At 71.5% G+C, this 224,011-nt stretch carries 219 protein-coding genes, 6 tRNA genes, 1 other RNA gene and 10 pseudogenes (2 of these 236 running past the window's edge); 159 read left to right on the top strand and 77 right to left on the bottom strand.

The window, feature by feature from the left end; all coding sequences use genetic code 11:
* Positions 1-315: the 5' portion of a CBS domain-containing protein gene (locus JSY13_RS10785; protein WP_259606663.1), read on the bottom strand. 102 nt of this gene lie to the left of the window's left edge; 315 of the gene's 417 nt are visible here — the first part of the coding sequence; it begins with the start codon at positions 313-315; its stop codon lies beyond the left edge, outside the window.
* A 163-nt stretch (positions 316-478) separates the two neighbouring features.
* On the opposite strand from JSY13_RS10785, the gene JSY13_RS10780 reads away from it, so the two are divergent.
* Both JSY13_RS10780 and JSY13_RS10775 read left to right on the top strand, forming a co-directional pair.
* Complete coding sequence (locus JSY13_RS10780) at positions 479-601, top strand: hypothetical protein (protein ID WP_259606662.1); 123 nt, start codon at positions 479-481, stop codon at positions 599-601.
* Between the two features lies 1 nt (position 602).
* On the top strand, positions 603-1,280 hold the full coding sequence (locus JSY13_RS10775; RefSeq protein ID WP_259606661.1) for a DUF6766 family protein: 678 nt from the start codon (positions 603-605) through the stop codon (positions 1,278-1,280).
* Between the two features lie 41 nt (positions 1,281-1,321).
* On the opposite strand, the gene JSY13_RS10770 is transcribed toward JSY13_RS10775, so the two are convergent.
* Positions 1,322-1,633 carry a DUF7882 family protein gene (locus JSY13_RS10770; RefSeq protein ID WP_259606660.1) on the bottom strand — a complete coding sequence of 104 codons (312 nt, stop codon included), beginning with the start codon at positions 1,631-1,633 and terminating at the stop codon, positions 1,322-1,324.
* A gap of 71 nt (positions 1,634-1,704) precedes the next feature.
* On the opposite strand from JSY13_RS10770, the gene JSY13_RS10765 reads away from it, so the two are divergent.
* From JSY13_RS10765 to JSY13_RS12745, 5 genes and pseudogenes are all read left to right on the top strand, one after another.
* Positions 1,705-2,040: a DUF7882 family protein gene (locus JSY13_RS10765; RefSeq protein WP_259606659.1), complete on the top strand. Its 336-nt coding sequence runs from the start codon at positions 1,705-1,707 to the stop codon at positions 2,038-2,040.
* Positions 2,041-2,231: 191 nt separating this feature from the next.
* Positions 2,232-2,612: pseudogene (locus tag JSY13_RS10760) on the top strand (transposase); the annotation flags it as partial.
* A pseudogene (locus JSY13_RS10755) lies at positions 2,612-2,791 on the top strand (SDR family oxidoreductase); the annotation flags it as partial. The pseudogenes JSY13_RS10760 and JSY13_RS10755, both read left to right, overlap by 1 nt.
* Positions 2,792-2,957: 166 nt before the next feature.
* Positions 2,958-3,101 (top strand): hypothetical protein, encoded by a 144-nt coding sequence (locus JSY13_RS10750; protein WP_259606658.1) that lies wholly within the window; start codon positions 2,958-2,960, stop codon positions 3,099-3,101.
* Between the two features lie 77 nt (positions 3,102-3,178).
* A pseudogene (locus JSY13_RS12745) lies at positions 3,179-4,226 on the top strand (NAD(P)H-dependent flavin oxidoreductase).
* Between the two features lie 122 nt (positions 4,227-4,348).
* Here JSY13_RS12745 and purU read toward each other — a convergent pair.
* Entirely contained in the window at positions 4,349-5,200 is an 852-nt protein-coding gene (purU, locus tag JSY13_RS10740) for a formyltetrahydrofolate deformylase (RefSeq protein ID WP_259606657.1), read from the bottom strand.
* Between the two features lie 94 nt (positions 5,201-5,294).
* On the opposite strand from purU, the gene JSY13_RS10735 reads away from it, so the two are divergent.
* Positions 5,295-5,786, top strand: a complete 492-nt coding sequence (locus tag JSY13_RS10735) for a glutaminase (RefSeq protein WP_259606656.1) — start codon at positions 5,295-5,297, stop codon at positions 5,784-5,786.
* 42 nt (positions 5,787-5,828) lie between these two features.
* Here JSY13_RS10735 and JSY13_RS10730 read toward each other — a convergent pair whose 3' ends face one another.
* Positions 5,829-6,545 carry a glutamine amidotransferase-related protein gene (locus JSY13_RS10730; protein ID WP_259606655.1) on the bottom strand — a complete coding sequence of 239 codons (717 nt, stop codon included), beginning with the start codon at positions 6,543-6,545 and terminating at the stop codon, positions 5,829-5,831.
* Positions 6,546-6,658: 113 nt separating this feature from the next.
* On the opposite strand from JSY13_RS10730, the gene JSY13_RS10725 reads away from it, so the two are divergent.
* Positions 6,659-9,181 (top strand): ATP-dependent Clp protease ATP-binding subunit, encoded by a 2,523-nt coding sequence (locus tag JSY13_RS10725; protein WP_259606654.1) that lies wholly within the window; start codon positions 6,659-6,661, stop codon positions 9,179-9,181.
* A 343-nt stretch (positions 9,182-9,524) separates the two neighbouring features.
* Here JSY13_RS10725 and JSY13_RS10720 read toward each other — a convergent pair whose 3' ends face one another.
* The 8 genes from JSY13_RS10720 to JSY13_RS10685 all read right to left on the bottom strand — a co-directional run bounded on the left by JSY13_RS10720 (position 9,525) and on the right by JSY13_RS10685 (position 20,392).
* The gene (locus tag JSY13_RS10720) at positions 9,525-10,340 is read right to left on the bottom strand and encodes a LysR substrate-binding domain-containing protein (protein ID WP_259606653.1); all 816 of its coding nucleotides are present in this window, start codon (positions 10,338-10,340) and stop codon (positions 9,525-9,527) included.
* Between the two features lie 9 nt (positions 10,341-10,349).
* Positions 10,350-11,060, bottom strand: coding sequence for a helix-turn-helix transcriptional regulator (locus JSY13_RS10715; protein WP_259606652.1), 711 nt, complete (start codon positions 11,058-11,060; stop codon positions 10,350-10,352).
* Between the two features lie 195 nt (positions 11,061-11,255).
* Positions 11,256-11,663, bottom strand: a complete 408-nt coding sequence (locus JSY13_RS10710; protein WP_259606651.1) for an LbetaH domain-containing protein — start codon at positions 11,661-11,663, stop codon at positions 11,256-11,258.
* A gap of 113 nt (positions 11,664-11,776) precedes the next feature.
* The gene (locus JSY13_RS10705; RefSeq protein ID WP_259606650.1) at positions 11,777-12,550 is read right to left on the bottom strand and encodes a DNA-formamidopyrimidine glycosylase family protein; all 774 of its coding nucleotides are present in this window, start codon (positions 12,548-12,550) and stop codon (positions 11,777-11,779) included.
* A 1-nt stretch (position 12,551) separates the two neighbouring features.
* On the bottom strand, positions 12,552-13,349 hold the full coding sequence (locus tag JSY13_RS10700; RefSeq protein WP_259606649.1) for an EI24 domain-containing protein: 798 nt from the start codon (positions 13,347-13,349) through the stop codon (positions 12,552-12,554).
* Positions 13,350-13,365: 16 nt separating this feature from the next.
* The gene (locus tag JSY13_RS10695; protein ID WP_259606648.1) at positions 13,366-18,357 is read right to left on the bottom strand and encodes an Lhr family ATP-dependent helicase; all 4,992 of its coding nucleotides are present in this window, start codon (positions 18,355-18,357) and stop codon (positions 13,366-13,368) included.
* A gap of 43 nt (positions 18,358-18,400) precedes the next feature.
* Positions 18,401-18,583 carry a PspC domain-containing protein gene (locus JSY13_RS10690; RefSeq protein WP_259606647.1) on the bottom strand — a complete coding sequence of 61 codons (183 nt, stop codon included), beginning with the start codon at positions 18,581-18,583 and terminating at the stop codon, positions 18,401-18,403.
* A 135-nt stretch (positions 18,584-18,718) separates the two neighbouring features.
* Positions 18,719-20,392, bottom strand: a complete 1,674-nt coding sequence (locus tag JSY13_RS10685) for an ABC-F family ATP-binding cassette domain-containing protein (protein WP_259606646.1) — start codon at positions 20,390-20,392, stop codon at positions 18,719-18,721.
* Between the two features lie 301 nt (positions 20,393-20,693).
* Between JSY13_RS10685 and JSY13_RS10680 the strand changes: the two genes are divergently transcribed.
* Complete coding sequence (locus JSY13_RS10680; RefSeq protein WP_259606645.1) at positions 20,694-21,989, top strand: endonuclease/exonuclease/phosphatase family protein; 1,296 nt, start codon at positions 20,694-20,696, stop codon at positions 21,987-21,989.
* Positions 21,990-21,998: 9 nt separating this feature from the next.
* Here JSY13_RS10680 and JSY13_RS10675 read toward each other — a convergent pair whose 3' ends face one another.
* Positions 21,999-22,598: an alpha/beta hydrolase gene (locus tag JSY13_RS10675; RefSeq protein ID WP_259608202.1), complete on the bottom strand. Its 600-nt coding sequence runs from the start codon at positions 22,596-22,598 to the stop codon at positions 21,999-22,001.
* Between the two features lie 104 nt (positions 22,599-22,702).
* On the opposite strand from JSY13_RS10675, the gene JSY13_RS10670 reads away from it, so the two are divergent.
* Complete coding sequence (locus tag JSY13_RS10670) at positions 22,703-23,290, top strand: NUDIX hydrolase family protein (protein WP_259606644.1); 588 nt, start codon at positions 22,703-22,705, stop codon at positions 23,288-23,290.
* Between the two features lie 12 nt (positions 23,291-23,302).
* Here the strand turns inward: JSY13_RS10670 and JSY13_RS10665 are convergent, their stop codons facing one another.
* On the bottom strand, positions 23,303-24,370 hold the full coding sequence (locus JSY13_RS10665; RefSeq protein WP_259606643.1) for a threonine aldolase family protein: 1,068 nt from the start codon (positions 24,368-24,370) through the stop codon (positions 23,303-23,305).
* Positions 24,371-24,496: 126 nt separating this feature from the next.
* Between JSY13_RS10665 and JSY13_RS10660 the strand changes: the two genes are divergently transcribed.
* Positions 24,497-26,026, top strand: coding sequence for an MFS transporter (locus JSY13_RS10660; RefSeq protein ID WP_432806410.1), 1,530 nt, complete (start codon positions 24,497-24,499; stop codon positions 26,024-26,026).
* A 21-nt stretch (positions 26,027-26,047) separates the two neighbouring features.
* Here JSY13_RS10660 and JSY13_RS10655 read toward each other — a convergent pair whose 3' ends face one another.
* Positions 26,048-26,683 (bottom strand): SDR family oxidoreductase, encoded by a 636-nt coding sequence (locus JSY13_RS10655; protein WP_259606642.1) that lies wholly within the window; start codon positions 26,681-26,683, stop codon positions 26,048-26,050.
* A 136-nt stretch (positions 26,684-26,819) separates the two neighbouring features.
* Positions 26,820-28,259 (bottom strand): DUF6421 family protein, encoded by a 1,440-nt coding sequence (locus JSY13_RS10650; protein ID WP_259606641.1) that lies wholly within the window; start codon positions 28,257-28,259, stop codon positions 26,820-26,822.
* 72 nt (positions 28,260-28,331) lie between these two features.
* On the opposite strand from JSY13_RS10650, the gene JSY13_RS10645 reads away from it, so the two are divergent.
* The 3 genes from JSY13_RS10645 (at position 28,332) to JSY13_RS10635 (ending at position 30,661) form a co-directional block, all read left to right on the top strand.
* The gene (locus JSY13_RS10645) at positions 28,332-28,781 is read left to right on the top strand and encodes an Lrp/AsnC family transcriptional regulator (protein WP_259606640.1); all 450 of its coding nucleotides are present in this window, start codon (positions 28,332-28,334) and stop codon (positions 28,779-28,781) included.
* 93 nt (positions 28,782-28,874) lie between these two features.
* On the top strand, positions 28,875-29,855 hold the full coding sequence (locus tag JSY13_RS10640) for a 1,4-dihydroxy-2-naphthoate polyprenyltransferase (RefSeq protein ID WP_259606639.1): 981 nt from the start codon (positions 28,875-28,877) through the stop codon (positions 29,853-29,855).
* Positions 29,855-30,661, top strand: coding sequence for a protein phosphatase 2C domain-containing protein (locus tag JSY13_RS10635; RefSeq protein ID WP_259606638.1), 807 nt, complete (start codon positions 29,855-29,857; stop codon positions 30,659-30,661). The genes JSY13_RS10640 and JSY13_RS10635 overlap by 1 nt, the downstream gene beginning before the upstream one ends.
* Positions 30,662-30,752: 91 nt before the next feature.
* Here JSY13_RS10635 and JSY13_RS10630 read toward each other — a convergent pair whose 3' ends face one another.
* Positions 30,753-31,016, bottom strand: a complete 264-nt coding sequence (locus JSY13_RS10630) for a DUF4229 domain-containing protein (protein WP_259606637.1) — start codon at positions 31,014-31,016, stop codon at positions 30,753-30,755.
* Positions 31,017-31,452: 436 nt separating this feature from the next.
* Positions 31,453-32,193: a DUF3800 domain-containing protein gene (locus tag JSY13_RS10625; protein WP_259606636.1), complete on the bottom strand. Its 741-nt coding sequence runs from the start codon at positions 32,191-32,193 to the stop codon at positions 31,453-31,455.
* 146 nt (positions 32,194-32,339) lie between these two features.
* Between JSY13_RS10625 and JSY13_RS10620 the strand changes: the two genes are divergently transcribed.
* Both JSY13_RS10620 and menD read left to right on the top strand, forming a co-directional pair.
* Positions 32,340-32,678 (top strand): PLD nuclease N-terminal domain-containing protein, encoded by a 339-nt coding sequence (locus JSY13_RS10620; RefSeq protein WP_259606635.1) that lies wholly within the window; start codon positions 32,340-32,342, stop codon positions 32,676-32,678.
* Positions 32,675-34,333, top strand: a complete 1,659-nt coding sequence (gene menD, locus JSY13_RS10615) for a 2-succinyl-5-enolpyruvyl-6-hydroxy-3-cyclohexene-1-carboxylic-acid synthase (RefSeq protein ID WP_259606634.1) — start codon at positions 32,675-32,677, stop codon at positions 34,331-34,333. Before JSY13_RS10620 ends, menD begins: the two co-directional genes overlap by 4 nt.
* 18 nt (positions 34,334-34,351) lie before the next feature.
* Here menD and JSY13_RS10610 read toward each other — a convergent pair whose 3' ends face one another.
* On the bottom strand, positions 34,352-35,959 hold the full coding sequence (locus JSY13_RS10610; RefSeq protein WP_259606633.1) for a DNA recombination protein RmuC: 1,608 nt from the start codon (positions 35,957-35,959) through the stop codon (positions 34,352-34,354).
* 125 nt (positions 35,960-36,084) lie between these two features.
* On the opposite strand from JSY13_RS10610, the gene JSY13_RS10605 reads away from it, so the two are divergent.
* Positions 36,085-36,933, top strand: a complete 849-nt coding sequence (locus tag JSY13_RS10605) for a polyphosphate kinase 2 family protein (protein ID WP_259606632.1) — start codon at positions 36,085-36,087, stop codon at positions 36,931-36,933.
* Positions 36,934-37,074: 141 nt separating this feature from the next.
* Here the strand turns inward: JSY13_RS10605 and ubiE are convergent, their stop codons facing one another.
* Positions 37,075-37,794 (bottom strand): bifunctional demethylmenaquinone methyltransferase/2-methoxy-6-polyprenyl-1,4-benzoquinol methylase UbiE, encoded by a 720-nt coding sequence (gene ubiE / locus JSY13_RS10600; RefSeq protein ID WP_259606631.1) that lies wholly within the window; start codon positions 37,792-37,794, stop codon positions 37,075-37,077.
* Positions 37,795-38,004: 210 nt separating this feature from the next.
* On the opposite strand from ubiE, the gene JSY13_RS10595 reads away from it, so the two are divergent.
* From JSY13_RS10595 to JSY13_RS10575, 5 genes are all read left to right on the top strand, one after another.
* A complete protein-coding gene (locus JSY13_RS10595) occupies positions 38,005-38,640 on the top strand; it encodes a DUF402 domain-containing protein (RefSeq protein WP_259606630.1) in 636 nt (211 codons plus the stop codon).
* The gene (locus JSY13_RS10590; protein WP_259606629.1) at positions 38,637-39,917 is read left to right on the top strand and encodes an isochorismate synthase; all 1,281 of its coding nucleotides are present in this window, start codon (positions 38,637-38,639) and stop codon (positions 39,915-39,917) included. Before JSY13_RS10595 ends, JSY13_RS10590 begins: the two co-directional genes overlap by 4 nt.
* 166 nt (positions 39,918-40,083) lie before the next feature.
* Positions 40,084-41,145, top strand: coding sequence for a polyprenyl synthetase family protein (locus JSY13_RS10585; RefSeq protein WP_259606628.1), 1,062 nt, complete (start codon positions 40,084-40,086; stop codon positions 41,143-41,145).
* Between the two features lie 15 nt (positions 41,146-41,160).
* Positions 41,161-42,534, top strand: coding sequence for an FAD-dependent oxidoreductase (locus tag JSY13_RS10580; RefSeq protein ID WP_259606627.1), 1,374 nt, complete (start codon positions 41,161-41,163; stop codon positions 42,532-42,534).
* 113 nt (positions 42,535-42,647) lie between these two features.
* On the top strand, positions 42,648-43,697 hold the full coding sequence (locus JSY13_RS10575; RefSeq protein ID WP_259606626.1) for an alpha/beta hydrolase: 1,050 nt from the start codon (positions 42,648-42,650) through the stop codon (positions 43,695-43,697).
* Between the two features lie 27 nt (positions 43,698-43,724).
* Here JSY13_RS10575 and JSY13_RS10570 read toward each other — a convergent pair whose 3' ends face one another.
* Together JSY13_RS10570 and JSY13_RS10565 are read right to left on the bottom strand one after the other, a co-directional pair.
* Positions 43,725-44,420, bottom strand: a complete 696-nt coding sequence (locus JSY13_RS10570; protein ID WP_259606625.1) for a GntR family transcriptional regulator — start codon at positions 44,418-44,420, stop codon at positions 43,725-43,727.
* A 211-nt stretch (positions 44,421-44,631) separates the two neighbouring features.
* A complete protein-coding gene (locus JSY13_RS10565) occupies positions 44,632-45,120 on the bottom strand; it encodes a YajQ family cyclic di-GMP-binding protein (protein ID WP_259606624.1) in 489 nt (162 codons plus the stop codon).
* 263 nt (positions 45,121-45,383) lie between these two features.
* On the opposite strand from JSY13_RS10565, the gene JSY13_RS10560 reads away from it, so the two are divergent.
* The 14 genes from JSY13_RS10560 (at position 45,384) to tuf (ending at position 61,872) form a co-directional block, all read left to right on the top strand.
* On the top strand, positions 45,384-46,628 hold the full coding sequence (locus JSY13_RS10560; RefSeq protein ID WP_259606623.1) for a sugar ABC transporter substrate-binding protein: 1,245 nt from the start codon (positions 45,384-45,386) through the stop codon (positions 46,626-46,628).
* A 75-nt stretch (positions 46,629-46,703) separates the two neighbouring features.
* On the top strand, positions 46,704-48,320 hold the full coding sequence (locus tag JSY13_RS10555) for an ABC transporter permease subunit (RefSeq protein ID WP_259606622.1): 1,617 nt from the start codon (positions 46,704-46,706) through the stop codon (positions 48,318-48,320).
* A gap of 1 nt (position 48,321) precedes the next feature.
* The gene (locus JSY13_RS10550; protein WP_259606621.1) at positions 48,322-49,260 is read left to right on the top strand and encodes a sugar ABC transporter permease; all 939 of its coding nucleotides are present in this window, start codon (positions 48,322-48,324) and stop codon (positions 49,258-49,260) included.
* A gap of 141 nt (positions 49,261-49,401) precedes the next feature.
* Positions 49,402-51,408 (top strand): glycoside hydrolase family 13 protein, encoded by a 2,007-nt coding sequence (locus JSY13_RS10545; RefSeq protein ID WP_259606620.1) that lies wholly within the window; start codon positions 49,402-49,404, stop codon positions 51,406-51,408.
* Positions 51,405-52,190 carry a hypothetical protein gene (locus JSY13_RS10540; protein WP_259606619.1) on the top strand — a complete coding sequence of 262 codons (786 nt, stop codon included), beginning with the start codon at positions 51,405-51,407 and terminating at the stop codon, positions 52,188-52,190. The genes JSY13_RS10545 and JSY13_RS10540 overlap by 4 nt, the downstream gene beginning before the upstream one ends.
* Positions 52,191-52,267: 77 nt before the next feature.
* The gene (locus JSY13_RS10535) at positions 52,268-52,426 is read left to right on the top strand and encodes a hypothetical protein (protein WP_259606618.1); all 159 of its coding nucleotides are present in this window, start codon (positions 52,268-52,270) and stop codon (positions 52,424-52,426) included.
* Between the two features lie 151 nt (positions 52,427-52,577).
* Positions 52,578-53,666 (top strand): ABC transporter, encoded by a 1,089-nt coding sequence (locus JSY13_RS10530; RefSeq protein ID WP_259606617.1) that lies wholly within the window; start codon positions 52,578-52,580, stop codon positions 53,664-53,666.
* A 7-nt stretch (positions 53,667-53,673) separates the two neighbouring features.
* A complete protein-coding gene (locus tag JSY13_RS10525; protein ID WP_259606616.1) occupies positions 53,674-54,168 on the top strand; it encodes a hypothetical protein in 495 nt (164 codons plus the stop codon).
* Between the two features lie 87 nt (positions 54,169-54,255).
* On the top strand, positions 54,256-54,903 hold the full coding sequence (locus JSY13_RS10520; RefSeq protein ID WP_259606615.1) for a spermidine/putrescine ABC transporter substrate-binding protein: 648 nt from the start codon (positions 54,256-54,258) through the stop codon (positions 54,901-54,903).
* A 189-nt stretch (positions 54,904-55,092) separates the two neighbouring features.
* Positions 55,093-57,150 carry a S1 family peptidase gene (locus JSY13_RS10515; RefSeq protein ID WP_259606614.1) on the top strand — a complete coding sequence of 686 codons (2,058 nt, stop codon included), beginning with the start codon at positions 55,093-55,095 and terminating at the stop codon, positions 57,148-57,150.
* A gap of 282 nt (positions 57,151-57,432) precedes the next feature.
* Positions 57,433-57,801, top strand: a complete 369-nt coding sequence (gene rpsL, locus JSY13_RS10510; protein ID WP_029145644.1) for a 30S ribosomal protein S12 — start codon at positions 57,433-57,435, stop codon at positions 57,799-57,801.
* Between the two features lie 5 nt (positions 57,802-57,806).
* Complete coding sequence (rpsG, locus tag JSY13_RS10505; RefSeq protein WP_179410053.1) at positions 57,807-58,277, top strand: 30S ribosomal protein S7; 471 nt, start codon at positions 57,807-57,809, stop codon at positions 58,275-58,277.
* A gap of 78 nt (positions 58,278-58,355) precedes the next feature.
* The gene (gene fusA, locus JSY13_RS10500) at positions 58,356-60,470 is read left to right on the top strand and encodes an elongation factor G (RefSeq protein WP_259606613.1); all 2,115 of its coding nucleotides are present in this window, start codon (positions 58,356-58,358) and stop codon (positions 60,468-60,470) included.
* 208 nt (positions 60,471-60,678) lie between these two features.
* Positions 60,679-61,872, top strand: a complete 1,194-nt coding sequence (tuf, locus tag JSY13_RS10495; protein WP_259606612.1) for an elongation factor Tu — start codon at positions 60,679-60,681, stop codon at positions 61,870-61,872.
* Positions 61,873-62,374: 502 nt separating this feature from the next.
* Here tuf and JSY13_RS10490 read toward each other — a convergent pair.
* Positions 62,375-63,304, bottom strand: a complete 930-nt coding sequence (locus JSY13_RS10490; protein ID WP_259606611.1) for an endonuclease domain-containing protein — start codon at positions 63,302-63,304, stop codon at positions 62,375-62,377.
* 357 nt (positions 63,305-63,661) lie between these two features.
* On the opposite strand from JSY13_RS10490, the gene JSY13_RS10485 reads away from it, so the two are divergent.
* The 24 genes from JSY13_RS10485 (at position 63,662) to map (ending at position 77,091) form a co-directional block, all read left to right on the top strand.
* A complete protein-coding gene (locus JSY13_RS10485; protein ID WP_259606610.1) occupies positions 63,662-63,874 on the top strand; it encodes a hypothetical protein in 213 nt (70 codons plus the stop codon).
* An 822-nt stretch (positions 63,875-64,696) separates the two neighbouring features.
* Positions 64,697-65,005, top strand: coding sequence for a 30S ribosomal protein S10 (gene rpsJ, locus JSY13_RS10480; RefSeq protein WP_017201594.1), 309 nt, complete (start codon positions 64,697-64,699; stop codon positions 65,003-65,005).
* A gap of 8 nt (positions 65,006-65,013) precedes the next feature.
* The gene (rplC, locus tag JSY13_RS10475) at positions 65,014-65,673 is read left to right on the top strand and encodes a 50S ribosomal protein L3 (protein ID WP_259606609.1); all 660 of its coding nucleotides are present in this window, start codon (positions 65,014-65,016) and stop codon (positions 65,671-65,673) included.
* A 2-nt stretch (positions 65,674-65,675) separates the two neighbouring features.
* The gene (rplD, locus tag JSY13_RS10470) at positions 65,676-66,338 is read left to right on the top strand and encodes a 50S ribosomal protein L4 (protein ID WP_259606608.1); all 663 of its coding nucleotides are present in this window, start codon (positions 65,676-65,678) and stop codon (positions 66,336-66,338) included.
* A complete protein-coding gene (rplW, locus tag JSY13_RS10465; protein WP_259606607.1) occupies positions 66,335-66,655 on the top strand; it encodes a 50S ribosomal protein L23 in 321 nt (106 codons plus the stop codon). Before rplD ends, rplW begins: the two co-directional genes overlap by 4 nt.
* A gap of 20 nt (positions 66,656-66,675) precedes the next feature.
* Positions 66,676-67,515, top strand: a complete 840-nt coding sequence (gene rplB / locus JSY13_RS10460; protein ID WP_259606606.1) for a 50S ribosomal protein L2 — start codon at positions 66,676-66,678, stop codon at positions 67,513-67,515.
* A 12-nt stretch (positions 67,516-67,527) separates the two neighbouring features.
* Positions 67,528-67,809: a 30S ribosomal protein S19 gene (gene rpsS, locus JSY13_RS10455; protein WP_223170705.1), complete on the top strand. Its 282-nt coding sequence runs from the start codon at positions 67,528-67,530 to the stop codon at positions 67,807-67,809.
* A 25-nt stretch (positions 67,810-67,834) separates the two neighbouring features.
* Entirely contained in the window at positions 67,835-68,233 is a 399-nt protein-coding gene (gene rplV / locus JSY13_RS10450; RefSeq protein ID WP_259606605.1) for a 50S ribosomal protein L22, read from the top strand.
* On the top strand, positions 68,233-68,982 hold the full coding sequence (gene rpsC / locus JSY13_RS10445) for a 30S ribosomal protein S3 (RefSeq protein ID WP_259606604.1): 750 nt from the start codon (positions 68,233-68,235) through the stop codon (positions 68,980-68,982). Before rplV ends, rpsC begins: the two co-directional genes overlap by 1 nt.
* Positions 68,982-69,401 carry a 50S ribosomal protein L16 gene (rplP, locus tag JSY13_RS10440; RefSeq protein ID WP_259606603.1) on the top strand — a complete coding sequence of 140 codons (420 nt, stop codon included), beginning with the start codon at positions 68,982-68,984 and terminating at the stop codon, positions 69,399-69,401. Before rpsC ends, rplP begins: the two co-directional genes overlap by 1 nt.
* Positions 69,401-69,715 carry a 50S ribosomal protein L29 gene (gene rpmC / locus JSY13_RS10435; protein WP_272653364.1) on the top strand — a complete coding sequence of 105 codons (315 nt, stop codon included), beginning with the start codon at positions 69,401-69,403 and terminating at the stop codon, positions 69,713-69,715. The genes rplP and rpmC overlap by 1 nt, the downstream gene beginning before the upstream one ends.
* Positions 69,715-70,032: a 30S ribosomal protein S17 gene (gene rpsQ, locus JSY13_RS10430; RefSeq protein ID WP_259606602.1), complete on the top strand. Its 318-nt coding sequence runs from the start codon at positions 69,715-69,717 to the stop codon at positions 70,030-70,032. Before rpmC ends, rpsQ begins: the two co-directional genes overlap by 1 nt.
* The gene (rplN, locus tag JSY13_RS10425) at positions 70,029-70,397 is read left to right on the top strand and encodes a 50S ribosomal protein L14 (RefSeq protein ID WP_067194525.1); all 369 of its coding nucleotides are present in this window, start codon (positions 70,029-70,031) and stop codon (positions 70,395-70,397) included. Before rpsQ ends, rplN begins: the two co-directional genes overlap by 4 nt.
* A 2-nt stretch (positions 70,398-70,399) precedes the next feature.
* Positions 70,400-70,759, top strand: a complete 360-nt coding sequence (gene rplX, locus JSY13_RS10420) for a 50S ribosomal protein L24 (RefSeq protein WP_259606601.1) — start codon at positions 70,400-70,402, stop codon at positions 70,757-70,759.
* Positions 70,759-71,349 carry a 50S ribosomal protein L5 gene (rplE, locus tag JSY13_RS10415; RefSeq protein ID WP_259606600.1) on the top strand — a complete coding sequence of 197 codons (591 nt, stop codon included), beginning with the start codon at positions 70,759-70,761 and terminating at the stop codon, positions 71,347-71,349. The genes rplX and rplE overlap by 1 nt, the downstream gene beginning before the upstream one ends.
* 130 nt (positions 71,350-71,479) lie before the next feature.
* Positions 71,480-71,878, top strand: coding sequence for a 30S ribosomal protein S8 (rpsH, locus tag JSY13_RS10410; RefSeq protein WP_259606599.1), 399 nt, complete (start codon positions 71,480-71,482; stop codon positions 71,876-71,878).
* A gap of 6 nt (positions 71,879-71,884) precedes the next feature.
* Positions 71,885-72,421 carry a 50S ribosomal protein L6 gene (rplF, locus tag JSY13_RS10405; protein ID WP_259606598.1) on the top strand — a complete coding sequence of 179 codons (537 nt, stop codon included), beginning with the start codon at positions 71,885-71,887 and terminating at the stop codon, positions 72,419-72,421.
* A 3-nt stretch (positions 72,422-72,424) separates the two neighbouring features.
* Positions 72,425-72,784 carry a 50S ribosomal protein L18 gene (rplR, locus tag JSY13_RS10400; RefSeq protein ID WP_259606597.1) on the top strand — a complete coding sequence of 120 codons (360 nt, stop codon included), beginning with the start codon at positions 72,425-72,427 and terminating at the stop codon, positions 72,782-72,784.
* Complete coding sequence (gene rpsE / locus JSY13_RS10395) at positions 72,781-73,470, top strand: 30S ribosomal protein S5 (protein WP_259606596.1); 690 nt, start codon at positions 72,781-72,783, stop codon at positions 73,468-73,470. Before rplR ends, rpsE begins: the two co-directional genes overlap by 4 nt.
* Positions 73,470-73,655 carry a 50S ribosomal protein L30 gene (gene rpmD, locus JSY13_RS10390; RefSeq protein ID WP_106816569.1) on the top strand — a complete coding sequence of 62 codons (186 nt, stop codon included), beginning with the start codon at positions 73,470-73,472 and terminating at the stop codon, positions 73,653-73,655. Before rpsE ends, rpmD begins: the two co-directional genes overlap by 1 nt.
* Complete coding sequence (gene rplO / locus JSY13_RS10385) at positions 73,655-74,224, top strand: 50S ribosomal protein L15 (protein ID WP_259606595.1); 570 nt, start codon at positions 73,655-73,657, stop codon at positions 74,222-74,224. Before rpmD ends, rplO begins: the two co-directional genes overlap by 1 nt.
* 101 nt (positions 74,225-74,325) lie before the next feature.
* Positions 74,326-75,648 (top strand): preprotein translocase subunit SecY, encoded by a 1,323-nt coding sequence (gene secY / locus JSY13_RS10380; protein ID WP_259606594.1) that lies wholly within the window; start codon positions 74,326-74,328, stop codon positions 75,646-75,648.
* Entirely contained in the window at positions 75,645-76,241 is a 597-nt protein-coding gene (locus JSY13_RS10375) for an adenylate kinase (RefSeq protein WP_259606593.1), read from the top strand. Before secY ends, JSY13_RS10375 begins: the two co-directional genes overlap by 4 nt.
* A 1-nt stretch (position 76,242) precedes the next feature.
* The gene (gene map, locus JSY13_RS10370; RefSeq protein WP_259606592.1) at positions 76,243-77,091 is read left to right on the top strand and encodes a type I methionyl aminopeptidase; all 849 of its coding nucleotides are present in this window, start codon (positions 76,243-76,245) and stop codon (positions 77,089-77,091) included.
* Between the two features lie 45 nt (positions 77,092-77,136).
* Here map and JSY13_RS10365 read toward each other — a convergent pair whose 3' ends face one another.
* Positions 77,137-78,366: a hypothetical protein gene (locus JSY13_RS10365; RefSeq protein ID WP_259606591.1), complete on the bottom strand. Its 1,230-nt coding sequence runs from the start codon at positions 78,364-78,366 to the stop codon at positions 77,137-77,139.
* A 27-nt stretch (positions 78,367-78,393) separates the two neighbouring features.
* On the opposite strand from JSY13_RS10365, the gene JSY13_RS10360 reads away from it, so the two are divergent.
* The 7 genes from JSY13_RS10360 (at position 78,394) to rplQ (ending at position 82,437) form a co-directional block, all read left to right on the top strand.
* A complete protein-coding gene (locus tag JSY13_RS10360) occupies positions 78,394-79,059 on the top strand; it encodes a DsbA family protein (RefSeq protein ID WP_259606590.1) in 666 nt (221 codons plus the stop codon).
* Between the two features lie 153 nt (positions 79,060-79,212).
* On the top strand, positions 79,213-79,434 hold the full coding sequence (infA, locus tag JSY13_RS10355) for a translation initiation factor IF-1 (RefSeq protein WP_005050493.1): 222 nt from the start codon (positions 79,213-79,215) through the stop codon (positions 79,432-79,434).
* Positions 79,435-79,498: 64 nt separating this feature from the next.
* Positions 79,499-79,615, top strand: coding sequence for a 50S ribosomal protein L36 (rpmJ, locus tag JSY13_RS10350; protein WP_071644008.1), 117 nt, complete (start codon positions 79,499-79,501; stop codon positions 79,613-79,615).
* A 283-nt stretch (positions 79,616-79,898) separates the two neighbouring features.
* Complete coding sequence (gene rpsM / locus JSY13_RS10345; protein WP_259606589.1) at positions 79,899-80,273, top strand: 30S ribosomal protein S13; 375 nt, start codon at positions 79,899-79,901, stop codon at positions 80,271-80,273.
* 27 nt (positions 80,274-80,300) lie between these two features.
* A complete protein-coding gene (rpsK, locus tag JSY13_RS10340; protein WP_071644012.1) occupies positions 80,301-80,699 on the top strand; it encodes a 30S ribosomal protein S11 in 399 nt (132 codons plus the stop codon).
* A gap of 126 nt (positions 80,700-80,825) precedes the next feature.
* A complete protein-coding gene (locus tag JSY13_RS10335; protein WP_259606588.1) occupies positions 80,826-81,815 on the top strand; it encodes a DNA-directed RNA polymerase subunit alpha in 990 nt (329 codons plus the stop codon).
* Between the two features lie 34 nt (positions 81,816-81,849).
* Complete coding sequence (gene rplQ, locus JSY13_RS10330; RefSeq protein ID WP_259606587.1) at positions 81,850-82,437, top strand: 50S ribosomal protein L17; 588 nt, start codon at positions 81,850-81,852, stop codon at positions 82,435-82,437.
* 91 nt (positions 82,438-82,528) lie between these two features.
* Here the strand turns inward: rplQ and JSY13_RS10325 are convergent, their stop codons facing one another.
* The gene (locus JSY13_RS10325) at positions 82,529-83,146 is read right to left on the bottom strand and encodes a PAS domain-containing protein (protein WP_259606586.1); all 618 of its coding nucleotides are present in this window, start codon (positions 83,144-83,146) and stop codon (positions 82,529-82,531) included.
* 34 nt (positions 83,147-83,180) lie between these two features.
* On the opposite strand from JSY13_RS10325, the gene JSY13_RS10320 reads away from it, so the two are divergent.
* The 5 genes from JSY13_RS10320 to JSY13_RS10300 all read left to right on the top strand — a co-directional run bounded on the left by JSY13_RS10320 (position 83,181) and on the right by JSY13_RS10300 (position 86,782).
* The gene (locus JSY13_RS10320) at positions 83,181-83,684 is read left to right on the top strand and encodes a tripartite tricarboxylate transporter permease (protein ID WP_336297686.1); all 504 of its coding nucleotides are present in this window, start codon (positions 83,181-83,183) and stop codon (positions 83,682-83,684) included.
* A gap of 60 nt (positions 83,685-83,744) precedes the next feature.
* A complete protein-coding gene (locus JSY13_RS10315) occupies positions 83,745-84,542 on the top strand; it encodes a sulfite exporter TauE/SafE family protein (protein ID WP_259606584.1) in 798 nt (265 codons plus the stop codon).
* 239 nt (positions 84,543-84,781) lie between these two features.
* Complete coding sequence (locus JSY13_RS10310; protein ID WP_259606583.1) at positions 84,782-85,243, top strand: MaoC family dehydratase N-terminal domain-containing protein; 462 nt, start codon at positions 84,782-84,784, stop codon at positions 85,241-85,243.
* Positions 85,243-85,644, top strand: coding sequence for a MaoC/PaaZ C-terminal domain-containing protein (locus JSY13_RS10305; protein WP_259606582.1), 402 nt, complete (start codon positions 85,243-85,245; stop codon positions 85,642-85,644). The genes JSY13_RS10310 and JSY13_RS10305 overlap by 1 nt, the downstream gene beginning before the upstream one ends.
* A 1-nt stretch (position 85,645) precedes the next feature.
* Positions 85,646-86,782, top strand: a complete 1,137-nt coding sequence (locus JSY13_RS10300) for a UDP-N-acetylmuramate dehydrogenase (RefSeq protein ID WP_259606581.1) — start codon at positions 85,646-85,648, stop codon at positions 86,780-86,782.
* A gap of 34 nt (positions 86,783-86,816) precedes the next feature.
* On the opposite strand, the gene JSY13_RS10295 is transcribed toward JSY13_RS10300, so the two are convergent.
* The 9 genes and pseudogenes from JSY13_RS10295 to aceA form a co-directional block, all read right to left on the bottom strand.
* The gene (locus JSY13_RS10295; protein ID WP_259606580.1) at positions 86,817-87,071 is read right to left on the bottom strand and encodes a hypothetical protein; all 255 of its coding nucleotides are present in this window, start codon (positions 87,069-87,071) and stop codon (positions 86,817-86,819) included.
* An 18-nt stretch (positions 87,072-87,089) separates the two neighbouring features.
* A complete protein-coding gene (locus JSY13_RS10290) occupies positions 87,090-87,416 on the bottom strand; it encodes a hypothetical protein (protein ID WP_259606579.1) in 327 nt (108 codons plus the stop codon).
* An 83-nt stretch (positions 87,417-87,499) separates the two neighbouring features.
* Positions 87,500-88,699, bottom strand: coding sequence for a pyridoxal phosphate-dependent aminotransferase (locus tag JSY13_RS10285; protein WP_259606578.1), 1,200 nt, complete (start codon positions 88,697-88,699; stop codon positions 87,500-87,502).
* 47 nt (positions 88,700-88,746) lie between these two features.
* Positions 88,747-89,181, bottom strand: a complete 435-nt coding sequence (locus JSY13_RS10280; RefSeq protein ID WP_259606577.1) for a hypothetical protein — start codon at positions 89,179-89,181, stop codon at positions 88,747-88,749.
* A 75-nt stretch (positions 89,182-89,256) separates the two neighbouring features.
* Positions 89,257-89,721, bottom strand: coding sequence for a ribonuclease E activity regulator RraA (rraA, locus tag JSY13_RS10275; protein ID WP_259606576.1), 465 nt, complete (start codon positions 89,719-89,721; stop codon positions 89,257-89,259).
* Between the two features lie 83 nt (positions 89,722-89,804).
* Positions 89,805-90,524, bottom strand: a complete 720-nt coding sequence (locus JSY13_RS10270; protein ID WP_259606575.1) for a molybdopterin dinucleotide binding domain-containing protein — start codon at positions 90,522-90,524, stop codon at positions 89,805-89,807.
* 10 nt (positions 90,525-90,534) lie between these two features.
* Positions 90,535-91,808, bottom strand: a pseudogene (locus tag JSY13_RS10265) (MFS transporter).
* Between the two features lie 266 nt (positions 91,809-92,074).
* Complete coding sequence (aceB, locus tag JSY13_RS10260; RefSeq protein ID WP_259606574.1) at positions 92,075-93,727, bottom strand: malate synthase A; 1,653 nt, start codon at positions 93,725-93,727, stop codon at positions 92,075-92,077.
* 122 nt (positions 93,728-93,849) lie between these two features.
* Positions 93,850-95,187 carry an isocitrate lyase gene (aceA, locus tag JSY13_RS10255; RefSeq protein WP_259606573.1) on the bottom strand — a complete coding sequence of 446 codons (1,338 nt, stop codon included), beginning with the start codon at positions 95,185-95,187 and terminating at the stop codon, positions 93,850-93,852.
* 137 nt (positions 95,188-95,324) lie between these two features.
* On the opposite strand from aceA, the gene JSY13_RS10250 reads away from it, so the two are divergent.
* Complete coding sequence (locus JSY13_RS10250) at positions 95,325-96,776, top strand: XRE family transcriptional regulator (RefSeq protein WP_259606572.1); 1,452 nt, start codon at positions 95,325-95,327, stop codon at positions 96,774-96,776.
* A gap of 11 nt (positions 96,777-96,787) precedes the next feature.
* On the opposite strand, the gene JSY13_RS10245 is transcribed toward JSY13_RS10250, so the two are convergent.
* Positions 96,788-97,105, bottom strand: coding sequence for a hypothetical protein (locus JSY13_RS10245; protein ID WP_259608259.1), 318 nt, complete (start codon positions 97,103-97,105; stop codon positions 96,788-96,790).
* Between JSY13_RS10245 and JSY13_RS10240 the strand changes: the two are divergent.
* Positions 97,055-97,954 (top strand): annotated as a pseudogene (locus JSY13_RS10240) (serine hydrolase domain-containing protein); the annotation flags it as partial. The gene JSY13_RS10245 and the pseudogene JSY13_RS10240 sit on opposite strands and share 51 nt — an antisense overlap.
* Positions 97,955-97,970: 16 nt before the next feature.
* Here the strand turns inward: JSY13_RS10240 and JSY13_RS10235 are convergent.
* Complete coding sequence (locus tag JSY13_RS10235) at positions 97,971-99,485, bottom strand: PucR family transcriptional regulator (protein ID WP_259606571.1); 1,515 nt, start codon at positions 99,483-99,485, stop codon at positions 97,971-97,973.
* Between the two features lie 93 nt (positions 99,486-99,578).
* Between JSY13_RS10235 and gabT the strand changes: the two genes are divergently transcribed.
* The 9 genes from gabT (at position 99,579) to nusG (ending at position 109,692) form a co-directional block, all read left to right on the top strand.
* Positions 99,579-100,940, top strand: a complete 1,362-nt coding sequence (gene gabT, locus JSY13_RS10230) for a 4-aminobutyrate--2-oxoglutarate transaminase (RefSeq protein WP_259606570.1) — start codon at positions 99,579-99,581, stop codon at positions 100,938-100,940.
* 88 nt (positions 100,941-101,028) lie between these two features.
* The gene (locus JSY13_RS10225) at positions 101,029-102,450 is read left to right on the top strand and encodes a flavin monoamine oxidase family protein (protein ID WP_259606569.1); all 1,422 of its coding nucleotides are present in this window, start codon (positions 101,029-101,031) and stop codon (positions 102,448-102,450) included.
* Entirely contained in the window at positions 102,447-103,334 is an 888-nt protein-coding gene (locus JSY13_RS10220; RefSeq protein WP_259606568.1) for a universal stress protein, read from the top strand. Before JSY13_RS10225 ends, JSY13_RS10220 begins: the two co-directional genes overlap by 4 nt.
* 8 nt (positions 103,335-103,342) lie before the next feature.
* A complete protein-coding gene (locus tag JSY13_RS10215; RefSeq protein ID WP_259606567.1) occupies positions 103,343-104,884 on the top strand; it encodes an APC family permease in 1,542 nt (513 codons plus the stop codon).
* 28 nt (positions 104,885-104,912) lie between these two features.
* On the top strand, positions 104,913-106,388 hold the full coding sequence (locus JSY13_RS10210; RefSeq protein WP_259606566.1) for an NAD-dependent succinate-semialdehyde dehydrogenase: 1,476 nt from the start codon (positions 104,913-104,915) through the stop codon (positions 106,386-106,388).
* Between the two features lie 183 nt (positions 106,389-106,571).
* Positions 106,572-107,933 (top strand): NAD-dependent succinate-semialdehyde dehydrogenase, encoded by a 1,362-nt coding sequence (locus tag JSY13_RS10205; protein WP_259606565.1) that lies wholly within the window; start codon positions 106,572-106,574, stop codon positions 107,931-107,933.
* A gap of 294 nt (positions 107,934-108,227) precedes the next feature.
* Positions 108,228-108,300 (top strand) — tRNA-Trp (locus tag JSY13_RS10200).
* 40 nt (positions 108,301-108,340) lie between these two features.
* Positions 108,341-108,610: a preprotein translocase subunit SecE gene (gene secE, locus JSY13_RS10195; RefSeq protein WP_259606564.1), complete on the top strand. Its 270-nt coding sequence runs from the start codon at positions 108,341-108,343 to the stop codon at positions 108,608-108,610.
* Between the two features lie 62 nt (positions 108,611-108,672).
* A complete protein-coding gene (gene nusG / locus JSY13_RS10190; RefSeq protein ID WP_259606563.1) occupies positions 108,673-109,692 on the top strand; it encodes a transcription termination/antitermination protein NusG in 1,020 nt (339 codons plus the stop codon).
* A 229-nt stretch (positions 109,693-109,921) separates the two neighbouring features.
* Here the strand turns inward: nusG and JSY13_RS10185 are convergent, their stop codons facing one another.
* Positions 109,922-110,320 (bottom strand): VOC family protein, encoded by a 399-nt coding sequence (locus JSY13_RS10185; protein ID WP_259606562.1) that lies wholly within the window; start codon positions 110,318-110,320, stop codon positions 109,922-109,924.
* A gap of 90 nt (positions 110,321-110,410) precedes the next feature.
* Between JSY13_RS10185 and JSY13_RS10180 the strand changes: the two are divergent.
* The 7 genes and pseudogenes from JSY13_RS10180 to JSY13_RS10150 form a co-directional block, all read left to right on the top strand.
* Positions 110,411-110,575 (top strand): annotated as a pseudogene (locus JSY13_RS10180) (HTH domain-containing protein); the annotation flags it as partial.
* A 335-nt stretch (positions 110,576-110,910) separates the two neighbouring features.
* Entirely contained in the window at positions 110,911-111,396 is a 486-nt protein-coding gene (locus JSY13_RS10175) for a helix-turn-helix transcriptional regulator (protein ID WP_259606561.1), read from the top strand.
* A 257-nt stretch (positions 111,397-111,653) separates the two neighbouring features.
* Positions 111,654-112,085, top strand: coding sequence for a 50S ribosomal protein L11 (gene rplK / locus JSY13_RS10170; protein WP_259606560.1), 432 nt, complete (start codon positions 111,654-111,656; stop codon positions 112,083-112,085).
* Positions 112,086-112,099: 14 nt separating this feature from the next.
* Positions 112,100-112,789: a 50S ribosomal protein L1 gene (gene rplA, locus JSY13_RS10165; RefSeq protein ID WP_259606559.1), complete on the top strand. Its 690-nt coding sequence runs from the start codon at positions 112,100-112,102 to the stop codon at positions 112,787-112,789.
* A 258-nt stretch (positions 112,790-113,047) separates the two neighbouring features.
* Positions 113,048-113,857, top strand: a complete 810-nt coding sequence (locus JSY13_RS10160; RefSeq protein ID WP_259606558.1) for a transporter substrate-binding domain-containing protein — start codon at positions 113,048-113,050, stop codon at positions 113,855-113,857.
* A gap of 3 nt (positions 113,858-113,860) precedes the next feature.
* The gene (locus JSY13_RS10155) at positions 113,861-114,523 is read left to right on the top strand and encodes an amino acid ABC transporter permease (protein ID WP_259606557.1); all 663 of its coding nucleotides are present in this window, start codon (positions 113,861-113,863) and stop codon (positions 114,521-114,523) included.
* Positions 114,510-115,295, top strand: a complete 786-nt coding sequence (locus tag JSY13_RS10150) for an amino acid ABC transporter ATP-binding protein (protein ID WP_272653356.1) — start codon at positions 114,510-114,512, stop codon at positions 115,293-115,295. The genes JSY13_RS10155 and JSY13_RS10150 overlap by 14 nt, the downstream gene beginning before the upstream one ends.
* An 88-nt stretch (positions 115,296-115,383) precedes the next feature.
* On the opposite strand, the gene JSY13_RS10145 is transcribed toward JSY13_RS10150, so the two are convergent.
* Entirely contained in the window at positions 115,384-116,070 is a 687-nt protein-coding gene (locus tag JSY13_RS10145; protein WP_259606556.1) for a LysE/ArgO family amino acid transporter, read from the bottom strand.
* Between the two features lie 70 nt (positions 116,071-116,140).
* Between JSY13_RS10145 and JSY13_RS10140 the strand changes: the two genes are divergently transcribed.
* Complete coding sequence (locus tag JSY13_RS10140) at positions 116,141-117,037, top strand: LysR family transcriptional regulator ArgP (RefSeq protein ID WP_259606555.1); 897 nt, start codon at positions 116,141-116,143, stop codon at positions 117,035-117,037.
* 105 nt (positions 117,038-117,142) lie between these two features.
* On the opposite strand, the gene JSY13_RS10135 is transcribed toward JSY13_RS10140, so the two are convergent.
* Both JSY13_RS10135 and JSY13_RS10130 read right to left on the bottom strand, forming a co-directional pair.
* Entirely contained in the window at positions 117,143-117,601 is a 459-nt protein-coding gene (locus JSY13_RS10135; RefSeq protein ID WP_259606554.1) for a MarR family winged helix-turn-helix transcriptional regulator, read from the bottom strand.
* Positions 117,594-119,261, bottom strand: coding sequence for an MDR family MFS transporter (locus JSY13_RS10130; protein ID WP_259608199.1), 1,668 nt, complete (start codon positions 119,259-119,261; stop codon positions 117,594-117,596). The genes JSY13_RS10135 and JSY13_RS10130 overlap by 8 nt, the downstream gene beginning before the upstream one ends.
* 182 nt (positions 119,262-119,443) lie before the next feature.
* Between JSY13_RS10130 and JSY13_RS10125 the strand changes: the two genes are divergently transcribed.
* Positions 119,444-120,121 (top strand): hypothetical protein, encoded by a 678-nt coding sequence (locus JSY13_RS10125; protein WP_259606553.1) that lies wholly within the window; start codon positions 119,444-119,446, stop codon positions 120,119-120,121.
* Positions 120,118-120,477, top strand: a complete 360-nt coding sequence (locus JSY13_RS10120; RefSeq protein WP_259606552.1) for a hypothetical protein — start codon at positions 120,118-120,120, stop codon at positions 120,475-120,477. Before JSY13_RS10125 ends, JSY13_RS10120 begins: the two co-directional genes overlap by 4 nt.
* Before the next feature lie 125 nt (positions 120,478-120,602).
* On the opposite strand, the gene JSY13_RS10115 is transcribed toward JSY13_RS10120, so the two are convergent.
* Both JSY13_RS10115 and JSY13_RS10110 read right to left on the bottom strand, forming a co-directional pair.
* Positions 120,603-121,283, bottom strand: coding sequence for a YqaJ viral recombinase family protein (locus JSY13_RS10115; RefSeq protein WP_259606551.1), 681 nt, complete (start codon positions 121,281-121,283; stop codon positions 120,603-120,605).
* 101 nt (positions 121,284-121,384) lie between these two features.
* Positions 121,385-122,749: a glucose-6-phosphate dehydrogenase gene (locus tag JSY13_RS10110; protein WP_259606550.1), complete on the bottom strand. Its 1,365-nt coding sequence runs from the start codon at positions 122,747-122,749 to the stop codon at positions 121,385-121,387.
* Between the two features lie 291 nt (positions 122,750-123,040).
* On the opposite strand from JSY13_RS10110, the gene rplJ reads away from it, so the two are divergent.
* The 9 genes from rplJ (at position 123,041) to JSY13_RS12580 (ending at position 133,950) form a co-directional block, all read left to right on the top strand.
* Positions 123,041-123,556, top strand: a complete 516-nt coding sequence (rplJ, locus tag JSY13_RS10105) for a 50S ribosomal protein L10 (protein WP_259606549.1) — start codon at positions 123,041-123,043, stop codon at positions 123,554-123,556.
* Positions 123,557-123,598: 42 nt separating this feature from the next.
* Positions 123,599-123,988 carry a 50S ribosomal protein L7/L12 gene (gene rplL / locus JSY13_RS10100; RefSeq protein WP_259606548.1) on the top strand — a complete coding sequence of 130 codons (390 nt, stop codon included), beginning with the start codon at positions 123,599-123,601 and terminating at the stop codon, positions 123,986-123,988.
* Positions 123,989-124,380: 392 nt separating this feature from the next.
* Entirely contained in the window at positions 124,381-125,706 is a 1,326-nt protein-coding gene (locus JSY13_RS10095) for an ABC transporter substrate-binding protein (RefSeq protein ID WP_259606547.1), read from the top strand.
* Between the two features lie 114 nt (positions 125,707-125,820).
* A complete protein-coding gene (locus tag JSY13_RS10090) occupies positions 125,821-127,158 on the top strand; it encodes a carbohydrate ABC transporter permease (RefSeq protein WP_259606546.1) in 1,338 nt (445 codons plus the stop codon).
* Positions 127,158-128,126, top strand: a complete 969-nt coding sequence (locus JSY13_RS10085) for a carbohydrate ABC transporter permease (protein WP_259606545.1) — start codon at positions 127,158-127,160, stop codon at positions 128,124-128,126. Before JSY13_RS10090 ends, JSY13_RS10085 begins: the two co-directional genes overlap by 1 nt.
* Positions 128,127-128,313: 187 nt before the next feature.
* Positions 128,314-129,699, top strand: a complete 1,386-nt coding sequence (locus JSY13_RS10080) for a cystathionine beta-synthase (RefSeq protein WP_259606544.1) — start codon at positions 128,314-128,316, stop codon at positions 129,697-129,699.
* Positions 129,700-129,841: 142 nt separating this feature from the next.
* Entirely contained in the window at positions 129,842-130,996 is a 1,155-nt protein-coding gene (locus tag JSY13_RS10075) for a cystathionine gamma-synthase (RefSeq protein ID WP_259606543.1), read from the top strand.
* A gap of 214 nt (positions 130,997-131,210) precedes the next feature.
* On the top strand, positions 131,211-132,527 hold the full coding sequence (locus JSY13_RS10070) for a multidrug effflux MFS transporter (RefSeq protein WP_432806453.1): 1,317 nt from the start codon (positions 131,211-131,213) through the stop codon (positions 132,525-132,527).
* Positions 132,528-132,570: 43 nt separating this feature from the next.
* Positions 132,571-133,950 carry a GNAT family N-acetyltransferase gene (locus JSY13_RS12580; protein ID WP_336297684.1) on the top strand — a complete coding sequence of 460 codons (1,380 nt, stop codon included), beginning with the start codon at positions 132,571-132,573 and terminating at the stop codon, positions 133,948-133,950.
* Between the two features lie 104 nt (positions 133,951-134,054).
* Here the strand turns inward: JSY13_RS12580 and JSY13_RS10055 are convergent.
* Positions 134,055-134,139: transfer RNA gene (locus tag JSY13_RS10055), tRNA-Ser, on the bottom strand.
* Between the two features lie 310 nt (positions 134,140-134,449).
* Between JSY13_RS10055 and trhO the strand changes: the two genes are divergently transcribed.
* Positions 134,450-135,406 (top strand): oxygen-dependent tRNA uridine(34) hydroxylase TrhO, encoded by a 957-nt coding sequence (gene trhO, locus JSY13_RS10050; RefSeq protein ID WP_259606542.1) that lies wholly within the window; start codon positions 134,450-134,452, stop codon positions 135,404-135,406.
* Here the strand turns inward: trhO and JSY13_RS10045 are convergent.
* From JSY13_RS10045 to JSY13_RS10035, 3 genes are all read right to left on the bottom strand, one after another.
* The gene (locus tag JSY13_RS10045) at positions 135,386-137,575 is read right to left on the bottom strand and encodes a transglutaminase TgpA family protein (protein ID WP_259606541.1); all 2,190 of its coding nucleotides are present in this window, start codon (positions 137,573-137,575) and stop codon (positions 135,386-135,388) included. The two genes, trhO and JSY13_RS10045, sit on opposite strands and share 21 nt — an antisense overlap.
* 70 nt (positions 137,576-137,645) lie before the next feature.
* Positions 137,646-138,839, bottom strand: coding sequence for a DUF58 domain-containing protein (locus JSY13_RS10040; protein ID WP_259606540.1), 1,194 nt, complete (start codon positions 138,837-138,839; stop codon positions 137,646-137,648).
* 3 nt (positions 138,840-138,842) lie between these two features.
* Entirely contained in the window at positions 138,843-139,835 is a 993-nt protein-coding gene (locus tag JSY13_RS10035) for an AAA family ATPase (RefSeq protein ID WP_259606539.1), read from the bottom strand.
* A gap of 86 nt (positions 139,836-139,921) precedes the next feature.
* On the opposite strand from JSY13_RS10035, the gene ffs reads away from it, so the two are divergent.
* Both ffs and JSY13_RS10025 read left to right on the top strand, forming a co-directional pair.
* Positions 139,922-140,018, top strand: an RNA gene (ffs, locus tag JSY13_RS10030) — signal recognition particle sRNA small type.
* A 40-nt stretch (positions 140,019-140,058) separates the two neighbouring features.
* Positions 140,059-140,739, top strand: coding sequence for a type 1 periplasmic-binding domain-containing protein (locus JSY13_RS10025; protein WP_259606538.1), 681 nt, complete (start codon positions 140,059-140,061; stop codon positions 140,737-140,739).
* A 13-nt stretch (positions 140,740-140,752) separates the two neighbouring features.
* Here the strand turns inward: JSY13_RS10025 and JSY13_RS10020 are convergent, their stop codons facing one another.
* Complete coding sequence (locus JSY13_RS10020; RefSeq protein WP_259606537.1) at positions 140,753-141,718, bottom strand: IS481 family transposase; 966 nt, start codon at positions 141,716-141,718, stop codon at positions 140,753-140,755.
* Between the two features lie 165 nt (positions 141,719-141,883).
* On the opposite strand from JSY13_RS10020, the gene pta reads away from it, so the two are divergent.
* The 10 genes and pseudogenes from pta (at position 141,884) to JSY13_RS09970 (ending at position 157,272) form a co-directional block, all read left to right on the top strand.
* Positions 141,884-144,037: a phosphate acetyltransferase gene (gene pta / locus JSY13_RS10015; protein ID WP_259606536.1), complete on the top strand. Its 2,154-nt coding sequence runs from the start codon at positions 141,884-141,886 to the stop codon at positions 144,035-144,037.
* Positions 144,034-145,257, top strand: coding sequence for an acetate kinase (locus JSY13_RS10010; RefSeq protein WP_259606535.1), 1,224 nt, complete (start codon positions 144,034-144,036; stop codon positions 145,255-145,257). Before pta ends, JSY13_RS10010 begins: the two co-directional genes overlap by 4 nt.
* A 260-nt stretch (positions 145,258-145,517) precedes the next feature.
* Positions 145,518-146,261 carry an HAD family hydrolase gene (locus tag JSY13_RS10005; RefSeq protein ID WP_259606534.1) on the top strand — a complete coding sequence of 248 codons (744 nt, stop codon included), beginning with the start codon at positions 145,518-145,520 and terminating at the stop codon, positions 146,259-146,261.
* A complete protein-coding gene (locus JSY13_RS10000) occupies positions 146,258-148,786 on the top strand; it encodes a glycoside hydrolase family 65 protein (protein ID WP_259606533.1) in 2,529 nt (842 codons plus the stop codon). The genes JSY13_RS10005 and JSY13_RS10000 overlap by 4 nt, the downstream gene beginning before the upstream one ends.
* 141 nt (positions 148,787-148,927) lie before the next feature.
* The gene (locus JSY13_RS09995) at positions 148,928-151,516 is read left to right on the top strand and encodes a DNA polymerase III subunit gamma and tau (RefSeq protein WP_259606532.1); all 2,589 of its coding nucleotides are present in this window, start codon (positions 148,928-148,930) and stop codon (positions 151,514-151,516) included.
* Positions 151,516-152,109, top strand: a complete 594-nt coding sequence (recR, locus tag JSY13_RS09990) for a recombination mediator RecR (protein WP_259606531.1) — start codon at positions 151,516-151,518, stop codon at positions 152,107-152,109. Before JSY13_RS09995 ends, recR begins: the two co-directional genes overlap by 1 nt.
* Entirely contained in the window at positions 152,106-153,074 is a 969-nt protein-coding gene (locus tag JSY13_RS09985; protein ID WP_259606530.1) for a DMT family transporter, read from the top strand. Before recR ends, JSY13_RS09985 begins: the two co-directional genes overlap by 4 nt.
* A gap of 80 nt (positions 153,075-153,154) precedes the next feature.
* The gene (locus JSY13_RS09980) at positions 153,155-154,441 is read left to right on the top strand and encodes an aspartate kinase (protein ID WP_259606529.1); all 1,287 of its coding nucleotides are present in this window, start codon (positions 153,155-153,157) and stop codon (positions 154,439-154,441) included.
* 234 nt (positions 154,442-154,675) lie between these two features.
* Positions 154,676-155,739 (top strand): annotated as a pseudogene (locus JSY13_RS09975) (aspartate-semialdehyde dehydrogenase).
* Positions 155,740-155,841: 102 nt separating this feature from the next.
* Positions 155,842-157,272 carry a malate:quinone oxidoreductase gene (locus JSY13_RS09970; protein WP_259608196.1) on the top strand — a complete coding sequence of 477 codons (1,431 nt, stop codon included), beginning with the start codon at positions 155,842-155,844 and terminating at the stop codon, positions 157,270-157,272.
* Positions 157,273-157,317: 45 nt separating this feature from the next.
* Here JSY13_RS09970 and bcp read toward each other — a convergent pair whose 3' ends face one another.
* The 4 genes from bcp to JSY13_RS09950 all read right to left on the bottom strand — a co-directional run bounded on the left by bcp (position 157,318) and on the right by JSY13_RS09950 (position 160,015).
* On the bottom strand, positions 157,318-157,785 hold the full coding sequence (gene bcp / locus JSY13_RS09965) for a thioredoxin-dependent thiol peroxidase (protein WP_259606528.1): 468 nt from the start codon (positions 157,783-157,785) through the stop codon (positions 157,318-157,320).
* A gap of 91 nt (positions 157,786-157,876) precedes the next feature.
* On the bottom strand, positions 157,877-158,146 hold the full coding sequence (locus JSY13_RS09960; protein WP_259606527.1) for an SDR family oxidoreductase: 270 nt from the start codon (positions 158,144-158,146) through the stop codon (positions 157,877-157,879).
* Positions 158,133-159,200, bottom strand: a complete 1,068-nt coding sequence (locus tag JSY13_RS09955) for an IS110 family RNA-guided transposase (protein ID WP_259606526.1) — start codon at positions 159,198-159,200, stop codon at positions 158,133-158,135. Before JSY13_RS09955 ends, JSY13_RS09960 begins: the two co-directional genes overlap by 14 nt.
* Before the next feature lie 119 nt (positions 159,201-159,319).
* A complete protein-coding gene (locus tag JSY13_RS09950) occupies positions 159,320-160,015 on the bottom strand; it encodes an SDR family oxidoreductase (protein ID WP_259606525.1) in 696 nt (231 codons plus the stop codon).
* On the opposite strand from JSY13_RS09950, the pseudogene uraD reads away from it, so the two are divergent.
* Together uraD and JSY13_RS09940 are read left to right on the top strand one after the other, a co-directional pair.
* Positions 159,897-160,460, top strand: a pseudogene (gene uraD, locus JSY13_RS09945) (2-oxo-4-hydroxy-4-carboxy-5-ureidoimidazoline decarboxylase). The gene JSY13_RS09950 and the pseudogene uraD overlap by 119 nt on opposite strands.
* A pseudogene (locus JSY13_RS09940) lies at positions 160,457-160,639 on the top strand (hydroxyisourate hydrolase); the annotation flags it as partial. The pseudogenes uraD and JSY13_RS09940, both read left to right, overlap by 4 nt.
* A 260-nt stretch (positions 160,640-160,899) precedes the next feature.
* Here the strand turns inward: JSY13_RS09940 and JSY13_RS09935 are convergent.
* The gene (locus JSY13_RS09935; RefSeq protein WP_259606524.1) at positions 160,900-161,658 is read right to left on the bottom strand and encodes an IclR family transcriptional regulator; all 759 of its coding nucleotides are present in this window, start codon (positions 161,656-161,658) and stop codon (positions 160,900-160,902) included.
* A gap of 22 nt (positions 161,659-161,680) precedes the next feature.
* Here JSY13_RS09935 and allB point away from each other — a divergent pair.
* The 4 genes and pseudogenes from allB to JSY13_RS09915 form a co-directional block, all read left to right on the top strand.
* Positions 161,681-163,253 (top strand): annotated as a pseudogene (gene allB, locus JSY13_RS09930) (allantoinase AllB); the annotation flags it as partial.
* Positions 163,254-163,296: 43 nt separating this feature from the next.
* Positions 163,297-163,956, top strand: a complete 660-nt coding sequence (locus JSY13_RS09925; RefSeq protein WP_259606523.1) for a thymidine kinase — start codon at positions 163,297-163,299, stop codon at positions 163,954-163,956.
* 69 nt (positions 163,957-164,025) lie between these two features.
* The gene (locus JSY13_RS09920; protein ID WP_259606522.1) at positions 164,026-164,769 is read left to right on the top strand and encodes a FadR/GntR family transcriptional regulator; all 744 of its coding nucleotides are present in this window, start codon (positions 164,026-164,028) and stop codon (positions 164,767-164,769) included.
* A gap of 54 nt (positions 164,770-164,823) precedes the next feature.
* The gene (locus tag JSY13_RS09915) at positions 164,824-166,083 is read left to right on the top strand and encodes an alpha-hydroxy acid oxidase (protein WP_259606521.1); all 1,260 of its coding nucleotides are present in this window, start codon (positions 164,824-164,826) and stop codon (positions 166,081-166,083) included.
* Positions 166,084-166,116: 33 nt separating this feature from the next.
* Here the strand turns inward: JSY13_RS09915 and JSY13_RS09910 are convergent, their stop codons facing one another.
* The 4 genes from JSY13_RS09910 to JSY13_RS09895 all read right to left on the bottom strand — a co-directional run bounded on the left by JSY13_RS09910 (position 166,117) and on the right by JSY13_RS09895 (position 170,801).
* Entirely contained in the window at positions 166,117-166,905 is a 789-nt protein-coding gene (locus tag JSY13_RS09910; RefSeq protein ID WP_259606520.1) for an HAD-IIB family hydrolase, read from the bottom strand.
* 157 nt (positions 166,906-167,062) lie between these two features.
* A tRNA-Pro gene (locus tag JSY13_RS09905) sits at positions 167,063-167,136 on the bottom strand.
* Between the two features lie 165 nt (positions 167,137-167,301).
* Positions 167,302-168,234, bottom strand: coding sequence for a metallophosphoesterase (locus JSY13_RS09900; RefSeq protein WP_432806409.1), 933 nt, complete (start codon positions 168,232-168,234; stop codon positions 167,302-167,304).
* On the bottom strand, positions 168,231-170,801 hold the full coding sequence (locus JSY13_RS09895; RefSeq protein ID WP_259606519.1) for a transglycosylase domain-containing protein: 2,571 nt from the start codon (positions 170,799-170,801) through the stop codon (positions 168,231-168,233). The genes JSY13_RS09900 and JSY13_RS09895 overlap by 4 nt, the downstream gene beginning before the upstream one ends.
* Positions 170,802-170,884: 83 nt before the next feature.
* Between JSY13_RS09895 and sp36 the strand changes: the two genes are divergently transcribed.
* Positions 170,885-171,109, top strand: coding sequence for a Sp36 family protein (sp36, locus tag JSY13_RS09890; RefSeq protein ID WP_259606518.1), 225 nt, complete (start codon positions 170,885-170,887; stop codon positions 171,107-171,109).
* Positions 171,106-171,564 (top strand): RidA family protein, encoded by a 459-nt coding sequence (locus JSY13_RS09885; RefSeq protein ID WP_259606517.1) that lies wholly within the window; start codon positions 171,106-171,108, stop codon positions 171,562-171,564. Before sp36 ends, JSY13_RS09885 begins: the two co-directional genes overlap by 4 nt.
* Before the next feature lie 129 nt (positions 171,565-171,693).
* Here the strand turns inward: JSY13_RS09885 and acs are convergent, their stop codons facing one another.
* Positions 171,694-173,661 carry an acetate--CoA ligase gene (gene acs / locus JSY13_RS09880; protein ID WP_259606516.1) on the bottom strand — a complete coding sequence of 656 codons (1,968 nt, stop codon included), beginning with the start codon at positions 173,659-173,661 and terminating at the stop codon, positions 171,694-171,696.
* 635 nt (positions 173,662-174,296) lie between these two features.
* Here acs and JSY13_RS09875 point away from each other — a divergent pair.
* The 12 genes from JSY13_RS09875 to JSY13_RS09820 all read left to right on the top strand — a co-directional run bounded on the left by JSY13_RS09875 (position 174,297) and on the right by JSY13_RS09820 (position 185,163).
* Positions 174,297-175,298 (top strand): TadA family conjugal transfer-associated ATPase, encoded by a 1,002-nt coding sequence (locus JSY13_RS09875; protein ID WP_259606515.1) that lies wholly within the window; start codon positions 174,297-174,299, stop codon positions 175,296-175,298.
* Positions 175,292-176,212: a type II secretion system F family protein gene (locus tag JSY13_RS09870; protein WP_259606514.1), complete on the top strand. Its 921-nt coding sequence runs from the start codon at positions 175,292-175,294 to the stop codon at positions 176,210-176,212. Before JSY13_RS09875 ends, JSY13_RS09870 begins: the two co-directional genes overlap by 7 nt.
* A gap of 65 nt (positions 176,213-176,277) precedes the next feature.
* Positions 176,278-176,481 carry a DUF4244 domain-containing protein gene (locus JSY13_RS09865; RefSeq protein ID WP_259606513.1) on the top strand — a complete coding sequence of 68 codons (204 nt, stop codon included), beginning with the start codon at positions 176,278-176,280 and terminating at the stop codon, positions 176,479-176,481.
* 77 nt (positions 176,482-176,558) lie between these two features.
* Complete coding sequence (locus JSY13_RS09860; protein ID WP_259606512.1) at positions 176,559-176,870, top strand: TadE family type IV pilus minor pilin; 312 nt, start codon at positions 176,559-176,561, stop codon at positions 176,868-176,870.
* Positions 176,871-176,962: 92 nt separating this feature from the next.
* Positions 176,963-177,292, top strand: coding sequence for an Rv3654c family TadE-like protein (locus tag JSY13_RS09855; protein WP_259606511.1), 330 nt, complete (start codon positions 176,963-176,965; stop codon positions 177,290-177,292).
* 105 nt (positions 177,293-177,397) lie between these two features.
* On the top strand, positions 177,398-180,289 hold the full coding sequence (topA, locus tag JSY13_RS09850) for a type I DNA topoisomerase (RefSeq protein ID WP_259606510.1): 2,892 nt from the start codon (positions 177,398-177,400) through the stop codon (positions 180,287-180,289).
* A 23-nt stretch (positions 180,290-180,312) separates the two neighbouring features.
* Positions 180,313-180,978, top strand: coding sequence for a dTMP kinase (tmk, locus tag JSY13_RS09845; protein ID WP_259606509.1), 666 nt, complete (start codon positions 180,313-180,315; stop codon positions 180,976-180,978).
* A 38-nt stretch (positions 180,979-181,016) separates the two neighbouring features.
* Complete coding sequence (locus JSY13_RS09840; protein ID WP_259606508.1) at positions 181,017-182,174, top strand: DNA polymerase III subunit delta'; 1,158 nt, start codon at positions 181,017-181,019, stop codon at positions 182,172-182,174.
* A gap of 167 nt (positions 182,175-182,341) precedes the next feature.
* Positions 182,342-183,838, top strand: a complete 1,497-nt coding sequence (locus tag JSY13_RS09835; RefSeq protein ID WP_259608194.1) for an alpha/beta hydrolase — start codon at positions 182,342-182,344, stop codon at positions 183,836-183,838.
* Between the two features lie 71 nt (positions 183,839-183,909).
* A tRNA-Thr gene (locus JSY13_RS09830) sits at positions 183,910-183,985 on the top strand.
* 60 nt (positions 183,986-184,045) lie between these two features.
* Positions 184,046-184,627 (top strand): isochorismatase family protein, encoded by a 582-nt coding sequence (locus JSY13_RS09825; protein WP_259606507.1) that lies wholly within the window; start codon positions 184,046-184,048, stop codon positions 184,625-184,627.
* Complete coding sequence (locus JSY13_RS09820; RefSeq protein WP_259606506.1) at positions 184,624-185,163, top strand: DUF1697 domain-containing protein; 540 nt, start codon at positions 184,624-184,626, stop codon at positions 185,161-185,163. Before JSY13_RS09825 ends, JSY13_RS09820 begins: the two co-directional genes overlap by 4 nt.
* Before the next feature lie 213 nt (positions 185,164-185,376).
* On the opposite strand, the gene JSY13_RS09815 is transcribed toward JSY13_RS09820, so the two are convergent.
* From JSY13_RS09815 to JSY13_RS09805, 3 genes are read right to left on the bottom strand one after another with little or no spacing between them, the layout of a single operon-like run.
* Positions 185,377-186,366 carry a hypothetical protein gene (locus JSY13_RS09815; protein ID WP_259606505.1) on the bottom strand — a complete coding sequence of 330 codons (990 nt, stop codon included), beginning with the start codon at positions 186,364-186,366 and terminating at the stop codon, positions 185,377-185,379.
* Between the two features lie 56 nt (positions 186,367-186,422).
* On the bottom strand, positions 186,423-187,784 hold the full coding sequence (locus JSY13_RS09810; protein WP_259606504.1) for a sensor histidine kinase: 1,362 nt from the start codon (positions 187,782-187,784) through the stop codon (positions 186,423-186,425).
* Between the two features lie 19 nt (positions 187,785-187,803).
* On the bottom strand, positions 187,804-188,481 hold the full coding sequence (locus JSY13_RS09805) for a response regulator transcription factor (RefSeq protein ID WP_259606503.1): 678 nt from the start codon (positions 188,479-188,481) through the stop codon (positions 187,804-187,806).
* 59 nt (positions 188,482-188,540) lie between these two features.
* On the opposite strand from JSY13_RS09805, the gene JSY13_RS09800 reads away from it, so the two are divergent.
* Entirely contained in the window at positions 188,541-189,203 is a 663-nt protein-coding gene (locus tag JSY13_RS09800; RefSeq protein ID WP_259606502.1) for an IMPACT family protein, read from the top strand.
* 127 nt (positions 189,204-189,330) lie between these two features.
* Here JSY13_RS09800 and JSY13_RS09795 read toward each other — a convergent pair whose 3' ends face one another.
* A complete protein-coding gene (locus tag JSY13_RS09795; RefSeq protein WP_259606501.1) occupies positions 189,331-189,879 on the bottom strand; it encodes a type 1 glutamine amidotransferase domain-containing protein in 549 nt (182 codons plus the stop codon).
* Between the two features lie 255 nt (positions 189,880-190,134).
* Here JSY13_RS09795 and JSY13_RS09790 point away from each other — a divergent pair, with 255 nt between their 5' ends.
* The 4 genes from JSY13_RS09790 to JSY13_RS09775 all read left to right on the top strand — a co-directional run bounded on the left by JSY13_RS09790 (position 190,135) and on the right by JSY13_RS09775 (position 193,009).
* Positions 190,135-190,545 carry a hypothetical protein gene (locus JSY13_RS09790; RefSeq protein ID WP_259606500.1) on the top strand — a complete coding sequence of 137 codons (411 nt, stop codon included), beginning with the start codon at positions 190,135-190,137 and terminating at the stop codon, positions 190,543-190,545.
* Positions 190,536-190,607 (top strand) — tRNA-Lys (locus JSY13_RS09785). The genes JSY13_RS09790 and JSY13_RS09785 overlap by 10 nt, the downstream gene beginning before the upstream one ends.
* 103 nt (positions 190,608-190,710) lie before the next feature.
* Positions 190,711-191,340 (top strand): DNA-directed RNA polymerase subunit beta, encoded by a 630-nt coding sequence (locus JSY13_RS09780; protein WP_259606499.1) that lies wholly within the window; start codon positions 190,711-190,713, stop codon positions 191,338-191,340.
* 787 nt (positions 191,341-192,127) lie between these two features.
* Entirely contained in the window at positions 192,128-193,009 is an 882-nt protein-coding gene (locus JSY13_RS09775; RefSeq protein WP_259606498.1) for an aminodeoxychorismate lyase, read from the top strand.
* 40 nt (positions 193,010-193,049) lie between these two features.
* Here the strand turns inward: JSY13_RS09775 and pstB are convergent, their stop codons facing one another.
* From pstB to JSY13_RS09740, 7 genes are all read right to left on the bottom strand, one after another.
* On the bottom strand, positions 193,050-193,829 hold the full coding sequence (pstB, locus tag JSY13_RS09770; RefSeq protein ID WP_259606497.1) for a phosphate ABC transporter ATP-binding protein PstB: 780 nt from the start codon (positions 193,827-193,829) through the stop codon (positions 193,050-193,052).
* A gap of 22 nt (positions 193,830-193,851) precedes the next feature.
* The gene (gene pstA / locus JSY13_RS09765; protein ID WP_259606496.1) at positions 193,852-194,937 is read right to left on the bottom strand and encodes a phosphate ABC transporter permease PstA; all 1,086 of its coding nucleotides are present in this window, start codon (positions 194,935-194,937) and stop codon (positions 193,852-193,854) included.
* A 1-nt stretch (position 194,938) separates the two neighbouring features.
* A complete protein-coding gene (gene pstC, locus JSY13_RS09760; RefSeq protein WP_259606495.1) occupies positions 194,939-195,931 on the bottom strand; it encodes a phosphate ABC transporter permease subunit PstC in 993 nt (330 codons plus the stop codon).
* 142 nt (positions 195,932-196,073) lie between these two features.
* Positions 196,074-197,177, bottom strand: coding sequence for a phosphate ABC transporter substrate-binding protein PstS (gene pstS / locus JSY13_RS09755; RefSeq protein ID WP_259606494.1), 1,104 nt, complete (start codon positions 197,175-197,177; stop codon positions 196,074-196,076).
* 187 nt (positions 197,178-197,364) lie between these two features.
* Positions 197,365-198,303, bottom strand: a complete 939-nt coding sequence (locus JSY13_RS09750; protein WP_259606493.1) for an NUDIX hydrolase — start codon at positions 198,301-198,303, stop codon at positions 197,365-197,367.
* On the bottom strand, positions 198,300-200,465 hold the full coding sequence (locus JSY13_RS09745; protein ID WP_259606492.1) for an RNA degradosome polyphosphate kinase: 2,166 nt from the start codon (positions 200,463-200,465) through the stop codon (positions 198,300-198,302). The genes JSY13_RS09750 and JSY13_RS09745 overlap by 4 nt, the downstream gene beginning before the upstream one ends.
* Before the next feature lie 39 nt (positions 200,466-200,504).
* A complete protein-coding gene (locus JSY13_RS09740) occupies positions 200,505-201,176 on the bottom strand; it encodes a response regulator transcription factor (RefSeq protein WP_259606491.1) in 672 nt (223 codons plus the stop codon).
* Between the two features lie 40 nt (positions 201,177-201,216).
* Between JSY13_RS09740 and JSY13_RS09735 the strand changes: the two genes are divergently transcribed.
* From JSY13_RS09735 to JSY13_RS09715, 5 genes are all read left to right on the top strand, one after another.
* Complete coding sequence (locus JSY13_RS09735; protein WP_259606490.1) at positions 201,217-201,507, top strand: hypothetical protein; 291 nt, start codon at positions 201,217-201,219, stop codon at positions 201,505-201,507.
* Between the two features lie 194 nt (positions 201,508-201,701).
* The gene (locus JSY13_RS09730; protein WP_259606489.1) at positions 201,702-202,304 is read left to right on the top strand and encodes a nitrobindin family protein; all 603 of its coding nucleotides are present in this window, start codon (positions 201,702-201,704) and stop codon (positions 202,302-202,304) included.
* 2 nt (positions 202,305-202,306) lie between these two features.
* On the top strand, positions 202,307-203,413 hold the full coding sequence (gene ygfZ / locus JSY13_RS09725) for a CAF17-like 4Fe-4S cluster assembly/insertion protein YgfZ (protein WP_259606488.1): 1,107 nt from the start codon (positions 202,307-202,309) through the stop codon (positions 203,411-203,413).
* Between the two features lie 129 nt (positions 203,414-203,542).
* Complete coding sequence (locus JSY13_RS09720; RefSeq protein WP_259606487.1) at positions 203,543-204,367, top strand: class I SAM-dependent methyltransferase; 825 nt, start codon at positions 203,543-203,545, stop codon at positions 204,365-204,367.
* 351 nt (positions 204,368-204,718) lie between these two features.
* Positions 204,719-205,462, top strand: coding sequence for a phosphoglyceromutase (locus tag JSY13_RS09715; RefSeq protein WP_259606486.1), 744 nt, complete (start codon positions 204,719-204,721; stop codon positions 205,460-205,462).
* A 58-nt stretch (positions 205,463-205,520) separates the two neighbouring features.
* Here JSY13_RS09715 and JSY13_RS09710 read toward each other — a convergent pair whose 3' ends face one another.
* Positions 205,521-206,390, bottom strand: coding sequence for an NmrA family NAD(P)-binding protein (locus JSY13_RS09710; RefSeq protein WP_259606485.1), 870 nt, complete (start codon positions 206,388-206,390; stop codon positions 205,521-205,523).
* Between the two features lie 76 nt (positions 206,391-206,466).
* Here JSY13_RS09710 and JSY13_RS09705 point away from each other — a divergent pair, with 76 nt between their 5' ends.
* On the top strand, positions 206,467-207,219 hold the full coding sequence (locus JSY13_RS09705) for a helix-turn-helix transcriptional regulator (RefSeq protein WP_259606484.1): 753 nt from the start codon (positions 206,467-206,469) through the stop codon (positions 207,217-207,219).
* Here the strand turns inward: JSY13_RS09705 and phoU are convergent.
* Entirely contained in the window at positions 207,216-207,908 is a 693-nt protein-coding gene (gene phoU, locus JSY13_RS09700) for a phosphate signaling complex protein PhoU (protein ID WP_259606483.1), read from the bottom strand. The genes JSY13_RS09705 and phoU overlap by 4 nt on opposite strands.
* Before the next feature lie 193 nt (positions 207,909-208,101).
* On the opposite strand from phoU, the gene JSY13_RS09695 reads away from it, so the two are divergent.
* On the top strand, positions 208,102-209,322 hold the full coding sequence (locus JSY13_RS09695; protein ID WP_259606482.1) for a sensor histidine kinase: 1,221 nt from the start codon (positions 208,102-208,104) through the stop codon (positions 209,320-209,322).
* Positions 209,319-210,002 carry a response regulator transcription factor gene (locus tag JSY13_RS09690; RefSeq protein WP_259606481.1) on the top strand — a complete coding sequence of 228 codons (684 nt, stop codon included), beginning with the start codon at positions 209,319-209,321 and terminating at the stop codon, positions 210,000-210,002. The genes JSY13_RS09695 and JSY13_RS09690 overlap by 4 nt, the downstream gene beginning before the upstream one ends.
* A gap of 70 nt (positions 210,003-210,072) precedes the next feature.
* Here the strand turns inward: JSY13_RS09690 and JSY13_RS09685 are convergent, their stop codons facing one another.
* Complete coding sequence (locus tag JSY13_RS09685) at positions 210,073-210,621, bottom strand: DNA modification methylase (protein ID WP_259606480.1); 549 nt, start codon at positions 210,619-210,621, stop codon at positions 210,073-210,075.
* 133 nt (positions 210,622-210,754) lie between these two features.
* On the opposite strand from JSY13_RS09685, the gene JSY13_RS09680 reads away from it, so the two are divergent.
* The 6 genes from JSY13_RS09680 to JSY13_RS09655 all read left to right on the top strand — a co-directional run bounded on the left by JSY13_RS09680 (position 210,755) and on the right by JSY13_RS09655 (position 216,406).
* Positions 210,755-211,237 carry a CarD family transcriptional regulator gene (locus tag JSY13_RS09680; RefSeq protein ID WP_259606479.1) on the top strand — a complete coding sequence of 161 codons (483 nt, stop codon included), beginning with the start codon at positions 210,755-210,757 and terminating at the stop codon, positions 211,235-211,237.
* A 71-nt stretch (positions 211,238-211,308) separates the two neighbouring features.
* On the top strand, positions 211,309-212,019 hold the full coding sequence (locus tag JSY13_RS09675) for a DUF1345 domain-containing protein (protein ID WP_259606478.1): 711 nt from the start codon (positions 211,309-211,311) through the stop codon (positions 212,017-212,019).
* Between the two features lie 16 nt (positions 212,020-212,035).
* Positions 212,036-213,229, top strand: a complete 1,194-nt coding sequence (ispD, locus tag JSY13_RS09670) for a 2-C-methyl-D-erythritol 4-phosphate cytidylyltransferase (protein WP_259606477.1) — start codon at positions 212,036-212,038, stop codon at positions 213,227-213,229.
* A 73-nt stretch (positions 213,230-213,302) separates the two neighbouring features.
* The gene (gene cysS, locus JSY13_RS09665; RefSeq protein WP_259606476.1) at positions 213,303-214,709 is read left to right on the top strand and encodes a cysteine--tRNA ligase; all 1,407 of its coding nucleotides are present in this window, start codon (positions 213,303-213,305) and stop codon (positions 214,707-214,709) included.
* Complete coding sequence (rlmB, locus tag JSY13_RS09660; RefSeq protein WP_259606475.1) at positions 214,702-215,709, top strand: 23S rRNA (guanosine(2251)-2'-O)-methyltransferase RlmB; 1,008 nt, start codon at positions 214,702-214,704, stop codon at positions 215,707-215,709. The genes cysS and rlmB overlap by 8 nt, the downstream gene beginning before the upstream one ends.
* Positions 215,710-215,764: 55 nt before the next feature.
* Positions 215,765-216,406, top strand: a complete 642-nt coding sequence (locus tag JSY13_RS09655) for an NAD(P)-dependent oxidoreductase (RefSeq protein ID WP_259606474.1) — start codon at positions 215,765-215,767, stop codon at positions 216,404-216,406.
* A 70-nt stretch (positions 216,407-216,476) separates the two neighbouring features.
* Here JSY13_RS09655 and JSY13_RS09650 read toward each other — a convergent pair whose 3' ends face one another.
* Both JSY13_RS09650 and JSY13_RS09645 read right to left on the bottom strand, forming a co-directional pair.
* On the bottom strand, positions 216,477-217,781 hold the full coding sequence (locus JSY13_RS09650; protein ID WP_259606473.1) for a DUF4032 domain-containing protein: 1,305 nt from the start codon (positions 217,779-217,781) through the stop codon (positions 216,477-216,479).
* A gap of 73 nt (positions 217,782-217,854) precedes the next feature.
* The gene (locus JSY13_RS09645) at positions 217,855-218,958 is read right to left on the bottom strand and encodes an ABC transporter ATP-binding protein (protein ID WP_259606472.1); all 1,104 of its coding nucleotides are present in this window, start codon (positions 218,956-218,958) and stop codon (positions 217,855-217,857) included.
* A gap of 262 nt (positions 218,959-219,220) precedes the next feature.
* Here JSY13_RS09645 and JSY13_RS09640 point away from each other — a divergent pair, with 262 nt between their 5' ends.
* The gene (locus JSY13_RS09640; RefSeq protein WP_259606471.1) at positions 219,221-220,192 is read left to right on the top strand and encodes a DsbA family protein; all 972 of its coding nucleotides are present in this window, start codon (positions 219,221-219,223) and stop codon (positions 220,190-220,192) included.
* A 47-nt stretch (positions 220,193-220,239) separates the two neighbouring features.
* A tRNA-Thr gene (locus JSY13_RS09635) sits at positions 220,240-220,312 on the top strand.
* 51 nt (positions 220,313-220,363) lie between these two features.
* Here JSY13_RS09635 and JSY13_RS09630 read toward each other — a convergent pair.
* Positions 220,364-220,756, bottom strand: a complete 393-nt coding sequence (locus tag JSY13_RS09630; RefSeq protein ID WP_259606470.1) for a hypothetical protein — start codon at positions 220,754-220,756, stop codon at positions 220,364-220,366.
* Positions 220,757-220,942: 186 nt separating this feature from the next.
* A complete protein-coding gene (locus JSY13_RS09625) occupies positions 220,943-221,437 on the bottom strand; it encodes an SOS response-associated peptidase (RefSeq protein WP_259606469.1) in 495 nt (164 codons plus the stop codon).
* 212 nt (positions 221,438-221,649) lie between these two features.
* Here JSY13_RS09625 and JSY13_RS09620 point away from each other — a divergent pair, with 212 nt between their 5' ends.
* Positions 221,650-222,591 (top strand): DMT family transporter, encoded by a 942-nt coding sequence (locus JSY13_RS09620; protein ID WP_259606468.1) that lies wholly within the window; start codon positions 221,650-221,652, stop codon positions 222,589-222,591.
* Between the two features lie 3 nt (positions 222,592-222,594).
* On the opposite strand, the gene JSY13_RS09615 is transcribed toward JSY13_RS09620, so the two are convergent.
* Both JSY13_RS09615 and msrB read right to left on the bottom strand, forming a co-directional pair.
* The gene (locus JSY13_RS09615) at positions 222,595-223,221 is read right to left on the bottom strand and encodes a nitroreductase family protein (RefSeq protein WP_259606467.1); all 627 of its coding nucleotides are present in this window, start codon (positions 223,219-223,221) and stop codon (positions 222,595-222,597) included.
* On the bottom strand, positions 223,218-223,622 hold the full coding sequence (msrB, locus tag JSY13_RS09610; RefSeq protein ID WP_259606466.1) for a peptide-methionine (R)-S-oxide reductase MsrB: 405 nt from the start codon (positions 223,620-223,622) through the stop codon (positions 223,218-223,220). Before msrB ends, JSY13_RS09615 begins: the two co-directional genes overlap by 4 nt.
* A 73-nt stretch (positions 223,623-223,695) precedes the next feature.
* Here msrB and JSY13_RS09605 point away from each other — a divergent pair, with 73 nt between their 5' ends.
* Positions 223,696-224,011, top strand: partial view of a DUF2332 domain-containing protein gene (locus JSY13_RS09605; RefSeq protein WP_259606465.1) — the start only. 677 nt of this gene lie beyond the right edge of the window; the window shows 316 of its 993 coding nt (coding positions 1-316); it begins with the start codon at positions 223,696-223,698; its stop codon lies beyond the right edge, outside the window.

Raw genomic sequence — 224,011 nt, 5'->3', positions numbered from 1 at the left:
GATCACGGGCAGCCGGCGCACCTGGTGCTCCTGCATCTTCTGCAGCGCCGTCTCCACGTCGTCGTCGGCGCCGACGGTGATCGGCATGCCGGCGGCGAGCCGTCCCGCCGGGATGGAGTCGGGGTCCTCGCCGGCGGCGACCGCCTTCACGACGATGTCGCGGTCGGTCAGCATCCCCTTGAGCCTGCCGTCCTCGCCGCAGATCGGCAGCGCCCCGACATCGAGATCGCTCATCATCTGTGCGGCGATGGTCAGGGAGTCGTTCTCGCCGATGCACCGGGCTCCCGGTGTCATGATGTCGCGCGTCAGCGTCATGGTCTTCTCCGGTCGTGTGGGTCCGTCGATGGGTTCGCTTCGACGCTAGGGCGGAGGGCACAGGCCGGGCAGGGCCTTGACAGCCCCGGCAGGAGGAGTCAAGGCACTTCTCGCCGATATGCCGACGCGGCCAGCATCCGGAGAAGAGGGAAGGGAGTACGACATGGCCGGCGAGGAGAAAGACGGCCCCGAGATGGCGGGGCCGGTGGCGATGTTCTGGACGTGGATGGGCCTCGTGATCGCAGGCTTCGCCGCCATGTTCGCGGTCGTGGGAAGCGGGCACTGACATGCGCCGGTTCCTCAAGGACAACGGGCTCAGCCTGTTCTTCCTCGTCCTGTTCCTGCTCGCGCTCGCCGGTCAGTCCGTGGCGGGGTGGCTGCGCACCAACGAGGAGATCGCCCAGCACGGCATGGCACCGGAGGGGTACCTGCCGTTCGTGTTCTCCAGCGACTTCGTCGTGGACGTCGCGGAGAACTGGCAGTCGGAGTTCCTGCAGTTCCTGCTGTTCATCGCCGCGACGGTCTGGTTCATCCAGCGCGGGTCGCCGGAGTCGAAGAAGCCGGATGACCAGGGGCCGGCCACCGACGAGGATCAGCTCGTCGGAGAGTACGCGCCGCCGGACGCGCCGAAGTGGGCCAAGGTCACCGGCATCCGGCTGTGGCTGTACGAGAACTCGCTGGTGCTGGTGATGGGCGCGATCTTCGTGCTGTCCTGGCTGCTGCAGTCGCTCAGCGGCGTGGTGGTGGCCAACGAGGAGCACGCCCAGCACGGCGAGGCCCCGATCACGTGGGCGGAGTACGTCGTCTCGCCCGACTTCTGGGACCGCACGCTGCAGAACTGGCAGAGCGAGTTCCTCGCGGTCGGCACCATGGTCGCGTTCTCGATCTTCCTGCGTCAGCGCTCCTCCGCTGAGTCCAAGCCGGTCGGCGCCCCGCACCACGTGGCGGCGTGGGAGTCGGAGTGAGAGCCTGCAGCTCAGGCCGCCGCACGGCCGCCTGAGCGGGGTCACTCCTCGGCGTCGAGGTGCTCCGGCAGCAGCATGATGCCGCCGCTGGTGTTCGCCGAGTTCGCCATCGCGTGGATCCACTCGGTGCTCAGCGTCGGCGGGTCCGGCTCGCCGAACTCGAAGCGCAGCGGGATGGACGGATGCAGCCAGATTGTGGAGCGGCCGGCCGGATCGCCATCGGGATGCCGCCACGAGAGGGTGAAGCTCTCGTTGCGACGCAGCTTGGTCGCGATGACCACCTTCAGATGCGCGAGCGCGCGGTCCTCGATCTCGATGGGATCATCGCCGGCCCCGTAGTGCAGCTTTCCCATGCGGATAAGCTAGCCCCAACCGGGGAGGGGCACGACGGTTTGCGCGAACGACGAACGAGCACGAGGGACGCATGGGCAAGTTCATCTACGACGGCACGGTGAAGACGGAGTTCGAGGACCGCGCGCTCTCCCACCTGCAGCTCGTGATCACCGCCAAGCTGCGTCGCGGCGAGCCGTTCCCGTTCAGCTGGCGGGAGGATCCGAGCGTCGGCGGCGGCCGCACCACCGTGTGGGTGCACTCCGGCAGCTCGCTGGTGTTCAAGTACTACGGCAGCCGCCAGCCCTCGATCAACCGCGCCTGGATCGAGGCGCTCGCCTTCACCGCGAACACGCCCGCCGGCCTGCACCTGGTGCCCGAGCCCGCCGAGGGCACCGAAGCCCCGGGAGAAGCCGCGTCCTTCGGCTGAACCCGTCCGCCGTGCAGGCCCGGGTGCGGGCCTGCGGGGGGTGCCCCTATGTCCTCTGTCAAGCGGCGAGGGCGGGTTGGGCTGGTCGCGGTTGGTAGAGGGTGCCGTCGCGGAGCATGGGGACTGTCAGCAAAACGGTGGATCTGGGACTGGCCTGACCGAAAGGAAGGGCTATGAGCCAGACCATCGAGATGATCGATCCTGTGACGGGAGAGATCATCGATCAGCAACAGATCGCCGAGCAGCTGCTTGCGCAGGCGAAGGAGCAGGGCGTCAGCCTCGTGGGGCCGGGAGGCCTGCTGGGCGGTCTGACGAAGACCGTGCTCGAGACCGCGCTCGAGGCGGAGATGACCGAGCATCTCGGCTATGAGAAGCACGCGTCATCGAACGGCGAGAACGCGCGCAACGGGACCCGGTCCAAGACCGTGTTCACCGAGGTCGGTGCCGTCGAGATCGACGTGCCGAGAGATCGTGACGGGTCGTTCCAGCCGAAGATCGTGCGCAAGCGGCAGCGGCGGTTGGACGGGATCGACGAGATTATCCTATCGCTGACCGCGCGCGGGCTGACGACCCGCTCATCCCCGCCACCGGGTGGGACGCCGAGAAGCTGCAGAGCTTCGGGCAGGACACCCCGCTCGGCCGCGCCGGGCAGCCCGCAGAGCTCGCCGGGGCGTACGTGTACCTCGCCGCCGAGGAATCCTCCTACGTCTCCGGGAGCGTCATCGCCGTGACCGGGGGGAAGCCGCTGTGAGTACGATCGTGTCCCCTCCTCCCCCCACCTCCCCCGCCCCCACGGCGACTGGGACCTCACCCCCCTCGGCCGCGACAGCTGGCGCATCTGCGACCCGTCGCGCCGCCAGGGCGACGCCGAGTGCCTCATCGCCTACGTCGAGCGCAACGACACCGGCACGCTGGACGTGCTGTGGCTGCGCCGGCCGTGCCCGCGGCGCTCGCGCTTCCACGATTTCGCGGATCTGTTCTCCGAGCTGGACGCCGCGGTGGCCGCCGCCTCCGACCGGTCGCGTCCTCCGGTGACGATCCCGCACATGCCTCCGCTGTGAGGGTCCCGGTGTCGCCCGCCGTCCGCGCGGGCGACACGGGACAGGGGCGGATGCCCCGCCGGGCGTAGCCTCGGAGGGTGACTGATCTGCGCGCACTGCTCGGCATCCGGCATCCGATCATCCTGGCGCCGTTCGGCGGCCTGTCCTCCGTGGCGCTGACGGCCGCGGTGAGCGAGTCCGGCGGGCTCGGGTCGTACGGGCTGTACGGCTACGACGCCGACCGCATCCTCGCCACGGCGGACGCCATCCGGCAGCGGACGGACGCGCCGTTCGCGTTCAACATCTGGCTGCCCACCGGCGACGAAGTGGAGCCGGATGCCGCGCACGACCGCCACGCGCAGGCCCTCGCCCCGTTCTTCGCGGAGGTCGGGCTGGAACCGCCGGCGCGGCCGGAGCGCTACCTCCCGCCGCTCGACGAGCAGCTCGACGCGGTGTGGCGCGCGGCGCCGGCGGCGCTGAGCGTCGTGTTCGGGGTGCCGCCGGCCGGCGTCGTCGAGGAGGCGCACCGCCCGCGGCATCCGCGTCATCGGCACCGCGACCACGGTGGCGGAGGCCGTCGCGCTCGAGGAGGGCGGCGTCGATGCGGTCGTCGCGACCGGGGCCGAGGCGGCCGGGCACCGGGTCTCCTTCCTCCGCCCGGCCGAGGAGTCGCTCGTCGGGCTGTTCTCCCTGCTGCCGCAGGTCGCGGATGCCGTGCGGGTGCCGGTGATCGCCGCCGGCGGCATCGCCGACCGTCGGGGCGTGGCGGCGGCGTTCGCCCTGGGTGCCGCGGCGGTGCAGGTGGGCACGGCGTTCCTGGTCACCGCCGAGTCGGCCGCGAACGACGCGCACCGGGCGGCGATCCGCGCGACGCCGGACGACGGCACGGTGCTCACCCGCGCGATGAGCGGGCGGCTCGCCCGCGGCGCCCGCAACCGCGCGGTCGCGGAGATCGAGGCCGCCGGGGCGATCGCGCTGTTCCCGGCGCAGAACTGGCTGACCGGCCGGTTCCGGGCGGTGGCGGGCGAGCGCGGCCTCGGCGACCTGCAGTCGCTGTGGCTGGGTCAGTCCGCGCCGCTGGCGCGCCGCGACACCGCCGCCGAGGCGTTCGCCGAGCTCGTCGCCGGCCTCCCCGCCGGAGCCTGACGCGGCGCCGGACGGCCCCCTCCCCGGCATCGGTCCCCCGCCCCGGCATCCGGGCTCGCGCCCCGGTATCCGGGCCCGCGCCCCGGCATCCGGGGCCGCGCCCAGGTCGGCGCGCCGCCTCGCTACAGGATGACGGTGGAGCGGCCGTGCACGATCACGCGGTCCTCGGCGTGCCATTGCACGGCGCGCGCCAGCACCAGGCGCTCGACGTCCGCGCCGCGGCGCTGCAGCTCCGCGGCCGACTCCGAGTGCGTCACACGGGTGACGTCCTGCTCGATGATCGGGCCCTCGTCGAGATCCGCGGTGGCGTAGTGCGCGGTCGCGCCGATGAGCTTCACGCCGCGCTCCTTGGCCCGCGCGTACGGGTTCGCGCCGATGAAGGCGGGGAGGAAGGAGTGGTGGATGTTGATCACCGGCGCGCCGATCCGCTCGATGAAGTCGTCGGTGAGGATCTGCATGTACCGCGCGAGCACGACCAGGTCGACGTTGCCCTGCAGCAGCTCCAGCTGCCGCCGCTCCATCTCGGCCTTGTCCGTCGACGGGATGTGCACGAACGGCACGCCGAAGGACCGCACCGCATCGGCGAGGTCGGGGTGGTTCGAGACGACCATCGTGATGTCGATGTCCAGCTGGCCGCGCTCGGTGCGCCACAGCAGCTCCATCAGGCAGTGGTCGTACTTCGACACGAAGATCGCGACGCGCTTGCGCCGTGCGGTGTCGTGCAGCGACCACTCCATGCCGAACCGCTCGGCCACCTTCTGGATCGACGCCTCCAGCGCCGGGCGCTTCGCGGCCAGACCCTCCAGATGCAGCACCGTCCGCTGGAAGAAGCGGCCGCCCTCGGCATCCGTGGAGTGCTGGTCGAGGGAGATGATGTTCGCGCCGTGCTCGGCGAGCACGCCCGCCACGGCGGCGACGATGCCGGGCCGGTCGTCGCAGGCGATGAGCAGGCGTGCGGTGTCGGACTGTGACATGGATGCTCCTCGGGGTCTGGGTCATTCTCCCCCGGATGCGGCGGCGAGCACGAATCGCCCGCGTCGCGAGGCGTGCGGTCGATAGCCTGAGGACGTGGAAGCGAGCGAGGCGGTCACGGCGTCCGCGCTGTTCGACGACGCGCGCCGGCGGCTGGCGGATGCCGGCGCGCCCCGCGTGGCGCTCGGTCGCGAGCGGCGGTCGCGGTGGCGCGGCGAGCGGATCGTGCGCGCGGGGGAGGCGTGGCACCTCGGTGTGCTGCTGCTCACCGCGGACGCCGTGCTCGCGACGGGGGAGATCCTGCGGGCGGGCGATCCCGGGCGGCGCGGTTACGCGGCGGAGTCGTCGCGGGCGCGGGCGGAGCGGCGGATGCAGGCGCTGCGCGGCGGCTTCGCGGAGGGGGAGATCGTGCACCTCGGCTGGACGGCGGTCGACCTCGGCGCCGTCGACGCCGGAGGAGAGTCCGGCCCGCTGCGGAGCGTCGACGGCATCCCGCAGGTGCGGTGGGCGCCCGGCGGGGCGTTCGTGCCGCTCGCCGGCTACCTCGACGAGCGCATCGCGCTGCTCGGTCGGGCGGACGGGGCCTGAGGGACCGCGAACGATCGGCGACGCGGTCAGCGTCGGCGACGGTCAGCGGGCGGCGACGCGGTCGGCGAAGCGGCGGAGCAGGTCGGTGCCGCGCACGGATGCCGCGAGCACGCGCTGCGCGGTGAGGTCGTACTCCCGCGGATCGAAGTAACCGGTGCTGCGGTAGTAGGCCATCCGGTCCACGAAGTCCTGCGGGGTGACCTCGGGGTGGAACTGCGTCGCGTACAGCCGCGACCCGACCCGGTACGCCTGCACCGGGCAGTCGTCGTTCGTGGCCAGCAGCACGCTCCCCGGCGGCGGCTCGGCCGAGCCCTCCTTGTGCGCCGTGAGCACCGGCAGCTCGGGCGCGGACGGGCCGAACACGGGATCCTCCGCACCCGCGGCCGTGATCCGGATCGTGGTCGGGCGCGTGGACTCCGGGGTCGCCGTGCCGACCGTGCCGCCCAGCATCCGCGTCACCACGCCGATGCCGTAGCAGGTGAAGAACGCCGGCGTGCCGCCGTCGAGCGCCCGCTGCGCCATCGTCTCGAGGTCGGCCTCCACGCGGCGCTGCACCGCATCGCGCTCCTCGGCGACGACGTTGAACGGCGAGCCGCCGACGACCACCCCGTCGAAGCCGTCCGCCTCGCCGTCGAGCGGGCGGTCGATGAGGTCGATCCGGGCCAGCTCCGGCACGCCCAGCGCCCGCCGGAACGAGCGGTGCTCGGCATCCGCCGCCCCGCGCTCCGGCCTCACGCAGACGTAGAGGAGCGAGACCACCCGGCGATTCTATCGACGGGCCGGAACGCGGATCCGGATCGGGAACCGGGAATAGACACGCGCAGCCCGCGTTAAACTTGAGTGAAGCACGCTCAACTTTCCAGGAGGACACAGTGCCCAACGACTTCAGCCCTTCCGGCGCGAGCTCGTTCGATGAGTTCCTCGCCCGGTATCTCGCGGGCGAGCAGGCCCGCCAGGTGCGCTCCATCGACCTCAGCCGGTTCCTCACCGCGCGCACCCAGCAGATCCTTCAGCGCGCCGGCCGCTTCGCGCTCGAGCGCGGTCAGACCGAGCTCGACTCCCTGCACGTGCTCCGCACGATCGTCGAGGACGACGCCGTCGCGCACGCCATCGAGCACATCGGCGTCTCGCCGCGTGCCATCGTCGAGGCCGTCGACGCCCGTCTGCCGATGCCGGCCGAGCCCGCCGGCGTGACGGCGGCGACCATCACGCCCAGCGCCAGCCGCGCGCTGTTCCACGCCTATCAGGTGGCCCGCTCGTCCGGGTCGACGTACATCGAGCCCGAGCACCTCTTCTTCGCCCTCGTGCTCGGGCAGGACGTGCCCGCCGGGCAGATCCTCGCCCGCGCCGGCGTCACCGCGGAAGCCCTCACGCAGGGCATCCGCGAGCAGGTCAGCGCGCCGGTCGCCGACGACGGCTCCACCGAGCAGTCGGCCACGCCGATGCTGGACAAGTACGGCATCGACCTCACCGCCCGCGCCCGCGCCGGCGAGCTCGATCCCGTGATCGGGCGCGCCGACGAGATCGAGCAGACCATCGAGATCCTCAGCCGCCGCACCAAGAACAACCCGGTGCTCATCGGCGAGGCCGGCGTCGGCAAGACCGCGATCGTGGACGGCCTGGCGCAGGCGATCGTCGACGGCGCGGTTCCCGCTCAGCTGCAGGGCCGCCGCGTGATCGCGCTCGACCTGCCGGCCATGCTCGCCGGCACCCGCTACCGCGGCGACTTCGAGGAGCGCCTCACCAAGACCATGGACGAGATCGCCGCGCACAAGGACGAGACGATCGTGTTCATCGACGAGGTGCACACGGTCGTCGGCGCCGGCGGGTCCGGGGACAGCGGCATGGACGCCGGCAACATCCTCAAGCCGCGCCTGGCCCGCGGCGAGCTGCACATGGTCGGCGCGACCACGCTCGGCGAGTACCGCACCATCGAGAAGGATCCGGCGCTGGAGCGCCGGTTCCAGCCGGTCAAGGTCGATGAGCCCTCGATCGAGGATGCCGTGCGCATCCTGGAAGGGCTGAAGGATGCGTACGAGCAGCACCACCGGGTGACGTACACGGATGCCGCGCTGCGCGCGGCCGTGACGATGAGCGCCCGGTACCTGCCGGATCGCGTGCTGCCGGACAAGGCGATCGACCTCATCGACCAGGCCGGCGCCCGCCTTCGGCTGCGCCTGGGCGCGCCGGTGGACGCCTCCACGCTGATGGCCGAGCTGGCCGACCTCGAGGCGCGCAAGAACGCCGCCGTCGCGGGGGAGCACTACGAGGAGGCGTCGCGGCTGCGCGACGAGATCGCCGCGGTGCAGGCTCGCATCGGCGCCGTCGCGAACGGCGCCCCGATCACCGAGGGCGAAGCCGTCGTGGACGAGGCGGAGATCGCCGCCGTGATCTCCCGTGCCACCGACATCCCGGCCAGCCGTCTCACCGAGAGCGAGCGCGAGCGTCTCGCCGACCTCGAGCGCGAGCTGCACGAGCGGGTCATCGGCCAGGACGACGCCGTGGCGGCGGTCGCCCGGGCCGTGCGCCGCAGCCGCACCGGCATGGGCGACGCCCGCCGGCCGGTCGGGTCGTTCCTGTTCCTCGGCCCCACCGGCGTCGGCAAGACCGAGCTGGCGAAGGCCCTCGCCGCCCGCCTGTTCGACGACGAGAACGCGGTCATCCGCTTCGACATGAGCGAGTTCGGCGAGCGGCACACGGTGTCGCGCCTGGTCGGCGCCCCTCCGGGATACGTCGGCTACGACGAGGCCGGCCAGCTCACCGAGCGCGTGCGGCGCAACCCGTACTCGATCGTGCTGTTCGACGAGATCGAGAAGGCGCATCCGGACGTGTTCAACCTGCTGCTGCAGGTGCTCGACGACGGGCGTCTCACCGACGGCCAGGGCCGCACGGTGGACTTCCGCAACACGGTGATCGTGATGACCTCGAACATCGGCTCGGAGTTCCTCGCCTCGCGCTCGGGCGCGCTCGGCTTCGTGGCGTCGCGGGATGCCTCGGGCTTCTCCTCGCCGGAGGACCTGCGCGCGCGGGTGATGGGCAAGCTCCGCGAGGCGATGCGTCCGGAGTTCCTGAACCGCATCGACGAGATCGTGCTGTTCCAGAAGCTCACCCGCGATGAGATCACCCGGATCGTGCGGCTCCTGCTGCGCGCGACGGCCGACCGGCTCGCCGGGCGCGAGGTCGCATTCGAGGTGACGGATGCTGCGGTGGCGTGGCTCGCCGAGCACGGCTACGAACCGGAGTACGGCGCCCGGCCGCTGCGCCGGCTGATCCAGCGCGAGGTCGAGGACCGGATCGCGGATCTGTTCGTCACCGGGGCGCTCGCGGACGGCGGCGCCGTGCGGGTGGATGCCGGAGACGACGGCCTGCGTGTGGAGGTGCCGGTCCGCGCGTGACGCCTCGCGGCCGGGACGAGACGCACCGGCCACGGGCGTCTCGTCTCGGTCGCGCTGTGCGCCGACCGGGGGGCGCCCGGCGGCGCGCGGCGGGCGAATGCCGCGGGGAGGAAAACGCACCGCGCAGCGGGCTGCGGGATGCGGGATTCTCCCGGCGATGGTGGCAGTCGGCGTCGCGGGGAGGAAAACGCACCCCGCAGGCGGTGCTGGGGTGCGGGATTCTCCCGGCGATGGTGGCAGTCGGCGTCGCGGGGAGGAAAACGCACCCCGCAGGCGGTGCTGGGGTGCGGGATTCTCCCGGCGACGGGGCGCGCCGGGAGACGGACGGGGACGACCAGGCGGGTCAGCGGGAGGAGTTCTCGGTGCGGCCGCGCACGATGCCGACGAACGCCTCGACCTCGGGGGTCGTCCGGTCGCGGCGCCAGGCCAGGGCCACCGTCGAGGCCGGCCCGTCCACGAGCGGCCGGTGCCCGGCGTCCCTGCGGTGATGCAGACGCGCCAGTGACATCGGCAGCACCACGATCCCGACGCCGGAGGCGGCGGTCGCCACGGCATCCGCGGTCGTCTCCAGCGGCGGGAAGGCCGGGGGCTGCGTCGGCAGGTCGAGCGGGCCGAGCACGTCGTCGCCCGGCGTGATGAGCACCTCTCCGGCGAGATCCTCCGCCGTGAGCTCGTCCGCGGCCATCAGATGCGACTCGGCGGAGGCGACCACGACCGGCACCTCGTCGTACAGCCGGATCACGTGCAGGTCGTCCGCGCGCGCGACGGGCAGGCGGATGAGCGCGGCGTCCACGGTCTCGAGCTCCTCGCGCTGCGTGGCGACGGCGATCGGCACCAGCTCGAGCGGGATCCCCGGCATCCGGCGGTTCCAGGTGTCGATCCAGCGTCCCGGGGTGGCACCCGGGACCACGCCGAGGCGGAAGACGCGCGGCCCGCTCGTCGCCTCGGCGGACGGGGGCTGCGGCGCCAGGGCATCCGTCCGTCCGGGCTCAGCCGAGTCATCCGGTCGCCGGCGGCTCTGCGCGGCATCCGCCCGTCCGCGCGCCGCCCCGCCCTTCCTGCCCGCCGCGCCGCCCTGCCCGCCCGCGCGACCGGGGCGCGCCGGCCCCTTCGCGGAGCGGCGGCCGCGGGGTCCGCCTCCGCGCCGCTGACTGCTCATCGCCACAGGCTACCCGGAGCCGGAGGCGCTGCTGCGCACGGCCACGCAGCAGCGTCCCGCACCGCGGTCGAGGTCGGCACGCAGCCGGGCGCAGCCGAGGCCGTCGAGCATGCCGTCCACGTAGGAGTGGTTCGCCGCGCAGATCAGCGCGGTGTGCTCGCGGGCCAGGGAGTCGAACGGGCAGTTCGCGAGCAGGATCTCCGCGTCCGAGGTCCGCGGCTCGTATCCCTGCGCCTCGAGGGCGCAGGCGGCGCGGGCGAGCTCATCCGCCGCATCCGCCGCGTCCGCCGGATCCACCGCGGCGGACGCGGTCGCGCCTGCGCGCCGTCCCTCCTCACGCGCCACCTCGCCGACGGCTTCGACCACCGGCCGGCCCTCGTCCGCTCGCTCGATCGCGCGGGCCAGCAGGTGCCCGACCAGGTCATAGCGCCGCTCCGGCAGCGAGACGGCGATGGTCTCGGCGACCCGGCGGTAGAGCTTGGACGGCCGGCCGGCACCGGGCCCCGAACGCCCGCTCAGACGCCGGAACTCGGTCTCGAGCAGGCCCGCGTCGACGAGCTTGTCCAGGTGGAAGCGCGCCATGTGGACCGGGATGTCCAAGGCCGCGGCGACCGCCTCACGGCCCACCGGATCCTCCTGGGCGACGACGTGGTCGTAGATCGCCCGGCGCGTGGCGTCCGCCAGCGAACCGATGCGCGCGGCGCGCGAGGAGACGTCCATGGCGACCTCTATCAGAACCTGATCTTGTTTTAGAGCTTCCGGCTTCTAACGTAGAGTTTAACTTCATTTAGAAAGGAGCTCAACGATGAGCACACAGATCCGCGCCCGGACATGAGAAAGGCTCCCGCGTGGGGACGCGGGAGCCGGGACGGCCGCACGAGCGGATCGTGCGGCCCTTCTGCTGTCGGCCGGCGTTCAGGCGGCCAGCCAGAGGCCCTTCCTGTCCGTCGCCACCGCCTGACCGGCGGGGACGGTCTCGTCGTCGCCGATCCGGGCGCCGCGTGCGACGCGCGCTCCGGCGCCGACCTCCGTGCGGACGCCGATGTGCGCGCCGTCGCCGACGGCGGCACCCGGGCCGATGTGCGCGTGCGCATCGATCTGCGCGTTCTCGCCGATGACGGCGTCGGGCTCGATCCACGCGCCACGGGCCACACGCGCGCCGGCTCCGACGCGCGCCCCGGGTTCGACATAGGCGCCGGCCTCGATGAGTGCCTTCGGATGCACCTTCGCGCCGTGCGCGACGAGGCCCCGGCCGTTGGCGTGCTTGCGGTATCGCAGCGTGGCGCCCTGGTCGTCCTCGATATCGACGTAGTTCTTGCCCACGATTCCTCCCGTATCCGGGTTCTTCCGGATATAGCAACAACCACGGACAGGGCGATTTCATTCCCCCAGGGGGATGACCGGACGGCGGCGGCCGAGGGCGTGTCCGGCGGAGCTCAGCGTTGGCAGTTCGGGCACCAGAACGTGACGCGCTCGCGCGTGGCATCCGCCCCGATCGCACCCCGCCGGATGAGCGTCCCGCAACGGCGGCAGGGCCGGCCGGCGCGGCCGTATACCCAGGTCGTGAAGCCCCGGCGGGCGTTGCCGGTGAAGGTGCGGTCGACGCGGATCCGGTTGGCCCGGATGGTGCGTGCGCCCAGGTCGAGGAGGGCGTCCACGTCGACCTCCGCGGGCGGCGTCTCCGGCAGCACGCCGCGCAGGAACAGCAGCTCGACGGCGTATTCGTTGCCGAAGCCGGCGACGTTGCGCTGGTCGAGGAGGGCGACGTGGATGCTGCGGCCGTCGTCCCGGATGCGCCGTGCGGCCTCGACCGGGTCCCAGTCCTCGGCCAGCGGGTCCGGGCCGAGATGGCCGATCACGGTGTGCTCCGCGGCGGTCGGCAGGACCTCGACCATGGCCAGGTCGACCCCGACCGCTTCGCGTTCGGCGGTGCCGACGATCGCGCGCACCGAGAAGGCCGGATGCCGCCATTTCTCGCCGGGACGATAGAGCAGCCAGGCGCCTTCCATGCGCAGATGGGAATGGAGCGTGCGGTCGCCGATCCGCATCAGGAGGTGCTTGCCCCGCGGCACGACGGAGCGCACCATCTCGCCGGTGAGGTCGGCGGTCGCCGCCCGCGGGACGCGGATGTCGAATCGCGTCACCTCGTGCCCGCGGAGCGCCTCGTCGAGACGGTGCGCGGTGCGGTAGACGGTGTCCCCCTCGGGCACGTCAGCGCGCTCCCGCGGGAGGGGTGGGTGGAGCCGGCGGCGCGGCGGCCGCGTCGGCGGGTCTGGCACGCTCGGTGAGGTCGCGGGCGAGGATGGTCGACCCGGCGACGGCGGCCGGCATCGCCACCACCGCTCCCAGCGGCACCAGGAAGCAGAGCTGCGCCGCGACGCCGAAGCCGATCACCCGCGCCCGGCCGGAGGCCAGCAGCGCGGAGCGCGCGGCGGAGTTCAGGCCCCGCGCCTCGAAGGCCCGTCCGGTGAGCTCGCGGGCGAGCAGCCGGCCGGAGAGCACCACGCCGACGACGGCCGCGACCGGACCGCCGACGACCGGGATCAGGCCGATCAGCAGCGTGAGCAGCGACACCAGTGCGCCGAGGACCACGAGCCGGACTCCCTCGCCGATGGTGGACAGGATCCCGGATTCGCCGGTCGGCTCCGGCCCGCCCAGCGAGCGCTCCACGCCCCGCCAGATGCGCTGGTAGAACGGGTCGCCGATGGTCAGCGTGAGCGCGGTGAAGACGGCCGCGGCCAGAGCGATGGCGGGGATCAGGATCACCAGGCCGAGGCCGGCGCGCAGCAGCTCCCGCCACGGGCTCGCCCAGTCGTCGGCGAACGGGGTCAGCCAGTCCGTGAGGGCGCCCAGGGACAGGCCCAGCGGGATCAGGGCGCCGAGCAGGACGGCGAACGCGATGGCGGCCGGGACCAGCCCGAGCGCGAGCAGCCGGGGATGGGTGCGCCACATGCCGAAACCGCGCAGGAGGGTGCCGAACCCGGTGCCGAACTCACGGAGCATGCTCATCAGCGTAGGCGCCCGGTCAGACCGCCTTGCGCAGCGTGTAGCCGCGGGGCGTGGCGACGAATCCGGCATCCTGCAGCGCGGTGGCGAACGCCGTGCCGTACACGCCCTCGCCGTTGATCTTCTCGACGGTGAGGGTGTCGAGCCGGCGGCTGCGGGCGGTGGCGGCGAGATCGGATGCCGCGGCGCGCAGCGCCTCCGGGTCGTCGTCGAAGGCGAGCACCGTGCGTCCGCCGCGCTCGAGGTACAGGACGAGGGCGCCGTCCACGAGCACCACCAGGCCGCCCGCCTTGCGGCCCGGCCGGTGGGACACGGTGTCGAGTCGGGGCCACGGCAGCGCCGCGCCGTACGGGTTCGCCGGGTCGGTGGCGGCGAGGGTGAGCGCCGCGCGCGGCGGCGGATCGGCGAGCCCGGCGAAGGTGCGCAGCCGGTCGACCGTGGTGGAGGCGGCGAACTGCGCCGCACCGAGCCGCTCGATCACGTAGCCGCGCCGGCAGTGCCCGGCCTCCTCGAATCCGGCGAGGATCCGGTACACCTGGGCGAACCCGCCCGGCACGCCCTCGGCCTGCACGGCGCCCCTCGTGACGACCCCGTACCGGTCGAGCAGCAGCCCGGCGATCACCGTGGCGCGACGGGCAGCCCCCGCCGCGGAGTCACCGGACGCGTCCGGCTCCGGCAGCACCGACCAGCGTCCGCCGACCGAGGGCGGCCGGCCACCGGGGCGGGTCAGCGAGACGCCCCGGTAGGTGCGCGTGCGCGGTGCCCGGCGCGTGGTCTTGTGCGCCTGCGAGCCCCCGGCGATCAGGGCACGCACCGGCGCGAAGGTGTCGTTCGTGATGTGCCCCTGCCAGGTGAGCGACCACAGGGCATCCAGGATCTCCGATTCCGGCATCCGGTGCTGCGGGTCCCCGCTGTCGAGCATCGCGCGCAGGGCGCCGACGAAGGAGGCGCCGCTGAGACGCAGCGCGTCCAGGAGCTTCTCCTCCAGCGAGCCGGGGGCGGGGGTCTCCTCGGGGATCGGCAGCGTGAACGGCGCGAGGTCGACCGGATGCAGCGAGATCCAGCCGTCGCGGCCGGGGAGGGCGCCGTGCCCGGCCCAGACGACCTCGCCCGCCGCGGTGAGCTCGTCGAGCAGGGCGGGTGTGTAATCGCGCACCCGGGAGGGCAGGACCAGCGATTCCCAGGCGCTGGCCGGGATCGGCACGCCGGCGAACTGCTCCACGACCGCGAGCACGCCGTCCGGGCCCTCCAGGGGGCGGGTGAGGTGCTGCCAGTCCGGCAGGAACCGCGCATAGGCCTGCGCGGACACCGGTTCCACGCTGCCGCGGATCGCGGCGAGCGACCGCATCCGGAGCCGGCGGAGCACCTCGGTGTCGCACCACTCCTTCTCGCCGGCGGAACCGGCGGATGCGGACGCTTCGACAGGCTCAGCGTCCGCGGGCAGGAAGAACCCGCTGGTCAGCCGTCCCGAGGATTCCAGCCGCTGCAGGGTGTGCCGCGCGACCGCGGCGCCGATGCCGAACCGGTCGGCGACCGCGGCGGTGGTGAACGGGCCGTGCGTGCGCGCGTATCGGGACACCAGATCGCCGAGCGGGTCGGCGACGGGATCGAGGAAGGCGACCGGGATGCCCGTCGGCAGAGCGACCCCGAGCGCGTCGCGGAGGCGCCCCGCGTCCTCGATCGCCGCGACGCGGGAGCGCCCGGCGATCGTGACCGGGATCGCGCGCCGTGCGTCGACGAGCGCGTCCAGGAGCGCCGAGGCCTGCGCGACGGATGCGGATGCCGAGCCCGGCAGTGCGGACGCCGAGCGTGTCGAAGCGTCGGGAGGTGCGGTCGCCGAGCGGGTCGGAGCGTCGGGAGGTGCGGACGCCGAGCGTGTCGAAGCGTCGGCGACGGACCCTTCGACGGGCTCAGGGTCCGTGGCGGGCTCAGGGTCCGTGGCGAGCTCAGGGGCCGTGGCGAGCTCAGGGGCCGTGGCGAACTCAGGGTCCGTCGCGGGCTCGGGGGCAGCCGACGGATCGGTATCCACGGGCGCGAGCCGGAGGGCGACCTCCTCCGCGTCCAGCGGGCCGAGCAGCCGGAGCAGATCGGCCACCCCTTCCCGTCCGCGGGCGCGCCGCTGCGGGTCGAGCCGCTGCGCCTCGCGCTCGAACTGCGCGATCACGTCCGGGTCGAGCAGCTCCCGCATCTCGACCGTGCCGAGCAGTTCGCCCAGCAGCGCCGGATCGACCGCGAGCGCCGCCGCGCGACGTTCGGCGAGCGGGGAGTCGCCCTCGTACATGAACGCGCCGACGTAGCCGAACAGCAGATCGCGGGCGTACGGCGACGGCTGGGCGGGCTCGGTCTCCACGAGCCGGATCCGGCGCTCGGCGATGTCGGCGGCGAGGCGTCGCAGCGACGGGAGGTCGTAGACGTCCTGCAGCACCTCGCGCAGGGTCTCCAGGATCACCGGGAAGGTGGGGTGCCGCCGGGCGACCTCGAGCAGCTGCGCCGAGCGCTGCCGCTGCTGCCAGAGCGGCGTGCGCCGGTTCGGGTTCGTGCGGGGCATGAGGAGGGCGCGGGCCGCGCACTCCCGGAACCGGGAGGCGAACAGCGCGGAGCCGCCGACCTCGGCGGTCACGATCTGCTCCAGCTCATCCGGCTCGAAGACGAACAGCTCTGCGCCGGGCGGGTCGGCCTCGGCATCCGGGATCCGCACGATGATGCCGTCGTCGCTGGCGACCGCCGATCCCTCGACGCCGAGGCGCTCGCGGATGCGCGCGTTGATCGCCAGCGCCCACGGCGCGTGCACCTTCATGCCGTACGGGGAATGAAGGATGACGCGCCAGTCGCCGACCTCGTCGTGACCGCGCTCCACGGTGAGCGTCCGGTCGGTGGGCAGGGTGCCGGTCGCCTCCCGCTGCTCGGACAGATAGCCGAGCAGGTTGTCGCGGGCGCGCTCGTCCAGCCCGGCGTCGATCAGGCGCTGCTGCGCCTCCTCCGGCGGGGCGGTGGAGATCTCGCGCGAGAAGCGCCCGAGCGCCTCGCCGAGCTCGAACGGGCGGCCGATGCCGTCGCCGTGCCAGAACGGCACCTTTCCGGGCTGCCCGTAGGCGGGGATGACGTTCACCCGGTCGTGGGTGATCTCCGCGATCCGCCAGCTCGTGGTGCCGAGGGTGAACACGTCGCCCACGCGCGACTCGTACACCATCTCCTCGTCGAGCTCGCCGACCCGCGCCCCGGTGGTCTCCCCGGCGACGAAGACGCCGAACAGCCCGCGATCCGGGATGGTCCCGCCGCTGGTGACCGCGATCCGCTGGGCGCCCGGCCGGCCGGTCAGCGTCCCGGCATCCCGATCCCACACCACCCGCGGACGCAGCTCGGCGAACTCGTCCGACGGGTACTTCCCGGCGAGGAGGTCCAGGGTGGCCTCGTAGGCCGAACGCGGCAGCGTCTGGAAGGGCGCGCTGCGCCGCACCGTCTCGTACCACTCCTCGACGGAGATCGGATCCAGCGCGCACGCCGCGACGGTCTGCTGGGCGAGGATGTCGAGCGGGTTCCGCGGCACCGAGATCGCCTCGATCTGCCCGGCCAGCATCCGCTCGGTGACGATCGCCGTGTGCAGCACGTCGCCGCGGTGCTTGGGGAACAGGGCGGCGCGGCTCACCTCGCCGACCTGGTGCCCGGCGCGGCCGATCCGCTGCAGGCCGGATGCCGCGGAGGGCGGCGCCTCGACCTGGATGACGAGGTCGACGGCGCCCATGTCGATGCCGAGCTCGAGGCTGCTGGTGGCGACCACGCAGCGGAGCGCGCCCGATTTCAGCTCCTCCTCGACGAGGGCTCGCTGCTCCTTCGACACCGAGCCGTGGTGCGCCTTGGCCAGCACCGGCTCGACGCCCGCGGTCGACCCGGCCTGCGCCATCATGGCGGCCGGCGGCCCTGCGGGCTCCGGCACCGGCATCCCGATCCGGGATGCGTAGATCTCGTTCAGCCGCCCGGTGAGGCGCTCCGCCAGCCGCCGGGAGTTCGCGAACACGATCGTCGAGCGGTTCTCGAGGACCTTGTCGACGATCGCCTCCTCCACATGCGGCCACACCGATCCGGTGACCTCGGTGTACTCGGCATCCGTCTCACTCGCCGCCGTGGGCGCGCCCGGAGGCGGAGGCGGGTTACGCATGTCCTCGATCGGGACCACCACGCCCAGTTCGAAGGTCTTCACGGCGCGCGGCGCCACGATCTCCACCGGCGCCGAACCGCCCAGGAAGCGGGCGACCTCATCGATGGGTCGCACCGTGGCGGACAGGCCGATCCGCTGCGCCGCGGCCTCCGCGCCCCGGGCCCGGCGCAGGGCGTCGAGCCGCTCCAGGCTCACCGCGAGGTGGGCGCCGCGCTTGGTCGCCGCGACCGCGTGCACTTCGTCCACGATCACGGTGTGGACCCCGGCGAGCGTCTCGCCCGCGCGGCCGGTGAGCATGAGGTACAGCGACTCGGGGGTGGTGATCAGGATGTCGGGTGGGTTCGTGACGAGCTTGCGGCGGTCGCTGGAGGTGGTGTCGCCGGAGCGCACGCCCACCGTCACGTCGGGCGCCGGAAGCCCCAGCCGCCGCGCGGACTGCCCGATGCCGACCAGGGGCGAGCGCAGGTTGCGCTCCACGTCCACGCCCAGCGCCTTCAGCGGCGAGATGTAGAGGATGCGGGTGCGGGTCGTCGACTCGGATGCCGGGGGAGTGCGGGTGTCCGATCCCGTCGGGCCGGACCCTGAGCCCGTCGACCCGGACCCTGAGCCCGTCGAAGGGTCGGTCCTCTCCATCCGCTCCCGGAACACGCTGTCGATCGCCCACAGGAAGGCCGAGAGCGTCTTCCCCGATCCGGTGGGCGCCACGACGAGGGCGTGCTTCCCGGCGGAGATCGCCTCCCAGGCGCCGGCCTGCGCGGGGGTGGGCGCGTCGAAGGCCCCGCGGAACCAGTCCCGGGTCGCGGGCGTGAAGCGCTCGAGCACGCGGTGCGCGGAACCTGTCGAAGCGGTGCTCATGGGACCATCCTCCCCGGTGCCACCGACATCGGGGCCGGGAGGGTCACGGCTCGTTCGGGATGAGGATCCAGAGCACGAGGTAGACCCAGATCGAGAGCCCGGCGAACACGACGGCGAGCACGGTGAGGATGCGCACGAGCGTCGTGCTCCATCCGAACCGGTTCGCGACGGCCCGGCACACACCGGCGATCATGCGGCCCTGACGAGGACGGACGAGCTGGCTCATGAGCCCATCCTCTCCCCGGCGACGCGCCGCGGCAACCGCGTTCCGGCATCCGGAGAGGTCCCGGCATCCGGAGTGCGGACCGCCGCCGACGACCGCACCGCACGCACGGCACGGTGCGGTCGTCGCGGCCGGGGCTCAGTCGACCTCCGCGATCCTCCCGTCGGCGTCCAGCTCGAGCACCAGATCGAGATCCAGCCGCGCGAGGAACGCGTCGTCGTGGCTGACGACGAGCACGGCTCCGCGATAGGCGCGCAGCGCCTCCACGAACCGGTCGACCGTGTCCAGGTCGAGGTTGTTCGTCGGCTCGTCGAACACGACGAGGTGCGGGGCCGGATCGGCGAGCAGCAGCCGCGCCAGGGCGACGCGGAACCGCTCGCCGCCGGAGAGCGCCCCGACCGGCCGGTCCATCGCGGCGCCGCGGAGGAGGAACCGGGCGAGCCGGTTGCGCAGCTCCTTCTCCGGCACGTGCGGGGCGACGGCGGCGATGTTCGCGACGACCGACGCCGCCTCGTCCAGGCCGTCCACCCGCTGCGGCAGGTACCCGATCCGGTCCGTGTGCGCCTCCGCCCGGAGTGAGGAATTCAGGACGAACGCCGTTTCGCAGGACGGATCCGCGGCATCCGTCCTGCAATCCTGCATCCGTCCTGATTCCGTGACGGAGGCATCCGCCACCAGTCGGCGCAGCAGCGTGGTCTTGCCGACCCCGTTGCGGCCGATGAGCGCGACCCGCTCCGGACCCTGGATCGTCCAGGACCGTTCGCCGTCGCCGACCGTCGCGATCCGGCGCGACCGCGACACCCCGGGAGCCGGCAGCTCGATCTTCATGGTGTCGTCGTCGCGCACGCGGCGGCCGGCCTGGTCGAGGGCCTGCCGTGCGGCATCCTCCTTCTCCGCGACCTCGGTGCGCAGCCGTCCGGCCGAGACCTGCGCGGCCATCCTCCGGCCGTTCATCACGATCTTCGGCTCGCGCTTGTTCTCGTAGGCCTTCTTCGCGAACCGCGCCCGATGCGCGAGCTTGGTCTCGGCCTCGATCCGCTGGCGCTTCTCCTTCTTCAGCACCTGTGCGGCCTCGCGCTCGGCCTGCCGGGCGGCCTGCTGCTCGGCGTCCAGCCAGGCGCGCCACTCGGTGTACGGGCCGCCGAACACGCTCAGCTCGTGCCCGTACAGCTCGGCGGTGTCGTCCATCAGGTCGAGCAGCGCGACGTCATGGCTGACCACGATGAGCGTGCCCTTCCACGCGCGCACCAGGTCGTACAGGCGCGCGCGGGCGACGCGGTCGAGGTTGTTCGTCGGCTCGTCGAGCAGCGTGATCGGCGCCCGGCGCAGGCGGATGCCGGCGATCGCGGCCAGCACGGCCTCGCCTCCCGACAGCGCGCCCACCGTGCGATCGAGGAACGCGGGGTCGAGGCCCGCCTCGGCCAGCGCGGCCTCGGCGCGCGCCTCGACGTCCCAGTCGTCGCCGACCGCGTCGAAGCGCGCGGGATCGACGTCGCCCGCGGCGATCGCCCGCACGGCGTCGAGCGGTTCGGCGACGCCGAGCAGCTCCGCGACGCGGGCATCCGTGTCGAGGGTGAGGCGCTGCGGCAGGTACGCGACGTCGCCGGTGCGCGAGACGTGTCCCGAGCTCGGGACCAGCTCGCCGGCGACGAGCCGCAGCAGCGTGGACTTGCCGGACCCGTTGCGGCCGACCAGTCCGGTGCGGCCGGATCCGAACGAGCCGGAGACGGCGTCCAGTGCGGTGCTGCCGTCGGGCCAGGCGAACGTCACCCGGTCGAGGGTGACGGATGCGGTGAGAGCGGGTGTTGACATGAGCGGCTCCCGGGTGTGCGGGTGCGCCGACGCCGACGGTCACGTCACGCAGAAGCGTGGGAAGACCGGATGCCGATGGCAGGAAGGATCGTCGGATCAGCGCGTGGACAGGACGCGGAGACGACGATTCAGATCAATGGACTTCCAGACACGGCGGACAGGACCCGAAGACTCTACCTTCGGGGTTCGCCTGGTCGCAACCGTTCGCGGCCGAGAACATTCCCGACCGCATCCCGCCGTCGCGCCGGATCGTTCACCCGCAGGTCGCCCCGGTGTCACCGGCCGGGGTTATCGTGACGCCATGACCTCACTGCGCCGCCGCATCCGCACGACCGGCATCGCCGCCGTCCTCGCGCTCGCCGCCACAGCCCTGGCCGCGCCGGCCGCGGCAGCCCCGGCATCCGTGTCGGCGGGTGCGCGGGGAGAGGCGACGTCGAGTGCGAACGCGGCTAGCGTGAAGGACGTGCGATTCGCCACGTTCAACGCCTCGCTGAACCGCGGCGCCGAGGGTGCGCTGGTGCGCGACCTGTCCGCGCCCGGGAACGCGCAGGCGGATGCGGTCGCCGAGATCATCCAGCGGGTGGACCCGGACGTGCTGCTGATCAACGAGTTCGACTACGACGCCGAGGGCGAGGCGCTGCGGCTGTTCCACGACAACTACCTCGCCGTGCCGCACGGCGACGCCGCGCCGGTGGAGTACCCGTACCGCTACGCGGCGCCGGTGAACACCGGCGTGCCCAGCGGCTTCGACCTCAGCAACGACGGCACCGTCGGCGGCGGCGACGACACGTGGGGATTCGGGCTCTTCCCCGGTCAGTACGGCATGGCCGTCTACTCGAAGCTGCCCATCGACGAGGAGGCGATCCGCACCTTCCAGCGCTTCCGCTGGGCCGACATGCCGGATGCCCTGCTGCCGGACGATCCGGCCACACCGGAGCCGGCGGACTGGTACTCGCCGGAGGAGCTGGCCCGCTTCCCGCTGTCGAGCAAGTCGCACTGGGACGTGCCGATCCGGGTGGCGAAGAACAAGACCCTGCACTTCCTCGTCTCGCATCCGACCCCGCCGACGTTCGACGGCGCCGAGGACCGCAACGGCCGGCGCAATCACGACGAGATCCGGTTCTGGGCCGATTACATCACCGGCGGCGACGCGGCGTCCTACATCGTCGACGACGCCGGCCGGTCGGGCGGCCTGAAGGGCGGATCGCTGTTCGTGATCGCCGGCGACCAGAACGCCGACCCGCACGACGGCGACTCCACCGACGGGGCGATCGACCAGCTCCTCGGCCACCCCCGCGTGAACACCGGGTCGGTGCCGACGAGTCCCGGCGGTGCCGAGGCCGCGCAGCGGCAGGGCGGCGTGAACCTCGAGCACACCGGGGATCCGGCCGAGGACACCGCCGACTTCGCCGAGCCGCCGGGGAACCTCCGCGTCGACTACGTCCTGCCCAGCCGCCCGCTGAAGATCCTCGACGCGGGCGTGTTCTGGCCGGCATCCGACGATCCGCTGTCCCGGCTCACCGGCTCGTACCCGTTCCCGTCGAGCGACCACCGGCTGGTGTGGGTGGACGTCGACGTGCCGGGGGTCATGCGCTGACGCCGAGCCTCAGCCGGCGGCGGATGCCACGCCGTCGCGCCACCTCGTGACGAAGGTGCGCACGTCGGCGAGCTCCTGCTCGGAGATGCTGTGGGTCAGGCCCTGGTACACCCGGCCGGAGAGCTCGGAGTGATCCGGCAGCCACTGCGCGGTGTGGTCGATGAGGTGCGGCGGGATCACGTCGTCGTGCGTGCCGCGGCCCCAGAACACCGGGGGCCGTCGCTCGCGCAGCAGCGGGTCGTTCGGCAGCTCGCCCGGCGCGGCGTATCCGCTCAGCGCGATGATCGCGCCGAACCGCTCCGGGGCCAGCCGCAGCGCCTGCAGCGACACCGCGGCGCCCTGCGAGAAGCCGAGGAGGGCGACGGATGCCGCGTCGCCGGCCTCCGCGTCCAGCCATTCCAGCAGCGACTCCGCCGCGACCGTGATCGCGCCGGCATCCCGCGACCTCAGGTCGTCGATCGGGTACCAGGAGCGGCCCGGCATCGGCCACGGGGGAGTGAGCGGGGCGGCGACCGCCGCCACGGCGATGCCGTCGGGCAGGTACGGGACGAGACCGAACAGATCGTGCTCGTCCGCGCCGTAGCCGTGCAGCAGGACCAGCAGCGGCATCCCGCCGCGCTCGCCGGTGGACCACAGGGTCGCGGTGGAGTCGATCGAGAGGCGCACACACCCATCCTGACATCCGCCGCCGACGTCGCTGGTAGAAAGGAGGCATGACGGTGCGCACACCCGACCCGGATCCCGACGGCGACTTCGGGTTCGAAGAGGTGCCGCCGAGCCAGGCCAATCCGGCATGGCTGAGCGACATCGAGCTGGAGGAGGCGCGGCGCCGGCTGCCGATGCTGTACGTCGAGGGCATCCCGGTGCGCACCGACGGCTCCGGTCAGGTGACCGAGATCGGGGTGCTGCTGCGTTCCACCCCGCTCGGCGAGATCACCCGCACCATCGTCTCCGGCCGCGTCCGCTACGGAGAGACCATCCGGGACGCTCTCTTCCGCCACGTGGAGAACGACCTCGGCCCGATGGCCTTCCCGCTGCTGCCGCCGCAGCCGGCGCCGTTCGCGGTGGCCGAGTACTTCCCGATCCCGGGTGTCAGCGCCTTCCACGACGACCGGCAGCACGCGGTGTCGCTGGCGTACGTGGTCCCGGTCACCGGGACCTGCGAGCCCCGACAGGACGCCCTCGAGGTGACCTGGTTCTCGCCCGAGGAGGCGGCATCCGACGGTCTGGCCGCCGAGATGGAGGGCGGCCGCGGCACCCTCATCCGCCAGGCGCTCGCGCACCTGGGGCTGCTGCGCTGACGGCGGGCCCGCTCAGGCGGTCGTGAGGCGCCCCAGCTCGGCGACGAAGGCGTCCACGTCCTCCTCGGTCGTGTCGAAGGAGCACATCCAGCGCACCTCGTTGCGTGCGGCGTCCCAGTCGTAGAAGCGGAACGACTCGCGCAGGCGGTCGGCGACGCCGTCGGGCAGGGTCGCGAAGACGCCGTTCGACTGCGTGGGCTGGGTGAACGCGACGCCGCGGATGCTGCCGTCGGCGAGGCCCTTCTCGATGGACGAGCGCAGCCGCTGCGCCATGCCGTTGGCGTGCCGGGCGTTGCGCAGCCAGAGGTCGCCCTCGAGCAGCGCGATCAGCTGCGCCGAGACGAAGCGCATCTTCGACGCCAGCTGCATCGAGTACTTCCGCGCGTAGAGCAGGCCCTCCGAGGCATCCGGGTTCAGCACCACGATCGCCTCGCCGAGCATCGCGCCGTTCTTCGTGCCGCCGAAGCTGAGCACGTCCACGCCGGCGTCGCGGGTGAACGCGCGCAGCGGCAGGTCCAGCGATGCCGCCGCGTTGGACAGCCGGGAGCCGTCCATGTGCAGGCGCATGCCCCGCTCGTGCGCGTGGTCCGCGAGGGCGCGGATCTCGTCGACGGTGTACAGCGTGCCGAGCTCGGTCGACTGCGTGATCGAGACCACCAGCGGCTGCGCGCGGTGCTCGTCGCCCCAGCCCCACGCCTCGCGGTCGACGAGCTCGGGGGTCAGCTTGCCGTCCTCGGTCGGCACCGTGAGCAGCTTCATGCCGCCCATGCGCTCCGGCGCGCCGCCCTCGTCGACGTTGATGTGCGCGGTGGATGCCGCGATCACGGCGCCCCAGCGGGGGAGCATCGACTGCAGGCCGACGACGTTCGCGCCGGTGCCGTTGAAGACCGGGAACGCCTGCACCCCCTCGCCGAAGTGCTGCTGGAAGACCTCCTGCAGCCGCGCGGTGTAGGCGTCCTCGCCGTACGCGACCTGATGCCCGCCGTTCGCCGCCGCGATGGCGGCGAGGACCTCGGGGTGGATGCCGGAGTAGTTGTCGGATGCGAAGCCGCGGACGGCCGTGTCATGCAGAACGCTCACCGCACAAGCCTATTGCCTCCGAGGAGGGCGGAATCGCCGCCGCCGCACCGGAAATCCACCGGCTCCGCACCGGAAATCCACCGCCTCCCCTGTCGGATGTCGGAGGCGGTGATTACGCTCGGACCCGTGACCGAGACGGGTTCAGACTCCGCCGGCGGCACCGCGCCCGCGGCCCCCGGAGATGCGCGCGCGACCAGGGCGTTCGCGAACGTGCTGGTGAACACGCTCATCGCCAACGTGACGACGAGCTTCCTCTGGTTCGCGCTGACGTTCTGGGTGTACATCGAGACGCAGTCGGTGCTCGCCACCGGCATCATCGGCGGCGCCTACATGCTGTTCGTCGCGTTCTTCGCGATGGTGTTCGGCACCATCGTCGACCGCAACCGCAAGCACACCGTCATGCTGATCTCCAGCCTGGTCTCGGCGGGGGCCTTCGCGATCGCGGGCGGGCTCTACCTGTGGCATCCGGAGGCCGCGCTGCTCGATCTCAGCGGCCCCTGGTTCTGGCTGTTCTCCGGGGTCATCCTCTTCGGCGGGGTGATCGAGCAGCTACGGAACATCGCCCTGTCCACGACGGTGACGCTGCTCATCCCTGAGGAGCGCCGCGCGAACGCCAACGGCCTCGTCGGCACCGTGCAGGGCATCGCGTTCCTGGTGACCAGCGTCTTCTCCGGCCTGTCGATCGGCTTCCTCGGCATGGGCTGGACGCTGGTGATCGCGGTCGCCGCGATGGGCCTCACCTTCGCGCACCTGCTGTTCATCCGCATCCCGGAGGACGCGCCGCAGCCCGACCCGAACGCTCCCAGCGCGCTCGACTTCCACGGCAGCGTGCGCGCCATCCGGATGGCCCCCGGGCTGTTCGCGCTGATCATCTTCTCCACGTTCAACAACCTCATCGGCGGCGTCTACATGGCGCTGATGGACCCGTACGGCCTCACCCTGTTCTCGGCGCAGATGTGGGGCTTCGCGCTGGCGTTCTCCTCCACCGGGTTCCTGATCGGCGGGGCGCTGGTGGCCAAGTTCGGTCTCGGCTCGCGCCCGGTGCGCACGCTCCTGCTCGTCGTGATCGCGATGGGGGTCGTCGGCACGATCTTCATGATCCGCGAGTCCTGGCCGCTGTTCGTGATCGGGATGTGGGCCTACATGACGCTCATCCCGCCGGCCGAAGCCGCCGAGCAGACGATCATCCAGCGGGTGGTGCCGTACGAGCGCCAGGGCCGGGTGTTCGGCGTCGCGGCCGCGATGGAGGCCGCGGCAGCCCCGATCACCGCGTTCCTGATCGCCCCGATCGCCGAGTTCCTGATCATCCCGTACATGCGAGGCGAGGAGGGCCAGCGGCAGTGGGGCTGGCTGCTCGGCGGCGGCGACACCCGCGGCATCGCGCTGATCTGCTTCTTCGCCGGGATCGTGATCGTCGTCGCCGCGGTGCTGGCCTTCTTCACCCGCTCGTACCGCAAGCTCAGCGACCTGTACGCCCGTGCGCCCGAACCCGCGCCGGAGGGCGAGGAGGGGACGGATGCCGGGGCGCCCGCCGCCACCGAGCAGCACGCGGCCGATGGCATCCCCGACCCGGTGACCGCGCGCGGCGGGTTCGTGGAGCCGCACCACGCGGACTCCCCCGAGGACGATGACGGCAGCGACCCGGGGCGCTCGTGACGCCGCACGCGACCGGTGTGATCAGAGGGTGATCGCCCGGTCGTTCAGCTCGGCGGCATCCGTGTCCCACAGGCCGGCGACGGCGCCGGCCAGCACCTCCGGATCGAGGGCCTTGACGCGGAACGCCACGGCGGCGGCGCGCAGCGGCTCCGCGGCATCCCGCGCCGCCTTGGCGAAGCCCTGCGCGATGGCGCGGGTCCACGCCTCGCTCGCCGCCTTCAGCGCGGTGTAGTTCGCGCCGCCGGCGAGGGGGCGCTCGACCGTCGTCGAGGAGACGATCGCGAAGCGTCCGGCCTCCGACGCGCGCAGCGCCGCATCGAAGGCGCGGCTGGTCGCGCGCACCGCCTGGAACGCCGGCAGCAGCGCGTCGAAGTCCTCGTCGCTCTGCCCGGCCAGGCCGCCGCCCCCGCGCCAGCCGCCGACGAGCGGGACGACGCCGTCCACCGCGCCGAGGCGCTCGGCCAGCGCCGACATCTCGGCGCGGGACGTCGCGTCGGCCACCTCGACCTGCGCGCCGGCATCCGCCAGGGGCGCCAGCCGCTCGGTCGAGCGACCCGTCGCGACGACCCGCGCGCCTGCGGCGACGAGGGATCGTGTGACGGCCAGGCCCGCGGCGCTCGTCGCGCCGGCCAGCACCACCGTGCGTGCAGCGTTCATGGCAGCATCCTCTCCTGTCCGGCCGGAGACGGCCGGCTCTGCTCGGTCCCGAACGGCGAATCGCGTCCCGATCCGCTGGACCCCTCGCGAGGAGTGGCCGACGGATCGGGACGCGCTCGGCGGGACGCTCCGGTCGTCAGTCGTCGGTTCCGCGGATGCCGACGGTCGACTCGATGACCGGCTTCATCTTCTTGTCGAGGGCCTCGAAGAACATCGACAGCGGGAACTCGTCGTCCAGCACGGCGTCGGTGTAGCCCTTCGGCGGGCCGGCGAGGATCTCGTCGCTCAGACCGCGAGCCCAGACGGATGCCGGGTGCGGGGTGAGCACGCTGCGGATCAGCTCGTACGCCGCCAGCCAGTGCGCGGTCTTGGGACGGTCGATCGAGCGCCAGTAGAGCTCGTCGATGGCGTCGCCGAGCGCGACGACCGCGTCCGGCACGCCCTCCCAGTCGAAGGCGAGCTGGGTGTCGGTCCAGTGCAGCACGCCGCGCTGGTGCAGCCACGCGAACAGCAGCTGGCCGCCGAGCCCGTCGTAGTTGCGCACCCGCGAGCCGGTGATCGCGAACCGGAAGATCCGGTCGAAGATCACCGCGTACTGCACGAGTCCGGCGTGCTGGAGCATCTCCTGCTCGGCGGCCGGCAGCTCCTCACCCTCGGCCACCCGCGCCTTCAGGGCCCGCTGGATCTTCACCGACTCGCGGAACGCGGTCAGGTCGCAGCGCAGCTCCTCCAGCGAGTACAGGAAGAACGGCATCCGCTGCTTGATCATGAACGGGTCGAAGGGCAGGTCGCCGCGCATGTGGGTACGGTCGTGGATGATGTCCCACATCACGAAGGTCTTCTCCGTGAGCGACTGGTCGTCGAGCATCCGCGCCGCGTCCTCGGGGAGGTCGAGCTTGGTGATCTCGGATGCCGCGCGGACGACGCGGCGGTAGCGGGCCGCCTCGCGGTCCTGGAAGATCGCGCCCCAGGTGAAGGCCGGGATCTCGCGCATCGCGACGGTCTCGGGGAACAGCACGGCCGAGTTGGTGTCGTAGCCGGGCGTGAAGTCCACCAGGCGCAGGGAGACGAACAGCTTGTTGCCGTAGTCGCCCGCCTCGAGCTCGCCGATGAACTCCGGCCAGATGGTCTCGACGATCAGCGCCTCGACGAGGCGGTCGCTGGAGCCGTTCTGGGTGTACATCGGGAACACGACGAGGTGGCGGATGCCGTCGACGCGGTGCTGCTGCGGCTGGAAAGCCACGAGCGAGTCGTAGAAGTCCGGCACGCCGAAGCCCTCGTCGGCCCAGCGCTGGAAGTCCTTGACGACCGCCTCGAGGTACTCCGCGTCGTGCGGGAACGCCGGGGTGAGGGCGCGGATGCCGGCGATGATCGCGGCGACGTGCTGACGCGCGGCGTCGTGGTCGGCGGTCTCCGGGATCGAACCGTCCTTGATCTGCAGCGGGCGGATGGCGATCGCCGCCTCCTTGAGCAGCTTCCAGGCCTCGCTGGTCTCGGCGGTGCGGGCATCCTCGACGACCTCGGGTTCGCCGATGATGGCCTGAACAGCGGTGCTGTGGGCGGAAAGAGTGGACATCGGAACCTCCAATCGTGAGGTAGAGCGGAATATTTCCGGCGAATACCGGTTCTGACAGGTATTATTCCACGTATGGACGATTCTGTCGACCGGGCCATCCTCGCCGCGATCTCCCGCGACGGCCGTGCCACCCTCGGGCAGCTGTCCGAAGCGGTCGGGCTGTCGACCTCCGCGGTGCAGTCGCGGCTGCGGAGACTGGAGACCCGCGGCGTCATCACCGGGTATCGGGCCGTGCTGGACCCCGAGCAGGTGGGCGCGCCGCTGTCGGCGTTCATCGAGATCACCCCGCTCGATCCGGCCCAGCCGGACAACGCCCCAGAACTCCTGGAGCACCTGACCGCCATCGAGGCGTGCCACTCCATCGCCGGCGACGCGAGCTACATGCTGTTCGTCCGCGTCTCCTCGCCCCGCGCGCTGGAGCAGCTGGTCCGCGACATCCGCCTGGCCGCGAACGTGAGCACCCGCACGACGGTCGTGCTGCAGACGTTCTACGAGCACCGGCCGATCGTCACGGCCGAGTGAACCCGGGCGGCCGACTCGCGGGGTGACGCGCGGGCCGGATCCGCGCCTCGGCACCCGGCGGCCGCGCATGGGCGGCCTCGCTAGGATGCCTGCGTGGCAGGAACCTCGAAGCAGAAGAAGTCGAAGCGACAGGCTCCGCGGAGCGCCGCCCGCCGGCGGCCGGTGGGCAACCCCGCGAAGCGCCCGGCCGCGACCGTGGACCCGGTCACCGCGAGGGACTGGATCGGCGCGGCGCGGCTGCGCACCCTTCCGCTCGCCGTCGCACCCGTCGTCCTCGGCAGCGGAGCCGCGCAGGTCGCCGACCGGGAACTGCACTGGGTGATCGCGCTGGCGTGCCTGGCGGTGTCGGTGCTGCTGCAGATCGGCGTCAACTTCGCGAACGACTACAGCGACGGCATCCGCGGCACCGATGCGCACCGTGTCGGGCCGGCGCGGCTGACCGCATCCGGCCGGGTGCCGGCGAAGCGGGTCCTCGTCGTCGCCCTCGTGTTCTTCGCGCTCGCCGCCGTGGCGGGTCTTGCGATCGTGATCCGCACACAGCAGTGGTGGATGCTGGCCGTGGGGGCCGCCTGCATCGTGGCGGCGTGGTTCTACACCGGGGGGAAGCGGCCGTACGGCTACAACGCGCTGGGCGAGGTGTTCGTCTTCGTGTTCTTCGGGCTCGTCGCCACGCTCGGCACCACCTGGGTGCAGGCGTTCCAGCTGCCGCTGGAGGCGTGGCTCGGCGCGGTGTCGGCCGGTCTGTTCGCGTGCGCGGTCCTGCTGGCGAACAACCTGCGCGACATCGACCAGGACCGCGCGGCGGGCAAGCGCACGCTCACGGTGCTGATCGGCCGGCGGGCCACGCAGGTGCTGTTCACGCTCTTCGTGCTCATCCCGTTCGGGCTGGCCGCGTGGATCGCCGTGCTGTACCCGATCGCGTGGCTGGCGCCGCTGGCGCTCCTGGCGGGGCTGCCGGCGATCCTCATCGTGTGGACGTATCGGCAGCCGCGTGAGCTGGTGATCGCGCTGGGCCTCACCTCGCTGACCGCGCTCGGCTACGCCGGTTTCGTGTACTGGGCGCTGGTCGGCTGATGTTCTCGTCCTACTCCCTGCCCGCCGTCGCCGGGCGGGAGAGTGAGGACGCGCTCGCCGTGGGCGACGGCATCGCGGTCGTGGTGGACGGGGCCGGCCTGCCGACGTCGATGCGGAGCGGATGCCGGCACGCGGTCGCCTGGTACGCGCGGTGTCTGGCCGAGGCGTTCCGGGAGGGGTTGGAGAACCGCGCCGTCGCGATGCCGGCGGCGCTCGCTGCGGCGATCGAGCGGGTCAGGGCGTCGCACGCGCACACGTGCGATCTCGGGGCCGGATCGCCGAGTGCGACCGTGGCCGCCTGGCGGATCGACGACGAGGAGGTGGAGCACCTGGTGCTCTGCGACGCGTCGATCGTGCTCGTCGGCCGCGACGGCGCGGTGCGCGAGGTCACGGACGACCGGATCGACGCGGCGGTCGAGCGGCGGGCATCCGAACTGCTCCGAGAGGGAGCGGCAGGCGGGGAGCCGGCCGAGGAGGAGGTCGCCGCGGCGCGGCTCGCCGCACTCGACGAGACGCGCAACCGCGACGGCGGGTTCTGGTGCTGCCACACCGATCCGCGTGCGGCCGGGCACGCGCTCACCGGGCGGAGCCGGGTGGACGAGCTGGCGGCGATCGTCGCGGCCTCCGACGGAGGCACGCGTGGGTTCCAGCTGCTGGACGCGCATCCCATCGAACGGTTCGGCGCCCTCGCCGTCGCCGGGCGGCTGGCCGACATCGCCGCGGAGATCCGCGCCGCTGAGGACACGGCGTCGCTGCGCTTCGCGAAGACGCACGACGACATCCTGCTCGCGGTCGAGACGTTCTGACGGCCGGGGCAGGCGTTCGTCGCGGTGCGCCCAGTTCGGGGCCGGCGTCGCGGTGTCGCGCGGCCGCGAGCCTCGAGGCGGATGCCGCCGCTCAGGCGCTCGTGGTGCCGCCGTCCTCGACGTCCTCGTCCGTGAGCCGCTCACGGCGGGCGGCGCGCCGGGCGTGCAGGTCGCGGGAGGCGTTGGAGAGCGGGGCGCGCAGGAACAGCAGCGAGATGCTCATCCCGATCAGCGCGGCGAACAGCGCCGCGAGCCACCAGTACTCGCGGAAGATCGGGAAGAAGAACCACAGGATGGCGAGCGGGACGAGGAAGGCCAGCAGTCGCAGCACCGTGTAGAGGAGGAGGTTCTTCACCCTGCAAGTCTAGGTTCGGCCGGTTAGGGCTCCGCTGGGTGCCGGCACTCGAGGCGGCATGCCCGGCGCTGTCATCCGGCGTCGCGGTTCGTCATCTCCGGCAACCTGCGGGCGCCGATGGGGGAGGTCCGAGGTAGCGTCGGTGCATCGCGGCGATCCGGGTGGTCCCGGGCCACAGCTCATACCTGATGGTGCAGCGGGTTCGACTCCCGCCGTCGCGTCGAAGACTCCCGCCCTCACGTCGCGTGGAAGGGCGGCGGCCGGGCGGCGCCGCGGCACATCAATCCGGGCCGTGTCTGACGTACGGCGTAAGGTGGGCAGGCACCCTGACACGAGGGCATGTGGTGGAACAGCCGGCCGTCGCGTAGTGTTACAGCAAGTGGATTGGGCATTCCCGATCGGCGCCTGGCCTCCGGTAACCCGGGGGCCTTTCGCTTTATGAGTGGATCTTCAGTCCGTACCCGTTGATGCTTCCGGACGCTGATCGACGCAGCTTCGGTTCGATGATGTCCCACGCACGGTTGGGCTGATCCGGTCGAAGGACATGGAGCCCGACCGGGCGCGCGACCATATCCGCCACTTGCAAGCCGGAGCTGTTCGATTGCTTGCTCACGCAGAGGAAGTCGAGGCTCTGCGCCATGCCCTGCATCTGCGTTCGAGCCATCAACCTTCGGAATTCGAGCTCAAGCTCGTCATCCTCTTTCCGTCCACGGCTCTCGAAGATCACCCGCGTCACCCTTCCGCGTTGTCCGCGGCTCTGCAGTTCCATGAAGACGCGCTCAAGCCCGAACTCGAGAGCGACGTGATACGGGTTGTTCGCGACACCTCGCCTGGCTTTGTAGGGCTCCTTCAGAATCACACTCGCCGTCACGATGAACGGCGACTGGGTGAGCAGGGCGTTGAGGTCGGACATGAAGGCGGCGCGAACCCCTGGGTCCCTGAGGATATGGAAAGGAGGTCTGGCCTTGCGGATATCCATCTCATGAAGGATCACCATGTCGTGGCCGAAGTACCTGAACTTCAGACGTTGTACTTCCGGCACGATCTGGCCGACGTATGTCGGCACATGGAAGATGCAGAACGCGAGTACGAACACCGGGTAGTCCGGGTTGATCTGCTCCAGGCCATGGTCGCCACTCTCGTCGACGTAGACGACGTAGTCGCTGAACTCCGGCATGCGTTCAGCGTAAAGGTGCGATCCGATACCGCCCCGCGGCATCCCGTTCTGATCACGCATTCGGACGCGAGACCAGAGGAGCCCACAAGGACACCCGGGCGCGGTCCCGCGGATCCCGCGCCCGCACGCGGATCTAGACTGGAAGCATGGCCCGAGTGCTGATCGTCGGCGGGTTCCTGGCCGCCGCGTTCTGGATCTTCAGCATCGTCGACTGCGCTGTGCAGCCGGCGGCGCGGCACCGCGGCGTCTCGAAGGGCGTCTGGGTGGCCATCGTGGTGCTGATCCCGGTGCTTGGCGGCATCCTGTGGTTCGCGCTCGGTCGCCGGCGCGCGGACGGCGGAGGCTCTCCGCTGATCGCGCCGGATGACGACCCGGAGTTCCTCCGCGGCCTCAACCGCACGGAGCAGGACGAGCGCATCCGGCGCCTGGAGGAGGAGCTCGCCCGCCTCGAGGACGAGTCCGACGGCCCGGACCCTCGCTCGTGACGGATTCCCCCGCGAGCGCGGAGGCCGTCGCCCTCCTCGCCGAGCTCGTGGCGCACGGCGTGCGGGACGTGGTGATCGCGCCCGGATCCCGGTCGCAGGCGCTCGCCCTCGCCGCGACGGCGCTGAGCCGTGCCGGTGCGCTGCGCGTGCACGTGCGCGTCGACGAACGGGTCGCCGGGTTCACCGCCCTGGGCATCGCCCGGGAGACGCGGGTTCCGGTGGCCGTCATGTGCACTTCGGGGACCGCCGCCGGCAACCTCCTCCCCGCCGCCATGGAGGCGTTCCACGCCGGCGTCCCGCTGCTGCTGCTCACCGCGGACCGCCCCCCGGAGCTGCGCGGCGTCGGCGCCAACCAGGCGACCGTGCAGCCGGGCCTGTTCGCCTCGTTCGTCCGCTGGGGGCATGACGCGCCGGTACCGGGGGACGGCTCGTGGCGCGGGCTCGGGGCGCGTGCGGTGGCCGCCGCGGTCGGGAACGAGGGGCAGGGCATCGCGGGCGTGGCGGGGCCCGTGCACCTGAACCTCCCGTGCCGGGAGCCGCTGTCCGGCCCGGTGGAGGTCTCGGTCGCGTCCGGTGAGGCGCCGCGGCGCCCGGAGCCGGCGCCCACGACGCTGGAGCGCGGCCCGCGGACCGTGGTGATCGCGGGGGCGGATGCCGGGCCGGATGCCGAGGCGATCGCCTTCGCCGGCGGCTGGCCGCTGATCGCCGAGATCGTCAGCGGCGCGCGGTTCGGCCGGCTGCTCGTGCACGGCTATCGGATGCTGCTGCGCGACGAGCAGCTCGGCGGACGGATCGAGCGCGCGGTGGTGCTCGGGCATCCGACGCTCAGCCGGGAGGTCGCCGCCCTGCTCGCACGGCGCGACGTGGACGTCGTCGCCGTCCGCTCGGGCGGGGAGGCACTGAACCTGAACGGCCGCACGACGGCTGTCCAGGCGGTCACGGTCGCGCCGGGGGAGACCGACCGGGAGTGGCTCGGAGCGTGGATGGCCGCATCCGCCGCGGCATCCGTCGACCTCAGCCCGCCCGCACCGGATCAGGAGGGGCTGTCCTCCGAGGACCGCGCGGCCCGCCTGGACGCGGTGCGCGCCGAACTCGACGTGGTGCGCCGTCCTCTCGACCGGGAGCTCGTGGCGGATGCGGTGTGGCGTGCGACCTGGCCGCATGACCGGCTGGTGTTCGGCTCCTCCCGCCTGGTGCGGGTGGCGGACCAGGTGCTCGGCGGGAAGAAGGTGCCGGTGCACGCCAACCGCGGGCTCGCCGGCATCGACGGGACGATCGCGACGGCGACCGGCATCGCCGTCGCCAGCCAGGCCGGCGGAGCGCCGGGCGTCACCCGCGTGCTGCTCGGCGACCTCGCGTTCCTGCACGACGTGGGCGCCCTGATGCTGCCCGCCGACGAACCGCGTCCCCGGCTGCAGCTGATCGTCGGCAACGACGGCGGCGGCACGATCTTCGACGGGCTCGAGGTCGCCGGATCCGCCGCCGCGGAGGACCTGGACCGGGTCTTCTACACGCCGCAGACCGTCCGCCTGGAGGAGCTGGCCGCCGCGTACGGCTGGGAGTACGTCCGGGTGACCACGCGATCCGCCCTGGACCAGGCCCTGACGACCCCGACCGGTGGCACGCAGATCATCGAAGTGCCGCTGCCCCGGTAGCCGGGCGTCGGTCCGTCGTCACCGCAGCCGCTCGGTGATCTCCTTGATGTCCGCGCTCGCGTACCGGACCGGCGCCTCGAGGGACTCGGTCTCCGTCGCGAGGCCCTCCGTCTCCGCCGTGAGCTTCTCCCGGCCTTCGGTGAGGTAGAGGTCGGCCTTCTGCGGCGCGATCGCGAGCGTCTCGATCGGGTCGGTCTCGGTGAGCACATCCTCCAGACCCTGCAGGGCGCTGAACCGGCGCGCCTGGGTGACGACGTTGCGGTCGAGGGAGCCGGCGAACCTGTTGTACGCCTCCACGGTGGAGTTCAGCCGCTTACCGAGCGTCGCCAGGTGCTGACCGAGCGTCCCCAGCCGCTTGTGCAGTTCCTTGCCGACCGTGAAGATCTGGTGCGCCTCCTGCGCCAGCTGCTCCTGCCGCCAGGCGTGGCCGACGGTGCGCAGCAGCGCCACCAGCGTCGACGGGGTCGCGATCACGACATTGCGCTCGAACGCGTACTCGTAGAGGGTGGCGTCCTGGTCGAGCGCCGCGGTGAGGAACGGCTCGGCCGGCACGAACATCACGACGAACTCGGGCGAGCCGGCCACGGCGTCCCAGTACTCCTTGGTGCCGAGGTCATCGATGTGCTTCTTCAGGTGACGGGCGTGCGCCTGCAGCCGCTGCATCCGCACGGTCTCGTCGGTCGCCTCCATCGCCTCCAGGTATCCGTTGAAGGCGACCTTCGAATCCACCACGACGCGCTTGTCGCCGGCGAGGTGGATCACGAGGTCGGGGCGCAGCGCACCCTCGTCGGTGCGGTGGTGCTCCTGCTCGGCGAAATCGACGTGGTTCAGCATCCCGGCCGCCTCGACCACGCGGCGCAGCTGCAGCTCGCCCCATCGGCCGCGCACCTGCGGGGCCCGGAGGGCGTTCACGAGGTTGCGGGTCTCCGAACCGAGCGCCTCGGAAGACTGCCGCATGAACTGCAGCTGCTCGGTGAGGGCGGCGTTCGCCTCCGCGCGGGCCTTCTCGGCCGAGGTCATCTCGCTCTTGACGGTGTCGAGCGTCTTCTGGATCGGCTCGATGAGCTTCTCCACCGCCTCCTGCCGACGCCGCAGCTCTGCGGCGCCCTCGCTCTGGCTGCGCTTGAGCCGCTCCTCCGCCTGCGCCAGGAACGTCTTCGCATTGGCATCCAGCGCCCGCTTGCTGAGCGCCTCGAACTCGTCCGCGAGCCGCTTGGTGTCCGCGCGCAGCTCCTCGATCCGCTGCTCGGCGCGCCGGCGCTCCTCAAGCACGTCCTTCTCCGCCTCGGCGCGGACCTCGGCGAGGCGGCGCTCGTGGGCGGCGCGCTCGTCCTGCATCCGCTGCGCCGCATCCCGCCGGACCTCGGCCAGCGCCGCCTCGGCGAGCTCCCGCGCCTCCGCCACGCGCTGCGCGCCCAGGCGGCGCTCCTCCTCCACGCGCCCCGAGGTCTCGGCGCGCGCCGCCTCCACGTCCCGGCGGAGGCCGTCGATCTGCAGGCGCGCCGCGACCAGCTCGGCCTGCTCGGCCGTGCCGGAGGCCTGCCCGCGCTGACGGCCGAGCACGAAGCCCAGCGCGCCGGCGAGCGCGGCGGCGACGATGGCGATGACGACGAGAACGATGTCCATGTCCCCAGTGTGACGGGGGTCTCGGACATCGCCGCATCCGCCCGCCGCATCCGTCCCAGCATCCGTCCCCGCATCGATCCGAATCGGCGGAGGCGCGCTGCCGCCGCGTCGTGGATGATGGGCACATGACGACGCAGCGATGGCCGACCGGGGAGCTGCTCCGGGTCGGTGACGGCTTCCGGCTGGACGATGTCGATCCCGCGGCGACGCCCGGCTACGACCGCGGCAAGGCGGCGGGCAAGAAGGACCTCGCTCTGCGCGGCGACGTCCTCAGCGAACTGCAGGAGCGGCTCTACGCGGCCAGCCGGGGCGGGGAGGCGCGCGACGCCGTGCTGCTCGTGCTGCAGGCCATGGACACCGCCGGCAAGGGCGGCATCCTGCGTCACGTGATGGGCGGCGTCGACCCGCAGGGCGTCGCTCTGGCCGCGTTCAAGGCGCCGACCGAGGACGAGCGCGCGCACGACTTCCTCTGGCGCGTCGAGAAGCGCCTCCCCGAGCCGGGGATGATCGGCGTGTTCGACCGCTCCCATTACGAGGACGTCCTGATCGTCCGGGTGCGCGGGCTCGCGGACGCCGCCGAGATCGAGCGCCGCTACGGTGCGATCGCCGAGTTCGAGCAGCGCATCGCGGCATCCGGCACCCGCATCGTGAAGGTCATGCTGCACATCTCGCGCGACGAGCAGAAGGCGCGGCTGATGGAGCGGCTCGAGCGCCCGGACAAGCACTGGAAGTACAACCCGGGCGACGTGGACGAGCGGATGCGGTGGGACGACTACATGGCCGCGTATCAGACGGTGTTCGATCGCACGGCATCCGAGACCGCGCCGTGGTATGTCGTGCCGGCCGATCACAAGTGGTACGCGCGCCTGGCGGTGCAGGAGCTGCTCATCGCCGCGCTGGAGGACATCGACCCGCAGTGGCCCGCCGCCGACTTCGACGTCGAGGCCGAGAAGAAGCGCCTCGCCGCCAGCTGACCCCGCCCCGCGGGGGCCCGGGCCCCGCGTCTCCACCCGTCTGTTTGTGCCGTTCTGCTGCTTCCCGGCCTCGGAAGCAGCAGAACGGCACAAATAGACGCTCAGGGGCGGGGCGCTCAGGGGCGGGGCGCTGAGGGGCGGTCAGCGGGGCTTGCGGGCGCGGTGCAGGGCGACGATCCCGAAGCTCAGGTTGCGGTAGGCGACGTCGATCCAGCCGGCCTCCCGGATCCAGGCGGCGAGGGTGCGCTGGTCGGGCCAGTCCCGGATCGACTCGTTCAGGTAGTCGTACGCCTCGCCGTTCGTCCCGGCCACGCGCGCGATCCGCGGCAGCACCTGGCCGTTGTAGAACCGGAAGAACGCCCGGAACAGCGCACCCGGCGGCGTGGAGAACTCGTTGATGACCATCCGCCCGCCGGGTTTGGTGACCCGGTACAGCTCCCGCAGCGCCTTCTTCGGATCCTGGACGTTGCGCAGCCCGTACGACATCGTGACCGCGTCGAACTCGCCGTCCGCGAAGGGCAGGTTCATGGCATCCGCCTCGACGAACGTCAGGTTGGGGAGGTGCCCGTGCCGCCGGCGGCCCTCGGCCAGCATCCCGGGGGAGAAGTCGGCGGCGACCACCTCGGCGCCGCTGCGGGCGAGGGAGGCGGAGGAGGATGCCGTGCCCGCCGCGAGATCCAGGATGCGCTCGCCCCGGCGCGGCGCCACGGCCCGCGTGGTCGCCGCACGCCACAACGCGTCGTTGCCGAGCGTCATCGCCGTGTTCGTGCGGTCGTACCCGGGCGCCACCTGGTCGAACATGCCGCTGACGCGGGACGGATCCTTGCCGAGATCGGCGCGATTGGGCTCGCGGGAGGTCATGCTCCGAGTCTAGGCGGGGCCGCGTCGCCGCACCCGTGCCGGTCGGCACGCCCCGGGCCGTGCGCTTCGCGCGGAGATGTGCAGTTCCCGCGGCCCGGAATCCGGAATCCGTCCGCGGCAGGCGCACATGTCCGCGGCAACGCGCACCCGCCCCTGCTCGAAGCCCGCCCACGCGGGGCCCGCCTCCGGTCGCCCCCGTAGACTCGCCCCGTGAACCACGCGCGCCCCGCCCCCGGAACCCCGATGGTCTTCCAGTGGCGCAAGTGGGACGGCTCGCCGCACTGGCGCGGCGAGTGCGTGTACCTCGGCGCCGACGACTGGGGCGACTGGGTCGGGCAGCCGATCGGCTGGCGCAGCGCGCGTCCCGGTGCGACGTTCACGGCGCAGGGCCCGAACGTCACGCTCATCCCGCGGACTCCGGATGCCGGGGGCGCCGACTTCGCTCTCACGGTGACCCGCGACCATCCCCGCGGCACCCGGATCTACATCGACATCGGCTGGGACGTCCGCTGGGAGGGTACGGATGCCGCCGGAGCCCCAGACGCCGTAGCCCCCGACGCCGGAGCGACGGACCGCGACCTCCCCGTGCTCGCCACTGGCATCGACATGGACCTCGACGTCGTCCGGGTGGTCGGCGACCGCGGCACCTGGGTCGACGACCGCGACGAGTGGGAGGAGCACCGCGTCCGCTACGGCTATCCCGCCGATGTCGTTCGGCGTCTGGAGGCGCTGGCGCTCCAGCTCGAACGGGAGGTGCGGGCGCAGCATCCGCCCTTCGACGACGCCACCGGCGACCACTGGCTGGACCGGCTCGCCGACCTCCGCCTCGATAGGCTGGAGGTGTGACCAGCCCCCGCCTGATCGCGCGGACCCGCGAGATCGACCCCGTCGAGGACCTGCTGGCGCACACCTCCCCGCGGCATCCGCTGGCCTGGCTGCGTCGCGGCGACGGCATCGTGTCCGCATCGAACGGGACCGCCGCCGCCATCCGCGTCCCGGCCGGCACCGACCGCCCGCGTTCGCGCGCCCTCGCCGAGGCGTGGCGCGATCTCGCCGGCTCGGCCGAGATCGACGACGAGGTGCGCCTCCCCGGCACGGGACTGGTCGCCTTCGGCGCGCTCACCTTCGACGAGGACTCGGCGGCCGACAGCATCCTGCTCGTCCCGTCCACGATCATCGGCCGGCACCGCGGGCGCACCTGGCTCACCCGCATCCGCCCCGCGGACGAGGCGACGGATGCCGGGGCGCCCGCCGCCCCGCGTCCGTACGGCCCGCACTGGGCCGGCCGCGTCGGTCCCGGGGCGCTGACGCCGCAGGGGTACCAGGATGCCGTCCGCCGCGCGCTCGTCGAGATCGCCGCGGGCGAGTACAGCAAGGTGGTCCTGGCCCGCGACCTCACCGGCACCGTGCCATCGGATGCCGACCTGCGCCGCCTGGTGCGCGCCCTCGCCACCGGATACCCCGACACGTGGACCTTCGCCGTCGACGGCCTCATCGGCGCCAGCCCGGAGACCCTCGTCACCGTGCAGGACCGCACCGTCACCGCGCGCGTGCTCGCCGGCACCGCCGCCCGCGGCGCCGACGCCGATGGCGACACCGAGGCATCCGCCGCCCTCGCCTCCAGCGTGAAGGACCTCGACGAGCACGAGTACGCCGTGCAAAGCGTGCTCGCGGCGCTCCGTCCGCACACACGGGCGCTCGCCGCGAGCGACCAGCCGTTCACCCTCAAGCTGCCCAACCTCTTCCACCTCGCCACCGACGTGGAGGGCGAGCTGTCCGACGGCGCCTCCGCGCTCGATCTCGTCGGCGCGCTGCATCCGACCGCCGCGGTGGCGGGTACGCCGACGGATGCCGCGCTCGCCGCGATCCGGCGGCTGGAGCCCTTCGATCGCGGCCGCTACGCGGGGCCGGTCGGCTGGGTGGACGCGGCCGGCAACGGGGAGTGGGCGATCGCGCTGCGGTGCGCGCAGTTCGGCGATGCCGCGGCATCCGCTGGCGCGGGACCCGAGACCCTCCCGGTGACCGCCTACGCGGGCGCCGGGATCGTCGCCGGGAGCGACCCCGAGGCGGAGCTGCTCGAGACCCGGGTGAAGTTCCGCCCCCTCGTCGACGCGCTCGCCTGACGACGCCGACTCGCGTCCTCGCGACCACGCCGGCACACGGGCCTGGCGACGCCGACACCTCATCCGGACGACGCCGGCGCATCCCCGCGACCACCGGCGGCGTCATGTGACGATGCCGCCGCGGCGGGGTGAGCGGCGGGTTCCGCCGCGCGGGTAGGCTGGAGGCGTGACTTCGAGCCCCGCAGCCCCGGGCACGCGACTGGCGAGCCGACTCGGCTTCAGCGACCGCGTCTTCCTGGGTCCTGCGGCCCGGCGCGTCGCCCGTGAGATCGAGGAGGGCCTCGACCTCGTCGAGTCGGGTCTCGCCGACGAGCTGCGCGTCGCCGACGCGGTCGCGGATGCCGCGAGCCGATACCTCTACGAGGCCGGCGGCAAGCGCATCCGTCCCGTCCTGACGCTGCTCGCCGCCCAGCTCGGCGAGGGCAACATCCCGCCCGTGATCGACATCGCCAAGGCGCTGGAGCTGACCCACCTCGGCTCGCTGTACCACGACGACGTCATGGACGGCGCAGACAAGCGCCGCGGCGTTCCCGCCGCCCACGCGGTGTGGGGCAACAGCGTGGCGATCCTCACCGGCGACATCCTCTTCTCCCGCGCCAGCCAGATCATGTCGCGCTACGGCGATCGCGCGATCCGGCTGCAGGCCGACACCTTCGAACGGCTCGTGCTCGGGCAGATGCACGAGACCGTCGGCCCGCAGGAGGGCGACGACCCGATCGCGTTCTACATCCAGGTGCTCGCCGACAAGACCGGCTCGCTGATCGCGGCGGCGACGCAGGGCGGCGTGATCTTCTCGAACGCCCCGGCGGAGTACGAGGAGCCGATGCGGGTGTACGGCGAGAAGGTCGGCGTGGCCTTCCAGCTGCTCGACGACGTCATCGACCTGTCCGCCGACCCCGCCGAGACCGGCAAGGTGCCCGGCACCGACCTGCGCGCCGGCGTGCCCACCATGCCCTCCCTGCTGCTGAAGGCGGGAGAGGCGGAGGCCGACCAGGACCTGGCCGCGCGGATCGACGACGGCGTCGTGCGCATCGCCGGCGGTGAAGACCCCGGCATCCTGGACGGGCCGCTCGCCGAGCTGCGCGACCACGACGCGACCCGCCGCACCTTGGAGCTCGCCCGCACCTGGACCGCCGAGGCGATCGCGGCCCTCGAGCCGCTGCCGAAGGGCACGGTGCGCGAAGCCCTCACGCGATTCGCCGAGACCCTCGCCGATCGCAGCAGCTGACGGAAGGAACCCCCAATGACCAAGCTCAGGCTGGCCATCGTCGGGGCGGGACCGGCCGGCATCTACGCCGCCGACATCCTGCTCAAGGCGGAGCGCAAGTTCGACGTGTCCATCGACCTGTTCGAGCAGCTCCCCGCCCCCTACGGCCTGGTCCGCTACGGCGTGGCCCCCGACCACCCGCGCATCAAGGGCATCATCACCGCCCTGCGCGACGTGCTCGACCGCGGTGACATCCGCATCTTCGGCAACGTCCGCTTCGGCGAGGACATCACCCTCGACGACCTGAAGCGCCACTACAATGCGGTCATCTTCGCCACCGGCGCGATCCGCGACGCGAGCCTCGACATCCCGGGCATCGACGCGATCGGCTCGTACGGCGCCGCCGACTACGTCAGCTGGTTCGACGGGCATCCGGACGTGCCGCGGGAGTGGTCGCTGGATGCCGAGTCGGTCGGCGTGATCGGCAACGGCAACGTGGCCCTCGACGTCTCCCGGATGCTGGCCAAGCACGCCGAGGACCTGCTGGTCACCGAGGTGCCGGACAACGTGTACCAGGGGCTCAAGGCGAGCAAGGTGAAGGACGTGCACGTCTTCGGGCGTCGCGGGCCGGCGCAGGTGAAGTTCACCCCGCTGGAGCTGCGCGAGCTCGGCGAGCTGCGCGACGTGGACATGGTCGTGTACGACGAGGACTTCGACTACGACGAGGCGTCGAAGGATGCCGTGGCCAGCAACAAGCAGGTGATGGTGATCGACCGCGTGCTGCAGTCGTGGCGCAAGCGCGACTCGGTCAACAACGCCGGCGGCACGGCATCCCGGCGGCTGCACTTCCACTTCTGGGCCAAGCCGGTCGAGGTGAAGACGGACGAGAACGGACGCGTCGCCGCCCTGGTGTACGAGCGGACCCGGCCGGACGGGCAGGGAGGAGCGGTCGGCACCGGCGAGTTCCGCGAGGTGCCGATGCAGGCGCTCTACCGCGCGGTGGGCTACTTCGGCTCGCCGCTGCCGGGCGTGCCCTTCGACAAGAAGCACGGGGTGATCCCGAACCGCGAGGGTCAGGTGCTCGAGGCGAAGTCGAACCAGCCGGTGCCCGGCGTGTACGCGACCGGCTGGATCAAGCGCGGTCCGGTCGGCCTCATCGGGCACACGAAGTCGGATGCCATGGAGACCGTGCGGCACGTCATCAACGACCAGGGGTCGTGGTGGCGTCCGGAGGACCCGTCGGAGGAGGCGATCCCTGCGCTGCTGGCGTCCCGCGGCGTGCAGTGGACCGACCTCGAGGGCTGGCACCGCCTGGACGAGCACGAGATCTCCCTCGGCGCCCCGCAGGGCCGCGCCCGCATCAAGGTCGTCCCCCGCGACGAGATGGTCCGCATCTCCCGCGGCGAGTGACCCCGGCGCCCCTCGCCGTCCCCCAGCGTCTGTTTGTGCCGTTCTGCTGCTTCAGCGCCGCTGAAGCAGCAGAACGGCACAAACAGACGGGAGGGGATGGGTAGGGTGGCGTCATGGGGGAGTGGGTAGCGGACGTCCTCGGCGACGGGTTCGAGCAGCAGACGCTGACGCTCGGCGACGACGAGGAAGGGCCGGTCGTCGCGACCCTCGTCCGCGCGCTGCCGGATGCCGTGCCGTGGTGGCGCTTCGGCCAGGACACGCGGCCCCTGGCCGATGTCGACGTGCTCTACGTGCACGGCTGGTCGGACTACTTCTTCCAGCGTCGGCTGGCCCGGTTCTGGACCTCGCGCGGCGCCCGCTTCTTCGCGCTCGACCTGCGCAAGTACGGCCGCAGCCTGCGCCCCGGGCAGACGCCCGGCTACATCACCAACCTCGACGCCTACGACGAGGACATCGCCGCGGCGCTCGCCGCGATGTCGGATGCCCCGTCCCGCCGGCTCGTGCTCTTCGGTCATTCCACGGGCGGGCTCATCCTCAGTCTGTGGGCGGCACGGCATCCGGATGCCGCGTCCGCGGTGATCCTGAACGCGCCGTGGCTCGAGTTCCAGCTCGGCGCCGCGCGCCCCGCGATCGCTCCGATGATCGAGCTGAGCGCACGGTTCTGGCCCCGTGACGCGGCGCCGCAGGTCGACCTCGGCTTCTACACGCGGGCGCAGCGCGAGGTGGCCGACCCGGACGACCCGATGGACATCAACCCCGAATGGCGCCCCGAGCTGACGATGACCGTGCACGCGGCCTGGCTGCATGCGATCCTCGCCGGGCACGCGAGGGTCTCCGCGGGCCTCGGCATCCGTGTGCCGGTGTGCGTGCTGCTGTCGGAGCGCACGGCGATCCCGACGCGCTGGTCTGAGGAGCTCACCCGCGCCGACAGCGTGCTCGTCGTCGACGACATCGCGCGCGCCGCGCTCAGACTCGGGTCGTCCGTCACCGTGGAGCGGATCGACGGTGCGCTGCACGACGTGTTCCTCTCCCGGCGGGAGGCGCGGAACGAGGCGTACTTCCGGCTGGAGCGCTGGGTCACCGGATGGAACGCCGCGCGCCACGTGCGCCCGCCGGCGACGGAGGCGCCGCAGGCCGAGGCGGAGCGGATGCCGGTGGCCTGAGCCGATCCGGCGGCCCCGCGCGTCGGCTCAGCCGGTGCGCTCCGCCGGGTCCGCGGCGTCGGATGCCTCGCTCGCCGCGTCCTCCGCACCGCGCACGCCGTACATGAGGCGCGCCGCCTGCTCGGCCGCCGCGGCGTCGCCGTCGAGGATGGCCTCCTCGAGAGCGTCGAGGCCCTCCTCGGCCATCGCCCGTTGCTCGGCGGTCGGACGCCACAGGCGCAGGTGGCGCAGCAGGGCCATGCTCGACTCCGCGGTGAGCTCGCGCTGGATGCGGTTGCCGGAACAGCGCCCGAGATGCTCGAACAGCTCCCATCGCGCCTTCGACGAGGCTTCGGCGTCGGCGCCTGCCGCGCGGATGCGCTCGATGATGCGCCGGGCGTGCGCCCGCTCCGCGGCCGACATCCGGCCCACCGCCATCGCGCAGACGATGCCGGTCTGATACCCGGCGTACTCGCGCGCGTCGTCGATGGCCTCGGGCGTCGGCTCGGTGACGCGCGTGAACCGGCTCGGCGCCATCTCGACCAGGCCGATCCGCTCCAGGCGCTGCAGCGCCTCCCGGACCGGCGTCCGCGACACGTTGTACTGCGCCGCGAGGTCGGCGTCGCGCAGGCGGGTGCCCGCCGGGATGCGGCCGTCGACGATCGCCGAGCCGATCTCCAGGAACACCTCTTCGGCCAGCAGCCGTTTCGACGGCGGGATCAACCCCGACCAATCCCCATCCATGCTGAACACCCTCCCCAGCGGCATCCATCCGAGCGTCCCTCCCCAGGGAACGTCCCAAGGCCCTCGGGATACGAGGCCTTGTGAGCACACTAGATCACAACGGCATATCGGCGCTATGGCCGCTCCGGCGGCGCGGGATCAGCCCGCCGACGGCGGGGCGCCCGGTCAAGTGCCGCGCGCAGCGGTGGGTCGCCGGCCGGGGTGCGCGGGTTCAGCGGTAGTTGACGAACTGCAGGTCGATGTCGAGGTCGGCGGCCTTGAGGAGGCGGATGACCTCCTGCAGGTCGTCGCGGCTCTTGGACTGCACGCGCAGCTCGTCGCCCTGGATCTGCGACTTCACCGACTTCGGACCCTCGTCGCGGATGATCTTGCCGATCTTCTTCGCGTTCTCGCTCGAGATGCCGTTCTTCAGGCTCGAGACGATGCGGAACTCCTTGCCGCTGGCGACCGGCTCGCCGGAGTCGAGGCTCTTCAGGGAGATGCCGCGCTTGATCAGCTTCGACTGGAAGACATCCAGCACGGCCTTGGCCCGCTCCTCCGAGTTGGCGGTGATCACGATCTGCTCGCCGCTCCACGCGATGGATGCGCCGGTGCCCTTGAAGTCGTAGCGCTGCTCGACCTCCTTGCGGGCCTGGTTGAGCGCGTTGTCCGCCTCCTGGCGGTCGACCTTGGAGACGATGTCGAAGGAGCTGTCAGCCATACAGGCAGTGTATCGAGCGCTGCGACCGCACGCGCGGGCGCGGCGCCGTCGGGGAGCGGATGCGGCGCAGTCGCGCAGCCCGAACCGCCCGGCATCCGTCTTGAAAGCGCTTGCACCTGCGTTCGCGAGGAACGTGCGCCAGAGGCCATATCTCAGCTCGATAACGCCCGAAAGCGGGCGTTGCGCGGATGCCGCGTCGCAGGGCATACTGTAAGCGCTTGCATATCGGGCAGGCCCCCACGCATCGAGAGAGGCACACACCAATGAAGGTGACCAAGAGGAGCATCCTCGTGTTCGGCGCCATCGCGTCCGTCTCCGCCCTGGCGCTGACCGGCTGCGGTGCCGGCTCCACCGGCGGCGACGCGGACGACAAGGGCGACGCGGGCGCGATCACGGTCTGGGTCGACGCAGACCGCGCGGGCGTCCTGAAGGACGCCGCCAAGGACTTCACCGCCGACACCGGCGTCGAGGTCAAGCTCGTCCAGAAGGAGTTCGGCGACATCCGCGACCAGTTCGTCCAGCAGGTCCCGACCGGCAAGGGTCCGGACGTGGCCGTCGGCGCGCACGACTGGCTCGGCGTGCTCGTCGACAACGGCGTCGTCGCCCCGGTCGAGCTCGGCGACCGCGCCGGCGAGTTCGAGAAGGTCGCGGTCGACGCGTTCAGCTACGACGGCCAGGTGTACGGCGTCCCCTACGCGATCGAGAACATCGGCCTGCTTCGCAACGCCGACCTCGTGCCCGAGGCGCCCACCTCCTACGACGACATGATCGCCAAGGGCAAGGCCGCCGGCACCGAGTACGCGTTCCTGGTCGGTCTCGACCCCGAGGCCGCCGACCCGTACCACCTGTACCCCTTCCAGACCTCCTTCGGCGCTCCCGTGTTCGGCACCAAGGCCGACGGCAGCTACAACGCCGAGGACCTGCAGATCGGCAACGACGGCGGCAAGGCGTTCGCCACCTGGCTCGGCGAACAGGGCAAGGCCGGCATCCTGAACACGAACATCACCGGCGATCTCGCGAGGGAGAACTTCAACGCCGGCAAGGCGCCGTTCTTCCTCACCGGGCCGTGGAACGCTCCGTCCGCGACGGAGGCCGGTCTGAACGTCGTCGTCGACCCGATCCCGTCCGCCGGCGGTCAGCCGGCGCAGCCGTTCGCCGGTGTGCAGGGCTTCTTCCTGAGCTCGGAGAGCAAGAACAAGCTGGCCGCCAGCGAGTTCCTCCTCAACTACATCGGCTCGGAAGAGGTGCAGACGGCCCTCTACGAGGTGGGTGGACGCGCCCCCGCGCTGACCGCCGCCTTCGAGGCCGCCGTCGAGAGCGACCCCCTCACCGCCGGATTCGGCGCCGTCGGAGCGGACGCCGTCCCGATGCCCAGCATCCCCGAGATGGGCGCCGTGTGGCAGTACTGGGGCGTGACCGAGGCCGCGATCATCAACGGCACCGGCGGCGACCCGGTCGCCCTGTGGGAGAAGATGGCCGCCGACGTGCAGGCCGCGATCAGCAAGTGAGCGCACGGGGCGGGGCGGCATCGGCCGCCCCGCCCCTCCACCACCCGAATCCGCGCACGCCCACGAGGACACCCGATGACGATCACCGAGGATCAGGACGCCCGGTCCGACGCCCCCGCCACACCCCGACAGCGCCGGGCCGCCCGCATCGCCGAGGCCGCCGGCGGCGGCTGGGGCCTCATCCTGCTGAAGATCGTGGTGCTCGGGCTCATCCTGGCGCTCGCGGTCTACGCCGCCCTGGTGCTCATCCGCATGGACCAGTGGGTGCCCGCGGTGCTCGTCGTCGCGGCGGCGCTGCTCGCCGTCTGGATCTACTCCGGACGAGGCCGGCTGCCCGCGAAGTACCTGATGCCGGGGCTCGTCTTCCTGTTCGTGTTCCAGGTGTTCGCCGCGCTGTACACCGGGTACGTCGCATTCACGAACTACGGCACCGGTCACAACAGCACCAAGGAGAGCGCCGTCAACGCGCTCATGCTCTCCGCTCAGGAGCGGGTGCCCGACTCGCCCGAGTACGAGCTGACGATCCTCGACCAGCTCGGCGAGCTCTCCTTCCTCGTCACCGATCCCGACGGAGAGGTCCTCATCGGCGGTGAGGACCGCCCCCTCGAGGAGGTCGACGACGCCGAGATGCGCGGCGGCAAGGCCGTCGCCCTCGACGGCTACACCACGCTCGAGTTCGCCGAAATCGTCGCCAACCAGGAGCGCATCTCCGAGATGGCGGTGCCGCTCAGCGACGACCCGAACGACGGCGCGCTGCGTACGCCGGACGGCTCCATCGCCTACGTGTACACCTCGACGCTGGTGTACGACGAGGCCGCCGGCACCATGACCGATACCCGCACCGGCGTGGTGTACTCCGACATCGGCACCGGCGCGTTCACCGCCGAGGACGGCACCGAGCTCAAGCCCGGATGGCAGATCGTCGTCGGCTTCGACAACTTCACCCGCGCCTTCGCCGAGGAGTCGATCCGCGGCCCGTTCCTGTCCGTCCTGGTCTGGACCTTCGCGTTCGCGCTGCTGTCCGTGCTCACCTGCTTCGCCCTCGGCCTGTTCCTGGCGATCGTGTTCAACGACCCGCGGATGAAGTCGAAGAAGTACTACCGGGTGCTGATGATCCTGCCCTACGCCTTCCCCGGCTTCCTCTCGGCGCTGGTCTGGGCGGGCATGATGAACCAGGAGTTCGGGTTCCTCAACGTCGTCCTCTTCGGCGGCGCCGACATCCCGTGGCTCACCAACGAGTGGCTGGCCAAGGCCAGCATCATCCTGGTCAACCTGTGGCTCGGCTTCCCGTACATGTTCCTCATCTGCACGGGCGCGCTGCAGTCGATCCCCGAGGACGTGCAGGAGGCCGCGCGCGTCGACGGCGCGAGCGCCTGGCAGGTGTTCCGCTCGATCAAGCTGCCGTTGCTGCTGGTGGCGGTCGCCCCGCTGCTGATCTCCTCGTTCGCCTTCAACTTCAACAACTTCAGCCTGATCTACATGCTCACCGGCGGCGGTCCGCGCGACGTCACCGCGGGCGTGAACGTGGGCGCCACGGACATCCTCATCACCATGGTGTACAAGGTCGCCTTCGTCGGATCCAGCGCCGACTACGGTCTGGCCAGCGCCTTCTCGATCATCATCTTCATCCTCGTCGCGACCATCTCGGTCCTCGCGTTCCGGCGCACCAAGGCCCTGGAGGATCTGAACTGACATGACCACGCAGACCGCGGCGCCCTCCACGGGCGCGATCGTCACGGCCGAGGCCGGGGTGCGCGGCGAGGGCCGCGAGCCCCGCCGCCCGTTCCGCAAGTACTTCCGGGAGACCGGCTGGCGCCACATCGTGGGGGTGCTGGCGACGGTGTTCGCCCTGTTCCCGCTGCTGTACGTGTTCAGCGCCTCGCTCAACCCGGGCGGCACCCTGCTCACCGCGAACTCGCTGTTCAGCAGGGTGAGCCTGGAGAGCTACCTCACCCTGTTCCAGAACGAGACCCACCCGTACGGGGCGTGGTTCGTGAACACGCTCGTGATCGGCCTGGTCACCGCGTTCTTCACGGTGCTGCTGGGCGCGCTCGCGGCGTACTGCTTCTCGCGGATGCGCTTCACCGGCCGCCGGTTCAGCCTGACCGCTCTGCTCGTCGTGCAGATGTTCCCGCAGATGCTGGCGATGGTCGCGATCTTCCTGCTCATGGTGACCATCAGCGACATCTTCCCGGCGATCGGGCTGAACACGCAGATCGGGCTCATCATGGTGTACCTGGGCGGCGCGCTCGGGGCGAACACCTACCTCATGTACGGGTTCTTCAACACCGTCCCGGCATCCATCGACGAGGCCGCGAAGATCGACGGCGCCGGGCACGCCCGCATCTTCTTCACCATCATCCTTCGACTGGTCGCGCCGATCCTCGCCGTGGTCGGGCTGCTCAGCTTCATCGGCACCTGCAGCGAGTTCGTGCTCGCCAGCGTCATCCTCGTCGACCCCGACAAGCAGACCCTGGCGGTGGGCCTGTACCGCTTCGTCTCCGACGAGTTCTCGAAGAACTGGAGCGTGTTCGCCGCCGGCGCCGTGCTCGCCGCGATCCTGCCGGTGGCGCTGTTCCTGGCGCTGCAGCGCTACATCGTCGGCGGGCTCACCGCCGGCAGCGTCAAGTAGACGACCAGACGAGTGGGGGCATCGGCCGTCGGCCGGTATCCTCCTCACGAACACAACCGAAGGGCTCTGTCACGGCATCCGGCCGTGCAACCACGTCGCATCCACGGCGGGTTGCCGCCGCATCCACAGGAAGGCCCTGACATGACCGTTCTCCTCCCGCACCACGACGGCTCCCCGCTGTACGTGTCCGACGACGCCCCGGCGCTCGGCGACGTCGTCACCGTCCGCCTGCGCGTCCCCGCCGGGTACGGCCCGCTGCGCGCGGTGCGCACCCGGTCCAACCCCGACCACGAGCCCGAGTGGACGGATGCCCGTCGCCTCGGCGAGACCGACGGCTGGGAGTGGTGGGAGGCGCCGATCACCGTGCGCAACCCGCGGCACGGCTACCGCTTCGTGCTGCAGCACGAGGACGGCACAGTGGAGTGGCTGAACCAGACCGGCCTGCACCGGCTGGAGACCCTGGACGCCGAGGACTTCGCCCTGGTCGCGAACGAGGCGCCGCCGGCCTGGATGCACGAGTCGGTGATGTACCAGGTGTTCCCCGACCGCTTCGCCCGCTCCGCCCAGGCCGACGAGCACCCGGTGCCGGACTGGGCCATCCCGGCCTCCTGGGACACCCCGGTCGACCCGGTGATGCCGGGCCGCGCCCACCAGTTCTACGGCGGCGACCTGCCCGGGATCGTCGAGCACCTCGACCACCTCGTGGAGCTCGGCGTCAACCTGCTCTACCTCACCCCGATCTTCCCCGCCGCCTCCAACCACCGCTACGACGCGTCCAGCTTCGACAGCGTCGACCCGCTGCTCGGCGGCGACGAGGCCTACGTCCGGCTCATCGAGGAGGCGCACGCGCGCGGCATCCGCGTCATCGGCGATCTCACCAGCAACCACTCCGGCGACCGGCACGAGTGGTTCCGCGCCGCCTACGGCAACCCCGGCGCCCCGGAGGAGTCCTTCTACTACTTCACCGACGAGGGCAACACGGCGTACGAGTGCTGGCTGGGTACGCCGAGCCTGCCGAAGTTCGACTGGTCCAGCGAGGAGCTGCGCCGCCGCTTCATCACCGGCGAGGACTCGGTCGTCGCGAAATGGCTGAAGCCGCCGTACAACGCCGACGGCTGGCGGGTGGACGTGGCGAACATGACCGGCCGGCTCGGCGCGGTCGACCTGAACGACGAGGTGCGCCGGCTGCTGCGCGAGACGGTGCGTCGGATCAACCCCGACGCCATCCTGCTCGGCGAGTCCACGAACGACGCGACCAGCGACCTGCAGGGCGACGGCTGGCACGGCGCGATGACCTACCCGTCCTTCACCCGGCCGGTGTGGGCGTGGCTGAGCGAGCCCACCGGTGCGCCGTACCGGAACGCCGAGGGCGAGGAGCTCACGGAGCCGTGGTTCTTCGGCATGCGCACCGGCGGCATCCCGCGGTACACCGCCCGCGACGTGGTCGCATCGATCACGCGCTTCACCGGCGGCATCCCGTGGCGGGTGCGGCTGGGGAACATGCAGCCGCTGGACACCCACGACACCGCCCGCTTCGCCACCAACGCGGCACCCGGCACGATCCCGGTCGCGGTCGGGCTGTCGATGACGCTGCCCGGGCTGCCGGTGGTGTTCGCCGGGGACGAGTTCGGGCTGACCGGGGTGGACGGCGAGACCAGCCGCACGCCGATCCCGTGGGGCACCGAGTCGCAGCCCGATGTGGCCGAGCGGCTCGCGCTGTACCGCGAGCTCGTGGGGCTGCGTCGTGCGCACCCGGCGCTCGGGACCGGCGGTCTGCGGTGGCTGCACGTCGACGACGACGCCATGGTGTTCGTGCGCGAGTCGGCCGAGGAGTCGGTGCTCGTGCTCGCCACCCGCGGGCGCGTGGACGCCGAGCTCGCCCCGGGCGCGCTGCCCGGGGCGGCGGAGGCGGAGGCGCTGTTCGGCGAGGCGACGCTGGCCGTCGCATCCGACGGCGCCGTCGCGCTCGCCGCCGAGGGGCCCGCGTTCGCCGCGTGGCGCCTGCCCGGCGTGCGCGTCCCCGCCGCAGGGACGGATGCCGACGCGGGCGCGGAAGCCGGCACGCGCACGGATGCCGGCGCGGGCGCGGATGCGGGCACGCGCACGGATGCTGCCGCGTTCACGGATGCCGGGGGAGCGCGGCCATGACGACCCCGGAACGGTACGAGGAGCTCAGCCGCGGCCTCGCGGACGGCGTCCGCGCCCGGGACGGGCTGAGCGGGCTGGTGCTGCTCGGCTCGGCATCCGACGAGGCGCGCTTCCGGCGCGACGAGTGGTCGGATCACGACTTCTTCGCGCTCGCCGAGAGCGGGAGAGGGCCCGAGATCCGCCCGGATCTCTCCTGGCTCCCGGACCAGGACCGCATCGTGCTCACCGCGCGCGAGGGCGAGATCGGGTTCGTCGCGGTGTACGACGACGGGCACGTCTTCGAGTTCGCGCTCTCGGATGCCGAGGAGCTCGCCGGCGCGGTCGCGGGCGATGCCACGGTCGTGGTCGACGACGCCGAGGGCACCACCGCGGCCCTGGTGGCGCGGGCGCGCGAGCGCGCCGCGGCGGCGGACCGCTTCGACCCGGAGAACGACGCCCGTCTCGTGCTCGTCAAGCTCCTCCTCGGCGTCGGCCGGGTGCGCCGCGGGGAGCGTCTGAACGGCGGGCAGTTCATCCGTCAGCACGCCGTGCAGCACCTGGTGCGGGTCGTGCGCGGCCGGCTGTCCGAGCGCTCCACGGCGCTGCGCGACACGATCGACCCGGTGCGCCGGTTCGAGCGCGACCTCCCGGAGTGGGGGTCGCGGATCGCCGTGGCCCTCGCCCGCCCGGAGGAGGAGGCGGCGTGGATGCTGTTCGGCCTGCTCCGCGAACTCGAGCCCGGCTGGCCGGAGTTCCCGAGCCGGGCGGCGCAGGCGGTGGCCGCGCGGCTCGGCTGGGCCTGACGCGGACGGATGCCGGGACCCGGCGCGCCCGTGTGTCGGCGCCGCCGCACGCGACGGCCCGGGCGTACCCTGAGCGCATGGGGGCACGGATCGGAGGGCGCAACCTCGTCGCCAGCTGGATCGTCGGCGTGCTGTGCGCGGCGATCGTCGCCGCCCTGCTCTGGCTCGCCCTGCCCGCCGGACCCGGACTCGTCGTCGTGCTGACCGCCCTGCTCGACTCCACGCTCGGCGGCTGATCGGCCCGCGACTCCGCCGGTGCCCGTCCGCACCGCGGATGCCCGGCCGGACTGTGGCGCCCGCGTGCTGCGACACGTCGGCACGCCTCCTGGTTCCGCGCCCGCCGCGGCGATACCCTCGCACTGCACCCTTCCACGAGAGGCAGCCATCATGAGCGACCCCGAGGTCCCGAAGAACGAGCGACACGACGACGTCGACCACGTCGTCGACAGCGCCAACGAGGGGCTGGCCGAAGCGGAGGCGGCCCGCGCCGAGGTCCCCGGACCCGACGCCCAGGTCGCCCCGGTGGACCCCGACCTCGCCGCGTTCGAGGCGGCGGAGCGCGAGCACCCCGGCACGTTCAGCGCCGCCGAGCAGCGCGACGCGGATGCCGCGGCCGACCGTGCCGTGCAGGACGCCGACCGTCGCGACCTGGAAGCCGACCGCCGCGACCTCGACGCCGAGCGCCACGATGTGGACGCCGAGCGCCGCGACGTCGAGGCCGAGCGCCGCGATGTGGAGGCGGAGCGCGACGCCGTCGCGGCCGCCGAGACCGCCGAGCCCGAGACCACCCGGCACACCTACCACGCCGACCCGGAGCACCCCACCGTCGCCGACACCGCGTACGGTGCGGGCGCGGCGACATCCGCGGAGACCCGCGTCGTGCCCGCCGAGCCGCTCGTCGCCCCGGCGCCGCAGCCGATCTTCGTGCAGGCCCCCGAGCCGCCGCGCGAGCTGGGCAACCGGGGCACCGCCGCCGGCATCGGCCTGCTCGCGACGCTGTGCTTCGCCCTGCTCTACCTCGGCACGATCCTCGGACTCGGTGCGCTGGAGGGCGACGTCACCGGCGAGAACATCGCCGACGCCGCGCTCGCGCCGCTGACCACCTGGTCGTTCTGGGTGCCGGTCGTCGTGTTCTTCCTCGCCTTCTGGCTGCTCGGGGTGTTCATCAACCGCGGCCGCTGGGGGCTGTGGGTGATCTTCGGACTGTTCGTCGCCGCGGCCGCCTACGGCGGGCACCTGCTCGGCCAGCTGTTCCAGGCCGGGTTCTGGCGGATCGGGCCGGCCGCATCGGCCGAGCTGGTGAACGAGCAGCTGCTGGCTCCGCTCGCGATCGCCGCCTTCGTGTTCGCGCGCGAGCTGACCGTCTGGTTCGGCGCCTGGGTCGCCCGCCGCGGCGCCCGCAAGAAGGAGCTGAACGCCGAGGCGCAGCGCGAGTACGAGCGCACGCTGGAGGCCGGGCCCACTCTGGCCCGGTGAGCCGAGAATGACCACCGGAGACCCCCGCGGCGATGCGCCGTCGGGGGTCTCCGTCGTCACGGCGCTGACCGTGGGCGCCGTCCTCTTCGCCGCCCTGGCGATCCTCGGCCTCGGGATGCTGAGCTACTTCGCCGACATCGACATCATCGCGGTGTCGGCGCTGGGCCAGTGGCCAGGCATCGCCGGTATGTTCGTGGCCGTCGCCGTGTTCACCGGCATGCTCTGGCCGGTGCTGCGCGTCCCGCATCCGCTCTACCCGCCGGTGGCGCTCGTGGCCGTCGTGACCGGACTCGCGCACCTGGCCGCGGTGTGGCTGAGCGCGTTGGTCGCCGGCTCCGGCCTCGCGCCGGCATCCGCCGCCGTCTCGCAGCTCGTGCTGCGCGGGCCGAGCGCGGTGCTCCTGCTCGCCGCGGCGGTCGCCGCCTGGATCGCCGTGGCGCTGCGCCGCACCCGCGCCCGCCCGCCGCACTGGCCGTGGGAGCGTGCCGCCGATGAGGAGTGAGCCGGTGCAGGGTGCCGCGTCGCCGCGCGCCCCGCGGGAGGCGCCCGGATCCGCGCCGCGGCGGCGCCGCGGTCGTACCCTGTAACCGTGGAGAGGTCGCTGGACACTCAGGTCGGTCAGGCCATGGAGGCGTGGCTGCGCTGGGTACCGCGCTGGGCCCCGGCGACGCACCGCGGCCGGGTCGCCCCCTGCCGGCGCTGTCTGGGCTCGCCGATCCTGTCCGCGGCCGGCATCGGCGCGAACGTCCCGCACGCCGTGCAGCACGGACTCTCCACCCGCATCAAGGCGATCGTGGACCACGCCGTCGCCGAGTACACGGCACGCAACCTGCCGATGCTCCAGGCCGAGCTCGACCAGCAGGCCGAGCGCAACCGGGCCCGGAGCTACCGGCCGGCGGAGGGCCTGGATCCCGAGTTCGAGGGGATGCCGCTGGATCCCGATCCGGTCCCGGGGGCGCCGTTCCTGTTCACCGTCGCCGGGCTCGCCGACGAGTCCGCACCAGATCTGCCGCCCCTGCCCCCGCTGAGCGAGGAGGCGAAGGCGGCGCTGCGGCAGGAGGTCGCGCTGGCCGACGAGTACGCGAACATGATCGGCCGGGAGATCTGCGGCATCCTGCTGCGTCACCGGCTGCGCGTGCAGGCCGCCATCTCGCAGTACGTGGAACCGCAGATCGAAGCTCTGCTCGCGGAGCTCAGCGAAGCGCTGGACTCGCCCTTCGACCCGGACACCCCCTGACCCGCGCCCGGCTCGGGACGACCGACGCCTGCCGATCACGGACGTCGTGTTCCGAAATGTTCACCGGAAGGATGATGCGTGCATTCCGGCATATCGGATAGCATGCGAACCGCCGGGCTCGACGCCGAGCACGGCGCGAAGGGTGTCCGATGGTGCATCGGCCGCCACGGCCGCATTGCAGAGGACAACGTGAAGACATCCGTGAAGAAGGCGCTCCGCCTGCTCCCCGCATCCCTCGTCGCCGCGACCACCGCCGGCGCCCTGCTCGCCGGGCCGGCAGCGGCCGCGGAGGAGGACACCGCGCCGACCGAAGGCAGCGCCTACGCCTCCTTCGCCGAAGACGTCATCACCAGCGACGAGGCCGTGAACGGCATCGGACGCAACGCCGAGGGCGAGATCGTCGTCTCCGCCGAGGTCGACCGGCTGCAGGCCGCGACGCAGGCCTGGCTGGACTCCTTCGGGAACGTCGTCCTCGCCGACCGCGAACCCGCGACGGCGCACGCCACGAGCGACGTCGTCGGCGGCGCCGGCTACGCCGTGATCGACCGCGCCACCGGGCAGGGCTCGCTCTGCTCCTTCGGCTTCTCGGCCTGGACCCCCGACGGCGACCCCGCGATCATCAGCGCGGGGCACTGCGGCACGGCCGGCGAGACGGTGGAGCGCACCCGTCCCAGCCAGGACGACGCCGCGACCTACCCGGCCCCGCCCACCTTCTCGCCCGGCCTGCTCGACGGCGGCACCATTCTCGGCACCTTCGCGTTCTCGCAGTTCGGCGGCCCCGGCGGCACGTCCGGTGCGAACAACGACCCGGCCAGCACCGACATCTCGGCGATCGACGTGACCGCCGCCGGATTCACGCTGAAGCCGTTCGTGACCGACTGGACCACCGAGGCCGGCGACGACCTGTCCGCCTCCGGCACCCCGGTCACCGCCGTCGGCACCGCACAGCCGGGCGACCAGATCCTGCGCAGCGGCCGCACCACGGGACAGCACACCGGCGAGGTGCTCGAGACCGGGTGGTACGAGGTCAACGACACCAATGGCACCGGCCACTGGGTCAAGGGCTTCCTGACCACGGCGCTGTCGGACCACGGGGACTCCGGCGGCGCGTTCCTGCGCGGCACGACCGCGGTCGGAGTGCTCTCCGGGGGCGGCACGGATCCCCAGATCGGCGACTTCTCCATCGCGACCGACCTGCTCAGCGGCCTCGAGCGGACCGGCGGGTACACGATCATGCTCGACGTCGCCGAGCCGACCGTCACCTCCCACCAGGCCGGATCCACGGCCCACCCGGGCGACAGCGTGAGCGGCACCGGCCCCGCGGGGCACACCCTGCTGGTCACCCTGAACGGCATCACTACGCCGGTCCCGATCGATGCGGCCGGGCTGTGGAGCTTCCCGGTTCCGGTGATCGAGGGGCTCGTCGAGTACGTGCTGCAGGTGTCCGACGGCGGGTACAACCGCTCCGAGCCGGTGCCGTTCGGCCTCACCGTCGAGGAGGCGCCGATCGCCGCTCCCGTGATCACCGCACCCGAGACGGATGCCGTGCTCCCCGCGGGCGAGGTCACCATCACCGGCACCGGCCAGCCCGGCGCTGCGATCGCCCTCTCCGGCGACGTCACCGGGACGACCGAGGTGGGCGCCGACGGCTCCTGGTCCCTGACGGTCGCGGCACCCTACGGCCCGGTCGCCTACACCGTCACGCAGACCGCGGGCGACGACGTGCAGACCGCGCAGAGCACGTTCACCGTGCTGCCGCCGGCCCCGGCCATCATCGGCCCGGCGGACGGCTCGTCGACCACGGATGCCCCGAACGCGATCTCCGGGACCGGCGTCCCCGGCGCGGTGGTGGAGGTCTTCCTCGACGGCGAGGCCGCCGGCACGGCCATCGTCGGCGCGGACGGCACCTGGTCGCTCGCCCTGGAGCCGGCCCCGGCCGTCGGCGAGCACACGGTCTCCGCCGAGCAGACGGTGAACAGCGCGACCGGCCCGGCCGCCGCCAGCCGCTTCACCGTGGCGCCGGCTCCCGCGCCGCAGCCGCCGACCGGTCCGCAGCCGCCGACCGGCCCGCAGCCGCCCGTCGGCCCGCCGCCGGCCGGGCAGCAGCCGCCGGCGCCGCCGTTCGGCGACCTCGCCACCACCGGCGCCGACCCGGACTCCCTGCTGGGCCTGAGCATCGGCGGGGCGACCCTGATCCTGCTCGCCGGCGCGCTGCACATGGCGTCCCGGCGGCGCGAGCGCGCCTGAGCGGTGAGGCCGGGGCGGCCGGACCGGGGCGGCGCGGGGAGGACCCGCGCGGCGGCGCCGGACGATCGCGCCCCGCGGCATCCGCTCATTTGACCGGCGCCGTTACGCCGCATTACACTTGATCGGGTGTGCGCACGCCTGTGCGCTCATGCAGGGCGCCGGTACCTCCGGTTCGCCCCCACGGCATACCCACCACCTGACAGCACGGCGGATCCGTCGTGCCGGTGGGTCATGATGTGAAATCCATCACGCTGTCACCGTGCAGCACTATGAGGAGAGAACGTGCCAACCATTCAGCAGTTGGTTCGCAAGGGCCGTACGCCTAAGGTCTCGAAGACCAAGGCTCCGGCGCTGAAGTCGAACCCGCAGCAGGCCGGCGTGTGCACCCGTGTGTACACCACCACCCCGAAGAAGCCGAACTCGGCGATGCGCAAGGTCGCCCGTGTGAAGCTCCGCAACGGCACCGAGGTCACTGCCTACATCCCGGGCGAGGGCCACAACCTGCAGGAGCACTCGCTCGTGCTCGTCCGCGGCGGTCGTGTGAAGGACCTCCCCGGTGTCCGCTACAAGATCGTCCGCGGTGCGCTCGACACCCAGGCCGTCAAGAACCGTAAGCAGGCTCGTTCCCGCTACGGCGCGAAGAAGGGTTGAGATAGATGCCTCGTAAGGGTCCCGCCCCGAAGCGCCCGGTCGTCAACGACCCCGTCTACGGCGCGCCGATCGTCACCTCGCTCGTGAACAAGATCCTCGTCGACGGCAAGAAGTCGCTCGCCGAGTCGATCGTCTACGGCGCCCTCCGCGGCGTCGAGGCCAAGAGCGGCCAGGACGCCGTCGCCACGCTCAAGAAGGCGCTCGACAACGTGCGCCCCACCCTCGAGGTCCGCAGCCGCCGCGTCGGCGGCTCGACCTACCAGGTTCCGGTCGAGGTCAAGCCGCACCGCGCGAACACGCTCGCTCTGCGCTGGCTCGTCAGCTACGCGAAGGGCCGTCGTGAGAAGACGATGACCGAGCGCCTGCAGAACGAGATCCTCGACGCCTCGAACGGCCTGGGTGCCGCGGTCAAGCGCCGCGAGGACACCCACAAGATGGCCGAGTCGAACCGCGCCTTCGCCCACTACCGCTGGTAAGGGGCAGAGCGGATGCCGCCACCGCGGCATCCGCTCCCACTCTCTGATTCGTTCCTGAACCATCCCGGAGGAACCCCCGTGGCACAAGAAGTGCTCACCGACCTGAGCAAGGTCCGCAACATCGGCATCATGGCCCACATCGATGCCGGCAAGACCACCACCACCGAGCGCATCCTGTTCTACACGGGTGTCAACCACAAGCTTGGCGAGACGCACGACGGCGCCTCGACGACCGACTGGATGGAGCAGGAGAAGGAGCGCGGCATCACCATCACCTCCGCCGCGGTGACCTGCTTCTGGAACAAGAACCAGATCAACATCATCGACACCCCCGGTCACGTGGACTTCACGGTCGAGGTGGAGCGCTCGCTCCGCGTGCTCGACGGTGCGGTCGCCGTCTTCGACGGCAAGGAGGGCGTGGAGCCCCAGTCCGAGACCGTGTGGCGTCAGGCCGACAAGTACAACGTCCCGCGCATCTGCTTCGTCAACAAGATGGACAAGCTGGGCGCCGACTTCTACTACACGGTCGACACCATCGTGAACCGCCTGGGCGCGAAGCCGCTCGTGCTGCAGCTGCCGATCGGCGCCGAGAACGACTTCGTCGGCGTCGTCGACCTGATCGAGATGCGCGCCCTGGTGTGGCCGGGCGACGCCAAGGGCGACGTGACCATGGGCGCCCAGTACGAGATCCAGGACATCCCGGCCGACCTGAAGGACAAGGCCGAGGAGTACCGTCAGCAGCTGCTGGAGACGGTCGCCGAGTCGGACGAGGAGCTTCTGGAGAAGTTCTTCGGCGGCGAGGAGCTCACCGTCGCCGAGATCAAGGGCGCGATCCGCAAGCTCGTGATCGCCTCCGAGATCTACCCGGTGCTGTGCGGCTCCGCGTTCAAGAACCGCGGTGTGCAGCCGATGCTGGACGCGGTCATCGACTACCTGCCGTCGCCGCTGGACATCCCCGCCATCGAGGCCCACGACCCGAAGGACGAGGAGAAGATCATCGAGCGTCACCCCGACGCGAAGGACCCCTTCGCGGCGCTGGCGTTCAAGGTGGCCGTCCACCCGTTCTTCGGTCGTCTGACCTACGTGCGCGTCTACTCGGGCGAGCTCGAGTCGGGCGCTCAGGTCGTCAACTCGACCAAGGGCAAGAAGGAGCGCATCGGGAAGATCTTCCAGATGCACGCCAACAAGGAGAACCCGGTCGACAAGCTCACCGCGGGCAACATCTACGCCGTGATCGGCCTGAAGGACACCACCACCGGTGACACCCTCGCCGACATCAACCAGCCGGTCGTGCTGGAGTCGATGACCTTCCCGGAGCCGGTGATCGAGGTCGCCATCGAGCCGAAGACCAAGGCCGACCAGGAGAAGCTGGGTCTGGCGATCCAGAAGCTCGCCGAGGAGGACCCGACCTTCCGCACCGAGCTCAACCCGGAGACCGGTCAGACGACCATCAAGGGCATGGGCGAGCTGCACCTCGACATCCTCGTGGACCGCATGAAGCGCGAGTTCAAGGTCGAGGCGAACGTCGGCAAGCCGCAGGTGGCGTACCGCGAGACGATCCGCAAGGCCGTCGAGAAGCACGACTACACCCACAAGAAGCAGACCGGTGGCTCGGGTCAGTTCGCGAAGATCCAGTTCACCATCGAGCCGCTCGAGGTGACCGCGGACAAGACCTACGAGTTCGTCAACGAGGTGACCGGTGGCCGTGTGCCGCGCGAGTACATCCCGTCGGTGGACGCGGGCTTCCAGGACGCGATGAACGTCGGCGTGCTGGCCGGCTACCCGATGGTGGGCGTCAAGGCGACCCTCGTCGACGGTGCCGCGCACGACGTCGACTCCTCGGAGATGGCGTTCAAGATCGCGGGCTCGATGGGCTTCAAGGAGGCCGCCCGCCGTGCGAACCCGGTGCTCCTCGAGCCGCTGATGGCGGTCGAGGTGCGTACGCCGGAGGAGTACATGGGCGACGTCATCGGCGACCTGAACTCGCGTCGCGGCCAGATCCAGTCCATGGAGGACGCCCAGGGCGTCAAGGTCGTGCGCGCTCTGGTGCCGCTGTCGGAGATGTTCGGCTACATCGGCGACCTGCGCTCGAAGACCTCGGGCCGCGCGGTCTACTCGATGGAGTTCGACAGCTACGCGGAGGTCCCGAAGGCCGTGGCCGACGAGATCGTCCAGAAGGCCAAGGGCGAGTAAGCCCTGTCGGATGCCGCGGACGCTGAGCCCGTCGCAGCGCCCGGTCGTCGAGCGAGGCCCGCAGGGCCGAGACGAACGCCCGGTCCGCGGCATCCGGTACCCCACAACTTCACACTTCCCTCTCTATTAGACTGAGAACCTAACCCGTAGAGAAGCGGTCGCAAACCAGTGCCCGCTGTCGCTACATGACCGTCCTGAGGAGGACCCAGTGGCTAAGGCCAAGTTCGAGCGGACCAAGCCGCACGTGAACATCGGAACGATCGGTCACGTCGACCACGGCAAGACCACGCTCACCGCAGCGATCTCGAAGGTGCTTGCTGAGAAGTACCCGTCGGATGTCAACGTCGTGCGCGACTTCTCGTCGATCGACTCGGCTCCGGAAGAGCGTCAGCGCGGTATCACCATCAACATCTCGCACGTCGAGTACGAGACCCCGAAGCGTCACTACGCACACGTCGACGCCCCGGGTCACGCTGACTACATCAAGAACATGATCACCGGTGCCGCCCAGATGGACGGCGCGATCCTGGTCGTGGCCGCCACCGACGGCATGATGGCTCAGACGAAGGAGCACATCCTCCTCGCCAAGCAGGTCGGCGTGCCGTACCTGCTCGTCGCCCTGAACAAGGCCGACATGGTCGAGGACGAGGAGATCCTCGAGCTCGTCGAGATGGAGGTCCGCGAGCAGCTGTCGAAGAACGACTTCGACGGTGACAACGTTCCGGTCGTGCGCGTCTCGGGCCTGAAGGCTCTCGAGGGCGACGAGAAGTGGGTGCAGTCGATCGTCGACCTCATGGAGGCCGTCGACGAGAACATCCCGGACCCGGTGCGTGACCGCGACAAGCCGTTCCTGATGCCGATCGAGGACGTCTTCACGATCACCGGTCGTGGCACCGTCGTCACCGGTCGTGCCGAGCGCGGCACCCTGGCCATCAACTCCGAGGTCGAGATCGTGGGTCTGCGCCCGACGCAGAAGACGACCGTCACCGGTATCGAGATGTTCCACAAGCAGCTCGACGAGGCGTGGGCCGGCGAGAACTGCGGTCTGCTCCTCCGCGGCACCAAGCGCGAGGACGTCGAGCGCGGCCAGGTCGTCGTGAAGCCGGGTTCGATCACCCCGCACACCCACTTCGAGGGCACCGCGTACATCCTCTCCAAGGACGAGGGTGGCCGCCACAACCCCTTCTACACGAACTACCGTCCGCAGTTCTACTTCCGCACCACCGACGTCACCGGCGTCATCACGCTGCCCGAGGGCACCGAGATGGTCATGCCGGGTGACACCACCGACATGTCGGTCGAGCTGATCCAGCCGATCGCCATGGAGGAGGGCCTCGGCTTCGCGATCCGTGAGGGTGGCCGCACCGTCGGCGCCGGCACGGTCACGAAGATCGTCAAGTAAGCACTGCTTCTCGCAGAGGGGTCGGACCTTCGGGTCCGGCCCCTCTGTCGTTGATGCGCGTGGGGCGGGGCGGCGCGGTGCCGCCCGGCGCGGCGCGGCGCGGTCGCCGGGAGCTTTCCGCATCCGCGGGGGTGCTGTGCCGTGTGTTCTTCTCCCGGCGGCGGGATGCCTCGCGGTCGTCCGCGGTCGCCGGGAGGTTCTCGCATCCGCGGGGGTGTTGCGCGGTGCGTTCTTCTCCCGACGGTGGGATGCCTCGCGGTCGTCCGCGGTCGCCGGGAGCTTCTCGCATCCGCGGCGGCGCTGCGCGGTGCATTGTTCTCCCGGCGGCGGGATGCCGCGCGGGCGCCTTCGGTCGCGGGGAGGTTCCTGCATCCGCGGAGGTGCTGTGGGGTGCGTTCTTCTCCCAGCGGCGGCATGCCTCGCGGCTGTCCGCCGTCGCCCGGGAGCTTTCCGCCTCCGCGGAGGTGCTGCGCGGTGCGTTCTTCTCCCGGCTGATGCCGGGTCAGGCGGCGCTGCGCTGCGCGACGGCGCGGCGGAGGCGGGCGAGGAAGGCCGCGCGGCCATCGGCGAGGTCGAGCTGGGTGATCCGGAGCACCAGCCATCCCCGCTCCTCGAGCTCGCGCTGCCGCCGGATGTCCTCACGCCACTGCTCCGGGTCGGTGCGATGGCCGTCGCCCTCGTACTCGATCGCGATCTTCCACTCGGGATACGCGAGATCGACCGTCGCGATCTTGCGTCCCCGTTCGTGGACGACGTATTGGACCTCGGGTTCGGGCAGGCCGGCCGCCATGATCACCACCCGCGCTTCGGTCTCCTTGGGGGAGTCGACGCCGGCCCGTGCGCGTGTCAATGCGGTGCGGACCCGGCCCACGCCCGGAAACGAGCCCCATTCGGCCAGGCGCATGTCGATCTCGCCCGCATCCGTCAACGGGCGCGGACCGACCAGGTTCGGGTACTTCCCTGACGGGGTGATCAGCGCCTCGATCAGCACGAGCAGCTGTGTCGCCGTGAGCTCGGCGGCGAGCACGAAGAGCGTCGCCACCGGATCGAGCACGGGCACGCCGTCGAGCAGAGCCGCCCGCATCCGCACCGTGCTCAGCCGATGGCCGGCGACGCCGGCGACCTTCGGCGGAGCGGCACCCTCCGGCACCGCGATGTCCAGGAGCTCATGGGGCGTCCAGAACCAGGGGAGCGGAAGGCCCCGCAGGCGCGCGGCAGTGCGCCGGGAGAACGCCTGCCCCTCGCGCAGTCTGGGCGCGTAGTAGCGCACGCGCGCGAGGAAGGTGTCGGGCACCGCGACGGAGCGGATGCCCGGGAAAGGCCGTGCCAGGTCCGGAGCATTGCAACGGCCGCGGCCGATGCCGTGCTCCTCGGCCTGTCGCAGGTGGAACGCCGGGATGAGTGCCGGTGGCAGGAGAACACGATGATGCATCCGTCAAGGATGCGCAGTGTTCACCTCACCGGGATGCGCGATTCCCGGCATCCGTGGAGAACTCGTCGAGGGGCCACATCTGTGGAGGACGAGGCGTCACACGTGCGGCGGGAGGATCCTGCACCCGGGAGGCCCGTCTCCGATGCGGGATTCTCCCGGCGGCGCGGGCGGGACCGGCCGCCAGGAGGAAAACGCACGGGGGAGGGCCTGGGGGATGCGGGATCCTCCCGGCGGCGTCCCGGCGGCGCGGCGACGGCGCGGTGGCGGAACCCGGCTCTTGTCCGCGCGGACGGGGATCGCGTAGAAAGGAACCTGGGTGCGGCGACTGCGCACCGACACGGAACGGGGGAGGAACCCATGGGCATCGAAGACGCACTGAACAAGGGCAAGGAGATCTTCGAGCAGAACAAGGAGAAGGTCGACGAGGCGATCCACAGCGAGCAGGCCGAGGGCATCAGCGACAAGGTGCTCGACGGCGTCTCCGACTTCGCCAAGAAGATCGCGCCGGGTGCGTCCGACCACATCGACGGCGTCCGCGACAACATCGACAAGGCCGTCGGCAACGAGTGACGCCGCGCTGAGCGCGAAGAGGCGGTGCATCCCCGGCGGGTGCACCGCCTCTTCCGTGTCCCGGGTCCGCGGCACGCGGGGGCGGATGCTGGCCGCGCGCGGCGCCCGTCCCCTACACTGAGGATCGCCGCCTGGGGAAAAGCGGCACGGCGGGAGCGGGGAAGCTCCCGCTCCGGCGCATCCGATGCGTCGAGGACATTGGGGATTGCATCTTGGGGAACAGCGTGCCGAGCGCGCGGGGAGTCCGCGATGGCATCACCATGCGCCTGCGACTCGTGGAGCGCCCGCGGACGAGGCGTCCGGCGTCCCTCCATGCCCGACGCCTCCGGCCCGGCGTGCCCCCTCGCGCCGGGCGTCCCCCAGCGCGGGTGGGGCATGGGGATGCCCCACCCGCGTCTCCCCGACGGATGCCGCGGAACCGCGGAATCACGCGCGACACGCCCGGGTTTGCGCAACCGAAAACCCGCATGGCAGAATAGACAGGTTCCACATTCCTGCGCCCTGCGCGGGATCACTGCCAGGGCAGTGCATAGACGGCGCCCCTCCGGGTGCAGGGTTCTAGGCCGCGGGCAGCAGAACACAAAAATCCGACACCTCCCGAACGGGATCCCGGCGTGCCTGCACGGCGGGGGTCGGCATCCGTGCGCTCCGGCGTGCGGCTGACAGCAGAACAGTGGTGCCCCTTCGACGGGCTCAGGGACCGGTACGGTCCCGGATCCGCGAAGTCCAGTGCCGAGGCGTGAACAGCGCCGACGTGCGTCCAATGCCCCAGGGTCACCCGGCCCAGGACGGTAAGACGCCTTAAAGAGAGTGAGCAGACAAATGGCGGGACAGAAGATCCGCATTCGCCTGAAGTCGTATGACCACGAGGTCATCGACACGTCGGCGCGCAAGATCGTCGACACCGTGACCCGTGCGGGCGCGACTGTCGTCGGCCCCGTGCCGCTTCCGACCGAGAAGAACGTCGTGTGCGTCATCCGGTCGCCCCACAAGTACAAGGACAGCCGCGAGCACTTCGAGATGCGCACCCACAAGCGTCTGATCGACATCGTCGACCCGACGCCCAAGGCCGTCGACTCGCTGATGCGCCTTGACCTTCCGGCCGACGTCAACATCGAGATCAAGCTCTGAGGTTCGACATGGCTGACATCAACGCAAAGATTTCCAAGGGCATGCTCGGCACCAAGCTCGGCATGACGCAGGTGTGGAACGAGAACGGAAAGCTCGTCCCGGTCACCGTCATCGAGCTGGCGCCGAACGTCGTCACCCAGATCCGCACCCCTGAGAAGGACGGCTACAACGCCGTGCAGATCGCCTACGGCCAGATCGACCCGCGCAAGGTCACCAAGCCGCTGACCGCGCACTTCGAGGCCGCCGGCGTCACGCCGCGTCGTCACGTCACCGAGATCCGCACCGCGGATGCTGCTGACTACTCACTCGGTCAGGAGCTCACCGTGGACGGCCTGTTCGAGGCCGGCCAGCTGGTCGACGTCGTCGGCACCAGCAAGGGCAAGGGCACCGCCGGTGTCATGAAGCGCCACAACTTCAAGGGCGTCTCCGCCTCGCACGGTGCGCACCGCAACCACCGCAAGCCCGGCTCGATCGGCGCCTCGGCGACCCCGAGCCGCGTCTTCAAGGGCATGCGCATGGCCGGCCGCATGGGCGGCGAGCGCGTGACCGTCCTCAACCTCACGGTGCACGCCATCGACGCCGAGAAGGGACTCATGCTCGTCAAGGGCGCCGTCCCCGGCGCGCGCGGCCGCATCGTCTACGTCCGCAACGCAGTGAAGGGTGCCTGACCATGGCCGACTCGACTCTCGCGCTCGACGTCATCGCGGTCGACGGCAAGAAGGCCGGCTCTGTCGAGCTGCCCGCCGCGATCTTCGACGTCAAGACCAACGTCCCGCTGATCCACCAGGTCGTCGTCGCGCAGCTCGCCGCGGCGCGCCAGGGCACCCACTCGACCAAGCGTCGCGGTGAGGTCTCCGGCGCCGGCCGCAAGCCCTTCAAGCAGAAGGGCACGGGCAACGCCCGTCAGGGCTCGATCCGCGCGCCGCACATGACCGGCGGTGGCATCGTGCACGGCCCGAAGCCGCGCGACTACTCGCAGCGCACCCCCAAGAAGATGATCGCCGCCGCCCTCCTGGGCGCGCTCAGCGACCGCTTCCGCGGTGAGCGCCTGCACGCCGTCGAGGCGTTCGTCGCCGGCGAGACCCCTTCGACGAAGTCCGCCGCGGGCCTGCTGGCCGGTGTCGCCCCGTCGAAGAACGTCCTCGTGGTGACCGAGCGCAACGACGAGCTGACCGTGAAGAGCGTCCGGAACCTTCCGAACGTCCACGTGCTCAGCTACGACCAGCTGAACGCCTACGACGTGCTCGTCTCCGACGACATCGTCTTCACCAAGGCCGCTCTCGAGGGCTTCATCGCCTCGAAGACCGGCGCAACCGAGGAGGTCTCGGCATGAGCGAGCAGAACATCCTCGCGACGGCCCTGAACAAGGACCCGCGCGACATCATCCTGGGCCCGGTCGTCTCCGAGAAGAGCTACGGTCTGATCGACGAGGGCAAGTACACCTTCCTCGTGGACCCGCGCGCCTCGAAGACCGAGATCAAGCTCGCCATCGAGAAGATCTTCGGCGTGAAGGTCGCCTCGGTGAACACGATCAACCGCGTCGGCAAGGCCCGCCGCACCCGTTTCGGCACCGGCAAGCGCAAGGACACCAAGCGCGCCATCGTGTCGCTGAAGTCGGGCTCCATCGACATCTTCACGGCAGTCGGCTGACCGGGGGATAAGGACAGAACATGGCTATTCGCAAGTACAAGCCCACGACCCCGGGTCGCCGCGGTTCGTCTGTGGCCGACTTCGCCGAGATCACCCGATCGACGCCGGAGAAGTCGCTGCTGCGCCCGCTCGCCAAGACCGGTGGCCGCAACAACCAGGGCCGCATCACCACCCGCCACATCGGCGGTGGCCACAAGCGCCAGTACCGTGTCATCGACTTCCGTCGCAACGACAAGGACGGCATCAACGCCAAGGTCGCTCACATCGAGTACGACCCCAACCGCACCGCGCGCATCGCGCTGCTGCACTACGTTGACGGCGAGAAGCGCTACATCCTCGCCCCGAACAAGCTGAAGCAGGGCGACATCGTCGAGTCGGGTCCCGCCGCGGACATCAAGCCCGGCAACAACCTGCCGCTGAAGAACATCCCCACCGGTACGGTGATCCACGCGATCGAGCTCCGTCCCGGCGGCGGTGCGAAGATGGCTCGTTCGGCCGGCGCCTCGGTGCGCCTGGTCGCGAAGGACGGCCCCTACGCGCAGCTGCGTCTCCCCTCGGGCGAGATCCGCAACGTCGACGCGCGCTGCCGCGCGACGATCGGCGAGGTCGGCAACGCCGAGCAGTCCAACATCAACTGGGGCAAGGCCGGCCGCAAGCGCTGGAAGGGCGTCCGCCCGACCGTCCGCGGTGTCGCCATGAACCCGGTCGACCACCCGCACGGTGGTGGTGAGGGCAAGACCTCCGGTGGTCGTCACCCCGTCACCCCCTGGGGCCAGGCCGAGGGACGCACCCGTCACGCCAACAAGGAAAGCGACAAGTACATCGTCCGTCGCCGCACCACTGGCAAGAAGCGCAAGTAGGAGTAGAGGAAGATGCCACGTAGTCTCAAGAAGGGCCCCTTCGTCGACGAGCACCTGCTTCGCAAGGTGGTCGGTCAGAACGAGGCTGGTACCAAGAACGTCATCAAGACCTGGTCGCGTCGCTCGATGATCATCCCGGCCATGCTGGGTCACACCATCGCCGTGCACGACGGTCGCAAGCACATCCCCGTGTTCGTGACCGAGACCATGGTCGGCCACAAGCTGGGCGAGTTCGCGCCCACCCGCACCTTCCGCGGCCACGAGAAGGACGACAAGAAGGGCCGCCGCCGCTGACGCGGGGGCGATAGAGGAGAGAGAAATGGTGGAGTCCATCGCACGCGTGCGACACATCCGCGTGACCCCTCAGAAGGCTCGTCGTGTCGTCGCCCTGATCAAGGGCAAGCAGGCCCAGGAGGCGCTGGCCATCCTGAAGTTCGCGCCGCAGGGTGCCAGCGAGCCGATCTACAAGCTCGTGCACGCCGCCATCGCGAACGCGCAGGTCAAGGCCGATCGCGACGGCGAGTTCCTGGACGAGCAGGACCTGTACGTGAAGAACGCGTACGTCGACGAGGGCACGACGCTCAAGCGTTTCCAGCCCCGCGCTCAGGGCCGCGCATTCCAGATCAAGAAGCGCACGAGCCACATCACGGTCGTGCTGGCCACCCCCGAGGTCGCTGAGGCGGCCCCGGCTGCCAAGACGAAGAAGGCGAGCAAGTAATGGGACAGAAAGTCAGCCCCTACGGCTTCCGCCTCGGCATCACCACGGACCACGTGTCCCGCTGGTTCTCCGACTCCACGAAGCCGGGCCAGCGTTACGCCGACTACGTGGCCGAGGACATCAAGATCCGCAAGCTCCTGCAGACGCAGCTCGACCGCGCCGGCGTGAGCCGCATCGAGATCGAGCGCACCCGCGACCGCGTGCGTGTGGACATCCACACCGCTCGTCCGGGCATCGTCATCGGCCGCCGCGGCGCCGAGGCGGAGCGCATCCGCGGTGACCTCGAGAAGCTCACCGGCAAGCAGATCCAGCTGAACATCCTCGAGGTGAAGAACCCCGAGGCCGACGCTCAGCTCGTCGCGCAGGGCATCGCCGAGCAGCTCTCCGCGCGCGTGGCGTTCCGCCGCGCGATGCGCAAGGGCCTGCAGGGCGCGCAGCGCGCCGGCGCCAAGGGCGTCCGCATCCAGGTCTCCGGCCGTCTCGGCGGCGCGGAGATGAGCCGTTCCGAGTTCTACCGCGAGGGTCGCGTGCCGCTGCACACGCTCCGCGCGAACATCGACTATGGCTTCTACGAGGCGAAGACCACCTTCGGCCGCATCGGCGTGAAGGTCTGGATCTACAAGGGCGACCTCACCAACAAGGAGCTTGCTCGCGAGCAGGCCAACCAGAAGCCTTCGCGTGACCGTGGCGGCGACCGTCGTCGCGCCCCGCGCACCGAGGCTCCCGTCGCAGAAGGAGCGTCTGCCTGATGCTTATCCCTCGCAAGGTCAAGTACCGCAAGCAGCACCACCCGAAGCGTTCGGGCCAGGCGACCGGCGGCACCAAGGTCACCTTCGGTGAGTTCGGCATCCAGGCCCTGACCCCCGCTTACGTGACGAACCGTCAGATCGAGTCCGCTCGTATCGCGATGACCCGTCACATCAAGCGTGGTGGAAAGGTGTGGATCAACATCTACCCGGACCGTCCGCTCACGAAGAAGCCGGCCGAGACCCGCATGGGTTCCGGTAAGGGCTCGCCGGAGTGGTGGGTCGCAAACGTCAAGCCGGGCCGCGTCCTGTTCGAGGTCGCGGGCGTGAACGAGCAGCTGGCTCGTGAGGCGCTCACCCGGGCCATTCACAAGCTGCCTCTGAAGGCACGCATCATCAAGCGCGAGGAGGGCGACGCGTAATGGCGATCGGCACCAAGGAGCTCGCACCCGCCGAGCTCGACACGTTCGAAGACCAGCGCCTCGTCGAGGAGCTGCGCAAGGCCAAGGAGGAGCTGTTCAACCTCCGATTCCAGTCGGCCACCGGCCAGCTGGAGAGCCACGGCCGCATCCGCGCCGTCAAGCGCGACATCGCGCGCCTCTACACCGTGATCCGCGAGCGCGAGCTGGGCATCCGTGCGACGCCCGCTCCGGTCGAGGCTCCGGCCAAGAAGGCGTCCAAGTCGAAGGCGAGGAAGGCCGATGAGGCCGAGGCGCCGAAGGAGGAGGCCGAGTAATGGCTGAGAAGAAGGCTGCAGAGGCCGGCCACGAGTCCGCCGAGCACGACGTCCGCGACGTCAACGCCCGCGGCTACCGCAAGGCGCGTCGTGGCTACGTCGTCAGCGACAAGATGGACAAGACCATCGTCGTCGAGGTCGAGGACCGCGTGAAGCACCCGCTCTACGGCAAGGTCATCCGCCGCACCTCGAAGGTGAAGGCCCACGACGAGAACAACACCGCCGGCATCGGCGACCTGGTTCTCATCAACGAGACCCGTCCGCTGAGCGCCACCAAGCGCTGGCGTCTGGTTGAGATTCTGGAGAAGGCCAAGTGATTCAGCAGGAGTCCCGCCTCAAGGTCGCCGACAACACCGGCGCGAAGGAGCTGCTCACGATCCGCATCCTCGGTGGCTCGCGCCGCCGCTACGCGGGTCTGGGCGACACCATCGTCGCGACGGTCAAGGACGCGATCCCGGGCGGCAACGTCAAGAAGGGCGATGTGGTCAAGGCCGTCATCGTCCGCACCGTCAAGCAGACGCGTCGTCCCGACGGCTCGTACATCAAGTTCGACGAGAACGCCGCCGTGATCCTGAAGAACGACGGGGAGCCCCGTGGCACCCGCATCTTCGGGCCGGTCGGTCGTGAGCTTCGCGACAAGAAGTTCATGAAGATCGTCTCCCTGGCCCCGGAGGTCATCTGATCATGGCGAAGATCAAGAAGGGCGACCTGGTTCAGGTCATCACCGGTCGCAAGCAGGACAAGGGCGGCGACCGCGGCAAGCAGGGCAAGGTCCTCGAGGTCCTCGTCGAGCAGAACCGCGTCGTGGTGGAGGGCGTGAACTACGTCACCAAGCACACCCGCGTCGGCCAGACCCAGCGCGGCACCAAGACCGGTGGCATCGAGACCGTCGAGGCGCCGATCCACATCTCCAACGTCGCCCTCGTCGACCCCTCGACCAAGAAGCCGACCCGCGTCGGCCACCGCGTCGAGGAGCAGGTCAAGGACGGCGTCAAGCGCACGGTCCGCGTGCGCTACGCGAAGAAGTCAGGTAAGGACCTCTGATGGCAGCGACTGACGCCGCGCAGGCTGGCAAGATCCAGCCGCGCCTGAAGGCGAAGTACAACAACGAGATCAAGAAGGCTCTGCAGGACGAGTTCGGCTACAAGAACGTCATGCAGATCCCCGGCCTGGTCAAGGTCGTCGTGAACACCGGCGTCGGCGAGGCCGCTCGCGACAGCAAGGTGATCGAGGGTGCGGTCGACGACCTCACCCGGATCACCGGCCAGAAGCCGGTCGTCACCAAGGCTCGCAAGTCGATCGCGCAGTTCAAGCTGCGCGAGGGCCAGCCCATCGGCGCGCACGTCACCCTCCGCGGCGACCGCGCCTGGGAGTTCCTGGACCGCCTGGTGAACCTGGCTCTGCCGCGCATCCGCGACTTCCGCGGCCTGTCGGCGAACCAGTTCGACGGCAACGGCAACTACACCTTCGGTCTCCAGGAGCAGAGCGTGTTCCACGAGATCGACCAGGACAAGATCGACCGCGTCCGCGGTTTCGACATCACCGTGGTGACGTCGGCCAAGACGGATGCCGAGGGCCGCGCGCTCCTGCGCCACCTGGGCTTCCCGTTCAAGGCCGCCGACGCCCCGGCCTGATCGGAGACGCGGGGAGGGATGCCGGAAGGCATCCCTCCCCGCGTGCCGTACAATTGAAGATTGCGTGTGTTCAGGAAGGCCGTCTGTCGTGTAACGGCAGCCGGAACCCCATGATCGAAAGAAGACAACAATGACAATGACAGACCCGGTCGCAGACATGCTGACCCGTCTGCGCAACGCGAACTCGGCGCACCACGACTCCGTGACGATGCCGTCGAGCAAGCTCAAGGCGCACATCGCCGAGATCCTCCAGCAGGAGGGTTACATCGCCGGCTTCGAGGTGACCGACGCCCGCGTCGGCAAGAACCTCACCCTGTCGCTCAAGTACGGTCCCAACCGCGAGCGCTCCATCGCCGGCATCAAGCGCGTGTCGAAGCCCGGTCTCCGCGTGTACGCGAAGTCAACCGAGCTGCCCAAGGTCCTCGGTGGCCTCGGCATTGCCATCCTGTCCACCTCCTCCGGTCTCCTCACCGACCGTCAGGCTGAGCAGAAGGGCGTGGGCGGAGAAGTTCTCGCCTACGTGTGGTGATCTGACATGTCGCGTATCGGACGTCTTCCCATCGACATCCCCGCGGGCGTGACCGTCACGGTCAACGGCCGCGAGGTGTCGGTGAAGGGCCCCAAGGGTGAGCTCACCCTGCAGGTGGCCAGCCCCATCGAGGTCGTCGTCGAGGAGAACCAGGTCCTGGTCACCCGTCCCGACGACGAGCGCGAGTCGCGGTCGCTCCACGGCCTGACCCGCACCCTCATCAACAACAACATCATCGGCGTCACGCAGGGCTACTCCAAGGGCCTCGAGGTCGTCGGCACCGGTTACCGCGTGCAGCAGAAGGGCAGCGGCGTCGAGTTCGCGCTCGGCTTCTCGCACCCGGTGCAGGTGGACCCGCCCGCGGGCATCACGTTCACGGTCGAGGGCACGAACAAGCTCACCGTGAGCGGCATCGACAAGCAGGCTGTCGGCGAGGCAGCCGCCAACATCCGCAAGATCCGCAAGCCCGAGCCGTACAAGGGCAAGGGTGTGCGCTACGCCGGCGAGGTCGTGCGTCGCAAGGCCGGAAAGGCTGGTAAGTAAACCATGGCTGTGAAGTCGAAGTCCGACGCCCGCGCGCGTCGTCACGCCCGTCTTCGCAAGAAGATCGTGGGCACCGAGACGCGTCCGCGTCTGGTCGTCACCCGCTCCGCACGTCACGTCTTCGTGCAGCTGGTGGACGACAGCAAGGGCCACACCGTGGCATCCGCTTCCACGCTCGAGACCGACCTGCGCTCCTTCGACGGTGACAAGACCGCCAAGGCCCGCAAGGTGGGCGAGCTCGTCGCCGAGCGCGCGAAGGCCGCCGGCATTTCCGAGGCAGTGTTCGACCGTGGCGGCAACCGCTACGCCGGTCGTGTCGCCGCCATCGCCGATGGCGCCCGCGAAGGGGGGCTGGCACTGTGAGTGACATCAAGGAGAACAACGAAGTGACCGAGCAGGCTGCTGCCGAGGCTCAGGCCGAGCCCCAGCGCGAGCAGCGCGAAGGCCGCCGGGGCGGTCGCGACCGCAACCAGGGCCGTGACCGCAACTCGCGCGACCGCGGCGACAACCAGTTCCTGGAGCGCGTCGTCACCATCAACCGCGTGTCGAAGGTCGTCAAGGGCGGTCGCCGGTTCAGCTTCACCGCGCTCGTGGTCGTCGGCGACGGCAACGGCATGGTGGGCGTCGGCTACGGCAAGGCCCGCGAGGTGCCGCTGGCGATCTCGAAGGGCGTCGAGGAGGCCAAGCGCAACTTCTTCCGCGTGCCGCGCGTCGGCTCGACCATCCCGCACCCGGTGCAGGGCGAGTCCGCTGCGGGCGTGGTGCTCCTGCGTCCGGCCGCCGCGGGTACCGGTGTCATCGCCGGTGGTCCGGTCCGTGCGGTCCTGGAGTGCGCCGGCATCCACGACGTGCTGTCGAAGTCGCTCGGCTCGTCGAACACGATCAACATCGTGCACGCCACCGTCGAGGCTCTGAAGGGCCTGGAGGAGCCGCGCGCCGTCGCCGCTCGCCGTGGCCTGGACTACGACGCGGTCGTGCCGGAGATCATCATCCGCAACGAGGCGCGGGCCGCTGCGGCCGCCGCCGCTGCGCAGAAGGTAGGTGCCTGATGGCCGCACGGCTCAAGGTCACGCAGATCAAGTCCAAGGTGAGTGAGAAGCAGAACCAGCGCGACACGCTGCGCAGCCTCGGTCTCAAGCGGATCGGCGACTCGGTCGTCCGTCCCGACGACGCGCAGACGCGCGGCTACGTCCGGACCGTCGCTCACCTCGTCAAGGTTGAGGAGATCGACTAATGGCTGAGAAGAAGGAAGCCGTCGAGGTCGTCGAGGCCGAGAAGGCCGAGAAGAAGAAGTCCGCGACGCGCAAGTCGACCGCGGCCGCCACGAAGCCGGCCGCCAAGAAGGCGGATGCCGCGGCCTCGCGCCCCGGCGTGCTGAAGGTGCACCACCTGCGTCCGGTCCCCGGCGCCAACACCGCGAAGACCCGCGTGGGTCGCGGTGAGGGCTCCAAGGGCAAGACCGCCGGTCGCGGCACCAAGGGCACCAAGGCCCGCAACACTGTTCGCGCCGGGTTCGAGGGTGGGCAGATGCCGCTGCACATGCGCACCCCGAAGCTCCGCGGCTTCAAGAACCCGTTCCGGGTCGAGTACCAGGTCGTGAACCTGGCGAAGCTCGCCGAGCTCTACCCGCAGGGCGGCGAGGTCACGGTCAGCGACCTGGTCGCCAAGGGAGCGGTCCGCAAGAACGAGAAGGTCAAGGTCCTGGGCGACGGGGACATCTCCGTCAAGCTCACGGTCTCGGTCGACAAGGTCTCGAGCAGCGCCGAGCAGAAGATCGTCGCCGCTGGCGGATCCGTCAAGTGACACACGCGAGGAGGGGTCGGAGATTTCCGGCCCCTCCTTTGCGTTACCCTTGACTTTCGGCCGTCCCCCGCGGATCGGCAATCCCTTCAGGAGGAACGACCTTGTTTAGCGCCATCGCGCGAATCTTCCGCACGCCTGACCTGCGGCACAAGATCCTTTTCACCATCGGCATCATCGCGCTCTACCGCCTGGGGTCGAACGTTCCCGCACCGTTCGTGCACTTTCCGAACGTGGAGGAGTGCCTCGCCGCCAACGCCGGCACCGAGGGCCTGCTCGGACTGGTGAACCTGTTCTCGGGCGGTGCGCTGCTGCAGCTGTCCATCTTCGCGCTCGGCGTCATGCCGTACATCACGGCGACGATCATCACCCAGCTGCTGCGCGTGGTCATCCCGCACTTCGAGACCCTGCACAAGGAGGGGCAGGCGGGGCAGAGCAAGCTGACGCAGTACACCCGCTACCTGACCATCGCGCTCGCGCTGCTGCAGTCGACCACCCTGGTGACGGTGGCCCGCAGCGGCCAGCTGTTCGGCACCACCGACATCGCCGCCTGCCAGCAGCTGCTCACGAACGACGTCTGGTGGGCGCAGCTGCTCATCATCATCGCGATGACCGCCGGCACGGGCCTGATCATGTGGTTCGCCGAGCTGGTCACCGAGCGCGGCATCGGCAACGGCATGTCGCTGCTGATCTTCACCTCGATCGCCGCCACGTTCCCCTCCGCGATGTGGACCATCTGGGAGGCCCGCGGCTTCGAGACGTTCCTCCTCGTGCTCGCCATCGGCATCGTCGTGATGGGGCTCGTCGTGTTCGTCGAGCAGTCGCAGCGGCGCATCCCGGTGCAGTACGCCAAGCGCATGGTCGGCCGGCGCACGTACGGCGGCACGAACACCTACATCCCGATCAAGGTGAACATGGCGGGCGTGATCCCGATCATCTTCGCCTCGTCCCTGCTCTACATCCCGATGCTGGTGGCGCAGTTCAACACGCCGCCGGACGGCAGCGAGCCGCCCGCGTGGGTGGCGTGGATCTCCACCTACTTCGCCAGCGGAGACCATCCCCTGTACATGGCGGTGTACTTCCTGCTGATCATCGGCTTCACCTACTTCTACGTCGCGATCACGTTCAACCCCGTCGAGGTCGCCGACAACATGAAGAAGTACGGCGGGTTCATCCCGGGCATCCGTGCCGGGCGTCCCACCGCCGAGTACCTGGACTACGTGCTCACCCGCATCACGTTCCCGGGCTCGATCTACCTGGGCCTGGTCGCGCTGATCCCGCTGATCGCGCTGTCCACGGTGCAGGCCAACCAGAACTTCCCGTTCGGCGGCGCCTCAATCCTCATCATCGTGGGCGTCGGTCTCGAGACGGTGAAGCAGATCGACGCGCAGCTTCAGCAGCGCCATTACGAAGGGCTCCTCCGATGACCGCATCCGCACGCCTGCTGATCGTCGGGCCGCAGGGATCCGGCAAGGGCACCCAGGGGGTGCGCATCGCCGCCGCCTTCGGCATCCCGGTCGTCTCCACCGGCGACATCTTCCGCGCCAACATCAAGGAGGGCACCGAGCTCGGCAAGCGGGTCACCGCGATCCTCGACGCCGGCGACCTCGTGCCCGACGCGCTGACCGGTGAGATCGTCCGCGACCGGCTCTCGCAGCCGGATGCCGCGAACGGCTTCCTCCTGGACGGCTACCCCCGCAACGCGAACCAGGTGCACGACCTCGACGACTTCCTGTCCGGTCGCGGCGAGACCCTGGACGCCGTGATCCTGCTCGACGTCCCGCGCGAGGAGAGCATCGAGCGCCTCCGCCTGCGCGCCGTCGAGCAGGGCCGCTCGGACGACACCGAGGAGGCGATCGCGCACCGGCTCGACATCTACGAGAAGGAGACCGCGCCGATCCTCGCGATCTACCGGGAGCGCGGCATCGTCGACCGCATCGACGGCGTGGGCACGCTCGACGAGATCACCGAGCGCATCTCGGCGGCGCTGGCGGCCCGCGGGCTCGCGCAGCTGGTCTGACGTGTTCCGCAAGTCGATCTACAAGACCCCGGCGCAGCTGCGCTCGATGGTCGAGCCGGGGCTGATCACGGCCGCCGCGCTGGACGCCGTGCGCGCACTGGTGCGTCCTGGTGTCACGACGGGAGAGCTGGACGCGGCCGCGGAGCGGGTGATCACCCAGCGCGGCGCCGAGTCCAACTTCAAGCTCGTGCGCGGCTACCACCACGCCACCTGCATCTCGGTGAACGAGCAGGTCGTGCACGGCATCCCCGGGGACCGCGTGCTCGCGCCGGGCGACATCGTGTCGATCGACTGCGGGGCGCAGTACCAGGGCTGGAACGGCGACAGCGCGATCACCATCGTCGTGCCCGACCCGTCCCGGCCGGAGGTCGTGGCGCGCCGGGAGGAGCTCTCCCGGGTGACCGAGGGGTCGATGTGGGCGGGCATCGCCGCCATGGCGACGGCCTCGCACATCGGCGACATCGGCGCCGCGATCCAGGACTACATCGAGGCGCAGGGCGTCTCGGCGGTGTCGGGTGAGCCGTACGGCATCCTGCGCGAGTACGTCGGCCACGGGATCGGCCGGAAGATGCACGAGGCGCCCAGCGTGTTCAACTACCGCACTCCGGATGCCGGGGCCGAGGTCCGTCCGGGCCTGGTGCTCGCGATCGAGCCGATGGTCACCGCCGGGGGAGAGGCCACCCTGGTCGAGGACGACGACTGGACCGTCTCCACCGTCGACGGCACCGACGGCTCGCACTGGGAGCACAGCGTCGCCCGGCACGAGGGCGGGATCTGGGTGCTCACCGCGCCCGACGGCGGCGCGGCGGGGCTCGCGCCGTTCGGGGTGGTGCCGGCGCCGCTCGCGTAGCGCGGGGCGCGCGGGGGCGGCCAGAATCAGTTCCGGGGGCGAGAATCAGCTCTGCGCGCTGATTCTCGCGCGCGAAACTGATTCTCGTGCGACTTCACGGTGTCGCCGGCGCAGAGTCGCCAGCATCCCGCGCTGCAGTGGCCTGACGCGCGGCACGCCTGCCAGGTCCAGCGCATGGCACATCGGGGCCACGCGCCAGGCGTCGGAGAGATCCCACCGTGCGAACGGATGCGTGTGGCGTCGCAGCCTGTCCTCGCGGCGCTTCTCGTCGGCCAGCCGCTTGCCGGCCGTCTGCGGGTCCTCGAGCGCGTACTTCTGCCAGCCGTCCGCCTCGCCGATGGCGCGGCATCCGGGGAAATAGAAGTCGACGCGGTCCCGCACGCCTTCATAGTGGAACTCGTGCTGGAGCTCCGGTTCCGGATAGCCGCTCCACTCGATCACCGCACGGCTGACGCTTTCCGCCGGGGACTCGGCACGGCCGTCCGCATGTGCCCACACCCACTCGAGCAGCTTCGTGCCGCGGGCCGTCGACTGCCCGTCGGCGATCTCCCGAAGGTCCGCGAGCCGCAGCATCCCGCCCTGAGCCGGCGAGATCGCGGCGTCGGTGACAGCGAGGGCTTGTGCAGGGGCGAGCAGCCGCGCCAGATCGACTGCCGTCTCGCCGAGGGCGGTGACGAGGATGCCATCAGTGCGCTGCACCGCACGGTCGTCGCGACTCGTGTGCACGACGACGTCCCCGTAGCGCGTCGACGACGGGCGGTCCGGGTCGTACACGTGGATGTCGCGAGATTCACCGAAGAGCGGGAGGCCGTGCACCACGGCCGCGGACTCGAGGCACAGCACCGAATGCGGGTGGGTGCGGCTGTAGGCGTGCACGCGGACGGCATACCGCTGCCACGGTGTGAGCGCTTCGTAGTCGCGGCGGGAGGTGTACACGCCCCGGCGCACCGCGACGTGCGCGGATGCAGAGAGGCGGATGCCCAGCATCCGTGCTTCGTCGGCGGTGAACAACGGGAGAGGGGACGTCAGGCACGCCCGGTCCGACAACAGCTGGCCCATGACCCCATCGTCGCCGCACGGCTGCGGCCGAACGCGGCCGGGACCGGCGGATGTGGACAACTCGCCAGCGAGCGCGAAATGTGGGGAACCGCCAGAGTCGGTTGCGGCCGCGAGAATCAGTGCATGGCGCCGATTCTTACGCGCGGAACTGATTCTCGGCGCGGGCGGGCGCTCACATGCAGGACATAGCGTCGCGCGGGCAAGATGGATGTGCACGTGTGAGTCTCCACAGATCGGAACGCAATGGCCGCTGCGCAGGGCAAGACCAACTGGTTCGCCATCGGAATCTCCATCGCCGTCGTGGTGGTGCTCGTCGCCCTCGGCGGCGTCGTGGTGTGGCTGAACAACCGCGCCAACGACCCCGGAGCGGCGCCGAAGGGCGAGATCGTGAACTCCGACAGCGGTGCGATCAGCTTCGGCGAGGGCGAGGACACCGTCGCCGTGTACGTCGACTTCATGTGCCCGATCTGCAACCAGTTCGAGCAGAGCTACGGCGAGCAGCTGCGGACCGCCGCCGAGGACGGCCGGATCACCCTGGAGTACCACCCGATCTCGATCCTGGACCGCTTCTCCCAGGGCACTGACTACTCCTCCCGGTCCGCGGGCGCGGTGTTCTGCGTCGCCGAGAAGGCGCCGAGCAAGACGCTCGACTACATCGACACGCTGTTCCAGAACCAGCCCGCCGAGAACACCGCCGGCCTCACCGACGAGCAGCTCGCGCAGTACGCGACCGAAGTGGGTGCGGATGCCGCGGCCGACTGCATCACCGAGGGCACGTACGAGAAGTTCGGCGTCGCGCAGGCCGAGAAGCACGAGATCCAGGGCACACCGACGGTCGAGATCAACGGCGAGCGGCTGGACCTGCAGAACCAGGACGACTTCAAGAAGTTCACCGACCTGATCAGCTGATCGGGCCGCCGGGCGCCCATTTGCCGCAGGCGCGCGGAGGGTCTATCATAGATCTTTGGTGCCTTGCGCCTTGATTCGGCGTGTCCTCCCGGACGGCACCGCACCCACCCATCCACCGCAGATCGGCCGATCTGCAGAAGCGTCAGCGAGGCTATGGCTAAGAAAGACGGTGTCATCGAGATCGAGGGCGTCGTGTCCGAGGCTCTGCCCAACGCGATGTTCCGCGTTGAGCTCACCAACGGGCACAAGGTCCTGGCGACGATCTCCGGAAAGATGCGGCAGAACTACATCCGCATCATCCCCGAGGACCGCGTGGTCGTGGAGCTCAGCCCCTACGACCTGACCCGCGGCCGCATCGTCTATCGCTACCGCTGATCGGTCGAGAAGTAACACCCCAGGCGCCCGCGCCTGCCCGGTGAAGACAGCGAACAGGAAAATCATGAAGGTCAACCCGAGCGTCAAGCCCATCTGCGACCACTGCCGCGTGATCCGTCGTCACGGTCGCGTCATGGTGATCTGCAAGAGCAACCCCCGCCACAAGCAGCGCCAGGGTTGAGTCATCGGCGGGTCATGCGCCGCGCAGCGGCGCTTGACGCGCGATGACTCAAGGTTGAGCGAGCACGCGCACGGCGCGAGCGAGTCGAAACCTGACGCGACCAGATAACTCAATACAGACCGGCTGCGTTTCGTCTCGGTCGCTGCGCGTCCTCGCTCAACGACCGGAAGGGCTTAGCCGGAAATGCCACAGGCAGAGTCAGAACCCGCAAGGGGGACACCTCGGGACGGAGGCCCGGGCACCGATTCTGCTCCACACCTCCACCAACTCCAGGAGAATCCGCATGGCACGTCTTGCCGGCGTCGACATCCCGCGCGACAAGCGCGTGGTGATCGCCCTCACCTACATCTACGGCATCGGCCGCACCCGCTCGGTCGAGATCCTCAAGGCCACCGGGATCGACGAGTCGATCCGCGTCAAGGACCTCACCGACGACCAGCTCGTCGCGCTCCGCGACTACATCGAAGGCAACTACAAGGTGGAGGGTGACCTGCGCCGCGAGGTCGCCGCAGACATCCGCCGCAAGGTCGAGATCGGCTCCTACGAGGGCCTGCGCCACCGTCGTGGCCTCCCGGTCCGCGGTCAGCGCACCAAGACCAACGCTCGCACCCGCAAGGGCCCGAAGCGCACCGTCGCCGGCAAGAAGAAGGCCCGCTAAGCGGCCAGGGACTAGGAGAGAACTTTCATGGCTGCACCCAAGGCCGCCGCGCGCAAGCCGCGCCGCAAGGAGAAGAAGAACATCGCGCTGGGCCAGGCCCACATCAAGTCGACGTTCAACAACACCATCGTTTCCATCACCGACCCGTCCGGCGCCGTCATCAGCTGGGCTTCGTCCGGTGGCGTGGGCTTCAAGGGCTCGCGCAAGTCGACGCCGTACGCCGCCGGCATGGCCGCGGAGTCCGCGGCCCGTCAGGCCGCCGAGCACGGCGTCAAGAAGGTCGACGTCTTCGTGAAGGGCCCGGGCTCGGGCCGCGAGACCGCGATCCGCTCGCTGCAGGCCGCCGGCCTCGAGGTCGGCTCGATCCAGGACGTGACGCCGCAGGCTCACAACGGCTGCCGTCCGCCGAAGCGCCGCCGCGTCTGATCCCGCGCGAGATGCCGGTCCGCCGTTCGCTGCGGACCGGCATCCGCCGCGAGCATTCGCCTTCACAACTCAAGACCTCACCCACCACATGTCATATAGCGGGCATGTGATCGAAAGGAACACATAGTGCTCATCGCACAGCGTCCCACTCTCACCGAGGAAAAGATCTCCGAGAACCGCAGCCGGTTCGTGATCGAGCCGCTCGAGCCCGGCTTCGGCTACACGATCGGCAACGCGCTGCGTCGCAGCCTGCTGTCGTCGATCCCCGGCGCCGCGGTCACCACCATCCGCATCGACGGCGTGCTGCACGAGTTCAGCACGATCCCCGGTGTCAAGGAGGACGTGACCGAGATCATCCTCAACATCAAGCAGCTGGTCGTCTCCAGCGAGCGCGACGAGCCCATCACCGCCTACCTGCGCAAGACGGGTGCGGGCGAGGTGACCGCGGCGGACATCTCCGCCCCGGCCGGCGTCGAGGTGCACAACCCCGAGCTCGTCATCGCCACCCTGAACGACACCGCCCGCTTCGAGCTCGAGCTCACCATCGAGCGCGGCCGTGGCTACGTGTCGGCGGCGCAGAACCGCAACGAGTACGCCGAGGCCGGTCAGATCCCGATCGACTCGATCTACTCGCCGGTGCTCAAGGTCAGCTACCGCGTCGACGCCACCCGTGCCGGTGAGCGCACCGACTTCGACAAGCTGGTGCTCGACGTCGAGACGAAGAACTCGATCAGCCCGCGCGACGCCGTGGCATCCGCCGCGAAGACGCTCACCGAGCTGTTCGGCCTCGCCCGCGAGCTGAACGTCGAGGCCGAGGGCATCGAGATCGGCCCGGCGCCGGTCGAGGCCGTGCTCTCCAGCGAGCTGTCGATGCCGATCGAGGACCTCGACCTGTCGGTGCGCTCGTACAACTGCCTCAAGCGCGAGGGCATCAACACCGTCGCGGAGCTGGTCGCCCTCTCCGAGACGCAGCTGATGAACATCCGCAATTTCGGACAGAAGTCGGTCGACGAGGTGCGCGACAAGCTCGTCTCCCTCGGCCTGTCGCTGAAGGACTCGGTGCCCGGTTTCGACGGCGCCCACTTCTACGGCGGCAGCGAAGACGAGTCCTTCTGATACCCGACCTATTCTGACCAGGAGCTAGACGATTATGCCCAAGCCCACCAAGGGTCCCCGCCTCGGAGGCGGCCCCGCCCACGAGCGCCTTCTTCTCGCGAACCTCGCCGCGGCGCTGTTCACCCACAAGTCGATCAAGACGACCGAGACCAAGGCCAAGCGCCTGCGTCCGCTCGCCGAGCGCCTGATCACCTTCGCCAAGCGCGGTGATCTGCACGCTCGTCGTCGCGTGCTGTCCGTGATCGGTGACAAGGAAGTCGTGCACGTCCTGTTCACCGAGATCGCCCCGCTGGTCGCGGAGCGCGAGGGCGGCTACACCCGCATCACCAAGGTCGGCAACCGGAAGGGCGACAACGCCCCGATGGCCGTGATCGAGCTCGTCCTCGAGCCGGTCAGCCCGAAGAAGAAGTCGGCGAAGCCGGCCGCCAAGGCCGAGGCGCCGAAGGCCGAGTCGGAGGAGGCCGCGGCGGAGGAGCCGAAGGCCGCCGAGGCCGAGGAGACCACGACCGAGGACGCTCCGGCCGAGGAGAACACCGCAGCCGAGGCCGGCGCGGAGTCGCAGGCCGAGGGCGAGGCCGCTGAGGCCGCCGCCGAGGACGCCGTCGCCGAGAAGTCGGAGTAAGCACCCGCGCACGCACGAAGCCCGTCGCCCCGTCAGGAGCGGCGGGCTTCGTGCGTGTCCGGAGGAGTGGCGGGCTTCGTGCGTGTCCGGCTCAGCCCGGGACGGCGACCTCGCCGGAGAGCGGCTCGTTCGCGCGATACCGGGTGCCGGGGCGCCCCTTCGTGGTGTAGTCGAGGCGGCGGATCGCGCGGCCCGTGCTGGCCAGGTGCTCCAGGTACCGCCGGGCGCTCACCCGCGAGATCGACAGCCGCTCCCCGATGTCGGCTGCGGAGGCATCCGGATGCTCGGCGAGGGCCGCCGCGACCCGTCCGAGCGTCTCGGCGCTGAGCCCCTTCGGCAGCGCCGCCCGCTGCCGGAACGCGATGATGGCGTCCGCCGCCTCCACCCGCCGCACGACGTCGTGCAGCTCGGTGTGGTCGCGCAGCAGCAGCGTCGCCTCCACCCGCTCCCCGTCCAGCTGCGAGCCGGTGCTGCGGGCGACGAGCACACGGGACCCGACGATGACGGGACGGCCGGCGTCCTCTCCGTCGCGCAGCACCGTCATCAGCTCCTCGTCGAGCACGTCCGCCGCGCGGGCGCCGGTCATGGCATCCGCGGAGGTGCCGAGGAAGGCTGCAGCCGCGTCGTTCGCGAGGGTGATCACGCCGCCGGCATCCACCGTCACCACGCCCTCGCTGAGGCCGTGCAGCGTCGTCTCCTGGTTGCGCACCAGCGCCGTGATCTGGTGCGGCTCGAGGCGGTGGATGCGGCGGCGGAACCAGCCCGCGCTGGTGTGGGCACTGGTGGCGAGCCTCTACATCGGCAACGTCATCCTCATCGTGCTGAACCTCCCGCTGGTCGGGATGTGGGTGAAGCTGCTGCAGATCCCGAGGCCGTACCTGTACGCCGGCATCCTGCTGTTCGCGGCGTTCGGCGCGTACGCGCTGAACTTCGCCGTCGTCGACGTGCTGATCCTGCTGGTCATCGGCGTGCTCGGCTACTTCATGCGCCGGTACGGCTATCCGGTGGCGCCGCTGGTGGTGGGCATGATCCTCGGCCCGATGGGCGAGGACTACCTGCGCAAGGCGCTGCAGCTGAGCCAGGGCGACCTGTCGACGCTGATCCTGCAGCCGTTCGCCGCCGCCGCGTACATCGCACTGGCGCTGCTCATCGCCGGAGGGCTCTGGCTGCGGCGCCGGCAGCGGCGCTACGAGCAGGCGCTCACGCAGTCGATCGCGGTGCCGATCAAGGCGGATCAGGAGGTCTGAGACGCCCCCGGCCCCGGCTGCGGGCCGGGGCCGGCGGGGCTCCCGGGATAGGCTGGTCCGGTGAACGCGGACCAGGCCATCACCCGGGGGCCCCGCGCGTACCTCGCCTTCGTGGGCATCGGCCTGATGGCCGGTCTCCTCTCCGGCCTGTTCGGCGTCGGCGGCGGCACCGTGATCGTCCCGCTGCTGGTGCTGATTCTGCACTTCGACCAGCGCCGCGCGGCGGGCACCTCGCTGGCCGCGATCGTGCCGACCGCCGCCGTGGGCGTGATCTCGTACGCGCTGGCGGATGCCGTGGCATGGATCGCCGCGCTCATCCTCGCCGCCGGGGCGGTCGTGGGCGCGCAGATCGGCATCCGGATGCTGGCCCGCGTCTCGCAGACCGCGCTGCGATGGAGCTTCGTCGGCTTCCTCGCCGTCGTCATCGTGAGCCTGTTCGTCGTGATCCCCTCGCGGGATGCCGAGCTGGTCCTGTCCTGGGTGAGCGGCGCCGGACTGGTGCTCGTCGGCGTCGCCACGGGCATCGTCGCCGGGCTCATCGGCGTCGGCGGGGGCGTCATCGTCGTCCCCGTGCTGATGCTCGTCTTCGGGACGAGCGACCTCGTCGCCAAGGGCACGTCCCTGCTGATGATGATCCCGACCGCCGTCTCCGGGACCGTCGGCAACATCCGCCACCGCAATGTCGACCTCGTCGCCGCGGCGATCATCGGCGTCTCCGCGTGCACGACCACGGCGCTCGGCGCCTGGCTCGCGACGCTGATCGACCCCTTCGCCGGAAACGTCCTCTTCGCCGCCTACCTCGTCGTGATCGCCCTGCAGATGGCGCTCAAGGCGATCCGCGGGCGTCGCCGCGGCTGAACGCGGACCTGCACACCGGCCGCCGGGAGGTTCTTGCACCTCCGCGGCCGCTCCCGGGTGCGTTCTCCTCCCGGCGATCGCGCGGGCGTTCGTCGCGGGGAGCATTCCGCATCGCTCTGGCCCTGGCGGGGTGCGATTTGCTCCCGGCGGGGGCGGCAGGCCGTCCGCCGGGACGCGACGCGCGGTCGGATGCCCGTGAGCGAGGAACCGCCGCGCCGGGCCCTGGGTAGGATCGGAGGGTGCCAGTGAACCCCGAACTGGTCGGCCGCGAGTTCCCGCCGACCCCGCCGTACCTCGTCGGCCGTGAGAAGGTGCGCGAGTTCGCCCGCGCGGTCTTCGCGGACGCGCCCCTGCACACCGACGTCGAGGCGGCCCGCGCGCTCGGCTACCCGGACGTCGTCGCACCGCCCACCTTCGCGATGGTCATCCAGGATCTGACCCTGCAGCAGCTGCTCGCCGAGCCCGACTCCGGCATCGTGCTCGCCCGGACCATCCACGCCGAGCAGCGCTTCCAGTACACGCGTCCCATCGTCGCCGGCGACGAGCTGACCGGGCGGCTCCGCGTCACCGGCATCCGTGCCATGGGCGGCAACGCGATGATCACGAGCGAAGCGGAGATCACCGACGCCGACGGGGCGCACGTCGTCACCGCGACCAGCGTGCTGCTGGTCGGCTCGGGCGAAGAAGGGGAGGCCGCGTGATGGCCGCGTTCACCGTCGGCGACGTCATCGCCGAGCGCACCGTGCACCTCACCCGTGAATCCCTGGTGCGCTACGCCGGGGCATCCGGAGACTTCAACCCGATCCACTACCGCGACGACGTCGCCGCCCAGGTGGGGCTGCCGGGCGTGCTCGCGCACGGCATGCTCACGATGGGCATCGCCTCGTCCGTGGTCGTCTCGGCGCTGGGCGATGTGGCGCGGATCCTCGACTACGGCGTGCGCTTCACCAAGCCCGTCGTCGTGGACCCCGTCGACGGCGCGGACGTGCACGTGGTCGCCACGGTCGGCGCGGTGGACGACGAGGCCGCGCGCATCGACCTCAAGGTCACCTCCGCCGGGACCACCGTGCTGGTGAAGGCCCAGCTGCGGGTCGCCGTCTGAGATGCCGGAGATCTCGCCGATCCCGCTCTCGGCTCTCACGACGCTCCGCACCGGCGGGGCACCGCAGCGGATGCTCGACGCCGTCACGCGTGCGGAGCTGATCGAGGCGCTGCAGGAGGTCTGGCAGCGCGGCGACGACTGGTTCGTCCTCGGCGGCGGCTCCAACCTGTTCGCGGGGGATGCCGGGTTCGACGGCACCGTGATCCGCGTGCTCACCTCCGGCATCGAGGAACTGCCGTCCCCGCACGAGGGGCGCGTGCGCCTGCGTGTCCAGGCCGGGCATTCGTGGGACGGCCTCGTCTCCTACGCCGTGGAGCGCGGCTACGCCGGGATCGAGGCGATGTCCGGCATCCCGGGCACGGTCGGCGCCGCCCCCGTGCAGAACGTCGGCGCGTACGGTCAGGAGATCCAGGAGACGCTCGTCGAGGTCGAGCTGATCGACGAGCACGCGGGCGCGCCGGCGGTCGTGCCGGCCGAGGAGCTCGGGCTGGGTTTCCGCACCTCGGTGCTGAAGCACCACTACGGCGCGTCGACCCGTCGCCGCGCGGTGATCCTGTCGGTCACCCTCGATCTCGCCGTCGCCCCGCACGGCGCCCGCACCGTGCGCGGCGAGCAGCTCCGCCGGGCGCTCGGGATCGACGGCGACGAGCCGGTGCCGCTGACCTGGGTGCGCGAGCGCATCCTCGCCACCCGCGCGGCGAAGGGGATGCTGCTCGACCCCGCCGACCCGGACACGAACAGCGCCGGCTCCTTCTTCCAGAACGCGATCGTGCCGGAATCCGTCGCCCGCGCGCTGCCTCCGGAGTGCCCGCGGTGGCCGGTCACCCCGGATCTGGACGCGGTCACCGTCATCCCGCTGGCCGCGTACGGCGGGATCGTGCCGGTCACGGACGCATCGCCGGCGGAGGTCAAGGTCAGCGCGGCGTGGCTGATCGAGCAGTCCGGCATCCGCAAGGGGTTCAAGCTGCCGCGTTCGCGGGCCGGCGTGTCGAGCAAGCACGCCCTCGCGCTCACCAACCGCGGCGGCGCGACCGCGGCGGAGATCGCCGAGCTGGCCCGCTTCATCCGCAGCCGCGTGCACGCCGAGTTCGGGCTGCTGCTGCAGCCGGAGCCGGTGCTGATCGGCGTGGATCTCTGACCGCATCCGCGTCGCCGCGTCGGATGCCGCGCAGTCACTCGCTCGGGACGACCTCGACGGCGCAGGAGTCCGGGCCGAGGATGCGGGACATGTGCCGCGCGGTGCGCAGCACGACCGCGCGATCGCCGATCCGTGAGCCGGTGAGCGCCGACTCCAGGGCGATCTCGAACCGGTTCACGTCCGACATGTGGCGCAGCCAGACCGCGAGGATGAGGTTGTACCGGCTGGCGCTTGCGGTGTTCGCGGTCACCGGCCTGGTCACCTCCGCGATCGCCTCGCGCTCGTTCACCTGGGAGATGGTGGTGACCTACCTCCTCATCGCCGCCCTCGTGCTGGTCGGCCTCGGGCTGGCGAAGGCGACCCGCGGCCGGCTCCCCGCGATCATCTCGGTGATCACGATCGGCGCGCTGCTCACCTCGCCGATCTCGCCGGTCGCGGGCTGGCTGACCGGGGTCTCGGCATCCGTCGACTTCCTCGCCATGATCACCGCGATGCTGACGAACGCCGGGTTCACCCTCGGCAAGGACCTGCCGCTGCTGCGCAACATCGGCTGGAGGATCATCCCGGTCGGCACGGTCGCCATCATCGCCTCGTTCCTGCTCTCCGCGCTGGTGGCGCAGCTCGCCCTCAGCATGTGGGGGAACAGAGCCCGGCACGCGGAAGCGCCGGCGCCCCGGGAGGGGCGCCGGCGCTTCCGCGTCGTTCAGGAGAAGGCGCTCAGGAGAACAGGCGCTGCAGGCGCTGCACGCCCTCGAGCAGAGCGTCGTCGCCCAGGGCGTAGGAGAGCCGGATGTAACCCGACGGACCGAACGCCTCACCCGGCACGACCGCGACCTCGGCCTTGTCGAGGATCAGGTCGGCCAGCTCGAGCGAGGTGGTCGGGGTCACGCCGTCCCACGTCCGGCCGAGCAGGCCGGTGACGTCGGGGTAGACGTAGAAGGCGCCCAGCGGGTTCGGCACCCGCATCCCGTCGATCTTCGACAGCTCGGACACGATCAGGCGGCGTCGCCGGTCGAAGGCCTCGCGCATCTGCTGGGCCTCGGTCTGCGGCCCGTTGAGGGCGGCGATCGCGGCCTTCTGCGCGACGTTGTTCACGTTGCTGGTCAGGTGCGACTGCAGGTTGCCGGCGATCTTGATGGCATCCGCAGGTCCCACCATCCAGCCGACCCGCCAGCCGGTCATCGCGTAGGTCTTCGCCACGCCGTTCACGAGGATGGTCTGGTTCGCGACCTCGGGGACGGCCTCGACGATCGAGGTCGCCTTGACGCCCTCGTAGGTGAGGTTCTGGTAGATCTCGTCGGTGATGATCCAGATGCCGTACTCGAGCGCCCACTCGGCGATCGCCGCGGTCTCCTCGGCGGTGTACACCGAGCCGGTCGGGTTCGACGGCGACACGAACACGAGCGCCGTGGTGCGGTCGGTGCGCGCCTCCTCGAGCTGCTCGACGGTGACCTTGTAGTCCTGGTCGGCGCCGGCGAACACCTCGACCGGGGTGCCGTCGGCGAGGCGGATCGCCTCCGGGTAGGTGGTCCAGTACGGCGCGGGCAGCAGCACCTCGTCGCCGGGGTTCACGACCGCCTGGAACGCCTGGTAGACGGCCTGCTTGCCGCCGTTGGTCACGATCACCTGGCTCGGCGAGACCTCCAGGCCGGAGTCGCGCAGCGTCTTCGCGACGATGGCCTCGCGCAGCGCGGGAAGGCCGGGGGCGGGGGTGTAGCGGTAGCTGGCCGGGTCGGCGAGGGCCTCGGCGGCGGCGTCCACGATGAACTGCGGCGTCGCGAAGTCGGGCTCGCCGGCGGCGTAGGAGATCACCGGCTTGCCCTCGGCCTTGAGGGCTTTGGCCTTGGCATCCACCTTCAGGGTGGCGGACTCGGCGATGGCGGACAGCTTGCGGGAGAGAGGGGCGCGTTCGGTCACGATACGAGAGTACCCGGGCGCGCCCGGGCGCTGCGACGCATGTCGCCTCAGGCGCGGTACGCCGAAGGCAGGGCGCAGTAGTCCGCGAACCGGCGGGACGGATGCCCGGGATCGGTGAGATCGACGAGAGCGGATGCCGCGGTATGCGGCCGCTCTGCTCCGGCCAGCTGCCACACCGTGAAGTTCCACAGCCCGCGCGCCTCGCCGTCGAGCAGCCCGGCCGGGCCGGAGACGAGGAGCACGCGGTCGGATGCCCGGTCCTCGCGGAACGGGGCGACGATCTCCGTGCGCAGCGCGGCGGCATCCGCCGTGTCCGCATGCACCCTGGTCACCCTCTCGCCGCGGGCCTCAAGGGCGTCGGCGAGGGCATCGGCCGCCGTGCGCGAGCGCTCGGCATCCGCCCCGGCCACCGCGAGCAGCCGCCCGCCCCGACGGTAGAGGTGGAGGAACTCCTCGGCCACGCCGTCCCACACGTCGCTCATGGTCTCAGGCTACGCCCCGGGAAGGCCCGGCGGGGCCGGCATCCGCTCACCGCTCGAGCGCCGACCGCGCGACGCTCAGCGCTCGACGAGGATGCCGTCCTCGTCGGCGTAGAGCCGCGCCCCCGGGCGGAAGCTCACGCCGCCGAACTCGACGACGACGTCCACCTCGCCCCGGCCGGTCTTGCCGCTCTTGCGGGGATTCGTCCCGAGCGCCTTCACGCCCAGCGGCAGCGCGCCGATCGCCACGCTGTCACGGACCGCGCCGTGGATGACCACGCCCGCCCAGCCGTTGTCCACCGCGCTCTGCGCGATCATGTCGCCCATCAGCGCGGTGCCGAGCGACCCGTCGCCGTCGATCACGAGCACCGCGCCGTCGCCAGGGGTGGCCAGCAGCTCCTTGACCAGGGCGTTGTCCTGGAAGCAGCGGACCGTGCGGATCGGCCCCTCGAACGCCGGGTGCCCGCCGAAGGAGCGCAGCTGCAGCGGCAGCGACTGCAGGTCGTCGCCGTGCTGGTCGTAGAGGTCGGCGGTGCTGGTCATGATCGCTCCTTCGGTGCATCCGGCGGCCCGGCGACGGGCGCGCGCGTTCTTCGAGTATGCACCGGGGAGCATGCACCGGCCGGTCAGGGACCCGCCGGGTCCGGGATCGGCTCCACGGCGACCACCGTGCGCTTGAACTCCGGCATCGAGCTGTGCGGGTCGGTCGCGGCGCTCGTGAGCAGGTTCGCGCTCTCCGCGCCCGGGTAGTGGAAGGGCAGGAACACGGTGTCCGGGCGGATGTCGTCGGTGAGCTCGACGTCCGCCTCGACCGTGCCCCGCGCGTTGGTCAGGCGCACCCGCGAGCCCGTGCGGATGCCGCGGTCCATCGCGGTCACCGGATGCAGCAGCGCGACCGGCCGGGGTGCGGCGGCGTGGAGTTCGGGGATGCGCCGGGTCTGCGCCCCGGACTGGTACTGGGTCAGGATCCGCCCGGTGATGAGGTTCAGATCCGCGCCGCGCGGGGGCTCCGGCTGCCGGGCCCGCACGAGCCGGTCGAACGCGACGCGCTCGCCGTCGTCCAGCTCGACGGCCGACCTCGGGCGGTCGATCCGCACCACCCGCCGGCCGGTGAGCACCGACGCGCCCGCGGCGGCGAAGTCCTCCGCGACGGCCGTGGTCAGCGCCTGCCGGTCGATCTGCCCGGCCGCGTATTCGGCGATCATGATGCGGTTGTACGGATCGTGGCTCTCGGCGCCGACGATCGTCAGGTCCACCCGGCCGTCCCGGGCGGCAGGCAGCAGCTCCTCCGCGAAGCGCGCGCCGACCGGGCCGAAGCCGACCAGGACCACTCGGTGCGGGGACACGGGCGCCGCCTCAGACGATCCGGCGGTCGAGCGCGGCCCGCGGCACGAGGTAGATCGCCGCGGTGAGCGCGGCCATCAGCGCGTAGCCGGCGGCGAAGCCCCAGAACGCGGCGTCGTAGCCGCCGGTGGCGCCGTGGGACGCGTTCAGCACCTGCGGGATCACGAATCCGCCGAATCCGCCGATGGCGGAGATGATGCCGACGGCCGCGGCCGCCTGCCGCTGCGCCGAGACGGTGTGCTCCGCCCCGGCCTGCGCGGCGCCGCGGGCCGCGAAGATCAGCGGGATCATCCGATAGGTCGAGCCGTTGCCCACGCCGCAGGCGAGGAAGAGCAGCAGGAACAGTCCGAGGAACAGCCAGAATCCGGCCAGGGGGAGGGTGAGGTTCACCGCCACGGTCACCGCCGTCATGGCGGCGAACGCGAGGACGGTGACGCGGGCGCCGCCGATCCGGTCGGCGAGGCGGCCGCCGAACGGGCGGGCCAGGGAGCCGGTGAGGGCGCCGAGGAAGGCCAGCGACACCGTGGCGCCGCCCACCGCGAGCGTGGAGAACTCCGGGAACTGGTCGGCGATCAGCTTGGGGAAGACGCCGGCGAAGCCGATGAACGAGCCGAAGGTGCCGATGTACAGCAGCGCCATGATCCAGAGGTGCCGCTCGCGCAGCGCCGCGGCCACCCCGGCGAAGTCCGACCGGGCGGCGGACAGGTTGTTCATGAACCGCCAGGCGCCCCAGGCGGCGACGAGGATCAGGGGCACCCACACCCATCCCGCGAGGCTCGGATTCAGGGTGCCGGCGGCCCCCAGCGTGACCACCACGGGCACGGTGAACTGCGCCACGGCCGCCCCCAGGTTGCCGCCGGCGGCGTTCAGGCCGAGCGCCCAGCCCTTCTCGCGCTGCGGGAAGTAATAGGTGATGTTCGCCATGGAGCTGGCGAAGTTCCCGCCGCCGACGCCGCCGAGCGCGGCGACCGCGAAGGTGTACGGGATGCGCAGGGTGGCGCCGACGAGCGTCGGCAGCGAGATGAGCCAGAACTGCTCGCCGGTGGTGAGTACGAACCCGGCAGCCGGGAGCAGCACGACCACGACGCTCCACAGCTGCCAGACCACGAAGCCGAGGAACTCGGCGAAGATCGACCAGACCAGGTTCCGCTTCGCGATGGCCGACCCTGCGACTCCCACTGCGCGGCGTTCTCGGCGTCCCAGCCGTCCAGCCAGCGGCCGGGCCGCTCGCTGAGGGCGGCGGTTCCCTGTCCACTGGTGCGTACGGGGGCGGTCGATGTCGTCATGCCGGGCCTCCTCAGGGTGATGCGGCGCGCGGGGGCGCGTATCGGTCACGCTAAGCAGGGCATGTTCCGGGCATGCGGCGAAGACGTTGCGGCGAGGTGACATGTTCTTCACCGCCGCGGCGCGCGGTTGAGAGGACGGCGAAACATCGCCGTAACGCCGCGCATCCGGGGCCCGCGTGTGGTGCGGGCCCCGGATGGGGGTGCCGGCCGGTCGGCGAATGCGCCGACACCAGGCCGGGGTCGGCGGCTTCCGGGCGGGTTCTCGCTCAGTCGGTCTCGACGAGGTGACGGCTGTACGCGCCGGTGGTGAGGAACGCCGGGAATTCCTCGCGCAGCGCCACCTCGCGGAACACCTCGGCGGCGTCGTCGAAGCGGTCGCCGTCGGAGCGCGGGACGGATGCCAGCACGTCGGCGATGAGATTCTCGACGTACTCGACCGTGATCGGGGTGCCGTCCTCGGTGGTGCGGTCCTGGTGGATCCACTGCCACACCTGCGAGCGGCTGATCTCGGCGGTGGCCGCGTCCTCCATCAGGTTGTCGATCGCGACGGCGCCCAGGCCGCGCAGCCACGCCTCGATGTAGCGGATCGCGACCGAGACGTTGTCGTGCACTCCCTGAGCCGTGATCGGGCGCCCGATGTGCAGATCGATCAGGTCCTCCGCGCGCACGTGGACGTCGTCGCGCTGCCGGTCCAGCTGGTTCGGCCGGTCGCCGAGCACGGCGTCGAACTCGGCCTGGGCGGCCGGGATCAGGTCGGGGTGCGCCACCCAGGTGCCGTCGAAGCCGTCTCCCGCCTCGCGCTTCTTGTCCGCGGCGACCTTCTCCAGCGCCCGCGCCGTCACCTCCGGGTCGCGCCGGTTCGGGATGAACGCGCTCATGCCGCCGATCGCGTAGGCGCCGCGCTTGTGGCACGTCTTCACCAGCAGCTCGGTGTAGGCCCGCATGAACGGCACAGTCATGGTCACCTCGCTGCGGTCGGGCAGCACGAATCGGGCGCCGCGGCCGCGGTAGTTCTTGATGATCGAGAAGATGTAGTCCCAGCGCCCGGCGTTCAGGCCGGCGCAGTGGTCGCGCAGCTCGTACAGGATCTCCTCCATCTCGAACGCGGCGGGCAGCGTCTCGATGAGCACCGTCGCGCGGATGGTGCCGCGGGGGATGCCGACGTACTCCTCGGCGAAGGTGAACACGTCGTCCCACAGCTTCGCCTCCTCGCTCGACTCGAGCTTGGCGATGTAGAAGTACGGGCCGCGGCCCGCGTCGATGAGCGCCTGGGCGTTGTGCAGGAAGTAGAGCCCGAAGTCGACCAGCGACCCGGATGCCGCCATGGTGCGGCCGCTCCGGTCGGTGAACTCCAGGTGCTTCTCGACCAGATGCCAGCCGCGCGGGCGCATCACGATCGTCGGCGTGCGCTCGGCGGTGACGCGGTACTCCTTGCCGTCCGGGCTGGTGTAGGTCAGCTCGCCGCGGATGGCGTCGCGCAGCGACAGCTGCCCGCCGATCACGTTCTGCCAGGTCGGGCTGGTGGCGTCCTCCTGGTCGGCGAGCCAGACCCGGGCGCCGGAGTTGAGGGCGTTGATGGTCATCTTCGGGTCGGTCGGCCCGGTGATCTCCACCCGCCGGTCCTCCAGGCCGGGCCCGGCGCCGGCGACCCGCCAGTGCGGGTCCTGCCGGATGTGCGCGGTGTCGTCGCGGAAGCGGGGGTCGTGGCCGTTCCCGATCTCGAAGCGGCGCCGCATCCGGTCGGCGAGCCGGTCGTGCCGGCGGTGCGCGAAGCGGTGGTGCAGCTCGGTGAGGAAGGCGATCGCCTCCGGCGTGAGGATCTCGTCGTAGCGGTCGCGCATCGGGCCGGTGATCGTGATCGCCGGCCCCTGCCGGGTGGTCTCGATCGGGGTGGTCGGGGGTGCGGTGGGAGTGGTCATGATCGCGGTCCTTGTCTGAAACCGGTTTTGGGGCGGATTCCTGCGTTCGGGGCGGGTGTCCGCCGCCCCAAGGGTGAGAATCCGCCCCAAACCCGGGAAGTGAAGGGGATGGGGGTGGGGGCTCAGTGGAACTGGGCCGTCTCGGTGGAGCCGGCGAGGGCGAGGGTGGCGCTGTCGGGGTTGAGCGCGGTGGAGATGACGTCGAAGTAGCCGGTGCCCGCCTCGCGCTGGTGGCGCGTGGCGGTGTAGCCGGATGCCTCCGCGGCGAACTCGGCCTCCTGCAGGTCGACGTAGGCGCTCATGGCGCGCTCGGCATACCCGCGGGCGAGATCGAACATGGAGTAGTTCAGGGCGTGGAAGCCCGCCAGGGTGATGAACTGGAACTTGTAGCCCAGGTCGGCCAGCTCCTGCTGGAAGGTGGCGATCTCGGCATCCGAGAGGTGACGCTTCCAGTTGAAGCTCGGCGAGCAGTTGTACGCGAGCAGCTTGCCCGGGAATTCGGCGTGGATCGCGTTCGCGAACTCGCGGGCCAGCGCGATGTCCGGCTCTCCGGTCTCCACCCAGAGCAGGTCGGCGTACGGGGCGAAGGCCAGACCGCGGCTGATCACGGACTCGATGCCGGGACGGATGCGGTAGAAGCCCTCGCTGGTGCGCTCGCCGGTGGTGAAGGCGCGGTCGCGCTCGTCGATGTCGCTGGTGAGCAGATCGGCGGCGAGCGCGTCGGTGCGGGCGATGATCACGGTCGGGACGCCGGCCACGTCCGCCGCCAGACGAGCGGCATTGAGGGTGCGGATGTGCTGCTGCGTCGGCACCAGCACCTTGCCGCCCAGGTGGCCGCACTTCTTCTCGCTGGCCAGCTGGTCCTCCCAGTGGATGCCGGCCGCGCCGGCCTGGATGAGCGACTGGGCCAGTTCGTACGCGTTCAGGGGGCCGCCGAAGCCGGCCTCGGCGTCGGCGACGATCGGGGCCAGCCAGTCGCGGGTGACGTTCCCCTCGGCGTGCTCGAGCTGGTCCTGCCGCAGCAGGGCGTTGTTGATGCGGCGGACCACGGCGGGGACCGAGTTGGCCGGGTACAGCGACTGGTCGGGGTAGGTCTGCCCGGCGAGGTTGCCGTCGGCGGCGACCTGCCAGCCGGACAGGTAGATGGCCTTCAGCCCGGCGCGCACCTGCTGCACCGCCTGGCCGCCGGTGTAGGCGCCGAGGGCGCGGACGTAGTCCTCCTCACCGTCGGCACCAGCGACGTGCAGCAGATTCCACAGGTTCTCCGCGCCGCGGCGGGCCAGCGTGTTCTCCTCGCGGACCGAGCCGCGGATGCGGATGACGTCCTCGGCCGTGTAGGTGCGCTCCACGCCGTCCCAGCGGGGGTCGGTCTCCCAGCTCTCCCGGAGCTCGGCGGCGGTCTGGACCTGGTCCCCGGCGCGCAGGCCCGAGGCGGTGGCACGGTTCTCGGTGTTCGTCATCGATCTCTCCTCCGTGAGGTGTGAGCCGCGGATGCGGCGGGGCGTTGCATCCACTTTCCATGAAATCATGCGGCTGCGAAGACCGATTCCGGGGAGAAGTTCAGGCGAAATTCTGTTTCTGTGAGAGACTGGTGGCCATGACCACTATCGACGACGTGGACGAGGCCGACGCGCTGACCATCGGGCGCCGCATCCGCCGGCTGCGCACCGCGCGCGGGATGACGCTCGAGGAGCTCGCCGCCGCGGTCGGCCGCGCGCCGAGCCAGATGTCCATGTTCGAGACCGGCAAGCGCGAGCCGAAGCTGAGCATGCTGCAGGCCATCGCCCGCGCCCTCGGCGCCACGATCGACGCTCTGCTGGAGGGGGAGCCGCTCGATGAGCGCAGCGCCATGGAGATCGCGCTCGAACGCGCCATGAAGGGGCAGACGTTCCAGGCGCTCGGGATCTCCCCGTTCCGCATCGGCAAGCAGATCCCCTCCGAGGCGCTCGCCGCGATGCTCGCCCTGCACGGGGAGATCGAGCGGCTCCGCGACGAGCGGGCCGCGACGCCGGAGGAGGCCAGGCGTGCCAACGTCGAGCTGCGGCACCTGATGCGCCGTCAGGACAACTACTTCGAGGACCTCGAGCGCACGGCCTCCGACATCCTCGCCGCCGTGAAGCACCCGGGCGGGCCGCTCACCCAGCGCACCGCCTCGGAGATCGCCGCGCACCTCGGCTTCACGCTGCACTACGCCGCCGACCTCCCGCAGACCACGCGCAGCGTCGCCGACCTCGAGAACGGCCGGCTCTACCTCTCCCGCCACGTGCAGGAGAAGGGGGATGCCCGCGCGCCGGTGCTGCAGGCGCTGTCCAGCCGCATCCTCGGGCACGCCGAGCCGCGCAGCTACGCCGAGTTCCTGCGGCAGCGGGTGGAGACGAACTACCTCACCGGGGCGCTGCTGATGCCGGAGGCGCACCTCGTCCCGGTGCTGCAGGACGCCAAGCAGCGCCGGGCGATCTCGATCGAGGACCTCCGCGACGCCTACTCGGTGTCGTACGAGACCGCCGCGCACCGCTTCACCAACCTCGCGACCCGGCACCTGGGCATCCCGGTGCACTTCCTGAAGGTGCACGAGTCGGGCACGATCACGAAGGCGTACGAGAACGACGACGTGAACTTCCCGACCGACCGGCTCGGCGCCATCGAGGGGCAGATGTGCTGTCGGCGGTGGACCAGCCGGGTGGTGTTCGACGTCGAGGACCGGTTCAACCCGTACTACCAGTACACCGACACCGGCAACGGCACCTACTGGTGCACCGCCCGGGTCGAGCCCTCCAGCGAGGGGCTGCACTCGGTGAGCGTCGGCGTGCGCTTCGACGACACGAAGTGGTTCGTCGGGCGCGACACCCCCAACCGCGGTGTGTCGAAGCACTCCGTCGAGGTGTGCTGCCGGCGGGCCCCGGCCGAGCTCGAGGAGCGCTGGCGCGACAAGGCGTGGCCGAACGTGCGCACGCCGCGCACGCTGCTGGCGACCCTGCCGACCGGGGCGTTCCCGGGCGTGGACACGACGGACGTGTACGAGTTCCTCGAGGCGCACGCCCCTCGCTGAGCCGATCGGGGTCAGCCGGCGACGGCCGCCGCCTCGGCGCGCAGCACGCCCGGCTCCAAGCCGAGGGTCCACTCGGCCACGTCGGCGACGAAATGCACGTACGACCCCTCGGGGAAGGCGTTGCGGTTGTTCGCGTACGCGCCGATGCCGTCGATCGCGATGAAGATCCGCACGCACGCGGCGAACGGATCGTCGGTGCGGAAGTCCCCGGACTGCACGCCCTCCTCGATGAGGGCCACGAGGCGGTCGCGGTCGAGGGCCTCCTGCCCTCGGGCGGATCGGTCGTCGCCGAGTACCACCGGGAGGGCTGCGCGCGGGACGACCGGCACCTGCTGATGAGCGTCTCGAAGTCGCTGTGCGGCATCGTGGTGGCAGCCCTCGCGGCGGACGGCGCGATCGACCGGGTCCGCCCGGTGGTGCACTACCTGCCCGAACTCGCCGGCTCGGTGTACGACGGACCGTCGGTGCAGCACGTGCTCGACATGCAGATCGCGATCGACTACCGCGAGGACTACCTCGACCCGGCATCCGAGGTGCAGACCCACGACCGGTCGACGGGCTGGCGCACGCGACGCGCGGGGGATCCGCGGGACACCTGCGCCTTCCTCGCCACCCTGCGCGGGAGCGGCGAGACCGGTGCGTTCCAGTACTGCTCCGCGAACACCGACGTGCTGGCCTGGCTGGTCGAGCGCGTCACCGGGCTGCGCTACAGCGAGGCGCTGTCGGCGCTGCTGTGGCAGAAGATCGACGCCGACCGGGATGCCGTGATCACCGTCGACCCGTCCGGCTTCGGCTTCGCCAACGGCGGCATCTCCTGCACGGCCCGCGACCTCGCCCGGGTCGGCCGCGTGATGCTCGACGGCGGCGCCGCGCCGGGCGGCCGGGTGGTGCCGGAGGAGTGGGTGCAGCGGGTGCTTGGCGGCGGCGACCCGGCCGCGATGCGCGGCTCCGGGTTCGCGGAGACGTTCCCGGGCGGCTCGTACACCGACCAGTGGTGGTGCTTCGGCAACGACCGCGGCAACGTCAGCGGCATCGGCATCCACGGGCAGAACCTGTGGCTGGACCCGGTCACCGACAGCGTGATCGTGAAGTTCTCGACGTGGCCCGAGCCCGACACGGATGCCTGGCACGACCGGCAGACGGCCCTGCTGCTCGAGGTGAGCGCCGCGCTGGGCTGAACACGCGGGCGGGACCTCAGCGCGTCGCGCCTCGCGTGCCGGCGGTCTGCAGCGCCGCCCACAGCTCGGCACGCGCCGGGAAGCCGGACAGGTCGGCCGACAGGATGCCCGAGGCCTGCGCGATCCACGACCGCAGGGTGTGCCGGTGCACGCCGAGCGCCGCGGCGGCCGGCTCCAGGCGCGCGTCGTGCTCCAACCACGCGCGCAGTGCCCCCTCCAGGTCCGTTCCCGCCGCCTCGTCGTGACGGCGCAGCGGCGCCAGGCGCGCCTCGGCCGCGAGCCGCGCCTCGTCCGAGCCGAGCGCCGTCAGCAGGAACGAGGTCGCCGCATCCGCGTACCGGGACAGCCCGGGCCGGCGGCGGCGCAGGGCGGCGAGCGCCTGCGCGTGCGCGCGGGAGAAGGCCGCGTATCCCTCGGGCTCCGAGACGCCCAGGCGCACCCCGAACCGTTCCGCGAGCTCGGCCAGCAGCGGCTCGTCGTCGGCGTTCACGCACATCGTGAGCCCGTCCTCGGACTCCGCGGCGAACACCGCCACCCCGTCGTCCGTGCGACGGCGGTCCCACCACTCCAGGATCGCCGGGACGGGGGCATCCGGCTCCGCCACCGCCACCACCACCGGCGCGTGCGGCACCGAGCCGAGCACCTGCCGGGCCAGCGACGGGTCGTCGAGCAGGAGCGAGGCGAGCACCTGGCTGCGCAGTCGGCGCCGGGCCCGCTCCAGCTGCTCGTTCTGCTCCAGCGCGAGGCCGGCCATCGCGATCACCGAGGTCACCACGGCCCGCGCCTCCGGGTCCAGGGTTCCCACGGCGATCGCGATCACGCCGCGCAGGTGGCCGCCGCGCCCGAGCGTGAACAGCGAGAACACCGCGTCCCCGGCGACCAGGGACTGGCTGGCCTGCCCGCCGCGGGCGAGCAGCTCGGCGACCCGCGCGGAGAGCTCGGGTGCGGCCTCGGCCGCGAGGGACGGATGCTCGTGCACCAGCGCCCCGGTGGCGTCGAACATGCCCACCCACGCGTCCAGCCGGCGGGACAGCTCGGTCAGGGTCGCGTCCAGGCCCCGCGGTCGCAGCGCCGCGATCGCCAGGGCGCGCTGGGTCTCCAGCGCCCACGTGCGCCGCGCGTACGCCTGTGCCGCGATCGCCTCCGCGTGTGCGCGCGCGATCGCGATGAACGGCGTGCCGTACGGCACCTCGAACAGCGGCATCCCGCGGGCCGCGCACGCCGCGGCGAGCTCCTCCGGGATGCCGGAGCGGTGCACCTCGGTGCCGAAGCCCAGCCCGAGCACGCCGTGTCCGGCCAGTCGCGCGACGTACGCGTCCACGCCTGCCGGGTCGTCGTCGGCGAACTGGGTGCCGGTCGTGAGCAGCACGAGGTCCTCGGCCAGGAACGGGGTGGGATCGGCGAGATCCGAGCTGTGCACCCAGCGCAGCGGGTGGTCGAGCGCCGCCTCGGCGAGGGCGGACTCGTCCGCCACCAGCCGCAGGCCCAGATCGCGGCGCCGCAGCAGCGAGCGGAGGGTGGGCTGTTCCATCGGTGCTCCAGGATGTACGGTGCGGCGAAAGGGCCGTCTCGATTGTACAGTCCGGCGAATGCATCCCGGCCGGAGTCGACGTAGCCTCGGGGCATGACCCTCATCGACGCGGCTACGACCTCGCTTCCCTCCGGCGGCCCCGGGCTCCCCCAGGAGCGTCGCCTCGTCACCGAGCTCCCCGGCCCCCGCTCGGCCGAGATCCTCGCGCGCAAGGCGGATGCCGTGGCATCCGGCGTGGCGCACTCCATGCCCATCGCGACCGTCGCGGCCGGCGGCGGCGTCGTCGTCGACGCCGACGGCAACTCCCTGATCGACCTCGGCAGCGGCATCGCCGTGACCACGGTCGGCAACGCGCACCCGAAGGTCGCGGAGGCCGTCGCGGCGCAGGCGGCGCAGTTCACGCACACCTGCTTCATGATCTCGCCGTACGAGTCGTACGTCGACGTCGCCGAGGCGCTGAACCGCCTCACCCCGGGCGACTTCGCGAAGAAGAGCGCCCTGTTCAACTCCGGCGCCGAGGCGGTGGAGAACGCGATCAAGATCGCCCGCAAGCACACCGGCCGCCAGGCCGTCGTCGCCTTCGACCACGGCTACCACGGCCGCACCAACCTCACCATGGCGCTCACGGCGAAGTCGATGCCCTACAAGAGCGGCTTCGGTCCGTTCGCGCCGGAGGTGTACCGCGTGCCCGGCTCGTACCCGTTCCGCGACGGGCTCACCGGCGCCGAGGCCGCCAAGCGCGCGATCACCCTGATCGAGAAGCAGATCGGCGCCGGCAACCTCGCCGCCGTCATCATCGAGCCGCTCCAGGGCGAGGGCGGCTTCATCGTCCCGGCCGACGGCTTCCTCGAGGCCGTGGTCGCCTGGTGCCGTGAGAACGGCGTCGTCTTCATCGCCGACGAGGTGCAGACCGGCTTCGCCCGCACCGGCGCGATGTTCGCCAGCGAGCTGTTCGGCATCGAGCCCGACCTGATCACCACCGCCAAGGGCATCGCCGGCGGCCTGCCGCTGGCCGGCGTCACCGGCCGCGCCGAGATCATGGACTCCGCGCACGCCGGCGGCCTGGGCGGCACCTACGGCGGCAACCCGATCGCCTGCGCCGCTGCGCTCGCCGCGATCGACGCCTTCGAGAACGACGGGCTCCTCGAGCGCGCCCAGCAGATCGGCGAGATCCTCGTCGGCCGTCTGAACGCGATCCGCGAGAAGGACGCCCGCATCGGCGACGTCCGCGGCCGCGGTGCGATGATCGCCGCCGAGTTCGTCGACCCGGAGACGGGGGAGCCGGACGCTGCGCTCACCGCCGCCGTCGCCAAGGCCGCGATCGCCCAGGGCGTCATCGTGCTCACCTGCGGCACCTTCGGCAACGTCATCCGCTTCCTGCCGCCGCTGTCCGTCGGCGACGAGCTGCTGAACGAGGGCCTCGACGTCATCGCCGACGCCCTCGCCTCGGCCTGAGACCGCCGGCCGCGACCCGGGTCGGGGGATTCCGGGTTGCGGCCGGTTACATCTGTTCCCCCATATCCTCCGCATCCAAGGAGCCAGCATGACTGAACTCAGCCGCGACGTCGTCGTCGTCGGTGCCGGTGCCGCCGGTCTCACCGCGGCGAACGAGCTGCGCAAGGCCGGCCTCTCCGTGGCCGTGCTCGAGGCGCGCGACCGCGTGGGCGGACGCCTCTGGACGGACGTCATCGACGGCGCCACCCTCGAGATCGGCGGCCAGTGGGTCTCGCCGGATCAGGACGCGCTGAAGGAGACGCTCGCCGACCTGGGCCTGGAGACCTACTCCCGGTACCGCGAGGGCGACAGCGTCTACATCGGCCGCGACGGGAAGCTCACCCGGTTCACCGGGGACATCTTCCCGGTCGCACCCGAGACCGAGAAGGAGCTCGTCCGCCTGATCGACAAGCTCGACGCCATGGTCGCGCAGGTCGACCCGGACCGCCCGTGGGAGACACCGGACGCGGAAGCGCTCGACACGATCTCCTTCGAGCAGTGGCTCGCGAACGAGACCGAGGACCAGGAGGCGCGCGACAACATCGCGCTGTTCATCGGCCCCGCCATGCTCACGAAGCCGGCGCACTCGTTCTCCACCCTGCAGGCGCTGCTGATGGCGGCATCCGCGGGCAGCTTCACGCACCTGGTCGACGCGGACTTCATCCTCGACGAGCGCGTCGTGGGCGGCCTGCAGCAGGTGCCGCTGCGCCTGGCCGAGCGCCTCGGCGACGACGTGCTGCTGAACCAGCCGGTGCGCACCCTGGAGTGGGGCGACCCGTCGACCGGCTCGGCGTCCGGTGTCGTCGCCCGCACCGACGACACCACCGTCCGGGCCCGGTTCGCGATCCTCGCGCACGCCCCGGTGCTGTACAACCGCATCTCCTTCGTGCCCGCCCTGCCGCGTCGCCAGCACCAGCTGCACCAGCACCTGTCGATGGGCTTCGTGATCAAGGTGCACGCCGTCTACGACCGCCCGTTCTGGCGCGACAACGGCCTCTCCGGCACCGCGTTCAGCCCGTACGAGCTCGCGCACGAGGCGTACGACAACACCAACCACGGCGACGAGCGCGGCACCCTGGTCGGCTTCGTCTCGGACAAGAACGCCGACGGCGTGTTCCAGCTGTCCGCCGAGGAGCGCAAGGAGCGCATCCTCGAGTCGCTGTCGCACTACTACGGCCCTGAGGCGAAGAACCCGGTCGTGTACTACGAGAGCGACTGGGGCAGCGAGGAGTGGACCCGCGGCGCGTATGCGGCGAGCTTCGACCTGGGCGGTCTGCACCGCTACGGCGCGGACCTGCGCACCCCGGTCGGCCCGATCCACTTCGCCTGCAGCGACATGGCCGGCGCCGGCTACCAGCACGTCGACGGCGCGATCCGGATGGGTCGCCTCGTGGCCTCGAACATCGTCGAGGCCAGCCGCGCCAACGGCGACGCCGAGCAGCTCGCGGCGGCGGGGAGCGCCGAGCGGTGACCTCCTCGATCGTCGTCGGCTACACGGCGACGGATGCCGGGGCGGACGCCCTCGCCCTCGGCGCGCGCCTGGCGCGCGGCCTGGGCATGGCGCTCGACCTGGTGATCGTGCTGCCCGCCGAGGGGACCCGCAGCGCCGCCGTGCCGCCCGAGCGCGCCTACGAGGATCACGTGCGAGGGCAGGCCCAGCAGTGGCTGCGGGACGCCGCGGCATCCGTCCCCGACGACGTGGCCGTCACCGGCCACGTCCGCTTCGGCGACTCGTTCGCCGAGGGGCTGATCCAGGCCGGTGAGGAGTTCGACGCCCGGCTGATCGTCGTCGGCGCCGCCAACGGCAGCGCGTTCGGGCGTCATCGCCTGGGTTCGGTCGCCTCCGAGCTGGTGCACTCCTCGCCGATCCCGGTGGCCCTCGCCCCGGCCGGCTCGGCGCGCGACACCGACGTGACCACCCCGATCTCGCGCGTCACGGCGGCCGTGGGCACCCGAGCCGGCGCCGACGTGCTGCTCGAGGAGGCCGCCGCGCTGACCACGGCCAGCGGCGGCTCGCTGCGTCTCATCTCCCTCGTCCCGTTCGACGTGCCCGCCGGTCTCGACACCGGGACCATCACCCTGGTGCAGGGCGCGCACGGTGACGACGTGCTCACCCAGGCGCGGGAGGCCCTGCCCGAGGGCATCACCGCTGAGCTCGAGCGCGCCGCGGGCGAGAGCGTCGAGGTCGCCATCGCCCACCTGCCCTGGCAGCCCGGCGAGGTGCTGCTGGTCGGCTCCAGCCGCCTGGCCCAGCCCCGTCGTCTCTTCCTCGGCTCGACCGCCGCGAAGATGCTGCACGAGCTGCCCGTACCCATGATCGTCGTCCCGCGCACGCGGGCGGCCGGAGAGGCTTGAACCTTCCCATGTCCCAGTTCACGCACAACGACGTGTCCGACCCGGTCACCACCGGCATCTCGCAGAAGGGCCTGCGCGCCGGGGCGGTCGGCGTGCTCGGCGCCGTGGTCATCGGCGTCTCCACCATCGCCCCCGCCTACACCCTCACCGCGTCGCTCGGCCCGACGGTCGCGGTGGTCGGCACCCAGGTGCCCGCCATCATCCTGGTCGGCTTCATCCCGATGCTGCTGACCGCGTTCGGATACCGCGAGCTCAACCGCGTCATGCCCGACTCCGGCACCTCGTTCACGTGGGGCGTGCGGGCCTTCGGCCCGTGGATCGGCTGGATGACCGGCTGGGGCCTGGTCGCGGCCACAGTGATCGTGCTGTCCAACCTGGCCGGCATCGCGGTGGAGTTCCTCTTCCTGCTGATCGCCCAGCTCAGCGGCAACCCCGGCATCGCGGACCTCGCCTTCAACCCGCTCATCAACGTGTCCGTCTGCCTGCTGTTCATGCTCGGCGCCACGCTGGTGACGTACCGCGACATGCAGACCACCCAGAAGGTGCAGTACGTGCTCGTCGGCTTCCAGGTCGCCGTGCTCGTGCTGTTCGCGATCGTCGCGATCGTGAAGGTGGTCAACGGCGAGGCGCCGGAGCCGACCGCGTTCTCGTGGTCGTGGTTCAACCCGTTCGAGGTGCCCACGTTCAGCGCCCTCGCCGCCGGCCTCTCGCTGTCCATCTTCATCTTCTGGGGCTGGGACGTCGTGCTCACCATGAACGAGGAGACGAAGAACCCCGAGAAGACCCCGGGCCGGGCCGCGATGCTGACCGTGGTCGTCGTGGTGAGCCTCTACCTGCTGCTGTCGATCGGCCTGATCATGTTCGCCGGGGTCGGCACCGGCGCATTGGGGCTGGCGAACGAGGACATCTCGGCCAACGTGTTCTTCGCGCTGTCCGACCCGGTGCTCGGCCCGCTGGCGTTCCTGGTGTCGCTCGCCGTGCTGTCCAGCTCGGCCGCCTCGCTGCAGTCCACCGCCGTGGGCCCGGCCCGCACGCTGCTGGCGATGGGCTACTACGGCGCGCTGCCGCCGAAGTTCGCGAAGGTGAGCCCGCGGTTCTTCACCCCTGGCTACGCCACCATCGTGTCGGCGGTCGTGGCATCCGTCTTCTACGCCGTGATGCGCCTGCTCAGCGAGAGCGTCCTCACCGACACGATCCTGTCGCTCGGCATGATGATCTGCTTCTACTACGGGCTCACCGCGTTCGCCTGCGTGTGGTACTTCCGCCGGCAGTGGTTCGACTCGGCGCGGAGCTTCTTCTTCACGTTCCTGTTCCCGCTCGTCGGCGGCGGCATCCTCGCCGTGCTGTTCGTGACCACGCTGATCGACTCGATGGATCCCGCCTACGGCAGCGGATCCAGCATCGGCGGCGTCGGCCTCGTGTTCGTGCTCGGTGTCGGGATCATCCTGGCGGGCGTCGCGATCATGTTCTGGCAGGCGGTCCGCCGCCCGGCCTTCTTCCGCGGTGAGACGCTGAGCAAGGAAGCGCCGCCCAGCCTCACCCGCCGCTGACCCTCATCCCCACAGAATCGAGACGATTATGAGCACTGCACTTGCATCGACTGAACAGGACCTCCTCAGCCGCGTGCCCACCGGCCTCTTCATCGGAGGGGAGTGGATCGACGCCGAGGAGGGGCGCACCTTCGACGTGCACGACCCGTCGACCGGCGCCGTGATCCGTTCCATCGCCGACGCCACCCCGGCCGACGGCATCCGCGCCCTCGACGCCGCCGTGGCCGCGCAGGAGGCGTGGGCGGCGACCGCCCCCCGCACCCGCAGCGACATCCTGCGTCGCGCCTTCGACCTGGTGCAGGAGCGCAAGGAGGACCTGGCGCTGCTGATGACGCTGGAGATGGGCAAGCCGCTCGCCGAGGCGCGCGGCGAGGTCATCTACGGCGGCGAGTTCCTGCGCTGGTTCAGCGAGGAGGCGGTCCGGATCACCGGTCGTTACGGCCTGAACCCGGAGGGCACCGGCCGGATGGTCGTCTCGCAGCGACCGGTCGGCCCGTCGTTCTTCATCACGCCGTGGAACTTCCCGTTCGCGATGGCCACCCGCAAGATCGCGCCGGCCCTCGCCGCCGGATGCACGGTCGTCATCAAGCCCCCGGCGCTGACCCCGCTGACCACGATGTACTTCACCACGCTGCTGGAGGAGGCGGGCCTGCCCGCCGGCGTCGTGAACGTGGTGCAGACCTCGCGCTCCAGCGCGCTGTCCGGCCCGATCATCGCCGACCCGCGCCTGCGCAAGCTGTCGTTCACCGGCTCCACCGAGGTGGGCCGCAAGCTCATCTCGCAGGCCGCCGAGGGCGTGCTGCGGGTGTCGATGGAGCTCGGCGGCAACGCCCCGTTCGTCGTGTTCGAGGACGCCGACCTGGACAAGGCCGTGGACGGCGCCCTCGCGGCGAAGTTCCGCAACATCGGCCAGGCGTGCACCGCGGCGAACCGCTTCATCGTGCACAAGGACGTCGCCGAGGAGTTCGCGCGCAAGGTCACCGAGCGCGTGCAGGCGATGAAGGTCGGCCGCGGCACCGAGGAGGGCGTCGCCATCGGCCCGCTCATCGACGCGGATGCCGTCGCCAAGGCGTCCGAGCTGGTCGGCGACGCCGTCGAGCGCGGGGCGACCCTGCTCACCGGCGGCAAGGCGCTCGAGGGCGAGGGCACCTTCTACCAGCCCACCGTGCTCACCGACGTGGTCGCCGGCAGCGCGATCCTGCGCGAGGAGATCTTCGGCCCGGTGCTGGCGATCGCCACGTTCACCGACGAGGCCGAGGCCGTGCGCCTGGCGAACGACACCGAGTACGGGCTGGTCTCGTACGTCTACACCGAGGACCTCGCCCGCGGTCACCGCATGATCGACGCGCTGGAGACCGGCATGATGGGTCTCAACGTGGGCGTCGTGTCCAACGCGGCCGCGCCGTTCGGCGGCGTCAAGCAGTCCGGCATCGGCCGCGAGGGCGGGTTCGAGGGAATCCACGAGTACCTGTCCACCAAGTACACGCTCATCCCCAACAGCTGACTCCGTCGCGGGCGGCGGTCCCGGTCGCGGAGCGGCTGACACCGGCGACCGAGACGAATCGCACATCATCCCCCGGTCGTTGAGCGAGGGAGCGCAGCGACCGAGACGAAACGCACACCATCCCCCGGTCGTTGAGCGAGGGAGCGCAGCGACCGAGACGAAACGCACACCACAGGAGAGAAAATGACCGACTACGCCGTCGTCAATCCCGCCACCGGCGAGACCGTGGCGACCTACGACACCTTCACCGACGCCCAGATCGACGACGCCGTCGCCCGGGCCGCGGCCGCCGCGGCGACCTGGGGCGCCACCGCCCCCGCCGAGCGCGCTGCGGTGATCCGCCGCATCGCGGAGCTGCACCGGGAGCGCCGCGAGGAGCTCGCCGCGATCATGGTCCGCGAGATGGGCAAGCCGATCGCGGCGGCCCTGGGCGAGGTGGACTTCGCCGCCGACATCGTCGAGTTCTACGCGGACAACATCGACAAGATCACCGGCGACCAGCCCCTCGACATCCTCGGCGAGGGGACCGCGGTGATCCGCCGTGCGCCGCTGGGCGCACTGCTGGGCATCATGCCGTGGAACTTCCCGGCCTACCAGGTCGCGCGCTTCGCCGCGCCGAACCTCGCGGTGGGCAACACGATCATCCTGAAGCACGCCCCGCAGTGCCCGGAGTCCGCGGCCGCCCTCGAGGCCATCTACTCCGACGCCGGCCTGCCGGACGGCGGCTACGTGAACGTGTACGCCACGAACGAGCAGGCCGCGGCCATCATCGCCGACCCGCGCGTGCACGGCGTCTCGGTCACCGGCTCCGAGCGCGCCGGTGCGGCCGTCGCCGAGGTGGCTGGCCGCAACCTGAAGAAGGTGGCGCTCGAGCTCGGCGGCTCCGACCCGTTCATCGTGCTCTCCACGAACGACCTCGACGCGACCGTGCAGGCCGCCGTCGACGCCCGCCTGGACACCAATGGTCAGTCCTGCAACGGCGCGAAGCGCTTCATCGTCGTCGACGAGCTGTACGACGCGTTCGTGGAGAAGTTTGTCGCCTCGCTCTCGGCGGTGAAGGCGGAGGACCCGACCCAGGAGGACACCGTCCTCGGCCCGCTGTCGTCGCTCGCCGCCGCCGAGCGCCTGCAGGAGCAGATCGACCGCGCCGTGGCGCAGGGCGCGACGGTGCTCACCGGCGGCACCCGCGACGGGGCGTTCTTCGCCCCCACCGTGCTCGCCGACGTCACGCCGGAGATGGACGTGTACCGTGAGGAGCTGTTCGGCCCGGCCGGGGTCGTGTACCGCGTCGCCGACGAGACGGAGGCCGTCAAGCTCGCCAACGACACGCCGTTCGGGCTGGGCTCGTACGTGTTCACCACGGATGAGGAGCAGGCCGAGCGCGTCGCCAACAGCATCGAGGCGGGCATGGTCTACGTCAACCTCGTCCTCGCCGACAGCCCCGAGCTGCCGTTCGGCGGCGTCAAGAGAAGCGGCACCTCGCGGGAGCTGGGTCTGCTGGCCGCCGACGAGTTCGTGAACAAGAAGCTCATCCGCAAGGCGTGAGATCGGACCGGAGGGGGCGGATGCCGCGCGGCATCCGCCCCCTCCGGCGTTCCCGCGCACCGTCAAGGTGCGGTGGGCACCGCGCGATGCTCCGCCGTGCCCATCCGCCGTCGCGTCGCGGCAACCGGATCACGCCTGGGCATCGTCACGCGGAGAGCGAACGCGCGCGGAGCCGCCTCGGTTCGGAGCGGGGGTGCGCATGGCGTACACTGGACAGGCAGTTGTCCGATACTTTCGCCGTGCCCGGGATCCGGTCGCGAGGAGGATGAGGACCCAGGGATCCGACGGATCTCTAGGGCGGTAGCTCAATTGGCAGAGCAGCGGTCTCCAAAACCGCAGGTTGCAGGTTCGATTCCTGTCCGCCCTGCGCGTCAGCGCGATGCTGACTCACGAAAGGTACACGCAGGATGGATCAGGACGAAGCGCGCGGCGAGGTCGTCACGGCCGGGGCAGGAGCCCTGCGCGACTCGAAGCTCGGCTTCTTCGGCCGCATCGCCCTGTTCTTCCGCCAGGTGATCAGCGAACTGCGCAAGGTCGTCACCCCGACCCGCAAGGAACTGGTCAAGTTCACGCTCGTCGTGCTGGTGTTCGTGCTGATCGTGATGGGTCTGGTCTCCGGCCTCGACTGGCTTTTCGGAATGCTGACCCACTACGTGTTCGGAGTGCCCGGCAGCTGACGCACCCTTCGACGGGCTCAGGGACCGCCTGCCAGCCGTCGCAGTGAACGGAAAGAAGCAACGTGTCTGAACGATATTCCGACGACGCAGACTGGGCCACCGCGGCAGAGCAGTCCAGCGAGGAGGACGAGGCCCAGGAGGGCAACGTCCTCGCAGAGCAGGAGCGCTCGTCGACCTCGGCCGAGCACATCGCCCTCCACATCGAGGGCGACGGCGAGGAGTTCGACGGCGCGGACGAAGACATCGACATCGAAGACCCGGAGGCGGACGCGATCGTGAACGACGCTCTCAACCTGGACGAAGCGGCTGAGGCTGAGGCCGCCGCTGAAGTCCTCAACGATTCGGTCGCCGAAGAGGCCGCCGAGCTCGAGGCCGCGGCCGCGGACGAAGTGGACCCGTACGACGGGCCCGACGTGAACGGCGACGCGGAGACCTCGGACGACGAGTCCGACGCGGAGGAGGACCCGTACGAGGCCTTCCGCGCCGAGCTTCGGATGCTGCCCGGCAAGTGGTACGTGATCCACTCCTACGCCGGCTTCGAGCGCAAGGTGAAGGCCAACATCGAGCAGCGCAAGTCGACGCTCGAGGTCGAGGACGAGATCTACCAGGTCGAGGTCCCGATGGAGGACGTCGTCGAGATCAAGAACGGCCAGCGCAAGATGGTCAACCGCGTGCGCATCCCCGGCTACGTGCTGGTGCGCATGGAGCTGAACGAGGACACCTGGTCGGTCGTGCGGCACACGCCGGGCGTGACCGGCTTCGTCGGGAACGCGCACAACCCGACCCCGCTGCGCTTCGAAGAGGCCTTCAACATGCTGAAGCCGCTCGTCGAGGTCAAGGACGTCCCCACCGCGAAGTCCATCGCCGCCAAGGGCGGCACCGCGGTCGCCCGCCCGGTGCTGGCCGAGGTCGACTTCGAGGTCGGCGAGACCATCACGATCAAGGAGGGCTCGTTCGCGGGTCTTCCCGGCACGATCAGCGAGATCAAGCCGGAGAGCGGCAAGCTCACCGTGCTCGTGTCGCTGTTCGAGCGCGAGACCCCGGTCGAGCTGTCGTTCGACCAGGTCACCAAGATGCTCTGACGGTTCTGACCCGTCACTGGAACGGCCGCTCCTCCGGGGGCGGCCGTTCCTGCATCCGACGGCCGTCGGCGCCGTCGTGACGGATCGGGGGTCGACACGCCAGTTGGCGGGTTACATCGCCGAACCCGACCGACATGTGGCGTGTCGACCCCCGAAGTGGTTGCCCGGGACGCGTGCGCCGCCGCATCCGTGCGAAGCGCCCGGGGCACGATGCGCCGGCGGATGCTCGTCAGCCGGCGTGCCGTGCGGCCCAGTGCGGACTCTGGACGAGGCCCAGCAGGTTGCCGAACGGGTCGCTGACGGATGCCGACCACCAGCCCTCGCCCCGCTGCGTGACCGGGTCGAGGGGCTGCGCCCCGAGCGCGATCAAGCGGTCGAAGGCCGCCCGGATGTCATCCACATGCATGCTGACGAGCGCGCCGCCGGGCTGCGGGAGAGCAGGTCGGAAGCGCGCGTCCATCAGGGCGAGTTCGTCCTCGTCGTCGCCGAAGCGCCACTCGGCGTACTGGGCGGGGCCCTGCTCGGGGCGGACGAAGTACGGCGGCGCGTCGAACACGCGGGTGTACCAGTCGATGGCGGCGGCCATGTCGTCGGCCACGAGGTTGAGGTTGGCGAGTCCACGGAACATGTCGGTTCTCCTTCTGGCGAGGTGCGGATGCTTCTATGCTCGACGTTGAAGTGATCACCCCTTGATCACTTCTCGCGGGACGGATTCCGAATGCGCGCCGATCGCCTCATCCAGGCGCTGCTGCTGCTGATGCAGGGGCGCGCCCGGATCACGGCCGCCGAGCTCGCGGCCGAGCTCGAGGTCTCGGTGCCGACGGCGCGCCGCGACCTCGAGGCGCTGGCGATGGCGGGCGTGCCGATCTATCCGACCCGGGGGAGGGGCGGGGGCTGGCAGCTGATCGGCGGGGCACGCACCGACCTGACCGGCCTCACCGAGACCGAGGTCACCGCTCTTCTGGCCGGTCTGACCCAGAGTCTCGGGGCAGGACCTGACCGCGTGGCCGCTCTCCGCAAGCTCGTCCGCGCCGTCCCCGCGCCCTTTCGTGAAGGAGCGCAGCGGATCGCCGAGGCGACCGTGCGAGACGTGCCGTGGGGTGAGAGCTCCGCGCCCGACGACCCCGCCAAGGTGGCGGTGCTGCAGCGAGCGATCGCACGGCGCATCCGCGTGCGGTTCGACTACGACGGCTCACGGGTCCGGCGACGGCCGAACTCGTGCCGCTCGTCGTGGGCAGCCGCGGTGCACGCTGGTACCTGCTCGGCGCGCCGGCGCAGCGCGGGACGGATGCCGCCGACGAGAGCGGACTGCGCACCTACCGCGTCGACCGTCTCTCGTCGCTCGAACCGCTCGACCTACCCGGACTGCCGCCGTCCGACTTCGACGCCGCCGCGACGTGGGCGCGCATGGTCGAGCGGGTGGAGGGGTTGCGCGGCGCTGTCCGTGCCGTCGTGGAGGTCGACGCGTGGGCGGTGCGGGCGCTGTGCGACCGCTTCGGGGTGCAGGCCCGCCTGCTCGACCACGGCGCGAGCGCCGAGGCGCCGAGCCGGGTGCGGGTGGAGGTGAGTGCGCATCGCGCGGACGCGCTCGCGGAGCAGCTGGCGGGCTGGGTCGACGTGGCGGAGGTCGTCGAGCCGGCCGAGGTCCGCGTCGCGCTGCGGATGCTCGGGGAGCGCATCGTGGCGCGATACCGCGACGCGTAGCATCCGGCGGCCCCGTGACGAATCGGGGGTCGACACGCCGGTTGACGGACCACATCGCCGGATCCGACCGAGGTGTGGCGTGTCGACCCCCGAAGTGGTTGCCGCGGATCGGCGCGGACTCGAGCATCCGCGCCGATCCGGTAGACTGTTGTGGTTTGTGTGCGCGCTCATGCGTGCGCGCAGGCGACCGCGGTCCGGAGATGCCGGATTCGCGGGAGAACGGATGCCGCGGCATCCGCTCGACGAAAGGAAAGAGAATGGCACCGAAGAAGAAGGTGACCGGCCTGATCAAGCTTCAGATCAACGCCGGTGCCGCCAACCCGGCGCCGCCGATCGGCCCCGCGCTCGGTCAGCATGGCGTCAACATCATGGAGTTCTGCAAGGCGTACAACGCCGCGACCGAGTCGCAGCGCGGCAACGTCATCCCCGTGGAGATCACCGTCTACGAGGACCGCAGCTTCACCTTCGTCCTGAAGACCCCGCCGGCCGCGGAGCTCATCAAGAAGGCCGCCGGCCTGCAGAAGGGCTCGGCCACCCCGCACACCACCAAGGTCGGCAAGCTGACCAAGGAGCAGGTGCGCCAGATCGCCGAGACCAAGCAGCCCGACCTCAACGCGAACGACATCGAGGCCGCGTCGAAGATCATCGCCGGCACCGCCCGTTCCATGGGCATCACGGTCGAGGACTGAGGGGGATAGGAACAATGGCTACCAAGTCCAAGGCTTACAAGGCTGCCGCCGCGAAGATCGAGGCGGACCGCTACTACACGCCCACCGAGGCCGTCGCTCTGGCGAAGGAGACCGGTTCGGCGAAGTTCGACTCGACCGTCGAGGTCGCGCTGAAGCTCTCGGTCGACCCGCGCAAGGCCGACCAGATGGTGCGCGGCACCGTCATGCTCCCGCACGGCACCGGCAAGACCGCCCGCGTCATCGTGTTCGCGAACGGCCCGGCCGCTGAGGCCGCTCTCGCCGCGGGTGCGGACGAGGTCGGCGGCACCGAGCTCATCGAGAAGGTCGCCGCCGGCTGGACCGACTTCGACGCCGCCGTCGCGACTCCGGAGCTCATGGGCCAGGTCGGTCGTCTCGGCAAGGTGCTCGGCCCCCGCGGCCTGATGCCGAACCCGAAGACCGGCACCGTCACCCCGAACCCGGCCAAGGCCGTCGAGGAGATCAAGGGCGGAAAGATCGAGTTCCGCGTCGACAAGCACGCCAACGTGCACTTCATCGTCGGCAAGGCCTCGTTCTCGGCCGAGCAGCTCGACGAGAACCTGAAGGCCGCGCTCGAGGAGATCGTGCGCCTGAAGCCGTCCAGCTCGAAGGGCCGCTACATCCAGAAGGGCGCCGTGTCGACCACGTTCGGCCCCGGCATCCCGCTGGACGTCAACGCCATCTGACGCTGACACCCGGCACGAAGAGCCCTCGCCTCGGCGGGGGCTCTTCCGCGTTCCGGGCGCCGGTGCCGTCCCCACCGGTGCCCGGTCCCGCGGGTGCCCGGTCCCGCAGGCGCCCCGTCCCGCGGGCACCCGGTCCCGCCTGATGTCACGCGCCGTCACAGGATGCGGCCGGGCCGCCGCAACCCGCGTACGCTGGATCACGCGCGAACGCGCCCTCATCCGAGAGCGCCGCCTCACCCGAGACACAGGAGATCGCCCATGGTCCGCCGCCTCACCGCCGTCGCAGCCCTCGCCGTCACCGCCCTCGCCCTCGCCGGGTGCGGCGGCAGCTCCGAGCCGAGCAGCACCGCGGATGCCGGCGGCGACGACTTCGGACTGGTCACCCCCGGCACCCTCACCGTCGCCACGGAGGGCACCTACCGTCCGTTCAGCTACCACGAGGACGGCGGCACCGGTGACCTGGTCGGCTACGACGTGGAGATCATCGAAGCGGTCGCCGAGAAGCTCGACCTCGAGATCGAGTTCAAGGAGACGCAGTGGGATGCGATCTTCGCAGGACTCGACGCCGGGCGCTTCGACCTCATCGCCAACCAGGTCACCATCAACGAGGAGCGCGAGGCGAACTACCTGTTCAGCGAGCCGTACACCGTCTCTCCGGGCGTCATCGTGACCCTCGAGGACGACGACTCGATCTCCTCCTTCGACGACCTCAAGGGCAAGACCACCGCGCAGTCCCTCACCAGCAACTGGTACGACCTGGCCGTCGAGTCGGGCGCGAACGTGGAGGCCGTCGAGGGCTGGGCGCAGGCCGTCGCCCTGCTGCAGCAGGGGCGCGTCGACGCCACGATCAACGACAAGCTCACCTACCTCGACTACGAGAAGACCGACGGCCCGACCGGGCTGAAGATCGCCGCCGAGACCGTGGAGGCCGGCGAGCAGGCCTTCGTCTTCACCAAGGACAAGAAGGCGCTGGTCGAGGCGATCGACGGCGCACTGGAGGAGCTGCGGGCCGACGGGACGCTCGCCGAGATCAGCGAGAAGTACTTCGGCGCCGACGTCACGCAGTAGCGGATGGACGGCTGGGAGCTCTTCCTCGGCTCGCTGGGCCCGCTGGCGCTCGCGGGCATCACCGGGTCGATCCCGCTCGCGGTGATCTCGTTCGCGCTCGGGCTGGTCATCGCGATCGGGATCGCGCTGATGCGGATCTCCACCCGGCCGCTCGTCTCGGGCCTCGCCCGGGGCTACATCTCCGTCATCCGCGGCACGCCGCTGCTCGTGCAGCTGTTCGTGATCTTCTACGGCCTGCCCTCGATCGGGCTCCTCGTCGACCCGTGGCCGAGCGCCATCGTCGCCTTCTCGCTGAACGTGGGCGGGTACGCCGCCGAGGTGGTGCGCGCCGCGATCCTCTCGGTGCCGAAGGGGCAGTGGGAGGCCGCCTACACCGTCGGGATGGGGCGGGCCCGGACCCTGCGCCGGGTGATCCTGCCGCAGGCGGCGCGGGTGTCGGTGCCGCCGCTGTCGAACACGTTCATCTCGCTGGTGAAGGACACCTCGCTGGCATCCCTCATCCTCGTCACCGAGCTGTTCCGGATCGGTCAGCAGATCGCCTCGTCGACGCAGCGGTTCATGATCGTGTACCTCGCCGCCGCCCTGGTCTACTGGGTGATCTGCCTGGTGCTGTCCGGGCTGCAGAACCTGCTGGAGAAGAGGCTGGATCGTCATGTCGCGCGATAGGACGTTCGGCGGCACCCCGCTGCTGACCGCACAGGGCCTGCACAAGAGCTTCGGCGGCACCGAGGTGCTCAAGGGCATCGACCTCACGCTGCACCGCGGCGAGGTGGTCGTGCTGATCGGCCCCAGCGGCTCCGGCAAGACCACCGTGCTGCGCTCGCTGAACGGCCTCGAGATCCCGGACGCCGGGACGCTGTCGATCGCCGACACCCGGGTCGACTTCGCCGGCGGCATCACCCCGGCCGAGCGCTTCGCGCTGCGTGATCGGTCGGCGATGGTCTTCCAGCACCACAACCTGTTCCCGCACATGACCGTGCTGCAGAACGTGATCGAGGGTCCGTGGCGGGTGCAGCGGCGGCCCAAGGACGAGGTGGTCGCCGAGGCGCAGCAGCTCCTCGCCCGCGTCGGGCTCGAGGGCAGGCAGGATGCCTATCCGCACGAGCTCTCCGGCGGGCAGCAGCAGCGGGTGGGCATCGTGCGCGCCCTCGCCCTGCGGCCCGAGCTGCTGCTCTTCGACGAGCCCACCAGCGCCCTCGACCCGGAGCTCGTCGGCGAGGTGCTCCTGGTGATCAAGGAGCTGGCCGACGAGGGCTGGTCGATGATCGTCGTCACCCACGAGCTCGGCTTCGCCCGCGAGGCCGCCGACCACGTCCTCTTCCTGGATCACGGCGTGGTCGTCGAGGAGGGGCCGCCCGCGCAGCTGTTCACGGCTCCCGCGCACGAGCGCACCCGCCGGTTCCTCACCCGCATCCTGCGCCCGCTCGACGGCGGGTAGGTCGGGAGCCCGACGACCGTCGGTCGGGAGCCCGACCACCGTCGGTCGGGGCCCGACGACCGTCGGTCGGGGCCGGCCGCCGGCCGGGTCAGCCGCCGAGGACCGGCAGCACCAGGCCGATGCCGAGCACCACCATGACCACGGCGATCCCGGCATCCAGCATCCGCCACGCCCGCCGCGTGCGCAGCCAGCGTCCGAGGTGACGCGCGCCGAAGCCGAGCCCGGCGAACCACAGCACGCTCGCCGTCATCGCCCCCGCCGCGAACAGCCAGCGCTCCTCGCCGTGCGTCGCGGCCACCGAACCCAGCATGAGGACCGTGTCGAGGTAGACGTGCGGGTTCAGCCAGGTGAGCGCGAGCACCGTGCCGATCACGGGCGCCAGGCGGGTGCGGGTCATCGTCGCGGTGCCGCCGGATGTCGGAGCGGATGCCGCGCCGGCGTCGGCGGTCGAGAGGCCGGCGGAGGAGGGGGAGGCGTCCACCTGCAGGCTGCCGTCCCCGCGCCAGGCGCGCCGGGCCGCCATCACGCCGTAGGTCACGAGGAAGACCGCGCCCGCCCAGCGGGCGATCGTCACCAGCCACGGCGCCTGCTGCACGATGTAGCCGAGGCCGGCCACACCGGCGGCGATGAGCACGGCATCCGACACCGCGCAGATCACGACCACGGGCAGGACGTGCTCCCGCCGGAGGCCCTGGCGCAGTACGAAGACGTTCTGCGCGCCGATGGCGACGATGAGGGAGAGGCCGAGTCCGAGACCCGCGAGAACGGTGAGCATGCCTCCACGCTAGGTCGCCGTTCACATGAACACCAGTTATGAATCCTGTCTCGGCATTAGCATGATTCATGTGCAGATCGACGCCCAGCTCGCCGCGACCGTCGCCGCCGTGATCGACGAGGGCAGCTTCGACGCCGCCGCGCGGCGCCTACATGTCACGCCGTCCGCGATCAGCCAGCGGATCAAGGCCCTGGAGCAGCGTCTCGGCCGGGTGGTGCTGGTGCGCTCCAAACCGGTGCGCGCCACCGAGGCCGGGGAGGCGCTGGTCCGCCTGGCGCGGCAGATCGCGCTGCTCGAGCACGACACGGTCACCGCGTTCGGCCTGCGCCCGGACGGCGGCGAGGCGCCCCGCATCCGCATCCCGCTGGCGGTGAACGCCGACTCGATGGCGACCTGGTTCCTGCCGCCGATCGCCCGCCTGGCCGAGGAGCACGACGTCGACTTCGACCTGCACCGCGACGACCAGAACTACACCGCGCGGCTGCTCGAGTCCGGGGAGGTGATGGCGGCGGTCACCTCGGAGGCGAAGCCGGTGGGCGGATGCCTCGTCACCGGCCTCGGCGTGCTGGAGTACCGGCCGATGGCCACGCGCGCGTATGCCGAGCGCTGGCTGCCCGACGGCGTCACCCCGGAGGCGCTCGCCCGAGCGCCGTTCGTCGACTTCGACCGGCGCGACACCCTGCAGCACGACTGGCTGCGGGCGCGCGGCGTGGACCCGTGGGCGGTGCCGCGACACTACGTGCCCGCCTCGTACGACTTCGCGAGGGCGGTCGAGCTCGGGCTGGGGTGGGGGCTCATCCCGGAGCCGCAGGCCTCGCCGGCATCCGCCGATCTCGTCGACCTCGGCGGCGAGCCGACCCGCGTGGCGCTCTACTGGCAGCAGTGGAATCTGCGCTCGCCGCTCCTCGACGCGATCGGCGCGGAGATCGCCGCCGAGGCGCGCCGCAGGCTCGCGCCGCTGCGCTGACCGGGACTCCAGGCGCCGCGAACCACGATGTTCACGCGGAACCGTCGGATTCGCCGCGGCAGCGTGGTTCCGGGTGAACAGCGTGATTCCGCGCCGCTGCGCTGATCAGGGAGTCTCGCCGGAGGAGAGCGCGTGCAGCAGGCGGGCGAGGTTGCGGATGTCGTCCAGCGACCACGACCGCAGCGAGTTCCGCAGCCGCTGCTCGTCGCCCTCGCGCACCGCGGTGAGCCGGCGAAGCCCGTCCTCGGTGGGGCGCAGCAGGCTGGAGCGGCCGTCGGCGGGATCCGGCATCCGCTCGATCAGGCCGTGCCCCTCGAGCTCGCGGACCATGCGGCTGACCTGCGACTTGTCCGCCATCATCCGTTCGGACAGCTCCGAGGGGCGGGCCTGGCCGGCCGCCGCGATCGCGCTGAAGAGCTTGTAGGCGGCGGGGGAGAGCCCGGGTGCCAGGCGCGCGGCGTACTCGAGGTACATCCGGCGCACTCGCGCGAAGAGCGCGCTGAACTCGTCCTCGAGGGCGTGCAGCGCCTCCTCGCGCTCCGGGTCGAGCCGACCGTCAGTCATCGTCGTGCTCCGGGCGCGGCGTCCGGCGCGGCGTCCGGCGCGCCTGCTGCGTGGGGATCGACCCGGTGGCGGGCACCGCGTCCATGCCGCGCGGGGCGGCGATCGTGACGAGATCGGCCTCCGTGGCCTGCATCCGCTCCGAGGTGGTGAGCCGGGTGAGCGGCAGGTTCGGCAGGAACAGCACCGCCACCAGACTGAGCACGGCGAACGGGATCGCGATGAGGAAGGAGGCGGCGATGCCCTGGGCGTAGACGTCCTCGACGATCACGCGCACCGCCTGCGGCAGCGCCCGCACCTCGGGCAGGGCGCCCGAGTCCAGCTGCGCGGCCGCCTCCGCGCCGGCCGCGCCGAGCCTGCGGATCGCGGCGGCGAGCTCGGCCTTGCGGTCGTCGATCAGGCCGGTCACGGTTCCGGCGAGGGCGGCGCCCATCACCGACACCCCGACGGTGCCGCCGAGGCTGCGGAAGAACGTCACGCCCGAGCTGGCGGCGCCGAGGTCCTCGGGCCGGGCGGTGTTCTGCACGATGAGCACGAGGTTCTGCATGGTCATGCCCACACCCGCGCCGAGCAGCAGCATGTACAGCGAGACCAGCACAAAGGGCGTGTCGTAGTGCAGCGTCGACAGCAGTGCGGATCCGGCGATCGTGAGCACGGCGCCGGCGATGACGAAGCCCTTCCACCGGCCGTGCCGAGTGATCAGGCTGCCGACCACCATCGACGCGATGAGCAGTCCACCGATCATCGGCAGGGTCATCAGGCCCGCCTGGGTCGGTGTGGCCCCCCGGGCCATCTGCATGTACTGGCTGAGGAACACCGAGGTGCCGAACATCGCGATGCCGATCGCGATCGAGGCGAGCACCGACAGCGTGAACGTGCGGTCGCGGAACATCGTCAGCGGGATCAGCGGCTCCGCCGAGCGCAGCTCGACGATCACGAACAGCACGCCTGCGACGACCGCGCCGCCCGCCATCAGCAGCGTCTGCATGCTCCACCAGCCGAAGTCCGTGCCGGCGCCGGTCACCCAGATCAGCAGCAGCGACACGGAGGTGGCCAGCAGGACGATGCCGAGGTAGTCGATGCGCACCGTCTCGCGGGTGCGGATGCCGGGCTTCAGGGTGACCTGCAGGATGATCAGGGCGACGACGGCGAAGGGGATGGCGACGTAGAAGTTCCAGCGCCAGTCCGCGGCATCCGTGAGGAAGCCGCCCAGCAGCGGGCCGCCGACGGTGGCGAGGGCCATCACCGCGCCGAACAGCCCCATGTACCGGCCGCGCTCGCGCGGGCTGATGATGTCGGCCATGATCACCTGGCTGAGGGCGGCGAGCCCGCCGGCGCCGACGCCCTGGACCGCGCGGAAGGCGATCAGCATCCCGGCATCCTGCGAGAAGCCGGCCGCCGCGGTCGCACCGACGAAGATCACGAGGGCGAGCTGGATGAGCAGCTTGCGGTTGAAGAGGTCGGCGAGCTTGCCCCAGATCGGGGTGGCGATCGCGGTCGTGAGCAGGGTCGAGGTGACCACCCACGTGAACGCCGCCTGATCCCCACCGAGGTCGTGCACGATGACCGGGAGCGAGGTCGACACGACGGTTCCGGACAGCATCGACACGAACATGCCGAGCAGCAGGCCGGAGAGGGCTTCGAGCACCTGGCGGTGGGTCATGGACGGTGCGGTCAATGGATCTCCTCGATAGTGGACGATCGTCAACTATAACCGAGTGGTTGACGCAAGTCAACTATCTATGCGCCGTGCAGGGTGCGTGATCGTCCTGCACAGGTGCGAAGGATGGTGCGGGGCTGTGGATTCCGGCGGGGGCGGGGTGCGGATGCGGGAGGGTGGGCTCCATGTCGAGCGCAGTGCAGGTGCGGAAGGAGCGGCTCACACTGGAGCGCGCGAACAGGATGCTCCGCAGCCGGGCCGACCTGATCGACCGAGGTCGCACCGACGCCTGGATCGCCGCCGGGGTGGCGTCCGGCGTGCTTGTGCGGGTGCGGCGCGGCCATTATGCGCCGGCGGCGTCGTGGGGCCGGCTCTGGCCGGAGGGGCGTCACCTGCTGCGCGTGCTCGCCGTGCATCGGGATGCCGTCGCCCCGCCCATCTTCTGCGGTGCATCCGCGGCGGTCATCCACGGCTTCCCGCTCTACCGTCACGAGCCGGCGCGAGTCCACGTCGCGATCCCGCAGCCGGGCCATGCGGGCAGCAGCTCGGACGTGCTGCGGCATCGGCTCGATCTCAGCGACGAGGACGTCGTCGAGGTGGCGGGGATGCGGGTGACGAGCCCGCTGTGCACCGTCTTCGACGTCAGCCGCGTCCTGTCCACCGAGGCGGCGCAGTCCATCGCGGATGCCGGTCTGCGCCGCTTCGCGGTGACCGGGCACCGCAGGACGAGGACCTCGCCGGGCTCTGGCACGACGACCTGCAGCGCCGCTTCCGCGATGCGCACGGGGCGCCGGGCACGCAGCGGGGCCGGGCGATCGCGGCGTTCGCCGACGGGCGGGCCCAGCTGCCCGGCGAGAGCGTGAGCCGTCTGAGACTGCGCAGCCTCGGATTCCGCGAGGTCGAGCTGCAGGTCGCGGTTGCGGCGCCGGGAGGCGGCGAGTACTTCGTCGACTTCGGTCTGGAGGACATCCCCGCCTTCGGGGAGTTCGACGGCGTCGGCAAGTACCTCGATCCCGCCATGCGCGGAAATCGCAGCATCGAGGACGCCGTGCTCGACGAGAAGAGACGCGAGGACTGGCTGCGGGGGACGTCGGGGCGGCCGTTCTACCGCTGGGGCGACGAGCACATCGTGACCGTGGACGCCTTCGCCGCCCGGCTCGGCGCCTTCGGCGTCCCGTTCACCGGCGACCTCCGGCTGGACCGCCGGCGCCTGCTCTGACGGCATCCGCTCCACCCTGCCTCGAACCACGGTGTTCATGCGGAACCATCGGATTCGCCGAGGCAGCGTGGTTCCGCGTGAACAGCGTGGTTCCGCGCGCGACGGGCGCAGGGGAGGGGCGCGGGTCAGTCCGCGAGGGCGAGGGCGCGGAACATGTCGCGCTCGCGGAGGGATTCCAGGCGGCTCTCGACGGATGCCGGCGCGGCGGCCGGCGGGCGCTGACCGGTGGTGCGGTGGTAGAGCTCGTCGATCAGGCGGGTGGCGAGGCCGACGAGGCGCGCGATCTCGCGCTCGTCGCGGTCGATCCACACCGCCTTCGGCTCGTCGTGCACCGGGCTGAAGTCGTCGTGCTCCTCCCAGACGAACAGGGTCCGCTCGGCGCCGAGCACGTGCTGCTGCCACCACACCTGGCGCAGGTAGGTGCGCGGGATGCTGCGCCAGGACTTGTTCGTCGTCTTGATCTCGGCGAGCAGCACCCGGCCCTCGCCGTCGACGCGGATCCCGTCCGGGGTGGCCAGATGGCGCCGCTCGCGTTCGGCGCAGAACAGCGCGGTGGAGGGCAGGATGCCGTGCGTCGCGGCGACCCAGGACGCGATCTCGGGCTCGCGACGGCGGCCGTGGTCGGTGTACGCGTTGCCGCCGAAGCGCGGGCCGCGGCCCAGCTTGGCGTCCGCCGCACGCGCGATCGACGCCTCGCTGGAGAGCCCGGCGACGTCGGTGGCGGTGATCCCCCTGGCCCTGGCGCGGAGCCACGCGACGCGGTCGCGGGAGTCCGCCACGATGCGCGCTTGGAGTTCCGGGGTCACCCCTCCACGCTACCCCCGGACCGCCGACACGCCCGCGCCGGATCCTCGGCGTGCCGGGCATCCGCCGCTGTCACGTGCGCGCCGGCGCGGGGCCGCCGGCCTCAGCGCTTGGACGGCCAGTCGGCCGGGCCGCGCGAGCCCGCCGGGTACTCCTGCATCGGCACCTCGCCGCGGCGCCACGCCTCCAGGATCGGCGCGACGATCCGCCAGCACTCCTCCGCGGCGTCCCCGCGCACCGCGAGCGTCGCGTCGCGATCCAGGATGCCGGCGAGCACCTCCGCGTACGCCTGCAGCGCCCCCGGGCCGAGTTCGGCGGTGAGGGTCGCCCGATCCAGCTCGAACGGGTCGCCCGGGCCGTTCACGTTCATCTCGATCGACATCCGGTCGGGGCCGAGCGTGAACCGCATCACCTCGCCGGGTGCGGAGCCGGTGAACCCGCGCGGGATCGCCTCGACCGGGCGGAAGAACACCGCGACCTCGGCGAACTTCGCGCCCATGGCCTTGCCGGAGCGGAGCGTGAACGGCACCCCGCGCCAGCGGTCGCTGCGCACCTCGAGATCGACCTCGGCCAGGGTCTCGGTGTCGCGGGCCGGATCCACGCCCGGCTCCTCGAGGTAGCCGGCCCGTGCGGCGCCGTCGATCTCGCCGGCCGTGTAGCGGGCGCGGCGCGAGGAGCGCACCGGATCGTCGCCCCAGACGTGCACGTCGCGGAGCACCCGCGTGGTCGCCTCGCGGAAGTCGTGCTCGTCGAGCGCCTCCGGGCGGTCCATCGCCACGACGGCGAGCAGCTGCAGCAGGTGGCTCTGGATCATGTCGACCAGGGCGCCCGCCTTGTCGTAGTAGCCGGCGCGGCCCTCGAGCCCGAGCTTCTCGTCGTACACGATCGTCACCGACTCGATGTGCTCGGCCGACCAGATCGGCTCGACGCGGCGGTTCGCGAAGCGCACGCCGAGCAGGTTCAGGATGCTGGAGCGGCCGAGGAAGTGGTCGATGCGGAACACCTGGTTCTCCGGCACGATCCTCGCCAGCCGCTCGTTCAGCGCGCGGGCGCTCTCCTCGTCGACCCCGAACGGCTTCTCGAGGGCGAGCATGACCCCCGGCGGCAGCATCTCGGACGTCAGCGCCTCGCATGCCTTCGCGGTGACCGCCGGCGGCACCGCGAAGTACAGCGCGGCGGCGTCCGGCGCGCGTTCGAGCAGGGCGGCGAGCTCGGCGGCATCCGTGATGTCGCAGCGGACGTACTCGACGCGGATGCGGTCGAGCGCCGATTCCGCCTTCGCCGCGGCGAATGCCGTGTCGACGACCCGCTGCAGATCCGCGTCTGTCCAGTCCTCGGTGCTGGACCCGAGCAGCCGCACCGAGCGGTCGGGTTCGGTGCTGAGCAGCTGGCCGAGGGCCGGCAGGAGCAGGCGGGATGCCAGGTCGCCGGATGCCCCGAAGAGCACGAGCGTCGTCTCGTCGGTCATGCACGCCACGCTAGCCTGCGGGCCGTCGCGCGCGGAACCCCCGCCGATTTGGCGAGCGGGCGGGGAGCCGTTAGAGTTGTCGTAACCGAAGACCGCCGGTCATCGTCGTGCGCGAGCACGGGGATCGAAGCACTGCTGAGCAGGGGCCCGCGCAGGTGACACGAACGATTCAGGATTCCTCCTGTCCACCGCTCCGTGCGCTTGCGCCGGAGCGTTTTTCTTTGCCGTGCGCCCGGGGTCGAGGCCGATGTCCCACTGCCGTGGGACATCACGCACACACAAGGAGTGGCCATGGCGCAGAAGGAAGCATCGGTCGCCGAGCTCACGAAGCACTTCGAGGACTCGACCGCCGTTCTGCTCACCGAGTACCGCGGTCTGACGGTCGCCGAGCTCAAGGAGCTTCGCAACAGCATCCGTCAGGACGCGGAATACGCCGTGGTGAAGAACACGCTGACCAAGATCGCCGCGAACAACGCGGGGATCACGGCGCTGGACGACGAGCTGAAGGGCCCGTCCGCCATCGCCTTCGTGCACGGTGACCCGGTCTCCGTCGCGAAGGGTCTGCGTGCTTTCGCCAAGGCACACCCTCTTCTGGTGATCAAGGGCGGCTACTTCGACGGTGCCGCCCTGTCCGCAGAAGAGGTCGGCAAGCTCGCCGACCTCGAGAGCCGTGAGGTCCTGCTCGCCAAGGCAGCCGGCCTCTTCAAGGCCTCGATGGCGAAGGCAGCCGCACTCTTCCAGGCACCGCTGTCGAAGACCGTCCGCACGGTCGAGGCGCTGCGTGAGAAGCAGGAGTCCGCTGCCTGAATCCGGGCGCGGCGATAGAAACCCCGATCAAGGAGATACATCATGGCGAAGCTCAGCACTGAGGAGCTGCTCGACGCGTTCAAGGAGCTCACCCTCATCGAGCTCAGCGAGTTCGTGAAGGCCTTCGAGGAGACCTTCGACGTCACCGCTGCTGCTCCGGTGGCCGTTGCCGCCGCGGGTGCCCCGGCCGGTGGCGCCCCCGCCGAGGAGGCCGAGGAGAAGGACTCGTTCGACGTCGTCCTCGAGGCCGCCGGCGACAAGAAGATCCAGGTCATCAAGGTCGTCCGCGAGCTCACCTCGCTCGGCCTCGGCGAGGCCAAGGCCGTCGTCGACGGTGCTCCGAAGGCCGTCCTCGAGGGCGCCAACAAGGAGACCGCCGAGAAGGCGAAGGCCGCCCTGGAGGAGGCCGGCGCGACGGTCACCCTCAAGTAATCCGCGTCACCGCGTTTCATGAAGGCCCCGGGTCCGCCCGGGGCCTTCGTGCGTGTGCGGGGGCGTTTCGTCTCGCTCCGCCTGCGGCGGTGCTCGCTCAACGACCGGGGAGGTCCGCCCGGGGCCTTCGTGTGTGTGCGGGGGCGTTTCGTCTCGCTCCGCCTGCGGCGGTGCTCGCTCAACGACCGGGGAGGTCCGCCCGGGGCCTTCGTGCGTGTGCGGGGGCGTTTCGTCTCGCTCCGCCTGCGGCGGTGCTCGCGGGCGCGATCTGTTAGCCGGTTGTGACCTGCGGGTCGTTGTAAGCGTTACCAGGGGTGAATAGATTGTCACCATGGCGGTCGGTGTCGATCGCCGCGTGAGGAAGAGATCCTGCGCACATCAAGGAGGCACGAATGAGTATTTCCAAGCGGCGCATGTTGCTTGCTTCGCTCGCGGTCCCGACGGTCCTGGGCGTCTCGCTCGTCGGATGCGCGGAAGCCGACACCGGTGGTGGCGGCGGCGACGGCGAGCAGACGGTGCGCATCTCCGGCGGCATCACCGGCACCGAGGCGGACGACCTGAACGAGTCCTTCGCGGCGTTCGAGGAGGAGACCGGGATCAACGTCGAGTACACCGGCGACAAGAGCTTCGAGGGCAACATCGTCACCAAGGTGACCGGCGGTGACGCGCCGGACATCGCGATCGTCCCGCAGCCGGGTCTGCTGAAGACCCTCGTCGACACCGGCAAGGTCGTGCCGGCACCGGAGAGCGTCGAGAAGGCCGTCGACGAGAACTGGTCCGAAGCGTGGAAGGACATCGCCACGTTCGACGACACCTTCTACGCCGCACCGATGCTGGCCAACCTGAAGGGCTACATCTGGTACCAGCCTGCGAAGTTCCAGGAATGGGGTGTCGAGGTCCCGAAGACCTGGGACGAGCTGATCACCCTGACTGAGACGATCCGCGAGAAGACGGGGCAGCCGCCGTGGTGCGCGGGCTTCGCCTCCGGCGACGCCTCCGGCTGGCCGGGCACCGACTGGATCGAGGACCTGGTCCTGCGCCAGGCCGGCCCCGAGGTCTACGACCAGTGGGCTGCGGGCGAGGTGGAGTTCACCGACCCGAAGATCAAGGAGGCCTTCGACGCGGTCGGCTCCATCCTGCTCAACCCGGAGTACGTGAACGCCGGGTTCGGCGACGTGAAGAGCATCAACTCCACCGCGTTCGCCGACGTCGCGGCCAAGATCGCCGACGGCACCTGCGCGCTCACCCACCAGGCGTCGTTCCTGTCGGCGAACTTCCTCGACGTGAAGAACGCCGACGGTGAGACCCCGACGGTGGCGCCGGACGGCGACGTCTACGCGTTCATCACCCCGGGCATGACCGAGGGCGAGCTGCAGGTCTCCGGTGGCGGCGAGTTCGTCGCCGCGTTCAACGACGACGAGGCCACCCAGCAGGTGCTCGAGTTCATGACGACCCCGGAGTTCGCTGACGCGCGCGTCGAGCTGGGCGGTGTCATCTCGGCGAACAAGAAGGCCGACCCGAGCCTCGCCTCGAGCGAGTTCCTGCAGGAGTCCATGGCGATCCTCCAGGACGAGTCGACCACGTTCCGTTTCGACGCGTCCGACCTGATGCCCTCCACGGTCGGCTCTGGCTCCTTCTGGAAGGGGATGGTCGACTGGATCGACGGGAAGCCCACCGAGCAGGTGCTCTCCGACATCCAGGCCGGCTACGAGAACTAGTCCGGAGCAGGGCTGATCTCAACCTGCTGATCGACGCGGGGTCGGGCCGCGTGCCCGACCCCGCGTCCGCATCCGCACCGGACGAGTCCGGCGCCGTACTCAGAAGGGGTCTCCATGTCACAAGCGACCGTCGACCGTGAGGCGACGACCGACAGTCCGGTGACGACGCACGGCACTGATCCGAAGGGGCGCGCGATCACGCGTGCCGTCGTGATCGTCGGCTTCGTGCTCGTCGCCGCACTGCTCTTCATGCTCATCTTCAGCGCCCCGGTGGAGGACCCGGCACGGGTCACGATCGGGGTCTCGCTGAACAGCTACTTCCTGTGGCTGGGCAACCTGCATCCGCTGCTGCAGATCCCGGCCGTGCTGCTCGCCTTCGGCGTCGTCGTGGCGATCCTGCTCGTGCTCATCGAGTTCGCGCCGCGACCGGGCCGCGGGTACTTCGTCATGCGCCTGGTCGCATGCCTCGCCATCCCCGTGCTGGCGTTCATGCTGCTGCGTCCGTATGCGAACGCGGTGCTCTACGTCGTCGCGATCGCCCTGCTCGTCGGGGCGCTGCTGTTCTTCGCCGACTACCGGTCGCGGCAGGGCGCCGGCTACCTGTTCCAGCTGGTGCTGTTCATGGCCCCGGCGGCGGTGATGCTGCTGACCGGGCTGATCTACCCGGCGATCGCCACCTTCGTGAAGTCGTTCTTCGACAAGACCGGCACCGACTTCGTCGGCCTCGAGAACTACGTCTGGGTCTTCACGAACCCCGTCGGCTCGGCATCCGTGATCAACACGCTGATCTGGGCGATCCTCGCCCCGGTCGTCTCCGTGGTGATCGGCCTGGCGTATGCGGTGTTCATCGACCGCGCGCACGGCGAGAAGGTGCTGAAGGTGCTGGTGTTCATGCCGGTGGCGATCTCGTTCGTCGGCGCGGGCATCATCTGGAAGTTCATGTACGACTACCGGCAGGGCGACCAGCTCGGCCTGTTGAACGCGGTCGTCACGCTGTTCGGCGGCGACCCGGTCAACTGGCTGGCGGTGAAGCCGATCGTGAACACCCTGATGCTGCTGGTCGTGTTCATCTGGACGCAGACCGGCTTCGCCATGGTGATCCTGTCCGCCGCGATCAAGGCGGTGCCCACCGAGCAGATCGAGGCGGCCGAGCTCGACGGCGCGAACGCGTGGGAGCGCTTCCGGAACGTCACCGTCCCCGGCATCCGCTCGTCGCTCATCGTCGTGCTGACGACCATCACGATCGCGTCGCTGAAGGTGTACGACATCGTCGCGGTGATGACCGGCGGACGTGACGACACCACCGTGCTCGGCTTCGAGATGGTGAACCAGCAGCAGCGGTTCCAGAGCTACGGGCACTCCTCGGCGCTGGCCGTGGTGCTGTTCCTGTTCGTGCTGCCGCTGATCGTCTACAACGCCCGATCGCTGCGCAAGCAGAGGGAGATCCGCTGATGAGTGCCACCGAAGCCGTCGTGCTGGACAACCGCAGCAAGCGCCAGGTGGCGCGCGACACCCGCCGCAACGAGGCGATCGCCCACAAGAAGCTGCGGTCCAAGGGCGCCACGATCGCCGCGGTCATCATCGCGGTGTTCTGGACGATCCCGACCTTCGGCCTGTTCGTCACCTCCTTCCGTCCCGGCGCCGACACGCAGTCGACCGGATGGTGGACGGTGTTCACCGACCCGTCGTTCACGCTGCAGAACTATGCCGAGGCGCTCACCTCGGGCGGCACCTCGACCACGCTCGCCGCCGCGTTCGTGAACTCGCTCGCGATCACGATCCCGGCCACGGTGTTCCCGATCGTGATCGCGTCGATGGCCGCCTACGCGTTCGCGTGGATCGACTTCAAGGGCCGGAACATGCTGTTCATCTTCGTGTTCGCCCTGCAGATCGTGCCGCTGCAGATGGCCCTCGTCCCGCTGCTGAGCCTGTTCTCGGACGGGCTGACGATCGGCGATGTGCAGGTGTTCCCGGGCTTCGGCCTGAACGACGTGAACTACAGCTACGCCCGCGTCTGGATCGCGCACGCGATCTTCGCGCTGCCTCTGGCGACGTTCATGCTGCACAACTTCATCGCGGAGATCCCGGGCGACATCGTCGAGGCCGCCCGGGTGGACGGGGCCGGCCACGGCCAGGTGTTCTTCCGGATCATCCTGCCGCTGGCGATGCCGGCGATCGCGTCGTTCGCGATCTTCCAGTTCCTCTGGGTGTGGAACGACCTGCTCGTGGCGACGATCTTCGCCGCACCGGGCGCGCTGCCGATCACCCAGGCGCTGAACTCGCTGTCGGGCACATGGGGCAACCGCTGGTTCCTGCAGTCGGCGGGTACCTTCATCTCGATCATCGTGCCGCTGATCGTGTTCTTCTCCCTGCAGCGCTTCTTCGTCCGCGGTCTGCTGGCGGGGGCCACGAAGGGCTGATCTCCGCCCGCCCGGCCCGGCTCCGCCCGCCCGGCTCCGGAGACGGATGCCGGGCCGGGTCGGACGGTTGCCAAGCCGGGTTCGGGGCGGATTCTCGCACTTGGGGCGGCGGATGCCCGCCCCGAACGGGAGAAGCCGCCCCGAAACGGGGAGTCCCATCCGGCATCCGCGCGTCTAGCCTGAGAGCATGCGCTACGCGGAATCCGTCGCCGACCTCGTCGGCGGCACGCCCCTGGTCCGGCTCAACCGGGTGACGGACGGCGTCGCCTGCACCGTGCTGGTCAAGCTCGAGTACCTGAACCCGGGCGGATCGAGCAAGGACCGCATCGCCCGCCGGATCATCGACGCCGCCGAGGCATCCGGCGACCTGCGTCCGGGCGGGACCATCGTCGAGCCGACCAGCGGCAACACCGGTGTAGGGCTGGCTCTGGTCGCCCAGCAGCGCGGGTATCGCTGCGTGTTCGTCGTACCGGACAAGGTGGGGCAGGACAAGATCGACGTGCTGCGCGCCTACGGCGCCGAGGTGGTGGTGACACCGACATCCGTCCCCGCCGACAGCCCCGAGTCGTACTACAGCGTCAGCGACCGGCTCGCGCGTGAGATCCCCGGCGCGTTCAAGCCGAACCAGTACGAGAACCCGAACGGCCCGCGCAGCCACTACGAGACCACTGGCCCCGAGATCTGGGCGGACACCGAGGGGCGGATCACGCACTTCGTCGCCGGCGTCGGCACCGGCGGCACGATCACCGGCACCGGACGGTACCTGCGCGAGGTGTCCGGCGACCGGGTGCGGATCGTGGGCGTCGACCCGGAGGGCAGCGTCTACAGCGGCGGCACCGGGCGGCCGTACCTCGTCGAGGGCGTCGGCGAGGACATCTGGCCGGGGGCGTACGACGCGTCGGTGCCGCACGAGATCGTGGCGGTGAGCGACGCGGAGGCGTTCGCCATGACCCGCCGGCTCGCGCGCGAGGAGGGCATCCTCGTCGGCGGGTCCAGCGGCATGGCGGTGGTGGGGGCGCTTCGCGTCGCGAAGGACCTCCCCGCGGATGCCGTGATGGTGGTGCTGCTGCCGGACGGCGGGCGCGGGTACCTGAGCAAGATCTTCAACGACGCGTGGATGCGGGCGTACGGCTTCGGCGACGACGAGGGCCCGGGGACCGTGGCCGACGTCCTCGCGGTGCGCGCACGGATGCGGGAGGAGTCGGGGTCCGTGATCCCCGACCTCGTGCACGTGCATCCGGACGAGACCGTGCTGGACGCGATCGGCATCATGGGCGAGTACGGCGTCTCGCAGCTGGTGGTGCTCAGCACCGAGCCGCCGGTGATGATGGGCGAGCTGATCGGGACGGTGGATGAGCGCGGCCTGCTGGACCTGCTGTTCCGCGGGGAGGCGACGCCCGCCGACCCGGTCGGCCGGCATGTGGGGGAGCGGCTGCCTCTGGTCGGTCTGCACGCGCCCGTGGAGCAGGCCAGGGCGGCGCTCGCCGACGCCGACGCCCTGCTGGTGACCCAGGACGGCCGCCCGCACACGGTGCTCACCCGCCAGGACCTGCTGGCCTACCTGTCGCGCTGAGCCCCCGCCCTTCCAGCCACACTGTGTCCCGAACTGCGGGTCGGAGGGGCTTCCCTCAGCACTTGGTGACACATTGTGTCGGGAGGGGCGGGGGTGCCCCGGGCGCGGGGCGTAGCGTGGAAGCACCGACCCGAGGAGTGACATGACCGACCGCGCCTTCGCCACCCGTGCCATCCATGCCGGCCAGACGCCGGACCCGACGACCGGGGCGATCATCCCGCCGATCTACCAGTCGTCCACTCACGTGCAGGACGGCATCGGCAACTTCCGCGGCGGCTACGAGTACAACCGGGCCGGCAACCCCACCCGCTCGTCGCTGGAGACGCAGCTCGCCGCGCTCGAGGGCGGCGTACGGGCGCTGTCGTTCGCCTCGGGGCTTGCCGCCGAGGACGCGCTGCTGCGCGGCGTCCTGAAGCCGGGCGATCACGTCGTGCTCGGCAACGACGTGTACGGCGGCACCTACCGGCTGCTCACCCGGGTGCTCGCGCCGTGGGGCATCGACACCACGACGGTCGAACTCGGCGACGCCGACGCCCTGCGCTCGGCGCTGCGGCCGGAGACCCGGATCGTCTGGCTGGAGACGCCGAGCAACCCGCTGCTGAAGATCGTCGACATCGCGCAGATCGCCGGGATCGCGCACGCCGCAGGGGCGATCGTCGTGGTCGACAACACCTTCGCCTCGCCCGCGCTGCAGCAGCCCCTCGCGCTCGGCGCGGACCTCGTCGTGCACTCGACCACGAAGTACCTCGGAGGGCACTCCGATGTTCTCGGCGGCGCCGTCGTGTTCGGCGACGACCGGTTCGTCGAGCAGGTCGGGTTCCAGCAGTTCGCGGTCGGGGCCGTCTCCGCCCCGCTGGACGCCTGGCTGACGACCCGCGGCATCAAGACGCTCGCGGTGCGGATGCGGCAGCACTCCGAGAACGCGGCGGCGATCGCGGAGTGGGCGGCGGCGCGGCCCGAGTTCTCCGAGGTGTTCTACCCGGGGCTGTCGTCGCACCCCGGGCACGAGGTGGCCGCGCGGCAGATGAGCGCCTTCGGCGGGATGCTCTCGCTGGGGCTCGCCGCCGGACCCGAGGCGGCCCGCGCCTTCGCGGAGTCCACCGAACTGTTCCAGCTCGCCGAGTCGCTCGGGGGAGTGGAGTCGCTGATCGGCTACCCGCCGGAGATGACGCACGCGTCGGTGCGCGGCACCGCGCTCGCCGTGCCCGAGAACGTCGTCCGCCTGTCGGTGGGCATCGAGGACGTGAGCGACCTCATCGCCGACCTCGAGCAGGGCCTCGCCCGCGTCGCCCGCTGACGGCGGGGCGCACGGGCGCGCGCTGGCTGCCCGTTGCGGACGAGCGGATGCCCGCGAGTAGCATGGAACCCTCCGAGTCGAAACGATTCGGCCCGGCATCCCCCACTCGTGAAGGCCTTCCGTGACCGACCTCCGCACGCCCACCGGCAGCATCCGCACGCCCACCGAGAGTTCCGACACGCCCACTGAGCACTCCCGCACGCCGACCGGCAGCATCCGCGCCATCACCGACACCATCCGCGCCACGCCGCCGACCGGGGCGATCCGCACGCTCGGCAGGAATCCGGCGACCGCACCGGTCGTCCTGCATCCGGGCGACGCGATCCCGTGCGGCCGGCGCACGGCGTACATCCTGCTGCTCGGAGCGCTAACCGCGCTGGGCCCGTTCACGATCGACCTGTACCTGCCGGCGTTCCCGCAGCTGGAGCAGGACTTCGCCACCTCGGCGGCCATGATCCAGCTGACGCTGACCGGCACGATGATCGGCTTCGCGATCGGCCAGCTCGTGGTGGGGCCCCTCAGCGACAAGCTCGGCCGCCGCATCCCGCTGATCGTGGTCACCGCGCTGCATGTGCTCTCCAGCCTCGCCGCGGCGTTCGCCCCCGATCTCATGCTGCTCGGCATCGCACGGGTGCTGATGGGCATCGGCGCGGCGGCCGGCGGCGTCGTGGCGATGGCGATCGTACGCGACCTCTTCGGCGGGCAGCGTCTCGTCGTGATGCTGTCGCGCCTGGCACTGGTGTCGGGAGTGGCGCCGGTGGTGGCGCCGCTCATCGGATCGGCGCTGCTCACGGTGATGCCGTGGCGAGGCATCTTCGGCGTGCTCGCCGGCTACGGAGCGGTCATGCTCGTCTCGGCGGTGCTGCTCATCCCGGAGACCCTGCCGCGGGAGCGTCGTCACGAGCGCGGGGCGACGACCGTGCTGCAGCGGTACCGCAGCGTGCTCACCGATCGCGTGTACCTCGGGGTGCTGGTGATCGGCGGGATGACCTTCTCCGGCCTGTTCTCGTACCTGTCCGCGTCGCCGTTCCTGTTCCAGCAGACGCACGGCCTCGACCCGCAGGCGTACGGGCTGCTGTTCGCGGTGAACTCGCTCGGCGTCGTCGGCGGCGTGCAGGTGTCCTCCCGGCTGGCGACGCGCTTCGGGCCGCAGTGGGTCCTGGCGTTCTCGACGGCGATGCAGCTCGTCTCCGGCGCGGCGATCGTCGCGTTCGATGTGCTCGGGCTCGGCTTCTGGGGCACGGTCATCCCGCTGTGGTTCTTCATGACGGCCTGCGGGTTCAGCTTCCCCTGCGTGCAGGTGCTCGCCCTCGACCGGCACGGCAAGGCCGCCGGCACCGCGGCGTCGATCCTCGGGGCGGCGAACTTCGGCGTGGCGGCGATCATCTCGCCGGTGGTCGGGTTGATCTCGGCGGATGCCGGGATCACGGCGACCACGATGGCGTCGGTCATGGTCGGATGCGCCGTGGTCGGCATCCTCTCGCTGTGGCTCGTGGTGCGCCCGCGGTCGGTCGGGATGCTGGCACCCTGACGTCGCTCCGACGCCTCTCGAGCGGCTTGGGCAGAATGGGACGATGACCGCACATCGGACGATCACTCGACGCGCGGCGCTGACGACCGGAACCGGGCTGATCACGGCGGCCTGCCTGCTCGGCATACTCGTCGTGGTGCTGCCGGGCGAGGCGACGGCGTCGTTCGACGTCGCGTGGAACTCGTTCATGGCGGAGGTCCGGCAGCCGTGGATGCTTGCCTTCGCACACGTGATGAACAAGACCGGCGGCGGATGGATCGCGACGATCCTCGTGCCGATGCTCATCGCAGGCCTGCTGGTGCTGCTGCAGCGGTGGCGGTCGGCGCTGTTCGCGTTCTTCGCGTTCGCGGTGAGCGCCGCGATGGTGCAGCTGATCAAGGGGGTGTTCCGCAGGGCGCGTCCCGACGACATGCTCGTGGCCTCCGACTTCGGTTCCTTCCCGTCCGGGCATGCGGCGAACGCCGCGACGATCGCGGTCGTGCTGTGGGCGGTGTTCCCGCGGATCTGGGTCGCGGTTCTCGGCATCCTGTGGACGGTGCTGATGGCGCTGTCGCGCACCGTGCTGAGCGTGCACTGGCTGACCGACACGGTGGGCGGAATCCTCGTCGGCGTCGGCGCGGCGCTGATCGTCGTCGCGGCAGCGTCCTCGTGGGCTTCGCTGGGATGGACGGATGCTCCGTCCGCGGCGCCGTCTGACCCGTCCGGGCCGTCGGCGCCGTCCGGGCCGTCCGGGCCGTCTGAGCCGTCCGGGCCGTCGGCGCCGTCCGGGCCGTCCGCGCCGGCCGTTCCGTCCGGGCCGGATCCCGAGGAGACCGCCGCGCCGCGCATCCGTCCGTACCGCCCCGAAGACTGCGATGCGCTCTACGAGGTGTGCGTGCGCACCGCGGATGCCGGCGGGGACGCGACCGGGATGTTCACCGATGACCGGTTGTGGGGCGACGTGTTCGCGGTGCCCTACGCCGAACGGCATCCGGATCTGGCTTGGGTGGTCGAGGCGGAGGACGGCCGTGTGATCGGCTACATCGTCGCCACGGATGACACGGACGCCTTCGAGCAGTGGTTCCGGGACGAGTGGTGGCCGACGCATGCCGAGCGGTACCCGCTGTCCGGCCAGGCCGAGCCCACCCGGCAGGACGGCATCATCAGGTACGCGGCGGGCCGCGCGCCCGGCCGCGAGCCGAACACCGCCGAGTACCCCGCGCACCTGCACATCGACCTGCTCCCGGAGACCCAGGGGCAGGGTCTCGGACGGGCGCTGATGGACACGCTGTTCACCGAGCTGCGCCGCCGGGGCGTTCCCGGGCTGCATCTGGGACTCAGCCCCGAGAACACCGGTGCCAGGGCCTTCTACGAGCGGCTCGGCATGGTGCCGCTGGCGTCCCCGCCGGGGACGCTCAGCTACGGCATCCGATTCGAGGACTGACGCCCCGCGGGTCACGCGGCGGCGCTGCGCGCCGCTGGTTCGAATCCCACAACCTCGATAAATGTCCGAAGGCCCCCGCTACGCGGAGGCCTTCGGACAGTCGGCGGTGACGGAGGGATTCGAACCCTCGGTTGCTTGCACAACACACGCTTTCCAAGCGTGCTCCTTCGGCCGCTCGGACACGTCACCTGGGGAACAACCTGACCATCCTATCCGATCGGCGAGGGCGTTTCGTCTCGCTCCGGCTGCGCCGGTGCGGTTCCTGAGCCTGTCGAAGGGCGCTCAACGACCGGGGGAGGGGGAACAACTGGGGGCTGTGGCGTCCCGATCCGCCGAGGGCGTTTCGTCTCGCTCCGGCTGCGCCGGTGCGGTTCCTGAGCCTGTCGAAGGGCGCTCAACGACCGGGGGCGTTCGTCTCGCTCCGGCTGCGCCGGTGCGAGCTGTGGAGGGCGCGCGGCGGCCGGGAGGGACCGGGAGGACGGGCGCCTAGAATCTCCTGGTGCCCACCCCGAAGATCGTCCTGTTCTACGCGTTCGCGCCGCTCGCCGACCCCGAGGCGCTCCGGCTCTGGCAGCGCGATCTGTGTGAGGCGCTGAAGCTCCGCGGCCGCATCCTGATCTCGTCGCACGGCATCAACGGCACCCTGGGCGGTGACCTGCCGAACGTGAAGAAGTGGGTGCGACGCTTCCGCGAGTACCCCGCCTTCAAGAACGCCGACATCAAGTGGAGCGAGGGCACCGGGCTCGACGAGGACGGTCTCAGCCTCGACTTCCCGAAGCTGAGCGTGAAGGTGCGCGACGAGATCGTGTCGTTCGGAGCGCCGGGCGAGCTGCGCGTCGATGAGCACGGCGTCGTCGGCGGCGGCATCCGCCTCACCCCCGAGGCGCTGCACGAGCTCGTCGCCGAACGCGGCGAGGAGGTCGTGTTCTTCGACGGCCGCAATGCGCTCGAGGCGCAGATCGGGCGCTTCCGCGGCGCCGTCGTCCCCGACACCGAGACCACCCGCGACTTCGTGCGGCTGCTCGACTCCGGAGCGTACGACGACCTCAAGGACAAGCCGGTGGTGACGTACTGCACCGGCGGCATCCGCTGCGAGGTGCTCTCCAGCCTGATGACGGCGCGCGGCTTCGGCGAGGTGTACCAGCTCGACGGCGGCATCGTCCGCTACGGCGAGACCTTCGGCGACGACGGCCTCTGGGAGGGCTCGCTGTACGTCTTCGACGGGCGCGGCGCGATCGCCTTCTCCGATCACGCGGCCGTCATCGGCGAGTGCAGCGGATGCGGCGCGGCGACCAGCCGCACCGCGAACTGCCCTGATGCCTCCTGCCGCCGGCAGTCCGTGGTGTGCGAGGACTGCGACGCCGTGGCGTGCGCCGAACACGCGGAGGCGCACCCCGCGGCGCGCCGCGAGCAGTCCGCCCCGCCCGCCGAGCGCTCAGACGCGCGCGCCGTCTGATCGGGACCGGATCCTCGGCAGCAGCGACCGCGGCATCATCAGCGCCCTGATCCGCGCCACCGGCCCGAGCACGCCGCCCAGGCGCCGCAGCACCGTCCGCAGCGGAGCGGCCAGATCGCCGGCATCCCGGGGATTGCGCGCATACCCCGCCTGCTCCAGCGCGTCCACCAGCCGGGCGATCGCCGCGGCATCCACCCCTCTCTCCTCCACCAGCTCGGCGGCGCGCATCCGCACGGTCTGCGCGTCGGTGGCCGGAAGGCCGAGATCGACCAGCGTGTCGGTGAGCTCGCGCCACGCGGCCAGCGCATCGCCCGCCCGCGCCCTGCCGAACCGCACCAGACGGCGCACCGCGCGCACCGCGGCGGGCAGCAGCACGACCGCGAGCACGCCGAGCACCGTGTACGTCACCGGCCTCGGGTCGACCGTGCGCAGCGCGTCACCGCCGCCGGCCTCGTCCGCCCGCGGATCCTGACCCGCGGTCGGTCCCGTGGTCGGCGCGGTCGTCGGGCCCTGCTCCTGTCCCGGCTCGTCCGGGGTGCCCCCGGTTCCGCCGGTCGTGCTCGCCGGGGCGAACGCCGTGGGCACGCCGAGCGTCGCCGTCGGCTCGAAGGGCACCCACCCGATCCCGGAGAAGAACACCTCGGGCCAGGCGTGCAGCTGGTCGCTGGTGACCGAGTACACCGTGTCGTCCCCGCGCTGCTGATCGGTGGGGTTTCCGGGCAGGTAGCCGACCACGATCCGCACCGGCATGTCCATGGTCTGCGCCATCAGCGCGAACGCCCCGGCGAAGTGGATGCAGTACCCGGTGCGCTCCTGCAGGAAGCGCTCCACCGCCTCCACGCCCGTGCCATCGAAGCCCTCCTCCACCGGCGCCTCGAGGGAGTAGCTGAACGCGGACCGGAACCAGTCCTGCAGCGCGATGAGCCGGTCGTAGTCGTTCTGCGCCCCGGCCGTCACCTCGCGCGCGGTCTCCGCGATGACCGGCGGCAGGTCCGCGGCGGGCTGCAGGTCGACCGGAGCCGCGGTCGCCTCCGCGGCCTGGATCTGCTCCAGGGTGGGCGTCACGACGGTCGCCTCCACGGTGTAGTCGCTGCCGGCGGCGTCGCGGCCGCGGCTGATCACCGTCCGGTTCAGCGGCATGGCGCTCCACCCGCTCGCCACGCCGAACACCTCCTCGGCGGCGTACGGCACCGGCAGCCGGCTGCTCGACATCCCGAGCACCCGGATGGAGGTCCGCTCCTGCGTGGTCGCGATCTCCTCCGTCCAGTCCGCCCCGCCGAACCCGTCCGACAGCGGCTGCAGCCTGCTGCGGTCGGGGCGCCACACCTCACCGTCGAACCGCGAGAGCGTCGCCATCCGCAGGTACGGCGCGGCTGTGCCGGTGGTGACCACCGTGAGCACCTCGGTCTCCCGAGGCCGGCGCAGGTCGTCGCCCAGCCGCAGGTTGGCATCGACGGTCAGCGCCGCACCCGCACCGGGCAGAGTCTCCGCCGCCGGCAGCCCGGGCGCCACGATCAGGGCGCCGGCGACCGACGCCGCGCCCACCGTCATCGCCACCGCGAAGGACGCCTCGCGGGGCGAGTCGCGATCGCCGCGGGCCGCGGTGCGCAGCAGCAGGAGCACCAGCACGGCGTGCAGCAGGAACCAGGCGATGTTGACGCCGCCGAAGGTGACCAGCATCGGCATCGCCCCGACCACCGTGGTCAGCAGCACCGCCAGGAGCGCCAGCCGCTGCGCCACGAGGTGGTCCACGAGCACCGCGACCACGGCGAAGGAGAGTCCGAGCAGGGTGGCGAGGGGGACGGATGCCGCCAGCGGCGCGGATCCGTTCACGATCTCGTCGAGCGCCTGCTGGATCCGGATGCCGTGCACGCGCACCGTCGCCGAGGTCGGGATGAGGCCGAACCCGGCGCCCTCCGGCGCCAGCAGCGCCGTGCCGATCATCCCCGCCGCGGCGAGCTGGGCGCACAGGGCGATCAGCTCGCGGGTCCCGCGGCGCAGGCGCGCGGCGGCGCTGCGCGCGGCCAGACCGGTGAGGGCGATGACGGCGACGAGCACGACGACCACGAACGTCCACCGTCCGGGCGTGATCACCCCGGTGTACGGCCACATCGGCACCAGCGTGGCCGCGGCGCCGAGCGCGGCGCCCGACACGGCCCGCCGTCGCACCGCGTGCGTCTCCTCCGCAGCGACAGCCGCCCCCGCCGGCCGCGGCGGACCCTCCGGCATCCTGCTCCGCTCAAACACGCGCGCTCCCGAACTCCGGCAGGGCGTCGGCCCACACCTCGGCGAGGTCGTCCCCGGTGCGCAGGTGCGCGGTGCGCCAGCCGCGATGGGACGCCGCCGCCAGCGCACCGGCCTCCGGTGCGCTGGCGAACAGCATCGGCGCCGCCGCCCCGGCCGTGCTCAGGTGCCCGGCGTCCTCCTCCGACAGCCGTCCCGTGATCATCACCAGCGGCCCCGGCGCCGTCCCGCCCACCAGGGAGCGGATGTCGCGCGCCTCGCCGCGCGGAGCGAGGGCGGCCAGGGCGACGAGCAGCCCGTCCCGGTCGTCCTCGTGCCCGCGCAGCGCCCCGAGCAGCGTGCCGGAGGAATCCAGCACGTCCACGCTGTACCCGTCCTGCATGAAGCGCAGGGCGGCGGAGGCGCACAGCGACACGGCCGCCTCGAAGCCGGGATCCGGCTCCTCCCCGGCGCGAGGCCAGCGCGCCGCCGAGCGGTCGAGCACGACCATCGCGTCCGGGCTGGACTCCTCCTCCTCCTGCCGGACCATGAGATCGCCGCGGTGCGCGGTGGCGCGCCAGTGGATGCGGCGCATCGAGTCGCCGGACACGTACCGCCGCGGGATGAGGTCGTCGCTGCCCTGCCCGAGCCGGCTCGACCGGGTCTGCGCGGTGCCGCCCGCGGCACCCACCCGCGTCGGCAGCGGGGCGAGCGCCGACACCTGGGGCACCACGGTGATGGTGCGGGTGTCGCCGAACACCTGCTCCCGCTGGGCGAGCCCGAACGGGTCCACCGTCCGCAGGATCAGCGGCCCCAGCGTGGAGATGCCGCGGCGCACCCCGGTGATCTCGTAGCGCAGCACGCGGCTGCCGTCCGGGTACTCCCCGGATGCCGTGCCGCTGACCGCGTCCGGAAGCACGTCCCGCCAGACGCCGCGCGGGATGCCGGGGGCCACCAGGTCGAAGCGCACCGACACGCGGGACGCCTCGCCCACGGCGACCAGGTCGGTCGCGATCACCCGCGTCACCGTGCCGCGCCGGCGCGGCAGCCGCACCGCCAGCACGGCGATCACGGTCAGCAGCACCAGCAGCGCGCCGACGTACTGCAGCGCGGGGGCGGCGGCCACGCCGCCGGCGATCACCAGCAGGACGCCGAGCGCCAGGCACCCGGCACCGCGAGCGGTGAGCGTCCGGCGCCGACGGGGGGACATGGCTCAGAGCCGGCCGGCGGCGAGCGGCACCGGCACCCGGGCGACGATCTGGTTCAGCGCGGCCTCCACCGGCTGCGCCCCTGCGCGGTGCACCCCGCGGGCCGGCAGCAGCCGGTGCGCGAAGACGGGGATCAGCAGGTCGGTCAGGTCGTCCGGGATGACGAAGTCCCTGCCGTCCAGCGCCGCCCACACCTTCGCCGCGCGGACCAGCTGCAGCGTGGCGCGCGGGCTCGCCCCGAGGTGCAGGTTCGGGTCCATGCGGGTGGCCTGCGCCAGCGCCACGGCGTACTCCTCGAGCGACTCGGCGACGTGCACCCCGCGCGCCCAGGCGATCAGCTGCTGCACGGCCCGGGCATCCGTCACCGCCGTGACCGCGGCGAGCGGATTCACCCGCTCGCGCTGCCGGATCATCAGCGCCTCCGCGGCGGCATCCGGGTACCCCATCGAGATCCGCATCATGAAGCGGTCGCGCTGCGCCTCCGGCAGCGGGTAGGTGCCCTCCATCTCGAGCGGGTTCTGGGTGGCGACGACGAGGAACGGCGCGGGCAGCGGGTGCGAGGTGCCGTCGACGGTGACCTGGTGCTCCTCCATCGCCTCCAGCAGCGCCGACTGGGTCTTCGGCGAGGCGCGGTTGATCTCGTCGGCGATCACGATGTGCGCGAACACGGCGCCGCGCTTGAACTCGAACTCGCGGTCGACCGGGTTGAACACGGCGACCCCGGTGACGTCCCCGGGCAGCAGGTCGGGGGTGAACTGGATGCGCCGCACCGTGGCGTCGATGCTCGCGGCCAGGGCGCGGGCGAGCATGGTCTTCCCCACGCCGGGCACGTCCTCGATGAGCAGGTGCCCCTCGGCGAGCAGGCACACCAGCGCGCTGCGCACCGCCTCGGGCTTGCCGTCGATCACCGACGAGACGGATGCGATGATGCGGGAGGTCTGCTCGGCGAACTGCTCGGCGGAGAGCGACGGTGACGTCGAGGATGCGGTCTGATGCATGCGATGCCTCTCGCTGGCGCGACGGTGCGTGTACCCGATCGTACCCTCCGGGGAGGACCCCGGTCCCGGCGTCGGGTAGACTGGACGACGGCTCTCCGCGTGACGGCATCCAGGCCAATTCCCCCAGGACGGAAACGTAGCAAGGGTAACCGGGCTCTGTCGGGTGCGCGGAGGGTCTTCTCTTTTCCAGGCTCCTCCGGGGCCGCGCTGTCAGGATCGGGACGTGAGCAGGTCTGCGGCAGCCGCACAGCGGCGCAGGACACCCGCCGCCCGTCAGCGGCGGCGCTCGACCGCGCAGCGGCGGCGCGCGACGGTGGCACGCCGCCGGCGCCGGATGCGGGTCGCGGCGATCACCGCGGCCGTCGGCGCCGCGGCGTCCGTGCTGCTGCTGATCCTTGGTCTGGTGACCTCCTCCCGTCCGGAGCCGTTCTGCCTGGACGAGCCGCAGGCCTACCCGGCGGCCGGCGTGGCCGGCTGGAACGGCGAGCAGCTGGAGAACGCCGCGACCATCGTGCGCACGGCGCGCGAGCTGGGCTTCGCCCGGGACGGCCAGATCATCGGGGTGATGACGGCGATGGGGGAGAGTTCGCTGCGCAACATCGCCTACGGCGACTGGGAGACCTCGGGCGTCACCAACCCGGACGGCACCCCCACCTCCAGCATCGGCCTGTTCCAGCAGCAGGACTGGTGGGGCAGCCGCGAGGCGCGCCTGGACCCGGCCACCGCGGCCGCCCTCTTCTACACCCGCCTGGCACGGCTGGACGGCTGGCAGCAGATGGAGCCGTCGCACGCCATCCACCGGGTGCAGGTCAACAGCGACCCCGAGCACTACGCCCGGTTCGAGGCGGATGCCGCCGCCGTCGTCGACGCCCTGTCCGGGCCGTGCCCGGCGACGACGCGCTAGCTGTACCGGGTCATCACGTTGGTGCCAGTCGGGTGATCGGCGGGTGGCCTCCGAGGGCTGAGTGGCGCCGTCCAGTGTTGTAGTGCTCGAGCCAGGGTGCAAGCGCTGCGGTGCGGTCTGTGTTGGTGAGGAAGACGTGCCGGTAGGCCCATTCGGTCTGCAGGGTGCGGTTGAAGCGTTCGACCTTGCCGTTCTGCCAGGGGCAGTGCGGCTTGATGAACTTCTGCCGGATCCCGTGCGCGGCGCAGACCTCGCGCAGCGAGAACCTGTAGGCCCAGGCGTTGTCGGTGATGAGCCGCTCGATGCGGGGGATGCCGTGGGCGGCAAAGTAGGCGATCGCGCGTTCCAGGAACGCCGCGCAGGTGGCTCCCTTCTCGTCGGGCAGGACCTCCGAGTACGCGAGCCGGGAGTGATCGTCGACGAGTGAGTGGACATAGTCGTACCCGACCTTCGTGTTCCGGTCTCGCAGGATGGATCCGCTGGCGCGGCCGTGTGCTTTCCAGCCGCCGCCGTCGGGGATCTTGCCGAGCTTCTTCACGTCCATGTGGACCAGCTCGCCGGCCCGGTCCCGCTCGTAACGGACCGCGGTGGTCTTCGACGCGCGGATCACCTCCCCCGTGATCGGATCCAGTGCCCGCAGCGGCGGGACGCCGTGACGGGCGAGGATGCGCGAGACCGTCCGAGCCGACATGCCCAGTCGCGCGGCGATCTCCTCACGCCCGATGCGTTCCCTCTGGCGCAGCTCGAGCACTGCCTCCTCGCGCCCGGGACTCGTACGCGTCGGGCTGGTGTGCGGACGCGAGGAACGGTCGACCAGCCCAGCCTCGCCCTCGGCGCGGTAACGCTCGATCCAGCGCTTCACGCAACGACGTGAGACTCCCATCGCCGCGGCGATGTGCGCCTGCTTCCAGCCGGCTCGGGCACGTTCAATGATCAACCGCCTGCCATGAACGGTCAGACGGGCGTTAGCGTGGGCCATGGGACCTCCGTGTGCTTCGTGAAGACGTCAGATATCTCCACTAAGCCCGGAGGTCCTCCCCATTCACAATCCCAACGAGGGGACCAACCTCATGGCCGGGTACAGCTAGCGGCGGGGCGAGGCGGAGGGATGCGGGGCCGCGCCGCCCCCACCTAGGCTGGGGCCGTGGCGCGGAGCATCTACATCACCTCGGCCGAGGGGCACACCGGCAAGTCGACGATCGCGCTGGGCGTGCTCGACGCCCTGATGCGGGTCTCGCCGCGCGTCGGCGTGTTCCGCCCGATCGCGCGCTCGGCCGGCGAGCGCGACTACGTGCTCGAGCTGCTGCTCGCGCACGACGGCGTGCACCTGGACTACGAGGACTGCGTCGGCGTGACGTACGACGACGTGCGGGAGGACGCGGAGCACGCGCTGGCGACGATCGTCGCCCGGTTCAAGGCCGTGGAGGCCCAGTGCGACGCGGTGGTCGTGATCGGCAGCGACTACACGGATGTGGCCAGTCCCGCCGAGCTCGGCTACAACGCCCGCATCGCCGCGAACCTCGGCGCCCCGGTGATGCTCGTGCTCTCCGGCCGCGACCAGCAGCGGCAGGCCGAGCAGCTGGGCACCACCACCGCGCGGACCCCCGCCGAGGTCGGTCACATCGCGGCTCTGGCATCCGCCGAGCTCGCCGCCGAGCGCGCCGAGCTGTTCGCCGTCGTCGTCAACCGCGCCGACCCGGACCGGCTCCGCGAGATCGTGGACGAGCTGCAGGACGGCCCGGTGGGCCGGACACCGGTGTGGGCGATCCCGGAGGACCGCACCCTCGTCGCCCCGTCCATGCGGGGCATCCTCGCCGCCGTCGACGGCCGCGTCGTGCGCGGCGACGCCGACCTGCTCGAACGCGAGGCGTACGCGGTCGTGATCGCCGGCATGTCGATGGTGAACGTGCTGCCGCGGCTGACCGAGGGCGCCGTCGTGGTGATCCCCGCCGACCGCACCGAGGTGCTGCTGGCCACCCTGCTCGCCTCCTCCTCTGGCACCTTCCCGTCGCTCGCCGGGATCGTGCTGAACGGCCCGTTCCCGCTCCCCGAGCCGATCGAGCGGCTGCTGGACGGGTTCTCCGTGCAGATCCCCATCGTCGCCACCGACCTCGGCACCTACGACACCGCGGTGCGGATCATGAGCACGCGCGGCCGGCTCACCGCCGAATCCGGCCCGCGCTACCAGCGCGCGCTGTCGCTGTTCCAGCGCCATGTGGACCTCACCGAGCTGACCATCGAGCTCGGGCTCGCCGAGTCCCGCGTGGTCACGCCGCTGATGTTCCAGTACGGCCTGATCGAGCGGGCGCGGGCCGACCGGCGGCACATCGTGCTGCCGGAGGGCGACGACGACCGCATCCTGCGCGCCGCCGCGATCCTGCTCGCGCGCGACGTCGCCGACCTCACCCTCGTCGGCGCCGAGAAGGACATCCGCGCCCGTGCCGCGGCCCTCGGCCTCGACCTGTCCGCGGCGCGCGTGGTGAGCCCGACCGACCCGGAGCTTGTGGAGCGGTTCGCGGCCGAGTACGCCCGGCTGCGGGCGCACAAGGGCGTCACCCTGCAGCAGGCGGCGGACACCGTCACCGACGTGTCCTACTTCGGCACGATGATGGTGCATCTCGGCCTCGCCGACGGAATGGTCTCCGGCGCCGCGCACACCACCGCGCACACCATCCGGCCCGCGTTCGAGGTGATCAAGACGCGTCCGGGCGTGGACGTCGTCTCCAGCGTCTTCCTGATGGCGCTCGCCGATCGGGTGCTCGTCTACGGCGACTGCGCCGTCATCCCCGACCCCACCAGCGTGCAGCTCGCCGACATCGCGATCTCCTCGGCGGCGACCGCGCGGCAGTTCGGCATCGAGCCGCGGGTCGCGATGCTCTCCTACTCGACCGGCGAGTCCGGCTCCGGGGCCGACGTCGACAAGGTGCGCGAGGCGACCGCGCTCGTGCGCGAGCGGGCGCCGGAGCTGCTGGTGGAGGGGCCGATCCAGTACGACGCGGCAGCCGACGCCGCGGTGGCGAAGGCGAAGCTGCCCGGGTCGGCGGTGGCCGGCCGCGCCACCGTGTTCGTCTTCCCGGATCTCAACACCGGCAACAACACCTACAAGGCCGTGCAGCGCTCGGCCGGCGCGGTGGCGATCGGCCCGGTGCTGCAGGGCCTGAACAAGCCGATCAACGACCTCTCCCGAGGCGCCCTCGTCGACGACATCGTGAACACCGTCGCGATCACCGCCATCCAGGCGCAGGCCGCGGGCGCACCGGCGGGCGCCGACGCGACGACCCCGGGGGAGGACCGGTGAGCGTCGTCCTGGTGATCAACAGCGGCTCGTCGTCGCTGAAGTACAGCCTGATCGACATGGACAGCGAGACCGAGCTCGCGGACGGGCTCGTCGAGCGGATCGGCCAGGCTGAGGGGGCCGTCACCCACACCGTGCACCAGAGCGCCGGGCCCGGGGAGCCCGCGCCGGCGATGCTGAGGGCCACGCGGACCGAGGAGCGGCCGATCGCCGACCACGACGAGGCCTTCGCCGCGATGCTGGCGATGTTCGCGGCGCACGGCCCCGCGCTGGAGGACCGCCCGCCGGTCGCGGTCGGGCACCGGGTCGTGCACGGCGGCGCCCGCTTCTTCGCGCCCACCCCGATCACCGACGACGTGGAGCGGCAGATCGGCGAGCTCAGCGTGCTCGCGCCGCTGCACAACCCGGCCAATCTCGCCGGCATCCGCGCGGCGAAGGCGGTCTTCGGCGACGTGCCCCACGTCGCGGTCTTCGACACCGCCTTCCATCAGACCCTGCCCGCCCCGGCGTACACGTACGCCATCGACGAGGCTCTCGCGCGGGAGCACCGGGTGCGCCGCTACGGGTTCCACGGCACCAGCCACAAGTACGTCAGCGAAGCCGCCGCGGCCTTCCTCGGCCGCGACCTCGGCGCGCTGAAGCAGATCGTGTTCCACCTCGGCAACGGGGCATCCGTCACCGCCGTCGACGGCGGGCGCTCGGTGGAGACGTCGATGGGCCTGACACCGCTCGAGGGCCTGGTGATGGGCACCCGCTCGGGCGACATCGATCCCGCGGCTCTGCTGCACCTCGCCCGCCGCGCCGGTCTCGGCGTGGACGATCTCGACGACCTGCTGAACAAGCGCAGCGGGCTGCGGGGCCTTGCCGGCCGCAGCGACATGCGCGACATCCTCGCCGGCCGGGAGGCGGGCGACGAGGCGGCCACCCTCGCCTACGACGTGTACATCCACCGGCTGCGCGCCTACGCCGGGGCGTACATCGCCCAGCTCGGGGGAGTGGACGTGATCTCGTTCACCGCGGGCGTGGGCGAGAACGCGGCGCCGGTGCGCGCGGATGCCCTCGCCACGCTCGGCTTCCTCGGCGTGCGGGTCGACCCGGACCGGAACGCCGAGCGGGCCCGGGGCATCCGTCTCATCTCCGCCGACGACTCCGCGGTCGCCGTCCTCGTCGTACCCACCGACGAGGAGCTCGAGATCGCACGGCAGACGCTCAGCGCGATCTGACCGCGGCGGGCGGGTGGGTGCGCGGGCCCGGTGGGCGACGGAAAACCCAGTCCGATCGTCACACCTCCGGCGTGTCGCCGGTTCGACACGCCGCGCCTGCGGCATCCGGTCCGGGATTTCCGGCGGATGCCGGGGCGTGGATGCCCGGGAGGAGCGGATGCCGGGGAGGGGCGGATGCGGGATTCGCGGCGCATGCGGGCACCGGCGTCACTACGCTGGGTAACGGCCAACCGACCAGCCCGCCGCCCCCAGGAGCCTCCGTGTCCGACTTGCCCGACCTGCGCCGCGCCGCAGCGGTCCTCTTCGACCTCGACGGCGTGCTCACCCCCACCGCCGAGGTGCACATGCGCGCCTGGAAGCAGGTGTTCGACGAGGTGTTCGACCGCTGGGGGATCGAGCCCCCGTACACCGACGACGACTACTTCGCCTACGTCGACGGCAAGAAGCGCTACGACGGCGTGGCGAGCCTGCTGCACAGCCGCAACGTCGAGATCCCCTGGGGCGAGGTCGACGATCCGCCCGAGGCGGAGACGGTGTGCGGCATCGGCAACCGCAAGAACGCCGCCTTCGCCGCGGCGCTGCGCAGCGGCGGCATCGCGCCGTTCCCCGGATCGCTGGCGCTGATCGAGCTGCTCCGTGAGGAGGGCGTGCCGATGGGCGTCGTCTCCAGCTCGAAGAACGCCGAGGAGGTGCTCGCCTCCGCCGGCATCCGCGACTTCTTCACCGCCGTCGTCGACGGCGCGGTCGCCGAGCGCGACAGCCTCGCCTCCAAGCCGGCGCCGGACATGTTCCGCGAGGGCGCCGCGGCGCTCGGCGTCGCGCCCGCGGACGCCGTGGCGGTGGAGGACGCCGTCTCGGGCGTCGCGTCCGCCGCGGCGGCCGGCTTCGGCGTCGTGATCGGCGTCGACCGCGGGGCCGGCGCGGATGCGCTCCGCGCGGCCGGCGCAACCGGTATCGTCGATGACCTTGCCCGACTCCTTCCGACCCCCTCGGAGAACGCATGATCGACCGCGGCCTCTACCCCGTCGACCCGTGGCGCCTCATCGAGACGCGCTACGACCAGCACGGCGTGTCCGAGACCCTGTTCTCGGTCGGCAACGGCTACCTCGGCCTGCGCGGCAACCACGTGGAGGGCCGCGGCGCGCACGAGCACGGCACGTTCATCAACGGCCTGCACGAGACCTGGCCGATCCGGCACGCCGAGCAGGCGTACGGGTTCGCCGAGGTGGGCCAGACCATCGTGAACGCGCCGGATGCCAAGATCATGCGCGTCTACGTCGACGACGAGCCGCTGTCCTTCGACGAGGCGGACGTGCGCGAGTACTCCCGGGTGCTGGACATGCGCCGCGGCGTGCTGGAGCGCTCGCTGGTGTGGGAGACCCCGTCCGGGAAGCGGGTGCGCATCCGTGACGAGCGGATGGTGAGCTTCGAGGAGCGGCATCTGGCGGTGCTGCGCCTCGAGGTCGAGGTGGAGAACGCCGACGCCCCGGTCACGATCAGCTGCCAGCTGCTGAACCGCCAGGACGGCGGCAGCATCTACGCCGGCACGCCGGCCGCGGCGCGGTCCACGGCGGGGAAGACCGCGACGTTCGACCCGCGCAAGGCGGAGAAGATCACCGAGCGGGTGCTGCAGCCCGCCGAGTACTGGCAGGACGGGCTGCGCTCCGCGCTGTCGTACCGGGTCACCGATTCGGGCATGACGGTCGCGGTGGTCGCCGACCACATCATCGAGACCGACAACGACTACAGCGCCCGCTCGCTGGTCGAGCCCGACATCGCGAAGAACGTGTTCCGCGTGCAGGCGAAGGCCGGCGTCCCGGTGCGGATCACCAAGCTGGTGAGCTACCACACCTCCCGCGGCGTCCCGCCCCGCGAGCTCGTGGACCGCTGCCGGCGCACGCTCGACCGGGCCGCGGTGGAGGGTGTGGACACCCAGTTCCGCCGTCAGGCGGAATGGCTGACCGCGTTCTGGGATCGCAGCGACGTGCGCATCGGCGGACGCGACGACCTGCAGCAGGCGATCCGCTGGTGCCTGTTCCAGCTCGCGCAGGCCTCGGCGCGCGCCGACGGCGCCGGCGTGCCCGCGAAGGGCCTCACCGGCTCCGGATACAGCGGCCACTATTTCTGGGACACCGAGATCTACGTGCTCCCGTTCCTCACCTACACCTCCCCGCAGTGGGCGCGGAACGCCCTGCGCGCGCGTGCCCTGATGCTGCCGGCCGCGCGCCGTCGCGCCGCGCAGCTGAACGAGGCGGGGGCGCTGTTCCCGTGGCGCACGATCAACGGCGAGGAGGCGTCCGCCTACTACGCCGCCGGCACCGCGCAGTACCACATCAACGCCGACATCTCCTTCGCGGTCGGCAAGTACGTCGAGGCCACCGGCGACCGCGACTTCCTGCTCCGCGAGGGGGCCGACATCCTCGTCGAGACCGCGCGGCTGTGGGCGACGCTCGGCTTCTGGCGCGACCCGGCGGCCGGGACGCTGCCGGCCGCGGCCGGTCACCACGGCTCGGCGACCTTCCACATCCACGGCGTGACCGGGCCGGACGAGTACACCACGGTCGTGAACGACAACCTGTTCACCAACGTGATGGCCCGCTTCAACCTCGGCTACGCCGCGCAGGTGGTGCAGGAGATCGCGCAGGAGCATCCGGCCGCCTACGCCGCCCTGGTCGAGCGCACCGGACTCGACGCCGGCGAGCCGCAGGCGTGGGCGCGCGCCGCGGAGGCCATGCACATCCCGTTCAGCGAGAACCTCGGCATCCACCCGCAGGACTCGCTGTTCCTGGAGCGCGAGGTGTGGGACCTGGCGAACACCCCGCCGGAGCAGCGGCCGCTGCTGCTGCACTTCCACCCGCTGGTCATCTACCGCTTCCAGGTGCTGAAGCAGGCGGACGTCGTGCTCGCGCTGTTCCTGCAGGGCGACCACTTCACGGCCGAGGAGAAGCTCGCCGACTTCGAGTACTACGACCCGCTGACCACCGGCGACTCCACGCTGTCCGCGGTGGTGCAGTCGATCATGGCGGCCGAGGTCGGCTACCAGGACCTGGCGCGGGAGTACTTCGAGCAGGCGCTCTTCGTCGACCTCGGCGACCTGCACCACAACGCCGCGGACGGGGTGCACGTCGCCTCGGCGGGCGGCGTCTGGGCCGCGCTCGCCTGCGGGTTCGGCGGCATGCGCGACCACGGCGGCCGGCTCAGCTTCGATCCGCGCCTGCCCCAGGACTGGCCGGAGCTGACCTTCCCGCTGCAGTGGCGCGGCTCGCAGCTGCTCGTGACGATCACCCGCGACCGGCTGCGCGTCGAGGTGCGTTCCGGCGACGACGTCGAGTTCACGGTGCGCGGCGCCGCGCACAGCGCGGGCGTCGGGCGCGACGCCCTGGTCCCGCTCGCCGGGCAGGGCCCGCGGCGGCCCGGCCGCCCGTCGCTGCAGAAGTTCGCCGAGGCGCGCCGCGAAGACGGCACGCTGATGTCGCCGACGGTCCCGGTGACGACCTCGGCGATCCCGGTCATCGCCATCGAGGACTAGCGAGTTCCCGGCATCCGTCGCGGGCGGATGCCGGGAACCCGCTCTTCGGCGGATGCCGGGGCGGAACAGGTCGGCGGAAGCCCGGGCGGGATGCGCGGATGCCCGGGGTCCGGTGTCGGCGGCACGCCGTAGGCTGGACGGGTGACCACAGCCCTCTACCGCCGCTACCGGCCTGAGACCTTCGCGGAGATGATCGGGCAGTCCCAGGTGACCGAGCCGCTCATGACCGCGCTGCGCAGCGACCGGGTCGGGCACGCCTACCTGTTCTCCGGGCCGCGCGGGTGCGGCAAGACCACCTCGGCCCGCATCCTGGCGCGCTGCCTGAACTGCGCCGAGGGGCCCACCGACACCCCGTGCGGCGTGTGCCCGAGCTGCGTGGAGCTGTCGCGCTCCGGCGGCGGGTCGCTGGACGTCGTCGAGATCGACGCGGCCAGCCACAACGGCGTCGACGATGCCCGCGACCTGCGCGAGCGCGCCACCTTCGCGCCCAGCCGCGACCGCTACAAGATCTTCATCCTCGACGAGGCGCACATGGTCACGCCGCAGGGCTTCAACGCGCTGCTGAAGCTCGTCGAGGAGCCGCCGGCGCACGTGAAGTTCATCTTCGCGACCACCGAGCCGGAGAAGGTGCTCGGCACGATCCGCTCGCGCACCCACCACTACCCGTTCCGGCTGGTGCCGCCCGCGGCCATGCTCGAGTACGTCGAGAAGCTGTGCGCCGAGGAGGGGGTGCAGGTCGAGCCGGGTGTGCTTCCGCTCGTGGTGCGCGCCGGCGGCGGTTCGCCGCGCGACACGCTGTCGCTGCTGGACCAGCTCATCGCCGGCTCGGATCAGGACCGCGACGGCGCGGTGTCGGTGCGGTACGAGCGCGCGGTCGCGCTCCTCGGCTACACGCACGCCGCCCTGCTCGACGAGATCGTGGACGCGCTCGCCGCGGGCGACGCGGCAGCGGCCTTCCCGGCCGTCGACCGGGTGGTGCAGACCGGGCAGGACCCGCGCCGGTTCGTGGACGACCTGCTCGAGCGGCTGCGCGACCTCATCGTCATCGCCGCGGTCGGCGAGGGCGCCTCGGCGGTGCTGCGCGGCATCCCGGCGGACGAGCTGCAGCGGATGCGGGAGCAGGCGGCGGCCTTCGGGTCGGCGCGGCTGTCGCGCACCGCGGACCTGGTCAGCCAGGCACTCGATGACATGACCGGCGCCACCTCGCCGCGACTGCACCTGGAGCTGATGGTCGCGCGAGTGCTCTCGGGGGCCTCGGCGGATGCCGTCGCGGCCCCGTCCGTCGCCGGCAGTGCCGCGCAGGCCGCCGCGAACGCCGCGGGTTCCGCCGTTGGTGCCGCTCCTGCGGCCGGTGGGGCTCCTGCGGCCGGTGGGGCTCCTGCGGCCGGTGGGGCTCCTGCGGCCGGTGGGGCGGTGGGGACGCCGTCCAGCGCGGGCCCGGCATCCGCGGGCCCAGCGGGCAGCGCGAGCGCTGCCGACGCGCAGGTGCCGGCTCCTGGCGGCGCGGCCGAGCAGACGGATGCGGCACCCGCCGCTTCCGGCCCGGTGACCTTCGAGCGCATCGCCGCCGCCTGGCCGGCCATCCTCCGCCGTCTCGAGGGCATCAGCCGGGCATCCTGGCTCGTCGTCACGGCCGTGCAGCCGCTCGCCTACGACACCGACAGCAGCGTGCTCACACTGGGCTTCACCAGCCCGAGCGACGTGGCGCGATTCAAGGGCTCCACGCCGGGCAAGGGCACCTCCGACCACCTCCGCACCGCCATCCAGCAGGAGCTCGGCGTCACCGTGAAGTACCTGCCCGCGCCGATGCCGCCCGGCGGAGCGAATCCGGGATCCTCGGGGCCCCCGGCCCCGGGCGCAGGAACGTCCGCCGGCCCGGCTTCGGGCCCGGGCTCGGCGTCCCGCGGGAGCGGTCCGTCGTCCGGCCCGGCACCCCGGACGGCTCGCGGCACCGCGGACCCGCGCGCATCCGCCGGTCCGGACGCCCCCGCCCGCGGCTCGCAGCCCTCCAGCGGCCCCGCTGCGGCAGGGAGCGCTCCGCTGTCCGACAGCGCGCCGGCCGCCGGCTGGGCGAACCCGATGCAGGAGCCGGAGCGGCCGGGCCCCCGGGCATCCGCTCCGCGACAGGCCCCGCGCGCGCAGTCGGCTCCGGTGACCGAGTGGGCGGTCGCGCCGATCCCCACGGCGACGATCACAGCACCGCAGCCGCAGTTCCCCGTCGACGAGGAGCCGGCCGAGGTCGAGGCCGCCCGTTCCGCGCCCGCGTCTGCGGTGGACGGCATGGTCGACCCGGAGCCGCCGCCGCTGCCCGATGACGAGCCGCCCTACGACGACCACCCGCCCTACGACGACGAGCCCCCGTACGATCCGTATCTCGACGGGCCCGGTGCGTCCGCACGCGCTGGCGCGCCCGTGATCCCGGCGGGGGGACGGACCGCGTCGGCTCCCGATCGCGCGTCGGCCCATCGTGCGTCGACGTCGGCCCCTGCTGCGCCGTCCGGCCCGGCATCCGGCTCCGGTCCGGCATCCGGCTCCGCATCCGCGCCGGCATCCGCCTCTCGGGCATCCGTCCCCGGGCGCGGGCCGGCCGGGCCGAACGCGCCGGTCGTGACGGCCCGCTCCGTGGCGCCCGAGGGCGTGCAGCGCTACGGCGAGGCCGTGGTCCGCCAGGTGCTCGGCGCCACCTTCCTGCGCGAGGAGCCCTTCGAGCCCCCGACGAGGTTCAGCTGATGTACGACGGCATCGTTCAGGAGCTCATCGACGAGTTCGGCCGGCTGCCCGGCATCGGACCGAAGTCGGCGCAGCGGATCGCGTTCCACATCCTGCAGACGCCGAGCTTCGACGTCGCCCGTCTCGCCGAGCTGCTCACCGAGGTGCGCGCCCGGGTGCGATTCTGCGAGGTGTGCGGGAACGTGTCCGAACAGGACCGCTGCGCCATCTGCCGCGACCCGCGACGCAATCCCGAGCTCATCTGCGTGGTCGAGGACGCCAAGGACGTGGCCGCCATCGAGCGCACCCGCGAGTTCCGTGGGCTGTACCACGTGCTCGGCGGCGCGATCAGCCCGATCGCCGGCGTCGGCCCCGACGACCTGCGCGTCGCGCAGCTGATGAGCCGCCTCGCCGACGGCACCGTGCAGGAGGTCATCCTCGCCACCAACCCGAACCTCGAGGGGGAGGCCACCGCGAGCTACCTCAGCCGGCTGCTCACGAGCATGCAGATCACCGTCTCCCGCCTGGCATCCGGCCTTCCCGTCGGCGGCGACCTGGAGTACGCCGACGAGGTCACCCTCGGGCGCGCGTTCGAGGGGCGGCGCCGGCTGTGACCGCGCACACCGCAGGATTCACGCGCAAAGGCTGGATCCTCTTCGCGATCATGTCCTTCGTGTGGGGCACCACCTACCTGTTCATCAAGGAGGCGGTGCACTCCTACAGCCCGCCCGCCGTCGTCGCCGGTCGCACTCTGCTCGGCGCGCTCATCCTGCTGCCCTTCGCCCTCCGCAGCGGCGCCCTGCGCGCCGCGTGGCGGCACTGGCCGTGGGTGCTCGCCTTCGGCGTCGTCGAGATGGCCGGCCCGTTCCTGCTGCTCAGCCACGCCGAGACCCGTCTGCCGTCCGGGCTGACCGGGCTGCTGGTCGCGACCGTGCCCCTGTTCGCCGTGCTCATCGCGCTGCTGCGCGGCGACCGCACGGTGCTCGCCCCGGTCCGTCTGGGCGGGCTGGTGCTCGGGTTCGCCGGCGTGGTCATCGTCGTCGCCGGCCCCGGCCTGTTCCCGCAGGGCGCCGGCAGCATGCTGGCGATCGGCGAGATCCTGCTCACCGCGCTGCTGTACGCGATCGCGCCGTTCATCATCGCGCACAAGCTTCACGACGTCCCCTCGATCGGCACGATCACCCTCGCCCTGTTCGCCATCGGCATCGGCTACCTGCCCGCCGCGCTGCTGACCCAGCATGACGTCCCCACGCTGCGGTCCACGGTGTCGCTGGCGCTGCTCGGGATCGTCTGCACCGCGCTCGCGTTCGTGGGCTTCTTCGCCCTGATCCGCGAGGTCGGGCCGGTGCGGGCGCCGCTGTTCACGTACATCAACCCGATCGTGGCGATCCTGCTCGGCACCGCCCTGCTCGCCGAGCCGATCACCCTCGGGCTGCTCGTCGGGTTCCCGATCGTGCTCGCCGGCTGCTGGCTCGCCGCCACCGGCGGCCGGCTGCACGCCCCGGCGGCGGACCTCACCACGGGCCCGGTCACCACCGCCGAGACCGCCGAGGTCGTCGTCGCCGACAACGAGCGCTGACCGTCACATGCACGGGCGGGCATGAGGCGCGTCCGTAGAATGTGCGTGGGCGGATCCGCCCGACGTCCCCGGGAGTGAACGTGGCCCTGATCGTGCAGAAATACGGCGGCTCGTCCGTCGCCGACGCCGAGAGCATCAAGCGCGTCGCCAAGCGCATCGTCGACACGCGCCGTGCCGGGCACGACGTCGTCGTCGCGGTGAGCGCGATGGGGGACACCACCGACGATCTCCTCGAGCTGGCAGGCGAGGTGGCGCCGATCCCCGCGCCGCGGGAGCTCGACATGCTCCTCTCCAGCGGGGAGCGCATCTCGATGGCACTGCTGGCGATGGCGATCCACTCGATGGGCTTCGAGGCCCGCTCCTTCACCGGCAGTCAGGCGGGCATGATCACGGATGCCAAGCACGGCGCCGCCCGCATCGTGGACGTCACGCCGGTGCGGCTGCGCGAGGCGCTGGACGAGGGGGCGATCGTCATCGTCGCCGGGTTCCAGGGCTTCAACCGCGACACCCGCGACATCACCACGCTCGGCCGCGGCGGCTCCGACACCACCGCCGTGGCGCTCGCTGCCGCGCTGGACGCCGACGTGTGCGAGATCTACAGCGACGTGGACGGCATCTTCACCGCCGATCCGCGCGTCATCCCGAAGGCGCGCAAGCTCGACACCATCACCAGCGAGGAGATGCTCGAGCTCGCGGCCAACGGCGCCAAGGTCCTCTACATCCGCGCCGTCGAGTTCGCCCGCCGCCACGGCGTTCTCATCCACGCCCGGTCGAGCTTCTCCTCGGCAGAGGGCACCTACGTTCTGGGCGAGGGCATGCGAAGCCCCCGCGACCCCGAGGGAGCAGCCATGGAAGAACCGATCGTCACCGGCGTCGCCACCGATCTCAGCCAGGCGAAGATCACCGTGTCCGGCGTCCCGGACGTGCCGGGCAAGGCAGCCGAGATCTTCACCATCGTCGCCAAGTCCGGTGCGAACGTGGACATGATCGTGCAGAACGTGTCCGCCGCCTCCACCGGGCGCACCGACATCTCGTTCACGCTGCCGAAGGCGGATGCCGCCGCGGCGCTGAAGGCGCTCGCCGCCGACCAGTCCGAGATCGGGTTCGAGAACCTCATCCACGACGACCAGATCGGCAAGCTCTCCGTCGTCGGTGCGGGCATGCGCACCCACTCCGGCGTGTCCGCCACCCTGTTCGAGGCGCTGAAGAACACCGGCATCAACATCGAGATGATCTCCACCTCGGAGATCCGCATCTCGGTGGTGCTGCGCGGCTCCGACCTCGTCGACGCCGCCCGCGCCGTGCACACCGCCTACGGCCTGGACGGCGAGGTCGAGGCCGTCGTCCACGCCGGCACCGGCCGCTGATCCCGCCGCCCCCGGCCGCGACCCCGCCCGGCCCTCCGGCCGCTGATCCCGCCGACCCCCGGCCGCGACCGCGCCCGGCCCCCGAACCGTCCGGAGCGGGGCGGCCGGGGAGAAGGCGCGACCCGGGGGTGCGGGGAGGCGGTAGACTCGCGGCAACCCTGACATCGCCGCCAGGCGCAGCATCCGCACCCTGGGGCTGAGCCTGGCGTAACGTCACCACGCCAAGGATCCCCCATGACCCGTATCTCCGATTCCGGACTCTCCGTCGCCATCGTCGGCGCCACCGGCCAGGTGGGCACCGTGATGCGCGAGATCCTCGCCGAGCGGTCCTTCCCCGTGCGCGAGCTGCGCCTGTTCGCCTCCGCCCGCTCCGCCGGCACCGCCATCGACTTCGGCGGCGTCCCGGTCGTCGTCGAGGATGTGGAGACCGCGGATCCGTCCGGGATCGACGTCGCCCTGTTCTCCGCCGGCGCCACCGCCAGCCGCGCCTACGCGCCGCGGTTCGCCGAAGCCGGCGCCGTCGTGGTCGACAACTCCAGCGCCTGGCGGATGGACCCCGAGGTGCCGCTGGTGGTCAGCGAGGTCAACCCGCACGCCGCCGCCGACCGGCCCAAGGGCATCATCGCCAACCCGAACTGCACCACGATGGCGGCGATGCCCGTGCTGAAGGCGCTGCACGAGGAGGCCGGGCTGGAGCGTCTCATCGTCTCCACCTACCAGGCGGTGTCCGGTTCGGGCCTCGCCGGAGCGCAGGAGCTGCTCGGGCAGGTCGAGGGCGTGCTCGCCCAGGGCGACACGCTGCGCCTGGTGCACGACGGCTCCGCCGTGGACTTCCCGGAGCCGCAGAAGTACGTCGCCCCGATCGCGTTCGACGTCATCCCGCTGGCCGGATCCGTCGTCGACGACGGGCTGAACGAGACCGACGAGGAGAAGAAGCTCCGCAACGAGAGCCGCAAGATCCTCGAGCTGCCCGACCTCCGCGTGGCCGGCACGTGCGTGCGGGTGCCGGTGTTCACCGGCCACTCGCTCTCGATCAACGCCGAGTTCGCGCGGGAGATCACCCCTGAGCGGGCGCGCGAGGTGCTGGCATCCGCACCCGGCGTCGCCCTCGAAGAGGTGCCCACGCCGCTGCAGGCCGCCGGCAAGGACCCGAGCTTCGTCGGCCGCATCCGCGCCGACCAGTCCGCCCCCGGGGCAGGGGGCTCGTGCTATTCATCAGCAACGACAACCTCCGCAAGGGCGCCGCGCTGAACGCCGTGCAGATCGCCGAGCTGCTGGTCCCCGCGCTCGTCGCCTGAACGGCTCCCGGACGGGTCACGCGGCCAAGGGGGCATCCGGCGTCGAACTAGACTGGTCGGGTGACTGAAACCGTCGACGTCGTCCTGATCGGTGGTGGCATCATGAGCGCCACCCTGGGTACCCTGCTGCACGAGCTCCAGCCCGACTGGAGGATCGTGGCGTTCGAGCGCCTCAGCGACATCGGCGAGGAGAGCACCAACCCCTGGAACAACGCCGGCACCGGTCACGCCGCCCTGTGCGAGCTGAACTACATGCCGCAGGGCAAGGACGGCTCGCTCGACCCCGCCAAGGCGATCTCGATCAACGAGCAGTTCCAGCAGAGCCGCCAGTTCTGGGCATCCCTCGTCGAGCGCGGGGTGCTGCGCGAGCCGGCGACTTTCATCAACTCCACGCCGCACATGACCTTCGTGCGCGGCGAGAAGGACGTCGCCTACCTGAAGGCCCGCTACGAGATCCTCAAGGACCAGCCGCTGTTCGAGGGCATCGAGTACAGCGAGGACTCCCGGGTGATCAACCAGTGGGCGCCGCTGCTGATGCAGAAGCGCCGCAAGGGCGAGCCGTTCGCGGCGACGCGGGTGCCCTCCGGCACCGACGTGGACTTCGGCGCCCTCACCCACCAGCTCTTCGACCACCTCTCCGCCAACGGCGTGGAGCTGCGCACCGACACCGAGGTGCGCCGCCTCAAGCGCCAGAAGGACGGCTCCTGGCTGGTCAAGTACCGCCGCACCATCGGCGGCACCCCGGGCGAGGTGAAGGCGCGGTTCGTGTTCGTCGGCGCCGGCGGCTGGGCGCTGAAGATGCTGCAGCGCTCCGGCATCCCGGAGATCAAGGGCTACGGCGTCTTCCCGATCGGCGGACAGTTCCTGAAGACCACGAACCCGAAGATCGTCGCCCAGCACAAGGCGAAGGTGTACTCGCAGGCCTCCGTCGGCGCCCCGCCGATGTCCGTCCCGCACCTGGACGCGCGCGTCGTGGACGGCGAGTCGTCGCTGCTGTTCGGCCCGTTCGCGACGTTCAGCCCGAAATTCCTGAAGAACGGCTCGCTGCTCGACCTGGTCACCCAGGTGCGGCCGCACAACATCTGGCCGATGCTCCGCGTCGCCTTCGCCAACCCCGACCTGATCACCTACCTGGTCGGCGAGCTGCTGAAGACGCACCGCAAGAAGGTGGACAGCCTGCGGGTGTTCATGCCGACCGCGCAGGACGAGGACTGGGAGCTCATCCAGGCCGGTCAGCGCGCCCAGGTCATGAAGAAGGACCCGGAGAAGGGCGGCATCCTGCAGTTCGGCACCGAGGTGGTCGCGGCGGAGGACGGCACGATCGCCGGACTCCTCGGCGCCTCGCCGGGTGCGTCCACGGCGGTGCCGATCATGCTCAGCCTGCTGCAGCGCTGCTTCCCGGACCGGTTCCGGTCGTGGGAGCCGGCGCTGCGCGAGCTCATCCCGACCTACGGCGAGAAGCTGAACACCGACGCCACCAAGGCGCAGGAATCGATGCGCCGCACCGCCGAGGTGCTGCAGCTCCAGGCCTGAGCACGCCCGTCGCGGCCACTCGCGCGGGGCCGCGACGGGCCCGGCTCAGGCGGCGAGCTCCTCGCGCAGGGCTGCGACGTGCCCGTTCGGGTCGACCCGGTACTGCGCGAGCTCGATCCGCCCGTCGCCGTCGATGACGAAGGTGGAGCGCAGCACACCCGTCAGGGTGCGTCCGTCGATCTCCTTCTCGCCCCACGCCCCGTACGCCTTCGCGACCTCGTTGCCGGGGTCGGACAGCAGCGGGAACTCCAGGCGGTCCTCCGCGGCGAAGCGCGCCAGCGTCTCCTGGTCGTCGCCGGACACCCCGACGACCTCGTAGCCCGCGCCGCGCAGCGACGCGAGGTTGTCGCGGAAGTCGCACGCCTCGGTGGTGCACCCCGGCGTGAAGGCGGCGGGGTAGAAGTACAGGATCACGCGCCGTCCGGCGAAGTCGCCGAGCCGGACCGTGCGTCCGGCGGCATCCGTGAGCGAGAAGTCGGGTGCGGCGTCTCCGGGCTCGAGTTGGGTGGCCACGATGCCTCCAGTTCCGTATCGTGAAACAAAGCTTCTGTGTATCGGAATCCGAGCCTAGAGCACGGATGCCGCGGCGCGCAACGGCGCGTTCTCAGCCGCGGCCATCGTAGGGCATGCCCGCGGCCGTCACCACCAGTTCGTGCACAGCGACGTCCAGGGGGAGATCGGCGACGTCGGCGATCAGCCGGGCGGCGTGCGCGGCGTCGAAGGACGGCTCGGGGCGCCGCGAGCCGTCCGCCTGCAGCGCGCCGGCGTCCGCGCCGATGCCCTGCAGCAGCTCGGTGGCGGCGTTGCCGATGTCGATCTGGGTGGCGGTGATGCCGAACGCGCGCCCGTCCAGGATGCTTCTATGTGTTGTCAAGTCCGCTCTGCTCGCTGAGGCGGCGGTAGAGCTGGCGGGCTATGTATCGCTTGAGTGAGCGGCGGATTTCCTTGGTGGTGCGTCCTTCGGCTCGTCGGCGTTCGACGTAGGCGCGGGTCGGCGGGTGGTGCGACATTCGGGTCAGCGCGATCGACGATAAGGCTCTGTTCAGACGCCTGTCGCCTCCTCGGTTGAGGCGATGACGGGTGGTGTTTCCGCTCGAGGCGGGCACGGGACTGACGCCGGCGAGCACGGCGAACGCTGCTTCGGAGCGGACCCGGCCGGGGTGTGACCAGGCGGCGATGATCACGGCCGCGTTGATCGCGCCGATCCCGGGCTCGTCGAGCAGGATTGCGGCGTCGCTGGCGGCGACCAGCGCGGTGATCGCGTCACGGTTAGCAGCGAGGTCCTCATCGCAGACGGCAACCCGTCGGGCCAGCCGGATCGCTTCCCGGCGGGCTGTCGCGGTCGCGAGGTCCTCCTGTCGCGTGCGCCAGGACTCGATCGCCGCGAGCTGCTTCTTGGTGAGCGAGGCGCGGGCGTCGATGCCGAGGTCGACCGTTCGAAGCAGCGCGGTCAAGGCGTTGATCGACCTGGTGCGTTCGAGGTTGATGAGGTCGCGGGCGCCGATCAGCACCCGCAGCGCCGCGCGGACTCCCGCGTCCTGACGCGGATCACGGAGGTTGTCGGCATCGACGCCGAGCACGGAGCGGGCGATCAGTTCCGCGTCGATCTCGTCGCTCTTGCCTCGTCCGCGACGTTCACGTGCCGCTGTCGGGAACGACTCCACGACCCGGTAGCCGGCGTCCTGGCATGCTCTCGCGAGCCGGGCGCCATACGAGCCGACGCCCTCGATCGTTACGAGCACATCGGCCAGCCCGCTGGTGCGCCGAGCGATCCACGCGACCGCGCGTGATAATCCCGCCGGCGTCGTCGGGAAGGTCCGAGTGTCCACTCTGGCGCCAGTGCGCGCGTCGAGCACGGCGAGAGTGTGTGTTCTGGAATGGGTGTCCGCGCCGATGACATACGCGAACGTGTTTGCGACGATGGTCATGGTGACCGTGATCCTCTCCACTGGGTTGACGTCACTGCTGGCGTCGACCCGGGAATGGTCACTTCGAGGCAGGCCTGTAATGGGCCACGACCGCCGTGAACGGTCGGGCAAGCTTCTGATCAAGCCATCGGAGTGGGCAGGGTCGGCGCCGGCACCCACCCGGCCGGACAGATCCTGGGAAAGGCACCCCGCCGAAGCGGGAGGCCAGGCGATTCAAGAGTCACGACCAGACGGAGCACCAGCACCCACCCTGCCAGCCGACCCCAGGCCAGCCACTTCAGAGACTTACAGGCGATTGAGCGGGTGAGGCCGGTCACCGCGTGCTTGGTGATGGCGTACGCCGCCGAGCGCGGCCGCGGCCGGTGGGCGGACACGGACCCGTTGTTGATGATCCGTCCGCCCTGCGGGCTCTGCGCCCGCATCCGCCGGAATGCCTCTCGGGCGCAGTGCAGCGCGCCGGTGACGTTCACGGCCAGGGTGGCCGCCCAGTCCTCGTCCGAGAGCTCATCGACGCGCGCCTGCGGGCCGAAGGAGCCGGCGTTGTTGAAGAGCAGATCCACCCGGCCGAAGCGCTCGTGGGCGAGGTCGAACGCCGCGCCGACCTCGTCGGCGCGCGTCACGTCGGCAGGCGCGCACAGCACGTCCGCCCCGCCCTGCGCGCGGATCTCGGATGCCGTGCGCTCGAGGGTCTCCGGGGTGCGGCCGATCAGGGCGAGCCGCCAGCCGCGCCGGCCCAGCTCTCGCGCGGTGGCGTGGCCGATCCCGGAGCCCGCTCCGGTGACGACGGCGACGCGCGACGAGGCGGATGCGCTCATCCGCCCGAGCGCGGACATCGACGGCTGGGTGGAGGCCGTGGTGTCGGCTCGTCCGTACTCCAGCGTGGAGGAGGTGCTGTCGGTTGCCCGCGAACGGGCGCTCGACTGGACGGACGAGGACATCGATGCGGCGCTGGCACATCATCCGCGCATCGGCGAGCGGGCGAGTGGAAGCTCGACCGAGGCCGGCATGTAGCGCGGTGAGCAGGCCGGCGTCGATGCCAGCGATTCGGCGCTGGCCGAGCAGCTGCTCGAGGGCAACCGCGCCTATGAGGAGCGCTTCGGCCGTGTCTTCCTCATCCGGGCGGCGGGCCGCAGCGGTCGGGAGATTCTCGACGAGCTGAACCGCCGACTCGGCAACACCGACGAGGACGAGATCCGGGAAGTGGCCGAACAGCTTCGCCAGATCGCGCTCCTCCGACTGGAAGGGATCCTCCGCGCATGAGCCACGTCACCACGCACATCCTCGACGCCTCGATCGGCCGGCCGGCCGCGGACGTCGCGGTCGTGCTCGAGGCCGGCGACGGCGCGGTCGTCGCATCCGCCCGCACCGATGCGGACGGACGTGTGAAGGACCTCGGCCCCGAGACCCTGCAGACCGGGCACTACCGGCTGCGCTTCGAGGTCGCCGACTACTTCGCGCAGCGCGGCACGGACACCTTCTATCCCGTCGTCACGATCGATCGAGGCGCAGCGCCTCCTCGCCGAGGAGTGGGGCGTAGCCGCGGACGTGTGGTCTGTGACCAGCCACGAACTGCGCCGCGAGGCCCTCGACGCCGACAGCGCCGTGCTGCATGCCGGCCAGCCGCGCGAGCTGTACGTCACGCGCCGGCCCCGCTCCCGTCTGCGGCGGCTCCTGGTTCGTTCAGGCCGCCCGGTTCGGCTCAGGCCACCCGGTTCATCTCGCGGCCGATGGCCTCTGCAGCGGAGATCAGCAGCGGCACGGCGCGCTCGCCGAACGCCTCGTCGACGCGGGTCTGCGGACCGGACACGGACACCGCGGTCGGGGTGGGCGCGTTCGGGATCGGCACGGCGTAGCAGCGCACGCCGATCTCCTGCTCGTTGTCGTCGATCGAGTAGCCGCGGCGGCGGATCTCCGACAGGTGGGCGAGCAGCTGGTCCGGGTCGCCGATGCTGTGCTCGGTGGCCCGGGGCATCCCCACCCGGGTCACGATCGAGCGCACCGTCTGCTCGTCCAGCTGGGACAGGATGGCCTTGCCCACGCCGGTGTCGTGAGTGTGGGCGCGGCGGCCGATCTCGGTGAACATGCGCACCGAGTGCGGCGAGGGCACCTGGGCGACGTACAGCACCATGTCGCCGTCGAGCACGGCGAGGTTCGCCGTCTCCTGCAGCGTGCCGACGAGCTCGGCGAGGTACGGTTCGGCGATCTGCCCGAGCTGCCGGTTGGCGCCGTCGCCCAGCCGGATCAGCCGGGGGCCCAGCGCGTACCGGCGGTTCGGCAGCTGACGCACGTAGCCGCGGCCGACCAGGGTGCGCAGCAGCCGGTGGATGGTGGGCGGGGGCAGCTCGGTGCGGTTGGCGAGCTCGGAGAGCGTCTGCGTGCCTCCGGCGTCCGCCATGAGATCGAGAAGCTCGAAGGCGCGCTCGACGGACTGCACGCCGCCCGTGGTCCGTTCGGTCATGGTTCCTCCTGAAGGGAGTCGGTTGCAGCGGCGCCCGCCGGGCCTCGCCGATCAAGGAGGATCCTATGGCCAACCCCAGCCCCGGTTATTCAATCACCGTCCGTGTCGAAGCGCCCTCGAGCTACCAGGTCACCAGTGAGCTCGCGGCCGCCGTCGGCGCGGCCGGCGGCCAGGTCACCGCGCTCGACGTCGTCGAGTCGCACGCCGACCGCATGATCGTCGACGTCACCGCCAACACCTCCTCGCCCGAGCACGCCGACCGCGTCGCCGACGCGATCCCATCCGCGGTCAGCGCGTGCTCACCAGCGCCGGCATCCGGCCGCGCGAGGTGGGCGTGCGCGACGGCGTGATCGTCGCGATGCAGCCGCTGGGCAACAACCTCGACGGCACCGAGGTCGTCGAGCTCGCCGACGACGAGACCCTCATCCCGGGCCTGGTCGACACGCACGTGCACGTGAACGAGCCCGGCCGCACCGAGTGGGAGGGCTTCGACTCGGCGACCAGGGCGGCCGCCGCCGGCGGCGTCACGCCGATCATCGACATGCCGCTGAACAGCATCCCGCCGACGGTGAACGTGGAGGCGCTGAACGTCAAGCGCGAGGCCGCCACGGGGCAGACGCACGTGGACGTCGGCTTCTGGCGCCGTGCCCGGCAACACCGGCGACCTGCGCGCCCTGCACGACGCCGGCGTGTTCGGGTTCAAGTGCTTCCTGCTGCACTCGGGCGTGGACGAGTTCCCGCCGCTGGATGCGGACGAGATGGAGAAGGACATGCGCGAGCTGGCATCCTTCGACTCCGTCCTCATCGTGCACGCCGAGGACTCCCGCGCCATCGACCGCGCCCCGCAGCCCGAGGGCGACGACTACAGCAAGTTCCTGGCCTCGCGTCCCCGCGGCGCCGAGAACCTCGCCATCGCCGAGGTCATCGAGCGGGCCCGCTGGACCGGCGCCCGCGCCCACATCCTGCACCTGTCCTCCTCGGACGCGCTGCCGATGCTGCGCACCGCCAAGCAGGACGGCCTGAAGCTCACGGTCGAGACCTGCCCGCACTACCTCACGCTCACCGCCGAGGAGATCCCGCACGGCGCCACGCAGTTCAAGTGCTGCCCGCCGATCCGCGAGGCCGGCAACCGCGAGCTGCTCTGGCAGGGGCACGAGGACGGCACGATCGACTTCATCGTCTCCGACCACTCGCCGTCCACCCTCGACCTGAAGGACCTCGAGAACGGCGACTTCGCCGTCGCCTGGGGCGGCGTGGCGTCCCTGCAGCTCGGCCTGTCGCTGATCTGGACCGAGGCGCGACAGCGCGGGCTGTCGCTGGAGCAGGTGGTCTCCTGGATGAGCGAGCGCCCGGCGCAGTTCGCCGGGCTGACCGGCAAGGGCCGCATCGCCCCCGGCTACGACGCCGACTTCTCGGTGTTCGCCGCCGACGACGCCTACGTGGTCGACGTGAAGAAGCTGCACCACAAGAACCCGCTCACCCCGTACCACGGCAAGCCCCTGGCCGGCGTGGTGCGCAAGACGTGGCTGCACGGCGAGGTGATCGACTTCGAGACCCCGCGCGGCCGGCTGCTGCGCCGCGGCATGACCGACTGACCCCCTCCCGAACGAGGGAGTGGGCCGGCATTACACTCGACCGGTGGCCAAACTGTACTTCCGCTACGGCGCGATGAACTCCGGCAAGTCCACCGCGCTGCTGCAGGCGGCGTACAACTACGAGGAGCGCGGCCAGCACGTGCTGCTCGCGAAGCCGGCGATCGACACGAAGGGCGCCTCGCAGATCGAGAGCCGCCTCGGCGTCACCCGCGAGGTCGACTTCCTGCTCGGCCCCGACGACGACGCCCGTGCCCTGTTCGCCGCCGAGCGCGAGCGCGTGCGCCGGAGCGCGGATGCCGGACTGCTCCCGGCCGGCCCCATGGACGTGGCCTGCCTGCTCATCGACGAGGCGCAGTTCCTCACCCCCGCGCAGGTCGACGATCTGTTCCGGATCGCCGTGCTCGACGGCATCCCGGTGCTGGCCTACGGCATCCGCAACGACTTCCTCACCCACGCCTTCCCCGGCTCGGCCCGCCTGCTCGCGATCGCGCACACCCTCGAGGAGCTCAAGACGATCTGCCGCTGCGGACGCAAGGCCGTGTTCAACGGCCGGATCGTGGACGGCCGCTTCGTGTTCCAGGGCGACCAGGTGGCCATCGACGGCACCGGGGCGCTGCGCCCGGCCACCGGGCCGGGCGTGGTGTCGTACGAGTCGCTGTGCGGCAACTGCTACCTCGAGGAGTCCGGCGGGCGGCTGGGCTGACGGACGCCGCCGCGGTTGCGTGGTCAGACCACACAGGATACTCTGTGGTCAGACCACAGGGAGGTGCGGATGCCGGACGCGAGGCAGGGCTCGCAGGCGCCGCGCGCCTGGCGCACCGTGCTGGAGCGGATCGAGGGAAATCTGCTGGACGGCGTCCTCGGCCCGGGGGACCGTCTGCCGTCGGAGCGTGAGCTCGCGGCCGACCTCGGCGTGGCGCGCTCCAGCGTCCGGGAGGCGCTGCGGGTGCTCGAGGTGATGGGCCTGATCCGCACCACGACCGGCTCCGGCCCGCAGGCGGGCGCGATCGTCGTGGCCGCTCCCGGAGGCGGGATGGCGGCCCTGCTGCGGCTGCAGGTCGCGGCGCAGGGCTTCCCGCTCCGCGACGTGGTGCAGACCCGTCTCGTGCTGGAGGACGCGGTCGCGGCATCCCTCGCCGCCCGACCCGACCGCGACCTGGCCGAGGCGCGGCGGATCCTCGACGCGATGGATGCCGAGGAGCTCACGGCGCCGGAGTTCCTCGCCTTGGACGCCCGGCTGCACCTCGCCCTCGCCGAGGCCTCCGGCAACACCGTGATCACCGCGATGATGGCGGGGCTGCGCACCTCGATCGAGTCGTACGTCCTCGAGGGGGCGGGTCGCGTGGAGGACTGGCCGGCGATGGCCGGCCGGCTCCGCGGCGAGCACCGCCGCATCGTGGAGGCGATCGCGGCGGGCGACGCGGATGCCGCCCGCGCCCTCGTGCACGACCACATCATCGGCTACTACACCGCGGCGGGCCTCGTCGCCGAGGACCGCCCCGTCCGCACCGACTGACGCCCCGACCGTCCGCACCGACCGCCCCCGCCGCCGCACACCGAGAGGAATGCCATGGTCCAGCGCCAGCTGCCCAACCCCCGCGAGATCTTCGAGCTGATGAGGTTCAAGAAGCCCGAGCTGGATCTGCGCAAGCGCCGCCTGGAGTCCGCGCTCACCATCGGCGACCTGCGGCTCATCGCCAAGCGCCGCACGCCGAAGGCCGCGTTCGACTACACCGACGGCGCGGCCGAGGGCGAGATCTCCCTCGCCCGCGCCCGTCAGGCGTTCCAGGACGTCGAGTTCCACCCGGGCATGCTGAAGCCGGCGCCGACGGTGGACACGAGCGTGTCGATCCTCGGCGGACCGAGCGCGCTCCCGTTCGGCATCGCGCCGACCGGATTCACCCGGCTCATGCAGACCGAGGGCGAGGTCGCGGGGGCGGGCGCGGCCGGCGCCGCCGGCATCCCGTTCACCCTCTCCACGCTCGGGACGACCTCCATCGAGGGCGTGACCGAGGCGAACCCGCGCGGACGCAACTGGTTCCAGCTCTACGTCATGCGCGACCGGGAGATCTCGTACGACCTGACCCGGCGGGCCGCCGCGGCCGGCTTCGACACGCTGATGTTCACCGTCGACACCCCGGTCGCCGGTGCCCGCCTGCGCGACAAGCGCAACGGCTTCTCCATCCCGCCGCAGCTCACGCTGGGCACGGTCATCGACGCGCTGCCCCGCCCGTGGTGGTGGTTCGACTTCCTCACCACGCCGAAGCTCGAGTTCGCCTCGCTGAGCTCGACCGGCGGCACGGTCGGCGAGCTGCTGGACGCGGCGATGGACCCCACGATCAGCTACGCCGACCTCGACGTGATCCGCGACCTCTGGCCCGGGAGGATCGTCGTGAAGGGCGTGCAGACGGTCGAGGACTCGCTGCGGCTGCGGGACGCGGGTGTGGACGGCATCGTCCTCTCCAACCACGGCGGCCGGCAGCTGGACCGGGCGCCGATCCCGTTCCACCTGCTGCCCCAGGTGCGCCGGGCCGTCGGCGACGAGTTCACCGTGATGATCGACACCGGCATCATGAACGGCGCGGACATCGTGGCATCCGTCGCCCTCGGGGCGGACTTCACGCTGATCGGGCGCGCCTACCTGTACGGGCTGATGGCGGGCGGGCGCGCCGGCGTCGACCGCGCGATCGCGATCCTGCGCGGCGAGATCGAGCGCACCATGCGCCTGCTCGGCGTGTCCTCGCTCGCCGAGCTCGAGCCGGCGCACGTCACGCAGCTGACCCGGCTGGTGCCGGTGGTGTCGGATGCCGTGGGGGCCGCCGCCCGCTGAGTGGCGTCGCCGCACGGGGCGAGGAGGCCGCGGTCAGGCGCGAGCGGATGCCACGTCGGCTTCGAGCGTCTCCAGGAGGGCGTCGAGCTTGTCGGCGGTGTCCTCCCAGCCCTCGACGGCGACCGAGGGGACGCCGAGTGCGAGGACCGGGTAGTCGTTGCCGCCCTCGTCGAGGCGGTCGCCGTAGAAGAGCATGTCGGCCAGCGGGATGCCGGTGTGCTCGGCGAGCTGCAGCATCCCGTACGCCTTGTCGATGCCGGCGCGGGTGACGTCGATCGACGTCGAGCCGCCCGAGCGCACCTCGAGCTCGGGGAGCCGGGCGGCCACCGCGTCGCGCAGGGCGGCGCGCTTGGCGCCGTCCGGGTCCCAGCGGTGCTTCGCCTCGCGCGGTGCCTGCTGACCGAGCGCGGAGAACGTGATCTGCGAGCCGCGGTCCTCGAGGATCTCTCCCCAGGGCTCCGCCTCCCACAGTCCCAGACGCGTGGCCTCCTCGCGGAGCGCGACCATCGCCGCCTCCTTCTCCTCCTCGGAGAGGTCGTGGGCGTACACGGTCGCGAAGCCGGTGCCGTCGTGGCGCAGATAGCGCGTGCCGCAGGTGGGGAGCAGGTGCAGGCGCGCCTGCTCGGCGGGGTCGGCCTCGCCGAGGCGGGCGATCACCTGGGAGCGGAACTGCTCCTCGTTGCCGCCGGAGATGATCGCGACGTCCACGTGGCGCAGCAGCGCCCGCAGCAGGTCCGCGATGCGTGGATCGATCGCACCCTTGGACGGGGCCAGCGTGTCATCGAGGTCGAAGGCGACGAGGCGAGGCGTGGTCGAGGTCATGGTGTGTTCCAGGGTAGTGGAGCAGGCTGAACGGAGGCGTTCAGGGTGGGCGGGGCGGGGCGGATGCCGGGGCGCGGAGCCTCCTGCACCGCGGGGCCCCGCTGTCACCTCGGCGAAACGAGGAAGGGCCCGCCGATGGCGGGCCCTTCCTCGTTTGTCGGGGTGACAGGATTTGAACCTGCGGCCTCTTCGTCCCGAACGAAGCGCGCTACCAAGCTGCGCCACACCCCGTTTCGCAACCGTTCGAGTCTACATCGAACCGGCGCCGATCTCCGAATCGAGGGGGCACGCGCGGGCGTGTCCTCGTAACGTGCGGAGTCCGGCTGGAGCTGTGCCGCGCCGCGGACGGTCGTGAGGGCTGGCTGCCGCACACCGTCCTGGTGTGACGGCGGCGGGTCAGCCCCGGGCCGTGAGGGTGAGCAGCGTGGCCTCCGGACGGCACGCGAAGCGCACCGGGGCGTAGATCGAGTGCCCGCACCCGGCGCTCACGTTCAGCGGCACCGTGCGGCGGTGGTGCGTCCAGCTGCTCAGGCCCTTCGCCTGCTTCAGCGGGATGTCGCAGTTCGCGACGAGGGCGCCGAAGAACGGCAGGCAGACCTGCCCGCCGTGCGTGTGCCCGGCGAAGATCGCATCCGCGCCGAGGTCCGTGAACGTGTTCAGCACGCGCTGATACGGCGCGTGCGTCACCCCGAGGACCGACGCGCCCTCCGGCCGCGGGCCGAGCCCGTCGAGGGCGGCGGGGAGGTCATCGAGCCGGTCCCAGTCGCGATGAGCGTCGTCCACGCCGAAGAGGTCGACGGTCCCGCCGGCGACGCTGAGCCGCACCGCGGCGTTGTTGAGCCCGTGCCAGCCCAGCTCCTCTGTGAAGAAGCGGTCCATGGCCGCGGTGTCGAGAGGACGCGGGTCCGGCTTCTTCACGGACGGGCCCAGGAAGTAGCGGAACGGGTTGCGCGGCGACGGCGCGCTGACGTCGTTCGAGCCGTGCACGAAGACGCCGGGGATGCCCGCCAGCGGCTCGAATGCGCGGCGGATGCCCTGCATGCCGTCGCGGTGCCCGAGATTGTCCCCGGTGTTCACGACAAGGTCGGGCTCCAGCGCCGCGAGGGATGCCAGCCAGCGCTGCTTGCGCTCCTGCCAGGGCGCCATGTGGGCGTCCGACACGTGCAGCACCCGGATCGGCGCGGACCCGGGAGCGAGGGCGGCCACCGTCGCCTCACGGACCGTGAACAGATACCGCTCGATGCCGATGCCCCACACCGCGGCGGCCGCACCGGCGGCCCCCATCGCGCCGAGCGCGATGAGGGCCGGGTGCGTCCGTGCGGCGCTCAATCGTCGTCGCCGCACTGCAGTGCGACGGAGGTGCCGGGCGGTACAGCGGCGCCGGCGGCCGGGTTCTGCGCGACGACGGCGTCGTCGTTGCCGCATCCGTCCGATGTCACCCCGTAGCCGGCGTCGGTGAGCGCCTTCTCGGCCTGCTTGAGCTTCGAGCCGACGACGTTCGGCACCGGTGCGGCCGGCGCCTTGCCGGAGCTCGGCGAGATCGTGACGGTCGTGCCGGCGGCGGCCTGACCCGCCGCCGGGTCCTGGGCGGCGACGAGGCCGGCCCCGACGGTGCTGTCCACCGGGGCGCCGACGCTGACCTGGAACCCGGCCTCCTCCAGCGTCTGGGTCGCCTGGTCGACCGGCATGCCGACGACGTTCGGCAGCTCCTTCATGACCGGACGGGTGAGGTTCTGATCGGGCCGGGGGAACTCCTCGCCGCCGTAGACCTCGTTCGCCGCGTGCTGCATGACCGGGGCGATCTCGTGGCGCAGGTCGGAGTAGCGCACGCCGTTCCACCACTTGTCGTACAGCGAGCCGTTCTCGCCCTTGTAGTCGCCGACCCACACCGCGGTGGTCACCTTGGTGCTGGACTCGACCATCATCGTGCTGTAGTCCTCGTGCGTGCCGGTCTTGCCGAGCACCGGCGTCCCGTCGAACGGATTCGAGGCGCGGCCGGTGCCGTTCGTCATCACGCCCTGCAGGGCGAATGCCGCCGTCGCGGCGATCTCGGGCTGGATCGCCTGCGTGCAGTTCGACTGGGGGACCGGCAGCTCGGTACCGTCCTGGGCGATGATCTTGTCGATCACGCGAGGCTGGCAGAAGATGCCCTTGTTGGCGACCGCCGCAAAGGCCCCCGCCATCTGCAGCGGGGCGATGTTCTTCGATCCGAGCACCGCACCGTAGGGGTCGTTCTTCTCGGTCACCGGGGTGAGGTCACCCTGGTAGACCCCGAGCCTCTCCGCGACCTTGTTGATCTCGCAGAGGTCGAGCTCCTGCGCCATGGCGAGGAACCCCGAGTTGAGCGACTGCTCGGTGAACCTGCGCACGGAGCCCGTGTAGCCCCGGTTCTGCTCGTAATTGCCGATGAAGCTGTTGTTGTTGTACGGGCGCCCGCAGGAGGTGAACTCGCGGAACGTGCGGTTCACGCCGTTCAGCGTCTCGTTGATGGAATGCCCGTCCTCGAGCCACTTCAGAAGCGTGAAGAGCTTGTACGTCGATCCGACCTGGAAGCCGCTCCCGCCGCCGAGCCTCTTGTCGGCGGCGAAGACGAGGCTGGACACGCCGGGAGTGCCGGCATCCCCTGCGGACTCGGAGAAGCGCGTGTTCTGCACGATCGACAGCACGCGGCCGGTGTCCGCCTCGAGCGACACCGCGGATGCGCCGAGGGCCATGTTGGGGTCGGACTCCGGCACCCACTCGTTCATGGCGTCGATCGCGGGCTGCTGGACGCGCATGTCGAGGGAGGTGTAGATCTCCATGCCGCCGCGGCTGAGCTTCTCGCGCCGCTCCTCGAGCGTCTCGCCGAAGGCCTCGTCGTTCTCGATGACCGCCTTCACGTACTGGCAGAAGTAGGCGTTGTCGCCGGCGGCGCCGCAGCCCTGCTGCGTCGGCGTGATCACCGGGGTGATCGGCTCGGCGAGCGCCTGCTCGTACTGCTCGTCCGTGATCTTGCCGTCGGTGTGCATGCGGCCGAGCACGTAGTCGCGGCGATCCTTGGTCTCCTTGTAGCCGTCGTGGGCGCCGTTGAGCGGGTTTCCGTCGGCATCCGTCGTCGAGCCGCCCGGCATGTCGATCCGGTAGCGGTTCGGGTTCTGCACGATGCCGGCCAGCGTGGCCGCCTGCGAGACTGTGAGGTTCGCGGACGTCGTGTTGAAGTAGTAGTTCGCCGCGGCCTCGATGCCGTAGGTCTGGCCGCCGAAGTTGGCGATGTTCAGGTAGCCGAGCAGGATGTCGTTCTTCGAATAGTCCTTCTCGATCTGGATCGCGTAGCGCATCTCCTGCAGCTTGCGCTCGATGCCGGCCGCGCCGGTGGCCTGGGTGGCCTCGGTCCAGCAGGCGCGGAGCTCGTCGAGATAGCCCTCCTCGCTCGGCGAGGCGTTCTTCTCGCACTCCTGGATCAGCACGTTCTTCACGAACTGCTGGCTGATCGTCGAGGCGCCCCGGGACGAGGTCTTGCGCAGGTTGTCCACGACGGCCTTGATCGTGGCGCCGAGGTTGACGCCGCCGTGCTCGTAGAAGCTCTTGTCCTCGCTGGAGAGGATCGCGTCGTAGAGGACGGGGGAGACCTGGTCGAAGGTGACCGGCACGCGGTTCTGGTCGTAGAACTTCGCCAGCTGCACCGGGTTGCCGTCCGTGCCAGTGCCGTAGATCGTCGTCGGCTCCATCGGAGCGCCGATCTTCAGATAGCTCGGCAGCTCCTCGAACAGCGTCAGGGCCTGGGAGCCGGAGAAACCGGCCATGGCGATCGCGGGGGTGACACTCGCGGTCACGAGGACGCCGGCGACCGCGCTCAGGCCGACCAGCCCGAGAAGTCCGCCGAGCACACCCTTCAGCGTGCGTTTCGTTTCAGGCATACGCTTGATCGTAGGGGAGTTCCCTGAATAAGAGCCTCGACGCCAGCATCCGGAACTGGCCGTCGCCGACGCGCAGGAGTGCCATGACCACGTGGGAGTATCTGACCACGCCGCTGCTGATCCACAACACCGCCGCGATCCTCAACAACTGGGGCAAGCAGGGCTGGGAGCTGGTGCAGGTGGTGCAGGGACCCGAGGGCGGTCTGGTCGCCTACTTCAAGCGTCCGGTGACGCAGGACGCCACGGCGAACGCCGGCCTCGCGGCCGCCGCCGAGGCGTCGCGCCAGTTCGAGGGCGGTGCCGCGTGAGCATCGCCGCACGCCTCCAGGAGCTCGGCATCGAGCTGCCCGCCGTCGCCGCGCCGGTGGCGGCCTACGTCCCCGCCGTCGTCCACGGCGGTCTGGTGCACACGTCGGGTCAGCTGCCGTTCGTGGACGGCGCGCTGCCCGCCACCGGCAAGGTGGGCGGGGGCGTCGACCCGGCGGATGCCAAGGAGTACGCCCGCACCTGCGCGCTGAACGCGCTCGCCGCGGCCGCGGATGCCGCGGGCGGCGTGGACCGGCTCGCCGGCGTGCTGCGGGTCGGCGGCTTCGTGGCATCCGACCCCTCCTTCACCGGCCAGCCCGGCGTCATCAACGGCGCCAGCGAGGTGCTCGGCGAGATCTTCGGGGATGCCGGGAAGCACGCGCGCGCCGCCGTGGGCGTTCCGGTGCTGCCACTGGACAGCCCGGTCGAGGTCGAGGTCAGCTTCCTGCTCGCCTGAGGTCGCCGGCGGACGCCGCGGCGGACGCCCCGGTGCGCGGCCGACACCCCGTCCTGTCGCCGAGACCCCCTGCTGCGGACGTCCACAGCAGGGGGTCTCGGTGTTTCGACGGGGTCTCGGCGCGGGCGGCTACTTCACCTGCGCCGAGATGATGCTCATCACCGCGGTGTCGGCGAGAGTGGTGGTGTCCCCGACCTCGCGGCCCTCGGCGACGTCCCGCAGCAGACGGCGCATGATCTTGCCCGACCGCGTCTTGGGCAGCTCGCCCACGATGTACACGTCCCGCGGGCGGGCGATCGGGCCGATCTGCTCGCCGACCCACTGCCGCAGCTGTGCGGCGAGCCCCTCGGGGGAGTGCTCGGCGAGGTAGCTCTCCTTGATGATCACGAAGGCCACGACCGCCTGGCCGGTGGTCTCGTCGGAGGCCCCGACGACCGCCGCCTCGGCCGTCGCCTCGTGCGCCACCAGCGCCGACTCGATCTCCGCCGTGGAGAGACGGTGGCCGGACACGTTCATGACGTCGTCCACACGGCCGAGCAGCCACAGGTCGCCGTCCTCGTCGAGCCGCGCGCCGTCCCCGGCGAAGTAGTAGCCGCGGTCGGCGAACTTGTCCCAGTACGTCTCCTTGAACCGCTCCGGGTCTCCCCAGATGCCGCGCAGCATGCTCGGCCAGGGCTCGGTGATCACGAGCAGACCGCCGTTGCCGTTGCCCACCCGCTCGCCGGCGTCGTCGACCACGTCGATGGAGATGCCCGGGAGCGGCACCTGCGCGGACCCGGGCTTCGTCGCGGTGATGCCGGGCAGCGGCGACACCATGATCGCCCCGGTCTCGGTCTGCCACCAGGTGTCGACGATCGGCGTGCGCTCGCCGCCGATCACCTCGCGGTACCACATCCACGCCTCGGGGTTGATCGGCTCGCCCACCGAACCGAGCACGCGCAGGCTCGACAGGTCGAACTTCTTCGGGACGCTGCGGCCGATCTTCATGAAGGAGCGGATGGCGGTGGGCGCGGTGTAGAAGATGGTCACGCCGTACTTCTGGATGATCTCCCACCAGCGGCCCGGATGCGGGGTGTCCGGCGTCCCCTCGTAGAGCACCTGGGTGGCGCCGTTGGCGAGCGGTCCGTAGGTGACGTAGGAGTGGCCGGTCACCCAGCCGATGTCGGCCGTGCACCAGAAGACGTCGGTCTCGGGGTGCAGGTCGAAGACGTACTTGTGGGTGAACGACGCCTGGGTGAGGTAGCCGCCGGAGGTGTGCAGGATGCCCTTCGGCTTCCCGGTGGTGCCGGAGGTGTAGAGGATGAAGAGCGGATTCTCCGCGGGGAACGGCTGCGCCTCGTGGTCGGCCTCGGCCGCCGGGACGACGTCGTGCCACCAGATGTCGCGGCCGTGCTGCCACTCCACCTCGTTCTCGGTCCGCTTCACGACCAGCACGTGCTCGACGGTGGCCTGCTCGCCGTCGCCGCGGTCGCTGAGCGCCTGGTCGACGGCGGGCTTGAGCGGCGACACCCGGCCCTTGCGATATCCGCCGTCGGCGGTGATGACGAGCCGGGCGCCGGCGTCGTCGATGCGCGAACGCAGGCTGTCGGCGCTGAACCCGCCGAAGACCACGGAGTGGATCGCGCCGAGGCGGGCGACCGCGAGCATGGACACGATCGCCTCGGGGATCATCGGCAGGTAGATGGCCACGCGGTCGCCCTGGCCGATGCCGAGATCCTCGAGCACGCGGGCGAGGCGCTTGACCTCGTCGGTGAGCTCGGCGTACGTGATGCGCCGCTCGTCGCCGGGTTCGCCCTCCCACAGGATCGCGACCCGGTCGCCGTTGCCCGCTTCGACGTGCCGGTCGAGGCAGTTGTAGGCGACGTTCAGCTCGCCGTCCGCGAACCACTTCGCGAAGGGCGGATTCGACCAGTCCAGCACCTGCGTGAACGGCGTGCTCCAGTGCAGCAGCTCACGCGCCTGCTCGCCCCAGAAGCCCTCGCGGTCGGCCGCGGCCCGCTCGTAGAGCGCAGGATCGTCGATCGACTGGGAGACGAATTCGGGCGAGGGCGGGAACTGCCGGGACTCGTCGAGGAGATGGTCGATCTGGCTGCTCATGTCGCTCGCTCCTTTGCGTGGGTACCGAGGTCGTGGCGGGGCACGACCGTGACACGGCGAATCTAATGCGGGCCACCGACGCGGGATACTGCCGGAAGTCGGTACCCGCGGCGGGTTTTGTGCGGGTCCGCTCGTTGCGTACACTGACCTCAGCCGAATCGTATTCCGGCTTCCGCGTGCCCGATACCCCCCGATCACGGGCATGCGTGGGCGGCATCTCATTCCCCCCGTGAGGTGCCGCCCTTTCACGTCTCCGGGTGGTGCGCCGTGGACCGCGGGACGTCGCCGACCCCGGCCCGCCGGGAGCTTTCCGCATCGCGGGGCGGCGTGTGCGGTGCGTTCTTCTCCTGGCGGTGGCGGATGCCGCGCCGCCGGGAGCTTTCCGCATCGCGGGGCGGCGTGTGCCGTGCGGTTTTCTCCTGGCGGTGGCGGATGCCCGTGCCGTCGGGAGGTTCTGGCATCGCGGAGTCGCGTGTGCGGTGCGTTCTCCTCCCGGCGGCGGCGGGGGCGGCCGCGGGCGATCGCGCCGGATGCCCCTGCCCGCCCGTTCTGCACGGCGGCCAATTCTGCCGGGTTGTGCACAGCGGCCGGGTTCGAGGGCCGGGCACGTCCGTCGCTCCGCCTACCGTCGGGGCATGGCCGAACCCTTCGTCCTCCGCCCCCGCACCGCACACGCGGGGTCCGGTCCGTCCGCGGGACGGATGCCGCTTGATCCCGCCTTCGGCGCGCTCGCCGAGTTCTGCGCCGATGACCGGGTCACCGACCTCTTCGTCAACGGCGCGGGCGGACTCTTCGTCGACCGCGGACGGGGCGCGGAGCGTGAGGAGGGCTGGCGGGCATCCGAACGGGAGGTGCGCGACCTGGCCGTGGCGCTCGTGGCGGCCGGCGGCCGTCATCTCGACGATCAGTCGCCGTGCGTCGACGTGCGCCTGGACTCCGGCATCCGGGTGCACGCGGTGCTCGCCCCGGTCTCCACCTCGGGCACCGCGCTGTCCATCCGCATCCCCCGCGTGCTCGCGGCCGATCTGGACGCGCTCGCTGGATACGGCACGTTCGCGCCGGGGGAGCGCGAGTGGCTGGGGCGGCTCGTCGCGGAGCGCGCGAACGTCCTCATCACCGGCGGCACCGGCAGCGGCAAGACCACCCTGCTGACCGCCCTGCTGTCCGAAGTGCCGCCGACCGAGCGCATCGTCACCATCGAGGACGTGGCGGAGCTGCGGCCGCGGCATCCGCACCACGTCTCCCTCGAGGCGCGTCAGGCCAACCTCGAGGGCGCGGGACGGATCACGCTCGCCATGCTCGTGCGCGAGTCGCTGCGGATGCGGCCCGATCGCCTCGTGGTCGGCGAGTGCCGCGGCGAGGAGGTGCGCGAGCTGCTGACCGCGCTGAACACCGGGCACGACGGCGGCGCCGGCACCCTGCACGCGAGTGGCCTCGCGGATGTGCCGGCCCGTATGGAAGCCCTCGGGGCGCTCGCCGGCATGGACGCGACGGCGCTCGCACGGCAGGTGGTCAGCGCGTTCAGCGTCGTGCTGCATCTCGGCCGGGATCCGGACGGCACCCGCCGCATCCGGCGCGCCGGGAGGTTCGTGCTGCACGGCGACCGCCTGGGGATCGAGGAGATGTCGCCGTGCTGAGCCCGCTTCGCCGGATCCGCCTTCCGCGCCGTCGCGAGGGACACGAGAACGACGCCGGGGACGCAGCGGTCGCGGTGCGCACGCTCGCGGTGCTGCTGCAGGCCGGAGCGCGGCCGATGACGGCCTGGCGGCATCTCGCCGACTCCGGGAACGCCTCCGCCGAACGCGTCGTGGCGCGCTGCGCGGACGGCCTCGACCTCGTCTCGGCGATCGAGGCCGAAGGCGGCACCTGGGTCGATGTGGCGGCGGCGTGGGACGTGGCCACCACGGTGGGCGCCCCGCTCGCGGAGGTCCTCCGCGCGCTCGCCGAGTCGCTGCAGGACGCCGCGGCCGCCGCCGATGACGTCAGGATCGCCCTCGCCGAACCCGCCGGGACCGCCCGGCTGCTGCTCTGGCTGCCGGTGGCGGGCCTGCTGCTCGGGTACGCGCTCGGCTTCGACACCGTCACGGTGCTCACCACGAACCCGTTCGGGATCGCCTGCGTGGCCGCCGGCCTGCTCCTGGTGCTCCTGGCGCGGTGGTGGACCCGCCGGCTGGTGCGCCGCGCGCAGCCGGAGCCGGGCACGCCGGGCATGCACGCCGAACTCGTCGCCGTCGCCCTGTCCGGCGGGGCGGCCATCGCCCGGGCGGTGCGGCTGGTGGAGACGAGCGCGGCGCAGCTGCGCGACGAGCGTCATGCCACGGATGCCGTGCTCGAGCTCTCCCGCGCCGCCGGCGTTCCCGCCGTCGAGCTGCTCCGGGCATCCGCCGCGCAGCAACGGCAGGATGCCCGGGTCCAGGGACGTCTGCGCGCCGCGCGTCTCGGAGCGAAGCTGCTGCTGCCGCTGGGCGCGTGCACGCTGCCGGCGTTCCTCCTGCTCGGCGTGGCACCGCTGATGCTCAGCGTGCTGAGTTCGACGCCGCTGCCGGGATGAGCCCTGTGGGCTGTGGACCACGGAACGAGAGGCACGGTGCCTCCCGAGGAAAGGAAGAGAAGAAGATGAACCGGATGGAACTGCCGACCCTGACCAGGCGCCGGGCGGCGAACCTGTTCACCGACGAGACGGGCGCGGCCACTGCGGAGTACGCCATCACCACGATGGCCGCGGTCGCCTTCGCGGGACTCCTCGTGGTGATCATGCGATCGGATGAGGTGCGCGGCATCCTCACCGATCTGGTGCGGCGAGCCCTCACGGTGTCGTGACGGGGTACTCGCGCAGGCGAGCGGGACCCGGGCCCGCGCCGCGGGGACGTGCGAGCCCGGGGCGCGAGGACGGATCCGTGGCCGCGGAGCTGGCGCTCGCGGTGCCCGCCGTGGTGCTCGCACTCCTGATGGGCGTCGGCGCGCTGAGCGCCGCCGCCTGCCAGGTGTCGCTGCAGGATGCCGCCGCCGACGCGGCGCGACTGCTCGGTCGCGGCGAGGACGCCGGCCGCGCGTTCGCGGTCGTCTCCACCGCCGTCGGCGGCGCCACGGCTCGCTCGGAGCAGCGCGGGGATCTGGTCTGCGTCACGGCGTCGACGTCGTTCCAGGTCGGCGCCCTGGTGCGGATCCCCCTCGGCGCCGAGAGCTGCGCGCTCGCCGGCGGGCTGTGACCTGGAGGGACAGAAGACCGGGGGTCGGCACCGAGAGTGGAACACCGAACCTGCACCGAGAGCCGGAACACCGAAAGAGAGAGGAGAAGCCCATGGCGGGAACCGCGATGGCCGCCGGCGTCCTGACGGTCGCGGCGACCCTGTCGCTGGGGTTCGCGGCCGTCGGCGGCGCGGCGGTCACCGCGCAGCGCGCCGCCGGGGCCGCGGACGCGGCGGCCCTCGCGGCGGCGGACGTCGCCTCCGGCGCGGTGCCGTCCGCGGAGGATCCGTGCGCCGTCGCCGCACGCGTCGCCGCGGCCTCCGGGGCGGCGCTCACCGGCTGTGCGCTGGAGGGACTCATGGCGACCGTGCAGGTCGAAGCGGCGTACGCTGGGATGAGCGCCGTCTCCCGTGCCCGCGCCGGGCCACCCGAGGGACCATGACGGCTCCGGACCTCCGCCGCTGCATCCGCCGCCCGGCCGCACCCGACCCTGGGCCGGCGTCACGACAGCGGTGTGTATGGTGTGCTTCGAAGAAAGGACGCACCCTTGGCTGCAGGCAAGAAGCTCGTCATCGTCGAGTCGCCGACGAAGATGCGCTCGATTCAGGGCTACCTCGGCGACGAGTACGAGGTCCTCAGCTCGGTGGGTCACATCCGCGATCTGGCCGACAAGAAGGACATCCCCGCCGCCGACAAGCCGGCCTACGGGAAGTACTCGATCGACGTCGAGAACGACTTCGACCCGTACTACGTCGTCAGCGACCGCAAGGCGAAGACCGTCGCCGAGCTCAAGCGCGCCCTGAAGCAGGCCGACGAGCTCCTGCTCGCCACCGATGAGGACCGCGAGGGCGAGGCCATCGCGTGGCACCTGCTGGAGACCCTGAAGCCGAAGGTCCCCGTCAAGCGCATGGTGTTCCACGAGATCACCAAGGACGCCATCCAGGAGGCGGTGCGCAACACCCGCGAACTGGACCACGCGCTCGTCGACGCGCAGGAGACCCGCCGCATCCTCGACCGCCTGTACGGGTGGGACGTCTCGCCCGTGCTCTGGTACAAGGTCAAGACCGGCCTGTCCGCCGGCCGTGTGCAGTCGGCCGCGACCCGGATGATCGTCGACCGCGAGCGGGAGCGGATGGCCTTCGTCTCGGCCGAGTACTGGGACGTCGAGGCCACGGCATCCGCCCGCACCGCGGCGCGCTCCGGCTTCACCGTGCGTCTAGTCCGCGTCGACGGCGGCCAGCTCGCCCGCGGCACCGACTTCGACGACACCGGCGCGCTGAAGAAGGCCGTGGTCGTCCTCACCGAGAAGGAGGCGGCCGACCTCGCCGCTGCCGTGAACGCCGCCGGCTCCGCCACCGTCACCAAGGTCGAGGCCAAGCCCGGCACCCGCAGCCCCTACGCACCCTTCACGACCTCCACCATGCAGCAGGAGGCGGGGCGCAAGCTCTCGATGAGCGCGAAGCAGGCGATGAGCGTCGCCCAGCGCCTGTACGAGAAGGGGTACATCACCTATATGCGCACCGACTCGACGGCGCTCAGCACGCAGGCCGTCCAGGCCGCGCGCAACCAGGCCGTCGCGCTGTACGGCGACGCCGCCGTGCCGCTGAAGCCGCGCGTGTACAAGTCGAAGAGCAAGAACGCCCAGGAGGCGCACGAGGCCATCCGGCCCTCCGGGGAGAACTTCCGGACCCCGGCATCCGTCTCCGGGGAACTCGATCGCGAGGAGCTGCGGCTCTACGACCTGATCTGGAAGCGCACGGTCGCCAGCCAGATGGCCGACGCGAAGTACGAGACGACGACGGTCACGCTCGAGACGGATGCCGCGGGCCGCCGCGCCGAGTTCACGGCATCCGGCACCGTGTACACCTTCAAGGGCTTCCTGGAGGCGTACGAGGAGGGCCGCGACGAGAAGCGCGGCGACCAGGACACCGCGGCGGACCAGTCCCTGCCGCAGGTCGCGGTCGGCGACGAGCTCGCCGTGACGGATGCCGAGGCCAAGGGCCACCGCACCACTCCGAAGCCCCGGTACACGGAGGCGTCGCTGGTGAAGGCCCTGGAGGAGCACGGCATCGGCCGGCCGTCCACCTTCGCGAGCATCATCGGCACGGTCATCGACCGCGGCTACGCGATCAAGCGGGGACAGGCGCTCGTGCCGACCTGGCTCGCCTTCAGCGTCGTGCGCCTGCTCGAGCAGCACTTCGCCGACCTCATCGACTACGACTTCACCGCCGCGCTCGAAGACGACCTGGACGCCATCGCCCGCGGAGAGCAGAACCGGGTGGAGTGGCTCCGCTCCTTCTACTACGGCTCGAAGGACCACGTCGGCCTGCGCCAGGTGGTCGACAACCTCGGCGAGATCGACGCCCGGGCGCTGAACTCCACGCGGATCACCGACACCGCGACCCTCCGGTTCGGCAAGTACGGCCCCTACCTCGAGGTCGTCGACCCCGCCCACCCGGACGCGAAGCCGCGGATCGTGAACGTGCCCGAGGACCTCGCCCCCGACGAGCTGACCCCGGAGAAAGCGCAGGAGCTCATCGACGCCCCCGTCGCCGGGGACCGCGTGCTCGGCGAGAACCCGGAGAACGGCAAGATCATCGTCGTCAAGGACGGCCGCTTCGGACCGTACGTGCAGGAGGAGGACCCGGTCGACGAGACCGCCGCCGCCGTGGACGAGGCCACCGGCGAGGTCGTCGAGGCGCCGAAGGCGAAGGGCCGCGGTGCGAAGAAGGAGGCCGCGCCCAAGCCCCGCACGGCCTCGCTGTTCCGGTCGATGTCGGTGGACACCATCGACCTCGACACCGCGCTGAGGCTGCTGAGCCTGCCGCGCGTGGTCGGCACCGACCCCGCCACCGGCGAGGAGATCACGGCCCAGAACGGCCGGTTCGGCCCGTACCTGAAGAAGGGCGCCGACTCGCGGTCGCTGGAGAACGAGCAGCAGATCTTCGACATCACCCTCGAGCAGGCGCTGGAGATCTACGCGCAGCCGAAGTACGGCGCCCGCCGTGCCTCCAGCGCGCTCGCCGAGTTCGACGCCGACCCGGTCAGCGGCAAGCCGATCCGCATCCGCGACGGCCGCTTCGGGCCGTACGTCACCGACGGCGAGACGAACGTGACCATCCCGCGCGGGCAGCAGCCCAGCGACATCACGTACGAGATCGCGGTGCAGATGCTCGCCGACAAGCGCGCGAAGGGCCCGGCGCCCAAGCGCGGTCGTGCGGCGGCGAAGAAGACCACCGCGAAGACGACGGCCGCGAAGACGACGGCCGCGAAGAAGGCTCCGGCGTCGAAGGCGGCGGCGAAGACGGGTGCCAAGGCGCCGGCCAAGACGGCGGCCGCGACCGACAGCGCGAAGGCGGCGGCGCGTTCGGCTGCGGCGAAGAAGGCCGCCGCGACGCGCGCCGCGAACGCGAAGCGCCGGGCCGAGCAGGCGGAGTGAACCGGCGTGACGAAGGCGGATTCGTGACCGCGGACCGCGACTCCGCGAGCCGTGGCGCCTCCGCGCACCCCGGTCTCTGGATCACCCTCGAGGGCGGCGACGGTTCGGGCAAGACCACCCAGGCCGCCCTGCTCGCCGAATGGCTGCAGTCGCAGGGTCGCACGGTCGTGCACACCCGCGAGCCGGGCGGTTCCGAGGTCGGCCGTCTCATCCGCGAGATCGTGCTGCACCACCGCGGCGACATCGCACCGCGCGCCGAGGCGCTGCTGTACGCCGCCGACCGGGCGCACCACATCGCCGCCGTGGTGCGGCCCGCCCTGCTGCGCGGGGACGTGGTCATCCAGGACCGCTACCTCGACTCCTCCGTCGCCTACCAGGGTGCCGGGCGGATCCTGGATGCCGGCGAGGTGCGCGACCTGTCGCTGTGGGCGACCGAGGGCGCGCTGCCCGACCTCACCGTGCTGCTCGACCTCGACCCCGCCGACGCCCGTCGCCGGCTCGACGCCGACGACAAGCCGTTCGACCGGCTCGAGGCGGAGAAGGACGAGTTCCACGGCCGGGTGCGCGACGCCTACCTGCGGCTCGCGGATGCCGAGCCCGAGCGCTTCCTCGTCGTGGACGCCGCCCTCGCCCCCGAGGTCATCGCCGAGCGGATTCGCGGCCGCGTGCAGGCGCTGCTCGGCGCCTGACCCGGCCGGCGTCCGTGCCCGCGGCTAGGCTGGAGCGCATGACCACCGTCGCGACCGCCCCGTTCCCGTGGTCCGATGTGTGGGGGCAGGACGAGGCCGTCCAGACGCTGCGCGCCGCGGCATCCGACCCGGCATCCCTGTCGCACGCCTGGCTGATCACGGGGCCGCCGGGCTCCGGCCGGTCCACCCTCGCCTACGCGTTCGCCGCCGCGCTGATCGCCGACGGCCCCGAGGACGAGGCGACGATGCGGCAGGTGCTCGCCGGCACGCATCCGGACGTCACGGCGCTGCGCACCGACAAGGTCATCATCACGATCGCCGAGGCGCGCGCGCTCGTCGAGCGCTCCTACTTCGCCCCCTCCGCCGGACGCTACCGGGTGATCGTGGTGGAGGACGCCGACCGGATGGTCGAGCGCACCTCGAACGTGCTGCTCAAGGCGCTCGAGGAGCCCCCGGAGCAGACGGTGTGGGTGCTGTGCGCGCCGAGCGAGGCCGATCTGCTGCCCACCATCCGCTCGCGGGTGCGGCCCCTGCGGCTGCGCGAGCCGGATGTCGCCGACGTGGCACGGCTGATCACGCTGCGCACCGGCGCGGACGAGGCGACCGCGGAGCAGGCGGCCCGGCACGCGCAGCGCCACATCGGCATGGCGCAGCGCCTCGCCACCGACGAGGCGGCCCGGCGCCGGCGTGACGAGTCGCTGCGGGCGGTGCTCGGCGTGCGCGGGGTGGCGGATGCCGTCGAGGTCGCCGGCCGCATCATCCAGACCGCGACGGACGACGCCAAGGCGCTGACCGCCGAGCGCGACGAGGCCGAGCGCCGGGCGCTGCTGCGCACCGTCGGCGTCGCGGAGGGGCAGCCGGTGCCGCCGGCGCTGCGCGCCCAGGTCTCCGCCCTCGAGGACGAGCAGAAGAAGCGGGCCACCCGCAGTCTGCGCGACGGCATCGACCGGGTGCTCACCGACCTGCAGTCGCTCTACCGCGACGTCGTGATGCTGCAGTACGGGCGCGGCGAGGCGCTGATCAACCGCGAGCTCGGCGCGGAGCTGGCCGCGCTCGCCGCGGCCTGGCCGGTCGAGCGGACCATCGTCGCCCTCGACGCGATCGCCGACACCCGTGAGTCCCTGGAGCGCAACGTCGCCCCGCTGCTCGCCCTGGAGAGCCTGCTCATCACGATCGCCAGCGGAAGGACGCCGTGATCCGCGGAAGCCTCACCCCCCGAACCCCGCCCGCCCCAGATGCGGCCCGCGGTGCGGCCGCGCACGGTGCCGCCGCGCACGGTGCGGCCGCGCACGGTGCCGCGACGCGCAATGCCGCCCGCAGAGGTGCGCGTCGTCTCCTCGCCGTCGTCGCCGGCGCTGCCGCGCTGGCCGTCGCGCTGTCCGGATGCCTGTACGCGATGATCCCGGAGTCCCGGCCGTCCCGCACCAAGGCGCCCGACACCAGCGGCGTGCCCGCGGAGCTGCTGCCGTTCTACGGGCAGACCCTGGAGTGGAAGGCGTGCCCGACGGCCGGCCCGTCGTTCGACTGCACCACGGTCACCGCCCCGCTGGACTGGGACGACCCGGATGCCGGTGAGATCGAGCTCGCGGTGGTGCGGCACCAGTCCGCCGGCGAGCCGCAGGGGTCGCTGCTGATCAACCCGGGCGGTCCCGGTGCGAGCGGATTCGACTTCGTCGCGGAGAGCCTCGGCTACGCGGTCGGTCCCGACCTGATCGAGAGCTTCGACGTCGTCGGCTTCGATCCGCGCGGCGTCGGCCGGTCCACGGCGGTGACCTGCCTGGACGCCGAGGCCATGGACGCCTACCTCTACGGCATCCCGGAGGTCGAACGCGGCACCCCGGAGTGGGAGGCCGAGCTGACCGCGCGCAACGCGGAGTTCGCCGAGGCGTGCGAGGCCAACAGCGCCGGCATCCTTCCCCACATCACCACCGAGAACGCGGCACGCGATCTCGACCTGCTCCGCGCCGTGCTCGGCGACACCGAGCTGAACTACCTCGGCTACTCCTACGGCACGTTCCTCGGCGCCACCTACGCCAAGCTGCACCCGGAGCGGGCCACCGGCCTGGTGCTCGACGGGGCGATCGACCCGTCCATCCCCGGCCTCGAGGTCGGCGCGACGCAGGCGCTCGGGTTCGAGAAGGCGCTCCGCGCCTACCTGGAGAGCTGCCTGGACACGGCGGAGTGCCCGTTCAACGGCACCGTCGACCAGGCGCTCACCGACTTCCGCGCCCTGCTCGCCGCCGTCGCGCGCGTGCCGCTGCCGAACGGGGACGGACGGATGCTGGGCGTCGACACCATGGTGACCGGGGTGATCCAGGCGCTGTACAGCGAGGAGTACTGGCCCTACCTCAGCAGCGCCCTCACCGGCGTGCTCGAGGGCGAGCCGTCCGAGATGTTCTTCCTCGCCGACAACTACAACGGGCGCGACGAGCACGGCCAGTACCTGGACAACTCGACCGAGGCGTTCCGCGCCTACAACTGCATGGACTACCCCGTGGAGGACGACCCCGCGGCGGAGGAGGCCACCATGGCGCGGATCCGCGAGGGCGCCCCGACCTTCGCCCCGTACTGGGAGGGCCCCGACCCGTGCGAGGTGTGGCCGCATCCGCCGACCGGCACCCGCGGCGAGATCGCCGCGCCGGGATCCGGCCCGATCCTCGTCGTCGGCACGACGAACGACCCGGCCACCCCCTACGAGTGGTCCGAGTCGCTGGCCGCGCAGCTGGAGCAGGGCGTGCTGATCACCCGCGTCGGGGAGGGGCACACCGGCTACAACAAGGGCAACACATGCGTCGATCGCGCGGTCGAGGAGTTCCTCATCGAGGGCACAGTCCCGCAGGACGGACTGCGCTGCGGGTGACCAGTCGCGCATTTCGCGGTGCGCCCCGGGACAGGGTAAGATCGATGATCGTGCCGCGGTGCGCCGCGCACGCCGCCTTAGCTCAGTCGGCAGAGCGATTCACTCGTAATGAATAGGTCAAGGGTTCGATTCCCTTAGGCGGCTCCATCGGCCCCGGGATGCCTGCATCCCGGGGCCTTCGCGTTCCTCGCGGCGTACCCTCGAGGTATGACCAGAGCACTCCTCATCGTCGATGTGCAGAACGACTTCACCGAGGGCGGCGCGCTCGCCGTGACCGGCGGCGACGCGGTCGCCTCGGCGGTCTCCCGGCTGCTCGCCGAGCGGGCCGGGGACTACGAGGTGATCATCGCCTCGCGCGACTGGCACGACGCGGACGGCGACAACGGCGGTCACTTCTCCGACGACCCCGACTACGTCGACTCGTGGCCGGTGCACTGCGTGGCCGGCACCGAGGGCGCCGACTACGACCCGCTGCTGGAGACCGAGGCGATCACCCATCACGTCCGGAAGGGACAGGGGAAGCCGGCGTACTCGATGTTCGAGGGCACCACCGAGGACGGCGAGACGGTCGGCGCGATCCTCACCGAGCACGGCGTGGTCAGCGCCGACGTCGTCGGCATCGCCACGGATCACTGCGTGCGGGCATCCGCCCTGGATGCCGTCGCGCACGGCCTGCGGGTGCGGATCTTCACCGACCTCATCGCCGGCGTCGGCGAGGAGTCCAGCGCCGCGGCCCTCGCCGAGCTCGCGCACGCGGGCGCCGAGCTGGTCGAGAGCACCGCCCGGTGACGGGGCGCAGCGTCCTGCTGCTGCGCGCCGTGAACCTCGGCGCCCGCAACCGGGTGCCGATGGCCGAACTGCGCGCTCTGCTCGCCGAGCGCACGACGCTGCAGGACGTCTCGACCTACATCGCGAGCGGGAACGTGCTGTGCCGCACCCCGGACGACACGGCGGCGGCGTGCGCCGAGGTCCGCGCGCTGATCGCGGATGCCTTCGGCGTCGACACCCCGGTGATCCCGCGCCGTCACGACGAGCTGGTCGCGGCGCTGGCGCGCAACCCGTTCGCGGATGCCGCGGCGGAGAAGCTCGTGCACGTGATGTTCCTCGAGGACGAGCCGCCGGGCGACGCCGTCGCAGCGCTCACGCCGCGCCTGGTGCCGGGGGAGCGGATCGCCCTGCACGGACGCGACCTGTGGATCGACTACGCCGCCGGCGGCGTGCACTCGACACGGCTCACGAGGCCCGTGCTCGACCGCGCGCTCGGGGTCGCCGGGACCGCGCGCAACGTCCTCACAGTGCGCAAGCTCGCGGAGCTCACCGCCTGACGCGGCTCGCCGCCCGGGGCGGACACCCAGCCAGGCCCGGGGCCGGCTCGATGGTTGACCTGGCTCCACGCGTCACACGGCCCGCGCCCGTTGCCTGACGCGGCGCGGCCGTCGCCGGGGCGGAACACGGAGCCGGACCCGGGGCCGGGACGGCTCTCGCCGCGGGAGGTCGGCCCCGCAGCAGGCGGCCGGCCCGCGCCCCGGCTGCACCGGTCAGTCGATGTCGACGTTCACCGGGCTGAGGTCCTCGGCGAGATCCACGTCGGCGTCGCCGCCGTCGGCGAGCCGGATGCCGACCTCATAGGCGATGCCGGGGTCGTCGCTCGCGGCGACCGCGTCGACGGTGCCCTCGGCCTCGGCGGCGGCGAGGGCGGCCTCGATGACCTCAGCCAGGCGGTCGAGATCGAGGACGGGGTCGGCGCTGCCCTCCACGTCGTCATCGTCGCGTCGCGTGGCGGTGCCCTCGATGTCGACGAAGACGTCCGGCTCGCTGCCGTCCGCGAGCCGCACCTCGACCTCGTATCCGCCCCGTTCGACGTCGATGGAGGTGACGCCCTCGCCGTCGACCGCGGCGATCGCGGCCTCGGCGGCGGCGCGCAGCGCGGCGGCATCCGCGTCCGGCAGGCCCGCCGCGGCGGCACCGGCGTCGTCCTCGGTCGCGGGGCGGCCGTCCTCGTCGTCCCGATCGTCCTGATCCTCGCGGTCGTCGCCGCGCGGGCCGTCGGGGCGGTCGCCGCCGGGGGCGCCGGGTCCGCCCTCCTGGTGGATGCCGGGGCGGTCGTCGTCATCCTCGTCGCCGACGGCGTTGCCGATCGCGTAGGCGCCACCGCCCACGAGGAGCAGCGCGGCCGCCGCTGCGGCGCCGATCAGGAGCGTCCGGCGGCGACGGCGCTTGCGGTCGGCGTCGGCTGCGGGTGCCGCCGCGTCGCCGGCCGGTGCCGCCGCGTCGCCGGGCGTGGATGCGGAACCGGCGGCGGTCGCACCCGCCGGCTGCTCGGAAAGGCGCTGCGTCTCGGTGGCGGCCGCGGCGGCGGCCGCGGCGGCGGGGGCCTCGTCGGCCGGGTCGGCCGTGCCGGGGCGGGCGGGCGCTTCGGTCGCGCCGGGGCCGGTCTCGGGCCGACCCGGGGTCTGCGGCTGGTCCGGGGTCTGAGACTGGTCCGGGGTCTCGGGCTGGTCGGGGGTGCGGGGCTCGTTGGTATCCATGTCTCCACTGTGCCCACCGGGCGGTGAACCGCTGCTGAAGGAACCTGAAGGGCTCTTCAGGATGCCGCCGGCAGCTCCAGCGTGAAGCGGGCGCCGCCGGCCTCGCCCTCGTCGAGCAGGATCCGCCCGCCGTGCGCGAGGGCGACCTCGCGGACGATCGCGAGTCCGAGCCCGCTGCCGCCGTCGTCCCGCGCCCGGGCCTCGTCCAGGCGGGTGAACCTCTCGAAGACGCGCTCCCGCTCCGCCGGAGGGATGCCCGAGCCGTCGTCCTCCACCTGCACGAACGCGCGTCCGTCCCGCGTCCCGGAGCGCAGCACCACCCGGGTGCGGGCGTGCCGGACGGCGTTGTCGGCGAGGTTGCGGATCGCCCGGGCGAGCAGCTGCTGCGCGCCGAGTGCCCGGGCCGGCCCGATTCCGGAGGCGTCCACGTCCACATCCATGCGGCGCAGCCGCTGCGCCTCCGCGAACGCGAGATCGTCGAGGTCCACCGGCGCCGGATGCGGCACCCGGTGCTCGTCCAGCCGCGCCAGCAGCAGCAGCGCCTCCACGAGCTCCTGCATCCGCGCGCCCTCGTCCAGCACCACGCGGCTGAGCTCCGCCACCGGCATCGCCTCCGGATGCGCGGCGGCGACCTCGGCGTGCTGCCGGATCGTCGCCAGAGGGGACCGCAGCTCGTGCGAGGCGTCGCTGACGAACCGCCGCTGCGTCTTCTGCGCGTGCTCGATGCGCTCCAGCATCCGGTTCATCGTCACCGCGAGCGCGCCGAGCTCGTCGTCCCCGCCGGCATCCACCCGGCGATCCAGCTCCGTGGCGCCGATGGCATCCACCTGGCTGCGCAGGCGCTCGACGGGGGCGAGCGCACGCGTCGCCACCACCCACAGCACCACGCCGACCAGCGCCAGCACGAGCGGCACCGCGACCGCGAGCAGGCCCGCGGTCGCCGCGACCGCCTCGTCGACCGCCTCCAGCGATCGGGCGACGGTCACCGTGCCGCGGTCGGTCTCGTGCGAGGCGGCGAGGTACGGCTCGTCGTCGACGACCACGCGGGCCGTGCGCCCCTCGGGGACGATCGGCAGCGCGGCGGCGTCCTCGTCGTTCACCGCGCCGTCGCCGGAGCCGCCGTCGCCCTCTCCCTCGCCGGGGTCGTCCCCGCCGGGGTCGTCCTTGCCGGGGTCGTTCTCAGCGCCCTGCGGGCCGTGCACGCGGACGAGCACGTCGTCGTCGACCTGGTCGATCGGGCCCGGCCCGCGATCCGGGCCGTCGTCGATCGCATCCAGATCCTGCTCGAGCGCGACCGCCACGCCGTCGGTCAGGGAGGTGCGCAAAAGCTGCACCGCGGCCACCGCGCCCAGGCCGAGGGCGATCGCCACGATGAGCAGGGCGCCGACCGTCACCCGGCCGCGGATGGACCGGAGCACGCGCCGCCGGCCGGCCATCTCAGCCGCCCCCGGCGGCGAGCCGGTAGCCGGCGCCCCGCACCGTCTCGATGGCCTCGCGCCCGAACGGGCGGTCGATCTTGCCGCGCAGATGCCCGATGTACACCTCGACGATGTTGGCGTCCCCGTCGAAGTCCGAGCCCCACACGTTCGCGATGACCTCGGGCTTGGTGACGACCTCGCCGCGGCGCCGCATCAGGAAGTCCAGCACCGCCAGCTCGCGCGCGGTGAGGGAGACCTCGGTCCCGCCGCGGAAGACGCGTCGGGCGGCCGGGTCCAGGCGCAGGTCGCCGGCCTCCAGCACCGCCGGGCGCTCCCGTCCGCCGCGACGCACGAGGGCACGCAGCCGGGCGACGAGCACCGGATAGGAGAACGGCTTGGTCAGCCAGTCGTCGCCTCCGGTGTCCAGGCCCTCCACCTCGTCCCACTCGCCGTCCTTCGCGGTGAGGAACAGCACCGGGGTCCAGATCCCGGCCGCGCGCAGCGCCTGGCACACGCGGTAGCCGCTCATGCCGGGCATCATCACGTCGAGGACGATGGCGTCGTAGTCGTGGTCGCTCGCCATCCGCAGGCCGTCGGGCCCGGTATGCGCGACGTCGACGACCATGCCCTCCGCCTCCAGACCGCGACGGATGCCGTCGGCGAGGCGCACCTCGTCGTCCACGAGCAGTATCCGCATCCTGCCAGTCTGGCCGGTCGCGGCTGAAGCGCAACTGAAGCGGGCCGTAGCCTGGGAGGGTGCACGCCGACTCCGCCGATCTCCCTGCCACGATCGCGGAGCCGGTGGACCACGAGCTCGTGATCCGGAAGTCCCGCTTCCTCGCGCACGTCGCACCCGTGGCATCCGTCGAGGAGGCGGATGCCGTGATCGCCGGCGCCCGCCGCCGGGCGTGGGATGCGCGGCACCACTGCAGCGCGCAGGTCCTCGGGCTGTACGGCGACCGCGCACGCTCCTCGGACGACGGCGAGCCGTCGGGGACGGCGGGGATGCCGATGCTCGAGGTGCTGCGCCGGCGCCGCCTCACCGACGTCGTCGCGGTGGTCACGCGCTACTTCGGCGGGGTCAAGCTCGGCGCGGGCGGGCTCGTGCGGGCCTACTCCTCGGCGGTGTCCGAGGCGCTCGACGGCGCCCGGCTCGTCGACCGACGGACGTTGCAGCAGGTGCGCATCGCAGTGCGGCATGCGGATGCCGGACGCTACGACCACCTGCTCCGCGACTGGGCCGCTCGGCGCGAGGTCGTGCTGGGCGAGACGCGCTACGGCGCGCAGGCCGTGCTCGAGGTGTGGTCGCCCGGGGACGCGGCCGCCGCGCTCTCCGCGGAGGTGTCGGCGGCGAGCGGCGGCGCCGTGGCGGCGGAGCTCACCGGCATCGAGCGCATCGTCGACGTGCCGCGTCCCTAGGCCGGTCTGCGCGCGGCATCCGGCCGGCGGACGTGCGTCGGCTCGCGGCCGCGGCATCCGTCTGTCGGACGTGCGTCGGCTCGCGGCAGCGGCATCCGGCCGGCGGACGTGCGGCTGCTCGCGGCGCTCAGGCGGTCTGGCCGCGATGCGCGCCCTCGGCGACCTCCTCCAGGACCTTCGCGTTGAAGGCGGGCAGGTCGTCCGGGGTGCGGCTGGAGACGAGGCCCTGGTCGACGACCACCTCCCGGTCGACCCACGCGGCGCCCGCGTTGCGCAGGTCGGTGGCCAGGCTGGGGTAGCTGGTCAGGGTGCGGCCGTCCACGACGCCGGCCTCGATGAGGATCCACGCGCCGTGGCAGATCACGCCCACGGGCTTGTGCTGCTCGAAGAAGGCCCGCACGAACGCCACGGCGTCCTCGTCCATGCGCAGGTGGTCGGCGTTCACGACGCCGCCAGGGAGGACGAGCGCGTCGAAGTCGTCGGCCGACGCGTCCGCGACGTGCAGGTCCACGGTCTGCACGTGCCCGTTCTTGCCGGTGATCTCGTCCGCCGTCGGCGACACCATGGTCGCCGTCGCACCGGCGCCGGTGAGCGCCTGCCAGGGGGAGGTGAGCTCGCTGTCCTCGTACCCGTTCGTGGCCAGGAATGCGACCTTCGCGTCCGACACGTTCGCCATGGTTCATCCTTTCCCTGTGTTCCGTGGTGACGTCCTCAGAGTGGGGACGAGGAACAGCATGCAACGGCGGCCGGGCGCGAGCGAGGGGGTGGTCGTCGACCCGGGATCGTGTTATCGAGGCCGGTGATCGACGGTGCGCGGCGCGGCTGGGAGAGGACGCGATGGGTTCGGTTCCTTGGTGTCTTCGGCAGGAGCGCCCGCTGCGGCCGCGGACGATCGCCAGTTGTCCCCCATGCGTTCATATGTGACGATCGCATGGCAGTTGCGACACCGGACATCGCACTTGGCGATCTCGGCGGTGAGGATCGGGATGCTGAAGCCGTTGCGAACCAGCTGCATGACGCCGTCACGCTTCGCCGTACCTGGGCGGTGGTCGAAGTCGAGCACACGAACATCGGCAATTCCGCAATCCACGCAAGGGTGCTGGCTCAAGTACTCGGCGATAAAGGCGATGCTCCTTTCCCTCTGGGCAACCGTGCGAGCCCGGATGACAGAGATGTGATGCTCGCGATTGCGTCGGTAGTACGCACGAGACGACTCGCGGTTGCATTCGCGACAGACCTCTTGCAGCCCGTCCGGGCGGGAGGACTTCCGGTTGAAATCTGTGAGTGGTCTAAACTTCTGGCAGGTGCCGCACCTCTTCTGTGCAGGCGTCTGCCCCCGTAGCTCAGAGGCAGAGCAACCGGCTTTTAACCGGTGGGTCGGGATGTCGGAATTCCCCGGGGGCACCTCTCCGTCGGTCATCTCGTCTCCTCAATTCGGTCATCGCCACGCTACGCTGAGCCGGGGACATCGATGAGCTTCGCGGCCGACCGGCGTACCCTGGATCGGGTGCCAGAGCAGTTCCATCGCCCCGTTCGCCGGCCGCCGGAATCCTTCGACAACATCGTCGGAGCCGCGGACCCGGCCGAGCAGGCGCGCGTCGCGCACGCGACGGCGGCGGCGCTGCTGGAGCGCACGCGTCGGGACGAGACGGGGGAGACTGCGGAACGGCTGATCGCCTTCGCGTCGGAGCACGGCATCGATGAGATTGCCGAGCTGTGGTCGCACGCACCTGCGCGGTCGCTTCCGGGCGCACTGTGGCGGCTCTATCTGCTGCAGATCGCGATCCGCTCGGATGCCACGACCACGGCGATGCTGTACGAGCGCGGGCGCGTGGAGCTTCGTTCGGCGGATGCCGTGATCGCCGGCGCTCCTGCACCCGCCGGCCCCGGCGAGCTCGTCGCCCTGGTGGACACGATCCTGCGCGGCGTCTTCCGCGGCGACTTCGCGGTCGCCCTGGATCGCGCCGCGGCGTACTGCCGGGTGCAGGCATCCGGGGCCACGCACACCGCAGACGACTACGAGGCCACCGAGCCCGGGCGCGCCAGCGACCTCACGCGCCGCGCCCTGCGGCTGAGCACGTACGCCGACGACCTCACCGCCTCCGCCTCCGCCTGGCGCCGTGGCGCCCTGACCTGACGGGCCTGCCTCCGCCCGGCCGGTCCGCCTTCGCGGTCGCCGGGAGCTTCTCGCATCCAGGAGGCCCCTCGGGGGTGCGGGATTCTCCCGGCGTTGAAGGGTGCCCCGGTCGTCGGGAGCTTTCCGCATGGGAAACGGAGCCGCGAGGTGCGGGTTTCTCCCGGCAGTGAAGGGGCGCGGCGTCGTCGGGAGCTTTCGGCACGGGAGTCGGTCCCGGGAGGTGCGGGTTTCTCCCGGCGGGATCGGAGCGCCGGCGCTGGGAGGTTCTTGCATCCGAGGGCCCTCGGGAGGTGCGGGTTTCTCCCGGCGGGGTCGGGACAGCGCCGTCGGGAGGTTCTTGCATCCGCGAGGGCCCTCGGGCGTGCGGGATTCTCCCGGCAGTGGAGGAGTGCGCCGTCGCGAGGAGCTTTCCGCATGGGGGACGGGCGTGGGAGGTGCGGGATTCTCCCGGCGGCGGAGGAGTGCGCTGTCGCGAGGAGCTTTCCGCATGGCGGACGGCCGCGGGAGGTGCGGGATTCTCCCGGCGGGGATGGGGCGGCGGATGCGGTGGGGGCGGATGCACGGACGGATGCGGCGGCGGAAGCGACGACGGACGCGACGGCGGGATGCCCCCGGCCCACGCCCGGCGCAGACCCGCCCGGACATGAAAGGGCCGGGCCGCAAGAACGCCTCTCGGCGGAAGGCCGCTCGCAGCGGCAGAAGTTGGAGCCCGGGGTTATGCGGCCCGGCCGATCAAGTGTAACGCGTCCGGCGGCGGGGTATTCCCCGGAGCCCTAAGCTCGTTCCCATGGCAGCCCGGTTCGCCCTCATGATCACCCCCGCCGACGCCGCGGACGACCGCGCCGACTTCTCCGACACCTTCACCGAGGTGGATCCGTCCGCGCCGGCGCTCAGCGTCGGCGAGCTCAGCACCCAGCGGGGCGACGGTGTGTTCGAGTCGATCGGCGTGATCGACCGGCACGCGCAGGAGGTCGAGCCCCACGTGCAGCGCCTCGCGCACTCCGCGAAGCTGTGCGACCTGCCGGCCCCGAACCTGGAGCAGTGGCGTCAGGCCGTGCAGCGCGCGGCATCCGCCTGCCCGCCGGGCGAGGCCGTGATCAAGCTCATCCTCAGCCGCGGCGTGGAGCACGGCCCGGCCCCCACCGCCTGGGCGACGGCCGCACCCGCGCCCGACTTCAGCGCGGTGCGGCGGGACGGCGTCCGGGTGGTCACCCTCGACCGCGGCTACGACCTCGGCGCCGCCGAGCGCGCGCCCTGGCTGCTGCTCGGCGCGAAGACCCTGTCCTACGCGGTGAACATGGCGGCGCTGCGCGAGGCCCGCCGCCGCGGCGCCGACGACGCCGTGTTCGTCACCAGCGACGGCTACGTGCTCGAGGCGCCCACGGCGTCGCTCATCATCCGCACCGGCGACCGGTTCCTCACCCCGGCGCCGTCCGGCGGCATCCTGCACGGCACGACCCAGCTGAGCGTGTACGAATGGCTCGAGAAGCAGGGCTTCCAGGCCGAGTACGCCACGCTCACGGCATCCGACCTGGCGAAAGCGGATGCCGCGTGGCTGGTCTCCAGCATCCGTCTCGCCGCGCCGATCACGGCCGTCGACGGCGCACCGCTGCCCACCGACCCCGACCTCACGGCGTCGCTGAACGCCTACCTGCTCTCCCCGCGCTGAACCCGGGCGCCGGGGACGCGACCGGCGCCATCACGAGAATTCACCCGAAGCGGCCGGAGACGTAGTCCTCGGTCGCCTGCACGGACGGGGTGGTGAAGATCGTCCGGGTGTCGTCGTACTCGATCAGCTTGCCGGGCTTGCCCGTGCCGGCGATGTTGAAGAACGCGGTCTTGTCCGACACGCGGCTCGCCTGCTGCATGTTGTGCGTCACGATGACGATGGTGTACTCGTTCTTCAGCTCCTCGATGAGTTCCTCGATCGCGTAGGTCGAGATCGGGTCGAGGGCCGAGCACGGCTCGTCCATCAGCAGCACCTCCGGGGCGACCGCGATCGCCCGCGCGATGCACAGACGCTGCTGCTGACCGCCGGAGAGACCCGAACCGGGCTTGTCGAGCCGGTCCTTGACCTCGTTCCACAGGTTCGCGCCCATCAGCGACTTCTCGACGAGGGCGTCCTCGTCCGAGCGGGACATGCGCTTGTTGTTCAGCTTCACGCCGGCCAGCACGTTCTCGCGGATCGACATCGTCGGGAACGGGTTCGGACGCTGGAACACCATGCCCACCTGGCGGCGCACCAGCACCGGGTCGACGCCGGGGCCGTAGAGGTCCTTGCCGTCCAGCAGCACCTCGCCCTCGACGCGGGCGCCCGGGATGACCTCGTGCATCCGGTTCAGGGTGCGCAGGAACGTGGACTTGCCGCACCCGGACGGGCCGATGAACGCGGTGACGCTGCGCGGCTGGATGTCGAGCGAGACGCCCTCGACGGCGAGGAAGTCGCCGTAGTAGACGTTCAGGTCGTTGACTTCGATGCTCTTGGACACGGGGGTTCCTTCGGGTTGCGGCTCAGCGGCCGTTGGTCTTCGGGGCGAACCACTTGGCGATCAGGCGCGCGAGCAGGTTCAGCAGCATGACGATGAGGATGAGGGTGAGCGCGGACGCCCAGGCGCGGGCGACGGATGCATCCGCGTGCGCGCCCTGGTTCATGTACTGGCTGTAGGCGAACACCGGCAGGGTCATCATCTGGCCGTTGAACATGTTCGTGTTCAGGCTCGCGGTGAATCCGGCGGTCAGCAGCAGCGGCGCGGTCTCGCCGATGACGCGGGCGATGGCCAGCATGACCGAGGTGGTGATGCCGGCCATCGAGGTGGGCAGCACGACCTTGAGGATGGTCAGCCACTTCGGCACGCCCAGCGCGTAGGCGGCCTCGCGCAGCTCGTTCGGCACGATCCGCAGCAGCTCCTCGCTGCCGCGCACCACCACCGGCACCATCAGCACGGCGAGGGCCAGCGCGCCCATGAAGCCCATCGAGATGCCGGGGCGGACGAAGAGGGCGAACACCGAGTAGATGAACAGACCGGCGACGATCGACGGGATGCCGGTCATCACGTCCACCAGGAAGGTGATGCCCTTCGCGATGCGGCCGCGGCCGTACTCGACGAGGTAGATGGAGGTCATCAGCCCGATCGGGACCGAGATCACGGCGGCGGTCAGGGTGACCAGGACGGTGCCCCAGATGGCGTGCACGATGCCGCCGCCGTCGCCGACGATGTTGCGCATCGAGAAGCTGAAGAACTCGGCGTCGAAGCGCTGCAGGCCGTTCGCGACGACCGTCCACAGCAGCGAGATCAGCGGTAGCAGGGCGATCGTGAACGCGGTCGCCACGAGCGCCGTCATCAGCCGGTCGACGGCCTTGCGGCGGCTCTCGACGATCGACGAGAGCACCGTGATGAGCACCATGTACAGCAGGACGCCGACGATCACGGCCCCGGCGATGTTGAAGTCGGCCAGGTCGGCGCCGATGGACGCGACGCCGAACACGACGAAGGACACGGCCAGGCACGCCCCGAGCAGCGCCCACGGCGCCCAGCGCGGGAGCCGGCCGGAGGTGAGCGAGCCGCCGGAGACGACGGGTGCGGTGAGGACGGTCATGTCAGTTCGCTCCCGAGAACTCGGCCCGGCGCGCGACGATCCAGCGCGCCACGGCGTTCACCGCGAAGGTGACGACGAACAGGATCAGGCCGGTGGCGATCAGCGTGTTCACGCCGGTGTCGTGCGCCTCCGGGAAGGCGAGGGCGATGTTCGCCGGGATGGGCGTCGGGTTGGTGGAGGTGAGCACCAGGAAGCTGACCACCGCCGAGGGGGAGAGCACCATGGTCACCGCCATCGTCTCGCCGAGGGCGCGGCCCAGGGCGAGCATCACGGCCGAGACCATGCCGCCGCGGGCGAAGGGCAGCACCGCCATCCGGACCATCTCCCAGCGGGTGGCGCCGAGGGCGAGGGCGGCCTCCTCGTGCAGCTTCGGGGTCTGCAGGAACACCTCGCGGCAGATGGCGGTCATGATCGGGATCACCATGACCGCGAGCACGAGCGCGGCGGTCATGATCGTGCGGCCGGTCGAGGAGACCTGGCCGCCGAAGATCGGCACCCAGGCGGCGTTCTCGTTCAGCCACGCGTACACCGGCTGCAGCAGCGGGGCCAGCACCAGGCCGCCCCAGAGGCCGAAGACGACCGAGGGGACCGCGGCGAGCAGGTCGATGATGTAGCCGAGCACGCCGGCCAGGCGGCGCGGCGCGTAGTGCGAGATGAACAGGGCGATGCCGATCGAGATCGGCGTGGCGATCAGCAGCGCCAGGAACGACGCCCACACGGTGCCGAACGCGAGGGGGCCCACGTACTCCCAGAACGACTCGCCCTGGAGGATGTGGTTGTCGCTCGTGTCCGGCGCGAACGCGGGCAGGCTCTGCACGACGAGGAACGTCGCGACCGCCGCGAGGACGATGAGGATGATGATGCCGGCGCCCAGCGCCGTGCCCGAGAAGACCCGGTCGCCCAGGCGCTGCTTGGCCTTGATCGGCGCAGGCGCCGGTCGCGCGGCGGGCGTGCCCGGCGAGGCGGGCGGCGCCTTCGTGGTCGTCGTGCTCATGGTCTCCTGTTTCGGGCTGGGATGCGGATGCCGGCTGTCGGGCGGGGATGCGGGATGCCGGCGGGTCGTTCCCTGACGGCCCAGGGCCCTCGCGCTCCGGGGAGCGCGAGGGCACCGGCGTCAGCGGACCGTCATGCGGCGGTCAGTCGACCTTGATCGTGTCGATCGCGGCGAGGACCTTCTCGCGGAGGCCCTCCGAGATCGGGGCGCTGCCGGCGTTGTCGGCGGCGGCCTGCTGGCCCTCCTCGCTGGCGATGTACTCGAAGTACGCCTTCACCAGCGCGGCGGTGTTGTTGTCCTCGTACTCCTCGCACGCGATCAGGTAGCTGACCAGGGCGATCGGGTAGGAGCCCTTCTCGGCGGCGGCGGGGTCGACGTCGAAGACCAGGTCGCCGGCGCCGCGGCCCTCGACCAGCGGCGAGCTCTCCACCAGCGCCGCGGCGGCCTCGGCGGAGTACTCGACGTACTCGCCGGCCACCTCGACGTGCACCTGGCCCAGGCCCTCGGTCTGCGAGGCGTCGGCGTAGCCGATCGCGCCGTTGCCGGACTTGATCGCCTGCACCACGCCGGAGGTGCCCTGCGCGGCCTCGCCGCCCTGGACCGGCCACTCGCCGTCGGGCTCGTGGGTCCACACGTCGGGGGCGGTCGCGGCGAGGTAGCCGGTGAAGGTCTCGGTGGTGCCCGAGTCGTCGGAGCGGTGCACCGGCGAGATGGCCAGGTCGGGCAGCTCGACGCCGTCGTTCTGCGCGGCGATGGCCGGGTCGTTCCACTTCGTGATGGTGCCGGCGAAGATGCCCGCGATGGTCTTCGCGTCCAGGTTCAGCGACTCGATGCCCTCGAGGTTGAACGCGACGGCGACGGGGGAGATGTACAGCGGGACCTCGACGATCGCGTCCGAGGCGCAGGTGCCGAAGCCGCCCGCGGCGACCTCGTCGTCCTTGAACGCGCGGTCGGAGCCGATGAAGTCGCTCGCGCCGGCGAGGAAGTTCTCACGGCCGGTGCCCGAGCCGGTCGGCTCGTAGTTGATGGTGACGTTCGGGTTGGCGGTCTGGAACGCGGCGACCCACGCCTCCTGCGCCGAACCCTGCGACGATGCGCCGGTGGCCTTGAGCGTGCCCTCGAGGTTCGAGGCGGCCGGAGCCTCGGAGCCCTCCGGCGCGGTGCCCTCGTTCGCGGCGCAGCCGGCGAGGGCGAGGGCGGCGACGGCGCCGATGGCGCCGATTCGAGCGATTCGGGTGATCTTCACTGTGGATCCGTTCGATCGTGGATGGGTAGAGGCCCGGTGCAGGGCACACAGTGACGTTAGGAGGGACGGTTAACGAGACTCACCCACGCAGGTGAACAGCAGGTGAACGGCTCGGGGACGGGGAACGTCGCCCGCGGACCGGCCGTTCGAGCCCAGACCCACGGTGCGTGGGCGCCCCGCTTCGCGCTCAGACCCGCGGCTCGTGCGTCTCGATCGAGATGATGCCGGATCCCGGATTCGTCAGCGACAGGTGCACGACCGAGAAGGCCGCGACGTCCAGGGCGCTCGCGCTGCCCACGTACGACCCCTGCAGCGTCCCGGTGGCCAGGGCGATCTCGGACATGATCGCCGGCAGCACCGGCCCGTGGCTGCACACCACGGCGGGCTTGCGCGCACGCACCCGCTTGCCGATCACGGAGCGGATGTCGGCGGTGCCGGCCTCCCACGCGTCCTGGCTGATCTTCGCGGTCCGCACCGGCGTGCGGCCGATCTTCTTGGCCAGCGGCGCGACGCTCTGCACGCAGCGCACGGCGTCGCTGGTGACGATGCGGCGCACGCCGAACGCGCGCAGCGGCCCGACGATCGCCTTCGCCTGGCGCATCCCGCGCTCGGTGAGCGGGCGCTCGGCATCCGGCCCGTCCCATTCCGAGCGCGGCAGGGCCTTCGCGTGCCGCAGCGCGATCACCGGGAAGGTGTGCAGCACGCCGTCGTCGACGAGGTGCGCGAACGCCTCGAGGATCTCCACGTCCACCGGGTAGCTCAGACGCGCCCGCGCCTTCTTCAGGCTCACCCACTCGATCCCGGAGATCTCGCCGTTCGGCACGAAGCTGGAGGCGCGGATCGCCTCCTCGGTGGCCTCCGCGGCCCAGTAGTGCACCACCTTCTGCCGCCGGGGGCGCAGGTGGTAGCGGCTGACCCCGACCGGCACGCCGAGGCTGACGCGGATGCCGGTCTCCTCGCGCACCTCGCGCACCGCCGTCTCGGCGAGCGTCTCGCCCGGGTCGACCTTGCCCTTGGGCAGCGTCACGTCGCGGTACTTGGTGCGGTGGATGAGCAGGACCCTCAGCTTGCCCTCGACCAGGCGCCACACCACGGCGCCCGCCGCGTACACGGCCGTGTCGGTCATCGGGCCGTTCGCTTGCGACGGCGACGCTGGATCTCGGACATGGTCCGATCCTGCAGATCCGCGAGCGGCTCGCCGGCGGCATCCTCGGCGTGTCGGGTCCACACGCCGCCGGCGCCGAGGTGCCAGGAGGCGATGCCGTCGTCCATCGCGGCGTCGAACAGCGACACCAGCTCGTGCACGTGCGCCGGGTCGCCCACCCGCACCAGCGCCTCCACCCGCCGGTCGAGGTTGCGGTGCATCATGTCGGCGCTGCCGATGAACACCTGGGGGTCGCCGTCGTTGTGGAAGGCGAAGATCCGGGAGTGCTCCAGGTAGCGGCCGAGGATGCTGCGCACCGTGATGTTGTCGCTGATGCCGGGCAGGTCCACGCGCAGGCTGCAGATGCCGCGCACCCACACGTCCACCCGGACGCCGGCCTGGCTGGCGCGGTACAGCGCGTCGATGATCTGCTCGTCGACCATCGAGTTGACCTTGATCCGGATGTGCGCGGGCCGGCCGGCCTCGGCGTTCTTGCGCTCGTTGTCGATGTGCCGCAGCAGGCCCTTGCGCAGGTGCAGCGGAGCGACCAGCAGGCGCTTGAACTTCTTCTCGATCGCGTAGCCGCTGAGCTCGTTGAACAGGCGGGTGAGGTCCTTGCCCACCTGCGGGTCGGCGGTGAACAGGCCGAAGTCCTCGTAGATGCGGCTGGTCTTCGGGTTGTAGTTGCCGGTGCCGACGTGCGAGTAGTGCCGCAGCACGCCGTCCTCCTCGCGGATGACGAGCGCGAGCTTGCAGTGCGTCTTCAGCCCGACCAGTCCGTAGACCACGTGCACGCCGGCCTTCTCCAGCTTGCGGGCCCACACGATGTTGTTGGCCTCGTCGAAGCGGGCCTTCACCTCGACCAGGGCGAGCACCTGCTTGCCCGCCTCGGCGGCGTCGATGAGAGCCTGCACGACCGGGCTGTCGCCCGAGGTGCGGTACAGGGTCTGCTTGATGGCGAGCACGTGCGGGTCGCGGGCGGCCTGCTCCAGGAACGCCTGGACGCTGGTCGCGAACGACTCGTAGGGGTGGTGCACGAGCACGTCCGCCTTGCCGATCGCCTTGAAGATGTCGGGGCGCTCGTTGCTGTCGCCGGGCTGGAAGGCGAGGGCCGTGGTCGGCACGTGCGGCGGGTAGCGCAGGTCCGGGCGGTCGACGCGGGCCAGGTCGAACAGGCCGCGCAGGTCCAGCGGCCCCGGCAGCCGGTACACCTCCTGGTCGGTGATGTCGAGCTCCTTCAGCAGCAGCTCGAGGGTGACGTCGTCCATGTCGTCGGTGATCTCGAGCCGGATCGGCGGCCCGAAGCGGCGCCGGAGCAGCTCGGCCTCGAGGGCCTGGATGAGGTTCTCGGTCTCGTCCTCCTCGATCTCCACGTCCTCGTTGCGGGTGAGCCGGAACGCGTGGTGGTCGAGCACCTCCATGCCGGGGAAGAGGTCGTCGAGGTGGTTGGCGATGAGCTCCTCGAGCCGGATGAACCGGGTGATCTCGCCGGCGCTGGGCACCTCGACGAAGCGCGGCAGCATGGGCGGCACCTTCAGGCGGGCGAACTCCTGCCGCCCGGTGCGGGCGTTGCGGATGCGGATGGCGAGGTTCAGCGAGAGCCCGGAGATGTACGGGAACGGATGCGCGGGGTCCACGGCCAGCGGCATCAGCACCGGGAACACCTGCGCCTGGAAGTAGTCGCTGAGCGTGGACCGCTCGGCGTCGGTGAGGTCCTCCCAGTCGGCGATCTCGATGCCGGCATCCGCCAGCGCGGGCCGCACCTGCTCGGTCCACACGTCCGCGTGGCGCAGCTGCAGCTTGTGCGCCTCGCGGGAGATGTCGGCGAGCACGTCGCTGGGGGAGCGTCCGACGTTCGTGGGCACCGCCAGCCCGGTGACGATGCGGCGCTTGAGGCCGGCGACGCGCACCATGAAGAACTCGTCGAGGTTGCTGGCGAAGATGGCGAGGAAGTTCGCGCGCTCCAGCTCCGGCAGCGACGGGTCCTCGGCGAGCTCCAGCACCCGCTGGTTGAACGCGAGCCAGCTCAGCTCGCGGTCGAGGTAGCGGTGGTCCGGGAGCAGCACGTCCGGGGCTTCGACCGCGTCGAAGTCGTCGTCCTCGGCGTCGCCGAGCCCTGCATCTGCCAGTGCCGGTTCCATCATGGGGTACATCCTTGCACCGCGCGGTGACGCCCGTGTGAACTATTCCGCGCGCGGGTGGTCGTCGTCGAAGAGGTTGAAACGGTAGCCGACGTTGCGGACCGTCCCGATGACGTGCTCCGCCTCGCCGAGCTTCGCGCGCAGCCGCCGCACGTGCACGTCCACGGTGCGGGTGCCGCCGAAGTAGTCGTAGCCCCACACGTCGCTGAGCAGCTGCTCGCGCGTGAACACGCGGGACGGATGCGTGGCGAGGAAGTGCAGCAGCTGGAACTCCTTGTAGGTGAGGTCCAGCGGCTTGCCGTGCAGCTTGGCGGAGTACGACTGCTCGTCGATGGTGATCCCCGAGACGTGCACGCCGGTGGGCTCGGAGGCCTCCGCCCTGGCCAGGAGCAGGCGGATGCGGGCATCCGTCTCCGCCGGACCCGCGGTGCTCAGGATGACGTCGTCGAATCCCCACTCGGCCGCGACCGCGCTCATCCCGCCCTCGCCCACCACCAGCAGCACCGGGGTGTCGTTGCCGGCGGTCTCCAGCAGCCGGCACAGCGACTTCGCCTGCGCGAGCTGGGTGCGCCCGTCCACCACGATCACGTCGGCGTCGGGCGCGGAGGCCAGGCGCGCGGCATCCGCGGGATGCTGCCGCACCCCGTGCGAGAGCAGCTCGAGCGCGGGCAGGACGCCGTCCGCGTCGGCGGAGAGAACCAGCAGCTGGGCCACGCCACCATGCTAGGGGCAGTGCATGGGTGACAATGGGGGCATGTCCGAACCGGCCCTCGCCCCGCGCAACGCGTTCCACGGCGTCGTCGCCGTGTGGATCGTGTCGTTCGTCACCGCGATCCTCCTCGGGTTCCTCGTGCCCGAGGCCGAGCGGGTGCGGTGGGTGCTCATCGCGTTCGGCGCGATCATCCTGCTGTCCTTCGCGGTGCAGCTCGCCTACGGGCGGGTGCAGGGCTTCATCGTGCGCACTGCGGGCAGCGTGATGGGCGCCCTGGCGCTGATGGGCATCGTCTCGATCGGCTTCGCCCTGGCCGCGCTGGGCGGCGCCTGAGCATCCGGCGCCCCGTCGCGCCCGGCATCCGCGGCCCGCGCGTGGCGGCGAGTGACTAGAGTGGAGGCATGGACCTCGTCGCGCTCGAAATCTTCTTCCTCGGCCTCCTCGGCCTGGCGAGCCTCGCGATCGCCTTCGTCTCCGGCGTCGTGCTGCTGAACCTGTTCCGCGGCCAGCGCTGATCCGAGGACGTCGTGCGCGATCTGCCGACCGACCTGCCCGCCGACATCGTCCCGCTGTCGTGGCTGCTGGGCGTGTGGGAGGGCACCGGCGTGATCGACTACACCGCCGGTGACCATCACCATCAGGGCGAGTTCACGCACCGCGTCAGCTTCAGCCACGACGGCGGTCCGTTCCTGAACTACGCCGCGACGGCCTCGTTCCTGGGCGCCACGGGCGACGAGCCGCCGGTGCCGCTGCTGGCCGAGACCGGCTTCTGGCGGGTGTCGCGCCGGCAGACCGCGGCGGATCCGGGCCCGGCGCTGCTGCCGCCGAGCGAGAGGTCCGCCGCGCGCACCGCGGAGGACGTCGAGGAGCTGCGCACCTCCGACGGCTTCCCGATCGAGGTGTCGCTCGCGCACTCGGACGGCACCCTCGAGCTGTACCTGGGGCGGATCGCCGGTCCCCGCATCGACATCGCCACGGATGCCGTGGTGCGCACCGCCGGGGCGAAGGCGTACACCGCCGCCTCGCGCATGTACGGTCTCGTCGACGGGCACCTGCTGTGGGCGTGGGACATCGCCGCCGAGGGATCCCCGCTCGCCTCGCACGCCTCGGCCCGGCTGGCGAAGGTGTGACCGTGGACCTCGGCAGCATCCCCGGGGCCGTCCGAGACGGCGAGACCATCGCGCACTTCGGCGACCCGATGACGGAGCAGCGCCGGCTGGCGGCCGGTGCGGCCGTGGTGCCGCTCGGCGATCGCCGGCTGATCGAGGTCGCCGGCGAGGACCGGCTGACCTGGCTGGACTCCATCACGTCCCAGGCCGTCGCCGGGCTGCGACCGGGGGAGAGCACGGAGCTGCTGGTGCTCGACCCGCACGGCCACATCGAGCACGCCGCCGGCATCATCGACGACGGGGTGTCCACGTGGCTGATCGCGGATGCCGGGGACGCGGACGGACTGGCCGCCTGGCTGCAGCGGATGGTGTTCCGGTCGCGGGTGACCGTCACGCCGCGTCCGGAGCTCGCGCTGGTCGGCTTCCACGCCGGCGGGGAGGCCGAGGCGGCGGTGCCGGCGTACGCCCCGAACGGGGTGCCGCTCGTCTGGCGCGACCCGTGGCCGCAGGTCCAGCCCGGCGGGCACCAGTACGCGCAGGCGGCCGGGCATCCGTCCGCCGGGTTCGCATGGTGCGTCGCCGTGGTCGCGGAGGATGCCGAGCTCACGGGGCCGTCCGCGGTGCCGTTCGCGGGGGCGCTCGCCGCGGAGGCGCTGCGCATCGCCGCGTGGCGGCCGCGCTGGGCGACCGAGGTCGACGAGAAGTCCCTGCCGCACGAGACCGACTGGATCCGCAGCGCGGTGCACCTGAACAAGGGCTGCTACCGCGGGCAGGAGACGGTCGCGAAGGTGCACAACCTCGGGCATCCGCCGCGCCGGCTCGCCGCCCTGCACCTGGACGGCAGCGACGCGGTGCTGCCGTCGCCCGGCGACCCCGTGCTGGCCGGCGACGCCGAGGTCGGCCGGATCACCTCGGCCGCGCGGCACCACGAGGACGGCCCGATCGCGCTCGCGATCCTGTCGCGGCGCGCCCCCGAGGGCGACCTCGTCGTCCGCAGCGACGGCGTGGACATCGCCGCCGCGCAGCAGGTGATCGTGCCCGCGGATGCCGGGGCCACCGCCGACGTCCCCCGCCTCACCAGGCTCTCCCGCCGCCCGGAGGCCGCCCCCGGCAGTCCTTCCGGTCTTTGAGCCCCTCCCGTCGCTGACGCCTTCCGGTCGCTGACGCCCTCCGGTCGTTGAGTCCTTCCGGTCGTTGAGCGAGGGCGCCCGGAGGGCGCCCGAGACGAAATGCCCGCGCCGGCGGGGGAGAATGGGGGGATGGCGCGTTCTCCGCTCGGTCGGCCCACACGGGGGACGACGGGGACGAACCGGCTGCGGCGGAACGACCGGTGGATCGCGGCGAGCCCGGCGTTCCGCGCGGCATCCGACCCTCTCGTCGTCGACCTCGGGTTCGGGGCCAGCGGGGTGACGGCCTTCGAACTGGCCGCGCGGCTGCGACGGCACCGCGCCGACGCCGAGGTGCTCGGCCTGGAGCTCGACCCGGAGCGGGTCGAGACGGCGCGCGCGCAGCTCGCCGAGGTGCGCGCGGGGCGCACCCCGTTCCCGCCCGACCTGCCGGTGTCGTTCGCGCGCGGGGGTTTCGAGGTGCCGCTCCCGGACGATCGCCGGCCGGCGGTCATCCGCGCCATGAACGTGCTCCGGCAGTACGACGAGGGCGACGTGGGGGAGGCGTGGCGGGCGATGGCGTCGCGCCTGGCGACCCGCGGGATGCTGTGCGAGGGCACCTGCGACGAGATCGGCCGGATCGCGTCGTGGGTCGACGTCGCCCCGGACGGGAGTCCTGTCCGCTTCACGATCTCGCTCCGGCTGGCGGAGCTGGAGCGGCCGGGCGTCGTGGCGGAACGGCTGCCGAAGGCGCTGATCCACCGGAACGTCCCCGGGGAGCGCGTGCACGAGCTGCTCGCCGCTCTCGACCAGGCGTGGGACCGCGCGGCCGGTCTGTCGGTGTTCGGCGCCACGCAGCGGTTCGCCGCAGCCGTCGCCGCCGTGAAGGCGGAGGGCTGGCCGGTGCTCGGGCGCCCGGCCCGCTGGCGCCTCGGCGAGCTCACCGTGCCGTGGGACGCGGTGGCGCCGGCGGAGTGAGCACCCTGCCCGCCCGGGGCGTTTCGTCTCGTCCGCGCTCCGCGCGTCCTCGCTCAACGACCGGAAGAAGCGCACCCACCTACCGCCCCACCCCAGGGCGCCCGTCCTGCGTCCCCGTCACCGGAGAGGGTTCGGCGGCCTTCCCGGAGCGAGCATCGGGAGGGGCCCGATCCGGTGCGCGAGCGGGGATGTCCTCCCGGGAGCGAGCATCGGGAGGGGCCCCGCTCGCAGAGCGGGGAGGGAACCCGCTCTGCGAGCGAAGGGAGGACATCCCCGCGGAACCCCCAGAGCCGCCGAACCCGGCCCGACACGAAACAGTCCCGTCATCGGTGCATCGCTAAGCTGGGACGCATGACGCGCACCCTGATCCTCCTCCGTCACGGCCAGAGCGAATGGAACGAGCTCAACCTCTTCACCGGCTGGGTGGACGTCCGGCTCACCGAGAAGGGCAAGGCCGAGGCGCGCCGCGGCGGCGAGCTGCTCGCGGAGTCCGGCATCCTGCCCGATGTGCTGCACACCTCGCTGCTCAGCCGCGCGATCCAGACCGCCGACATCGCGCTCGACGCCGCGGATCGCCTCTGGATCCCGGTGCAGCGCTCGTGGCGCCTGAACGAGCGCCACTACGGCGCCCTGCAGGGCAAGGACAAGGCGCAGACGCTGGAGGAGTTCGGTCCCGAGCAGTTCCAGCTGTGGCGCCGCTCCTTCGACGTTCCGCCGCCGCCGCTGGACGACCACAGCGAGTTCAGCCAGGTGAACGACCCGCGCTACGCCGGCATCGACGGCGAGGTGCCGCGCACCGAGTCGCTCAAGCTCGTCATCGACCGCCTCCTGCCGTACTGGGAGAGCGCGATCGTCCCCGACCTCGCCGCCGGGAAGACCGTGCTCGTCACCGCGCACGGCAACTCGCTGCGCGGTCTGGTCAAGCACCTGGAGGGCATCAGCGACGCCGACATCGCGGAGCTGAACATCCCCACCGGCATCCCGCTCGTCTACGAGCTCGACGAGCAGAACCGGCCCACCGGCCCTGGCCGCTACCTCGACCCCGAGGCGGCCGCCGCGGGCGCCGCGGCCGTCGCCGCGCAGGGCAAGAAGTAGCCCGCAGGTCCACGGGGAGGGGCGGATGCCGCGCGGCATCCGCCCCTCCCCGCATCCGTCACACGATCGCGGCCAGCTCGTCGCGGATCCACGACCGCAGCGTGGTGGGCGTGGTGGATGCCACGGTCCGCGGCTGCTCCGGCACGAACCCGTCGCGCAGACCGGCCGACATGCCGATCATGGCGTCCGCCCATGCCGGGGACATCCCCATCGACAGGTAGGCCTCGCGCATCTCCTCGTCGGCGATCCGCTCGGCCGTGACGCGGCGTCCGATCTCCGCGGTCAGCAGCGCCGCGACGTCGTTCCAGCTGAGGTCGGCGGGGCCGTGCGCCGCCTGCACCCGCCGGCCCGACCACCCGGTGTTCAGCAGCAGTCCGGCCGCGACCTCTGCGATGTCCCGCGGGGCGACCCACGGCATCCGGGCATCCGGCGGCAGCAGCACCGGGATCGTCCCGGCGCGGATGGCGTCCACCTGGAACGCGAGGTTGGTGAAGAAGTAGCCGCAGCGCAGATGCACGACGTCGATGCCGAGCTCGTCCAGCGCGACCTCGGTGGCCGCGAGTCCGTCGATCTCGCCGGCGCCGTGCCGCTTCTCCGCCCCGACGCTGCTCTGGAACACCACCCGGCGGATGCCGTTGGCGGTGACCGCCCGCACGAGCGCCTCGCGGGCGCGGGCGTACTCCGCGAGCGGGTCGTCGCCCGCGGCGGGCGGGCTGATCCAGTGCAGTGCGTCGACGCCGCGGGTGGCGGCCACGACGTCCTCCGCGACGCGGGAATCGGCCTCGGCGACGTCGACGACGTCCCGCAGCTCCGCGTCCAGCCGGCCGGCATCCCGGAGCAGGACCCGGGGACGCACCCCCGCCCTGATCAGGGCGCGGGTGAGGTGGCGGCCGACGTGCCCGTTCGGCGTGGTGACAGCGATCCTCATGTGTTCTCCTCTCCGGCTGTCACGCTACGGGCGGATGAGGACGACTTCTGTCCGCATCCCGTGCGAGACTCGCAGCGTGACGCCGACCGACCGCGCTCTGCGCCTGCTGTCCCTGCTGCAGGCCGGCGGGGATCTGCCCGCGGGGCTGCTGGCGCGGCGGCTCGGCGTGAGCGAGCGCACGGTGCGGCGGGATGCCCGTCGGCTGCGCGACCTCGGATACGACGTCCGGTCGCGTCCGGGGCCGGGATCGGGATACCGGCTGCATCCGGGTGTGCGCATCCCGCCGCTGCTGTTCACCGAGGACGAGGTCGCGGCCGTCGCCGCCGGGCTCGGTGTGCTCGCGGCCTGGGCGCCGGAGGACGAGGCCGCCGTCGCCGCCGCCGGGAAGCTCGCGCAGGTGCTGCCGCCGCGGCTCGCCCGGCGGGCCCGCGCGGTGGCGCTGTCGACCCAGGTGCTCCGCACCGGCATCCGTCCCGCCGTGGACGTGGCGGTGATCGGCACGATCGCGGATGCCGTGGCCGCCGGCACCCGGGTGCGGTTCTCCTACACCGACGGGGAGGGCCGCGCCACGCGGCGGCTCACCGAGCCGTACCGTCATGTGCTGCGCGGCGACGTCTGGTACCTGGTCGCCTTCGACGTGGACCGCGACGACTGGCGGCTGTTCCGCCTGGATCGGGTGACGGATGCCGAGCCCGCGCCGGGCACGGCTCGAGAGCGTCCGTTCCCCGAGGAATCGGTGGAGGCGTGGCTGGCGTCGGACTTCGGCCGCGCCCGGCCGGGGGCGCGGAGCGCGCCGGGGTCCGGGATCGCGCGGGGGCCGGGGAGCTAGTTGCGCTCCTCCTGCGCCTCGGCGGCGAGGGCGATGTCCTGCTCGTCCACGGTCCAGTCGCCGGTGGACAGGTAGACGACCTTCTTCGCCACGGCCACGGCGTGGTCGGCGAAGCGCTCGTGGTACCGGCTGGCCAGGGTGGCGTCCACGGTCGCGGTCGCCTCGCCCTTCCAGTTGTCGCTGAGCACCTTCTCGAACACGCTGAGGTGCAGCTCGTCCACGTCGTCGTCCGCGTTGCGGATCGCGTCGGCGTGGCGCAGATCCTGGGTGCGCAGCAGGTCGCTCAGGGTGCGGGAGATCTCCACGTCCAGCTCGCCCATCCGCTTGAAGGTGCTCTTCAGCCCCTTCGGGATCGCGCGCTCGGGGAACCGCAGCCGCGCGAGCTGGGCGATGTGCTCGGCCATGTCGCCCATCCGCTCGAGCGAGGCGCTCACGCGCAGCGCGGTGATGACGATCCGCAGGTCGCGGGCGACCGGCTGCTGGCGGGCGAGGATCTCGATGGCCTGCTCGTCCAGGGCGACGGCGAGGTGGTCGATCTTCGCGTCGTCGGCGATGACCTCCTCGGCCAGGGCCACGTCGCTCTGCGCGAATGCACGGGTCGCCTTCTCGATCGCAATCGTCACCAGATCGGAGATCTCGACCAGGCGGGACTGGAGGTCCTCGAGGGACTGGTGGAAGACTTCGCGCATGTCGGCGCAACCTTTCGTCGTGGGCTCGGCGGGGCTCGGGCCGAATCGGACGCGCACGGCGGCGCGGACCAGAGCCGATTGTGTTCGTCGAAGGTTAACGAACGGTGCCCAGAACGTGAATACTAGCCCGCACCGCCCGCGCAGGGGCCGCTGAGCCACGGGACGACGGGTGAACGGGCCCTACTCTGGAGGCATGCCCTCACCGCAGCTCGCGCTGATCGCACTCGCCATCGGAGTGATGATCGGCGTCGGTGTCACCCTCCTGCTCGTCTGGGCGTACCGCACCCGGGCGCGCGTCGCCGAGGAGACCTCGAACGCGATCCCGACCGGGATCACCGACGTGCTGGCGGGGATGGACGACGCCGCGTGCGTGCTGGACGCCTCCGGTCTCGTGGTCGCAACCTCGCAGGCGGCCACCCGGTTCGGGATCGAGGCGGGATCGGTGCTGGAGAACCCGGAGCTGCGCCAGCTGGTCCGCGGGGTGCGCGGCAGCGGCGGCACCGCCACCGAGACGCTGCGGCTGACCCGCGGCGGAGCCGGGCTCGACCCGCGGCTCGTCTCGGCGCGTGCCAGCGCGGTCGGCTCGCGGCTGACGCTGCTCATCATCCGGGACGTGACCGAGCGCGAGCGGCTCGATCAGATGCGCAACGACTTCGTGGCCAACACCAGCCACGAGCTGAAGACGCCGGTGGGGGCCGTGAGCCTCCTCGCCGAGGCCATCGAATCCGCGGCCGACGACCCCGAGCAGGTGCGCATCTTCGCCGCCCGCATCTCCGCCGAGGCCGCCCGGCTCGGGCAGCTCACCGGCCGGATCATGAGCCTGTCCCGGCTGCAGGCCGCGGAGGGGCTGACCGAGGTGGGGCCGGTGGCGATCGACGAGGTGATCGCGGCGTCGATCGAGGCGCACGCGGTGCAGGCCGACTCGGCCGGGGTCGAGCTCACCCGCGGCGGCGACCGCGGCGTCTGGGTGCGCGGCGACGCGCAGATCCTCATCGAGGCGGTCGGCAACCTCATCGCCAACGCGATCGCGTACTCGCCGAAGGGCTCCCGCGTCGGGATCGGCGTCAAGGCGGATGCCGAGGTGGTCGAGATCGCCGTCACCGATCAGGGCATCGGCATCTCGGAGGCCGATCGCGAGCGCATCTTCGAGCGGTTCTACCGCGCCGACGAGGCCCGTTCCCGCCGCACCGGCGGCACCGGGCTCGGCCTGTCGATCGTGAAGCACGCCACCCAGCGCCACGGCGGCGAGGTGCGGCTGTGGTCGCGTCCCGGGCGCGGCTCCACCTTCACCATGCGGCTGCCGCGGATCGACGCCCCCACCGAGGACGACCTCACCGCGAAGAAGACCAAGAAGAAGCGCGCACGCAAGGCCGGCAACGGGCGGCTGCGCGTACGGAACGGAGAGAACGCATGACCCGCATCCTGCTCGTCGAGGACGAACCCGACCTGGCCGACCCGCTGGCGTACCTGCTGCGCCGCGAGGGCTACGAGGTCGAGATCGCCGAGGACGGACCGGGCGCGCTGAACGCGTTCCGCGAGCGCGGTGCCGACATCGTCCTGCTGGATCTCATGCTGCCCGGGATGCCCGGGACCGAGGTGTGCCGGCAGATCCGGCAGTCCTCCGCGGTGCCGATCATCATGCTCACCGCGAAGGACTCCGAGGTGGACATCGTCGTCGGGCTGGAGCTCGGCGCGGACGACTACGTCACGAAGCCCTACTCCTCGCGCGAGCTGCTCGCCCGGATGCGGGCGGTGCTGCGCCGCGTGGTGCAGGCCGAGAGCGAGCTCGACGAGCGGGTGCTGGAGGGCGGCCGGGTCACGCTGGACATCGACCGGCACACCGTGTCGGTGGCCGGCGAGCAGATCAACATGCCGCTGAAGGAGTTCGAGCTGCTCGAGGTGCTGATGCGCAACGCCGGCCGGGTGCTCACCCGCGGGCAGCTCATCGACCGGGTGTGGGGGAGCGACTACTTCGGCGACACGAAGACGCTGGACGTGCACATCAAGCGCATCCGCTCCCGGATCGAGGAGAACCCGTCCGAGCCGGTGATGCTGGTCACCGTCCGCGGGCTGGGATACCGCTTCGAGGGCTGAGCCCCGCCGGGAACGTGAAGGGCCGGCCCCGCGGGGCCGGCCCTTCACGGCTGTCTGTGCCGGGAGTCGGTCAGTGCGAGGACTCCTCGTGGTCGCTCTCGCTCTCGGTCGGCTCCGGAGCCGGCGTGAAGCCGCCGGGCACCAGGTCGCGGTAGTACGGCAGGGTGCCGTCGAGCACGGGCACCTCGGCGGCCGAGCCGGCGTCGCCGCCGGAGGCGAAGTAGATCTCCACCGTCGACCCGGGCACGGCGTCCAGGCCCTCGATCTCCAGCGGGTCCTCGTCGGCGCCCAGGCTGACCCGCTCCCCGCCGGGGACGTCCACGGTCAGCGTCTCGCCGTTCACCTCGACCGTGAGGGTGGCGTCGTCGTTCGAGGTGTTCACGAGCGCCGCGACCAGGTTCCCGACCTCCCCCTCGGCGTCGGCGACGACCATCGCGTTGCGGACCTCGACCGGACCGCCGGTGGTCTCGATGTTCACGCCGTCGGAGGCGGGATACTGGATGGTGGTCGCCTGGTGCGTCAGGAACGCGCATCCGGTGGCGCCGAAGGCGACGGCGGCGCCGAGCACGGCGGTGGCGGCAAGGCGCGGAGCGACGGACGCAGCAAGGCGCGATTTCACGGATCCTCCTGAGGTGCGACGGGTGTCCTGCTTCAGTGTAGTGGGTCCGCGCCGCACGGCCGGGAGGCCGCAGGCGCGAACTTTACTGCATACCGGCTGTGGTATTCTGGAGGTTGCCGAAAGGACACGTTTTATGCTTTTTGAGGTTGGCGAAACAGTCGTCTATCCGCACCACGGAGCCGCCACGATCATCGAGGTCAAGGACCGGATCATCAAGGGCGAGACGAAGAAGTACCTGAAGCTCAACGTCACCCAGGGCGATCTGATCATCGAGGTGCCGGCAGAGAACGTCGATCTCGTCGGCGTCCGCGACGTCATCGGCAAGGAGGGCCTCGACCACGTGTTCGAGGTACTGCGCGCCCCGTTCACCGAGGAGCCGACCAACTGGTCGCGTCGTTACAAGGCGAACCTGGAGAAGCTCGCCTCGGGCGACGTCATCAAGGTGAGCGAGGTCGTCCGCGACCTGTGGCGCCGCGATCAGGACCGCGGTCTGTCGGCCGGGGAGAAGCGGATGCTGGCCAAGGCCCGGCAGATCCTGGTCTCCGAGCTGGCCCTGGCGGAGAAGATCGACGAGGACAAGGCCGGCGAACTCCTCGACGAGGTGCTCGCTTCTTGACGCGCGACAGAAGGCGGATGCTCCGGCATCCGCCTTCTTCGTCTGTCCGGACGGATCGTTACACTGACGGGATGCCCCGCCCGGCACGACGACGCACGATCCCCCTCCGCTATGACGACGGGTTCCGCGGGGCGATCGCGATGGCGGTCTCCGCGGTGTTCATGGTGGTGCCGATCGTCGCGCGACTCGTCGGGGCCGACGTGCCGGTGAGCGTGCTCGTGGCATCCGTCGGCGTCTCGCTCACCGTGTTCTCCCTCGTCTACGTGGTCTGGACGCACCGCCTGTACGCGGCGACCCCCGAGGGGGAGGCTCTGCGCATCGCAGCGGAGCAGCATCGCGGCGGACCGAGCCGGATGTCCCGCGTGGTCGGGTTCGGCGGCCCGGAGAACTGGGCGATGTCGGCCGCGGTCACCGCGCTGGTGGTCGCCATCGCGACCGCGGTCGTCTGGTACACGGATCGGATGCTGTGGCTGCCGCTGATCGCCCTCGGCACGGCCGCCCTCTCCTGGGTGCTGATGGCCTACGCGTTCGCGCTCAAGTACTTCCGGCTGCACGCCGCCGGGGAGCGGATCGAGTTCGACATCGACGAGGAGCCCGGGTTCCCGGACTTCGTGTCGCTGGCGGTGATGATCGCCGCCGCCGGGGCGCTGTCGGCGGCGACCCCGCGGACGAGGGCGGGCCTGTCCGCCGTGCGGACCCAGACCGTGATCGGCTTCGGCTTCAACTCCCTGGTGGTCGCGATGACCGTGTCGCTCGTCGTGGGGCTGCTCGGCGTCGCCTGATCGGTAACGTGAGACCGTGACCCTGCTTCCCGTCCCCACCACCGCGATCATCGTCGTCGCGGCCGGCTCCGGCACGCGGCTCGGCGCCGACGCGCCGAAGGCGTTCGTCGGCATCGACAGCCGGTCGATCCTGCGGCACGCCCTGGACGGCGTGTTCGCCGCCGCGCCCATGCAGGTCGTCGTCGTCGCCCCGGCCGGCTACGAGGGGGAGGCCGAGGCGGAGCTGCGCGCGGCCGCCGGCGATCGCGCCGACCTCGGCCGCGTCGTCACCGGCGGTGCGACCCGGCAGCAGTCCGTCGCCGCAGGGCTGCGCGCCCTGTGGGCCGACGTGACGACCGTGCTCGTGCACGACGCCGCCCGCGCGCTCACGCCGCCCGCCCAGATCGACGCGGTGGCCGATGCGGTCACCGGGCAGGCGGGCGTGATCCCGGCGCTGCCGGTCGTGGACACCCTGAAGCGGGTGGACGGGGCGGAGGTCGTCGCCGCGGTGGACCGGTCCGAGCTCGCCGCCGCGCAGACTCCCCAGGGCTTCCCCCGGCGCGCCCTCGAGGAGGCGTACGCGCAGGCGGCCGCATCCGGCACCGACCACACCGACGACGCCGCCCTGTTCGCCGCCGCCGGACACCCGGTGCGACGCATTCCCGGATCCGAACGGGCCTTCAAGATCACCACGCCCGCGGACCTGGAGCGGGCCCGGCACCTCCTCGGGCACGCCGGGGTCCCGGCGGCGCCCGCGCTGCCGCGCATCGGCATCGGCACCGACGCCCACGCGTACGGCGGCGAGGGCGACCTGTGGCTGGCGGGTCTGCGCTGGCCGGGGGGGCGGGCGCTGTCCGGCCACTCCGACGGCGACGCGGTCGCGCACGCGATCGTCGACGCGCTGCTCTCGGCGGCAGGGCTGGGCGACATCGGCACGCACTTCGGCACCGACCATCCCGAGTACGCCGGCGCCCACGCCGACGTCTTCCTGCGGCGGACGGCGCAGCTGCTCGCCGAGGCCGGGTTCGGCATCGGCAGCGTCTCGGTGCAGTTCCAGGCCAACCGGCCGCGGTTCAGCGCCCGGCGGGCGGAGGCCGAGCGGGTGCTCTCCGCCGCCCTCGGCGGCGCCCCGGTGTCGGTGACGGCCACCACCACCGACGGGCTGGGGTTCACCGGCCGGGGCGAGGGCGTCGCGGTCACCGCCGTCGCGCTGGTCGTTCCGGCGGGATGACCCGCGCGCATCCGCGGGCGTCGTGCGATGTCACCGCCCGGCTGCGGCACAGCGGCCCCGGTAGTCTTGAGCGGTGACCCTCCGCCTGTACGACACCCGCGCTCAGCAGCTGCGCGACTTCGTTCCGCTCGACGCCTCGAACGTGACGATGTACGTCTGCGGGCCGACCGTGCAGTCCGGACCGCACATCGGGCACGTCCGCGCCGCGCTGAGCTTCGATCTGCTCCGCCGCTGGCTGACGCATCGGTACGGCCGGGTGACCTTCGTCCGCAACGTCACCGACATCGACGACAAGGTGCTCGCGAACGCCACCGACGCCGAGCCGTGGTGGGCGCTCGCCTACCGCATGGAGCAGGAGTTCTCCCGGGCGTATGCCGCCGTCGGCATCCTTCCCCCGACGTACGAGCCGAGGGCGACCGCGTCGATCCCGCAGATGCAGGAGATCATCGCGGCGCTCATCGAGCGGGGCCACGCCTATCCGGCGCCGGACGGCTCCGGCGACGTGTACTTCGACGTGCGCTCCTGGCCGTCCTACGGCGAGCTGACGAACCAGTCCGTCGACGCCATGGAGGCCGCGGCGGACGCCGACCCGCGCGGCAAGCGCACCCCGCAGGACTTCGCGCTGTGGAAGGGTGCCAAGCCCGAGGAGCCCGCGGATGCCGTGTGGGCCTCGCCCTGGGGCCCGGGCCGCCCCGGCTGGCACATCGAGTGCTCCGCGATGGCCAAGCGCTACCTCGGCGCCGAGTTCGACATCCACGGCGGCGGGCTCGACCTGCGCTTCCCGCACCACGAGAACGAGCTCGCCCAGTCCACCGCGGCCGGCGACGGCTTCGCGCGGTACTGGGTGCACAACGGCCTGGTCACCGTCGACGGGCAGAAGATGTCGAAGTCGCTGGGCAACTTCACCCTCGCCGCCGACGTGCTCGCCGCGCACGACCCGCTCGTGGTGCGGTACGCGCTCGCGGCCGCGCACTACCGTTCCAGTCTCGACCTCACCGAGTCGTCCTGGGCGGAGGCGGAGGCGGCGTTGGGGCGGATCCGGACGCTCCGGCAGCGCATCCTGCGCGCCACGAACGCGGACCCCGCGGCGCTCGTCCCGGGAACGCTGCCGACGGCGTTCGCGGATGCCATGGACGACGACCTCGGCGTGCCGCAGGCTCTCGCCGTGCTGCACGAGACCGCGCGCACGGCGAACGGGGCGCTCGACCGGGGCGATCTCGACACCGCCACGGACGCCGCACGCGCCGTGGCCGCGATGACCGGTGTGCTCGGGCTGGACGAGGGCGACGCCGTCGCGGCGGAGGGCGGGGCGACGGCATCCGCTCTCGACGCCCTCATCCGCACACTCATCGCGCAGCGCGCGCAGGCGCGCGCCGACAAGGACTGGCCCGCCGCCGACCGCATCCGTGATGCGATCGGCGCGGCGGGGATCACTCTGGAGGACACTCCGGACGGAACGCATTGGAGCATCGATGGCTAAGCCAGGTCGCCCGGGAGCGGGCAACAGCAAGAAGAAGGGCGCCCTGAAGGGCACCGGCGGGCACGGGCGCAAGGCGCTCGAAGGCAAGGGCCCGACCCCCAAGGCCGAGGACCGGTCCTGGCACGTCGCCGGCAAGCGGAAGGCGGCGCAGGAGCGCTACGCCGCCGCCGGCGGCAAGGGCAAGCCGGGTCAGAAGGGCCAGAGCGGTGCGTCCCGGCGCCCGGCATCCGGGGCGGGGAAGAGCACCAACGACACCGAGATCGTCACCGGGCGCAACTCGGTGCTGGAGGCGCTGCGGGCGAAGATCCCCGCGGTGACGCTGTACATCGCCCAGCGCGTCGAGATGGACGACCGCGTCAAGGAGATGCTCGCGATCGCCCGCAACCGCGACATCCCGGTGCTGGAGGTCACCCGTCAGGAGCTCGACCGCATGGCCGGCTTCGACGGCGTGCACCAGGGCGTCGGCCTCAAGGTGCCGCCGTACGAGTACGCGCACCCGCAGGACCTGCTGGAGCAGATCATCGACCGCGGCGAGACGCCGCTGCTCGTGGCCCTGGACGGCATCACCGACCCGCGCAACCTCGGCGCGATCATCCGCTCGACCGCCGCGTTCGGCGGGCAGGGCGTGATCCTGCCGCAGCGTCGCTCCGCGAGCGTGAACTCCGCGGCGTGGAAGACCAGCGCCGGCGCCGCCGCGCGGATCCCGGTGGCCCTCGCCGCGAACCTGACCACGCAGCTGAAGGAGTTCAAGAAGCAGGGCGTGTTCGTGCTCGGCCTGGACGGCGGCGGCGACGTCGCGCTGCCCGCCCTGGAGCTGGCGGACCGGCCGGTCGTCATCGTCGTCGGCTCCGAGGGCAAGGGGCTGTCGCGCCTGGTGACGGAGACCTGCGACCAGGTCGTCTCGATCCCGATCTCCGCCGCGACGGAGTCGTTGAACGCCGGCATCGCGGCATCCGTCGCGCTGTACCAGGTCGCCACCCTGCGCGCCGCGGCGGAATAGCGCCGCCTCGTCGGCGATTGTCTTTGTCAGCACATCCCGAATGGAAGGAAGCCCCATGGCCCGCATCGTCGTCGTCGGAGGAACCGGGTACGCCGGATCGCACATCGTCCGCGAGGCGGTGAGTCGAGGGCACGAGGTGGTGTCGGTCTCCCGCACGGTGCCCGACGAGCCGATCGAGGGCGTGGAGTACGTGCAGGGCTCGGTGCTCGACATCGACGCGCTCGGCGACGTCTTCGACGGGGCGGATGCCGTGATCTCGGCCGTGTCCCCGCGCGGCGACATGGCGGACAAGGGTCTGGACGCGGTCCGCGCGCTTGCCACAAAGCTGACCGGCACGTCCACGCGCCTCGGCGTCGTCGGCGGCGCGATGGGCAGCCTCGCCGCCCCCGGCGGCCCGCGGCTGTGGGACCTCGGCGTGCCGGAGGAGTACCGCCACGAGGCGCAGGTCGGCATCGACACGCTGGAGCTGCTGCAGCAGTCCGAGCCGGGGCTGGACTGGTTCCTGGTGCACCCGCCGAAGGTGTTCGGCTCGTGGGAGCCGGGCGAGCGCACCGGACGGTACCGCACCGGGGGCGAGGTCGTCGTCGAGGCCGAGGACGGCACGTCGTACATCTCCGGCGCGGACTTCGCCGTGGCCGTCGTCGACGAGATCGAGCGCCCCGCCCACCGCCGCGCCCGCTTCACCGTCGGCTACTGATCCCCGCGCCCCTTCGGGTCACGGGGTCTCCCATCCCCACCCCGCCAGGGGTCCGGGCGCGTCCGGGGACTCAGACGAGGTCGCGCCAGTCGATCGCGCCGGTCTCGTCGGAGACGGGGAGCTCGCCGGTGATCACGGGCAGGCCCATCGTCTCCGTCGGCGGGCCCATGATGGTCGCCTCGTCGCGGCGGTGCCGCAGCACGTCGTTGATGTAGCTGGTGAGCACCTCGGCGAGCGGCACCGAGCGGCCCTGCGCCTGCGACAGGTACCAGCGGTGCTCGAGCACCTGGTGGAACACCTCGGCGGGCTCGAGCTTGGCCCGCAGGTCGTACGGGATCGCCCGGACCACCGGCTCGAACACGCGCGTCAGCCACTCGTGCGCGTACATCTCCTCATCCGCGTACTGCTTGGTCGACCGGGCGCGGAACTCGTCCAGGTCGTTCAGCAGCCGCCGCGCCTGGTTCTCCTCGACGTCCAGGCCGGTGAGCCGGATGAGGCGGCGCTGGTGGTGCCCGGCATCCACCACCTTAGGCTGGATCCGCACCACCGTGCCGTCCGCGGTCGTCTGCATCGACATCTCGTCGATGTCGAAGCCGAGGGCGTTGAGCTTCTCCACGCGTTCGGTGATCCGCCACGACTCGGTGACGTCGAAGGACTCCTCGTCGGTGAGCGCCGCCCACAGCGACCGGTACGAGGAGACGATCCCGTCGGCGACCTGCAGCGCGTCCACGCCGCGCTCCAGACGCCCGCCCGCGGCGAGGTCCATGATCTCGCCGGCGATGTTGGTCCGGGCGATGTCGAGGTCGTACGCGCGCTGACCGTCGGTCAGGCCCTCCTCGTGCAGCTCTCCGGTCTCGGCGTCGACGAGGTAGGCGGCGAAGGCGCCGGCGTCGCGCCGGAACAGCGTGTTGGAGAGCGACACGTCGCCCCAGTAGAAGCCGACGTTATGCAGCCGGACCAGCAGCAGCGCGAGCGCGTCGACCAGGCGGGTGGCCGTGTCCGGGCGCAGCACGCGGGTGAACAGCGCCCGGTACGGCATCGAGAACCGCAGGTGCGAGGTGACCAGCACCGCCGGCAGCGGCGTGCCGTCGCGCTCGGTGCGACCCGAGATGACGGCCACGCGGCTCACGCACGGCACGTCGAGGCGCGCCAGGTTCCCCAGCATCTCGTATTCGCGGCGCGCCATCTCCTCGGTCGTCTCCTTGACGGCGACCACTCGACCGGAGAGGTCCGCGAAGCGCACGAGGTGACGGGAGAGGCCCTTCGGCAGCGAGACGATGTGCTCGGAGGGCCATTTCGCGAGGGGGGTGGACCAGGGCAGCTCCAGCAGCCCGGGATCGACCGTGCTGGCGGTGATGCGCAGCGCGTCCTGCATCGGCATCCTCTCCGGGAAGACGACGCGGCGCGGGCGACCCCATGGTCGACCCGCGCCGCGCGACGGAAGGTGATCAGGCCGAGACGATCGGCTTGTCGTTCAGGCGGTCGCCGGTCTCCACGTCGAAGGCGTGCACGTGACCCGGGTTCGCGGCGAGCGTGACCGTCTCGCCGGCGTTCGGGTGGTTGCGGCCGTCGACGCGGGCGACGATGTCGGTCCGCTTGCCGTTGATCTCGGTGTGGCCGTACAGGTAGCCGTCCGCGCCGAGCTCCTCGACGAGATCCACGACGACAGAGAGACCCTTGCCGTCGGCCGGGCCGACCGTGATGTCCTCCGGGCGGACGCCGACGGTGACCTGGCTGCCGTGGGCGCGGCCGGTCACATCGCGGTCGAGCGGCACGACCTCGGAGCCGAAGCGGACGCCGCCCTCGGCCAGGTCGGCCGGGAACAGGTTCATCGCGGGCGAGCCGATGAAGCCGGCGACGAACACGTTGTTCGGCTTCTCGTACAGGTCGCGCGGCGTGCCGACCTGCTGCAGCAGACCGTCCTTGAGCACGGCGATCCGGTCGCCCATGGTGAGCGCCTCGGTCTGGTCGTGCGTGACGTAGACGGTGGTGACGCCGAGGCGGCGCTGCAGCGAGGCGATCTGGGTGCGGGTCTGCACGCGCAGCTTGGCGTCGAGGTTCGACAGCGGCTCGTCCATGAGGAAGACCTGGGGCTGACGGACGATCGCGCGGCCCATCGCGACGCGCTGACGCTGACCGCCGGAGAGCGCCTTCGGCTTGCGGTTCAGGTACTGCTCGAGGTCGAGCAGCTTCGCGGCCTCCAGCACGCGCGCGGCGCGCTCCTCCTTGCCGACGCCGGCGATCTTGAGCGCGAAGCCCATGTTCTCCGCGACGGTCATGTGCGGGTACAGGGCGTAGTTCTGGAACACCATGGCGATGTCGCGGTCCTTCGGCGGAACGTCGGTGACGTCGCGGTCGCCGATCAGGATGCGGCCGGAGTTGACCTCTTCGAGGCCGGCGAGCATGCGCAGCGAGGTGGACTTTCCGCAGCCGGAGGGGCCGACCAGGACGAGGAACTCCCCGTCGCCGATCTCGAGGTTGAGCTTGTCGACGGCAGGCCGGGTTGCTCCGGGATAGAGGCGGGTCGCGTCGTCGAAAGTGACAGATGCCATGGCGTTTCTCCTTCACCGGCAGGTACGTGCCGGACGATCCGTAGTGATGGAAACGGTGGGTTGCCCCGCCGCGGCCCCTCGTCGGGCCGAGTTCAGTATGGCATGGGAGTCCCCGATCCGGGTATGACGGGATTCTCCTGGGCATCCGCGCCACGTGCGGCACCTGGGGATTTCTCAGCCTGCCTGACTAGCATCGAACCCGGTGCCGCGCTTCTCGCGGCCGTGGGGACGCCGATTCCCCGCCGGACTTTCAAGAGGAACGATGTCGAGCGACGAAACGCCGAACGTCCCTGCCGCTCGCGATTCGCGTCAGGCGGTGCGGGAGAAGGCCCAGCAGGTGTACGCCCAGCAGTCGAGGGCGAGGCTCATGCGACGGGTGATCATCGGTCTCGTCGCGATCGTCGCCGTCGGATCCATCGGCACGGCGGTCGCGCTGGCCGTCACCTCGTCGATCTCGAGGCCGAACCTCACCCCCTCGGGCATGGCCGATGACGGGGTCACCGTCCGCGACGTGAACGTCTCCGCGCCCCAGGAGGGCGCCGCGGCGACGCCGTCCGCCGAGCCCAGCGAGGCCGGGTCCGCGACGCCGGCGCCGGAGGAGACCGCGGCGGCCGAGCCGGTCGACATCCACATCTACGTCGACTACATGTCGCCCGGCGCCGCCGACTTCGAGCGCGCCAACGCCCGCCAGCTGTCCGGCTGGATCAGCGAGGGCGCCGTCACCGTCACGTATCACCCGGTGGCGCTGCTGACCGCCAACTCGAACGGCACGAAGTACTCCCTGCGCGCAGCGGCGGCGGCCGCCTGCGTCGCGACGCACTCGGCCCCGCAGTTCTACGACTACAACCACGAGCTGCTCACCGACCAGCCCGAGGAGGGCACCGACGGCCGCACCGACGCGCAGCTCGCCGACCTGGCCGTGGCCGTGGGGGCGGAGAACGTCAAGCGGGTGCGTTCGTGCATCGAGAAGCAGGACTTCGTGTCGTGGGCGAAGGATGCCACGGCGCGCGCCCTCGAGGGTCCGCTGGCCGGTTCCGACGACCTGAAGCTCAGCGGCGCCCCGATGATCGTGGTCGAGGGCGAGGCGTATGTCGGCGCGATGGACGACCCGGCGGAGTTCTCGCAGTTCGTGCTGACCATCGCCAGCGACGCCTACTACGGCGAGGGCGAGTCCACGCCGACTCCGACGCCGGGCGCGACGACGCCGGCACCGGGGACGACGTCCGCGCAGTGAGGTCCTAGACTCGAGGATGCACCGCGGCGAGCTTGAGCACGCCGTCCGCCGACTTAGCTCAGCTGGTAGAGCACCTGTCTTGTAAACAGGATGTCGCGGGTTCGAACCCCGCAGTCGGCTCGCGCAGACGAAGGGCGCCGGATCCACCGCCCCGGCGCCCTTCTCGCGCATTCAGCCGACCGGCCCCTGCGTGGGCCAGCCGTCGATGGGCCCGGTGTCGGTCAGGTACCCGATGTCGTCGGCGTGCGGGATGCCGTGCCAGATCATCGGGTCCGTGCTCCACACCTGGCCGGTGGTCAGCCCGCCGAGCGGCGCCTCGATGCCGAGGACGTTCTGCCGGATCGCCTTGCCGCGGCTCTTCTGGCCGATCGAGCCGCCGTAGGTCTCGAAGAACACCATGGGGTGGCTGTGCCCGGTCGGGTTGAGGCCGTTGTAGTCCAGACCGAGCATCACGGCGGAGGAGACCCCGCCCTTGATGTCGATCTCGCGCGGCCCGCCGACGCTGTAGCGGTCCATGCTGATGAAGCCGTACTTCTTCAGCTCGGTGTATACGTGACCCTGCATCCGACGCGTGGCGATGTCGTATTCGCAGCTCGTTGTTGGCGTGCGCAGCCGGGTACCACCCGGGCGCAGGCAATTGTTCAGACACGGTGAAGCCCCCTCCGGTCGTCCTGTCCCCAGCGGATTCTCTGGATCAGTGACGGCACTCTACCCGCGTAGACGGGTCGGGGAAGTATGAATTCCGCGCCGTCAGAACAGCCGTTCCGGCTCGCCCTTGTCGTCGGTCCTCGGTGTCGCCGTGATCCGCTCGTCGAGCGTCGCCGCGGCCTGCAGCGCACCGTCGATGAGCTCACGGGACGCCTCTTCTGTCAGCCACTCCTGGGCGAACGAGGCAGGCACCAGCACCGGCACGCGATCGTGCAGTGCCGCGAGGTGCTCGGGTGCCGGACGCATCAGGATCGAGTAGCAGGTGACCCACTCGCCGTCCGGCGTGCGGCCGCGCTGCGTCGTCGCCGCCATGCCGAACAGCACGCCCTTGCCGAGCCCGAACTCGTGCCAGCGGCGCTGCGGCTTCTGCATCTCGTACCACCCGGTCGTCGGCACGATGGCGCGCCCGCGCAGCGCGCCGGGCTTCTCCTGCATCCGCTCCGATCTCGTGTTGATGGACGGGAACCGGGCGGGCGCGCCGTTGACGAGGAAGCCCCACCACGCCGGCTCGAGCACCGGCTCCGCCTCGAAGCGCACGATCGGGTTCAGGTTCCGCAGGTTCCGCCCGGTCGGACGCAGCGTCTCGCCGGCGTTCTCCTCGGCCCAGGAGCGCAGCCCCCTCGAGCACCGCCGCGTCGGCCTCCGCCAGCAGCTCCGCCTCGGAGAACCGGGGATCCAGCCCGTAGCTCGCGCACATGCTGACAGGCTAGCGACCGGCGGCGACATCCGGCTCGGGTAGGGTTCCAGAAATGACCGAGTCCCGACCGCTGCCCGCCTTCGCGGCGCTCGGCGGCGCGGTGGCGATCGGCGCCATGACGGCGGCCCAGGCGCGCATCAACGGCGTGCTCGGGGTGCGCATCGACGACGGCATCGTCGCCGGATTCATCTCCTTCTTCGTCGGCCTGGTCGCGATCCTGATCGTCACGCCGTTCCTGCCCTCGGCCCGTGCGGGCGTCGCCCGCCTGGCATCCGGCATCCGGGCCCGCAGCATCCCGTTCTGGATGCTGCTCGGCGGATGCTGCGGCGCACTGACCGTCTCCACTCAGGGGCTCGTCGCCGGTGTGCTCGGCGTCTCCCTCTTCACGGTCGGCGTCGTCGCCGGGCAGACCCTGCACGGGCTGCTCCTCGACCGGATCGGCTTCGGCCCCGCCGGGGTCGTCGCGGTCACCCCCGGGCGCCTCATCGGCGGGCTGCTCGCGCTCGCCGCGGTCGGCATCTCGCTGAGCGGCGACGTACTGTCATCCGCCCCGCTCTGGCTGCTCCTGCTGCCCTTCCTCACCGGCGCCGGGATCGCCTGGCAGGCCGGGGCGAACGGCCGGCTCGCGCAGCGCACCGGATCGCCGCTGGCGGCGACGCTGATGAGCTTCCTCGCCGGCACGATCGTGCTGGTCCTGGCCGCGAGCACGAGCGTGGCGGTGCGGGGCATGCCGGAGCGCCTGCCGTCCGACCCGTGGCTGTACCTGGGCGGCTTCCTCGGCTTCGCCTACATCCTGCTCGGGGCGTTCCTGGTGGCGCATACCGGCGTCCTGCTGATGGGCCTCGGGTCCGTGCTCGGGCAGCTGACCACCTCCGTGGTCATCGACCTGCTCTGGCCGGCGACCGGAGGCCCCGCGCTGTGGCAGCTGCTCGCGATGGTCGTCGTGGCCGCGGCGTCCGTGCTCGTGGCCCTGCCGCGGCGGCGCCGGGCCTGAGCGTCAGGCCGGCTTCTCGGACTTCTCCGGCTTCTCGGACTTCTCCGGCTTGTCGGACTTCTCCGGCTTGTCGGACTTCTTCGGTGTCTTGGCCTTCGCCGGCATCCGGCTGAGGAAGGATTCGGCGTCCACGGGCTTGCGCCGTCCCGGCCGCTTCCGCGACGGCTTCCCGCCGACGTACAGCCAGCCGAGCAGCTCCTCGTCCTTCTTCAGCCCGTGCGCCTTCGCGACCGCCTTGGCGCGGGTGTAGTGACCCGTGCGCCAGATCACGCCCCAGCCGGCCTCGTCCAGGAGCAGGCTCAGCATGTGCGCGACCCCGGACGCCACCGCCTCCTGCTCCCAGTGCGGCACCTTGTCGCTCTTGCGGTAGCTGGCCACGACCGCGATCAGCAGCGGCGCGCGCAACGGCTTGCTGGAGGGCTTCTTGTCCCCCTCCGCCTTCGCGATGGCGGCGCCGAGCCGTTCGCGGTCCTGCACGCGCAGCTCGATCAGGCGCCATGGTTTGAGCGAGGAGTGGTCGGCGACCCGCCCGGCGGCGGCGATCAGCGGGAGCAGCTCCTCGCGGCTGGGCGCATCCTGGGTGACCTTTGACCACGACCGCCGCGCCCGGACGGCCTCGAGCGCGCTCACGACGGGTCGGGGGTGAATTTCAGCGCGACCGAGTTCATGCAGTACCGGTCGCCGGTGGGGGTGCCGAAGCCGTCCGGGAAGACGTGCCCGAGGTGGGAGCCGCAGGTCGCGCAGAGCACCTCGGTGCGCTGCATGCCCAGGCTGTTGTCCTCCCGCAGCTCCACGGCCTCGGGGCGGATCGACTCGTAGAAGCTCGGCCAGCCGCATCCGGAGTCGAACTTCGTGCCGCTCTTGAAGAGCTCCGCGCCGCAGGCGCCGCACGTGTACAGGCCCTCGCGCTTCTCATCCAGCAGCTCGCCCGTCCACGGGCGCTCCGTCGCCGCCTGCCGCAGCACCGCGTACTCCTGCTCGCCGAGCTCCGCGCGCCACTCGTCCTCGGTCTTGTTCACGCTGTACGACATGTCTCCTCCAGGGGTTCCGCTCCATTCTATCGCGTTCGCGGGCCGGCGGAGGCGGGAAGGCGAGAATGGGAGGATGACGGATGCCGTGCGCGCGCGCTTCGAGCGGTTCGCCGCAGAGGAAGCGCCGGGGCGCAGCGACGTGTACGCGGAGTGGGCGGCCGGGATCGCGGCGGACGCCGACGTGCAGGAGGTGCTCGCGCGCATCCCCGAGACGCACCGGCAGCCGCCGCTGGTGTTCGCGGTGACGCGGATGCAGGGCGCGACGGCCGGCCCGTATCCGCAATGGCGCCGCTTCGTGCTCGCCCACGCCGACGCGGTCGTCGCCGAATGCACCCGCCGCCGGGTGCAGACCAACGAGCCGCTGCGGCTGGCGCCGCTGCTGCCGGTCC

Source organism: Microbacterium neungamense, from assembly GCF_024971095.1.
Lineage (GTDB): Bacteria > Actinomycetota > Actinomycetes > Actinomycetales > Microbacteriaceae > Microbacterium > Microbacterium neungamense.
The sequence above is the reverse complement of the archived record's forward strand: the minus strand, read 5'-3'. Positions and strand labels throughout refer to the sequence as shown.

Excerpts from the sequence above, each read along its gene's own strand:
- gabT (WP_259606570.1), top strand. The coding sequence starts at position 99,579 with ATGACCCTCATCGACGCGGCTACGACCTCGCTTCCCTCCGGCGGCCCC.
- JSY13_RS10570 (WP_259606625.1), bottom strand. The coding sequence starts at position 44,420 with ATGGATGGGGATTGGTCGGGGTTGATCCCGCCGTCGAAACGGCTGCTG.
- JSY13_RS10700 (WP_259606649.1), bottom strand. The coding sequence starts at position 13,349 with ATGAGCATGCTCCGTGAGTTCGGCACCGGGTTCGGCACCCTCCTGCGC.
- JSY13_RS10685 (WP_259606646.1), bottom strand. The coding sequence starts at position 20,392 with ATGTCAACACCCGCTCTCACCGCATCCGTCACCCTCGACCGGGTGACG.
- JSY13_RS10185 (WP_259606562.1), bottom strand. The coding sequence starts at position 110,320 with ATGTTCCGTGGACTCGCCAACCTCAACCTCGTGGCCGACGACATGGCC.
- JSY13_RS10620 (WP_259606635.1), top strand. The coding sequence starts at position 32,340 with ATGGCCCGAGTGCTGATCGTCGGCGGGTTCCTGGCCGCCGCGTTCTGG.
- JSY13_RS10485 (WP_259606610.1), top strand. The coding sequence starts at position 63,662 with ATGGGCATCGAAGACGCACTGAACAAGGGCAAGGAGATCTTCGAGCAG.
- rplQ (WP_259606587.1), top strand. The coding sequence starts at position 81,850 with ATGCCCAAGCCCACCAAGGGTCCCCGCCTCGGAGGCGGCCCCGCCCAC.
- JSY13_RS09650 (WP_259606473.1), bottom strand. The coding sequence starts at position 217,781 with ATGCAGGACGCGCTGCGCATCACCGCCAGCACGGTCGATCCCGGGCTG.
- JSY13_RS09655 (WP_259606474.1), top strand. The coding sequence starts at position 215,765 with ATGGCCCGCATCGTCGTCGTCGGAGGAACCGGGTACGCCGGATCGCAC.
- rpsG (WP_179410053.1), top strand. The coding sequence starts at position 57,807 with ATGCCTCGTAAGGGTCCCGCCCCGAAGCGCCCGGTCGTCAACGACCCC.
- rpsS (WP_223170705.1), top strand. The coding sequence starts at position 67,528 with ATGCCACGTAGTCTCAAGAAGGGCCCCTTCGTCGACGAGCACCTGCTT.
- rplJ (WP_259606549.1), top strand. The coding sequence starts at position 123,041 with ATGGCGCAGAAGGAAGCATCGGTCGCCGAGCTCACGAAGCACTTCGAG.
- JSY13_RS10490 (WP_259606611.1), bottom strand. The coding sequence starts at position 63,304 with ATGCATCATCGTGTTCTCCTGCCACCGGCACTCATCCCGGCGTTCCAC.
- rpsK (WP_071644012.1), top strand. The coding sequence starts at position 80,301 with ATGGCTGCACCCAAGGCCGCCGCGCGCAAGCCGCGCCGCAAGGAGAAG.
- JSY13_RS10605 (WP_259606632.1), top strand. The coding sequence starts at position 36,085 with ATGACGACGCAGCGATGGCCGACCGGGGAGCTGCTCCGGGTCGGTGAC.
- JSY13_RS09875 (WP_259606515.1), top strand. The coding sequence starts at position 174,297 with ATGGCCGAACCCTTCGTCCTCCGCCCCCGCACCGCACACGCGGGGTCC.
- JSY13_RS10085 (WP_259606545.1), top strand. The coding sequence starts at position 127,158 with ATGAGTGCCACCGAAGCCGTCGTGCTGGACAACCGCAGCAAGCGCCAG.
- rpsM (WP_259606589.1), top strand. The coding sequence starts at position 79,899 with ATGGCACGTCTTGCCGGCGTCGACATCCCGCGCGACAAGCGCGTGGTG.
- JSY13_RS09865 (WP_259606513.1), top strand. The coding sequence starts at position 176,278 with ATGAACCGGATGGAACTGCCGACCCTGACCAGGCGCCGGGCGGCGAAC.
- acs (WP_259606516.1), bottom strand. The coding sequence starts at position 173,661 with ATGAGCAGCCAGATCGACCATCTCCTCGACGAGTCCCGGCAGTTCCCG.
- JSY13_RS10155 (WP_259606557.1), top strand. The coding sequence starts at position 113,861 with ATGGACGGCTGGGAGCTCTTCCTCGGCTCGCTGGGCCCGCTGGCGCTC.
- JSY13_RS10375 (WP_259606593.1), top strand. The coding sequence starts at position 75,645 with ATGACCGCATCCGCACGCCTGCTGATCGTCGGGCCGCAGGGATCCGGC.
- JSY13_RS10560 (WP_259606623.1), top strand. The coding sequence starts at position 45,384 with ATGAAGGTGACCAAGAGGAGCATCCTCGTGTTCGGCGCCATCGCGTCC.
- rplP (WP_259606603.1), top strand. The coding sequence starts at position 68,982 with ATGCTTATCCCTCGCAAGGTCAAGTACCGCAAGCAGCACCACCCGAAG.
- JSY13_RS10690 (WP_259606647.1), bottom strand. The coding sequence starts at position 18,583 with ATGAGCCAGCTCGTCCGTCCTCGTCAGGGCCGCATGATCGCCGGTGTG.
- JSY13_RS10625 (WP_259606636.1), bottom strand. The coding sequence starts at position 32,193 with ATGCCGGAGTTCAGCGACTACGTCGTCTACGTCGACGAGAGTGGCGAC.
- JSY13_RS10160 (WP_259606558.1), top strand. The coding sequence starts at position 113,048 with ATGGTCCGCCGCCTCACCGCCGTCGCAGCCCTCGCCGTCACCGCCCTC.
- JSY13_RS09750 (WP_259606493.1), bottom strand. The coding sequence starts at position 198,303 with ATGACCGACACGGCCGTGTACGCGGCGGGCGCCGTGGTGTGGCGCCTG.
- rplR (WP_259606597.1), top strand. The coding sequence starts at position 72,425 with ATGGCTGTGAAGTCGAAGTCCGACGCCCGCGCGCGTCGTCACGCCCGT.
- secE (WP_259606564.1), top strand. The coding sequence starts at position 108,341 with ATGGATCAGGACGAAGCGCGCGGCGAGGTCGTCACGGCCGGGGCAGGA.
- JSY13_RS09950 (WP_259606525.1), bottom strand. The coding sequence starts at position 160,015 with ATGAGCGCATCCGCCTCGTCGCGCGTCGCCGTCGTCACCGGAGCGGGC.
- JSY13_RS09935 (WP_259606524.1), bottom strand. The coding sequence starts at position 161,658 with ATGACCGAACGGACCACGGGCGGCGTGCAGTCCGTCGAGCGCGCCTTC.
- JSY13_RS10775 (WP_259606661.1), top strand. The coding sequence starts at position 603 with ATGCGCCGGTTCCTCAAGGACAACGGGCTCAGCCTGTTCTTCCTCGTC.
- rplV (WP_259606605.1), top strand. The coding sequence starts at position 67,835 with ATGGTGGAGTCCATCGCACGCGTGCGACACATCCGCGTGACCCCTCAG.
- JSY13_RS10645 (WP_259606640.1), top strand. The coding sequence starts at position 28,332 with ATGGACGATTCTGTCGACCGGGCCATCCTCGCCGCGATCTCCCGCGAC.
- JSY13_RS10675 (WP_259608202.1), bottom strand. The coding sequence starts at position 22,598 with ATGCCGCTGCTGGTCCTGCTGCACGGCTACGGCGCGGACGAGCACGAT.
- JSY13_RS09675 (WP_259606478.1), top strand. The coding sequence starts at position 211,309 with ATGCCCCGCCCGGCACGACGACGCACGATCCCCCTCCGCTATGACGAC.
- phoU (WP_259606483.1), bottom strand. The coding sequence starts at position 207,908 with ATGCGCGAAGTCTTCCACCAGTCCCTCGAGGACCTCCAGTCCCGCCTG.
- JSY13_RS09645 (WP_259606472.1), bottom strand. The coding sequence starts at position 218,958 with ATGGCATCTGTCACTTTCGACGACGCGACCCGCCTCTATCCCGGAGCA.
- JSY13_RS09815 (WP_259606505.1), bottom strand. The coding sequence starts at position 186,366 with ATGGATACCAACGAGCCCCGCACCCCCGACCAGCCCGAGACCCCGGAC.
- JSY13_RS09620 (WP_259606468.1), top strand. The coding sequence starts at position 221,650 with ATGACCGAGTCCCGACCGCTGCCCGCCTTCGCGGCGCTCGGCGGCGCG.
- JSY13_RS10040 (WP_259606540.1), bottom strand. The coding sequence starts at position 138,839 with ATGTCCCCCCGTCGGCGCCGGACGCTCACCGCTCGCGGTGCCGGGTGC.
- JSY13_RS09735 (WP_259606490.1), top strand. The coding sequence starts at position 201,217 with ATGTCCGAACCGGCCCTCGCCCCGCGCAACGCGTTCCACGGCGTCGTC.
- JSY13_RS10670 (WP_259606644.1), top strand. The coding sequence starts at position 22,703 with ATGACGGTGCGCACACCCGACCCGGATCCCGACGGCGACTTCGGGTTC.
- rpmJ (WP_071644008.1), top strand. The coding sequence starts at position 79,499 with ATGAAGGTCAACCCGAGCGTCAAGCCCATCTGCGACCACTGCCGCGTG.
- JSY13_RS10000 (WP_259606533.1), top strand. The coding sequence starts at position 146,258 with ATGATCGACCGCGGCCTCTACCCCGTCGACCCGTGGCGCCTCATCGAG.
- JSY13_RS09775 (WP_259606498.1), top strand. The coding sequence starts at position 192,128 with ATGGCAGCCCGGTTCGCCCTCATGATCACCCCCGCCGACGCCGCGGAC.
- rplK (WP_259606560.1), top strand. The coding sequence starts at position 111,654 with ATGGCACCGAAGAAGAAGGTGACCGGCCTGATCAAGCTTCAGATCAAC.
- sp36 (WP_259606518.1), top strand. The coding sequence starts at position 170,885 with ATGACCACGTGGGAGTATCTGACCACGCCGCTGCTGATCCACAACACC.
- purU (WP_259606657.1), bottom strand. The coding sequence starts at position 5,200 with ATGTCACAGTCCGACACCGCACGCCTGCTCATCGCCTGCGACGACCGG.
- JSY13_RS10215 (WP_259606567.1), top strand. The coding sequence starts at position 103,343 with ATGTCCCAGTTCACGCACAACGACGTGTCCGACCCGGTCACCACCGGC.
- JSY13_RS10360 (WP_259606590.1), top strand. The coding sequence starts at position 78,394 with ATGGCCGCTGCGCAGGGCAAGACCAACTGGTTCGCCATCGGAATCTCC.
- JSY13_RS10555 (WP_259606622.1), top strand. The coding sequence starts at position 46,704 with ATGACGATCACCGAGGATCAGGACGCCCGGTCCGACGCCCCCGCCACA.
- rplC (WP_259606609.1), top strand. The coding sequence starts at position 65,014 with ATGGCTGACATCAACGCAAAGATTTCCAAGGGCATGCTCGGCACCAAG.
- JSY13_RS10780 (WP_259606662.1), top strand. The coding sequence starts at position 479 with ATGGCCGGCGAGGAGAAAGACGGCCCCGAGATGGCGGGGCCGGTGGCG.
- JSY13_RS12580 (WP_336297684.1), top strand. The coding sequence starts at position 132,571 with ATGACCGCACATCGGACGATCACTCGACGCGCGGCGCTGACGACCGGA.
- rplW (WP_259606607.1), top strand. The coding sequence starts at position 66,335 with ATGAGCGAGCAGAACATCCTCGCGACGGCCCTGAACAAGGACCCGCGC.
- rpsH (WP_259606599.1), top strand. The coding sequence starts at position 71,480 with ATGACAATGACAGACCCGGTCGCAGACATGCTGACCCGTCTGCGCAAC.
- JSY13_RS09840 (WP_259606508.1), top strand. The coding sequence starts at position 181,017 with ATGACCACCGTCGCGACCGCCCCGTTCCCGTGGTCCGATGTGTGGGGG.
- rplB (WP_259606606.1), top strand. The coding sequence starts at position 66,676 with ATGGCTATTCGCAAGTACAAGCCCACGACCCCGGGTCGCCGCGGTTCG.
- JSY13_RS10280 (WP_259606577.1), bottom strand. The coding sequence starts at position 89,181 with ATGAGCGACGTGTGGGACGGCGTGGCCGAGGAGTTCCTCCACCTCTAC.
- JSY13_RS10770 (WP_259606660.1), bottom strand. The coding sequence starts at position 1,633 with ATGGGAAAGCTGCACTACGGGGCCGGCGATGATCCCATCGAGATCGAG.
- JSY13_RS10610 (WP_259606633.1), bottom strand. The coding sequence starts at position 35,959 with ATGGACATCGTTCTCGTCGTCATCGCCATCGTCGCCGCCGCGCTCGCC.
- JSY13_RS10580 (WP_259606627.1), top strand. The coding sequence starts at position 41,161 with ATGACCAAGCTCAGGCTGGCCATCGTCGGGGCGGGACCGGCCGGCATC.
- JSY13_RS10210 (WP_259606566.1), top strand. The coding sequence starts at position 104,913 with ATGAGCACTGCACTTGCATCGACTGAACAGGACCTCCTCAGCCGCGTG.
- JSY13_RS09855 (WP_259606511.1), top strand. The coding sequence starts at position 176,963 with ATGGCGGGAACCGCGATGGCCGCCGGCGTCCTGACGGTCGCGGCGACC.
- rpmD (WP_106816569.1), top strand. The coding sequence starts at position 73,470 with ATGGCCGCACGGCTCAAGGTCACGCAGATCAAGTCCAAGGTGAGTGAG.
- JSY13_RS09970 (WP_259608196.1), top strand. The coding sequence starts at position 155,842 with ATGAGCGCCACCCTGGGTACCCTGCTGCACGAGCTCCAGCCCGACTGG.
- JSY13_RS10095 (WP_259606547.1), top strand. The coding sequence starts at position 124,381 with ATGAGTATTTCCAAGCGGCGCATGTTGCTTGCTTCGCTCGCGGTCCCG.
- JSY13_RS09795 (WP_259606501.1), bottom strand. The coding sequence starts at position 189,879 with ATGGCGAACGTGTCGGACGCGAAGGTCGCATTCCTGGCCACGAACGGG.
- rplE (WP_259606600.1), top strand. The coding sequence starts at position 70,759 with ATGGCAGCGACTGACGCCGCGCAGGCTGGCAAGATCCAGCCGCGCCTG.
- rpsJ (WP_017201594.1), top strand. The coding sequence starts at position 64,697 with ATGGCGGGACAGAAGATCCGCATTCGCCTGAAGTCGTATGACCACGAG.
- JSY13_RS09745 (WP_259606492.1), bottom strand. The coding sequence starts at position 200,465 with ATGATGGAACCGGCACTGGCAGATGCAGGGCTCGGCGACGCCGAGGAC.
- JSY13_RS09640 (WP_259606471.1), top strand. The coding sequence starts at position 219,221 with ATGTCGAGCGACGAAACGCCGAACGTCCCTGCCGCTCGCGATTCGCGT.
- JSY13_RS10540 (WP_259606619.1), top strand. The coding sequence starts at position 51,405 with ATGACGACCCCGGAACGGTACGAGGAGCTCAGCCGCGGCCTCGCGGAC.
- JSY13_RS09790 (WP_259606500.1), top strand. The coding sequence starts at position 190,135 with ATGGCAGTTGCGACACCGGACATCGCACTTGGCGATCTCGGCGGTGAG.
- rlmB (WP_259606475.1), top strand. The coding sequence starts at position 214,702 with ATGGCTAAGCCAGGTCGCCCGGGAGCGGGCAACAGCAAGAAGAAGGGC.
- JSY13_RS10695 (WP_259606648.1), bottom strand. The coding sequence starts at position 18,357 with ATGAGCACCGCTTCGACAGGTTCCGCGCACCGCGTGCTCGAGCGCTTC.
- JSY13_RS09910 (WP_259606520.1), bottom strand. The coding sequence starts at position 166,905 with ATGACCTCGACCACGCCTCGCCTCGTCGCCTTCGACCTCGATGACACG.
- JSY13_RS09695 (WP_259606482.1), top strand. The coding sequence starts at position 208,102 with ATGCCCTCACCGCAGCTCGCGCTGATCGCACTCGCCATCGGAGTGATG.
- JSY13_RS10150 (WP_272653356.1), top strand. The coding sequence starts at position 114,510 with ATGTCGCGCGATAGGACGTTCGGCGGCACCCCGCTGCTGACCGCACAG.
- JSY13_RS10125 (WP_259606553.1), top strand. The coding sequence starts at position 119,444 with ATGTCGAGCGCAGTGCAGGTGCGGAAGGAGCGGCTCACACTGGAGCGC.
- JSY13_RS10080 (WP_259606544.1), top strand. The coding sequence starts at position 128,314 with ATGCGCTACGCGGAATCCGTCGCCGACCTCGTCGGCGGCACGCCCCTG.
- JSY13_RS10575 (WP_259606626.1), top strand. The coding sequence starts at position 42,648 with ATGGGGGAGTGGGTAGCGGACGTCCTCGGCGACGGGTTCGAGCAGCAG.
- JSY13_RS10635 (WP_259606638.1), top strand. The coding sequence starts at position 29,855 with ATGTTCTCGTCCTACTCCCTGCCCGCCGTCGCCGGGCGGGAGAGTGAG.
- rplF (WP_259606598.1), top strand. The coding sequence starts at position 71,885 with ATGTCGCGTATCGGACGTCTTCCCATCGACATCCCCGCGGGCGTGACC.
- pstA (WP_259606496.1), bottom strand. The coding sequence starts at position 194,937 with ATGACCGTCCTCACCGCACCCGTCGTCTCCGGCGGCTCGCTCACCTCC.
- rpsQ (WP_259606602.1), top strand. The coding sequence starts at position 69,715 with ATGGCTGAGAAGAAGGCTGCAGAGGCCGGCCACGAGTCCGCCGAGCAC.
- JSY13_RS10020 (WP_259606537.1), bottom strand. The coding sequence starts at position 141,718 with ATGGCCCACGCTAACGCCCGTCTGACCGTTCATGGCAGGCGGTTGATC.
- JSY13_RS09680 (WP_259606479.1), top strand. The coding sequence starts at position 210,755 with ATGCTTTTTGAGGTTGGCGAAACAGTCGTCTATCCGCACCACGGAGCC.
- JSY13_RS09805 (WP_259606503.1), bottom strand. The coding sequence starts at position 188,481 with ATGCGGATACTGCTCGTGGACGACGAGGTGCGCCTCGCCGACGGCATC.
- JSY13_RS10565 (WP_259606624.1), bottom strand. The coding sequence starts at position 45,120 with ATGGCTGACAGCTCCTTCGACATCGTCTCCAAGGTCGACCGCCAGGAG.
- JSY13_RS09715 (WP_259606486.1), top strand. The coding sequence starts at position 204,719 with ATGACGCGCACCCTGATCCTCCTCCGTCACGGCCAGAGCGAATGGAAC.
- JSY13_RS10290 (WP_259606579.1), bottom strand. The coding sequence starts at position 87,416 with ATGCTGAGGGCGAGCTGCGCCACCAGCGCGGAGAGCAGGAACGAGGCG.
- JSY13_RS09955 (WP_259606526.1), bottom strand. The coding sequence starts at position 159,200 with ATGACCATCGTCGCAAACACGTTCGCGTATGTCATCGGCGCGGACACC.
- JSY13_RS10225 (WP_259606569.1), top strand. The coding sequence starts at position 101,029 with ATGACTGAACTCAGCCGCGACGTCGTCGTCGTCGGTGCCGGTGCCGCC.
- JSY13_RS10090 (WP_259606546.1), top strand. The coding sequence starts at position 125,821 with ATGTCACAAGCGACCGTCGACCGTGAGGCGACGACCGACAGTCCGGTG.
- recR (WP_259606531.1), top strand. The coding sequence starts at position 151,516 with ATGTACGACGGCATCGTTCAGGAGCTCATCGACGAGTTCGGCCGGCTG.
- pstC (WP_259606495.1), bottom strand. The coding sequence starts at position 195,931 with ATGAGCACGACGACCACGAAGGCGCCGCCCGCCTCGCCGGGCACGCCC.
- rplX (WP_259606601.1), top strand. The coding sequence starts at position 70,400 with ATGGCGAAGATCAAGAAGGGCGACCTGGTTCAGGTCATCACCGGTCGC.
- JSY13_RS10530 (WP_259606617.1), top strand. The coding sequence starts at position 52,578 with ATGAGCGACCCCGAGGTCCCGAAGAACGAGCGACACGACGACGTCGAC.
- JSY13_RS09720 (WP_259606487.1), top strand. The coding sequence starts at position 203,543 with ATGGCGCGTTCTCCGCTCGGTCGGCCCACACGGGGGACGACGGGGACG.
- JSY13_RS10235 (WP_259606571.1), bottom strand. The coding sequence starts at position 99,485 with ATGGAACAGCCCACCCTCCGCTCGCTGCTGCGGCGCCGCGATCTGGGC.
- JSY13_RS10250 (WP_259606572.1), top strand. The coding sequence starts at position 95,325 with ATGACCACTATCGACGACGTGGACGAGGCCGACGCGCTGACCATCGGG.
- JSY13_RS10205 (WP_259606565.1), top strand. The coding sequence starts at position 106,572 with ATGACCGACTACGCCGTCGTCAATCCCGCCACCGGCGAGACCGTGGCG.
- JSY13_RS10650 (WP_259606641.1), bottom strand. The coding sequence starts at position 28,259 with ATGTCCACTCTTTCCGCCCACAGCACCGCTGTTCAGGCCATCATCGGC.
- JSY13_RS09920 (WP_259606522.1), top strand. The coding sequence starts at position 164,026 with ATGCCGGACGCGAGGCAGGGCTCGCAGGCGCCGCGCGCCTGGCGCACC.
- JSY13_RS10145 (WP_259606556.1), bottom strand. The coding sequence starts at position 116,070 with ATGCTCACCGTTCTCGCGGGTCTCGGACTCGGCCTCTCCCTCATCGTC.
- JSY13_RS09630 (WP_259606470.1), bottom strand. The coding sequence starts at position 220,756 with ATGCAGGGTCACGTATACACCGAGCTGAAGAAGTACGGCTTCATCAGC.
- rraA (WP_259606576.1), bottom strand. The coding sequence starts at position 89,721 with ATGACCAGCACCGCCGACCTCTACGACCAGCACGGCGACGACCTGCAG.
- rplD (WP_259606608.1), top strand. The coding sequence starts at position 65,676 with ATGGCCGACTCGACTCTCGCGCTCGACGTCATCGCGGTCGACGGCAAG.
- JSY13_RS09915 (WP_259606521.1), top strand. The coding sequence starts at position 164,824 with ATGGTCCAGCGCCAGCTGCCCAACCCCCGCGAGATCTTCGAGCTGATG.
- rplO (WP_259606595.1), top strand. The coding sequence starts at position 73,655 with ATGGCTGAGAAGAAGGAAGCCGTCGAGGTCGTCGAGGCCGAGAAGGCC.
- JSY13_RS09690 (WP_259606481.1), top strand. The coding sequence starts at position 209,319 with ATGACCCGCATCCTGCTCGTCGAGGACGAACCCGACCTGGCCGACCCG.
- JSY13_RS10680 (WP_259606645.1), top strand. The coding sequence starts at position 20,694 with ATGACCTCACTGCGCCGCCGCATCCGCACGACCGGCATCGCCGCCGTC.
- aceA (WP_259606573.1), bottom strand. The coding sequence starts at position 95,187 with ATGACGAACACCGAGAACCGTGCCACCGCCTCGGGCCTGCGCGCCGGG.
- JSY13_RS10525 (WP_259606616.1), top strand. The coding sequence starts at position 53,674 with ATGACCACCGGAGACCCCCGCGGCGATGCGCCGTCGGGGGTCTCCGTC.
- aceB (WP_259606574.1), bottom strand. The coding sequence starts at position 93,727 with ATGACCACTCCCACCGCACCCCCGACCACCCCGATCGAGACCACCCGG.
- JSY13_RS10720 (WP_259606653.1), bottom strand. The coding sequence starts at position 10,340 with ATGAGCAGTCAGCGGCGCGGAGGCGGACCCCGCGGCCGCCGCTCCGCG.
- JSY13_RS10765 (WP_259606659.1), top strand. The coding sequence starts at position 1,705 with ATGGGCAAGTTCATCTACGACGGCACGGTGAAGACGGAGTTCGAGGAC.
- JSY13_RS10130 (WP_259608199.1), bottom strand. The coding sequence starts at position 119,261 with ATGACCCACCGCCAGGTGCTCGAAGCCCTCTCCGGCCTGCTGCTCGGC.
- JSY13_RS10655 (WP_259606642.1), bottom strand. The coding sequence starts at position 26,683 with ATGAACGCTGCACGCACGGTGGTGCTGGCCGGCGCGACGAGCGCCGCG.
- JSY13_RS09895 (WP_259606519.1), bottom strand. The coding sequence starts at position 170,801 with ATGCCTGAAACGAAACGCACGCTGAAGGGTGTGCTCGGCGGACTTCTC.
- JSY13_RS10110 (WP_259606550.1), bottom strand. The coding sequence starts at position 122,749 with ATGACCGACGAGACGACGCTCGTGCTCTTCGGGGCATCCGGCGACCTG.
- JSY13_RS10535 (WP_259606618.1), top strand. The coding sequence starts at position 52,268 with ATGGGGGCACGGATCGGAGGGCGCAACCTCGTCGCCAGCTGGATCGTC.
- JSY13_RS10075 (WP_259606543.1), top strand. The coding sequence starts at position 129,842 with ATGACCGACCGCGCCTTCGCCACCCGTGCCATCCATGCCGGCCAGACG.
- JSY13_RS10320 (WP_336297686.1), top strand. The coding sequence starts at position 83,181 with ATGCGGCGGCGGAACCAGCCCGCGCTGGTGTGGGCACTGGTGGCGAGC.
- JSY13_RS10550 (WP_259606621.1), top strand. The coding sequence starts at position 48,322 with ATGACCACGCAGACCGCGGCGCCCTCCACGGGCGCGATCGTCACGGCC.
- rpmC (WP_272653364.1), top strand. The coding sequence starts at position 69,401 with ATGGCGATCGGCACCAAGGAGCTCGCACCCGCCGAGCTCGACACGTTC.
- msrB (WP_259606466.1), bottom strand. The coding sequence starts at position 223,622 with ATGTCGTACAGCGTGAACAAGACCGAGGACGAGTGGCGCGCGGAGCTC.
- JSY13_RS09825 (WP_259606507.1), top strand. The coding sequence starts at position 184,046 with ATGACCAGAGCACTCCTCATCGTCGATGTGCAGAACGACTTCACCGAG.
- JSY13_RS10300 (WP_259606581.1), top strand. The coding sequence starts at position 85,646 with ATGCCGGAGATCTCGCCGATCCCGCTCTCGGCTCTCACGACGCTCCGC.
- rplA (WP_259606559.1), top strand. The coding sequence starts at position 112,100 with ATGGCTACCAAGTCCAAGGCTTACAAGGCTGCCGCCGCGAAGATCGAG.
- JSY13_RS10305 (WP_259606582.1), top strand. The coding sequence starts at position 85,243 with ATGGCCGCGTTCACCGTCGGCGACGTCATCGCCGAGCGCACCGTGCAC.
- ubiE (WP_259606631.1), bottom strand. The coding sequence starts at position 37,794 with ATGACCTCCCGCGAGCCCAATCGCGCCGATCTCGGCAAGGATCCGTCC.
- JSY13_RS09710 (WP_259606485.1), bottom strand. The coding sequence starts at position 206,390 with ATGAGGATCGCTGTCACCACGCCGAACGGGCACGTCGGCCGCCACCTC.
- JSY13_RS10035 (WP_259606539.1), bottom strand. The coding sequence starts at position 139,835 with ATGCATCAGACCGCATCCTCGACGTCACCGTCGCTCTCCGCCGAGCAG.
- JSY13_RS10545 (WP_259606620.1), top strand. The coding sequence starts at position 49,402 with ATGACCGTTCTCCTCCCGCACCACGACGGCTCCCCGCTGTACGTGTCC.
- infA (WP_005050493.1), top strand. The coding sequence starts at position 79,213 with ATGGCTAAGAAAGACGGTGTCATCGAGATCGAGGGCGTCGTGTCCGAG.
- rpsC (WP_259606604.1), top strand. The coding sequence starts at position 68,233 with ATGGGACAGAAAGTCAGCCCCTACGGCTTCCGCCTCGGCATCACCACG.
- JSY13_RS10135 (WP_259606554.1), bottom strand. The coding sequence starts at position 117,601 with ATGACTGACGGTCGGCTCGACCCGGAGCGCGAGGAGGCGCTGCACGCC.
- JSY13_RS10715 (WP_259606652.1), bottom strand. The coding sequence starts at position 11,060 with ATGGACGTCTCCTCGCGCGCCGCGCGCATCGGTTCGCTGGCGGACGCC.
- rplL (WP_259606548.1), top strand. The coding sequence starts at position 123,599 with ATGGCGAAGCTCAGCACTGAGGAGCTGCTCGACGCGTTCAAGGAGCTC.